This window comes from Hymenobacter antarcticus (assembly GCF_039539545.1).
Taxonomy (GTDB): Bacteria; Bacteroidota; Bacteroidia; order Cytophagales; family Hymenobacteraceae; genus Hymenobacter; species Hymenobacter antarcticus.
In genome coordinates, this window is the sequence record NZ_BAABDI010000002.1 from 57672 (window position 1) to 288357 (window position 230686).

Here is a 230686-nt window from a genome sequence, read left to right on the forward strand (position 1 = left end):
CCCACACCGGCATGGCCAAAACCGTGGGCCTACCGCTGGGCATGGCCGTGCGCCGCCTGCTGCGCGGCGAGGTCACGCAGCGCGGCGTACTGATTCCGGTGGGGGCTGATTTGTACGAGCCGATTCTGGACGAGTTGGCGGCGGACTACGGCATCCGGTTCAGCGAGGAGGAGCAGTTGGGCTAAGTTCAAGCAATACCCACCAGCTTACGGGCGTTAGGGCTTCGCCTATGATTCCACTTCATGCCTACTTGCACTTGCGCCGCCTGCTGCTGTGGCGGCTGCTCCGCGAAATTGGCTGGTTGCGGCTGGCGCTGCTGGTTCCGGCACTGGTGTCCGTTTTGGGACGGGCTCTGGTGTTGGCCGCATCGCACCACTACTGGGTGTGGGCCGTGCCGGGTTTCGTGGCTTCCACGCTGGCCTCGGCACACCGGCAGCGGGCCGATATCCGGTTTCTGGCTACCAGCGCGCCGGCCTACCGGCGCTGGCTGGCCGTGGAATACGGGATTTGGGCGCTGCCGGTAGCTGGGGTGTTAGTGGGTTTTGGCGATTGGGGCGCGGCCGTGCTCACGCTGGTGCTGGCGGCGGCCGTGGCGGCGCTACCGCCGGCCCGCGAAAGCCGCAGCACCCGCCACCGCGCCCGCAGCCTGTTTCGCAGCGAAGCCTTTGAGTGGGTGAGTGGCCTGCGGGCGGGGGGATTGTGGGCGTGGCCGGTGCTGCTGGCCGTGGCCTGGTGGCAGCGAAGCACACCGCTGGGCCCCGTGCTGGCATTGGTTGGCTGGTTATTGGTGTTGATTTCCAGCTATGGCACCCCCGAGCCCATCACCATGCTGGTGCTGGCGGCGCGCACGCCCCGGCAGTTTCTGGGGCGGCGGCTGGTGCTGGGGCTGGGCTACGCGGCCCTCACCGCTGCCCCGCTGCTCTGGATACTGGGAGTGGGCCCGGCGGGGGCGGGGGCGGCGGTGGGCGTGGCCGTGGTCTGGCTGGGGCTCCTGGGCCTGCTCATTCTCGCCAAATATGCGTTCTACCCCAATGAAACGCACATCCGGACCACGCAGGGGCTGGTGGTGAGCGTGGCCCTGCTCATGCCCATGCACCCGGCGTATCCGGTGCTGCTGCTGGTGGCGGTGGGCGGGCTCATCTGGCAAAGCCAGCGCCGCCTGCGCCGCGTGCTGGGCGATGGGAAGTTAAAAGTTGAGAGTTAAAAGGTAAAAACTCATCCCGATTTTAACTCTCAACTTTTGACTTTTAACTGACTTACATTATGCTGGAAATTCTGAACCTGCGCAAGGCTTTTAGTTCGCACGTTGTCCTGCACGATGTTAGTCTGACCCTACGGCCCGGCACTATTCATGGGCTGGTGGGGGCCAATGGCGCGGGCAAAACCACGCTCATCAACTGCCTTTATGGGTTGGAAAATGACTTTGGCGGCATCGTGCGCGATACCGCCGGCCCGGCCGTGCGCGAGCGCACCGGCCTGCTGCCCTACGAACCCTATTTCTACCCGCGCCTCACCGGGCGGGAGTACCTGGAGTTTTGCCTGCAAGCCCGTGGCCGGCCCGTGGTGGACTTCAGCGGCTGGAACCAGCTGCTGGAGCTGCCCCTCGACCAGTACGCCGACGAGTACTCGGCCGGTATGCGCAAGAAGCTGGCCCTGCTCGCGCTGCTCGTGCAGCAGTTTACTTACCTGATTCTGGATGAGCCCTTCAATGGCCTCGACCTCGAAGCCAACCTGCTGCTCAAGGAAATACTGAAGCGCCTGCGCGACCGGGGCACCGGCATCCTGCTCACCTCGCACATGCTTGGGGCCCTCACCGAAACGGCCGATGAAATCTCAGTGCTGGTGGGGGGGCGCGTGCAGCGGCATTACGCGGCGGCGGAATTCGGGACGTTAGAAATGGACTTGCTCGATAGCCTGCATCGCGAGAAGCTGGGGCTGCTGAAGGAGCTGCTGTAGCAGATTGTAGCACATGCTTTTGCTTGTGCCCAACTGGCAACTCTACCGGGCACAAGCTAAAGCATGTGCTACAAACATCTACAGCGCCAGATAAAACCCCGCCAGAAGGGCCCGAAACTCCGCCGAATACTGCGTGTCATCGTCAGCGGTTCGGATAATCAGCTCTGTTTCCTGCGCCGCTCCCGCACCACGCCGAAACCCGGTGATGTGCCGTAGCGGCCGGCTACCGGGCCGGTGCCGCACTACCAGCCGCGTGGCCGGATACAAGCCCGTGGCGACGGCGGCGTGCTCGAAGGCCCGCATTTCCGGTGGTGGCAGCAGCACCGTGAGCAAGCCGGCGGCGTGCAGAAACTCCGCTGCGAAAGCCGCTAACGCCTCAAAAGAAAGGGAGTCCGGGGCCTCGTGTCGGGCGGTGCTGCGCGCCGCATCGGGCGAGCGCAGCGACTGCCGGAAAAACGGCGGATTGCAGATAATGTGGCTAAACGCGCCGGGCCGGCCGGCCGCGTACTCGGCCAGGCCGAGCGCTCGTACCCGGATGCGACTGGCCCACGGGCTGCCCGCCACGTTGGCTGCTGCCTGAGCGGCGGCGGCGGCATCAATCTCGACCGCTTCGATTTCAACGCTGGGGTGGCGCTGGGCGGCCATGAGCGCCAGCAAACCAGTCCCGGTACCGATATCGAGCAGGCGGGTGGCATTGGTGAGGTCGGCGGCCGCGCCCAGCAGGCAGGCGTCGGTGCTCACCTTCATGGCGCACTGGCTTTGCCCGATGCGGAACTGCTGGAACTGGAAGTAGTCGTTGGGCATGAATGTAGCGCGGACGTTGTAGTCCGCGAATGGTCGTTCATACGCGGACTACAACGTCCGCGCTACTTTCTCATAGCCCTCATCCACCACCAGCCCTTTGCCCAGCGCGCTTTGCACGGCCAGCACGTCGCAGCGCTCGTTTTCGGTGTGGCCGGCGTGGCCTTTTATCCAGTGGAAGCTGACGTTGCGCTGGCGGTAAACTTTGAGGAAGCGGCGCCACAGGTCTTCATTGGCTTTCTTGCCAAAGTCGGGCTTCTTTTCCCAGCCGAAAACCCACTTTTTCTCCACGGCATCCACCACGTACTTCGAGTCGGAAACGACGCGGATGGGCAGGTCGGGGCGGGTCACGGCTTCGAGGCCCACTATCACGGCTAGCAGCTCCATGCGGTTGTTGGTGGTGTGGCGGAAGCCCTGGGTGAGCTCCTTTTCGTGGGGGCCGTAGCGCAGAATGGCGCCGTAGCCGCCGGGGCCGGGGTTGCCGCGGGCCGAGCCATCGGTGAAGAGGTGAATCATTGTTGGGGACCTGGAAATACAGAACGTCATGCTGAACGTAGTGAAGCATCTCTACCGCAGCAGTAATTCTGTCAATTGATTTACTCTTCGAGGTAGAGATGCTTCGCTGCGCTCTGCATGACGTTCCGGAGGATTAAAAATTAGCTTTAAACAGCTTGATGGCGATGGCCAGCAGAATGACGCCGAACACGCGGCGCAGCACGTCCTCGCCGGCCTTGCCGAGCTTGCGCTCAATCCAGGGGCTGGTTTTGAGCACGCCGTACACGAACACGAGGTTGAGCATAATGCCCACCAGGATGTTGGGCAGCGTGTAGGCGGCCCGGAGCGAGAGCAGCGTGGTCATGGTGCCGGCCCCGGTGATGAGCGGAAACGCCAGCGGCACGATAGAGCCGGTGCTGGCCGTGAGGTCGGCGTGAAAAAGCTGGATGCCGAGTATCATTTCGAGCCCGATGAGGAAGATGATGACCGCGCCGGCCAGTGCAAAGCTCTCGTTGTCGACCCCAAAAAGATGCAGGATGCTCTGGCCCAGAAACAGGAAGGCAATCATGAGGCAGCCCGCCACGATGGTAGCTAGCTCGGCCTTAATCTGCCCTTCGCGCTGCCGAATCTGAATGATAATCGGGATGGAGCCGATAATGTCAATCACGGCGAAGAGCGTGAGCGTGACGGAAAAGATTTGCTGGAGGTTGAGCATGTTGAACTGGTTTCTGAACGTCATGCTGAGCTTGTCGAAGCATCTCTCCCGCTCAACTAATCAAGACTATTGCAACGAAGCGGAAGAGATGCTTCGACAGGCTCAGCATGACGTTCTTTCTCTGCAAAGAAAACTACCCCGGAAACTCCTTGGCAAAAAACTGCACCAGCGCCTCAAACGCGGCATCGGGCACGGCGGGGAAGTTGGCGATGCGGACGGTGGTGCTTTTGAGCGGGCCGTAGCCGCTGCCCAGGTGCAGGCCGGCTTCGCGGGCTTTCAGCTTGATTTCTTCGATGAGCGCGGGCTCGCCCCGCAGGCCGATGACGGTGGTGGAGCGGGTTTCGGGGTTGGTGATGAGGGGCGTGAGCGGGGTGGCCTGCTCGAAGAAAGCGTAGAGCTTTTCGGCGCGCTCGATGAGGTGCTGCTGCACGGCTTTGATGGGCTCGCGGTCGGCCAGCACCCGGCTCAGCAGGTAGATGCCGAGGACGTTGGGCGTGTAGTTGGTTTGGAAATTAAGCATCTGGGCCAGCGCGGCGGGCAGGCTGTTGTAGTGGGCGCGGTCGTTCAGGGTTTTGGCCTGGGCCACGGCGCGCGGCGAGAGGATGAGCACGCCCAGCCCGGCCGGCAGCCCAAAGCACTTCTGCATCGAGCCAAACCAGATGTCGGCCTTGATGTACTTCAGGTTGAGGCCGGCCAGCGAGCTGGTGGCATCCACGGCCAGCAGGGCCCCACCCAGGCGGTTATACAGGTTCAGGATGAAGCCTTCGCGCAGCTGGGTGGCGGTGCTGGTTTCGTTTTGGGTGATGCAGACGAGGTCCGTATCGTCGGGCGAGAAGGGCAGGGTGGCCACATCGGGCGCTTCATCGAGCCCAAACGAGCGGCCGGTGCTGGCCGGGCGCAGGGCCCGGGCGTACTTAAACCACTTCTCGCCAAAGTCGCCGTTGTAGAGGTGAAACGAGCGGCGCGGGGTGAGGCTCTGGGTCAGAATCTCCCAGCACTCGGTGGCCGAGCCGGTGAACAGGACGGTGTAGTCCTGCGGCACGTTGAGCTTGGTTTTGAGGTCCGTCACCGTCTGGCGTACCAGGCTGGTCACCTTTTCGGAGCGGTGCGGGGCCGAGAGCCAGCCATCGTCGAAGGCATCGGTGAGGTACTGCCGAACGGCGGGATATACGGCCGAAGGCCCGGGGTTGAAAGTATAAATCACGGATTGGTCGGATTTTTCACGGATGCCACGGATTTTGTGGACGATTCCGACGGTGTGGAAAAAATTCGAGTGAGCAGTCACGGCCAGTGGTTCACCACCGCCAAACCTTCGGGGCAAGCGGCAGAAGCGGGCATAGCTGCACTGGCAAAGTTCGCCGGAAAATCGTCCACAAAATCCGTGGCATCCGCGAAAAATCCGACCAATCCGTGATTTACACCCGAAACCCCACGCGCTTGGGCTGCTGGTTCACGAACCACTGCACGGCCAGCCGGTAGCTTTCCAGCCCGAAGCCGCTGACGCAGCCGGCGCAGTGCCGGCCCAGCAGGCTCTTCTGGCGGAAATCCTCGCGGGCGGCCAGGTTGCTCAGGTGCACCTCCACTACGGGCGTGGCAATGGCGGCCACGGCATCGGCCAGGGCCACGCTGGTGTGGGTGTAGCCCCCGGCGTTGAGCACGATGCCGTGGTGGGAGAAGCCGACTTCGTGCAGCTTATCAATGAGCGCGCCCTCGTGGTTAGACTGAAAGTGGGCCAGCTGGAGCTTGGGGAATGCTTCTTCGAGCTCCGGAAAAAAGTCCTCGAACGAGCGGGTGCCGTAGATGCCGGGCTCGCGGCGGCCGAGCAGGTTGAGGTTGGGGCCGTTGATGATGAGGATGTCCATTTGGGGAGGGGAGGAAACCGGGTTTATTCGTCAAAGAACGGTCATGCAGAGCGTAGCGAAGCATCTTTACCGCTTCGTTGTGGCAGCAGTAATTACTTCTGAGGTAAAGATGCTTCCCTACGCTCTGCATGACGTTCTAGCGTTCAGCATGACGTTCTTTGAGCTTCATTCCTCCCTACCCCAATGACCTGGCCCGTTGCCATCAAACAATTTCAGGGCTACCTCCGGCTCGAAAAGTCGCTTTCGCCCAACTCGGTCGAAGCCTACGTGCGCGACATCACCAAGCTTCAGCAGTTTCTGATTCTTCAGCAGCTGCACGTCGGCCCCACGCTGGTAACGACCGCCGTGCTACGCGAATTTCTCGCCACCCTGCAAGGCCTGGGCCTGAGTGCTACCTCGCAGGCCCGCACGCTCTCGGGCCTCAAGGCGTTTTTCAACTTCCTCATCATGGAAGACCTGCTGAAGCTGGACCCCACCGACACGCTGGAAGCCCCCAAAACCGGCCGCCACCTCCCCGATACCCTCAGCTACCCCGAAGTGGAGCAGCTCCTGGCCATCATCGACCTGAGTACCGACGAGGGCCTGCGCGCCCGTGCCCTGCTCGAAGTGCTGTACTCCTCGGGCCTGCGCGTGAGCGAGCTCTGCGACCTGCGCCTGAGCAATATGTACGCCGAGCAGGGCTTCGTGAAAGTGGTGGGCAAGGGCAACAAGGAGCGGCTGGTGCCCATCGGGCGCGAAGCCCTCAAGCACCTCAACTTTTACCTCAGCGGCGTGCGGGGGCACCTCGATATCAAGCCGGGCAGCGAAGATTTCGCGTTTCTGAGCCAGCGCGGCCGGCCGCTTTCGCGCATCACCGTCTTCACCACGCTCAAGAAGCTGGCCGAGCAGGCGGGCCTGCGCAAAACCATCAGCCCACACACGCTGCGGCATTCCTTCGCCACCCACCTCATCGAGGGCGGGGCCGACCTGCGCGCCGTGCAGGAAATGCTGGGCCACGCCAGCATCACAACCACCGAAATCTACACCCACCTCGACCGCGACTACCTGCGCCAGGTCATCACCGAGTTTCACCCGCGCAGCTAGGCAGGGGAGGAGCGCATGATAAAAAAGAACGTCATGCTGAGCGTAGCGAAGCATCTCTACCGCAGTAGTAATTAGTTGCTCCCCCGGTAAAGATGCTTCGCTACGCGGACGCCAGATGAAGCATGACGTTCTATAATCAACTGCCATATCCCGCCCGTATTGTGTAAATTTGGCCTTCATGTTTCCGTCGAATGGCCGATAATCGTTACAATAACCCTCCCGCCGGCCCCTCGGCTAACCGCCCCGCCGACCCCCGGCCGAACCGGCGCAACGAGCCGCGTCCCAAAAGCCCGGCTCCCGAGCCCGCTCCGCTGCGCCCGGAGCCCCGCCCCGCTGCCGCCAATGTGCCCAAAGCTGCCCGTGTGGCCGCCATTGCCAAGCCGCCTCGCGCCCCGCGCGGCCCATTGCCCGGCGTGAGCAACGTGCTGAGCTTGCTGCGCGACCGCCGCTTTCACCTGTTTGTAGGCTTTGGGCTGCTGCTGGGCAGCCTCTACCTCACCATTGCCTTCACCTCGTTTCTGTTTACCGGCCACGCCGACCAGAGTGTGGTAGGTTCGCTGGGCACCGTGCCGGTGAAGGAAGCCGGGCAGGAATCCGGTAACTGGCTGGGCCTGCTCGGGGCCTGGGCCGCGCATCTGTTTATCTACAAGCTGTTTGGGGTGGCGGCGTTTGCCCTCATTCCCATCGTGTTTTTTCTGGGCTATAAGATTGTATTTCGCACGGCCGGCGGGTCGGTGAGCTACGTGCTGGCCCTGGGCCTGTTCAGCATGGCCTGGCTGAGCGTGCTGCTGGGCTACGTAGTCGTGACTCTGGCCACGCCGGGGGCCGACCCCGTGCTGGCCCACCGGCTCGATTTCCTGTGCGGCGGCGTGGGTTTCGAAGCCGCGTCCTGGCTCGATAGCCTCATTGGCTGGGGCACCGTATTGCTGCTGGCCTTCGCGCTGATATCCTTCGTGGTATTTTTCTTCAACGTCACCAGTCTCAACCTGAGCCGCTTCCGCAGCCTCAGCACTGAGGACGATGCCGATGAGGACGCTGAAATCGAGGCCGAGCTGGCCGCTGAGCAAGCCGCCACGCTGGCCCCGGTAGCCCCCGCCGCCCCGGCTATGACGCTGAAAACCCGCCCGGCCCCGGCCGATACCGCCGTAGCTACGAGCGCCACGGTAGCCGCCGGCGGTGCCCAGGCCGCCAGCCCCGCCCTAGTAGTAGACGCAGCTGACGCGGATGAATCGGATGAGGCACCTGCTCCCGCCCGGGAGTTTGAACCCGCACCCCGGCCGGGTGTCAGCCTGCCCCTGGCCGTGGCCGGGGCGGTGGTTGCGCCGGCCACCAGTTCGGCTGCGGCCGCGGCCACTTCGGCCGCCGCAACGGTAGCGGCGGCGCTGCCGCTGGCGGTTTCCGGCCCGGCCTTCTCCATTGAAATGCCGACGGCTGAAGAGCCGGAAGTAGCGGCCAACGTGCCGCCATCCACCATTCCCACGCCGCTCTCCCTCGCTGATTTGGCCGATGGCGACCTGCCGCTAAGCACCAGGCACCAGGCACCAGCCACCAGAAGCCTCGAAATCACCACGCCCGGCCGCGACGACCTCGACCCCAACGCCGGGGCCGCCATCGCCGCCGTTGCCGATGAGGACGAGGATGCCGACGCCATGCCGCCCGGCAACTATGACCCCACGCTGGACCTTTCGCGCTACCAATTCCCGACCCTGGAGCTGCTCAACGACTACGGCGTGGCCAAAGCCCAGGTGACCAAGGAAGAGCTGGAAGCCAACAAGGACCGCATCGTGGAGACGCTGGGCCACTACGGCATCAGCATCGCCAGCATCAAGGCCACCATCGGGCCCACGGTCACGCTCTATGAAATCGTGCCCGAGGCCGGCGTACGCATCTCCAAAATCAAGGCCCTGGAGGATGATATTGCCCTGAGCCTGGCCGCGTTGGGCATCCGCATCATCGCGCCCATTCCGGGCAAGGGCACCATCGGTATCGAGGTGCCTAATACCAAGAAGGAGATGGTGAGCATCCGCTCGGTGCTGGGCTCGGAGAAGTTTGCCCGCACCGAAATGGACCTGCCCATTGCCTTCGGTCGCACCATTACCAACGAGGTGTTCGTGGCCGATTTGGCCAAAATGCCCCATCTGCTGATGGCCGGGGCCACGGGCCAGGGCAAGTCGGTGGGCCTGAACGTGATTCTGGCCTCGCTGCTCTACAAGCGTCATCCGGCCACGCTCAAGTTCGTGCTGGTCGACCCCAAAAAGGTGGAATTGAGTATTTTCAATAAGATTGAGCGCCACTACCTGGCCAAGCTCCCCGACACCGACGAGGCCATCATCACCGACACCAAGAAGGTGGTGAACACGCTGAACTCGCTGTGCATGGAGATGGACCGCCGCTACGACCTGCTGAAGGAGGCCGGCTGCCGCAACCTGAAGGAATACAACGTCAAGTTTATCGAGCGCCGGCTAAACCCCAAGAAAGGCCACCGGTTCCTGCCTTTCATCGTGCTGGTAATCGATGAGCTGGCCGACCTGATGATGACGGCCGGCAAGGAGGTGGAAACGCCCATCGCCCGCCTCGCGCAGCTGGCCCGTGCCATCGGCATTCACCTCATCGTGGCCACCCAGCGCCCCTCGGTGAACGTGATTACGGGCATCATCAAGGCCAACTTCCCGTGCCGGATTTCCTTTAAGGTGACCAGCAAGATTGACTCGCGGACGATTCTGGATACCGGCGGGGCCGACCAGCTCATCGGACAGGGCGACATGCTGTTTTCGGCCGGTTCGGACCTGATTCGGGTGCAGTGCGCCTTTATCGACACGCCGGAGGTGGACCGGGTCTGCGACTTCATCGGCGAGCAGCAGGGCTATGCCGATGCCTACCTGCTGCCCGAAGTGGCCGGGGCCGACGGCGATGCCGGCAGCGGCAACGAGGAAATGGACCCTTCGGAGCGCGACTCGATGTTTGTGGATGCGGCCCGCTGCATCGTGCTGCATCAGCAGGGCAGCACCAGCCTGCTCCAGCGCAAGCTGAAACTGGGCTACAACCGCGCCGGCCGCCTCATCGACCAGCTCCAGCACGCGGGCATCGTGGGCCCGTTCGAAGGCAGCAAGGCCCGCGACGTGCTTATTCCCGATGAAATGGCGCTAGAGCAACTGCTCAATGCAATCAGGTAGGTCGGTTGAATAATTTCAGAATCGGCAATTTTCAAAACATAGATTTGATAACAACTTTAAAGGTATGATTGCCTATAATTTTTCACTTGGAAGTTTAGGCATTGAAGTGCCTTTTAGGCTTAATAGTCCGATAAGTTGGGGAGTTGGAGTAGTCGTTGTGATACTGAGTTTCAGAGTTTACTATGCACTAGAAAGGTTCTTTTCAGGCCGAAAATCTAGAGTTAAGACCGCCCAATTTTCAACAAGCACTAATCCCTTGCTGGTTATTGGTGACTTGGCTCCTTCATTGCCGCCGCCATTATCTGGTACACTACTTCCTGCGTTTCTGCTAGAACCTGTAACCATGGCGGAGACGAAGGCTTTGGGTTCTACCTTTACGACCCCACTTTCGCTTTCCGATTTAGCCAGTGGCTCCGGTTTGGCTGGAGCTAGGTTGCCAAGTTCGCAAATTTCCAAACCCGTCATTGCGGCCGTGGCCGACGAGAACGTTGCCGATGAGGACGAGGATGCCGACGCCATGCCGCCCGGCAACTATGACCCCACGCTGGACCTTTCGCGCTACCAATTCCCGACCCTGGAGCTGCTCAACGACTACGGCGTGGCCAAAGCCCAGGTGACCAAGGAAGAGCTGGAAGCCAACAAGGACCGCATCGTGGAGACGCTGGGCCACTACGGCATCAGCATCGCCAGCATCAAGGCCACCATCGGGCCCACGGTCACGCTCTATGAAATCGTGCCCGAAGCGGGCGTACGCATCTCCAAAATCAAGGCCCTGGAGGATGATATTGCCCTGAGCCTGGCCGCGTTGGGCATCCGCATCATCGCGCCCATTCCGGGCAAGGGCACCATCGGTATCGAGGTGCCTAATACCAAGAAGGAGATGGTGAGCATCCGCTCGGTGCTGGGCTCGGAGAAGTTTGCCCGCACCGAAATGGACCTGCCCATTGCCTTCGGTCGCACCATTACCAACGAGGTGTTCGTGGCCGATTTGGCCAAAATGCCGCATCTGCTGATGGCCGGGGCCACGGGCCAGGGCAAGTCGGTGGGCCTGAACGTGATTCTGGCCTCGCTGCTCTACAAGCGCCATCCGGCCACGCTCAAGTTCGTGCTGGTCGACCCCAAAAAGGTGGAATTGAGTATTTTCAACAAGATTGAGCGCCACTACCTGGCCAAGCTCCCCGACACCGACGAGGCCATCATCACCGATACCAAGAAGGTGGTGAACACGCTCAACTCGCTGTGCATGGAGATGGACCGGCGCTACGACCTGCTGAAGGAGGCCGGCTGCCGCAACCTGAAGGAATACAACGTCAAGTTTATCGAGCGCCGGCTCAACCCCAAGAAAGGCCACCGGTTCCTGCCCTTCATCGTGCTGGTCATCGATGAGTTAGAGGATTTGATTTTGATTGGTGGCAAAGATATTGAGGTGCCAATTGCACGTCTTTCAGACCTTGGTCGGGCGGCAGGTATACATCTTATTGTAGCGACGAATACGCCGTCAGCGAATATATTATCTCATGCCACAAAGACGAATTTTCCTTGCCGTATTTCATTCAGAGTTGGTGAAAAAATAGGTTCCAATGCACTATTGGTAAAAGGAGCTGATAAACTTGGGGGTGCGGGCGACATGCTGTTTTCGGCCGGTTCGGACCTAATTCGGGTGCAGTGCGCCTTTATCGACACGCCGGAAGTGGACCGGGTGTGCGACTTCATCGGCGAGCAGCAGGGCTATGCCGATGCCTACCTGCTGCCCGAAGTGGCCGGGGCCGACGGCGATGCCGGCAGCGGCAACGAAGAAATGGACCCTTCGGAGCGCGACTCGATGTTTGTGGATGCGGCCCGCTGCATCGTGCTGCACCAGCAGGGCAGCACCAGCCTGCTCCAGCGCAAGCTGAAACTGGGCTACAACCGCGCCGGCCGCCTCATCGACCAGCTCCAGCACGCGGGCATCGTGGGCCCGTTCGAGGGCAGTAAGGCCCGCGACGTACTTATTCCCGATGAATACCAGCTGGAGCAATTGTTGAACTCAATGAAGTAGCATAAGCTTCAGCTTGTAGCGAACGCAGCGAGTACCGGCAGTCGCGCCGTTCCACGATTTCACTCGCTGCGCTCATCACAAGCTGAAGCTTATGCTACTCGTTGTTAGAACTATTTTCATCTTCATCAGGCTTTCATGGTCATTCTGGCCGGTCGTTTGTTAAACGGAATCCGTATCAGGCTTTCCGAGCGCGGCACAAGCGCCTTTTGAACTCTCCCTCTCTAATGAAAAAATCATTTTCCCTGCTGTTGCTCGCGGCCTCGCTGGCTCTGCCCGCCGCCGCCCAACAGGACCCCAAAGCTGGCAAAATTCTTGACCAGATGAGCACCAAGTATCAGGCGCTAAAGGCTTTCCAAGCCACTTTCACCCAAACGCTGGAAAACCCCGGTGCCAAGGTAAAGCAGAATATCAACGGTGATATTACGGTGAGCGGCCAGAAGTTTCGACTCAAAATCAGCGGCCAGGAAGTCATCAACGATGGCAAAACGACCTGGACCTACCTGAAGAACGAAAACGAGGTGAACATCTCCGATTCAGACCCGGACTCGCAGGAAATGTCGCCTTCGCAGATTTATACGATGTATAAAAAGGGCTACAAGTACAACTACGTGCAGCAGGTGACGGAAGGCGGCGAAGCCCTCGATGTGATTGAGCTGTCGCCCGAAAACCGTCAGAATGACGTGTTTAAAGTGCGGCTGAAGGTTCGGAAGAACGATGCGTCGGTGAAAAGCTGGCAGATGTTCAAGAAGAATGGCAACCAGTACACCTTCTACATCAAGAAATTCCAGCCCAACCCGCCCACCAACGCCGGCACGTTTGCCTTCGATAAAGCCAAGTACAAGGGCGTGAAGGTGGTGGATTTGCGGTAGGTTTTAGTTGTTAGTCATTCGTTGTCAGTTGTTAGGCTGATGATACCCGGCGGCCCGCTTCAGAAGAAGCGGGCCGTTTTTGCTTTGCAGTCAGGAACCTGAATTGTGCCGAACAACGGACAACTACCAACTGACAACTAATTTTACCGTCATGCGCGAAGATTTCCTCCACTACGTCTGGCAGCACCAGTACTTTGATAAGGCCGACCTGCGCACGGCCGATGGCGAAGAAATCCAGGTACTGCGCCCCGGCCACCGCAACGCCGATGCCGGCCCCGATTTCCTGAACGCCCGCCTGCGCCTGGGCGACGTGGAGTGGAACGGAGCCGTAGAAATTCACCTGCGCTCCTCCGATTGGGCGCGGCACAATCACCAAATCGACCCGAAATACGACCAGGTGGTGCTGCACGTAGTGGGCCGCCACGATGCCGACGTGGCCCGCACTAATGGCAGCCTCATTCCGACGCTGGCTCTGCAAGCGCGCCTCGGCCCCGAGCTGCTGGCCCGCTACCAGGCCCTGATGGAAGCGCCCGCCGCCACGCCATTGCCCTGCGCGCCGCTGCTGAATCTGGTGCCCGAAATCACGAAAACGATGATGACCGAGCGCGCCCTGCTGGAGCGTGTGGAGCGCAAGGCCGATACAATTATGGAGCTGCACCAGCACCTGGGGCAGGATTGGGAAGCCACGTCCTACCATGCGCTCATGGCCGCGTTCGGCTTTCAGAAAAACAGCGAGCCGCTGGCCCGCCTCGCCAAGGCACTGCCCCTGGCCGTGCTGCGCCGCCATCGGCACGACCAGCGCCAGCTGGAAGCGCTGCTGTTCGGGCAGGCCGGGTTTCTGGTGGAAAACGACGAGACGGCTACCGATGCCTACATCCAGGACTTGCGGCAGGAACACGAGTTTCTGCGACATAAATACGACCTGGGCGCGACCGGAATGGCCGTGCACGAATGGAATTACCTGCGCTTACGCCCGGCCAATTTCCCGCCCGTGCGGCTGGGCCAGCTGGCGGGCCTGCTCCACGCCCGCCCGGCCCTGTTCGATGCCCTGCTGACGGCGCAAAGCGTGGCCGCGCTCACCGAATTTTTCCAGGCTCCGGTGCCGGAGTATTGGCGCACGCACTTTCGGCCCGGCCGGCCGGGCAAGGTGTCCAGTCTGGGCAAAGCCAGCACCGATTTGCTCATTACCAACGTGGTAGTGCCGCTGCGCGTGGCGTACGCCCGCCATGTTGGCCAGCCCGCCGTGGTCGAAAGCAGCGTGGCGCTCCTCAGTGAGCTGCCTGCCGAGCACAACCAATTTACCGACCTGTACGAGTCCCTGGGCTTTGCTCACCGCACCGCCGCCGACTCGCAGGGGCTGCTGGCGCTGCACAAAAGCTACTGCGCCCCGCGCCGCTGCCTGCACTGCGCCATTGGCAGCCGGCTGGTGCAGCAGCCCCGCATTCTGTGATGAAAATAACACTAGCTATTCTGCTCAATATGAGTTTGTTGGTGGTATTGCTGCCGTGGCTGCGGCAGCAGTGGCAGGCGACTCCTTTGGGGGCATGGCGGGGGGCGTTTGGCCTGGCCCTGGGGCTGCGGGTAGGAGTGGGAGTAGTTCGCAACTGGCACCCCCAGGCCGATGCAGCCTTCATGAGTTCTGTGGGGCGCCTGGTAACGGACAAAATCTGGCAGCATCCTTCCCAAACGTGGGACATTCTGACCCGGGCCGTCACCGTTTTCCCCAAAGGTCACGCGTCTTACGATTTTGTTTTTAGCAATACTTCCAATACCTGGATTCTAATAAAAACGCTGGCCGTGCTAAACGTGGCCTCCCTGGAAACTGACTGGCTGAACGCGCTTTACATCAGCCTGTTTGCCTTTGTAGGCTGCTGGCTCCTGGCTCGTTCGCTGGCCAATGCCTTCCCCAAAACCCCGGCGGGGGCCGGAGTGGTAGCGTTTCTACTGTGGCCGTCGGTGTGGTTCTGGGCCACGGGCATTAGCAAGGAGGCTGTTTTGCTGGGCAGCGGGGCATGGCTCACGGCCCGGGTGGTGGATGCCTGCTTCGGCCCGGCGCGGCGCGGCTGGTTCGTGGCGGCGGGGCTGCCGGGCACGGTGGGGCTGGCGCTGCTGCATTTGGGCATGCGCTACTTTTTCGCGGCACCCCTGCTGGGAGTGCTGGGGGGCGTGGCAATAGTTCAGGCGCTACGGCGTACCGGTGTGGTTCGGCGGCGTGGCGCCCAGGGTCTGGTGCTGGCAGCGGTGCTGGGGGGGGGTATGTGGCTGGTGCCGCAACTGAGCAAGGCGTTCAGCATGAACAAGTTCACGAACCAAGTAATGAATGTGTACGCCTTCGATATTGCGCATTCGGTAGGCCGCCCGCATTTTGAGTACCCCAACCTGCGGCCCACTGGCGCAAGCATTGCCGCTCACGCCCCGCTGGCGGTGGCCAATGCCCTGACCCGGCCGTGGCTGGGCGAATCGTGGAAGCCCTTGTACGTAGCCGCCGCCCTCGAAAACGTAGCGCTGTTGGCGCTGCTGGCCCTGGCTGGCTGGGCCGCGGTGCGCGGCCGCTCCGGCCGGCTGCCTTTTAGCCTGGTGCTCGGCCTCATTGTTTTTTGTCTGGTGCTGGCGTTTCTCATCGGCCTCACCACCCCCAACCTGGGCACGCTCAACCGCTACCGCAGCGGGCTGCTGCCGTATTTGTTGCTGCTGCTGTTTCAGAATGACTACGCTGCCGCCGCTTTCCGCCGGCTGGGCCTGGGTAGCTGGTCGCGGCCGTAGCTGGCGGGGGTTCGAGCGTAAAACAGCCCCTGCGGCCCGCGTCGTACCTTTGTGTTACGGACACTATTTCGGCGGCACAATGTGGCCGAAATACTGCTGCCGCAATTCGCAACGCAATTCATGGAAAATCCGGTTATTATTCTTGGTGCCCAAACGGTTGGCACGGCTGCCCTCGACGCTTTTCTCTCCAACGAGGTGGTGGTGTACTGCCTGCTCGACGACGATGCCAAGCTGCAAGGCACCGAGCTGCTCGACGTGCCCGTGATGGGCAATACCGACGACGGCGAGCTGCTGAAACTGTTGGGTAAAAAATGCGAAGTATTCGTGGCCACCGAGGATACGGCCAGTCGCCGCAGCCTTACCCAGATGCTGCGCACCGAGTACGAAGCCGTGCCGGTAAACGCCATTCATGCCCGCGCCAGCGTATCGGCGCATGCCACGCTGGGCCACGGCAACTACGTGGGCCCCAACGCCGTGGTGGCCGCCACCGCAACGCTCGGCGACAGCTGCCTGATTGGCGCCAACTGCGTAGTGGAAGCCCGTGCCAACGTTGGCAGCTTTGCCCAGCTGGGCAGCGGTGCCCTGCTCGGGGCCGATGTGCAGGTGGGGGAGCTGGCATTCATTGGGGCCGGAGCCGTGGTAGTGGCCGGTGTCAAAATCGGCGACAAAGCCCGCGTCGGAGCCGGTTCAGTGGTAGTGGCCGATGTAGCCAACGGCCAAACTGTATTTGGCAACCCGGCAGTAAAAGTCTAATTAAGAATTAAGAATTAAAAACTGGCGAGTCAGGAGCAAGGCTGCCACTATGTAATTCTTAATTTCTAATTGTTAATTCTTAATTAGAAATGCATCAGGTTCTTCTGTATTACTGCTATACGCCCCTTCATAACCCAGAGCAGTTCCGTGACGAGCACCACCGGCTGTGCCTGGCGCTGGACTTGCGCGGGCGCATCATCGTGGCCGCCGAGGGGCTGAATGGCACCGTATCGGGTACCGCCGAAAACTGCGCGCGCTACATGGCGGCCGTGAAAGCCGACCCGCGCTTCGCGGCCCTTGAGTTTAAGGTCGACGAGGTGCCCGCTCACACGTTTCAGAAGCTGCACGTGCGCGTGAAGCCGGAAATCGTGCACAGCAGCCTGCACCACACGCGGCCGCACGAAAAAACCGGCCAGCACCTGTCGCCCGCCGAGTTTAAGGCCCTAAAGGACCGCGACGACGTGGTGGTAGTCGATGTGCGCTCCGATTATGAGTACAACCTCGGCCGTTTCAAAAACGCGGTGACGCTCGACATGGAGAACTTTCGCGATTTCCCCGAGCGGGTGGAGCGACTGAAGGAGTTCAAAGACAAGAAAATCCTGACTTACTGCACCGGCGGCGTGAAATGCGAAAAGGCCAGCGCCTACCTGCTGGAGCAAGGTTTTGAAAACGTGTACCAGCTGCACGGTGGCATCATTAAGTACGGCATTGAGGCCGGGGGCGAAGATTTCGACGGCCAGTGCTACGTATTCGACAACCGCGTGGCCGTGGACGTTAACCGCGTGAATCCAACGGTTATCTCGCGCTGCCAGCACTGCCAGCAGCCCAGCAATCGCCTCGTTAACTGCGCCAACCCGCACTGCAACGCCCATCTGCCCCTTTGCGAAGCCTGCGGCGAACAGCTGCAAGGTACCTGCTCCGAGGCCTGCGCGGCCCACCCCGACAAGCGCGCCTACGACGGTACCGGCACGTATCCCAAAATCAGCAACCACTACCAGCCTGCCCAGGGCCTGGCATCTTACGCTAAATGAAGAATTAAAAATTAAAAATGAAGAATTAAAAAACACGACTTGCCTATCAACCGTCCGTTTTAATCCTCGTTTTTAATTCTTCACTTTTAATTTTTAATTGACATCATGATTCCCTCCTCCGAGCTCATCCTGAATCCCGACGGCAGCATTTACCACCTGAACCTGCTGCCCGACCATATTTCCGACACCATCCTGACCGTGGGCGACCCCGCCCGCGTGGCTCAGGTGAGCCGGCATTTCGATTCGGTGGAGTTTGAGGGCTCGCACCGCGAATTCGTGACCCACGTGGGCTACTATCGCGGTAAGCGCCTCACGGTGCTCAGCACCGGCATGGGCACCGACAATATCGACATCGTGATGAATGAGTTGGACGCGCTGGTCAACATCGACTTCATGGCCCGCACCGTGCGCCCGGCTGAGGAGCGCCTCAGCCTGCGCATTATCCGGCTGGGCACCAGCGGCAGCCTCCAGGCCGATGTGCCGATTGGCAGCATGCTGGCCACCGAGCACGCCGTGGGGCTTGACAGCCTCATGCAGTTCTACCCACTGATGGAAACCGGTCTGGAAACTGAAATCGCCACCGAGCTGCAGCAGACCCTGGCGCTACCGTTCGCGCCCTACGTGGTGCGCGGTTCCGACCTGCTGCGCGAGCAGCTCGGCGCGGGCATGATTATGGGTAACACGCTCACCTGCCCTGGTTTCTACGGGCCGCAGGGCCGCCGCCTGCGCCTCGACCTGCGCCAGCCCGACTATATTGCCCGCCTCCAGAACTTCCGTCACCAGAGCGCCGAAGGGGAGTTTCGCCTCAGCAACTTTGAGATGGAAACGGCCGGCTACTACGCCCTGGGCCGCTTGCTGGGCCACGAGGTGCTTTCGCTCAATGCCATTGTGGCCAACCGAGCAACCGGCGAATTCGCTGAGAATGCCGCTGCCGTAGTCGATGCCATGATTGAGCAAACCCTGCAACGCCTCTAGACCACGGATTAGCGCGGATTTTTACGGATTTCACGGATTTTGTAGAAGGCGCGAAATCGCATTCCCAGATAGTAAAAAAACACAAAAAGGCCCGCATTAGCGGGCCTTTTTGTGTTTCAAAAATCGACTACGGAATCCGTGAAATCCGTAAAAATCCGCGCTAATCCGTGGTCTAGTAGAAATCGAAACCCAGCACGGAGCGCAGCGGCAGCGACATGCCCGATTTCAGGGTGAGGTGGTCGGAATCGGCGGCCCACACGGTGGTGGCTACGCGCTTGGCGTGGCCATCGGCGGTTTGAAAATAGATATCGAGCTTGCCGTGGTAGGCGTTGCCGAGCGTCACGGCCCGGTCGGCGTCAGCCCGGCGGCGCTGGCGGGCAGCCTCGTCGGGCAGCACGTCTTCGTTGGCGAAAAGCATGCCGCTCATGTCTTCTTTTTCAACTATTTCGACAGTGGAAGTGCTATGGGTGAATGACATAGGGCAGGGAGATTAAGTCGCCGGGGAAATAGGGTGGGTGCCGGCTGCGTTTAAAACGGAAAAATAAGCGCCGCAGTCTATGTTTTCGATGAAAAACTACACCAGCCGGGCCAGAAATTCCATCGTGTCCACGCGGTCGGCGTAGTCGCTCACGCCGGGGCTCTGGGCCTGTCCGAATGGGAGGCTGCCCGCAAACCGTCCTTCGGCCGATACCACGCACTGCGTTTGGGCAGCCACATCGGTCAGCTGGTCGACCAGGTCAATTTCGCTGGCGTATTCGGCGTAATGCAGCACCGAAATGGGCGACACCAACCCCGGCGCGCGCGTGAGCAGCAGGAAACCCGTGTCGTAGTGCGGCACGCGGTTCACCAGCAGAATGCTCTTGTTGTAGTCGTAATTGTTGTTGTACTTGTGGTGGTGCAGCACACCCTCGTAGGAGTGAAGCGCGTCGAGCAGCGGCACGAAATCATAATCAGTCGGCACGAACAGCTTGCTCACATTGCGGCAGCCCAGCCCGTAGTACTGAAAAATATCGGGTCCCAGCCGGGCCAGCTCGGCGCTGGTTTCCTGGCCCGTGAGCACGCCCACGCTGGTCCGGTTGCGCCGGATGAGGTTAGGCTTCTTACCAAAGTAGAATTCGAAATACCGGGCCGTATTGTCCGAGCCGGTGGCGATAAACGCATCGGCCGCATTTAGCCGGGGTATCACCTTGATGAACTCGGCAAAGCGGGGTTCGAGCCGCGTCAACTCCTCCATTACCCAAGCCATGAGCACGGTATCGTCGGCGCTGGGCTTGGCCAGTAGTACGTGGCCGCTCAGCAGCACGCACAGCAGGTCGTGGAAGCCGACCAGGGGAATGTTGCCGGCCATCACCACGCCAATCTGCCGCACGGCGGTGGGCTCGGGGGGGTAGCGGGCGGCCCAGCGGCGCAACGGCTCCTCGGCCAGCAGGTGGGCTATGCCGGCCACGGCGGCCGTCACGCTGGGGGCATCGAACCACGCATTCTGGTTGCGGGCCCGGGCGGCGAGCGTGGCCAGCTCGTCGGGCAAGAGGGTGGCCAGGCGCTGGCCTAAGGCCACAAAAGCAGCTAATCGTTCGGAATGAGTCATGAAAAAAGCGTAGGCGGAGCAGCTGCAGGAGCAAATACCCAGCAAAATTGGTCGAAACCGTACAAAGCCCGTCGTTGTTGGTTAATTTTGTGGGACCAAAGAACGGCGCGAACGGAGCTTTCTACGTAAAGCCGGCGCGTTTCGTATTGGTTTTACCCTTCACTTCTGACCCCCGACGCCCCATGGCCATCATGATAACCGACGAGTGCATCAACTGTGGTGCCTGCGAGCCGGAGTGCCCCAACAATGCTATTTACGAAGGTGGTGCCCAGTGGCGCTGGGCCGATGGCACCAGCCTGAAGGACGTAACAGCCCCCGATGGCGCGGTGGTAGCGGGCACAGCCCCCCAGACGCCGGTTTCGGACGAATACTACTACATCGTGTCGGATAAATGCACCGAATGCGTGGGCTTCCATGAGGAGCCGCAGTGCGCTGCCGTGTGCCCCGTCGACTGTTGCGTAGATGACCCCGATTACCGCGAAACCCGCGAGCGCCTCCTCGAAAAGAAAGAGTGGCTGCACATCGCCGCTTAGAAATTCGATATTAATGCCATAAAAGAGGCCGCTCCAGCAATGGAGCGGCCTCTTTTGCAATTGGATAATCTCAGGTGCCGCAATTAAAAAACTTGTCGTAAGCTGACTCGGGAATCAGATTGAGCCGGCTCATGAGCTTGATGGGTAGCCGGAGCAGACGCAAAAAGGCGTAGCTGTTCGGATAGTCGTGGAAGGTTTTGGGCGGTGTGGCCACAATCTGCTCAAACTCGCTACGCGTGAGGCCAAGACGCTTGATGCAAAGGGCCACCACGGCTTCATCCTCAATGGAATTGATGCGGGAAATGCGGTCCATGGCCACTTCCCGGCTCATTTGCTCCGAGCGTACCAGCGCGGAGTAGTTGAACAGCCGGCGGTCGATGTTGAACTTGACGCGGTTGAGGTAGTAAATCAGGCTCTGATAAAGGTCGTCGGAATAATGTGCGCCGGGGCTCTTCCAGGCCAGCTCGCGCACCAGTAGCTCGTCTACTTCGGTGCGCACGTAGTCCAGATGGTATAGGAGCGTGACGGTTTTGATGCGCCGAAGGAAGGCGTAGTAAAACATCTCCTTGATGCCGAGATTGAAGCCAGGGTCGTTGGGCTGCCAGCGTCGCAGCGGTACCGTGCCAAACTGCTGATGCACGGAGCGCAGGTACTTGCCGTCCAGGTAGTTCCAGCTGAGCGGGGCAATGCCTTCGGTGCGGAACGACTGGCCGATTACCAGGTGCCTGACGCCTTCCTTAGCGGCCACTCCATACAGCGCTGTCGCAATGCCCAGGTCGGTACCTTCCTCCATATCGGGCACGGAAGCTTTCAAAAAGGCGATTTTAAGGTCTTTCGACTCACGCCAGTCCGAAGTGACGGTGCGCAGCTCCACGCCCAGGCGCTGGCAGGTACGTACCATATTTTCGCCGGCAATGGGATTGCCGAAGCCGTCGTTGAAATGCACGGCCAGCGGGCGCAGCTTGAGCTGGGTCACGCAGTACCAGAGCGTGTAAGTGCTGTCGCGGCCGCCGCTGAGGCCTATTACGCAATCGTAGCGCTTGCCGTGCCCGGCCCGCCGCATTTCGTTCGCCAGCTTTTGCACGGTGCGGCGGCCCGCCTCGCCCAGCGGAAAAGCTGCTTCCATGCGGTCATGCACCGCGCAAAATGAGCAGGTTCCCTCCGCAGTAAACGTAATTCCCGGTGCGGTTGTGTCCATCACGCAGCGCGTGCAGCGCTGATGATAAACCTTGCGGTCCGGGGCAAGCCGGGTATCGGAAGGATGAATTTGGGTCGGCAAAGGTGAAGGACTAAGGGGCCGCTGCGGAGGTAGCCGGGGTGGGCAGCGATAATAAAAAATGCAGGAAACGAAAGGATGGAGTAAAACTTAGGGTAATTGGTCGAATCGGAAGCCTTTGCGTTGCAGCATCAGGCCAATATCGGTACCTTTTTCAGTTCGATTGGGACGGTTCAGGTCGGCTACTACCAATTGTCCGGCAAATTCATTGAACGCACCCTGGGCCTGAATGCCCTGCGCATCAACGGCCAGCGAGCAGCCCACACTTTTCTTGCCTTCGTAAGGGCCACCCACGATGTAGCCCACCGACGTAGTGCTCACCACTACCACGTTATAGAGCTTGGCCAGGATTGAAAACGGACGCACCCATTTTTCTTCGTACGGGTCGTGTTCCTCCGTGATAGAGTAGTCGACTGTCCACGACGAGGGAGCAATAATAAATTCGGCTCCCATGCGAGCTAATGTGTGGCCGATAGGCAGCCCATCGAGGTAGTTATCAGCGCAGATATTGACCCCGATTTTGCCCAGCGGCGTATCGACCACATTCAGTGTCTGGCCCACGGCATAAAACGGCTGCTCGATATCCAGTAGGTTGATTTTGTGATACTTGAGAATGATAGTGCCCTGCGGGTCAATGAGAATGGCGGCGTTGTAGTTGCGGCCATCGGCCGCGCGCTCGGTGAGGCCGGCACACACGTATAGCCCGTGGAGGGCTGCCGCCTGGCAAAGCTGGTCGCTGAAGGGCCCCGGAATGGGCTGGGCTTCGTAGAGGGCGCTGGGGTGCGTCCAGGCAAAGTCGAGGGTTTCGGGCAACAGTACCAGGTCGCACTGCTGAGCGGCGGCGGCGGCAATTTGTTCCACGGCGCGGGCCAGGTTGCGGGCCGGCTCGCCGCCTTCTACCAGCAACTGCCCCATGCCGATGCGCATCGTGCCCAGGCTGGCGGGAACGGCAACCGGGGCAGGGGGAACGGGCACAGGTTTACGAAAGGTAAAAAGTGTAGCCATGGGCGCGTTGAGTGCAAGTCGAAAAAATCATTCGGAAGGTACAAAGCTCGGATTAAACTTTCCCTTTCATTTTGAGTCGTCGGAGACAGGCGCGCGTGCACGAGTACCCGGGGAAGTTGCTTTTGGCAGTAGGAAACTGAATCAATAGACTGAAAGCAAGTAATTTAAAAATTCTTGTCACAATTCTGACAGCCAAAAAAAGTCGATGATGAATTTTTAATGAAATTTTAATGTGGCTTAAACTCCTGAAGGGAGGTGGGCAGCGGACATGAGAAGTGCGCCTGCTGCCCTGTTGCGAGCGTGCCGAGGAGCAGGCCCGGTTCTAATGCCTATTTTTGCGGTTCCTGCTTTTTGCATCTTTCTCTATGTCCCTCGCCACTACTTACTCGCCCACCGACGTTGAAGCCAAATGGTACCAGCGTTGGCAGGAGCAGGGCTTTTTCAAGGCCAAACCCAATCCTAAGAAAACGCCCTACACCGTTGTTATCCCGCCGCCCAACGTGACCGGCGTGCTCCACATGGGGCACATGCTCAATAACACGATTCAGGACGTGCTGGTGCGCCGGGCCCGCATGCAGGGCAAGGAAGCCTGCTGGGTGCCCGGTACCGACCACGCCAGCATTGCCACCGAGGCCAAGGTAGTAGCCCTGCTGAAGGAGCAGGGCATCGCCAAAAGTGACCTCACCCGCGAGCAATTTCTGGCCCACGCCTTCGAGTGGAAGGACAAGTACGGCGGCATTATTCTGGAGCAGCTCAAGAAGCTGGGCGCGTCCTGCGACTGGGACCGCACGCGCTTCACCATGGAGCCCGACCTGACCGATGCCGTGCTCCGCGTATTCGTGGACCTCTACAATAAAGGCCTTATTTACCGTGGTGTACGCATGGTGAACTGGGACCCCGAAGGCCGCACCGCCATCTCCGATGAGGAGGTGATTGCCAAGGATGTGCAGGCCAAAATGTACTATCTGAACTACGCGGTAGTAGGGCAGGAGGGCCAGTTCCTGACCGTGGCTACCTCGCGGCCCGAAACGATTATGGCCGACGTGGCCGTGGCCGTAAACCCCAATGACCCGCGTTTTGCCCACCTGGCGGGCCAGTCGGTGCGCATCCCGTTGCTGGGCCGCGAAATCCCGGTGATTTTTGACGAGTACGTGTCCATCGATTTCGGTACCGGCGCGCTGAAAGTGACGCCCGCGCACGACCTGAACGACTACGAGCTGGGCGTGAAGCACAACCTGCCCGTTATCGACATTCTGGCCGACAACGGCACGCTGAACGAGAAAGCCGTACTCTACGTGGGCCAGGACCGGTTTGCGGCGCGCAAGCAAATCGCCAAAGACCTCCAGGAAGCCGGGCTGCTCGTTAAAATCGAGGAGTACGCCAGCATCGTGCAGACTTCGGAGCGCACCAAGGCCGTGATTGAGCCCAAGCTCTCCTTGCAGTGGTTCATGAAAATGGAGCACCTGGCCAAGCCCGCCCTGGATGCCGTGGAAAACGACACCGTGCGCCTGCATCCGCCCAAGTTTAAGAACATGTACCGGGCCTGGATGGAGAACGTGCGCGACTGGTGCATCTCGCGCCAGCTGTGGTGGGGCCAGCAGATTCCGGCCTACTACCTGCCCGATGGCACGTTCGTAGTAGCCCTCACGGCCGAGGACGCGCTGAACCAGGCCCGCGCCCAAAGCGGCAAGGCCGATTTGCAGCTCAGCGACCTGCGCCAGGACGAGGACGTGCTCGATACCTGGTTTTCGTCGTGGCTGTGGCCCATTTCAGTGTTCGATGGTTTTAAAGACCCCGACAACGCCGACATCAACTATTTCTACCCCACCAACGACCTGGTGACGGGGCCCGACATCCTGTTTTTCTGGGTAGCCCGCATGATAATGGCCGGCATCGAGTACCGCCAGGAGGTGCCGTTTAAGAACGTGTACCTCACCGGCATCGTGCGCGATGCCCAGGGCCGCAAGATGAGCAAGCAGCTCGGCAACTCGCCCGACCCGCTCGACCTCATCGCCCAATACGGGGCCGATGGCGTGCGCACCGGCATGCTGTTCTCGGCCCCGGCCGGCAACGACCTGCTCTATGATATCAAGCTGGTGGAGCAGGGCCGCAACTTCTCGAACAAGCTCTGGAACGCCTTCCGCCTCGTGAAAGGCTGGGAAGTGGATGCCTCCCTGCCTTTTGTGAATGAGAAGGCGGTGACGTGGTTCAATGCCAGGCTGCAGGCCGCCATTGTCGAGATGGACGACCATTTCGAGAAGTTCCGGATGAGCGACGCACTGATGACCATCTACAAGCTGGTGTGGGATGATTTCTGCGCCCTGTACCTGGAAATGGTGAAGCCGGCCTACCAGCACCCCATCGATACCGAAACCCTGCGCCACACCACGGCCTACCTCGAAACGCTGCTCAAGCTGCTACACCCCTTCATGCCCTTCATTACCGAAGAGCTTTGGCACGAGCTGGCCGAGCGCGGCCCCCGCGACTACGTGACCGTGGCCCCCTGGCCCCGCGCCACCGCCCCCGCCAACAGCGCCGAAACCCTGGCCAACATGGACAAAGCGCTGGCCATCGTGGCCAGCATCCGCAGCGTGCGCAACCAGAAGAACCTCGGCCCTAATAAGCCCTTAGCCCTGGTGGCTAAAACCGACGACCCCGCGCTGCTGTCCGATTACGACGGCATTATCCGCAAGCTGGGTAGCATTTCGGAGGTGAGTTTGGCCGATGCCGGCCCGGCCGCCTCGGTGAGTTTCGTGCTGGGCGGCAGCGAGTTCTTCATCCCGCTCGAAGGCCACATTGATATGGCGGCCGAGCGCACCCGCCTCGAAAAAGAGCTGGAGTATGCCCAGGGCTTTCGCGACTCGGTGCAGAAAAAGCTGGGTAACGAGAAGTTTGCCCAAAATGCCAAACCCGACGTGCTGGAGCGTGAGCGCCAGAAGCTGGCCGATGCTGAAACTAAAATTGTGGCGCTGGAACAGGCCCTGAAGGCGTTGTAAAAGACAATTGCATTTAACAAAAAACCGCTTCCTGGCTCAGGAAGCGGTTTTTTGCATTTAGTATTCCCCGTGATAAAATCTATTGCGGTACGCCACCCTGCTGTTTCTTCTGGAGCGGAGCCAATTGGTTTTGCAGTTGGAAGGTGACTTTCTCGCAATCCTGGAAGCGCTTCTCGGACAACTGTAACGCTTTTTCGGTGGCCGTGAGCTGTTGGTATAAATAGCCGATGAGGCCGAGGGCCAGCACCAGCGCCCCGAGGAAAACAAGGTTCTTCATGATTCAAAGGAATAATAAAATAGAACGTCATGCTGAGCTTGTCGAAGCATCTCTATCGCAACACTAAAACTGATTAGTGGCGCGGTAGAGATGCTTCGGCAAGCTCAGCATGACGTTCCAAATAAGTTGTCAAAGGCCCTAAATAGCCGTATTCGGGTCGAACTGCTCCAGATAATCGGCTACTTTGCGCACGAACATGCCGCCGAGCGAGCCATCCACCACACGGTGGTCGTAGCTGTGCGAGAGGAACATGAACTGGCGCACGCCAATCAAGTCGCCCTGCGGCGTTTCAATCACGGCGGGCTTCTTCTTAATCGCGCCCACGGCCATGATGGCCACCTGCGGCTGCATGATGATGGGCGTGCCCATCACGTTGCCGAACGAGCCCACGTTGCTCAGCGTGTAGGTGCCGCCTTCCAGGTCCTCGGGCTTCAGCTTGTTGGCGCGGGCGCGGTTGGCCAGGTCGTTCATCTTCTTGCTCAGCCCGTTCAGGTTGAGCTGGTCGGCGTTGTGGATGACCGGCACAATCAGGTTGCCGCTGGGCAGGGCCACGGCCACGCCAATGTTGATGTCGCGCTTCTTGATGATGTAGTCGCCATCAATCGACACATTAATCAACGGGAAATCCTGAATGGCGCGGGCCACGGCCTGAATGAAGATGGGCGTGAAGGTGAGGTTTTCGCCTTCGCGCTTCTTGTAGGCATCCTTGTGCTTGTTGCGCCAGTTCACGATGGTCGTCACGTCGGCTTCCACGAAGCTGGTGACGTGGGGCGAAATGCGTACCGAATCAACCATGCGCTGCGCAATCATCTTGCGCATCCGGTCCATCTCAATCAGCTCCTGGCCGCCGCTCACGCTCGGCACGGGCTTCACGCTGGCAGCCGGGGCGACGGTAGCCGCAGCAGCCGGAGCGGCTTGGGGCTGGGCGGCGGGGGCCGGGACCGCAACCGGAGCTGCCGGGGCCGCAGCGGCCGTCAGCGGCTGCTTGCCACCGGCTACGTAGTCCAGAATATCTTTCTTGGTCACGCGGCCTTCTTTGCCAGTGCCGGGCAGGTACTCCAGGTCGCTCATGCTCACGCTTTCTTCGCGGGCAATGCTCAGCACCAGCGGCGAAAGGAAGCGGCCGGGCTGATGGACGGCTCCCGCCGTTTGCACGGCCTGGGGGTCGGAGGGCTCGGGCAGGTAGGGCACGACGCTACCGTTGCTGGATGGGGCAGGGGCGGCCTGCGGAGCGGTGGGGGCACTGGCTGGCGCGGCGGCACCAGCGGCAGCCGCATCGGTTTCCATGATGGCGATGGGCGCGCCCACGGCCACTACCTGGCCTTCCTGCACCAGAATTTCCGTCAATACACCCGCGTAGATGGCGGGGACTTCGGTGTCAACTTTATCGGTGGCCACTTCCAGTACTGATTCGTCCTGCTCAATGGTGTCGCCAACTTGCTTGAGCCATTTCAGGACGGTGCCTTCCATGATGCTTTCGCCCATTTTGGGCATCGTCATTTCCACTCGTGCCATATTAGGAGGGGTATTTGGGGAATTAGGGTGGGGTGGGAGTTTTAGTGCAGCAAAGGTAGCCAGAAAGCCGAACGCCCCCGGCGCATTGGGCACCGGGGGCGTTTTAATATTTACTGATTCGACAGCACGTCGCGCGTAGTGCGGTGGAAGTGCTTGCGGCGCAGCTTCCGACGGATGTCGGGCGGCAATCCCCAGCCCTCAGCGTAGAGTTTGAGCACAGACACCTCATTTTCGACGCTGTACCGACTATCCTTTAGCATGCCCACCCCGTAAAAAACAGCGCTCCCCAGCGCATCCGGGCGTTTTTCAACCCTGGTGGAGCGGTTAGCACTCTGTTGAACGTACTTGGTGCGGCTGGCCGCGCTATACCCGGCCGCCAACAGGCCAGCACCACTGGCACGCTTCTCCCGAAACAGTTTGCGTACCGCAAAAACGGTGTCGCGGCCCGGCTTTGGCGGGGCAGTTTGTGCCATCGCAAAACTGCCACAGCCCAGCGCAGCCAGCAGAAGCAGATGCACGCGAAGAGAATGAATGGCCATCGACTTGAAAAAAATGAAAGTGGCTAAAGCTCCTAATCAGAAGCCTTAGCCACTTTCGGGGATTGCAGGAGATGTCGTATTGATTTGGGCCGATTATTCCACCGTGATTACGGGAATACCTTCCTCATTCAAATCGCCGCCGCTTTCCGGGGCGTTGGCCTGGTAGTTTGTGAAGCAGATGGTCTTGTTGCTGGCGAATTGGCTTTTCGGGTCATTGATGATGATGACATGCTCGAAAGTGCCAAATTCCTTGCCTTCGTAAAGCAGCGTCTTTTTGATGCCCAAACCTGGTTTGTTCAACACATCAACGTACGTGGACCGACCCACGCCTTTAGGACCAGGCTTGGCGTAGAGCACGGTGGTTTCGATGTTGCCATTGCAGGAGTCGGTGCAGGCAGTGAGGGCAATAGACACACCAATTAAAATGAGAGAAGAAAAAAGGCGAGTAGATGTAATAATTTGCATGAAGTGCAGTGCTTAGTAAGTTCTAAAATGTTGTTCGTGAAATTCATGTAGAATTCGCGAAAGTGCCGGGTTGCGAATCGTATCGATACGAGCTTGATTCTTGGATAGGTCATCCTGAATGACAACCCGATTTAGTAAATAGAATTTTAGCGCTTCAATAAATTGCGTTTTGTCATATGAATAGCCATTTACAACGCCTCCGTAAATTTTAAATGACTTGGGGGCCGTGTCAAGTGCCAGATATTGCTGCTTATAGTAAACGATATTATTTGCCACCGGCAATTCCCCTTCATTTGCCGCTCCCAAGGGAAAAAAGCTTTGATGGCGTTTCGATTTCTTTAAAAATAGAATTTCGCGTTGCCCAGTCTTGTAAGAAGCAAAACGAAAAGCGCAAGTCCAATCCTTAAATTTTTCAATATTTGCCGACCCAGGAGGAACGCCCTTTATGGCCTGCAAGACTTTTACAGTTATGTGATTTTTGCGCACTGCGGTGATTTCGGCATACACAATCAAATCAGAGTTGTCTATCAGCTCAGCCAGTAGTGTGGGCTCGTAGTCTGCATAAGCTGTGAAGTGACAAAATACCGCAAGTAGCGCTAGCATCAGAAGCTTCTTCATGGTGGCACCCCTATTAGATTTAAAACAATAACGCCTAACCACAGGTGGTCAGGCGTTATTGTTTTCTTAATTGGCTAACCGCCTAAATGGTCGAAAAATCGAACGACTGCTCCAAAAATGCCGTCGTGAAATTTCCTTCGCGGAACTGCTCGTTATCCATCAGCGCCAGGTGGAAGGGAATGGTCGTTTTCACGCCTTCCACCACGAACTCGCTGAGGGCACGCTTCATTTTCACGATGCACTCCTCACGGGTTTGGGCCACGGTGATGAGCTTGGCAATCATCGAGTCGTAGTTGGGCGGGATGGTGTAGCCCGCGTACACGTGCGTATCGACGCGCACGCCGTGGCCGCCGGGGATGTGCAGCGTAGTGATTTTGCCAGGGGCGGGGCGGAAGTTATTGCGCGGGTCTTCGGCGTTGATGCGGCACTCCATGGCGTGCATCTTCGGGAAGTAGTTTTTGCCCGAAATCGGGATGCCCGCCGCCACCTTGATTTGCTCCTTGATGAGGTCGTAGTTGATGATTTCCTCGGTCACGGGGTGCTCCACCTGGATGCGGGTGTTCATCTCCATGAAGTAGAAATCCCGGTTTTTATCCACCAGAAACTCAATCGTGCCCACGCCTTCGTAGCCGATGGCCGAAGCGCCGGCAATGGCCGCCTTGCCCATTTTCTCACGCAGCGCATCCGTCATAAACGGCGAAGGGGCCTCCTCCACCAGTTTCTGGTGGCGGCGCTGGATGCTGCAGTCGCGCTCCGAGAGGTGGCAGACGTGGCCGAACTGGTCGCCCACCAGCTGCACCTCAATGTGGCGCGGCTCCACCACGAACTTCTCCAGGTACATACCGTCGTTGCCGAAGGCCGCCTTCGATTCCGTGCGGGCATCGTCCCAGGCTTTCTGAAATTCGTCGTCGGAATGAATGATGCGCATGCCGCGCCCGCCGCCGCCCGCCGTGGCCTTGATGATGACGGGGTACTTGATTTTGTTGGCAATTTTCTTGCCCTGCTCCACTGAGTCGAGCAGGCCCACCGAGCCCGGAATGCAGGGCACGCCGGCCTTAATCATCGTGGCTTTGGCCGTGGCCTTGTCGCCCATCTGGTTAATCATCTCGGGCGAGGCCCCGATGAACTTGATGCCGTTTTCAGCGCAGATGCGCGAGAATTCCGCGTTTTCGCTCAGGAAACCGTAGCCGGGGTGAATGGCGTCGGCGTTGGTGATTTCGGCGGCCGCAATCAGGTTGGGCATGCTCAGGTACGACTGCGCCGAGGCGGGCGGGCCGATGCACACGGCCTCATCCGCAAACTTCACATGCAGGCTTTCCTTATCGGCAGTCGAGTACACGGCCACCGTTTTGATGCCCATTTCCTTGCAGGTGCGGATAATGCGCAGGGCAATTTCGCCCCGGTTAGCAATGAGTATTTTCTTGAACATTGGGTGGGAAGTTCTGGGGTAAAACCTGTCATCCTGAGCGGAGCGAAGGACCTTGCCAGGACAGAACGATTTGCAGTAATCAAACGAAATACTGCAAACTGTTCGCTCGTGATAAGGTCCTTCGCAAGCTCAGGATGACGGATAACAAATGACAAACGGGAGTAACTATTCAATCAAGAACAACGGCTGGTCATACTCCACCGGCGTGGCATTCTCTACCAGGGCTTTCACGATGCGGCCGCTTTCTTCGGCTTCAATTTCGTTGAACAGCTTCATGGCTTCAATAATGCAGATAACCTGGCCCTTCTCCACCATGTCGCCCACCTGTACAAAGGAGGGAGTGTCGGGGCCGCTGCTGCGGTAAAAAGTACCAATCATGGGCGCTTTCAGGGACTTGGTATTGCCGGCAGGAGCTTCGGCAGCAGCCGGTGCGGGGGCAGCGGCCAGGGCCGAGGCGACGGGTGCTGCTGCCGGAGCCGGCGCAGCGGCGGCGGCCGGAGCAGCCATGCTCACAATCTGCTTGGTGTTGGGGTCGCGCTGAACCGAGATTTTAAACTCCTCGGTTTCAATGTTGACCTTGTTGAGGCCCGATTTGGCGATAAAATCGAGCAACTCCTGTAATTCTTTAGCTTTCATGGAAGCGTCCTTTTTGGGCGGGTTTGACATCTTGATTAGCTGCTAGCTTTTAGCTGCTAGCTTTTGGCTTTTTTTGAAACATCAGCTAATAGCTAACAGCTATCGGCTAACAGCTTAACAAAAGCTACTTCACGCGCTCGACGTAGCTGTAGTCGCTGGTCTTGATGCGAATTTTGGTGTCCGTATCGATGAACAGCGGCACTTGAATGCGGGCCCCGGTTTCCACCGTGGCAGGCTTCAGCGTGTTAGTGGCGGTGTCACCCTTCAGGCCGGGCTCGGTGTACGTCACCACCAGGTCAACGGTGGTGGGCAGCTCTGCCGTCAGCGGCAGCTCGGTTTCGGCGTGCATGAGGATGGTTACTTCCTGGCCTTCCTTCATCAGGTCGGCGAAGGGCAGCATGGCCTCGGGCAGTACGACCTGCTCGAAGGTCGCATTGTCCATAAAGTTGTAGCCGTAATCGTCCTTGTAAAGGAACTGGTGGGGGCGCTGCTCCACGCGGGCCGTTTCCACCTTCACGCCGGCGTTGAAGGTGTTGTCGATGGTGCGGCCGGTTTTGATGTTGCGCATCTTGGTGCGCACGAAGGCGGGGCCTTTGCCGGGCTTCACGTGCTGAAACTCGGTGATTACGTGCAGCTCGTTGTTGTAATTGAGAACGAGGCCGTTGCGGAAGTCGGCGGTACTTGCCATTTTAGTTAAGCTATTAGCCGATAGCTGTTAGCTAGTGGCTGATTTTAGGTGGGTGTTTTGGAAGCAGGCGCTTAGCTGGGAGCAAGCCAACAGCTGGCGGTGGTTAAAATTACGGCAATATGAATGAGCTAACAGCCAGCAGCCATTAGCTAACAGCTACTTTATCGCCATCATAGGCCCACTTGAGGTAGATGGAACCCCAGGTGAAGCCGCCGCCAAAGGCCGCCAGCACGAGGTTATCGCCGCGGTGCAGCTGGCTTTCATAGTCGGCCAGGCACAGCGGAATGGTGGCGTTGGTGGTGTTGCCGTAGCGGTCAATGTTGAGCATCACCTTTTCCGGGCCTACGCCCATGCGGTTAGCGGTGGCGTCAATAATGCGCTTGTTGGCCTGGTGGGGCACCAGCCAGGCCACATCATCCTTGCTGAGGTGGTTGCGCTCCATCACCTGAGCGGCCACGTCGGCCATGCTTTTCACGGCAAACTTGAATACCGTGGCCCCTTCCTGGTAGATGTAGTGCTCCTTGTTATCCACGGTGGCGTGGGACGGGGGGCGGCGGCTGCCGCCGGCTTTCTGATGCAGGTAAGACTCGCCGCTGCCATCGGTGCGCAGCACATGGTCGAGAATGCCGAAACCATCGGTGCTGGGCTCAAGGAGCACCGCTGCGGCGGCATCCCCGAAGAGAATGCAGTTGGCGCGGTCGGTGTAGTCCACGATGGCCGACATTTTATCGGCCCCCACCACAATCACCTTTTTGTAAGTGCCTGCCTGAATGAACTGCGCGGCCGTCGCCAGGGCGAACAGAAAGCTCGAGCAGGCCGCATTCAGGTCATAGCTGAATGCACGGGTAATACCCACGCCATTGGAAATGATGTTGGCCGTGGCCGGGAACAGCACATCGGGGGTGGTAGTTGCGCAAATCAAGAGTTCCACGTCCTCGGGGTTAGTGCCGGTTTTGTCGAGCAGCTGCTGCACGGCCTTGATGCCCATCACCGAAGTGCCCTGGTTGTCACCCTTCAGAATGCGCCGCTCCCGGATACCCGTTCGCGACATTATCCACTCGTCGTTGGTATCCACCAGCCTTTCCAGCTCGGCATTGGTGAGCACATAGTCGGGTACATAGGCACCCACACCAGTGATGGCAGCAGTAATCTTCATACGGGCAAAAGTAGGCGGGGCAGGCGAAAAATGGGAATCAGGGCCGAAGCAGAACCGTTAGCGGGCACGCAACACCCCGACAGTGAGCCAACAAGCGTCTAAAAAAAATCCGGCCGGAGCCGGAGGTTTTTCCACCGCCTGGGGCAGGGTTCAAGACTTAAAAGTAGCCTTAATTTGGTCAACAATCCCCGACTCGGCCATGTTGAAGCCCTGCACCAGCATATTGCCAATGGCGCGGGGCGTGCTCCGGCCGTGCCCGATGATGGCATTGTCGTTGATGCCCAGGATGGGCGAACCGCCCACGGCCTCGTAGTTGAACTTGTCGAAGAACGGGTCGTGCATGTGCTTTTCCTCCATCATCTCGTAGATGGACTCGGCCATTTTCAGCAGGATATTACCCGTGAAGCCGTCGCACACCACCACATCGGCCTTCTCGTTGAACATATCACGGCCTTCGATATTGCCCACGAAATGAACGTGCGGGTTGGCCTTGAGCAGCTGGTGCGCGGCCTGGGTGATAGGCGTGCCCTTGCCTTCTTCTTCGCCCAGGTTCACGAGGCCCACTTTGGGCTGCGCGATGCCCAGCACGTACTTGGCGTAGAGTGAACCCAGCTCGCCGAACTGCTCAAGCATTTCGGGCTTGCACTCGGCGTTGGCTCCCACATCGAGCAGGACGCCGAAGCCACCGGCCAGCTTGGGAACGAAGTTGGCAATGGCGGGGCGCATCACGCCGGCCACGGCCTTCACCGTCAGCATCGAGCCTACGAGCATGGCTCCGGTGTTACCCGCCGAGCAGAAGGCGTCAACCTCGCCCGCGAGCAGCAGCTTGTAGCCCACGGCAATGCTGGAATCCTGCTTTTGTTGGAAGGCTTTGGCCGGGTGTTCGCCCATGTCGATGACCTGTGAGGCGGGCACAAATTCCAGCGCGGAGCCGGCGGGGCCGGCAGCCTGGAGCAGGGGCCGCACGGCATCTTCCTGACCAATAAGGACAATGGTGGCCCGGCCAGCGAGTTGTTCGGCTGCCAGGAGGGCACCCGCCACGGCGGCTTGGGGGGCGAAATCGCCGCCCATTGCGTCGAGGGCTATTTTCATGAAAAAGGTGTTAGGAGGAAGTACAGCGGAAAGCAAAAGTACCAAAAATCCGGCTTCGCTGGCTTAAAAAAGGAGCGAAGCCGGACCAAGTGGTGCCGCGAAGTAACAACCTGACGCGCTATTCGTCGTCGCCGGTAGTGTCGGCGGCGGGCGCAGCGCTCACCTTCGAGTAGTTTTTGATGGCCAGCTGGCCGTTGTGGTACAGGTCGCCGTCAACTACATAGGCCTTGTGGCGCAGGTGCAGCTCGCCCGTGTTGGGGCAAAGGGTCACCGCCTTGGGGGTCAGCTTGTAGTGGGTACGACGCTTGTCGCGAACGGCGGAAGAAGTGCGGCGCTTAGGATGAGCCATGGTTTTGTTGAATTAGGGGAGTTGAAGTTGGGTTGAGCGAGTGAGAACGACTCGGGGCGCTTAGTTCAAATTGCGCAGGGCGGCCCATCGTGGGTCGGCCGGCTCGTCGTCGTCGGGCTTATCATCGGCAGGACGGGTGCTGAAGATGAGCTTGGTCGGCGCGTCGGGGTTGTCGTCGGCCTCGTTTTGGAAGCGCGGGTGCAGCTTCTTCATGGGCAGGGCCAGACCGATGTAGTCGTATAAATGCTGGGCCAGGGGCAGGGTCTGGGTTTCGGGCGTGATTTGCAGCACGTTGTCGTCCAGTTCCTTGGCCTCGTCGCCAAAGCGTACCAGCAGCTGCTCGTCAATCTCGAGTGGCTGGTCGAACTCATCCAGGCTCCGGTCGCACGTCAGGCGCACGGTGCCGGTGATGTGGAAGTTCAAGGTCATCAGCCGCTCGGTTTTCAGCAGCTCCACCTCGGCGTGCAAGTTGCCCTGCTCGACCAGGGGCTGGTCGAATAAGGCGAAGAAATCGGGACCCAGCTCGTACTCAAAGTGGTGCGTTTTCAGCGCCAGCTTGGCAAGATTGAGGTCGTATTGGCTTTCTTTTTTCACGGTCGGCTGGATAGCAGGGGGCAAAAGTAGTGAAAATCCGGCTTTTTGCCAAAAAAACCACCCAAGTTTCTGCGCGATAACCGGCCTGGGCAGCCAATTGGCAGTTAGCGGGCCGAGCGCGGCTGCGCGGCTTCCCAGCGTTTCTGCCAGATTTCACAGGCCTGGTAAACGGCGGCCCGGAACGACGACTCGTCGGCCTTATACTGGCCGGCGATGCCGTAGGCGGTGCCGTGGTCGGGCGAGGTGCGCACTACCGATAGGCCGGCGGTGAAGTTCACGCCGCGCTCAAAGGCCATGAGCTTGAAGGGAATCAGGCCCTGGTCGTGGTAGAGGGCGAGGGTGGCATCGAACTGCCGGAACTGCTGGGTGCCGAAGTAGCCATCGGCCGGAAAAGGGCCGAAAACGAGGTGGCCGTCGTGGGCAAACTGCTGGATGACGGGCGACACAATGTCGCCTTCCTCGCGGCCCAGTAGGCCGTTTTCGCCGGCGTGGGGGTTGAGGCCCAGCACCGCGATGCGCGGCTTGAGAATGCCAAAGTCCTGCTTCAGCGACTTGAGCAGCAGCGTGATTTTAGTGCGCAGCAGCTCCGGAGTGAGGCGGGCAGCCACGTCTTTCAGCGGAATGTGGCCGGTGACGGTGGCAATGCGCAATCCTTCATCAACCAGAAACATGAGGCTCTCGGGGGCCTCGAAGTAGCTGGTGAGAAACTCGGTGTGGCCGGGGAAGCGGAAGTCGTCGGCCTGGGTATTGTCCTTGCTGATGGGAGCCGTGACGATGGCATCGAGCTTGCCGGCCTTGAGGTCGCGGGCGGCGCAGAGCAGGCTCTCGCGGGCGGCCGCGCCGGTGGCGGGGGAGGGCTGGCCGGGGGCCAGGGCAAAGTCCTCGTCCCAGCAGGTCACGGCGTTGAGGCGGCCGGGGGCAATGTCGGCCACGTCGCGTAGCTGCCGGAAGGTGAGGTGCTCGGCATCGGCCGGGGTGGGGAAGTCATCAAATAGCGCCGTCGCCGTGCCGTAGATAACCGGCGTGCAGATTTTAAGCAGCCGCTCATCGAGCAGCGTTTTGTAGATGACTTCGGGGCCGATACCGGCGAGGTCGCCGACGGAGAAGCCTATTCTAGGTGCTTGGTGCTTGGTGCTTGGTGCTTGGTTCATTTTGTTCGGGAGGGGGTCAGGTCAGGCGCTGACGGTAATGATTGATGAAGCCATTAAGCAGCTTCTTACAGCTTGTTACGAGCAGAAACAAGGCTTCTGCGGTTGCGGGCGGCACATAACTCAGGTCGAGGGCAACGTAAACCTGCGTTTCCACCTCATAGAGAGAGCCGCGGGTGACGAACAAGAAGTTGATAGTGTCGCGTGGGGTTTGCCGGCCACAGCCTTCGGCAATGTTGGAAGGAACCGAGACGGCTGCTCGGCGAAGCTGGTTGGTCAAGCCAAATAGCTCCTCTTTTGGAAAAAGCTGAGTAATGGCATACACCTCGGCAACCAGCTTGCGGGTAAGCTGCCATACTTCGAGGTTGGTGTAAGGTTTATTCTCCTTGTCCATGCACCAGCAATTTTAAGCCAAGCACCAAGCACTATGCACCAAGCACCATTTTAAGGAACTCATACAGCAGGCGCACACCGGTGCCGGTACCGCCTTTGCCGCGGTAGCTTTCGGCGGCGGTGAGGTAGGCCGGGCCGGCGATGTCGAGGTGAATCCAGGGGTAGCCTTCGGCGAAGCGCTCCAGGAATTTGGCGGCTGAAATCTGGCCGGCTTCGCCTTTGCCCAGGTTGCTGAGGTCGGCGATGTCGGATTTGATATGGTCAGCATATTCATCCCAGAGGGGGAATTCCACGAGGCGCTCATGTACCGTGTAGCCGGCTTCGGAGAGCTGCTGCATGGTGGCCGTATCGGCGGTGCCCATCACGGCGGAGGCTTCGGTGGCCAGGGCGCGTACGGCGGCCCCGGTGAGGGTGGCCAGGTCGATAACCAGCGCGGGCTCGTAGCGCTTGGCGAAGCTGAGGGCATCGGCCAGGAGCAGGCGGCCTTCGGCGTCGGTATTTTTTACTTCGACGGTGAGGCCGCTGTGCATGGTGATGACATCGCCGGGGGCGTAGGCGAGGCCGCCGGGGCGGTTGTCGGTAGCGGGCACGAGGCCGATGACGTGCAGCGGAACCTGGTTTTTGGCCAGGGCGAAGAGGGTGCCGGCCACGGCCGCGCCGCCGGCCATGTCGCACTTCATCATGTCCATGCTGTTGGGCGTGGGCTTGAGGCTGAGGCCGCCGGTATCAAACACTACGCCTTTGCCCACCAGCACATAGGGCTTGGTATTTTTAGCATTGGCGGGCTTGTATTCGAGGATGCTGAAGGTGGGCGGCTCGGGCGAGCCGAGGTTCACGGCGAGCAGGCCGCCCATGCGCAGGGCTTCGATTTTGGCCAGGTCGAGGATGTCGGTGGTGTAGCCGGCCCGGTCGCCGGCTTCGGCCATGCGCTCGGCAAACTGCACGGCGTTGAGCTTATTGAGCGGGGCATTGACGAGGTCGCGGGCCAGGAGTACGCCTTGCAGCAGGCCGTCGAGCTCATGAATTTGAGCAGCAGTGGCCGATTTACCCACGAGGTAAACGTGGGTCAGGGCCGGGGCTTTGCGCGACTTTACATCGGTTTTGTAGCCTTCGAACTGGTAGGCAGTCAGGGCCAGGCCTTCGGCCAGCAGCAGGGCGGCGTTGGCCGTTTCGCTCTGGTTCACAATGAATACCTCGGCCACCTTTTGGGCTTTCAGCAAACCGTGCAGGGTGTGGCCGGCGCGGCGCAGCTGCTCGGCTACCTGGGCGGGGGTAGGCTTATCGGCCAGCACCACGAAGAAGTGGTGATGGCTGAAATGGTTGAGGTGAACGAGCTTCTGGTCGTCGGCCAGCGCGGCGGCTACGTACTGCTTTGCTTCGGTGGAAAGGTCGCCAGCGGCGGCGGCAGGCAGGGTAGCGGTGCCGTGGGGCAGAATGAAAACCTGGTTGGACTGGGCCGGCGCGGCGGCCGCGTGAGCGAGGGCTAAGGACATAAGCGAAGATGAAGGCCGTAGATTTGAGGCCGCAAGGTACTGTTTAGGTAGCGAGGTTTTTCTGACGCTAGGAATAGAACGTCGCACCAATACAAACAGCCCGTCATGCAGAGCGCAGCGAAGCATCTTTACCGCAGTGGTAATTAATGCTTCCAAAATGAAGCGGTAAAGATGCTTCGCTGCGCTCTGCACGACGGGCTATCAAATCCTTTTAACTCTTCACTCCCGTGAATACCGTTCGTCCCAAAAAGCACCTGGGCCAGCACTTTCTGGCCGACCCCAACATTGCCCGCAACATCGTGGGCGCTCTGCAACTGCCCGATGACGTGCGGCAAGTACTCGAAATCGGTCCGGGGATGGGTGTGCTCACCAAGTACCTGCTCGAAAACCCCGCCTACCAGACCAGCGTGGTTGAGATTGATACCGAATCGGTAGCCTATCTGAAGGTGCATTACCCCGCGCTCGCCGACCGCATCTACGCCACCGACTTTCTGAAGCAGAGCCTGGCCACGATGTTTCCGGACCAGCCGCTGGCCATCATCGGCAACTTTCCTTACAATATCAGCAGCCAGATTTTTTTCGCCGTGCTCAATAATCGCCAGCAGGTGCGCGAGGTGGTGGGCATGATTCAGAAGGAAGTAGCCCAGCGCTTGGCCGAGCCGCCCGGCTCGAAAACCTACGGCATTCTGAGCGTGCTTTTGCAGGCGTATTATACCATTGACTACCTGTTTACGGTGCCGCCGCACGTGTTTGTGCCGCCGCCCAAAGTCGAGTCGGCCGTGGTGCGCCTGACGCGCAATGACACGGAGAAGCTGGACTGCGACGAGAAGCTCTTCTTTCGGGTAGTGAAGCAGGCGTTTCAGACGCGCCGCAAGACACTGCGCAACGCTTTGAAGCCCTTCGGAATGCCGGCCGAGGCCACCACGGACGCCATTTTTGATAAGCGGGCTGAGCAGCTTGGTGTGCTGGAGTTTGTGGGCCTCACGCAGCGCGTGGCCCAGCACCAGGCCAGTGGGGCCAGCCTGTCCGACCTTGATTTGAGCGACATCCCGGAATAAAACCGATTCAGAAAATCAATGAATACCTGTCTCGTCATTGACGAAATGCATCCCTCGCTGCAACCGATGCTGCAAGGCATTGGCGTTTCAATCGACTATCAACCCAACCTGACGGCCGCCGAAGTGCCCGCCGCCCTGGCCGCGCAGCCCTACGAGGGCCTGGTGGTGCGGAGCAAGCTGCGCGTCACCGCCGACTTGCTGGCCCACGGCCCACGGCTGCGCTACGTGGCCCGCGCCGGAGCCGGCACCGACAATATCGACGAGCCCGCGATGGCGGCGGCCGGTGTCACGCTGCTCAATGCGCCCGAGGGCAACCGCGACGCGGTGGGCGAGTTTGCCGTGGGTTTGCTGCTGGCGCTGTTGCGCAACATTGCCCGCGCCGACTATGAGGTACGCCAGGGCCTGTGGCAGCGCGAAGCCAACCGGGGCGAAGAAATCGGGGGCAAGACCATCGGGCTGCTCGGTTATGGCCACATGGGCCGGGCGCTGGCGCGGCGGCTCAGCGCGTTTGGCTGCACCGTGCTGGCGCACGACAGCAACCCGGCGGTGCTGGCCGACCAGTACGCCACGCTGGTGCCACTAGCCGAATTGCAGGCGCGAACCGAGGTGCTCAGCCTGCACATTCCGTACTCACCACCCAACCATCATTTTATGGATGAGGCTTTTCTGGCCGCGTTTGCCAAGCCTATTTGGGTGCTGAATACGGCGCGGGGCGAAGTGCTGAACCATGCCGCGCTGGTGGCAGGGCTGCAGGCCGGCACCGTGCGCGGCGCGGCCCTCGATGTGCTCGATAACGAGAAGCTGTGGCAGCTGACGGCCGCGCAGCAGGCCAACTTTGAATTTCTGAAAAGAGCTCCCAATGTGGTGCTGACGCCCCACGTAGGCGGCTGGACGCACGAGAGCTACGCCCGCATAAACGAGGTGCTGGTGGAGAAAATTCGGGCCTTTCGGGCGGGCCCGGCGGGCCAAACGGCGGGGAGCTAATTGCTTTTGCGTATCTTTGCAAGGAACCTAAGGAGGGAGAACGGTTGGCAGTGCCAGCCGTTCTCCTTGCTTTTTAGCCAAACCGTTCAGCATCTACTCTTATGGCCACCACCATCAATTACTACACCCCCGAGGGCCTGCAAAAACTCAAGGATGACCTCCAGGACCTCAAAGTTCGGGGCCGGGCCAAAGCGGCCGAAGACCTGCGCGAAGCCCGCGACAAAGGCGACCTGAGCGAGAACGCCGAGTACGACGCCGCCAAGGACGCCCAGGGCCTGCTGGAGCTCAAAATTTCCAAGCTCGAAGAAGTAGTGGGCAACGCCCGCGTCATCGATGAAACCAACATGGACTTCAGCAAGGTGCTCATCATGAGCAAGGTGAAGCTGAAAAATCTGAAAAATAACATGGTGCTCGACTACACGCTCGTGGCCGAGGAAGAAGCCAATCTGGCCGCCGGAAAAATCTCGGTGAAGTCGCCGATTGGCAAGGGTTTGCTGGGTAAATCGGCCGGCGACCTGGCCGAAATTACCGTGCCGGCCGGCAAGCTGCAGTTTGAGATTCTGGAGATTTCCAGGTAGTTGTCAGTTGCTCGTTGTCAGTTGTTAGGGTAGCACCGCGAGGTGCTGCCCTTTCTCTTTTTAGGGCGAAGGCCGATGCTGGGACGCAGGTTCTCGTTTATTTGTATCAGCGACCTGACAATTGACAACCAGTAACTGATAACTAACCCGCCCATGCCTTCGATTTTCTCCCGCATCGTTTCCGGCGAACTGCCGGCCTTCAAAGTAGCCGAAGACGGCCGCCACCTGGCGTTTCTCGACATCACGCCGCTGGTGGAAGGCCACGTATTGGTGATTCCCAAGAAGGAAGTCGACTACATCTTTGATTTGCCGGCCGATGAGCTGGCCGGCCTGCACGTATTTGCGCAGCGCGTGGCCAGGGGCGTGCAGGCGGCCGTGCCGTGCAAGCGTATCGGCGTGGCCGTGATTGGGCTGGAAGTGCCGCACGCCCACATTCACCTCATTCCGATGAATAAAGTATCGGATATGAACTTCGCTAATCCCAAAATAAAAGTGCCCGAGGCCCGGATGCAGGAGCTGGCCGCCGCCATCGCGGCTAAGGTGGAAGGCGGCAGCGGCCTGAGCGAAGCCAAACCCGCCGCCGGTTCCGGCAGCGCCGCTACCGTACCGCCGTCGCTGCTGAAGCAGGTGGAAGGGCTGCATTTTATGAGCGAATCGGATGCGCCGCTGGAGGCCGTGGCCTACGCCGCGCCCGGCGGCGAGCTGACCAATGCCGCGCTGCTCAAGCTGCTGGGCGAGCCCGTCGGTGCCAACGTGGAGACCGTGGAGCTCACGCAGTTCCTGCGCAACCACACGGCCGATGACGGCGTGCTGGAAGACGTGGCGCTGGCCAACCGCTACAAGGCCCTGCAAATGTTCATGAAGCAGGACATGGATGGCGTGCAGGTATTCAGGGTGGGCAAGGGGCCGCAAATCCACGCTTATGCGCTGGGCCGGATGATGGACGGCACGCTGGCCGGCTTCAAAACCGTGCTGACGGAGACCTAGGGGCCTAAGCTCCCGATTCGGGAAAGTGCTGTTGTCCGTGCAACGCTGGGGGCCGGCGGTTGTATGTGAGGGTGTTTCCACATTCACATCAACCAAATATTTATGTGCCGCCTATTACTGCTTGCCATTTTTTTGCTTCATGCCGCTAGCGCCTGGGCCCTCAAGCCCAGCCGGGAATGGATTGCCACGCCTGATTCGCTGGGCCTGGAATACCAAACCGTGGTCCTGACCACGCCCGACCATGCCCAGCTGGCCGGCTGGATAGTGGAGCCCGCCGCCAACGTGCCCGACCAGCACACGACGATGGTCATGGCCTACGGCGACATGAACAACATGTCGTATTTCCTGTACCAAGCGCGGGCGCTGAGCCAGGGCGGCTACCGCGTGTACCTGTTCGACTACCGGGGCTTTGGGCACAGCAGCGACTTTGCCATCGAGCGGCAGCGGCTGTATTATGCCGAATTCACCACCGACCTGCGCACCGTACTGGCCGATGCCCGCCGGCGCTATCCGCGCAGTCGCACGGGTATCATCGGCTTTTCAATGGGCACTATTATGGGCTCGGAAGTGGCGGCCCAGGGCAAGTGCGACTTCTTCGTTGCCGAAGGCTACGTGGCCAACCCGCAGCGCATCGTGGCCGAGCAATTTGGGCGCTACCAGAAGACCGTGACGCTGCCCGCCGAGGCGGCCGAATACGCCCTGGTAGCCCGCCGCGTGCATTGCCCCTGGCTGCTGGTGGGCGGCATCGGCGACCACAAAACCCCGCTGGCCGATTCGGTACTGGTGGCCCGGCAAGTCCGGTGGCGGCAGCGGCGGCAGGTGCTCAGCTTCGAGGGCGACCACCAGGAAGGCTTCTACCGGCTGAGCGAGGCCGGGTACGGCGACCGGTACGTGCGGGAAGTGACGCGCTTTTTAGCCGGGAAACGGGCTTGAGAGGCTGTTTACAGCGGTTTCCAAGTCCGGGTGCCTTTTCGAAAGAAGGTAAAAGTTGAGAGTTAAAAGTTAAAACACAAACTGCCTGGGCTTCAACTTTTAACTCTCAACTCTGTACATTGACTTGGAAACAGCTTCTTAACCTCAGCCGGCCACCGAGGCAACGTTAGGTGTGGGTTGCCGGTCAGGAGCAGACGTGGGAACAACCCTGCGCCGTCATTCTTCCTGTTCCGATGAAAAAAGCACTGACCTTTCTGCTGATGAGGTGGGCTGTTTGCGCCTGCCAGCAACAACCCGCACCAGTGGCCACCGACCAGGTAAACACCCTGGTGGGCAATGCCGGCTACGTGGCCGCTACGGGCCACGCACCCACCACCGTCACCAACGACGATGCCCGGGTGCGGGCGCATCTGGCTTTCGCGGAGCGCCGGTTGCGTCAGTCGCCCGCCGCTGGCCTGAGCCCGGCGCTGGCCGCGCGCCGCGCCCACCTGCTCGATTTGCTGCACCGCTACTGGGTGGCGGGCGTGTTTCCGCGCAACTACGACTTTCCCGGCGAGCGGCGGCCGTGCTTCATCGACCGTGATGGCCGGCTCTGCGCCGTGGGCTTCCTGGTGGCCGAAACGGCGGGTCGGGCCGCGGCTGAGCGCATCAACGCCGCGCATCAATATGAGTTGATTGCCGACATGCGCACGCCCGCACTGGGCCAGTGGGTGCGGCATTCGGGGCTGACAAAAGTGGAATGCGCCCTCATCCAGCCAAGCTACGGCGCGCCCGTGAATACCCCCGCGCCGGTGCCGGTGCCGGTACCAACCAGCTACGCCGTGGGTTCGGCCGTGTGGGGCGGGGTGAACGTGATGCTGGCGGCGGCCAATGCCAGCCAGCTCAACCAAACCGGCGTGGGGCGCGGGGTAGCCTACGCAGGCGTACTCAGCGGCACCGGCCAGGTGCTGCTCGGGGCGCTGCGCCTGCGGGATGACGAGGCCGGCACCGGCTATTACATCGGCTGGAACCCGCCGGCGGGCAAGTCTCACGCGGCCGAGCGCACGGTGTCTTACGTGAATATCGGGGCGGGCACGGCTACCCTGGCGCTCGGCTTTTGGAACCTGCTGCACCACCGGCCGGCCGGTGCGGGGCGCACGGCGGTGGGCGTGGTCAATTACAACGGCAGCGGCTCGGGGCTGGTGCTGACGCGGCGGTTTTAGAGCGGCTTCCACCGTTTTCAAATCAATTAAAAATGAAGAATTAAAAATTAAAAAATGGCCCCTAAGTTTTTTAATTCTTAATTTTTAATTGATTTGAAAACTGCTCTGGGATGGTGTAAAGCGCGGAAATGATGGTCCGCGCTACTTCCTACTGTGCCCGACCAGTATCTACCAGCTTTTGCAGGCGGGCCTGAGTGTCGCGGGGGAGGGTACTGAGTAGGTCGAGGCCGGTGGCGGCTTCAATTTTATCCACCGAAGTCAGGTACTGCTTCCAGTCGGGGTTGATGGTGTTGTCGTTGGGCGTATCGATGGCGAGGACGCGCACGCTGGGGTCGGAGCTGATGCGCTGGAGGTCGTTCGTACCATCGGGCAAAATCACCATGACTTTCCAGAGGCGGGCGGGCACGGTGACGCGGCCCTGGTCGAGGGATTGGGCGAAGCCGTTGGTGCCGGTGCCGCCGCGCCCGTAGCTGCCCATGATGAGGTAGATTTCCTGGCCGCGCTGCACCTGCGAGCGGCCGTATTCTTCGAGGTGAGCCCAGGCCTGCTGGTTATTCCTGGGGGCCTGGGGCACCATGTTGGTCATGAGGAAGGTGGCCGAGTTGGCATCGAGGTCGGCGGTGCGGTCGCCGCTGGGGCAGTTGTGGCCTTTGTCGAAGCCGGAATTTTTATAGCTGGCGGGCGTTAGCTGGTAGAACTGCCGGGGCAGGGCGGCGTCGGGGCGAAAGTTGTTCTGGCGCGGGGCTTGGCCTACGTCGGCGCGGTCGAGGTGCCAGCTCACCCAGGTGGGAATGCCGCGCGGGGCATTGTAGCCGATGGTGAATTCGGGGTGGACGAGCAGGTAGTTGGTGGCGTTGGCGGGGTCGGAGGTGGCCCCGCTGGGGTTGCCCAGGGCGAGGTTGCTATCGTTGGGGTCCTGGGCCGGGGTTGTTGGTGCCTGGTTGTTTGTGCCTGGAGTTTGGCTATTGGTGCCTGGGGTTTGGGGCTGGTCGCGATTCTCAAAATAGCCTCCGGTTGCGCTGCCACCCACGGCCACGGCGGGGCCGGTAGCGGTTTCGAGGATGATGTCATCGATATCGAGCCGGGTTTTGGGGCCGCTGGTTTTGCGGATTTCCAGGCGCAGGGGCGAGTTGGCGAGCCCGGCAAAGACGTGCGGCGTGAGCACGGGGCCGCTGGTGAGCACGGGCGCGCCGGTGCGGGCAAAGCTGCGGCCGCCGTCGCGGCTCAGCCACAGCTCCCAGGTGCTGGGGCCATCGGTGCCATAGGCGGCGGCCGAAATGGTGATGCGGCGCACGCCGGCCTTCGCGTCGAAGCGCATCGAAAGCCGGCCCAGGCTGCGCAGGCGGGCGGCGCGCTCGCCGGCCTTGTGGTCCTGCGGGCTGCTGCCGATGAGGGCATCCTGAAAGTGCCAGGGGCCGGTGGCCAGCGGCTCGTCGGCTTCCTCGTAGGCACCCTTGCTGCCGGCTTCGAAGGTTTCGGGGAAGGGCGCCGGGGCTTGGGTGGTGGGCGGCGGGGTGGCGCGCGCGGTGGTGGCGGTTTCGGCGGGCTGCTGGGAGCAGGCGAGGAGGGTGAGGCTAAGGGCGGCGAGGTAGGCGGAAGCGTGCATGGGGCGAAGATATGGCCTCTCCGCGGGCAGTGGCTAGTTATTGGGCAGGCCCTGGGTACCGCCATTGCTGATGGCGTTCAGTTCGGCTCCCTTGGGCATGCCGCGCTGGTGGTGGTCATCGCGGGTGCGGGTGCTGTCGCGGGCCGTTTTGGCGTGGCCGTGGGGGTGCTTGTTGGGGTTCACGCCGTAGGGGATGCCGTCGGGCTTGTTGCCGCAGCCGGTGAGGAGCAGGAGGGAGAGCAGGCTGGCAAGGAGGGGCAAAGACATGAGCAGGGAGGCCGGATGATAGGGGAGGATTTACGGTGCCGTAGCGTTTCAGGGTGCGGTACGGGCCGTTTTTTTTGCGGCTACGGCCCGTGGCGGGGCGGAGCAGCGTAGCTTAGCCCGCACATTAAATCCTTCACCCTTTTAAAACCCCGAATTTTTATGGAACCCGAAGACAACCGCCTGACTCCCGCTCCCCGAGTGCTCCAAATTTCGGCCGAGGAAGCGGCCGAGGTGCAGGCCCGCTTCTTTGCCCAGGTGTATGGCTGGATGGCCGCCGGCCTGGGCCTGACCGGCGGCATTGCCCTGTTTGCGTCTTCCTCGCCCGAGTTGATGCAGTTCGTGTTCGGCACGCGCTTCGTGTTTATAGGCTTGATAATCGTTGAATTGGTGATTGTGGGCTTCTTATCGGCTCGCATATTTGATTGGAGCCTGGGCAAGGTGCAGGCCGCATTTGTGGGCTATGCCGTGCTGAATGGCGTGACGCTGAGCTGCGTGTTTCTGGCCTACACGTCGTCCTCCATCGCGTCCACGTTTTTCGTCACGGCGGGCACGTTCGGAGTCATGAGCCTCTTTGGCTACTTCACCAAGGCCGATTTGTCGGGCTGGGGCAAGCTGCTGAGCATGGCCGTGATTGGGCTGGTGCTGGCCATGGTGGTCAATATTTTCCTGAATAACTCGGTGCTGGAAATCATCACCTCCTTCATCGGCGTGCTGGTATTTGTGGCCCTCACGGCCTACGACACCCAGAAGCTGAAGCAGCTGGCCCTGCTGGAGGTGACGGACGGTGAGGAGATGAGCAACAAGGCTTCCATCCTGGGCGCGCTCACGCTGTACCTGGATTTCGTGAACATGTTCCTGTTTCTGCTGCGCCTGTTTGGGTCGCGGCGGTAGGTATCAGCAACGAAGCTGCTTAGTAGTCCGATTTTACCAGGTACTCGTGCAGAAGTACGCGTATGCCCCGGTCGGACCGCCCTAGGCGGTCCGACCGGTTGTCGTTGGACCGAAATCGTTGTTGCTTCAACCGGTCAGACCGCCTAGAGCAGTTTCCGAGTCAGTATACATTTTTTAAAACAGTTAAAAGTTGAGAGTTAAAAGTTAAAACCCACTACGTCTGATTTTTAACTTTTAACTCTCAACTTTTAACTCTCAACTTTTAACTCTGTACATGGACTTGGAAACTGCTGTAGGGCGGTCAGACCGGCAGGCCCGACTCGAATACGGTTATTTTTGCACAAGTACTTAATCGTCTGTCATCCCGAGCGCCGCGAAGGACCTTACCACGACTGCTGCTTTTGGCTAGCTTCCAAATTGCGCGGACGTGGTAATGTCCTTCTAGGCGCTCGGGATGACTGTTTCATGCCATAACAGGCTTTTTACGAGCTGCACGAAAGCGTGGCGCAACCGGGCAGGTCCCAGGCCCAGGCAGGGCGTTTGGCGGCGAATTCATCGTGCTCGGGCTGCTCGTCGAAGGGGTTTTTCAGGACTTCCATCAGCGTATGCAGGTAGGTGAGGTCGCCTTTTTCGGCGGCTTCGATGGCCTGCTGGGCGAGGTAGTTGCGGAGGACGTATTTGGGGTTGGCCTTCAGCATGGACGCCTGGATGGCCTCGGGGCTCGTGGTTTCTTGCTGCAGGCGGCCCAGGTAGCTGCCGAGCCAGCCGAGCAGGTGGGCGTGCGAGGGGTTGGGCAGGGGGACGTAGGTGGCGGCGGCCAGCAGCTCAGCGAAGCGGGGCGCTTCGGTGCCGGGGGCGGCCAGCAGGGCGGGCGCGGTGTGCGAAAGCTGCCGGAAGAAGATGGTCATGTCAACTTCGGCTTCGGCCAGCGCTTCCAGCAAGCCGGCCACCAGGCGGGCATCGTCCTCGGGGAAGAGGCTGGTGAGGCCAAGCTTCTTGAGCATGATTTCCTGGCGGCTACGCTCGAAGGTGGTGGTGTAGCCATCGAGGCCGGGGCGGAACAGCTCAATGTCGGGCACGAGCAGCGAGAGGGCTTCGGCCAGGCGGGCGAGGTTCCAGAGGGCCACCTGAGGCTGCTGGCCGAAGGCGTAGCGGCGGTGGCTGAAATCGGTGGTGTTGGGTGTCCAGTCGGGGGCGTAGGGTTCGAGCCAGCCATAGGGCCCGTAGTCAATAGTGAGGCCGAGGATGGACATATTATCCGTGTTCATGACGCCGTGCACGAAGCCGACGGTCATCCAGTGGGCCACCATGACGGCGGTGCGGCGGGCAATTTCCGCGTACCAGCGCACGTACACTTCCGGCGAGGGCGCGCCCAGCTCGGGGTAGTGGTGACGAATGGTGTAGTCGGCGAGGGCGCGCAGGTTGTCGAGCTCGCCAGCGGCGGCCATCATCTGGAAGTTGCCGAAGCGGATGAACGTGGGGGCCACGCGGGCCACAATAGCCCCCGGCTCGGCCTGGGGGTTGCCGTTGTAGAACATGTCGCGCACCACGGTGTCGCCGGTGGCCACCAGGCTCAGGGCGCGGGTGGTGGGCACGCCGAGGTAGTGCATGGCTTCGCTGCACACAAACTCGCGGAGAGAGGAGCGGAGCACGGCCCGGCCATCGGCGCGGCGGGAGTAGGGCGTGGGGCCGGCCCCCTTGAGCTGAATTTCCCAGGTGCTGCCGTCGCGGGCCATGAGCTCGCCCAGCGAAATGGCGCGGCCGTCGCCGAGCTGCCCGGCCCAGTTGCCGAACTGGTGCCCGGCGTAGCGGGCGGCAAAGGGCTTCATGGTCGCGGTGACGAGGTTGCCGGCCAGGGCATCGACGGTGGGGTCGCGCTCGGCGGGCCTGGCGAGGTGGAGGAACCGGCCGAGGTCGTCGGCCCAGGCCAGCAGGTGCGGGTCGGCTACGGGGGTGGGGCTGATGCGGGAGTAGGTGTAGCCGGGCACTTGGCGGGGGCGGGCATCAGGGGCAATTTCGCCGCGCAACTCGTCGACCAGGGTGTTGGTGAAGGCGGCTTCGTGAAGGTGCTGGGAGGGCATGGGAGATTGTGGAGTGGGGTGGTTGGGGAGAAACGCTATTGGGGAGCACAAGTTCGTGACGGAAGCCGTCAGCGTGGTGGTAGTGCCATTTTTCCGGGGAAAAACCACAAGGCCCTTCCTGGCGCAAGTTTAGCGCAGCGTAACTCGTGCCGAGCTTTGGGTGAGGCTGTGCCTCACATAGAACCACCCGCGAGGGACATTTTGTAGAGTGGTGCCGTCGGACTAACAGGGGAGGCACAGCCTCCCCGTCATGATTAAGTGCTTGCGCAGAAGTAAACGGGTTGTTAGTTGCTCGTTATCGGTTGTTAGTCAGGATTTTATTTAATGGCTAACAACCGATAACTAATGCCTGACAACTTAGTCACGAGTTACGCTGTGCTAAACTCGCGCCAGCCAAGGGCCAGCCAAGGCGTGCTCCTTTAGCGTCCGCGCTGGCCAGTCGGCCTAAGCCTTGCCGCTGCCTAGGTCGCCGGGCAGCAGCCCCGCTTCGCGCAACGCGCCGCGCAGGCCATACAGCGTCGGGAATTCCTGGCGCAGCTCCTGGGCCAGGCGGAGCACGGGCTCCGTGAGGCGGGGGGAGGCGGCGCGCACGGCGGCCAGCCAGCGGGCGATGTGGCCGTAGAGGAAGCCCCCGCGCTTGGCATTGGCGCGGCCGTTGAGGTAGGCGCGGGTGCGGGTTTCGAGCTCCAGCATGAGGGGCGTGGGGTCGTGGGTGGCCAGCAGCGCGAGGGCCTGCTCCTGGTGGTGGGCGGGGCTGATGTCCAGCCACTCCAGGCCCAGCACGAAGCCGCGGAGGGCGGCGGGGGCGGCTTCGCGGGCCAGCAGCTCGGCGGCGAAGGCCACGCTGCCGCGCCGGGCCTGGACGGCGGCCACGGCGGCCTGCACGAAAGCCGTGATGGCGGCGGGGGTCAGCAGGGGGCGCAGGTGCCCGAAGTCGTCGAGGCTGGCGTTGGCCAGGGCGCGGTGATGGAGGGCGGCGCGGTAGAGGTCGGGGGCCTGGGCGGGGCTGAAGGTGGCGAGCACGAAGCTGCCGAAGCGGTCGGGCCAGGTGGTGAAGGCCGTGGTGGCGGCGCGCAGCAGGGCGGGGCGGTCGGCGCGGGTAGCGTAGAAATCCAGGAGCTGCCGGGCCACGATGGCATCGGTGGGCAGCAGGGTTTCGGCGGCTTCGCGCCAGGCATCGTCGTTGGGCAGGGTTTGGGCGGTTTGCAGGGCCAGGCGGGCCTGGGTGTCGGGGCTGATGTTGGCGTGGGCGAGGCGGCCGGGCAGCAGAGGCGCGGCCACGGGGTCGGCGGCCAGGGCGAGGAGCAGAGGCCGCCAGCTGGTCTCAAATTCGGGCCACTCGGCGGGCGGGTTGGCGAGGTACTGGCCCAGCCATTGCAGGGCGGCTTTGAGCTCGGCGGGGGGCAGCACGGCGGTGAGCAGCACGGCGGGCCAGCCGGCGGCCGCGAGGTCGGCGTGCCACTGGCGCAGCACGTCGGTGCCATAGTCGCCGAACGAGTCGTAGTCGTCGCTGGCGGGCTCCTCAATCTGGCAGATGGCCGCGTTGGCCGTGGCCCAGTAGCGCAGGGCGGCGGTGAGCTGGCCGCCCCGCGCCAGGGCCAGCAGCTCGGCCACGAAGGGGCTCAGGGCCTCGCGCAGGGCCTCTTCCACGGCTTCGGCCAGGCCGTCGCCTTCGTCGTCTTCGTAGTAGTTCTCGCTGTTTTCCCAGAATTCCTCGTCGAACTCCAGCACTTCCAGCGTCTCGGTGAGGCGGGTGGGCAGGCTGGCGAGCAGGCTGTCGGTAGAAGCCGCGACGGGCTGGCTGCCGAAGCTCAGAAACTGCCGGGCCAGGTCGTCGCTCTTGGCCAGGGCCTGCTTTAGAAAGCGCAGCTTATCGGCCTTTTTGCGGTCATTCCAGGCGGCTTTCACGGCCTTGCTCAATTCGTTGGGCATAGCAGCAGTATTAGGGGTGGAACTGGTCAATTCGGTGCCGTAAGCATCGAGCACGGCCAAGCCCAGGGCCACTTCGTGCTTGCAGATGCCGCCGAAATCATACGGGCAGCTGCAGGCGAATTCCGGCCCGCCGGCAGCCAGCCGCAAGCTCACGCGGTAGCTGCGGCTGCCCCTGATGCTGGCCAAAAAGGCATCGCCCTCGCGGCGCAGCTTCGTGACGGTGCCTTCGTCGTAGTAGGCCTCGCCGCGCTGAAAACTGCTGGCATTGGCGAGGTGGCGTAGGGTTTGGCGGGTGAACATGGGAAGTCGTGTTGGGGACGGAATTTACTGCACCAGCATGCCGTTGGTCTTCAGCACCTGCTGGAGAAAGAGCACCTGAAACGGCAGGGCATTCTGCCAATACTGCCAGGTGTGGGCCCCGGGGCGCTCGGTGTAGTCGTGCGGGGTGTGGTTGTAGAGCAGGCGACGGTGGACTTCGCGGTTGATTTCGAGCAGGCCGTCATCCACGCCGCAGTCGATGATGAGGGGCAGGTTGTTGCGCTGCATCAGGTCGACGAGGCTCACCACCGAGTTGGCGGCGAAGCGCTCGGGGTTTTCGGTTTCGGAGCCGAGGACCGGGGCCCAGAGCTGGGCCCGCTGGGCGGCATCGGCGGGCGAGAGCCGGCGGTTGAAGCTGCGCAAATCGAGGGCTCCGCTCATACTGCCGGCAGCGCAGTACAAGTCGGGGTGGCGGGCTGAGAGGTACAGCGCCCCATGCCCACCCATGCTCAGGCCGCTGATGACGCGGCCCCGGCGGTCGCGCACAGTGCGGTAAGTCTGGTCGATTTTAAGGAGTACTTCCTTGGTGAGGTAGGTTTCGAACTGGCTGTCGGGGCTCACCGGGCTGTCGAGGTAGAAGCTGAAGGTTTCGCCCTCGGGCAGCACGATAATGAGGTTGTACTGGTCGGCTAACCGGGCGACCAGCTGTTTATCAGGCGTATGTTGAAGCCAGTCGGCAAAGTGGCCGTAGGCCCCGTGCAGCAGGTACAGCACGGGGTAGTGGGCCTTCTTGGTTTTGGCATAGGAGGCGGGCAGCACCACGGCGGCGCGGTAGGTTTTGCGCATGGCCGCGCTGGGAATGGTCAGGGTATCGACCTGGGCGGCCGAGGCCGCCGTGGCAGCACCGGCCAGGAGCAGGGCCAGCAGGAGGGGGCGTAAGAATGTCATGGGAAGCAAAAGGTGGGGCCGACGTAGGGGGCGCAAATATGGCGGAATTGCCGCTGGTTAGAATTCCCATTCGCACAATTGATAACAGGGCAGCGGCAATCGGTCGGGAATTTAGTGTTTCAGGCAGGGGTTGGCAGCAGCCGGGCGTACCTTCGTTTCACCTTATTTACCCCAAGAATACCCGATGAAGCTCCTTTTACTTATTTGCTCGCTGCTGATTGGCGTGGCCGGGGCCGAAGCAGCCCAACTCACGTTTCGGGTTGACATGGGCACGCGGACAGTACCGGCCAGCGGCGTACACGTTGCGGGTACTTTCCAGGCCCCCGCCGGCTTTCCGGCCAACTGGAATCCCGCCACCACCGCCCTGACCGACCCCGACGGCGACCACATCTGGGAAGTGACCGTGACCGTGCCGGCGGGCGTGTACCTCTACAAATTCGTAAATGACAACACCTGGAACGGGGCCGAAGCCGTGCCCACCAGCTGCGGCCTGGCGGATGGCGGCGGCAACGTGAACCGGCAGGTAGTGGTGGGTGGCGCGGCCGTGCGCCTGCCCATCGTGGCCTTCGGCGACTGCGCTACGCAGCTGCGCTTCGCGGTGGACATGACCGGCCAAACCGTGTCGCGCGATGGCGTACACGTCATCGGTAATTTCCAGTCCCTGGCCGGCTACGGGGCCAACAACGACGCCACCGCGCTGCCGCTGCGCGACGATGACAGCGACGGTATTTACGAGGTGCAGATTAGCCTGCCGGCTCCCGGTTTGTTTCAATACCGCTTCGTGAACGGCAACACCCTTGCCCAGGCCGAAACCGTACCCGCCGCCTGCGGCACCGCCGATGCCACCGGCACGCTCACCCGCGTAGTAACCGCCACGGCAGCCGTGAATACCACGCCCAGCTACTGCTTCGGCACCTGCACGGCGTGCAGCGGCACGCCCATCACCACCTATGCCACGCACTGGTGGAACGATGCCGTGTTCTATGAAATCCTGGTACGCAGCTTCCAGGACAGCAACGGCGACGGCAAGGGCGACTTCGCGGGCCTTACCCAGAAATTGGATTACCTCAACGACGGCAACCCGGCCACGACGGCCGACCTGGGCGTGACCGGTATCTGGCTGATGCCCATGATGGAATCGCCGAGCTACCACGGCTACGACGTGACCAACTACAAAGCCACGGAGGCCGACTATGGCTCGATGGCGGAGTTCGAAGCCTTTTTGGCGGCGGCCCACCAGCGGGGCATCAAGGTGATTATTGATTTAGTGCTGAATCATTCGTCGAGCCAGCACCCGTGGTTTCAGCAGGCGGTAAGCAGTACCACCAGCCCGTATCGGGACTGGTACCGGTGGTCGGCCACCAACCCCGGCTACCTGGGGCCCTGGGGCCAGACGGTGTGGCACCCGCGCAACGGCAGCTTCAACTACGGCATATTCTGGAACGAGATGCCCGACCTGAACTGGCGCAACCCTCAGCTGAAGGCCGCCATGTGGGACGTGAGCCGCTTCTGGCTGCGCAAGGGCGTGGACGGCTACCGGCTGGACGCCGTGAAATACCTGGTGGAAAACGGCCCCACGCTCGAGGATACTCCCGAAACCATGTCGATTCTAGAGGAATTTCACGACTCGGTGCGGGCCGTGAATCCGGCTGCGCTCACCGTGGGCGAGGCCTGGAGCAACACCCGCGCCGTGCTGCCCTACGTGCAAAACGACCGGCTCGACCTCTGCTTCGAGTTCGACCTGGCTACCAGCATTGTGGCGGCCGTGAACCAGGGCAGCGCCACCAACCTGCGCAACCAGCTCAATCTGGTCACCAGCCTTTACCCCAAGCTGCAATACGCCACCTTCCTCACCAACCACGACCAAAACCGGGTGTTTGACGTGCTGGGCAGCAACCTGGCCCGCATGAAGCAGGCCGCCGCCCTCTACCTGACCATGCCCGGCGTGCCGTTCCTGTACTACGGCGAGGAAATCGGCATGGCCGGCTCGGGCCCCGACGAAAGCAAGCGCCGCCCCATGCAGTGGACGGCCGGCCCCCGCGCCGGTTTCACCACGGGCAACCCCTGGTATGCCATCAATTCCAACTTCGCCCAATTCAACGTAGCCACGGCGCAGGCCGACCCGGCTTCGCTGCTCAATCATTACAAAAAGCTGATTGGCCTGCGCAATTCCAGTGAGACCTTGCGCAAGGGATATTACCTGCCCGCCACGGCCTCGGCCACGCCGGTACTGGCCTACGCCCGGGTATTTGGCCAGGAGGCCGTGCTGGTAGCCGCCAACCTGGGCAGCGGCACGGCTAACAACCCGGCTTTTTCCATTGCGATGTCAACGCTGGCGGCTGGTACGTATCAGGTTACGGAACTGTACGGCGGCCAGCTGGCGGGCACCGTCACGGTAAACGCGCAGGGTGGCTTCAGCAGCTGGACTGCCTCGGGCCTGCCCGCCCTGGCCGGCAACCAAACCTGGATGCTCCGGCTTCGCTCCACCACCGCCACCAGCACTGCGAATGCGCAGCCCGCATTCGCCCTCATGCTGTACCCCAACCCGGCGGCCGGGCCGGTGCGGCTGGCACTGGCTGCTGCCCCGGCGGCGCAAAGCCAGGTTCAGGTTTTCGACCTCGTTGGGAAGCAGGTTTACACCGGTCGTTTCATGGGTAATAATTCCGCGCTCGATACCAAGGGCTGGGCGGCTGGCACCTATTTCGTGCGGGTGCAGTCGGGCACGGCAGTAGCCGTGCAGCGGCTGGTAGTGGAGCGTTAAAGCACTAAACTGAGCACAACAGAACGTCATGCTGAGCGCAGCCGAAGCATCTCTACCTCAATAGTAAATCCAATCGATAGGATTACTTACGCGGTAGAGATGCTTCGGCTGCGCGGACGCCAGATGAGCATGACGTTCTGGTTTTATCCGTGTTCTGGACTTACTTCATAAACACCGGCCGAATCAGATTCTCAAACGTGAAAATCTCATCCCATTTCTCCTGGGTCAATAAACCGCGCTCGGTCACGGCGATGTCGTGGACGGACTTACCGGTTTTGAGGGCTTCCTTGGCGATTTCGGCCGAGGCCTCGTAGCCGATGACGGGGTTGAGCTGCGTGACGATGCCGATGCTGTTGCGCACGAGGCTTTCGGCGTGCTCCTTGTTGGCCGTGATGCCCACTACGCACTTGTCGCGCAGGGTGCGGCAGGCGTTGGTCATGTAGGAAATCGAAGTGAAGAGGGCGAAGCTGATGACCGGCTCCATCACGTTCAATTGTAACTGGCCGGCCTCGGCGGCCATGGTCACGGTGAGGTCGGCCCCGATGACGTAGAAGGCCGTCTGGTTCACCACTTCGGGCACCACGGGGTTCACCTTGCCGGGCATGATGCTGGAGCCGGGCTGCAAAGCGGGTAGGTTGATTTCGTTGAAACCGGTGCGCGGGCCGGAGGAAAGCAGGCGCAAATCGTTGCAGATTTTGGAGAGCTTCACGGCCGTGCGCTTCAGCACACCCGACAGCTGTACATACGCCCCCGTATCGTAAGTCGCTTCGAACAAGTCGCCGGCCAGCACCAGGTTGAGGCCGGTGATGGTGCGCAGGTGCCCGGTCACAATGTCGGGGTAGCCGGTGGGCGCATTGATGCGCGAGCCGATGGCCGTGGCCCCCATGTTGATTTCGTCAATCAGCCGGCGCGAATCGTCGATGCGGAGCAGCTCTTCGCGCAGGTTGGTGGCAAAGGCTTTGAACTCGTCGCCCATGCTCATCGGCACGGCGTCCTGGAGCTGGGTGCGGCCCATCTTGAGCACGTCGCGGAATTCCTCACCCTTTTGCGCGAATGACTCCGCCAGCGCGCCCAGGGTTTCGCGGTAGCCCACCAGCTTGTTGTTAAGAGCAATGCGGAACGCAGTGGGGTAAGCGTCGTTCGTTGATTGAGAACAATTTACGTGGTTGTTGGGGTGGCAGAACTGGTACTCGCCCTTCTTATGCCCCATGATTTCGAGGGCCACATTAGCAATGACTTCGTTGGCGTTCATGTTCACCGAAGTGCCCGCGCCGCCCTGAATCATGTCGGTGAGAAACTGGTGGTCGAATTCGCCGGTGGCCACCCGGTCGCAGGCGGCGGCAATGGCATCGGCAATGTTGGCAGGCAGCACGCCCAGCTCTTTATTGGCCAGGGCCGCGCCTTTTTTCACGTAAGCCAGGGCTTGCACAAACAGCGGCTCCGAGTTGATGGGAATGCCGGTGATGGCGAAGTTTTCCATGCCGCGCAGGGTCTGGATGCCGTAGTAGGCGGAATCGGGCAGGCTGCGTTCGCCCAGGAAATCGTGTTCGATGCGGGAGGAATTCATGCGGGAATTTTGGGTGGAAGGGTTAAGCTTGTACGGAATGGCTGAAAGCCAGGACAAACCTACGGCAGCGGCCTGCAAGGTATCCTCATTTGCGCTGTTCCTTTGCGGCATCCTACCCGCTCACCGCTCGTTTCAACCGCTGCTTATGAAACTCCGCTACTTCCCGCTGCTGGCCCTGGCTCTGGCCGGCTGCTCCCAGGACAATAAATCCGAAATTGTCACCACGGCCTCCGATGCCCGCTTCGATGCCTTTAAAGGGGGATTTATTGAGGCGTTGTGGCGACAGAATCCCGACTACGCATCCAGCCAGGGCTACCATAAGTACGACTCGCTGCTCGTGATTCCCAATGCCGCTCAACGGCAAAACGACGACGCGTTTACCCGAAAACACCTGGCTGCGCTCGGCACCTTCGGCCTCGACAGCCTCTCGCCCAACAACCAGATTGACCTGCGCCTGCTGCGCAACGAGCTGCGCGCCGAGCGCTGGTACGCCGACACGCTCCAGTCCTGGCAGTGGAACCCGGCCGGCTACAACCTCGGGGCCAGCGTGGGCGACCTGCTCAACGGCCGCCACTTCCCCCTGAGCCGCCGCCTGCGCAACATCTCCGATAAAATCAGCCACGCCGCTGATTTTTACGCGGCGGCCAAAGCCAATATCAGCAACCCCACCAAAGAGCACACCGAGCTGGCCATAAAGCAAAATGCTGGTGGCCTGGCCGTATTCAGCTCCGCGCTGGCCGACTCGGTGCGGAAATCCGGCCTGACCGAAGCCGAGAAAAAGACCCTCACCGACCGCATCACCGCCACCCGCGCGGCCGTGCAGGGCTACATGGATTTTCTGAAATCCGACGTGCTGCCCAAGGGCAAGTTCCGCTCGTTCCGCATCGGCCGGGCGCTGTTCGACCAGAAGTTTGCCTACGATATTCAGTCGCACTTTACGGCCGCCGAAATCTACCAGCAGGCCCTGACGCACAAGGCCGAGCTGCTGCACGATATGGGCCGCCGCGCCGCCCGCCTCTATCCCAAGTATTTCCCCGGCCAGAAAGCCCCGGCCGATACGCTGGCCCTGATTACGGCCGTAGTTAACCAACTCACCCTGAAGCACGCCCCGCGCGACGGTTTCGTGGACGCCGTGAAGCGCCAGATTCCGACGCTGGTAGCTTTTGTGAACGATAAAAAGCTCCTGACCCAGGACCCCAGCAAGCCGCTGGTGGTGCGCGAAACCCCGCTCTACATGCGCGGCAGCGGCGCGGGAGCCAGTGTATCGGCCCCCGGCCCCTACGACAAGGGTGCCAACACCTATTACAACGTGGAGCCGCTGCCCACCGAATGGACCGCTGCCCAGGCCGAAAGCTACCTGCGCGAGTACAACGACTACACCCTCCAGATTCTCAATATCCACGAGGCTATTCCGGGCCACTACACGCAGCTGGTGTACGCCAACCGCTCGCCCTCACTGGTGAAAAGCATTTTCGGCAACGGGGCCATGATTGAGGGCTGGGCCGTGTATTCGGAGCGCATGATGCTGGAAAGCGGCTACGGCAACAACTCCGACGAAATGTGGCTGCTCTGGGATAAATGGAACATGCGCGTGACCCTGAACACCGTTATCGACCACGCCATCCAGGTCGACAACATGAATGAGAAGGACGTGGTGGCCCTGCTCCGCCGCGACGGCTTTCAGGAAGAAGCGGAAGCCCGGGGCAAGTGGCTGCGGGCTACCCTGAGCCAGGTGCAGCTCAGCAGCTACTTCACCGGCTACTCCGAAATCTATGCCCTGCGCGAGGAATTGAAGCAGAAAGAGGGCAGGAATTTCGACCTGAAAAACTTTCACGAGCAGTTTCTCAGCTTCGGCAGCGCCCCGGTGAAATACATCCGCGAATTGATGCTGCGGCCGGCCGAAAAGAAAGGCTGATTCGGCGGTCCCGGACGGGGAATTTTTCCCCGTCCGGGCGTGTCTGTGGCCGCAACCCCTCATCAGGCCCACGACGGCTTTTTTGCGACTTCAAACGTCCTGCTCATGTTCGATTCCTTACTGATAGATTCCGTCCTCGATACCAACGATGAAGGATTGCGCCAGTGCATTTACGAGTATCCGAAGGTATTTGCCAAGTTTACCGCCGAGGATTGCGCCATCTGCAAGCTGCTGGGCCCGGGCTTCGCCGGGCTTCCCCACCACGAAGAATACCAGGGCATTCGGTTCGTTCGCCTTTCTTCGGAGGAAAACCCGGTGGCTAAGCAACTTATGCATGAGCGGGCCGCGCCGTTCTTCGTGAGCTACTGCCAGGGCCGGCTCCTGGAGTGCGACTCGCTCGAAACCGACGCTGCCGTGCAGGCCCAACTTGACCGCCTCCGCGCCTTCGTGCCCGACAACGGGTAGCCCGCCCCGGGCAGCCGCTACCTTTGGGCGTGTTTTTTCTGCTCTCCAAGGTTCTCGACTTTTTGCTGCTGCCCACGGTGTGGCTCCTGGCTCTCCTTATTGCCGCCCTGCTCGCACGGCCAGATAACCGCCGCCGCTGGCTGATATCGGCGTTGGTGCTCACAGTGCTTAGCACTAATTTATTCCTGGTGAATGAGCTACTGCTGGCTTGGGAGCGCCCACCGGTAGCCCTGTCCGCCCTGCCCCGCCACGCCGATGCCGCCGTGCTGCTCACCGGTATCACGGAAGTCAACAAGTCGCCGCATGACCGGGTATACCTCGGCTCCGGGGCCGACCGTTTCACCAGTGCATTGTGGCTGTACCGGGCCGGTCGGGTGCGCCGCATTATCATTTCCGGAGGCTCGGGGGCTGTGCTGGCCAAGGCCCACACCGAGGCCAATGACCTCGCCACCCTGCTCCGTCTGGCGGGTGTGCCAAACTCAGCCATTATCCTGGAAGAAAAGAGCCGCAACACCCGCGAAAATGCGCTTTTCACCAAGCAGCTGGTAGCCGCGTCGCCAGAGCTGGACACGCTCATTCTCGTCACCTCGGCCTTTCATCAGCGGCGCGCTTTGGGCTGTTTCGAGAAAGTGGGCCTGCGTCCCATCGCCTTTCCCGCCGGCTACCGCAGCGCCGACCGCCGGGCTACGCCCGACTACTGGCTGGTGCCCAGCCCCGAGGCGCTGGTGAATTTCAGCCTGCTGACGCACGAAATGGTTGGGTGGCTGACCTACAAGGCGCTGGGGTATTTGTAGCAGTATTGGAAAAAGAACGTCATGCTGAGCGTAGCCGAAGCATCTCTACCTCAATAGTAATTGATTTTACTACTGAGGTAGAGATGCTTCGGCTACGCTCAGCATGACGTTCTGTAAAACCGTGGTATACGATTACTCCGTTTTCGCTGCCGCCACCACCGCCACCACTTCCTTGCCAATCCAAATCGACTTCTGGTTCACAAATTCCCGGATGCCCAAGTACGAGAGCTCCCGGCCGTAGCCCGATTTTTTCACGCCACCAAACGGTAGCTCGTTCATCGACTTCACGAGGCCGTTGACGAACACCGCGCCGCTCTCAATCTGGCGGGCCATTTGCTCGCCTTTCTTCGGGTCTTTGGTCCACACGGCCGCGCCCAGGCCGAAACGGGAATCGTTGGCCAGGCGCACGGCATCGTCGGAGTCCCGGGCTTCAAGCACCAGCGCCACCGGCCCAAAAAGCTCTTCGGAATAAGCCCGCTGGCCGGGTTTGATGTTCGATAAAATCGTGGGGCGGAACAGGGCGCTGCCGGGTTTTGCCTGCCCGCCGTACAGCTCCACTTTAGCGCCCTGTTTCACCGAATCCTCGACTTGCTGGGTCAGCTCGTCGGCCAGGTCGGGCCGGGCCAGGGGGCCGTATTGCGTGGCCTCGTCGAGCGGGTCGCCGGGGCGCAGGGCCAGCAGGTGGGTTTTCAGGTGGCTGATAAATTCCTTTAGAACGGGCTTCTCCACGATGAAGCGCTTGGCCGCGATGCAGCTCTGGCCGCTGTTTATCATGCGGCTTTGGGCGGCGGTTTTGGCGGCCAGGGCCACATCGGCGTCGGCCAGCACGATGAACGGGTCGGAGCCGCCCAGCTCCAGTACGGTTTTCTTGATGTTGGCCCCCGCGATGGCAGCCACCGAAGCCCCCGCGCCCTCGCTGCCGGTGAGCGTCACGGCCATCACCCGGTCGTCCTGCAACAGATTCTCCACCAAATCAGACCCGATAAGCAGGGTGCGGAAACAAGCTGGCGGCAGGCCCGCGTCGTGAAAAATCTTCTCCAGCGCCAGCGCGCACTGCGGCACGTTGGACGCATGCTTGAGCAAGCCCACGTTGCCGGCCATCAGGGCCGGAGCGGCGAAGCGCACCACCTGCCAAAACGGAAAATTCCAGGGCATCACGGCCAGCACCACGCCCAGCGGCTGGTAGCTGATGAAGCTGCGAGCCGCGTCGGTCTTGATGACTTCATCGGCCAGGAAGCCTTCGGCGTGCTCGGCATAGTAGTCGCAGCAGGTGGCGCACTTCAGCACTTCGGCGCGGCCATCGGTGATGGGCTTGCCCATCTCCAGGGCCATGAGGCGGGCCAGCTCATCCTGGCGCTCGCGCAGCAGCGCGGCGGCCCGGCGCAGCACCCCGGCCCGATGGGCAAACGTGGTGGCCGGCCAGGTGGCCGCCGCCCGGTGCGCCTGGGCCAGAATCCGTTCGGTTTTCGCCCAGCTGAAAGGGGTGAAGCGACGCAGCACGCGGCCGGTGTAGGGATTGAAGGATTCGATGGGCATAAGGGGTTGTTGATTAGGTAAAGGGGCAACAGTAAGCTAATGCGAAGCGAACGATTGCGGCTCTGGTATTAGGCCCTGAGCTTTGGCTTCAACTTATGGACTGGCCATGCGGTTGCGTTGGGGCCAGGGCCGTATACGGCCAATTGCGGTGCGCACCGTATTTTCGTGCGCTTAGCATGATGCCGGTCAGGTCTCATTATTCATTTTCAGCCACTCCCGTGTCCGATACTTCCCTTATTTCCCTACCACCCGCGGCCGAGGCGGATTTGGTCCGGCGCCTGCAGGCCCGCGACCAATCGGCGATGACCATGTTCTACGACCGATATTCGGCGGCGCTCTACGGCGTCATCTTTCGCATTGTGAAAGCCGAAGACGAGGCCGAAGACGTGTTGCAGGAAGCGCTGGTCAAAATCTGGAATGCCTTTGCCACCTACGACCCCGGCAAGGGGCGGCTTTTTACGTGGGTGCTAAACATCTGCCGAAATCTGAGCATCGACAGAATCCGCTCCCGGCAACACCGCGTAAGTAGCCGAACTCAGGGCCTGGATGATAGCCTGACGGCGCAGCGCCAAGCCGCGCCCACGGTCTTCCGGCCTGAGCATATTGGCCTGCAGGAGATAACCCAAAAGCTTATTCCCGAACAGCGTCAGATTATCGACCTGCTCTATTTCGAGGGCTTCACCCAAAGTGAGGTGGCCGAGGAGCTCAACATTCCTTTGGGAACGGTGAAAACCCGTGCCCGCACCGCCATCAAAGTCCTGAGCAAACTTATTCGCTAAATCAATCGTGGAAAACATCCAAGACTATATAGAATCGGGCATCCTGGAGCAATATGCGCTCGGGGAGCTTTCAGCGGCCGAACAATCGGCGGTGGAAGCACAAGCGGCCAGCCATTCCGAAATCCGGGAGGAGCTGCAACAGGTGCAAGAGGCATTAGGTTTTTATGCCGAAGCCCACGCCGTGACACCGCCCGCCGGAATGCGCGAGCGGGTGCTGACCAACGTACTGGCCCAGCTTGCCGTCCCCACGCCCAGCAGTGCCTTGCGCGCTGACGTAGATGCCGTGGCCCAGGCCAACCACCGCCCGGCCTCAACGGAAACCGTGGTGCGGCCCATCGGTTCGGCCGTAGCGCCGGCGCCGGCGGCCCGTTCGGGTTGGGCCATAGCTGCCTCGGTGGCACTTATTCTGAGCCTGGCGGGCAACGCTTTGTTCTACTCGCGCTGGCAGAACGCCAGCTCCGAGCTGGTGGCCATGCAAAACGACCAGACCCGCTTCGCCCAAACCTCGCAGGTAGTGGAGCGCCAGCTTGGCGACCTGCGCCAGGAGAACGAGGTGCTGCGCAACGACGAGTTCAAGGCCGTGGCCCTGGCGGGCACCAAAACCGCGCCGTCGGCCCGGGCTCGGGTGCTCTTCAATGCCGTCACGCACAAAGTGTATGTCGATGTGCGCAGCCTGCCGGCCCTGCCCGCTGGCAAGCAGTACCAGCTCTGGGCCCTCGACAAAGGCAAGCCCGTGAATGCCGGCGTACTCACGGCGGCTACGGCCACCGGCGAAGGCCTCCAGCACATGAAGGATATTGCCAGCGCCCAAACCTTTGCCATGACCATTGAGCCGACCGGCGGCAGCACGAACCCTACCCTAAGTACGATGACCGTAGTCGGCAATATCTAAATCCATAAACAGTTTCGGGTAGCAGCGGAGTGGTAGCTTAGCCACGCTGCCCGCTGCTGACTTCAAGGCCTTGCCGCCTGTTAGCCCCGGTTAGCAGGCGGCAAGTGTTTTTACATCCAGCTATTAAACGCTCGAATCCTATGCACGGCTCCATATTCACCTTGCTAAAGCGCTACGTGCAAACGCAGTATAACCACAGCACCTGGGTGAAGCTGATGGAGCTTTGCGGCCTCGACAACGTAGTTTTCGACCACAAATCGGCATACCTTGATGCGTAGTACGACGAGGCCGACCTGATTGACGTGCAGTCTGCGTCCACTGAAAAAGGGGAGCGGACGCGTATTCGCATTCGGCGCCCCGCGATGTAAGCGCAACTACTTGTCATTGAACAAAAAAGCTAATGGCTCAGCACGCAACTCACTTCTTATGGCGATGAAATGGCAGGCTCTCACCGGCTTTTGCGGCGGCCTTTTCGCGCTGTCGGCCTGCGGTAACGCGGATGATTCCGGCGGGAGCAGCCCGGCCTACGACCGACTGCTGCGCACCATGTACCGCAACACCGTGCCTACCGTGACGGCGGCCCGGCTCGCCCAACAGCTGCATCAGCCCGCGGCCCCGCTGCTGCTCGATATTCGTACGCCGGCCGAGTTCCAGGTCAGCCATCTGCGGGGCGCTCGCCTGGTGCCCTACGATTCGCTGGCGACCATGCAGATCTCCGGTGTCGACCGGGCCCGGCCGGTGGTGGTGTATTGCTCGGTGGGCGTGCGCAGCGAGCGCATGGGAGAACGGCTGCACACCCTGGGCTTTCAGCAGGTACATAACCTGTACGGCGGTATTTTTCAGTGGATAAACGAAGGCTACCCGGTCTACAACACCTCGGGCATCACGCAAAACGTGCATCCGTATTCGGCCCTGTGGGGCGCGTGGCTGAAGCGCGGCCACAAAGCCTACGAGTGACACGCAGGACCGTTTTTTGCCGCCCCCGGCAAGTCGTACATACTGCTGAACCACCGCGGTGAGGCCGTGGGCCCGGGCCGGTACGAAAGCGGTAGCTAAAGCGCCACAACTACTTTGTGCTTCCTGGCCGAACCGGGATGCATGCCGACTACATTTGCGACAGAAACCCTTTCCTTTCTATGCCTTTTTCACTCGTACGCTACCCATTTTTTCTGCTTATATCAGGCCTCTGGCTGGTGAGCGGCTGCTCGCCGGCTGATAAGAAGCCGCAGCATAGCCGGGCCCCGGCATCGGCACCGGCCTTGCAGGCGGTACTGCCGTATTTCAACCAGGAGTGGGCCATGCGCAACTACTGGGAAGACGGCCTGGCCGAAGTAGCGACCTACGCTGCCGAGCGCGTGGTGTACAAGAAAAAGCGCACCTTCGACTACACCCAGATTACGGTGAAGGAGGAATTTAATCAGCAGTTCAACGTCAAAACCGATGACTACAAGCGGGCCGATTTATTCCCCGTGATGAAGATTAACCAGTTCTGCCAGCTTCAGACGGACCAGTACCCGTACCACTTTCTCACCTCGCTGTTTTTTCGGCGCGACCAGCCTGTGGCGCTCTACAAAATGACGACTTCATCGCAGGAATGGTGCGGCAACACGTTCAAAACCATTGTGGATGATGGGGTGAATTTTGAGGAAACCTACGACTCGTACTGGGATGGGCAGGGCGTGGGTAGCCGCGACCTGCGCCGCGACGTTTTCTTGGAAGATGCCCTGAGCTACTCGCTGCGCGCCCTTCGGTTTGAGCAGCTGCCCAGCTTCAACCTGGTGGTGCTGGATTTGCAGCAGACCAACAAGGCCACGCCTCCGGTGTACTACGAGGCGCATCTGACCACAAGCGCGGCCGTAGCCGCCGACGTGCCCACTCCGGCCTGGCGGGTGGCCATTTTGTTGGGCCCGGGCAAGGAGAATGTCTATTGGTTTGCCAAGGAATACCCCAATGTGCTGCTCCGCCAGACTACCTGGGACGGTCGCAGCCTGCGCCTGAAATCAACCCGCCGCTTTGCCTACTGGCCTAAGTAGCAGACCGGTTCAGGTTGCCGGCAGCGGCTGCGTGTTCGGCCGCAGTTCCCAGGCCAGCACCGCGTACACAACGGCGTATTCGAGCGCCACCAGCCAGAGGTTTTCGGTGTAGGCGCTGGTGCGGTACGCCGCGTACGACAGCACGGCCATGCCACCCCACACCAGCGGGAAGCGGAAGCGCGACAAACTGCCGAGGCCAATGAGCAGGGTAAGGTACCACGGATGTACGGTGGTAGCCAGCGCGTAGTAGGCCGTGAGCATGAGCAGCAGCGTGCCCGGCAATGCCGCCAGGCTGGGCCGGCGCTCGCGCCAGGCCACCGCCAGGCCCACTAACCCGCCGGCTAACGCCAGCGCGGGGCCAAGGCGGGCAATTTGGTTGTAGGTAGTCAGCCAGTAGCCAAGGGGCCGCAGCAGGTAGTAGATGCTGGCATTAAACTCAAAGTTGCGGAAATACAGCGCGAGGCTGCGGCTGATGTTCACGAGTAAGTCGGCGGAAATAAACGGCCCAAACAGCAACACGAACACGCCCATGCTAAGCGCTGCGAAGGCCACCGCGCGCAACCAGCCCAGCCGCCGCACCAGCAGCGGCAGCGCCAGCAGCGGCACCAGCTTGGTGGCCACGCCCAGCCCCAGCGCTACCGCCGCGCCCGCCCAGCGCCCGCGGCTCAGCAGCCACAGCATGAGCAGCACAAAGCAGAAAACCAGCCCTTCAAAATGCAGATTACCGGTGAGCTCAACGATAACCAACGGGTGCAATAAGTAGCGCAGGGCCCGCTCCGGTGGCGCACCCAGCGTGCGCAGCAGGGCTAATAATAGCCAGGCCGCGGCCACTTCTGCGAGCAGTATGCAAGCCCGCAGGCAGAGCGCGAACCCGGCATCGGAAGCCGGAAACCAGCGGGCCGCCAGGCCAAATACTGCCTGGCACACGGGCGGATACACCGAGTAATAATGGGGCGAGTTGAGCTTGCCGTAGAGCTGCTGCAGCTGGGGCAGCACTACATTCCGCCGGGCCGCATCGGGCAGGGCCACGCGGGCCCCGTCGGCAATGAGCTCATCGGGCCGAAACCGGAACGGGTTGACGCCGTGGGCCACCAGCAGGCCATCCCAGTGAAAACGGAATACGTCGTCGGACAGGGCGGGCTGGGCCGGTAGCCACAGCAGCCGGAACGCCAGCGCCGCCGCCACGCCCCAGCGCCACGGCAGCTGGCTGCGCAGCAGCCAGGCATACGCCAGCAGCGCCACGCCAAATAGCGCCAGCAGCAGCCCAAACGCCGCCCGGGGCGTGGCATAAGCCAGCCCCGCATACGCCGCCGCGGAAAGCAACAGCGCCGAAGCCTGCGAAACGGTGGGCAGCTTGACTATCAAGGTTATTCAGCGGGGTAAGGTGGTTTGCAATAGCCAGCTCTCCATCGGAAACGGCTGGCCATCTGTTGCTCACCCGAACTAATCGGCGTGGCGTATGGAATAATAGCAAACGGCCGCAAACCCCGTGGTGAGCAAGGTATGGAATGGCAGCAGGCCCGCATCGCCAAAGTAGATGCCGGCCCCGAGGCCGAAGGCGAAGTAGGCGGCCAGCAGCCCTTCCAACACCACCAGCGGGCCCACGCCGCCCGTGCGGTAGCGCCTGCGGGCGAGGCCCGCGGAACCTGCCTTGGGGGTGCGCACGAAGGGCGTGCGCTGGCCCAGCCAGCCCAGTATCACCGCGCGGGAGTTGTGCAGCGCAAGGCCCATCGAAACCGACAGGAATAGCAGGAAGAACCCCGGGTACCGGCCCGCCTGGCCTACCGGCCGCGCCAGCCGCCAGGCCGTGTAGTAGTAATACACCAGCGGCAGAAAGCCGACCAGAAAAACCGACGCCAGCTGAAAAACCAGCCGAAATTCCTGGTACTGCGCCCGCACAAACACCAGCGGCACACTCAGCATTGCCATGAGCATGATGACGACGTACACGCTGCTGTTGAGCAGGTGAAAGGTGGCCTGCAGCTTAACGGCCAACGGCTGCGCCGAGCGCCACATGGTGCCCAGGTGCTTGCGGGCGGTTTCGGCCGCGCCCTTGGTCCAGCGGAACTGCTGCGACTTGAGCGCATCCATGGCGGCGGGCAGCTCGGCGGGGGCCACTATTTCGGGGCGGTATATGAAGCGCCAGCCGCGCAGCTGGGCGCGGTAGCTCAGATCGAGGTCCTCGGTGAGGGTGTCGGTGTGCCAGCCGCCGGCATCGGCAATGCAGGTGCGGCGCCACACGCCGCCCGTGCCGTTGAAGTTGATGAAGTAGCCGGCAAACGTGCGGCCCACCTGCTCGATGAGGAAGTGGGCATTGAGGCCAAAGCCCTGGAGGCGCGTGAGCAGCGACTCATCTTCATTGAGGTGGCCCCACCGGGTTTGGACCACGCCCACCCGCTCATCCGCAACAAAGTGGGGGATGGTGCGGCGCAGAAAATCCGCCTCGGGCACAAAGTCGGCGTCGAAAATGGCAATGAACTCGCCGTCGGTTTCCTCCAGGCCGTGGCGCAGGGCCCCGGCCTTGTAGCCCTCGCGATTGGGGCGGCGCACGTGGCTCATGCGCAGGCCCTGGGCCGTGTGGTGGGCTACGCGGCCGGCGGCCAGCGCCACGGTGGCATCGGTCGAGTCGTCGAGCACCTGAATATGGAGGCGGTCGGCCGGGTAATCGAGGGCGGCGGTGGCATCGATAACCCGTTCCACCACGTTCTGCTCGTTGTAGAGTGGCAGCTGCACCGTCACAAATGGCCATTCGGCAGGGGCCGCGGGCAGGGGAGCCTGCGGGCCGGCATACGCCCGCAGGGCCAGGCGCGTGAGCTGCCATTGGCCCAGGCTAAAACCCGCGATAAAAAGCAAGCACAGGCCGTACAGCACCACCAGCACCAGGGAGAGCACGCCCATCAGAAACGAAAAGTATAAACCTGAATCACAATTGAGTTAAAGCCAGAATGGCGAGCTTGACGGGACGCGGCCCGCAACCTTACCAGTACTTGAAAATGGTCCACAGAATCTTGTAGCCCGCCCCGATGGTGCCGCGCACCGTGCCCGATACCTTGCTGGTGCCAATGCGCTTGCGGTAGCGCACGGGCACTTCCACGGTGCGCAGGCCCTGGCGGGCGGCTTTCACCTGCATTTCGACCGTCCAGCCGTAGGTTCTGTCTTCCATGCGCAGGGCCAGCAGGGCGGGGGCGAGGATGGCCCGGAAGGGGCCCAGGTCGGTGACGGTGCCGCCGTAGCGCAGGCGCAGCAGCCGCGAGGCCAGCCAGTTGCCAAACCGCTGCTGGGGCAGCAGCGAGCCCTTTTCGCGCACGCCCAGCGCCCGCGAGCCAATGACCATATCGGCCTCCCCGCGCAGGAGCGGGGCCAGTAAGTCAGGCATTTGTTCGGGAAAATCGGAGTGGTCACCGTCGAGAAATACGACGATGTCGGGCTGTTCGGATTGCGGCCGGCCGTAGGCGTGGGCCATGCCGGCCAGGCAGGCGTAGCCATAGCCGGGGCGGGTTTCGCGCAGCACGGTGGCCCCGTTGGCGCGGGCTATTTCGCCGGTGTTATCGGTCGAGTTGTTGTCGACTACGATGATTTCCTGAACCAACCCAGCCGGGATTTCGGCCAGCACCAAGGCAATGGCTCCCGCCTCGTTGTGCGCGGGAATGATGACACTGATGCGGGGCTGGGGCATAAAGGCAAAAAGCTAGACTGCCACAAAGATGCCGCCGCCGCCGTAAAGCAGCACCGTGCCGCTACCTTGCAGCTATTATTCAACTCCCCATTCGTATGCTCCAGGTAGGCCAACCCGCGCCCGATTTCACGCTCACCACCACTTCCGGTGCCACTTTCCGCCTCGCCGACCAGCGCGGCCGCCACGTGGTGCTTTATTTTTACCCCAAGGACGACACCCCCGGCTGCACCACGCAGGCCTGCTCATTTAGGGACCAGTACGAGGATTTCAAAGACCTCGGGGCCGAGGTCGTCGGCATCAGCTCCGACAGTGAGCAGTCGCATCAGAAATTCACCCAGAAGCACCGCCTGCCCTTCGAGCTGCTGGCCGACACCGACGGGAAAGTGCGTACGCTCTACGAAGTGCCGCGCGCCCTGCTGGGCCTGTTGCCCGGCCGCGTCACCTTCGTAATCGACAAAAACGGAGTTGTTCAGTATATTTTTAATTCTCTGAGCGGTGCCACGGACCACGTGAGCAACGCCAAGAAAGTGCTGGCGGGGTTGCCCGCGTAAGCGGCTCGTCTGGCAAGCTGGGTGCAGTGCGGCAACTCGTCCTATTTCACGGTTTTGCAGCAAGGAGTCAGCGTCGGTTTGGCAGCGCTACTTCGCACACGCAGCGAAAGCCAATGGTGGGGGCCGGGCCAGTGTAGCTACCTCGGGACTTAACCGTGCATGCGGCCAACGGGGCGCGGTAGCTGCCGCCTTTGGTAAGGCCTTTTTCCTGTACCATTTCGGCGGCGTTACCGAGCAACTGGTAGAGACCAAAAGAATTAGCAGGCCGCTGGTACACGTAGTCGGGTGTTTTCAAGGCGAGAAAGTACGGCTCGGACTGGGCATAATTGATGATGCTGCGCAAAGGCTTACGCTTGTTGTAAGCTTTGATATCGGCCTCAAGAGTGGCAATTTCGGCATTGCTGCCCGTTCGGTATTTTAGGTAGGCAGCCGCCCTGGGGTTCACCCACACGGGCACCTCGGGGCAGGTGGTGCCGTAGGGCTTGCCCATGCGGGCCCGGGCGGCCAGTTCCCATTCCGCCTCCGTGGGCAGTCGGTAGGTGCAGCGAATATATTCCGTACTCAACGTGTCGGGGTGGTGCAGCGCGGTATTCAGGGCTTCGGTGACCATGGCGCTGCGCCAGCGGCAGAAGGCAGTGGCTTGTTCGTAGCTGATGCCAACCACCGGGTAGTAGGTGTAGAACGGGTTGGTGTAATAATCCGAAACTGGCAGAGAATCAGACTGCGGCGTTAAGCTTAACACCGAAACTCCCGCCGCCTGCTGATGCAATTGGTATTGGTGCCATTCCTGGTTAGGGATTTCGGCTTCGTCGATGGCGAGGCCAGCCCGATTGATGGCTACTACGCCGGGCATCCCGGGCAGGGCGGCGGCAGGGCCAGTTGCGGGCTGAACCGGGGGCACCCGAAAAGTATCGGCGCAGCCCGCTTGGTCCGCTTTGAAACGCAACACGTTGTCGTCAGGAAACCCTTTGAAAGTACCGGCTCCCGTTCCCGGCCACAGGCGCAGGGCCGTAGTGGTACTGTAAATGCCGTTGAACGTGCTGGTAGGTGGGTGAGCCGCGCACCCGCCCAGTAACCCCGTAAACCCAAGCCCGATAAATTGACGCAGCTGCATGAAATAAGTACGAAAGCCCCAGAGGGATTTTTCGATTAGGAAAGTATCCGCAGTGAGTCCGCGTGAATCAATTGCGAGGCCTGGTACCGGCCTTCGCGTGGGCCATTTTCCAGGTTGAGCACGCCGCGGGGGCAGGCGGTGCTGCACATGCCGCAGCCCACGCACGAGGCCCGGATGATGGGCTCGCCGCGCTGGGCGTACTGCTGCACGTCGATGCCCATTTCGCACACATTGGAGCAGTTGCCGCAGGAAATGCACTGTGCGCCGTTGGTGCTGATGCGGAAGCGGGAAAAGTGCTTTTGCAGCAGGCCCAAATAGGCCGCCATGGGGCAGCCGAACCGGCACCACACCCGCGAGCCCATGATGGGGTAGAAACCCACACCAATTACGCCGGAAAACACCGCGCCGATGGCGAAGCCGTACCACTTGGCGGCCACGTTGCCCACCTCACCCAACAGGGCCCCTTGCTGATAAAAATTAACCCACAGCAGCGCCGTAATGGCAATTATCAGCCCCAGCACGGTGTAGATAATGCGGACTTCCCAGCGCCAGGCGGTGCGGCTGGTGTCGGCGAGGTGGCGGTAGGGGTCGCCGGCGGTTTCGGCCAGGCCACCGCAGCCGCACACCCACGAGCAGTACCAGCGCTTGCCGTAGAAATAGGTGAGCACCGGCGTGGCCACAAACGACAGCACCGCGCCCCAGAACACCATGAATACGCCCAATCCGCCATTCTGTGCCAGGGAAGTGACCGTGCCGGGAAACAGATAATCGTACTTCAGCGGCCAGAAATAGCTAAAATAAAACTCTGGTTTCTGAAATAATTGCAGCAGCCCGGGAATCAGAAACGCAAAGCCCAGCTGGAAAAACATGACCGAAGCGGTGCGAATAAGCTGGTAGCGCGAGTGCCGGTACTTCCACACCGCCCGGCCCCCCATCAGCAGTATGGCCAGCGTGTAGAAGGTGCCGTAGAGAAACCACTGGTCGGCAGGCCGGGCGCGCAGCCACTGGCTGAAGCCATCGAGCGGATGCACCAGGTTGTTGAGCAGGCCGAAGTTGCCCTGGCCGTCGTTGTTGCTGAACCAGTACAGCACCACGTAGAAACCGGTGAGTACCAGGCCCGTGACCCAGGCAATGGCCCCGCGCCCGGTGCTGTCCCGCAGCCAGAGGTTATCCTGCTGCACCCCGGCGGGGTGCTGGCCGTATTTGAGCCAGCTCCAGGCCAGCGTGCCGGCGCTCACCAGGCCCAGGGCCAGGTAAAACCAGGTTTTCTGGCGTTCCGGGTTGGCATCGGCCAGGGCCAGGAGCAGGGCCAGCAGGCCACCGGCTACTATGGCCAGAGTCAGCTTTTCGGCCGGCGATGATGCTGGCAGGGGCGGAGTGGTAAGGACAGGAGCAGCAATCATAGAGGCAGAGCAGCAAGGTGTTACAAATTATAAATCATGCTGCACTACGTCCAGCATGACCGTCCTGGATTTCGGCTCCTAGTGGTGGTGATGGTCGTGGGGCTCATCGGGCTTGCCAAACAGGTTGATGAGCGAGCCAACGACGTAAAAAGCCGTCCAGCACACGTACAGCCAGTTGAAGCCGGCCGGGGTGTGGCCCACGGCAAAGTGCAGGATTAAGTGAGCGCCGGCACTCATCAGCAGGCCGGTGAGGGCGATGAACTGGAAGCTATTGAGGGCCGACGGGCGGTATAGTTTAGATAAGTCCAAGAGGGGGGAGGGAATTAAAAATTAAAAATGATGAGTGGTGCAGCAGTTATTGAATCCTGAAAAGGATGCTGGAACAACCATCCAAATGCTTTAAAGACTGCACGGTAGTTTTTTAATTCTTCATTTTTAATTTTTAATTGAAAACAGGCCTTTGCGCTGCTTTAGGGCCACGGCCAGCGCGGGGAACTGCCGGTTGAAATCAGCCACCACGGCCTTTTCATGCTGCGGGAAAAACTCGGGGTCAAAGTTAGCCGCGCCCAGGTGAGCGACTACCGTGCCCACCGGCGCCTGCTGCCGAATCCAGTTTTCGCATACGGCCTGGCGCAGGCGCAGGCCCAGCGCGTTGAAGCCCACCACGGCGTGCGGTGCTACACTACGGAAATAGATGCGCAGGGCCGTCCGCCCGCCCGGGTGCTCCCAATAAAAGCTGCTGAGGCCCTCGGTGGACGCCGCCGGGGCCTGGCCGTAGGTCTGGTATTCGAGGTTGAAGAACTTGGCCGAATTGAACCAGATGCCGCGCCGATACGGTGTGGGCTGCCCGCAAATGCTGTGGGCCACGGTTTCGCCCTGCATGCGGCCGGTATACCAGAGCTGCTCGATGGGCACCTCGCCAGCGGCGGGCTGGCGGTGCTGGGCGCAGTCGCCGGCCGCGTACACGCCGGGCACGTTGGTTTTCAAGAACTCATCAACCAGAATGCCCCGGTCGGTTTCAATGGTTGACGTTTTGGCCAGCGTGAGGTTGGGGGTGACGCCCGTCGCCAGGCCCACCCATTGGCAGGGGATTTCCTCGCCGGCAGTGGTGACCACGGCGCGTACGCGGCCCTGGGCATCGCCCAGAATCTCGCGCATTTCGGTGCCGTAGCGCACGGGTACGTGGTTTTCCTCAAACTGCCGGTCCACCAGGTTGGCCTCTTCGGGCGGCAGTACCGTGCCCCAGTAGCGGGAATCGCGCACCAGCACCACGGGCTCGATGCCCCGGGTGTGCAGCATCTCGGCCAGCTCGACCCCGATGAGGCCGCCGCCCACCACCACGCCCCGGCTGATGCCGTGGGTGTCGCGGGTCATGGCTTCCAGGTCGGGCAGGTTGTAGAGGCCCTGCACGCCGGCCAGGTGCTGGCCGGGCCAGCCGTAGAGCCGGCTTTCGGAGCCGGTGGCCAGCAGCAGCTGGTCGTAGGTGAGGGTAGTGCCGTTGTCGAGGGTGATGCGCTTTTCGGCCGTATTGAGGGCCGTGGCGGTGGCGTGCACCAGGCTCAGGCGGTTTTCATCCCAGAACCAGTCGCCGTAAGGCTTGATGTCCTGGGCGCGCAGGTGGCCCATGTACACGTACATCAGCGCCGTGCGCGAGTAGTGGTGCGCGCTTTCGCTCGATACGATGGTGATGCGGGCATCGGGCTGTAGCCGGCGCACGGCCAGCGCACAGGTAATTCCGGTAATGCCGTTGCCGATGATGACCAGGTGCATGAAACAGAAAGTAAATAAGCGAATTGCCAAATGTAGGCGGGGACGGCACAATCCAACGGGCCCGGGCGTTACGTTTGTGCCGGCAGTGTAAGGGTAGACCCGTCGCCGCGACATCCTTACACCGTGCCTCCACTCTTTTTCGCCGCTCCAATGCCTTTTGCCACGCACCTACGTCGCTTCCTGTCCTACTGTTTGCTGGCCGCGCCAGTGCTGGCGCACGCCGATGCCCCACCCACGCCCAGCCTGTCGGCGGGTACCAGCACCTTCCTGGCGAAGTACGTGAACGCCGAAGGCAACGTGAACTACGCCGCCATCAAGCGCAACCCGCTCGAGCTGAAGGACTTGCTGCGCCGCGTCGAAACCTTTAATGCCGCCGCCGCCAAGCCCGCCGAGCGCGAGGCCTTCTACCTCAATGCCTACAACCTGCTGGTGATTGGCGAAGTAGTGGCGCGCTACCCGCTGGAGTCGGTGGAAAAAGTGCCGGGCTTCTTCGATAAAAACCTGGTGAGCGTGGCCGGCGAAAAGCTGACCCTCAACGACCTCGAAGCCAAAAAGCTGCGCCAGCCCTACGCCGACCCGCGCGTGCATTTTGCCCTGGTGTGCGGAGCCAAAGGCTGCCCCCGCCTCAGCCGTACGGCCTACGCCGCCACCCAGCTCGACGCTCAGCTGACCACCCAGGCCCGCAAAGTGCTGCAAGACCCCACGTTCATCCGCGTCGACAACAAAGCGCGCAAAGTGCAGCTCTCGCAGATTTTTAAGTGGTACGAAGCCGACTTCAAAGCCAGTGGCAAAACCGGGGTGGCCTACGTCAACCAGTTCCGGGAGGGCAAAACCATTCCGGCCACCTACGCCGTTGATTATTACGTGTACGACTGGGCGCTGAACAGCCAGAAATAACGGGCTCAGGCCGGGCACCGTCGGGGTATTGGGAAGGGGGCATTTAGCTGGGTATAATCACCGCCAGCGGTGGGCTTACGCAAAATAAATCAGACTATTTTTGGGAATGGAATCCACCGGTAATTCCTTTTTGACTGGGATTTGCTGATTTTGGATGAGGGCCGGAGTGTCAAAATGGGAAAGTAAAAAAGGCTGAATCCAAAGCCTGAGTGGCTGAGTAACTTCCAGGTTGCTCACCAATTTTATCCTTCTCGTCAATGAAACACTTCGTCTCTTCAACTCGGTTTTGGATGGGTTTACTGAGTATTTGCTGGCTGCTTGCGGGCACTACCCAAGTCCAGGCGGCCACGCCGCCCAGCACCTCAGTTATTACCGCTCATACCACGGCATTTCTGCATAAATTCGTGGATAAGGAAGGCAAGGTAAACTACCAGGCCATTCAGCGAAATCCGGGGCAGCTGGCTAATCTGCTGGCAGAAATTGCGGCTTTCGACGTGGCCAAAGCCAACATGGCCGACCAGTACGCCTTTTACCTCAACGCCTACAACGTGCTGGTGATTGGCGAAATCGTGGCCCACTACCCGCTTACTTCGGTGCAGGACATGCCGGGCTTTTTCAACCGCACCCAGCTGTCTATCGCGGGTCAGCAGCTCACCCTCGACCAGATTGAAACCGATAAGCTGCGCAAAATCTACGACGACCCGCGCCTGCACTTCGCGCTGGTGTGCGGCACCAACAGCTGCCCCCGCCTGAGCCGGGCGGCCTACGTGGGCAAAGAGCTGTTTGTGCAGCTGAATAACCAGGCCAGGTTTGCCCTGCTCGACCCCAACTACGTGAAAGTAGACCCGGCTACCAAGAAGGTATTGCTGCCCGAAATCTTCAAGTGGTATGATTCCGATTTCAGCGCCAGCGGCAGCTCGGGGGTGATGTACGTGAACAAATTCCGCCAAGAAGACCGCCTCCCAACCTGGTACACGGTGGAATACTACCCCTACAACTGGAGCCTGAATGACCAGAAACTCTTGCCCAGCAGCGTGGCCGAGTTACAGCCCAAATAAGGCCGCAGAATGGCAACAGCCTGGCCAGCGTAACGGAAAGGGGGGGGATTCGTAAGCTAATTAACTACGTATTCTCACTCATTTTCCTCCTGACTATGATACCTGATGATTTTTCCGGCAACGGCACGTCGCCCAGCGAAGGTGAGCACGCCGACATTACCGAAAACAAGAACCTGCCGCAGAACGAAGAGCTGGAACGCCAGAAAGAGTACAAGCAGGACCAGAGCAACGGCAAGTCTTCGAACGACCCCAGCGCGGCCCGCAACACCGGGGCCAACGGGTATACCCAGCGCAATAACCAGAAAGACCAGCTCGAAAATTTGCACATTGGCGGGTCCGAAACCACCCCTCAAGGCGGCAACGACCACGTCAACGCCGGCGAGCAGGCGCAAGGCCCGGGTTTCGAGGTAGAAGGCAGCTACGAGCTGGACCACAACCTGCGCACCCGCGAGCAGAAGTTTGGTGATAAAACGCTCAGCGGCCCACCACTGTCCATCAGCGGCGAAGCGCCTGCCGAGGAATAGTCGGCTAGCTTCACCCAGCCAGACCCCGGCAGCGGGGCCGGAGCCCAAGGCAAGTTGCTTTGGGCCCCGGCCCCGCTTTTTGCTGCCGCAAAGGGTGGGAAAATTGGCGTAGGCAGAAAAATAGGAAAGACGATGCGGATAACGCTACAAAAGGGTAACTTGCACAGCCTATTTGCCAAAATGGCTTTTAGGTCCAAATCGTTTTTGCAGCCGCTCAATTAACCCGTACCACCCTTTATTTTAATCGAATGAAATCAGAAAATCTACCCGAAGCATCCGACGAGCAGTACGACCCCAATCTTGATGCTCAGGATGAAGAAGTTGCCTCGGGCGGTAACAACAAGCTGCTCTACATCCTGGTGGCCGGCCTGCTGGTGCTGATAATTGGCTACGTGGCGCTGCCCAAGGGAAATGGCAATTCGGGCGGTCTGTCGTCCGTTACGCCCAGCTTCATGCTCGACGGTGCGGCCGTGACTGCCACCGTGCCTACGTCTGCTGACAGCATTGCCGCTGGCCTCAAAGGCGCTCCCGCCGCCGCTGGCGATGCCGACGATGAAAAAGCCGAAAAAGTAGCCGACAAGCCAACGGCTACCCGTGCTGCTACTGCGGCGGCCAGTGCCGCTCCGGCCCCCGTGGCGGCCGCTCCGGCTGCTGCGCCAGCGGCGGCCCCCGAGCCCGTTGCCGCTGCGCCAGTGGCTGCTCCCGAGCCCGCCGCCCCCACTAACGTAACGATGTCGGGCAAGATTGAGGACGAGAACGGCCGTCCCATGGTGGGTGCCACCGTGATGCTCAAAGGCAGCAGCAAAGCCACCAGCACCGATGCCAGTGGCAACTATACCCTGGAAGTGCCCGCCGGAACCGATAATACCCTCGTGTATGGCTACGGCGGCTACGACGACGAAGTAGTGCGCACCCGTGGCATCCAGCCCGTGAATGTGACCCTCACGCCCCGCGCCAAAGCCGGCCGCAAGCGCCGCTAGTCTTAACGGTTAGTGGTTAATGATTAGTGGTTAATCGGTATACGCCTCCGTTACCAGTATTAAAAAAGGGCCTTCCAATGCGGGAGGCCCTTTTTTATGCGAAAATATGGCAGTAAGTGCTTGTGCAAAAGATAAGCGTATGCTCCGGTCTGACCGCTCTAGGCGGTCCGACCGGTTGTCGTTGGGCCGAAATCGTTGTTGCTTCAACCGGTCGGACCGCCTAGGGCGGTCAGACCGGCAGGCCCGACTCGAGTACGCTTACTTCCGCACAGGTCCGCAACCATTTGCCATCAACCGCTAACTACGCTTTGCTGCCAAACCGGCGGCCAAACAGGAAGTACACCGGCAGGCCCAGCGCGACCAGGCCCAGGCCGCGGCGCGAGAATTCGGCCGTGTCGGGCGCGATGAGCAGGATGATGCAGAACGCCGAGGCCAGCAAAATGTAGAGGCCCGGCACCACCGGGTAGCCCCAGGCGCGGTAGGGGCGCGGGGCCTCGGGCCGGGTGCGGCGCAGCACGAAAATGCCGATGATGGTGACGACGTAGAACAGAATCACGGCAAACATCACGTAGTTCAGCAGCTGGCCGTAGGAGCCGCTCAGGCAGAGCAGGCAGGCCCACAGGCACTGGGCCCAGAGGGCGCGGCCGGGTACGCCGGCCCCGTTCAGCCGGGCCAGGCCAGGGAAGAACAGGCCGTCCTTGGCCATGGCGAAATACGCCCGCGAGCCGCTGAGAATGATGCCGTTATTCGCCCCGAACGTGCTGAGCATGATGAGCACCGCCATGATGTAAGCGCCGGGCGCGCCGAGCACCGATTCGGCCACGGCCGTGGCCACCCGGTCGTCGGTAGCATACTGGATGCCGCGGCCGGCCACGGTGGCCGCCTCGGGCGAGCCGTGCAGGGGCAGCACCAGCAGGTACACCACGTTGATGAGAATGTAGAGGGCCGTGACGATGGCCGTGCCAATGGCCATGCTGCGCACGAGCGTGCGCTCGGGGTCCTGAATTTCCTCGCCCGCGAAGCCGATGTTGTTCCACGAATCGGAGGAGAACAGGGAGCCGGTCATGGCCATGCCAACGGCAATGACCAGCGCACTGCCGCTAATGGGAATGGGCAGGGCGCTCACACCGGGCGCCGGGTAGCGCGTGGCCGTCCAGAGGTCGGCAAAGTTGGCGGCAATGGCGTCGTGGTTCATGCCCAGCGCCACGCCGAAAATGATGAGCAGCGCCAGAGCAATGAGCTTGGTGCTGCCCAGCACGTTCTGAATGAGCTTGCCGGTACGCACACCCTGCGCATTGAGCGCCGTGATGCCGATGATGAGGATAATGGCCAGCAGCTGCACGCTGCTGAACTCGAAGCTGCCGGCCTGGAACAGCAGGTTCTTCACGCTGAAAAACGGCACCAGCACACCCGTAAATTTGGCAAAGGCCACGGCCACGGCCGCAATCACGCCGGTCTGAATCACGAGAAACAGCGTCCAGCCGTATAGGAAGGCCGTGAGCCGCCCGAAGGCCTCGCGCAGGTACACATATTGCCCGCCCACCTTGGGGAACATGCTGGCCAGCTCGCCGTAGCTGATGGCCCCGGCCATGGTGATGAAGCCGGTGAGCAGCCATACTACCAGCAGCCAGCCGGCGCTGCCCACCTGCCGCGAGATATCGGCCGAGACGATGAAGATGCCCGAGCCAATCATGCTGCCCGTGACGAGCATAATGGCATCGAAAAGATTGATGGCCCGTTTAAAATGGGGCTGAGAGGGTTGCGGTTCGGTCATTGAATAAGAAAAAGCAGCTTTTGGAGCCGGGAAGATAGAGCGGAGCGTCAGAACTGGCTGCCGTGGGCCGGGTAAAGCAACCGTTCACCCCCGGCGAAGGTCAGGTAATAAATCCTAATTTCAACCCTGCCTTTTCACTTGACTGATGCGCTTACTTCGACCATTCGCCCTCATTATTTCAGTCAGCACACTGGCCGGCTGCCACAAAGAGCCATTGTGTGGGGACCCCGCCCTGGGTAAGTTCGTGACTTATGAAATCGTGGACGCGGCAACTGGCCGCGACTGGTTTGCCGGCCCGGGCCGCCCGCCGGGTGACTCCTTGCGGTTACTGGCATCTGCGTTTGGGCCCGCTCGCCCCGCCACCCGGTTCAGGACGGGCTTCCGGGTGGGGCCGGTTGTTGTGGACGGCCGGCTGATGAGAACCCACCTACTGCGCATCAGTACCACCGACCTCGATACCGTGATGGTGCAGCTGCGCTACGGCCCCGCGCCGGCCGACGACCCCTGCGGCTTCGGCCCGGCCCTGGCAGCCCTGGAAATAACCTATAATGGTCGGCCAGCCGGCACTTTCCGCGCCGATGTGCCCACCGATTCGCTGAGTGCCATTTATCGGCCGGTACCCTGGGGCAAAGTGCTTGCCCTGCGCAAGCGCCGGTAACCCAACTCCCGGCTAGAGCGCGGCGCGGAATTTGGCCGCAATCCGCTCGGCGGCTTCGGCATTGCCGAGCCGCTGCGCAGTGGCCCACTGCTGGTTGGCGGCGGCGTTCTGGCCCGCCTGCGTGTAGTTGTCGCCCAAATCCAGGTAGAGGCTGCAAGTATTTGGTAGTCAGTAGTCGAATATCAAAATGCTGTCAATAAATAATTGACGTCATGTTTGCTTACTGACTACGCATGTCCGGCTACTTAAAACTCGCTCCGGTCGTACCAGCTGCGCATGCGCCAGGGGTCGTTGCGGTTTTTGCGCACCAGCACCAGCCGGGCCGTGCCCGAGCCCGAGAACCGCTCATTATCCCGCTGCTCGATGGTGAGCAGGAAGGAGCGTTCCACGCTGGCCAGCGTGTCCGACGAAATCGTGTCGGAGCTGGGCAGGTACTGCGTCCACTGCAAATTGGTGGAGCGGGCGGCCCGGAAGAGGCGGTAGGTGGTGTTGGCATCCACGTCGCGGGTCCAGGAGCGGTCCACGTTGGCGGCGAAGTCGCGGTAGGTGAAGCGAAACTTCGGCGAGAGCAGCTGTCCGTAGAGCGTGGAGTCGCGCAATTGATACGACGCCCGAAACCGGTCGAAAAAACCGCGTACCGTGACGGGGTTACCCAGCAGCTGGTTCTGGTCGATGACCACCTCATCGAGGGCCGGCGCGAAGGGGTTGCAGGCGGGCACCGTGAGCAGCAGCACGATGCCGCCGAGCAGCAAAACAGGAAACGACGGGCGCGGCGGCAGCTTCATGAGGCGAAATATACGCTTTGCTTAATGAATAACTGCTGTTACGCAGCGAAATGTAGCGCGGACTTTGTAGTCCGCGAGTCTGCGCCGTTCGAGCGGGTTTAATGGCGCGGGGACGCGGACTACAAAGTCCGCGCTACACCCCAAGCGGCGCTTGAACGAAGACACTGCGTAACAACGGTGAATAAATGTCGTGCCTCCTCGCGATGACAGGTGCGTCAGTTCGAGATGAAGTACTTCTTCAAATCCGTCCAGCAGAGGCCGGGGCCGGTGCGCTGGTCGCGCCAGGCAATAATGCGCCACTCGTTGTTGCGGCGGCGCAGAATCAGGCGGATGTTGCCTTGCAGCAGGCCGGCGCGAAAGGCCGTGTCCTGCTGGGTGATGCGCAGCTGGTACAGGGCCGAAACCTCCACCGAGTCGGCGGTATAGAGCTGGTCGCGGCGGTTGGTGAGGACCAGCGAATTGGAAACCGTGGGAACCGAGCGGCGGCGCAGGCTGCTGAAATAGGTGGTTTCCTCGGCCACGCTCCAGTTGGCGAAGAGGCCGGGCGCGGAGCCGGCGCTGGTGGGGTCGGGCACGAAGCGGTAGTTGGGTCCGCTGAAGCTGCGCTCGTAGTTGGCCACGTTCACGCGCTGCACGGCGGTGCTGAAGTTAGCCAGCAGAATATCAATCTGCGTGGGCTGAATCCATTCGCTGGACGTGACCGAGGGCTCGGGCTCGCGCAGCTGGAAGCAGGCCGGCAGGGCCAGCAGCGCCACCGCACAGGCGGCTTTGAGGAGGAAACGGATAGGCCGGGGCTTCATGGGTGGGCGGCAGGAGCGGGGTGTAGCAGCAAGGTACGGTGCATCGGGGAGGAATGAACAGCACACTCCCCTCCTTACCAAGGAGGGGATGTTTCAGCGAAGCTGAAACGGGGGTGGTTAGGGCGTTGCACGCTGGTTGCACGATACGGCAGCGAGTTGTTCGGGTGTCGTTCACCCCCCCCCCCTCCGGTGGCACCACCCCCGTCCGAGCCTGCGGCTCGAACATCCCCTCCTTGGTAAGGAGGGGAGTAACGGGCCCCGCGCCGTACTTTCGTCGCCCGTCATCCGCTTCCCTTCGCAATGTCCCGAAAGCTTCTGGCGTTACTCACGGCGCTGCTGCTGCTGCTCGCGCTGGCCACTTTTGTTTATTACCGGCGCACGTTGGCGGCCGTGCCCCTGGACCCCTACGTCCTGGTGCCCGATGATGCCGTGCTGGTTCTCAGCACCCACGACCACCCCGCCCTGGTGCGCCACCTGCAGGAAACCGACCTCTGGGACAACCTCACGGCCGTGCGCTATTTCCAGCAGGCCGCCGGCCACCTGGCCCTGGCCGATAGCATCGCCGGGGGCAGCGCCCGCCGCCGCAACACGCTCATCAACCTGCTGGGCCGCAAGCTGATTATCACCTCGGTGCACGTGACCGGGCCGGGTGAGTTCGACGTGCTGTACCAGGTGCCGCTGCGCCGGGTGAGCGAGTACCGGCAGGTGCGCGGCCTGCTCGAAACCCTGGGCCGCGACCCGCGCTACCGCCTCACCACCCGCGACTACGAAGGCCAGGAGTTCAGCGTGCTCACCGAGCAGCGCACCGAAAAAAGCATTACGGTACTCAACTACCGCAACCACCTGCTCATCAGCACTAAACCGGGGCTGATAGAGGCCGTGGTACGTCGGCTGGCCCGCCCCGGGCAACCCACCGTGCTGGCCGCGTTCAGCTCCACCGATTTGCTGAAGCTGCGCGGCGTGGATGCTTCGCTGCTGCTTAATTACCGTCGCCTGCCGCAGTTTCTCGACGTGCTGTTCCGGCCCGAGATGCACGGGCAGTTCGACCAGCTCACTGGTCTGGTGTCGCAGGGCCTGCTGGGGGTGAAGCTGGCCGGCAGCCGCGTGCAAATGCAGGGCTTTTCGAACCCCGAAACGGCCAGGGGCACCTTGCAGCAGCGGCTGCGCGGCCAGCCTGCCCAGCCCCTGGGCCTGATGAGTCTGCTCAGCACCCGTACCGCCCTGCTGCTGCACCTGGCCGCCGACCCCGCCCGCACCTGGCCCCGGCCGGGCCGCCCGCTCGCGGATTCTCTGGGCCGCGACGCGGCGCTCGATAGCCTGCGGGCCACTTTCGGCGGTGAAATGGCGGTGGCCTACCTGGCCGCTCCGGCGGCGGGCCGCCAGCCGGGCCGCCTGGCTATGGTGCAGTGCCCGGCCCCCGCCCGCACCGCCCGCTGGCTGGCCCGCCTGCGCCGAATCGATGGCAACTCGCCGGCCTTCACCAAAGTCGGGCCCTATGAAATCCACCCCGTGGGCTTTTCGGAGGCCGCCGTGCTGGGGCCGCTGCTGGCTACTGCCGGGCCCCAGGGGGCTGAGGCCCGGGCCAATGCGGGCGTGCTGGTGGGCAACTATCTGGTGCTGGCCGATGAGCAAACCCTGAACGGCTACCTGGCTGATGTAGTGGCCGACCGCACCTGGGCCCAGACGCCGGCGCAGGTTTCCTTTTTGCAAGAAACCCTGCCCAGGGCCCGCCTGAGCATGATTATTGATACCCGCAACAGCTGGAATGCCCTGCTGGGCGTGCTCACCGAAGAGCGGCGGGCCGGTTTGCTGCGCAACGAGGCGCTGTTCAAACGCTTTCCCCAGATTGCCCTTCAGCTGGTGCCCGCCGACAATGAGGCAGCGCCCGAGGCGCAATATTTTACGCAGCTGCTGTTGCGCCATCCCGACCTGGGCCCGGCCGTGGCCCAGGCCGGCAGCGCAATTGCCAATGGCCGGGTACTGGCCTTCAAGCAGCTGCTGGTGGGGCAGCCCACGCTGCTCGCGGCGGCGGGCACCCGCATTCCGGCCGTGGTCGTGCAGGACTCGGCCTCTACGCTGCATTACGTGACGGCCGATAACACCGTGCTGTGGTCCGACACGCTGGCCGGGCCGGCGGTGGGCCTGAGCCTGCTGCCGGCCGCCAGCCGCCGGCCCGGCGGACTGCTGCTGGGCGCGGGTAGCCTGCTGCATCTGCTGGGTAATGACGGCCGCGAGGTGCTGCCGTTTCCGCTGCATCTGCCCGATACCGTGCGCGTAGCCAGGCTGATACCCGCTTACGCCGGCCCCGATGTGCCCGCCCGCCTGCTGGCCGCCACGGCCGGCGGCGACCTGCTGCTCCTCGATGCCCAAGGCCGGCTGTTTCCGGGCTGGCAGCCCAAGCGGCTCGACTTCCCGCTGGCGGGCGCGCCCGCCGTGCTCCGCGTGAGTGGCCGCGACGTGGTGGTGGTGCCCCTGCAAAATGGCTACGTGTACGCCTTCGACGGCCAGGGCAACCTGTTTCCGGGGTTTCCCGTGAGCCTGGGGGCGCGGCTGGCGGGCGGCATCCTGGTGCAGGCGGGCAGCACGCTCGGCCGCTCCCGGCTTAGCATGGTGAACCAGCACGGCGAGCTGGTGACCTTCACGCTGAGCGGCGACGTGCTCACGCGCCGCCGCGTGGCCACCTGGAGCCGCACCGCCCGCTTCCTGCTCGTGCCCGACGCCCGCGGCCGCAGCTTCGTGCTAACCCGGGAAGATGGCAACCAGCTCGATGTGTACCTGCCCAGCCAGGCCGCGCCGCTCTTCACCCAGCGCTTTGTCACGTCGGGCCTCAAGCCCGTGCAGCTCTTCGATTTCGGCCCCGGCCGGCGTATGGTCGCCGTCACGGAGCCCGGGCCGGGCCAGGTTTTTCTCTATGAAAACAAAGGCCAGCTACTGGGCGGCGCGGCGTTGCCCAGCACGGGCACCGGCGTCGGCATGAGCTACGATGCCACCACCGATACCTATCAGCTGGTCCGCATCGTGGGCCGCGAGCTGCGCCGCACCGAGCTGAAAGTGGCCCTGTAGCGGGCGCATCAGCCGCCGCTGCGGGGGTGGGGAGGTATCGCCGATGTAGACATCAGACTTGTTCCTAAATACAGAAAAGGGCAAATTCAGCGGTCATGCTGAGCGCAGCCGAAGCATCTCTACCGCATTAGTAATCAATGCTACTGCACCAAAGCGGTAGAGATGCTTCGGCTGCGCTCAGCATGACGTTCTTTTTTCATTATTACTTATTCGGGAACAAGTCTATCTTCTATTATCCATCTGGCCCACGCCGGCCGGCCTGGTTCCCGCGCGCTACGGCTGCCAAACCGGTCCGGTCCTCAAATCAGGTTGAATGCCCGGGCATACTGCCCCAAATCGAAGCTGCTGGCGGCTCCCAGCTTCTGGCGGATGTTGCGGCGGTGGGTATCGGCGGTCTGGGCCGAGATGCTGAAGGCAACGGCGATTTCGGGCGAGCTGTGGCCCAGGGCCAGGCAGCCCAGCACCTCGCGCTCGCGGGTGGTGAGGCTGGCAAAGGTGGCCGAGTTCTCGCGCAGAAAGGTGTTTTCGTCGAGCAGGCGCTGCACCTTGGCGGTAATGTGGCTTTTGGGGTCGATGGGCGCGGAAAAGCAGATAACCAGCAGGGGCTGGCCGGCGGCATTCTTGGCCAGGAGGCGGGCCGTGCTCAGGTGCCACACAAACTCGCGGGCGGGTCCGGTACGCACCTGCTGAAAGAACGTGACGGTATGGCTCAGGTCGTTGCGCTCCAGCAGGTTTACCACTTTGGGCACGTATTCGTGCGCCTCGTCGGGGTTGAAGTAGCGGGCGTAGTATTCTTCGCCCATGGCCGTGAGCTCGGGCAGGGTAGCGCCCAGCTCGCGCAGGCCCCGGGCCGACATGTGGAGCACCCGGCGGGCATCACCGCTGAGGATGATGACCGTGCCGGGGTATGCATCGGCAAAAGCCGCGATTTCAGCAATGCGGTGGGCAATGAGCTGGTCATCGGTCATGGGTGGGATGAAAAGGCGGAATGAAAAAACGGACAGGCTACCGGTGCGGAGTTGGCACAATAGCAGGGCGGCAAGTTAGTGCGCGGCGGCTGATTCCCTAACTGGCCGTTGTGGCTTTTTTTTACCCAAATCCGGGGCTGTCGGCCCTACCGGTTCGTGAGCCAGCCTTTGCGGTAGAAATACACGAACTGACTGATTACGACCAGCACCATCACGCCCACCACCAGGGGGTAGCCCCAGGGCTGATACAGCTCGGGCATGTTGAGGTGGTTGATGGTGCCGTCGGGGTTTTCGCGCTGGAAATTCATGCCGTACAGGCCCACCAGAAAGCTGAGGGGGATAAAAATGGTGCTAATCATGGTCAGCACCTTCATCACTTCGTTCATGCGATTGCCCTGGTCCGACATGTAGAGGTCGGTGAGGGAGGTAATGTTGTCGCGGTAGCTTTCGGCCAGGTCCAGGGCCTGAATGGCGTGGTCGTAGGCGTCGCGGTAGAAGATTTTGAGCTCCTCGGGCATTATTTCTTCGGGCAGACGCAGGATTTCCGCGATTTTATCCCGCTCCGGGTACACCAGCCGGCGGAAGCGCACCACGTCTTTCTTGATGCGCAGAATGCGATTAAGCAGCCGACGCGGGCGCTTATCGGCAAAAATGGCTTCTTCCAGCTCCTCAACGTAGTCGCCGATGGCGGCCATGGTGGGGTAGTAGTGGTCGAGCACCACATCGGTGAGGGCGTAGGCCAGGTAGAGTACCGGCCGGCGGCGCAGGGTGCTGAAATTGGCCCGAATGCGCACCCGCAGCGAGTTGAGGCAGTCATCGTAATCGTCCTGAAAGGAGAGGACGTAGTTCGGGCCGGTGAAGAGGGAGAGCTGGTCGTCGTCGATTTCGAAGTTGCGGGTGAAATCGGTCATGCGTGACACCATGAACAGGCGGTTATCGTCAAACACCTCCAGCTTGGCGCGCTGGTAGTCGTTGAGCACATCTTCCATTTGGAGCGGGTGCAGCCCGAAATCCTGCATCAGCTGCTCCATCAGGGCCAGGTTGCCGTAGCCGCGCACGTCAATCCAGTGCTTGAGGTCGGGGTTATCGCGCAGCTGCGTAATCAGCTCGTCGTAACGGTCAGTATATTCTTCTTCCACGAAGGATGATTCGGTGTACGACATGAGAAACAGCCGGGGCTTGAGGGCCCCTTCGCGCACGTTGAGGGTGCCGGGGCGCTGGCCCACCTGCTGCTCCCGCGCCTGCCGGGTGGCCTCGCGGTCGGTGACGGTGTAGCCCACGGGGCTATCACTGTCGGCCAGGGCCGGCGAGCGGTTGGGCGCTTCGGAGGGTGGGGAGCTGAGCGGATTCATGCGGGTAAAAGAAGAAAACGGGAACAAAAGCGCAACTGCGCTCCCTACGCATGGCGGGAAGCTGGAGATGCCGCGCCAATAGTTATCAGGGGGCCGCGGCATGGTAGCCGGCCGTTCCGTGCCGTACTTTGCCGGCAGGGCCACGAAATTACGGTTTGAAAAGTACGGATTCTTCAGTTGTTCTTGGGGCAGTGCCCGTGCCCGGCACCTACGCGGTGCGCATGGCCGAAAGTGGGCCGGCTGGGCCAGTGCCGCCGCCGCTGCCGCTGGCCTTTGAGCCTTTTTTATACCTGCGCCCCGAGCACCAGGCCCTTGCGCCCCAAAGTGGCTTGGTACTAAGCTTTTATCTGGAAGACGCGGTGAGCGGCCGTACCGTAGCGCAGCTGCACGTTGCCGTCGATGCGCGGGCGCAGGTGGCCCACAGCCCCGCGCAGGCCCCTTTTGGGGCGGTGCAGCTGGCCCCGGGCTTATCGCCAGCCGCGCTGCACCAGCTGCTGAACGCGGCCGAAAGGGAGCTGGCCGGGCGCGGATTACAGCGCTTTTCACTACGCGGCTACCCCTTTGCCTACGACCCCGCCGGGGCCGCCACCCTGGCCGAAACCCTGCGCCAGCGCGGCTACCGCGTGGCCCTGGCCGAGCAGAACTACTACCTCGACCCCGCCCGCGACTACGAAGCCCACCTGCACCCCTCCGAGCGGCGGCGGCTGCACAAGTGCCGCCGCCACGGCCTGCATTTCGAGCAGGAGCCCCCGTTTCTGCTGCCCGCCGCCTATGCCTTCATTGAGGCGTGCCGGCAGGAGCGGGGGCAGGCGCTGTCATTGTCATTGGCGCGGGTGCAGGAGCTGTTCCAGCGGTTTCCGCGCGAGCATTTCCTGTTTTCGGTGCGCCAGCCCGATGGCGCGTGGGCGGCCCTCACGGTGGCCATTCGGGTGAGCGGGCGGGTGCTGTATAATTTCTATCCCGCCAGTCCGCTACGCTATAATGCTTTCAGCCCGGTGGTGCTGCTCAACGAGGGCCTGCACGCCTTCGCCCGGGCCAGCGACCTGGCCGTGCTCGACCTCGGCACTTCTACCCTCGATAGCAGCCCCAATGCCTCGCTGCTGCGTTTTAAGCGGCACCTGGGGGGCGTGGCCGGCCTGCGGCTGAGCTGGGAGCGGGACTTGTAGGGAAGGAGTTGCCATTATTTGCCACCTAAAGCAGTTTCCAAGTTCATAGACGGAGTTAAAAGTTGAGAGTTAAAAGTTAAAAAGCAGATGGATTGAGTTTTAACTTTTAACCCTCAACTTTTAACTCTGTACACCAACCTGAAAGCCGCTCTATGTCTGTCACGCCACCCGTACTTCACCCTACCACCCCGCCGCCCATCTGGCGGCACTTCCTGCGCGGCTCGTTGGGAACGGGCGTGGCCGTGGTAGCCCGCGCCGCCGGGGCGTTGGTCATCAACAAGCTGTTTGCCACCTACGCGCCAGCCGGCGGCCTCACCCTGCTGGCCCAGTTCCAGAACCTGATGGCGCTGCTCACGGCCCTGCCCAACGACGGCGTGCACGTGGGCGTGGTGAAATACCTCGCGCCGCTGCGACCCGGCAGCCCGCGCTACCGCCTGTGGCTGGGGGCCGCCGCCGTGCTGAACGCGGCCGCCCTGGTGGCCGGGGGGCTGGTGCTGGCCGTTCGGGGCCTGCCGGGTTGGAATGGGTTCAGCATCGCGGCGTTGCTGGTGGGCATTGCCATGCTCACGGGGCAGGCACTACTGGGGGCGGCGCTGCTGGCCGCCGGGCGCTTGCGGGCCTACATTGGCTTGTCGGTATTGGTGGCCGGGCTGGGCACGGGGGCCGTGGCCGGGGCGCTGTGGCAGGGCTGGCCGCTCAATTCCGTGCTGCTAGCCTATCTGCTAGCGCAGGGCCTCACGTTGCTGCCGGCGCTGGGGCTGGCGGCGCGGGCGGGCCTGCTGCGGCATCTGCGGCTGGCCGCACCCGTGAGCCGGGCGGCGCTGCGCGGCCTGGGCCAGTTCCTGCTCATGGCCGTGAGCACGCTGCTGTTTGGCAAAGCCGTGGACTTCGTGCTGCGCGGCTACCTGCTGCAAACGTATGGCCCGGCCCGCACCGACTTGTGGCAGGCCGTGGCCAAGCTCTCCGACAACTACACCATGGTATTCGCGGCGGTGATGAGCAGCGTGTTTTACCCCCGGCTGGCGGCGCTGGCCGGGCAGCCGCTGGCGGCGCGGGCCTACCTGCGCGGCGTGCTGGGGCTGCTGGCCCCGGTGCTGGCCCTGGGCCTGGGGCTGATTTTTGCCTGCCGCAACTGGCTGCTGCCGCTGCTGTTTGCCCCGCAGCTGCTGGGGGCCCGGGAGTTTCTGGCCCCGCAGCTGCTCGGCGACTGGGCCAAGCTGCTCAGCTGGGTGTTCATTTTTCAGCTCACGGCCCGGGCGCGCACGGGGCCCTACATCGCGGTGCAGGCCGCCTCAGCGGCTGTGTTCGCGGCGCTGCTGGCGGTGCTGCTGCCGCGCTTCGGCTTGGAAGGAGCAGTGCTGGCCCACGCCGGGCGCTACGGCCTGCTGCTGCTGGCCTGCGGAGCGTATTATTTTGGAATGAAGAATGAACGATGAAAATTTTCAACCTTTCATTTGCCGTTATTGCCCATGCCCGATTCTTCATTCCTCCTTCCGGATTCCCCATTGAGCGAAGCGCCACTGGTGACCATTGTGGCGCTGTGCCACAACCACGCTCCCTTCCTGCGCGAGGCCCTGGATTCCATCCTGGCCCAGACCTACCCGCATCTGGAAGTGTGGCTCGTGGACGATGCCAGCACCGACGACAGCCCCGCCATCCTGCGCGAATACGCCGCCCGGCACCCCAGCTGGCACCTGCACCTGCTCAGCGAGAACGTGGGCAACTGCCGCGCCTTCAACCTGGCTTTTCGTCAGAGCCGGGGCGAGTTTCTGATTGATTTTGCCACCGATGACGTGCTGCTGCCTGAGCGGGTAGGGCAGCAGGTGGCGGCTTTCCGGCAGAACGACTCCACGGTGGGCATGGTGTATTCCAATGCCGAATTGATAGCCGAGGACGGCCAGCTGCTGGGCCTGCACCACCGGCCCGATGGCCACGGCGGGCTGCTGCCGTCGCCCACCAGCGGCTGGGTTTTTGCCGAGGTGCTGCGGCGCTACTTCATCAGCACGCCCACCATGATGATGCGCCGCGCCTGTCTGGCACAATTGGGCGGCTACGACGAAACCCTGGCCTATGAGGACTTTGATTTCTGGGTGCGGGCCAGCCGCGAATGGCAGTTTCTGTACCAGGATGCCGTGACGACCCGCAAGCGCAAGCACCCGCGCAGCATGAGCTCCAAAGCCTACCGCCGCCACGACCCCTACCTGGCATCCACCATCCGGGTCTGCGCAAAAGCCCTGGCCCTGGCCCGCACCCCCGCCGAGCACGCCGCCCTGGCCACCCGCCTGCGCTGGGAGCTGCGCCAGGCCGTGCGCCGCCATCGACACGCCGAAGCCCGGGAGTTGTTCGGGCTGCTGCGCCAAACCACCCGCCCCACGCTGCCCGACCACGCCCTCGCGACCTGGAGCCGCTTGTTTGCCAGGAATAGCAAGTAATTTTGAGCAAACTACCCGGAGCCCCGTTGGCTCCGCTGCCTCATGACCCCTCCCGACCCATCGGCCGCTGCCGAACCCTTCAACCAGCTCGACCTCAACGGGCAGCGCGTGGCCTACCAGGTAGAAGGAGCCGCTAAAGCCCCCACCGATGAGCAGGTGCTCCTGGCCCAGGCCCACGACCTCACGGCCCGCGCCGCGTGGGCCGAAGCCGGCTACGCCGTGGTGCCGGGCCTGCCCGCGCCCGCTCAGCAGGTGCTGCAAGCCGGGCTGGCCGAGCTGTTGCGCGCCGCCCTACGCGCCGCGGGCTGCGCCGTGGCCGCTGATTTCGACATAACCCAGTACCACCACATCGTTGGCGACGACCCGGCCCGCCACCTGGCCGTTATCGCCCAAACCAAGTCCTACGACCTCAGCCGCCTGCCCATTGCCCCGGCGCTGCTCGAAGATTTGGTGAGCGCGGCCTGTGGCCAGCCGGTGCGCGCGCACAACCCGCACGCCCGGGAGGCGGTGTTTCACCTGCGCATCGTGCGGCCCAACCGGGCCGACCAGAACCCCTTGCACCGCGACGCCTGGCTGCCCCGCTACCACGATGCGCTGAATATTTACCTGCCCGTGGCCGGCAGCACGGCGCGCTCGTCGCTCACCCTGGTGCCCGGCAGCCACCACTGGCCCGAAAACACGGTGGAGCGGACCGAAGGCGGGGCCATTTATCACGGCGTGCCCTACACGGTGCCGGGGGTGCTGCGCCCGGTGCGGCCCCTGCAAATCATTCGGCCCAATCCTGGTCCCGACGAAGTGCTGGTGTTCTCGCCCTATTTGCTGCACGGAGCCGCCGCCAACCTGAACGACGATGCCACCCGGGTTTCGTTGGAAATGCGGTTCTGGGCACAGCAGGGCTAGAACGTGTACCCCGAATTTCCAATTCGGCCGCCCGAACGATTCATGCGAAAGGCGTTTAGGCGGCCGAATTGGAAATTCGGGGTACACGTTCTGCTCGCTCAATCAATCATTCTTTCTCTTATTCGTGCCGCAGCATTCCCGTTTAGCCATTTTCGCCCGCGTGGTGCTGCTGCCCATCGGGCTGGTGCTGGCTACCGTGGCGGGCCTGGGCAGCTATTACGAGGCCAGCGACGACACGTCCATCGCCTGGCTGTTTTCGGGCGTGCTGGCCCTGAAACCGGTGACTTCGCTGCCGCTGTATTTCCGGGGCTTCGGGCGGGTGCTGGCGGCGGCATATACCATCTGGCCGGGGGTGGCGTGGTTTGGGCTGCTGCTGAGCACGTTGCTGGCAGCTGCCACAGTAATGCTGCTGGCCGTGCTCGACCGGCTGTTGCGGCCGTACCTGCGCCCCTGGCCGCTGGCATTGGTTCTGGCAGGCTTTTTTGCGGTGGCGCTACTCGAAAACTGGCTGCTGTTCAGCTACGTGCGGGTGGCATTGCTGCTGGCGGGAGCTTCGGTACTATTTGCTGCGCAACGGCCGGGGCGGTTGGCCCCGCTGCTGCTGGGGCTGGCCGGGCTGGGAGCCGTCTGGCTGATGCGACCCAGTCTGGCCATATTGGGTCTGGGGGCTGCGCTGCCGGCGGCGCTGCTGCTGGCCGGTGGCCCGCGCCGCGCCGCGCCCCTGCTGCTGAGCGCGGCTTTGGTAGTGGCCGCGGCCACCGGAACCGCCGCGCTACTTCGCACTCCCGCCGAAACCCACACCCAGGTACTCGACGGCTATTTTGCCCGCATTCTGGATTTCGACCAGCTGCGCCCGCGGCCCCGCACCCCGGCCGACAGCCTGGGCACTGCCGCCGTGGGCCTCTGGATGATGGGCGACTCCACCGTCGTAAATGAAGCCCTGTGCCGCCGCGCCTACGTTTTTGATGCGCCCGATTTCTGGGGCCGCGAGGTGCCGGCCAAGTTGGCGCTGCGTGCCGGGTTGCTGGTGCGCGACTACTTTCCGCTGCTGCTGGCCCTGTTAGCTACAGCCATTGTGTGGCTGCGCCATCGTGGCCGCTCCGCTTGGTTTTGGCTGGTGCAGCTGGGCTTTGCGGGTGTGTTTATACTCTTTGCGGGAGTGCTCAAGCTGCCGCCCCGGCTGGAGCTGCCGCTGCTGCTGTTCTGGCTGCTGACCAATCTGGCATTTGTGCTGGTTGATACGCCATCGGGCCTTATCCGGCGCAATGGGGCCCGCCAGAACCCGCTTTGGGTTGCCGGGGTCACGCTGGTTCTGCTGCTCTACGGGGCCAAAACCCGGCACCGCCGTCAGGTGCTTGGGCAGGAGCAGGCCCGCCACGAGCTAGCCCTGCAAACCATCAATCGCCTCGGCGCTGGCCGAATCCGCATCATGGCCGGCACCAATGATTTACTGAAAAGCCTTTCGCCTTTTAAAACTTACGCCCCCGGCCCCGGCGCGGTCCTGCAGCTCACCGGTTGGCCCTCGCACGATGCCTCGCAGGCCCGCCTGCGCCAGGCCCTGAGCGGCACCGCCGACCAGACCGAATGCCTGCGCCGCCTCGCGCGGCATGGGCCGGCCGGTCCTCAGTCCCAGCTACTTTGGGTGCTCACCCCGGAAACGGCCACCTGGCTCAGCCGCCGGTTCAGCTTTAATAAGGGCTCGCGGCTGCTTCTGTACCCCAGCGCCGGGCGCTTGCTGGCAGGCCCTGATTCTACGGTGCGCGTGTACCGAGTGCAGGCCGTGCCAACCCGGTAGTAGCGGTCTAATCGACCTGTTTGGCCATATAATGCCATAATCTTATACCCCGCTCCGTACCGCTACCGCAGACCTTTGTCCCTACAAAAGCGTTTCTTCATTACTTACTCACGCTTTTATACCCCGCTCTATGCTCCCGTCCTCCACTATGACCTCCCGCGGCGAAGTCCTCCAGCACATGGAAGGCTTCCTGAAATCGAATATGGGCACCTTCCTTAAAAGCGTGGAAGACAGCTGGCAGCCCGCCGACTACCTGCCGGACTCCCGCCAGGAAACGTTTTTTGATGAAGTGAAATTACTGCGCGAACGCGCCGGCAACCTTAGCTACGACCTGCTGGCCGTGCTCATCGGCGACACCATCACCGAGGAAGCCCTGCCCAACTACGAAGCCTGGTTCCACGAGCTCGACAACCTGAACCGGGACCGCGACAACGGCTGGGCCGAGTGGATTCGGGGCTGGACGGCCGAGGAAAACCGCCACGGCGACCTGCTCAATCGCTACCTCTACCTGTCAGGCCGCGTAAACATGCGCGAGTTTGAAGTGAGCACCCAGTACCTTATCAACGACGGTTTTGACCTCGGCACGGCCCACGACCCGTACCGCGCCTTCGTCTATACGAGCTACCAGGAGCAGGCCACCAACATTTCGCACCGCCGCGTGGGCCAGCTGGCCCGCACCGCCGGCGACGACCTGCTCTCGAAAATCTGCGGCATGATTGCCGGTGATGAAAACCGCCACGCCCGCGTTTACAAGACGTTTGTGGAGAAGATTTTTGAGGTCGACCCCAGCGAAATGATGCTGGCCTTCGAGGACATGATGCGCAAGAAAATCGTGATGCCGGCCCACTACATGCGCGAAATGGGCATCGAGATGGGCAAGACTTTCGGCCACTTCACCGATGCCGCCCAGCGCCTGGGCGTGTACACCAGCTCCGACTATACCGACATTCTCGATTCGCTCATCCACGACTGGAAAATTGAGAAGATTGGTGGCCTCACCGGCCAGGCTGAAAAGGCCCGCGACTACATCATGGCCCTGCCCAACCGCCTCCGCCGCGTGGCCGACCGCATGCCTGTGCCCAAGCTGGAATACAAGTTCAAGTGGATTTCATGAGGAGTGTTGAAACGAAAAAACGCCTGTTTTCCAATTGGAAAACAGGCGTTTTTGCTTGTGGGCAATGCCAGGAAATAACGGGTGCTTCGCTTGCCAGTTACCAGTTAGGCAGCGTTTAGTTCTCCACTTTCACGCCCTTCCAAAAGGCTACGTAGCCTTTGATGTTGTTGGCGGCGTCTTTGGGCTCGGGGTAGTACCAGGCGGCATCTTTGTTTTGCTGGCCGTTCACGCTCAGCGAATAGTAGCTGGCGCGGCCTTTCCAGGGGCAGGAAGTCTGCGCGATGCTGTCCTCAAAAAACTCCTTTTTGATGGAGTCGGCGGGGAAATAGTGGTTGTTCTCGACCACTACGGTATCATTGCTCTCGGCAACGACGGTGTTATTCCAAATAGCTTTCATGGTGGGGCGTGGCGCGAACCTCCAGCTTCGCGTTTCGTTGCACATGAGCCGGGCCCGGCGGCTGGCCCGGCCTAGACGCGAAGCTGGAGCTTCGCGCTACTCCGAAATGAACATTGCCCGCGCCGCTGTTGTTTTCCGAGCCTATCCTGAAAGAAGAATATTATGGCCGTTGGCTTCCGATTCCGCGATTTTGTACCCGAAGACCAGCCCGAAAAGGGCTTTGAATCCTTATTTAAGCTGTTCATGCAGCTGGTTACCATCACTTCCGGCGACGTGGGCGAGGCCCTGCAATGGCTCAATGAGCTAGACAAGCAGTACGGCCTCACCGACGACAACTACGGCATGGGCAATTTCATCGATGACCTGAAGAAAAAGGGGTACATCGATGAGAATGAGCAAGCTAAGGGCGAATTCAAGATTACCCCCAAAACCGAGCAGGGCATCCGTAAGTCGGCGTTGGAGGAGATTTTCGGCAAGCTCAAGAAGAGCAGCACCGGCAACCACCGCACGCCCCACACCGGCCAGGGCGACGAGCAGAGCACCGACCTGCGCGAGTTCCGCTTCGGCGACTCGCTGGAGTCGATTCAAATGACCGAATCCATCCGCAATGCCCAACTCAACCACGGCATGGACGGCGATGAGTTCATGCTGACCGAAGGCGACCTAGAAGTGCGCGAAAACGAGCACAAGTCCCAGACCAGTACCGTGCTGATGATTGACATCTCGCACTCCATGATTCTCTATGGCGAGGACCGCATCACGCCGGCCAAAAAAGTAGCCATGGCCCTGGCCGAGCTCGTGAAGCAGAAATACCCCAAGGATTTCCTCGACGTCATCGTGTTTGGCAACGATGCCTGGCAGATTGAAATCAAGGACTTGCCCTACCTGCAGGTGGGGCCCTACCACACCAACACCGTGGCCGGCCTGGAGCTGGCCATGGACCTGCTTCGCAAGCGCAAAACGCCCAACAAGCAGATTTTTATGATTACCGACGGCAAACCCACTTGCCTGAAAGAGCCCGGCGGCTACTACAAAAACTCTTTCGGACTAGACCGCAAAGTGGTGAACAAGACCCTAAACCTGGCCGCCGCCGCCCGCCGCGTCAAAATCCCCATCACCACGTTCATGATTACCTCCGACCCGTATCTGCAGAAATTCGTGGAGGAATTCACCGAGGTGAACCAAGGCAAGGCCTACTACAGCGGCCTGCAGGGCCTGGGCCACTTGGTGTTCGAGGATTATAAGAAAAATCGGCGCAAGACGCTGTAAATCTTTGTCTTAATACCCTGCTGGCGAAGGAAGCATCTTATCACGGTTGCTTTTGTCGGCTCTCATATAGCGAACAACGCGGACGTGATAAGGTCCTTCGCGCTGCTCAGGATGACAATTAACTCCATTCATGGCCCACGACCAGCTTCCAACCAATCATTTGCAACACATCACCACCCTCGGCCAGCTGAAAAAATCTGGCTACAAATCCCGCACGGTGAAAGCCGAGCTGCGGGAAAACCTGATTCGTAAGCTCCGCTTGAAAGAGGACGTTTTTCCCGGCATCTTCGGCTACGACGAAACCGTAATTCCCGAGTTGCAGCGCGCCATTCTGGCCGGGCACCACATCAACCTGCTGGGCCTGCGCGGCCAGGCTAAAACCCGCATTGCGCGCCTGCTCATCAACCTGCTCGATGAGTACATGCCCGTGGTGGCTGGGGCCGAGCTGAACGACGACCCGCTGCAGCCGCTGTCTGTGTTTGCCAAAAACCTAATTGCCGAGCACGGCGACGAAACGCCCGTGGCCTGGATGCACCGCGACGAGCGCTACACCGAGAAGCTGGCCACGCCCGACGTATCGGTGGCCGACCTCATCGGCGACGCCGACCCCATCAAAGCCGCCACACTGAAGCTGCCGTATTCTGATGAGCGGGTGATTCACTTCGGGCTGATTCCGCGGGCGCACCGGGGTATTTTCGTCATTAACGAATTGCCCGACTTGCAGGCCCGCATTCAGGTGTCGCTGTTCAATATTCTGCAGGAAGGCGACATTCAGATTCGCGGTTTCAAGGTGCGGCTGCCGCTGGATATTCAGTTCGTGTTCACGGCCAACCCCGAGGACTACACCAACCGCGGCAGCATCGTGACGCCGCTCAAGGACCGGATTGATGCGCAGATTATCACGCACTACCCGAAATCCATTGAAATCGGCAAGCGCATCACCAAGCAGGAAGCCCGCATCAAAGACGAGCAGAAGGGCATGGTGACGAGCAACGAAATTATCCACGACCTGGTGGAGCAGGTGGCCGTGGAAGCCCGCGGCTCCGAGTTCGTGGACGCCAAATCGGGCGTGTCGGCCCGCCTCACCATCTCGGCCTACGAGCAGGTGATTGCCGGAGCCGAGCGCCGGGCGCTGGTGAATGACGAAGCCAATACCTATGTGCGTCTGGGCGACTTCATCTCGGCCGTGCCTGCCGTGACGGGCAAAGTGGAGCTGGTGTACGAGGGCGAGCAGGAGGGAGCCGGCATCGTGGCCGAGAAGCTCATGGGCAAGGCCATCCGCACGCTGTTCCTGAACTACTTCCCCGACCCCGACAAGAGCAAGAAGCTCAAGAACCGCCCCTCTCCCTACAAGGCCATTCAGGAGTGGTTCGGCAACGGCCACACGCTGGACTTGCTGCACGATGCGTCTACGGAGGACTACAAAAAGGCGCTTGACCTGGTGCCTGGCCTGCGCGACATCGTAACCGAGCTGCACCCCAACGAAACGCCCGAGCACACCTATTTCCTGATGGAATTCCTGCTCCACGGCTTGGCCGAGCACAGCCTGATTTCGCGCAACCGCCTCACCTCGGGCGCGCAGTTCAAGGACTTGCTCTCGTCGATGTTCACCATGCCCACCTTTGGGGAGGATGACGACGAGGAGGACGAGGAGGAGAAGCCCCGCCGCCGCCGGTAATCAAAAGTGTCGACAACACGCAAAAGCCCCGTCTACCGAAAGCCGGTAGACGGGGCTTTTGCGTGTTGCCGCCTCAAAGCCAAGTTCGAACTCACGTTTGAGCAGCCCGAGAAGGTGTACCGCTTCTTTGATTTCGCGGCGGCCGAATATTCGCGCAAAACCCAGAAGAAGGCTGCCAAAAAAGCCGATTCTGCGGTTGCTCCCGTTTCGTCGGGCCTGGCTTGCTGAACTACCGGAACCCGCCCCCAACAAGTCGGGGCCAGGTTTTGAATACCCGAAAGCCATTCCCGACTTATCGGGAACAGGTTTTGAACTACTAGAACCCGTCCCCGACTTGTCGGAATGGGCTTTTGCATCACCAAAACTCGTTCCCGACTTGTTGGCGGCAGGTTTTGGTGATGTAAATAAAACCCACCTTTTGGCTGAACACATTTTTACAGTTTAGTTTAGCACCCTTTTAAAGACGTTACCTTGGGCGGCGGACGGTTTGCGCCGCTAGGCATCGGCCCTTTCTACCCGTCTTTCTCGTTGACAGGTGCAGGAGGTGCTGCCCTGACGAGGTCATTTTCAACCGCCGCGCCGCCTATGACGCCACCCGAACGATTACTGATTGACGCTTTTCTGGGGCAGGAAATAAGCGCCGACGAGTTGCTGCGGCGATTCCCGGTGAACCTGGCGCAACAGCCGGCCTATGTGGTGCAGCTGCTGACCATGGCGTATCAGCAGCAAAGCGCGGACGACGTGGATTACACCCTGATGATTAGCCACCTCGCGCCGGGTGCACCCGCGGGCCTGACGGCCATTCTGGTCGAGCTCCTCCTGGCAGACTGGCATTACATGCACGAAAACCTGGTGCACTGGCTGCAAGCCTTGCGCGACCCGGCCAGTGTCGAGCCGTTGTACCACGCCGCCCTGCGGTTTGCGGAGGTGGGCGGCCAGGAGACGGACGGGCTGCCGGTGCAGTGCACCTGGGCGCTCGGGGACATTGGCACCGAAAGCGCAAAGGCAAAACTAGTCCTGCTGGCCCGCTCCAGAAACCTGCCTTTGCGGGAGGCCGCTGCCTACCAGCTGCAACGATTGACCAAGCAGGAACGGCAGGACTAAACTCCTAAAAAAGCGTCCGCTTCCTCGTTACTAAACTCTGCTTTCCATGAATTCCTAGCAGTTACCCGGCACCAAGTTTCAGTGAGCCGCTACAGAGTCGGAGGAGTTTAAGAAACTCGTCTACGATTTCCCGTTTACGAAATGGCCCGTCGGGATGAGTTTCGTGAACGCCGTTGCTGGCACGCGCCAGTGGGGCTAGGCTGAACGATGTAGAGATGCTACCCCTGCGCCTCCGTCAGGGCCTCTTTCACGCGGCGCAGGTCGGCTGCGGTGCCGCGGGGCAGACACTGGCCTCGGGCAAACCGGTCTTTGCATAAAGGCCCCGCGTACCACTCTGGTGCGCGGGGCCTTTATGGGGCTTAATCGAACGTGCGGTCCTTACTCAAAGCCGAGACGCAAGGATGCGTTTCTACTTGATATTACCCGTGCCCAGCCAGCGCGCCACCGGGTAGCGGTTGTGGTCGGGCTCGTGGTAGGCCGAGTTCAGGTATACCCACTCCAGCTGCGCGGGGCCGTTGGTGGCGAAGGCGGCGTTGGCGGCTTTCAGCTTCTCCAGGCGCTCCCGCAGCTTGGGGTCGCGGCGCAGCAGGTCGGCGGCCAAGTCCTCGAACACGTAATCGGAGAAATGTTCTTTCTGCTGCAATACGCTGTCGAAGAAGCCCCAGGCGAAGAAGGAGTCGGTAGCCTGGGGCTCTAGCGTTTCCATAAGATAGCGGGCGGGCGCGGCGGCATCGAGGTACACCACAAAGTCGCCCTGGTGGAAGGTAGTGGTTTCGGTGCGGGTCTGCAGGCGCACCTGGCTGTGCACGTAGTGGCCTTCAAAGGGCTTGGGAGTGGTCTTGAATTCCTCGAAGTAATACACTTCAATCGGCACGGTTATGTCGTGGGCCAGCGGCTCCAGCGTGGCCCCGTTGCGGCGCAGGATTTCCACTACTTCGCCCCAGGCTTTGGGGATTAGGTAGGCCGTGGGCCGGGCGGCCGTGGTGGTTGCTTTGAAGGTGTTGAAGTATTTCACGGGCCGGGTAAAGGGCGCGGCGCGGTCGTAGTAGAGGCGGGGCTGGCCGCTCACCTCGCTGGGCTTGGTGCGGCCTTCGTAGCCCCGGAACTGGAGGGTTTCGTGCTGGCTGTCATCGAGCGCCCAGGTCAGGGGGAAAGTGGTTTGGGCGGCCATGTCGGTGGTGGCTTTGGCACGGGCCGCGGCGAGCGCCGCCGACTGCTGGCCTACGGTTTCGAGCATGGTTTTCAGGAAGTCATAGGTCGAATGCACGCGGGGCGCGAAGGCCTTCAGCATGTGCGTTTCGGGCATGAAGCCGATGGTGTTGAACAGCGCCGCGTAGCCGGTGGAATAGCGCGGCGATTCGAGAAACGCCCGCAGGCCACTCTCGGGTGTTTGGCCTTCAAAGTCCACATAGGGCGTCATGGGCCATTTCTTCTGCTCCATGCTCTTGTAGAGCGCGGGCAGCAGCTGGCCTTGCAGATACGTGCCCAGCGCCGGGGCCAGCTTGCTGTGCTGCGTGGCAATGAGCGTCATGGTATACTGGTAGTCGGCCCCGTTGGAAGTGTGGGTTTCGACAAAAATATCCGGCTGCCACTTCTGAAAAAGCTGCGCAAATGAGCGGGCATTGCGCGATTCCTGCTTGATGTAGTCGCGGTTCAAATCGAGGTGCCGCGCATTGCCCCGGAAGCCGTAGGCGTCCGGCCCGTTCTGGTTCACGCGGGTCGTGGCGTTGCGGTTCAGCATCCCATCGATGTTATACACCGGCACGATGACCACCGTGACGCCCGCCAGCAGCTTCCCCAGCGACTTCTGTTGCAGCAGGTCGCGGGCCAGCATCATGCTCGCGTCGATGCCCTCCGGCTCGCCGGGGTGAATGCCGTTTTGGATGAACAGGATGCGGCGGTTTTTCTGACGGGTGCTGGTCGGGTCGGCGTCGCCGTCGGTACTCAGCACTACTTCGTGCAGGGGCGGGCCCACGTCGGTGGGGCCAGCCTCGGCCAGATGCAGGTGCTGCGGGTAGGCGGCGGCCAGCTTCTGGTAGTAGGCGATGCACTCGGAATAGGTGGCCGTGGTGTTGCCGGCCGGGTCGTTTTCAAAAGGTGTGCGCCATGCGGGGGGTGGAGCCGGCAGTGGAGTAGGAGCGAGGGTCATGAGTGAGGCGAGTAGGACGAAGAACATGAATGCAAAAGAACGGCGGGAGCGGCAGTTGAACGACCAACTCCCCTCCTTGTTTAAGGAGGGGTTGTTCGCGCGAAGCGCGGACGGGGGTGGTGGCCCTCGTTGAACGATGGCCGTACGAAACCCGCGCCGTGCTTGCATCAATCCTGTGGGTGTCGTTCAACGACTGCACCACCCCCGTTTTTGCTGCGCAAAAACTCCCCTCCTTAAACAAGGAGGGGAGTTGCCCGCCAGCTTACCTTTGCCCTCTTCTCCGACAAACCCTCATTCTATGCAAGCTGCCCTCCCGCGCCCCCTCATTCTTGTTTCCAACGACGACGGCATCACCGCCCCCGGTATTCGTCGTCTGGTCGAAATCGTACATGCGCTCGGAGCCGAAGTAGTGGTGGTAGCCCCCGATGCCCCGCAGTCGGGCATGGGCCACGCCATCACCATCGGCAATGCCCTGCGCCTCACCAAAAACCTGGTTTTCGGCCCTGATATCGAAGCCTACGAGTGCTCCGGCACCCCGGCCGACTGCGTGAAAATCGCCAAGCACTACGTGCTCAAAGACCGTACGCCCGACCTCGTCGTATCCGGCATCAACCACGGCTCCAACGCCTCGGTAAACGTGCTGTACTCGGGCACCATGTCGGCCGCCATCGAGGCCGCCATTGAGGGCCTGCCCGCCGTGGGCTTCTCGCTCTGCGAATATGGCCCCAATGCCGACTTCTCGCACGTAGCCGAATGGGTGACCCAGGTGTGCCGCCACGCCCTCGACCACGGCATACCCGCTGGCACCGCTCTCAACGTGAATATTCCCAAGAACTCGGCCACGCCCATTGCCGGCCTGCGCCTGGGCCGCCAGGCCCGCGCCAAGTGGCAGGAGGAGTTCGACCGCCGCTTCGACCCCTATCAGCGTCCGTACTACTGGCTCATCGGCTCGTTCGTGAACCTCGATGCCGGCACCGACACCGATGAATGGGCCCTGGCCAACAACTACGTGTCGGTAGTGCCCTGCCAGTTCGACCTCACCGCCGTTCACGGCCTGGCCCAGCTCAGCGCCAACTGGCAGCTGCCGCTGCCCGAAGCCAACATTGCCGCCGTTCCGCCCCAGCCCGTGCCATCGGGCGATTACGGCCCGGCCACCCAAAGCTAGGCAGGCGCGCTGCCATTGACTTAAAACGGTCGTACAAAGCATTTTGCCTTATTAGGCGGAATGCTTTGTACGACCGTTTTGCGCTCTGCATGACCATCCATTAAAGCGTAGTCACTTCACCGGCCGCACGGTTTTGAGGCGCTCGGCCGGGTTCAGCACTTTTCGCACCACCACCGGATGCGCGGGATGCTTCCCGCTAGCCATTGCCCCGCGGCGCAGGGCCACTACTTCGGTGCCCAGGGCCAGCACCAGCATAACCAGCAGGCCGGTAATCAGGATTTTCAGCAGAATATGCACGGGAGCTTCACTTATTATTCGAAGCTAGAACAGCCCCTGTGAAGGCGGCATGAACCCCGGCACAGTTCCGGCCGTGGGGCCGAATTCAAGGATGAAAACGGTCCCCTGGCCCAGCTCCGACTCAGCCCGCAGCGTGGCCCCGTGGAAACTGGCAATGGTTTGGGCGATGGGCAGGCCCAGGCCGTAGCCCTCGGGCGAGCCGGGCGCGTTGCCTTGAAAGCGCCGAAACCGGTCGAAGAGGTAGGGCAGGTGGTCGGCGGAGATGCCCGGGCCGGTATCGGCCACGCGCAGCACGTAGCCACCGTTGGGCAGCTCCTGGCCACTTACCCGAATGTGGCCGCCCTCGTGATTGTATTTGATGGCATTGGAAAGCAGGTTGCGCAACAGCGTGTGCAGCAGGCTGGCATTGGCGCGGGGCCGGGTATCGTCGCCGGTCAGGGTGGTTTCCAGGGTGATGCCGCGCTGCTGGCGGCGGTCGTCGAGCTCCTCGGCCACGTCGGCCGCCACGTCGGAGAGGCGCACGGGCTCATCGCGCAGGTACTGCTCATTCTCGATGTTGGCGATGAGCAGCAGGGTGCGCACGGTGTTGCGCAGGCGGTAGAGCGTACGCTGCGATTCGACCAGCTGCCGGGCGTGCGCCTCGGGCAAAGTTGGGTCCTGCAGCATGTTCTCGAAGCGCGATTGCAGGATGCTGACCGGCGTGAGCAGCTCGTGGCTGACGTTGCTCATAAACTCCCGCTCCTTGGCAAAAGCCGACTGCACCTGCCGCATCAGGGCGTTCAACCGTTCGTCGAGGCGTCGGAAGTCAGTGGTGTCAGTATCAATGAGCTCAAACTGAAAATCGGAAGGCTGCCGAATGCCCCGCAGCTTGCGGGCAACAAGCTCGCGCAAGGGCCGGAGCAGGTAGTGGGCAAAGGCCCCATCAGTAACCACGGTGAGCAGCGAGGCGGCCACCAGCACCCACAGCGCCAGCCGGCGGAGAGTGGCCGTGAGCAGCTCCACGGTATCGAGCGACGACCCGATTTCGAGCCGGTAGGCCGGCTGCCCCACGGCGCTGGGCGGCCGCGCGAAGCTCAGAATACGGAAGTCCTCTACCTGCTCATCCACCTGCCGGGGCTCCTCAAAAATGCGCTCGGGGGGCAGGGGCGTACCGGCCGGCAGCTGAGTCAGGGTGATGTATTCCTGTTTGAAGATGTTGTAGTCGGCGTAAGTTTCGGCCCGCTCGTCGCGCTCGAACGCCTCCAGACCGTCGCGGGCAATGAGGGCCAGCGCCCGCCGCTGTTTGTCGCGCAGGCGCTGGTCGGTGTGCGCCACGGCCACGCGCTGCACGATGGGCGGAATCACCAGCGCCCCCAGCAGCACCAGCAGCAGCTTGGACAGGGCATTGAACAGGGCCAGCTTGGCTTCGAGACGCATCTTGATAGTGAGTGAATGAGTGAATGGGTGAATGAGCGAATGGGGGTGTCTGACTGACTCATTTTGAATCATTCACCCATTCGCTCATTCGCTCATTCACTCATTGAGACTACTCCGCCGCCCGGTACCCGATGCCGCGCACGGTTTCCAGAAAATCGGCCGGGGCAAACTGGGCCAGCTTCTTGCGCACGTTCTTGATGTGGACGTCAATGTAGTTCGAGTCGGAGTCATCTTCCAGCACATTACCCCACAGATGCTCGCCGAGCTGCAGGCGCGTGAGCACCCGGCCCCGATGCAGCAGCAGGTAGTGCAGCAGGTCGAATTCCTTTTTGGTAAGGGGCACTTCCTGGCCCTCATAGCGCACGATGCGGGCGTTGGGGTCCATGCTAAAGCCCTGGCCGAAGCTGATTTCGGGCCGCTTCAGGTTGAACTTGCGGCGCGTGATGGCCTGCATCCGGCTGGTGAGCTCGAGCAGCGAAAACGGCTTGGGCAGGTAGTCGTCGGCCCCCAGGTCGAGGCCGCGAATGCGGTCGTCGAGGGCACCACGGGCCGTGAGGATGATGAACGAAGCCTCCTGGCTCTCATTCAGCCGGGCTTCGCGGAGCAGGTCGAGGCCATCGCCGCCGGGCAGGCCCAGGTCGAGCAGCACGAAGTCGTAGCTGCTCACATACAGCTTTTCGGAGGCTTCGGCATAGGTAAAGGCCGAATCGACCAGGTACTGGGCCTGCACCAGAAACTGGCGCATTTCCTGGTGCAGACTTTTTTCGTCTTCGATGAGCAGAACGTGCATGAGTAGGGGAGGCTGAACGGTGAAATCGATTTGAGGGCTGAAAAAGAGGCTTCAAAGTGAAGTCTGGAGCCGGCAACTTAGCTACAACATACGGCACCATTGCCTGAACAACACATGAAGATGCTCCGCCTGCCCGCGCCCTCTCTGGTTTGTTTCGTACTTTTCAGTTCGGATTTTTCCGCTCTCCACTTTCTAATTGTTATGAAAACACGCATTCTCCTACACTTGATTTGGCTGGTTGTTCTGGTCGCCACCATCGGCAGCGCCGCCGCTCAGGAACCCACCAAAGTCAAGACGAAAATCAAGACCAAGCCCGTCGTGACCACCGTGTACATCGTGCGCCATGCCGAAAAGGATACCACCGCCAACCCCGCTGACCCCACCCTTTCGGCGGTGGGGCAGGTGCGGGCCCAGGCCCTGCGCCAGCTGCTGCTGCGCCGCCAGCCGGCCGCTTTGTTCACCACCAACACCACGCGCACCCGCGCCACGCTCGCCCCCCTGGCCGAAGCCCTGAAAATGGAGTCGCAGGTATACGACCCGGGCCGGGGCCGCGACCTGGCCGACCGCATCAACAAAGAATACGCCGGCAAAACGGTGGTCATCGTGGGCCATTCCAATACGGTGCTCTCGCTCATCGATGATTTTGGTGCTACCCCGCCCATTGAGGAAATTGGTGATAATGAGTATGATTACCTCTTCACGGTGCGCTTGGTTGAGGGGGCCCTGCCCACGGTAGACATGCGCGGCTACGGCGCCGAGCGTCGGAAGCCAGTCGTGGCCAAAGCTCCGGCAAACGTGGCCATGCCCCGCTAGCACCGCCGGCTGCGGACGAGCAAACAGGGGGAAGCCGTTGGCCAAGTACCCCGAATTTTCAATTCGGCCCGTGGGGTTTGTCAGAACGGGTGTTTCGGGATGCGCGCCCGGGCCGAATTGAAAATTCGGGGTACTCGGCCAACGGCTGCCACGAATAGCCGCTAAAGTGCGGGCTCGGGTGCCCGGTCCGGTCGCGTAGCCGTACTTTCGCTCGGTCTGGCACCTTTCGCCGGGTTATTCTGCTTATTGCCCTATGCCATTTCACGTTAAGAAATTACTGATTTGCGCCGGTGCCGCGCTGGTGCTGAGCGCGCCCGCCGCGCAGGCCCAAACCCGCAAGAAGAGCAAAGCCGCCACGCCGGCCGCCGCGACCAAAGCCGACCGGACGGATTCGCTGGCCCTGCGCAAAATCTTCGACGAAGCCCTGCTGCGCGGCGAGAGCTACGACAACCTCCGCTACCTCACCGGCACCATCGGGCCGCGCCTGTCGGGCTCGCCCCAGGCTCAAATGGCCGTGGAGTGGGGCAAAGCCACCATGGAAAAAGCCGGTTTCGACCGCGTGTATCTTCAGGAGGTGATGGTGCCGCACTGGGTGCGCGGCAGCAGGGAGCGCGGCGAAATCATTGGCAATAAGGACAAAGGCATCCGGGTGCCGGTGTGCGCTCTGGGTGGTTCCATCGGCACCGGCGGCAAGCTGAAGGCCGGCGTGGTGGAAGTACACAGCTTTGAGGAGCTGAAAGCCCTGCCCGACGCGGCCGTGAAAGGTAAGTTCGTGTTTTACAACCGGCCTTTCGACGATGCGCTCATCGAACCCGGCCAGGCCTACGGCCGGGCCGGCGACCAGCGCCGCAGCGGGGCCATTGAGGCCGCCCGGCGCGGGGCCGTGGGCGCGTTGGTGCGCTCGCTCACCAGCGCCCGCGACGACAACCCCCACACCGGGGCCATGGCCTACGCCGAGGGTGTGGCCAAAGTGCCCGGTGCGGCCCTCAGCACCAATGCCGCCGACCAGCTCAGCCAGCTGCTAAAAGCTAACCCCGACCTGCAGTTTGAGCTCGAAATGGAGTGCATCACCCTGCCCGAGGAGAAAAGCTACAACGTGGTGGGCGAAATCAAAGGCAGCAAATTCCCGCAGGAAATCATCACCGTGGGCGGCCACCTCGATTCCTGGGACCTCGGCCAGGGTGCCCACGACGACGGCACCGGCTGCGTGCAAAGCATCGAGGCCCTGCGCCTGCTGCGTGTCGCCGGCTTCCGGCCCGAGCGTACGGTGCGGGCCGTGCTCTTCATGAATGAGGAAAACGGCACCCGCGGCGGTAACGAATACGCCCGCCTGGCCGCCCAGAACAAGGAAACCCACCTCGCCGCCATCGAGTCGGACGGCGGGGGCTTTACGCCCCGGGGCTTCAGCGTGGAGGCTGACCCTGCCACCGTGAGCAAACTCGCCCGCTGGGCTCCGCTACTAAAGCCCTACCACGCCGCCGATATCTCCGTCGGCCACGGCGGTACCGACATCGAGCCCCTGCAGGCCGCCGTGCATCCCAAGGCCCTCATCGGCTACGATTGCGACTCGCAACGCTACTTCGACATCCACCACACCGCCGCCGATACGTTCGATAAGGTAAACCGCCGCGAGCTGGAGCTGGGCGGGGCCAGCATGGCCGCGCTGATTTACCTGCTCAGCAAATACGGCCTGTAGTAGGGCTCAGCCATTTGGTTTGAAAGGTATTTTTCATCCATTCCCAATAAGCAGTTTGCAAAAAATCTGGCTCAGCTTCTTTGCGGGAATCTTATGCTGGGCTGCGCCTGATTTCTGCCAGGCTCAGGCTCAGGTTCAGGCCGAGCCGCCGGCGACCCGCTACTGGGTGACGCTGCGCGACAAGCGCGGCGTCGGCTTCGACGCGGCCCGCTATTTTTCGGCGGCGGCGCGGACGCGTCGGGTCCGCCAGCACCTGCCGGCGTTTGAGGCCACCGACCTGCCCGTGCGTTCGGATTACGTGGCCGCCATCGCGGCGCGGGTCGATACCGTTACGCTGGTCAGCCGCTGGTTCAATGCCGTGGCCTGCCGGGCCACGCCCGCGCAAGCCGCCGCGCTGCGAGGCCTGCCCGGCGTGGCAGCGGTTGCCGTGTGGCCGCTGGCCGGCGGCGGGGTGGCCAGGCATCAGCTCATCCCCTCACCACCTCATCCCCTCACCGCCGCCCCCAAGCCCATTTCGGCCAACGACTACCTGCTGGCCCGCCGCCAGACCGCCCACCTCGACGGTCCGGCCCTGCGGGCGGCGGGCCTGGAGGGGCGCGGCCTGCGCATTGCCGTGTTCGATGTGGGCTTCAAAGGCCTGCCCGGGCATCCGGCGTTTCAGGAGCTGATGGTCGGTAAGCGCATCGTGGCTACCCATGATTTTCTGCGCAACCGCGATGACGTATTTCACGGCGGCAGCCACGGCACCGAGGTCATGGGTTGCCTGGCTGGCCGCCTGCCCACCACGCTGGGCGGCGGCCCCGGCCCCGCGCTGGGCCTGGCCCCGGCGGCCGAGTACCTGCTGGCCCGTACCGAGCAGCTGCACCGCGAGCGCTACGCCGAGGAAGAAGCCTGGCTGGCCGCCGCGGAATGGGCCGACCGCCTCGGGGCCGACATCATCAACTCCTCGCTGGCCTACACCGAGCAGCGCTACTTTCCCGAGCAGATGGATGGCCACCGCAGCCTCATTGCCCGGGCCGCCAACCTGGCCGTGCGCAAGGGCATACTGGTAGTAAGCGCCGCCGGCAACGATGGCGACAACGACTGGGTGCGCATCGGGACGCCCGCCGATGCCGATTCCGTGCTCGCCATTGGCGGCCTCGACCCTGAAACCGGTTTGCATGTTGATTTCAGCTCCTTTGGCCCCACGGCCGACCGGCGGCCCAAGCCCAACCTGGCCGCTTTCGGCATCGTGCTCACCACCACGCCCTCGGGCTACGAGCGGCTGGAGGGTACCTCGTTTTCTGCGCCGCTGGTGGCGGGCTTCGCGGCCTGTCTGTGGCAGCAGCACCGCGAGCTCACGGCCATGCAGCTTTTCCGGGCGCTGGAAAAATCGGCGGAGCTGTACCCGTATTTTGATTATGCCCACGGCTATGGCCGGCCGCGTTTCGCCCAGTTCACTACCAGCCCAACCGCCCCGGCCGCCCTCGCGCCAACATTCGACTTCGTGCCGCACGACAGCCTCGTGGCCGTCGTCATTCGGACCGAAGCCGCCCTGCGGCCCGCCGAGCAGCTGCCCCTGGTGGTTGAGCAGGGCGAAGCCACTTTCACCATTGCCGCCACGGCCGTCGCCACTCCGGCCGATGTCAAAGCCGTGGGGAATGGGCCAGTGCCAGACGTGGGCCACGAGCAGCACGGCGCCCCGCGCCCCGCGCCGCTGGCGTCGTTGCCCGAACCCAATTACCCCGCCTACCTCTACTGGAACCTGACCGACCGCCGTGGCGTGCTGCACCGCTACGAGACCCGGGCCGTGTCGCAACGCCTGGTATTGCAGGTGCCGCGCCGCCTGGTGCGGCAGGGGGAAGTATTGCGGGTTTACTTTAAGGGGTATACTGGTACTTATTCAGAATGAGCTGTTTATTGAACTGCAACAAGTTGGCCGGCTTGTGGTGTGGGCTGCTGCTGGGTAGTATTTCCACCGCTCGGGGCCAGCAAGTGCTGGTGCAGGCCAACGTGGCCGACGACACCGTGAAGACGACCTTCGGCCCGAACCGGCGCTACTTTGGGCACGTCTACCTGGGCTATGGGCTGGTGGCCGGCCCGGCCGGCACGGGGGCCGCAGTTCACTACGGCGGAGCCTCGGCGGAGGTGCGCGGCGGCGGCCGTTTCAAAATGCGTTTCAGCCAGACGGTGGCCGTCAACCTCGATTTGGGGTATAGCTACCTACGCTACGAGCTGGAGCAAAACGGCCAAAAACGCATTCCTACCCCCGCGCTGCACCGCCGCGAAGGGCTGGGGCTGCACCAAATCTATTCCGAAATCAGCCTGCGCCTGAATGCCGGCCGCCGGGGCAATTCGGTGGGCCGCTACGTTGATTTGCTGGCCGGTGGCAGCTGGGTGGCCGCCACCCGGCACGTCACCGAGGATGCGCCCGCCCCCGGCATCAGCCGCGTCGAGACCACCGAATATGGCCTGCCCTACCTGCGCCGCTGGACCGGTAACGTAGGCACTCGCCTCGGCATCGACCGCTATGCGCTGGCCGCCCGCTACCGCTTGTCGCCGGCGTTCGGACCGGCCTATGTGGCCTGGCCCGAGCTGCCGCGCTGGGTGGTGGGCCTGGAAATCGGGTTGTTTTAGGCAGTTGGCTAAAAATCCAGGCTGAGTAAACCCCCGGCCTCGCCTTTGCCGTAGAAATTGCGCGGCGCGGCTCAGGCCTCCTTGCGTCGGAAATAAAGGCCGGTTAGGTACGGCCGTATGTTCTCTTCTTACCTTTGTTTGTCCAAACTCCATTAATATCGGGTCTGATTACATGAAAATAGCGTCTCTTCAAATTTCCCGTTCGGTAGTGCTGGCCGCCGCGCTTTCCCTCAATCTGGCTTCCTGCGTGAGCACGGAGCGCGAAGTGAGTACCTCAACCGTCGACCCGCGCGCTACTTACACGCCGCCCGTGGCCGGCGACCGCACCCGCGTAAACAGCAAAACCGTGCTCAATACCGTGAGCGCCACGCACGCTTTTTCTAATCCGGACACCCAGGACAACTTCGTGCTGCAGCTGCGTGGCCCGCGCGTGCTCACCGCTCAGGCCCACCTCATCGTGACCAGCAGCACCGGCGATACCCTGCGCCACGAGGTGATGCCCGCCCGCGCCTTGCTCAGCGACGCCACCCAGGCATCGAGCGTGCGCGAACAGGAAATTGCCATTCTTCAGGGTATGAATACCTTTTTCGCGCCGGCTCACTTTACGCAGCCGGCCATTCCGGCCGGGGCCGAGCAGCCCGCCGAAGTCGATGCTAAAAGCTGGTCGACGCTGCGTGCCGACCCCAGCACCGTGGGGTTCGACTACACCGGTGCCGGTGGCTCGGAGCGCCGGATGGCCTACGACCGCAAGCAGCGCAAAACTGTGGTTATCACGCAATAAACCGACACCAGCTCATTGGTCGATTGAGCCGGTGAGGTGAACTACTCACCGGTCCGAGCCAGTGCTCACGCTTTATATCAACTCCCAAGTCATGAAATATTTACTCTCTTTTGCCGGCGTACTGGTCGCCATTTTGTTGCTGATTCGCTTCATGCCCACGGCTCCCATTAACCCGGTGCTGCCCATTGGCCCGCAGAAAGAGGTGAATGGCCATAATTCTGAAATACCCACGGCCGCGGACACCGAAATGAAGGAGGAGGAAGAAGCCGGGGAGGCCAACGTAAAATCCAGCTCGAGTATCGCGCCCGCCACCCCCGGCCAAACCTACGGCACCGCCGTAACGCCCGCCGGTGCCGTGCCCATGAGTGCCCTCAACGCCGCCCTCGGCACCCGCGATTCGGCCCAGGTGAAGCTGGTGGCCAAAGCCTCGGCCGTGTGCCAGGCCAAAGGCTGCTGGATGACCCTGCCCACCGCCGATGGCCAGCAGATGCGCGTCCGCTTCCGGGATTACGCCTTTTTCGTGCCCAAAGACCTCAGCGGCCACGACGTGGTGGTGAGTGGCTGGGCCTACCGCGAAACGGTGAGCGTGGCCGACCAGCAGCACTACCTGCGCGATGCCGGCAAGCCCGAAAACGAAATCGCCGCCATCACCCAGCCCAAGCAGGAGCTGAACTTCCTGGCCGACGGCGTGCTGGTGCAGAAGTAAGGCCGCCTGAAAAAACAGAACGTCATGCTGAGCTTGTCGAAGCATCTCTGCCGCGCTACTAATCAGATGTAGTATTGCGGTAGAGATGCTTCGACAAGCTCAGCATGACGTTCTTTTGGTATTGACTACCGATTATTGACCACTTCCCGATGTCCGATACTTCCGCCACGCTGCAACGCATTCAGGCCCTCACCGAGCAGCTCCACCACCTCAACTACCAATACTACCAGCGCGATATCTCGGAGATATCGGACCAGGAGTTCGACCAGCTGCTGGCCGAATTGCAGCAGCTCGAAGCTGAGCATCCCGACCTGGCCCTGCCCAACTCGCCTACCCGGCGCGTGGGCGGCACCATCACCAAGCAGTTTCCGACGGCCGACCACCGCTACCCCATGCTCAGCCTGGGCAATACGTACTCGGAAGACGACCTGCGCGAGTTCGATGAGCGGGTGCAAAAAGGTCTGGAAGGCGCGCCGTATTCGTATGTGTGCGAGCTGAAAATCGACGGCGTGGCCATGAGCCTGCGCTACGAGCACGGCCAGCTCACCCAGGGCGTGACGCGCGGCGATGGCACCCGTGGCGACGTGGTGACGGCCAACGTGCGCACCATCAAGACCCTGCCGCTGGCCCTGCGCCCCGGCGACAACCGGCCCGAAGATTTCGAGGTGCGCGGCGAGGTATTCCTGCCGCTGCCCGTGTTTGAGGAGCTGAATGCCGAGCGCGAGCAGAACGGCGAGGCCCTGCTGGCCAACCCCCGCAACGCGGCCAGCGGCACCCTCAAGCTGCAGAATTCGGCCCAGGTGGCGGCCCGTAAGCTGCGTTTCTATGCCTACTCGCTGCTCACGCCGGGCCGCCACTTCGCCAGCCACAGCGCCGCCCTGGAGGCCCTGACCCGCTATGGCTTGCCGGTGTCGGACACCTGGCGGCGGGCTGCCACTATCAGCGAAGTGCTCGATTTCGTACATTACTGGGCCAAAAAGCGCTTCGACCTGCCCGTGGCTACCGATGGCATCGTCATCAAAGTCGACAACCTGCGCCAGCAGGACCAGCTGGGCTACACCGCCAAAAGCCCGCGCTGGGCAATTGCCTACAAGTACCCCGCCGAGGCCGCGCGCACCCGTCTCAACGAAGTGCTCTACAACGTGGGCCGCACCGGAGCGGTGACGCCGGTGGCCGTGCTCACGCCCGTGCCCCTGGCCGGCACCGTGGTAAAGCGTGCCACCCTGCACAACGCCAATCAGATAGAAGCCCTCGACCTGCGCCTGGGCGACCTGGTATTCGTGGAGAAAGGCGGCGAAATCATTCCCAAAATAACCGGCGTGGACCTGGATGCCCGGCCGGCCGGGGCCACTCCCATTCAGTACCCGACGGCCTGCCCGGCCTGTGGCACGCCGCTGGTGCGGCCCGAGGGCGAGGCCCATTTCCGCTGCCCCAACGAGCGGGGCTGCCCGCCGCAGCTCAGGGCCCGGCTGGAGCATTACGTTTCGCGCAAGGCGCTGAACATCGACGGATTGGGGGCCGAAACCGTGGGGCGTTTTTTTGAGCTGGGAATGGTGAAAACCCCGGCCGATATCTACGACCTGCCCGCCCGCCGGCCCGAGCTGGTGACGCTGGAGCGCCTCGGGGAGAAGAGTATTGATAACCTGATTACCGGCATTGAGGCCAGTAGGCAGGTACCGTTTCCGCGGGTGCTGTTTGGGATGGGCATCCGGTACGTGGGCGAAACTGTGGCCCAGAAACTGGCCGCTCACTACCGCGGCATTGATGCCCTAATGGTGGCTTCGGCTGAGGAAATGGCCGCCGTGCCCGAGGTGGGCGGCGTGATTGCCGTGGCCGCCGCGCACTGGTTTCAGCAGCCCGAAAACCGGCAGCTGATTGAGCGGCTGCGCCAGGCGGGCGTGCAGCTCGAAGTGACGGGCGAAGCCCCCGTGCCGGCCTCCGACCGGCTCGCCGGTCTCACGTTTGTTCTTTCGGGCGTGTTTGAGCAGCACAGCCGCGACGAGCTGCAACAGCTCATTATTTCAAACGGCGGCAAAATCACGGGCTCCATCAGCAAAAAGCTGAGCTACCTGGTGGCCGGCGAGAACATGGGCCCGGCCAAGCGCGAAAAGGCCCTCGGCTTCAAGGTGCCCATCATCTCCGAAACCGACCTGATGGCCCTGCTGCCAGCGCCCGACGAAGTGCGGAGCCCTGAAATGGCCCCGGAGGAGGAGGCGCTGCGGCCGCCTGCCCCGCCCGCTGCCGGGCCGGGCCAGCAGGGTTTGCTGTTTTAAAGGCCCGTACAAAACTGCCGTTCGGGCCTGTTGGGAAGGATGGGTGGAATATTTGTCTGGTAAGGATGCATTAAAGGTGGTAGAGTTTTTGTCTATTGACTGAAATACCGACCTTTGTCCTATATTATCCCACCCATGCGTTGTAATTTATTGTTAATGCTAGTCCTCTGCGGAGGAGTGGCTTCGTTGCCGTTGTCGGCCCAGGCGCAGTGTCCGGAGCTGTCGGAGCTGTTGGCCATCGGGGCCGAGCCGACCGCTCTGACGGTGCCACAAGTGGTGACGGCCCGTCTTTCGGCCGACTGGACCTTCGTGGGCCCAACGGCCACTTCGCGGGAAGTAAGCTGGACGCTGCCCGGGCCGGATGGCAGCTCTATTCCCGCCGCCCGCCTGTCGTTGCGCCCGCAGCGGCCGGGCCAGGACGTGGTGCTCAAAACCACCGTGGCGGCTTGCGTGCGCGACCTGCGCAGCGAACTCAAAAGCCGCAAACTCACCGCGCAGCCCGTTACCTGCCCCGGCTGCGAGGCCGTGCGCTACCAGGGCCCCGACTTCGACGCCACGATTTACAGCCAGATGAAGGGCGACTACCCGTTTGTAGTGGTGGTGCATCAGGTGCCGGCCAGCAGCCCGGCTACGGCCGAAACCGGCGCATCCCTGCTGGCGGTTGATATTGCCACGGCCACCAGGCTCCTGGCCGACCCGCAAGCCACCGTGCTCGATGTGCGCACCCCCGAAGAATATGCCGCCGGCCACTTGCTGCGTGCCCGGAATATCAACTTCCGGGCTCTCGATTTCAGCCAGCAGCTCAGCAAGCTGGACCCCAAAGTCCGCTACGTACTCTACTGCGCCAGCGGCAACCGCAGTGGCCGGGCCGCGGTTCTGATGCAGAAGCTAGGCATTACCAACGTCGTGAATGCGGGTAGCTATCCGGACCTGAAAGCGGCCGGCGTCAAGTAAGCCCCCACCACTAGCTGTCGGCAGTAAGTCGTTCATAAGCTAATCGACTCATCTTCTGCAAGCTCAGACAGAGCCTCGGCCGAATACTGAATAGCTGCCAGAATCCCAGAAACGAGAAAGCGCCGACCATCTGGTCGGCGCTTTCTCGTTTCTGGGATTCTGGCTTATTTCCAGCCTCTCTTATTGAAAGAAATAGGAGAGGGAAAGCTGAAAACCGCGGTTGCGCACAGTAATATCGGGGTCTTTGTCGTTCGTGTCGTTGGGAACCAGGTTGCTAAGGCCCAGGCCGTAGCCCAGCTGGGCCTGTATACCGCCTACTTTGTAGCCCACGCCCATATTAAACCCTGCGTCCAGATTGCGCAGGTAGGCTTTGTCGTCTTTACCTTCCTTGCTGACAAACTCTACGTCGCTTTCGTCGGAACTAGAATTAGTTTGGGTGGCGCCGCCCGCGGTGATGGTCGTTTTAGAGTCAGACTTTACCTTGCCGCTTAGCCCCAGGGCCACGTAAGGACCAGCGAAAACCTGAAAGCCGCCTTCGGCCCCGTTCGTGCTGTACACCAGATTCACGGGCAGCTCCAGGTAGTTGAGGCGTAGACTTTGTTTTGTCTCGTAGGTATAGCTGAAGGTCTGGCCGCCGAAGGTGTTGCTTTCCGACCCGGAGCTTTTGGCTTGGTCACCTTTCATGGTGAAGAGCAGGGATGGCTGCACCGACAGGTTGCCAAACTGCGCGTTCAGGGTCGCTCCAACCTGGGCTCCATACTGATATTTGGAGCTAGGCTCGTCCTCGCCGTCCAAATCATAGCTGAGATTGGTAACGTTCAGGCCCACGCGCGGGCCGAAGGAAATCTGCGCCTGGGCAGATGTGGCAAGCAGCAGTGCAGAAGCTGCTAAGCCAGTAGAGAACAACTTTTTCATAAGCAGTAAAGGAAGATGTTAAAAATGTGAAAACTAAACCTCCCAAAGGTAGAGGGCATGAATAATAAATGAAGAATCAAAAAAATAATTAATTTTATAAAAAAACGTATTATAAAATTAATATTTGAATTAAGATAGCATGCCCTGCCCCACACTGGCTATTGCTGTGGGGCAGGGCATGCTATCTTACAGGTGCGTATATTCTAGAACGACTGCACCATGTTGTTGTGCAGGGTCCGGGGCGTCCAGTAGCCGCTGGCGATGATGCGGCGGATGGTGAACAGCGGGTCGTTCTGGTCGCGCTTCTCGGCCAGCGAGAAGGCGGCCACAAAGCCGCGCTTTTTCAGCTCGGGGAAGGCCTGGGGGTTCCAGAGGCCGAAGGGGTAGGCGAAGTAGGTGATTTTCTTGCCCGTGATTTCCTCCAGCGTTTTAGTGGGCTTGTCGATTTGGGTTTCCCAGTCTTTGCCCTGGTATTTTTTCACGTTGTGGTGGTCCCAGGTGTGCGAGCCGATGATGTTGCCTTCGTCGGAGAGCTGCTTCACCATGGCCTTGGTCATGTAGCGGGGGCGGCCCAGGCTCACGGTCATCACGAAGTACATGGCCTTGTAGCCGTACTGGTCCAGCGTGGGGCGGGCGACGGTGAACTGGTCGAGGTCGGTGTCGTCGAACGTGAGCATGACGGGCTTGCTCGGCAGCTTGGCCCCGGTGGTCATGTAGGCGTAGAGCTGGTCGGGCGAGATGGTATGGTAGCCCGAGTCGGCCAGCATCTTGATGTGGGCCTTGAACGTGGCGATGGGCGTGATGTAATCCTTGGCGTTTTTGGAGTCGCGGCCCGTCCAGTCCCGAATCTGGTGGTAGCAGAGGATGGGCACCTGCGGGCGGGCCAGAATGCCGGCGGCATCCCCAACCTTGGCGGCCGGAATGGAGCCGGGAGCCGGGGCCGGCGTGGCGTTGGCCTCGTCGTCGGAAGTGGCTTGGGTACCCGAGGTTTCGGCGGCGGCGGGGTCGGTAGCTATGGCTTCCACCGTGGCTTTGCTGGTTGCGGCCTCGCCGGTGGTAGCAGTTTTAGAATCGCAGGCGGCCACGGCAAGGGCCCCCAGCAGGAGAGAAGCAAATGGAAATTTCATGAATGTGCGCGCGAAACCGAGTTTCGCAACCAAAAAATAAAAAAGAAAATAGTGACCGTGAAATGAGCCGCCGACGCTCGCAAATCGAAAAAAGGAAGTGCCAAGCGCCGCGCCGCGCTACTTTTGCATGCTACAAAACTAACCCCCAAACCTTCGGTATGAACAATTCTGGCACCCGCCTTCCGGCATTTCATGGCACGGGCGTGGCCCTGGTCACCCCGTTCACCCCCGATTTCGCGGTGGACTACGCCGGGTGGCGGCGGCTGCTGGATTTCTGCATCGAGGGCGGCGTGGAATACCTCGTGGTGAATGGCACCACCGGCGAATCGCCGACGACCACGACCGCCGAAAAAGCCGAGCTGCTCGGCATTGCCAAAGAGCATGTGGCCGGCCGCGTGCCGCTGGTGTATGGCATCGGCGGCAACGACACGGCCGCGGCCGAGGAGCTGTTCCGGACCACCGACCTGCGCGGCATTGCCGCCGTGCTCTCGGCCAGCCCGGCTTATAACAAGCCCAGCCAGGCCGGCCTGGTGGCCCACTACCACCGCCTGGCCGATGCCAGCCCCGTGCCGCTGCTGCTCTACAACGTGCCCGGCCGCACGGCTTCCAACCTCACAGCCGAAACCACGCTGCGTCTGGCCCACCACCCCAACATCATCGGCATCAAAGAGGCCAGCGGCAATATGGAGCAGTGCCTGGCCATCGCGGCCCGCAAGCCGGCCGGTTTTCTGCTGCTGTCCGGCGATGATATGCTCACCACTGCCCTGATTGCCTGCGGGGCCGCGGGCACCATCTCCGTGCTGGCTAATGCTTTCCCCAAGCGCTTTGCCGACCTGACCCGGGCGGCGCTGGCCGGCAATTTCGAAGCCTCCCGCGCGGACCTGTTTCGCCTGCTGGCCATCAATCCGCTCATGTATGAGGAGAGCAACCCCGTGGGCGTGAAAGCGGCCCTCGAAGCCCTGGGCGTGTGCGGAGCCGCCGTGCGCCTGCCGCTGCTCGAAGCCACCGAAGGGCTAAAGGACCGGATACGCCGGGCGCTCTAGGGGCTGTTTGGCATGAAAGAACGAGTACCCCGAATTTCCAATTCGGCCGCCGGAACGACACAGAACGAGTACCCCGAATTTCCAATTCGGTCGCCGGAACGACACCGGACGAGTACCCCGAATTTCCAATTCGGCCGCCGGAACGACACCGAACGAGTACCCCGAATTTCCAATTCGGCCGCCGGAACGACACCGGACGAGTACCCCGAATTTCCAATTCGGCCGCTGGAACGACCCGTATGGCGGTTGTTCAGGCGGCCGAATTGGAAATTCGGGGTACTCGTTCTGCTTGTGCCCGTCGCTCAGTAGCGACCACCAGAAAGCCGTAGCCGAAAACAAACAGATTCAGCCCAAGCTGCAGGTCCAGCGGCGCGTCAACCAGCATCACGGTTGCCTGAATCAGGATGAAAAAGCAGACGCCGGGGCTATGCCGCGCCCAGCCGTGCCGCAGTGGCCAGAACAGTATCGTCAGCAGCAGCAGCAGCCCAACCAGCCCGCCGCCCAGCAGGGCTTGCAGAAACTGGTTGTGCACTTCGACGCGGTTGCCGGGGCGCAGGCCGAAATCCTTCCATTCGTATTGCGCTTTCATGGCGGCGCGGATATCGGCCGGGCCCACGCCCAGCAGCCAGTGCTCCCCCGCGATGGCCCTGGCGTTTTCGATGGCGGCCAGCCGGCGGGCCAGCGAATAGTCGTTGATATCGTGCCCCAGCCGGAACTGCTGCACGTCCCAGATACTGGAAGAAACCCGCTGCCGCACCGATTCCAGCGACTGGTAGGCCAGCCACGGCCCCACGCCCAGGGCCAGGAGCAGCGCAGCGCCCACCGCCAGGTTTCGGCGGGCCAGCAGCCGCAGGCCCGTGGCCAGCAGGCCGGTATAGAGCAACAGCAGCCCGGTTCGATAAGCCAGAATATGCAGCGTGAGGGCCGCCGCCACGGCCGCCGCCAGTAGCAGCGTCCGCAGCAGGGGCCCGGCCCGGTGGTCGCGCCGCAGCAGCAGGCCCCAGAAAAAGGCCAGGGCCAGCATCATCCCGAAGGAAATATGGAACACATGCGTGATGGCGGGCATATTTTGCCCGATGCGAATGGCTTCGTTGGCGGCGGCCGGGTTCAGCAGGTATTGGCCCAGCGTAGCCAGGCCCACGGCGGCGCTGCCCAGCACAAACGTGCTGCCCACTGCCAGCCGCTGCCACCCCGCAAGCGGCACCGCCAGGGTGAAGGCCAGCGGCACTGCCAGCCAGGTGAGGTCCCGAAACAGCTCGTGCCGCCACACGGTCAGGTTGGTGGTGTACAGGCCAGTAAGCAGCAGGAAGGCGGGCACGGCGGCCGCCCGCATTGCCGCGCCGTTGCGGCAATAATGGGGCCAGGCACGCCGTAAATCAGGGTTGGCGAGCGCAGCTGCTACGCCTACGATGGGGGCAATGGCAATCAGTGCCCGCGAAGCCAGCAGGCCGGCGATGCCTGCCACACAGGCCAATAAGAGGAGGTACTGCGAAAGTCGGCCGGATAAATAAAGCTGCACGAAGGAAGGGATGGTTTTGGCGGTCTGCTCCGCAAGAACGTCAGGTTGCGCCATGTGTCATGCTGAGCACAAGAAGTCCGGTTGCACAAGAACGTCATGCTCATCTGACGTCCGCGCAGTCGAAGCATCTCTACCACACAAGTAATTACTGATGTTACGCAGGGTTTTGGTCGAATAAGAATCAACGTCATGCCGAGCGCAGCCGAGGCATCTCGCGTGAGTCGGGAGCGCCGTTAACGAAGCGAGCGAGATGCCTCGGCTGCGCTCGGCATGACGTTCTGCGTAACATCACGTAATTATTTACTATTGCGGTAGAGATGCTTCGACTGCGCGGACGTCAGATGAGCATGACGTTCTTCTGCTCACTGCTCACTGCTCACTGCTCACTGCTACCAGCCGCTGGCCAGCACATCGGCCACATGCAGGCACTTCAGCGGCAGTTTTTCTTTCTTGATGTATGATTCCAGATGCATCAGGCAGCTCACATCGGTGCTCACGATAAAGTCCGCGCCGGTGTCGAGGGCATGCTCGACTTTCTGCTGGGCCATGGCGACCGAAATGGCCTCGAACTTGACGGCAAAGGTGCCCCCGAAACCGCAGCAGGTGGTATTATCGGTCATTTCGATACGCTCCAGGCCGGCCACCCCATCCAGGAGCTGGCGCGGCGCGGCCTGGATGCCGCACTCGCGCAGGGCCGCGCAGGAATCGTGGTAGGTGTATTTACCGGCCAGCCGCGCCCCTGCAATGGCCGTGATGCCCAGCACGTCGACCAGAAACTCGGTTAGCTCGTAGGTGCGGCCCTGCACGCCCCGGCACGCTGACTGCTGCGCCGTGCCGTCAAAAAGCGAGTGGAAGCTGTTGCGCACCATGCCCACGCACGAGGCCGAAGGACTGACCACGTAGCGGGCCGCATCGGTGGGCGGAGCGGCAAAATCCTGGAGGAACTTCGCGGCTACCTCGCGGCTCTGGTCCACGTAGCCGGCGTTGTAGGCGGGCTGGCCGCAGCAGGTTTGGGCCGGATTGTAGTTGACGCGCACGCCCACGCGCTCCAGCACCTTCACCATGTTCATGGCGGTAGCGGGGTAAAGTTGGTCGACGAAGCAGGGAATGAAAATGTCGGCAGTGGTGGGCATGGCGAGGTCGAAATTAATGAGTTGGAAACACGCTGGCGGCCAGCGCCCGCGCCCGGCCAAAAGCGGCCAGGTCGAGCCCCGATTCGACTCCTTTTTCTTTCAGAAAATATAACAGGTTTTCCGTGGCCATGTTGCCGGTCAACTCATCGGCCGCCATGGGGCAGCCGCCGATACCGCCGATGGCCCCGTCGAAGCGGCGGCAGCCCGCCTCATAGGCGGCGCTCACTTTTTCGCGCCAGGTGGTGGGCGTGGTGTGCAAGTGCGCCCCGAACTTGATGCCGGGAAATGCCGGAATCAGGGCCGAAAACAGCGGCGCGATGGTGGCCGCCGTGGATGCCCCAATGGTATCGGAGAGCGCCACGATGCGCACGCCCAGGCCCGACAATTGCCGCGTGAATTCAGTGACGATTTCCGGGCTCCAGGCATCGCCGTAGGGGTTGCCGAAGCCCATCGACAGGTAGGCAACCAGCGTTTTGCCGCTGCGCTCGCACAGCTCGTGCATGGCCGCGACGTCGGCCAGCGCCTCGGCGGTGGTTTGGTTGGTGTTGCGCCGCTGGAAGGTTTCGGATACTGAGAGTGGGAAGCCCAGGTAGCTGATTTCGGGGTGCTGGGCGGCCGTTTCGGCGCCGCGCAGGTTGGCCACGATGGCCAGCAGCTTGGTGCTTGTACGGCTCAGGTCCAGGCCGGCCAGCACTTCGGCGGTATCGCGCAGCTGCGGAATGGCCTTGGGCGAAACGAAGGAGCCAAAATCCAAAGTGTCAAACCCAACCTGGAGCAACTCGTTCAGGTACGCGGTTTTAGTGGCAGTAGGGATAAAGTCGGGCAGGCCCTGCATGGCGTCGCGCGGGCATTCAATCAGCTTCATACGTGGGAGGTGAGGAGCGGGGGAGATGAGCGTAAAGGTAGCAGCCTTGCCCCGCCGTGGGCGAACTACCCCGCTGGCAGGACTGTTGAAAGGCATGGTTTCAACTGCGGATTTTACTGCCCGACGGCCGCTGACCCGGCCGCTCTCAGGGATTTTATGGTCAGTATTCATTGGGGTAATGCTGCTGCTACTCGTTGGTTGCGGCAAGCAGCAGACGCTACGGGCAATTTTTCAGACCGCCACACCTCATCAGGCGTACGCACGCCAGCTGCAACAGGCGGGCCTTGACCGCCGGCCGGCCGGCCGCGCCTGGCTCGCGGCGGCGACCCAGGCCCTGCGCGATTCGCTGGTGGTGACGCTGCCCTTCACCGAAACCGGCTACTTCCGGTCCGAGCGGCCCGGTGCGGCCAGCTACCGCTTCGGCGTGCGCGCCGGTGAGCAGGTGCATATCATCCTGACCCTCGCGCCGGGGGCCAACGCCCGCGTTTTCCTCGATGCCTTTGCGGCAGTGCCGGGGCAGCTGCCCACGCCGCTGGCCAGCGCCGATACGCTGATGCTCGACTTTCGCTATCGGGTGGAAGACAACGGCCAGCACCTGCTGCGCGTGCAGCCGGAGCTACTGGCCGCCGGGCGCTACACGCTGCGGGTAGTGCGGGAGCCCGGCCTGAGCGTGTTTCCGGTGCAGGGCCGGAATGATGCCGCGGCCGCCAGCTTCTGGGGTGCCGACCGCGACGGCGGGGCCCGCCGCCACGAGGGAATTGATATTTTCGCCCCGCGCGGTACCCCGGCCATCGCGGCCACGGCCGGCATCGTCACCCGCACCGGCGAAACGCCCCTGGGTGGGCGCGTGGTCTGGCTCTCGGCCGCCGATAACGCCGGACACCTCTACTACGCCCACCTCGACAAGCAGCTGGTGCAGGCTGGCCAGCGCGTCCGGGCCGGCGATACGCTGGGCCTGGTGGGCAATACGGGTAATGCCCGCACCACGGCCCCGCACCTGCATTTCGGGGTGTACCGCAGCGGCCAGGGGGCCGTCGACCCGCTGCCCTTCGTGCGGCGGGCCAGTGCCGTGGCTCCGCTACCCGGCGGCAGCGACCGCCGGGGCGAGTTTGTGCGGCTGCGGGCCGCCAGCCGCCTTCGCACCACGGTCGTGACCACCGACATAGTGGCCCGGCTGGCCAATGAGTCCCTGCTGCCCACAGACGTGCCGCTGCTGGTAGTGGGCCAGCAAGGCAGCACCTTGCGCGTGCAAACTCCTGCCGGTGAGGTTGGTTACGTAGCGGCGCAGGCCGTGGTAGGAGCCCAGGCCAAGCCATTGCGACGGGTAGTGCTGCCCAGTGCCACCGAGCTGCGCGGCTGGCCCGGCACCACGGCTCCGGCCTTCGGAGCGTTGGCCGCCCAAACGGCCGCGGTTGTTCTGGGGCAGGCAAATGGATACAGCCTGGTACGCGGGACGCAGGGCGAAACCGGCTGGGCGCTTCTATAAGCTGCCGTGTACCGAGTTAAAAGTTAAGAGTTAAAAGGTAAAAATCAGACGGATTGGGTCTTACCTTTTAACTCTTAACTCTCAACTTTTAACTGTTTTCAAAAACGTACACTAACTCGGAAACTGCTCTAGCGCTTGGTTAGCACGCGGGTTTGCAGCAGCTTGCCGTTTTTGTCGTAGTATTCAGTCTTGATAATTCCGACGCTGGGGGCGTAGTAGTCCACTTCACGGCCGGTGTTTTTGAGCACGAGGTCGGCGCGGGCGGCGGTGGCCAGCTCGCGCTGGCTCTCCACGCTGTAGCAGGTGAAGGTGCCGGCGGGCACGGTGATGGGAGCGGGGCCGGCCAGTACCTTGCGTTGGCGCACCGTGGTTTTTATTTTGGCGATGGCCACCGACGGGCTGCTCACCTGCACCACCACGCCGCCATTGGGCAAGCTGCTGCCGGTGGTGGGCTGATTGGGCCAGGCCAGGGGCGTGCCTGCATAGGCCAGCAGCCGGTCGCGGAACGACTTGAGCCCGTCGTAGTTAATCTCGCCCAATCCATCGGTGAAGGTGGTGTCGTTCCGGCAGAGAAAGGCCAAGTCCTGCTGCTGCAATAGCTGACCTTTGGGGCCGTAGAGGCCACTTTTCAGGCTGACCTTCGTGGTGACCACCGGTTTCTTCTTTTTCTCGGCGCTTGAATCGGTTCTGATGGCCAGTACCCGATAGCGCAAAAGGCCCGTGAGCTTGCCTTTTGCATCGAGCAGCTGATATTCCAGATTTTGCCCCCGTTGCAGGCCAAATGGCTGTTTGCAAGCCGCTTCGGCTTGTCGGAATGTTAATTCCGAAACGCCATCGGGGCGGGGCAGCCCTGCGGTTCTGGCCGAAACCTGGGCCTGGGCCGGGCCGGCACCCAGCAGGAAAATTGCGGTGGCCGCAGCCGTATTGAAAACGAATAAGCGCATGGAGGATGAAATAGTGAAGGCGACTACCGCTGTTCTACGCGGCAGCCCGCCCTAAAGGATGCACCGGACAACTCGGCATCCTGCATTGCGTTAGCGGACACAAGGTCGTACTTTGCGGCCACCTGGCGGGCGTTGTGCGCCGGTCCCGATTTTCTGTTTCGCCTTTACCTACTAACAACCATGCCTGATTCTTCGTCTTCCAACTGGGCCGATATGGCCGCTTCGCTGCTCGGCAAGCTCTCGGGCGGTGTCGAGCTCAGCTGTGCCTTCGACCAGATTGAGCTGCAGGTGCCCAACCCGCAAAACCCCGGCGCCCCCGCCGCTACCTGGAAACTGAACGGCTCGCTGCGCATTCGCACCCGCGGCGATAATCCCGCCGCCAGCCCGGCTCCGCCCGTGCGTATCGACCCGCCCGCGCCCAGCGGCCAGCCTCAGCCAACCTCCTCACAGCCCAGCGCTCCGTCGTCCCTTGGCTAGCGGCCTCGAAATTGAGGCCCAGCTGGTCATCACCTGGAACGGGCATGCATTGCAGCTGGCGGCGGCCGGCACCTACCTCATCCTGAACGTTCCCAGCCAGCAGGTGCTCGACCAGCTCACGGCCGGGCCGCCCAAGGCCCCCGGTGCGCCCAAACAAACGAAGGCGAAAGGCCCCGACCCGCTCCAGCAAATCAACGACCTGGCCCGGCAGCTGGGCTGGGTGCTCGATTTGCGCGTGGGCGGCAAAACCTACGTGACCTTTGGGGCGCAGCGTACCCCCAAAATCACGCTCAATGCCGTGCTGGGCAAAATTGGCTCGTTCTTTCGCTGATAGCCGGAGGTATCAAATTCGGGCCTCTGCAACTAATTCCGATGTGGTTAGTTAGGGTACCTACAGCTTAAGGCCCCGCCCGATGAACCCCGAAAATGACCGTCAGAAACAGGTAGGAACTCCGCAGGGCGCTTCGGCTTTTGCGCGGATAGAACGGCTCCCACCGTTGCTGATGGTGTTGTACCTGGTGATGCTGGCCATCACGGTAATGTTCGTGATACTGGTGGCGGCCTACATCAATGCCCGCTTGCGCAGCGGGGTGCCCACGGGCCTGCACGCGCTGCCCCGGTATTTTTCGCTCAGCACCATCGTGCTGGTTGTCAGCAGCTACACCATCGGGCAGGCCCCGCGCCTGTACGCGCAGGACGACCTGGCCAGCCTCGGGCGTTGTCTCGGTGCCACATTATTGCTGGGATGCGCCTTCGCGGGCTTGCAGGTGCTGGGCTGGCGCGAGCTTGTGCTGTACGGCGTGCCCTTTCAGGGTAACGCAAGCACGAGCAGCGGCCAGTTTATCTACCTGATTTCGGCCTTGCACGTCGCCCACCTGCTGGCGGGTATGCTGTTTCTGCTGGTGCTGCTGTTGCGGGTGCTCCAGGCCGACCGCGACGCCGTGCGCGGGCTGGTTTTCATCCGCAACCCCTACCACCGGCGGCAGCTCCGGCTGCTGGGCACGTATTGGCATTTTGTCGATGTGCTGTGGGTGGCACTCTTCGCCGTGTTTCTGTTCTTGTATTAAGCACTTGTGCAGAAATAACCATATTCGGGTCGGGCCTGCCGGTCTGACCGCCCTAGGCGGTCTGACCGGTTGAAGCACCAACTATTTCGGCCCAACGGCAACCGGTCTGACCGCCCTAGGCGGTCAGACCGGAGCATACGGTTATTTCTGCACGAGTAATGTAGAAGCGTTTGGCTGCCTGATATCCATAAAAATAGCCGCTGGTGATAGCGGCTATTTTTGGGTGTTGGGTTCAATAATAATTGCCTGGGCTACGGAATGACTTCCAGCCAGCCCCGGTATTTGCGGCCGTCGGAGTAGGTTACGTAATAGTAGTAGACCCCGCCGCTGCCCTGGCCGGGCCAGCGAAAGGCACGGTCGCTGGTTTCATAAACCTGCTGGCCCCAGCGCGAGAAAATCTTGAGGTTGGTGAAGTAGGCATCGCAGAAATTTGGGGGCAGGTCGGGCAGGCGAAACTCGTCGTTCACCCGGTCATTGTTGGGCGTAATCACGTTGTAGAGCTTCACGGCCAGCGTATCGGGGCTTTGCACCTGGAGGCGAATACTCTGCTTTTGGGGTAGGGGCTTGCAGGTCGCGTCAATCAGCTGGAAGGTTACCACCAGGTCGCGGCGCAGGTTGGCGGCGGCGCAGCTTACATCCCAGGTAAATCGGCCGGTGGCCACGCCCGTCCCGTTTTGGGCCTCGAAGCGCATGCCCGCACTGGTCAGGTCGAAGCCCTCGGAGCTATTGGCGGAGCTGCCCGTGGCCGTGAGCGTCAGGCCGTCCCGGTCAGCATCCGCTCCGGTGAAGGTGGCCGTGTACACCTGGCCCAGCGGCAGCTTTATCAGCGGCGGGTTGGGGCCGGTGGGCACGGGCAGGGTAGAAGTCAGCACGGGCGGGCGGTTCCGATAAGAAACGATGACGGGCACCGTGAGGGTCGTTGCCTGGCGGGTATTGCAGGGCGTGGCCGCCGCCGTAAATCGAAAGTTGAGCACCGAATCGGGCCCCACGGCCCGGCAATCGACGCGCCAGGTGAAGCGGCCGCGCTGCTGGCGGCCGTTGGTGCCCTGCGAGAGCGTGGCTCCCAGGTCGACGGGATTGAACCCCTGGCCGCTCATTTCCAGCCGCACGGGGTCGTCATCGGGGTCGGTGCCGGTCAGGTCAAAGCTCAGCAAGTCGCCCACCCGCACGCGCAGCGGCAAAGTAGGCCCCGCCGTAGTCGTGAGGAGCGGGGGTGAGTTGGGCGGGGGCACGGCTATGAAAGCTACCCGCACCGTGTCGCGCTTGGGCAGGCTACAGCCGTCGTCACCCACCACCACATCCAGCAAAAAAACGCGTCCCTGGCTGTTGAGGCACTCCGGGAAGCAGAGGGTAGCCGTGAGCGTATCCGGCGCGCCGGGCGTGCGCACGGCCCCGCTCGTAGCCGTGGTGAAGCTGGGCAGGAGCCCCGAAAAATTGACCGGTCTGATGGTCAGCGTGAGCCGCGAGTTGGGGTCGGGGTCGGTGAAGCGCAGGCGCACGCAGCGGTTGCTGCCCGGAAAAAAGCGCAGGGTATCGCGGCCCGGGCGGTAGGGTATGGGACTGCTCGGGGTGGGCAGCATCACTACACTGGGCCGTACGTTGATGGGGCAATTCAACACCATCAACTGAAAGTCGCGGCGGGCTTCGCCAATTTTTTCGCCCTTCCGGTATTCCGCGCAGCGCACGCCAAACACGAACAGCCCCAGGTTGCTGGGCCGCACCGTGAGGCGGCCCGTGGTTCGGTTGATGCTCAGGGTGGGCGTGCCGGGAATCTGATTGAGGGTGCTCAGCGGCGGCAGCGCCGGCTGGCCCGGCAGGGGCGCTGGCTGGGGCCGCCAGGTGATGGGCGCATACGGGGCCGGCGCGGCCGCGGCCGGCTTGGGCACGGCTGCGTCAGAATGGCCGTTCAGGGGCGTCACCAGGTCGTACACCAGTGAATCCCCGTCGGCGTCCTGGCCGCCAAAATCGTAATAAAACAGCTCGCCGCGGCAGGCATAATCGGCCAGCGGCGGGAAAATACGGGGCGTGGAATCGTAGAAAGGCTGCCCGTTGCGCACCACGGCCGGAAACTCCAGGTAAAAGGCCTGCGCGGCGTTGGCGGGGTCCAGAATATTGCTGATGCTGTTGTTGCGACAGCAGCGCTCTACCGCCACGTAGTAGCCCTGGGGGCTGTTGTAGGTGCCGGCTGGCAGGTTAATCAGCTTGCTATACACCAGCCGGCGGGTGATTAGGGTGGGCCTGGCGCAGGCCGGGTTGGTGTAGTTGACGAACGTGTTGCTGGACAGCGGCAGCAGCACGTTGGCCATGCGGTTGTTGGTGCTTTTATCGAATATGCTCGCGGTCAGGTCCGCATCGAGGGCGCTGGCATTGCCATTGGCCGCATCAAAATACAGGTTGACCAGCAGCGTATAAGAGTCGCCGGTATTGTGCACCAGCTCCAGCTCGCCACCCACGATGTGCGTGGCCCGCGCCGGGCCCGCCAGCAGCAGCCAGCAGCTCAAAAACAGCAGAAAGGCTGACCCGGGTGCCCTGACTGGCCGCGTAGAAAAAGACATGGGTAGAGGAATAAGCGTATTAAATCCTGATTATGCCGAAATATACGCCAGCAAAAACCAAGTTTCCGCCGCTTTCAGCAACTGGTGCCTAAGCTGGAACCGTGCTGCTGGTCGTGTAGTTTTGGGTAGGTCCGGCGTACCTTCGGCACCTAAACCGGACGGTGCCCGCAGCATTGTTTAATTCTTTTTCCCACCCCAGATTTTCTATGCAAGTACTTCGTTACGCGAGCTTATTCGGATGCCTGACGGGCCTGTTCGGTCAGGCCAATGCCCAGCAGGTGAATCCCCCGGCCCTCACCCAACTGCGGCTCGATGCGGGCGACCGCTGCGCCGCGGCGCGGGTGCAAACGGCCCAGCGCTCCGCCTTGTCCTCGGTGAGCCACCGCGCCAAGATGAATCGCTATGATGTGAAGTACTACAAGCTGGACCTGGCGATGGAAAACACCTCGCTGAACGTGGCTGGCTCGGTGTGGATGCGCGTGCGCGTGGGCAACCAGCCGCTCGACTCGCTGGCGTTTGAGCTTTATAAATCGCCCAATGGCTCGGCCGCCAGCGTCCCCTCGCTGCTCATCGACTCGGTGGTGGTGAACGGCCGCCGCTCGCCGGGTATCCGCCGGGCCGGGCCCGATGCCACGGCCGCGCTGGCCGTGGCGGCTCCCGCCAATTCGCTGGTCGATGCCCGCATTTACTACCACGGCACGGCACCCAGCGGCAACTCGGCCGCCATTGGCAACGGCCTCAGCAACAGGAGCCAGGTTCGCCTGGGCTCGGGCCAAACCTTTCCGTTCAACGTGACCTGGAGCTTATCGGAGCCATTTTCGGCCCACGAGTGGTTTCCGTGCAAGCAGATACTCACCGACAAAGCCGACTCCAGCGACGTGTGGGTGACAACTGCCTTGTCCAATAAAGTTGGTTCGAACGGCGTGCTGGTGCGCACCGTGGCGCTGCCCAACAATAAAGTGCGCTACGAGTGGAAATCACGTAATCCCATTGATTATTACCTGATTTCGGTAGCCGTAGCGCCATACCTGGAGTACGTGAACTACGCCAATCCGGTGGGCGGCCCGCGGGTGCCCATCGTCAACTACGTGTACAACCAGGCAACGCTGAACTATTACCAAGCCGAAATTGACCGTACGCCAGGCTTTATCGAGAATTTTTCGGCCCTCTTTGGCCTCTATCCCTTCGCCAATGAGAAGTACGGGCACAGCATGGCCCCGCTGGGTGGCGGCATGGAGCACCAGACCATGACTACGCAGGACGGCTTCGATTTCACGCTGACCGCGCACGAGCTGGGCCACCAGTGGTGGGGCGATAACGTGACCTGCGCCTCCTGGTCCGATATCTGGCTCAACGAGGGTTTTGCTTCCTACAGCGAATATTTATCCTTGCAGGCCTTCAGCACCCCGGCCAACGCCCGCAACTGGCTGGACAACTCCCTCACCTACGCCCAACGCAGCAGCGGCAGCGTGTACGTAGCCGATACGACCAACGTGGGCCGGATTTTCGACTATTACCTGAGCTACAAGAAGGGGGCCGGGGTGGTACACATGCTGCGCTATTTGCTGAATGACGACACCAAATTTTTCCGGGCCCTGCGCACCTATCAAACCCAGTTTGGCGGTTCCACTGCGCGCACGGCCGATTTGCAGCGCGTATTTGAGGCCGAAGCGGGCCGGTCCCTGGGCTATTTCTTCCAGCAGTGGTTCATGGGCCGCGGCTACCCCACGTTCACGGGGCGGTGGAACCAGGGCGGCAGCAACTTCGTGCTACGCGTGACCGAAACGGCCTCGGTTCCGGCCAGCACGCCGTTTTTTGATACTGATGTGGACTACCGCCTCACGTTCTCGGACGGCACCACCCAAACCGTGCGCCTGCGCCAGAGCCAGCCCACCGAAACCTTTTCCCTCACGGTGAACGGCACGGTGACCAGCGTGGCCGTCGACCCCAACCAGTGGGTGATGGACCTGCCCACGGCCGCGCCCACCCGCGACAACACCCTGCTGGCCACCCGCGCCATCGCCGGCAATGCGCCGCTTCAGCTGTTCCCCAATCCCTGCCGCGACCAGCTGCAGCTGTCGGCACTGCCGGCCCTCGGGCGCGTTTCGGCTCAGGTGCTGGATGCTACCGGCCGCGTAGTACTGCGCCAGTCTGTGGTGGCCGCACAGCCCCAGCTCGATACCCACACGCTGGCCCCTGGCCTCTACTACCTGCGCCTGCTGGGCACCGCGGGCGAGCCGCTGGGCCGTGGGCAGTTTGTGCGCGAGTAAGTAGAGGGCAGCTTGGCTGCCACGATATTAAGAGTCGTAAAAATGGCCGTTCCTGAGTAGGAGCGGCCATTTTTATTATGGGAAACAAATGAAATAGCACGTCATGCTCATCTGGCGTCCGCGCAATCGATGCATCTCTACAACATGCATGACTACCTACTATGTGAGTAGTTGAGCGTGCTTAAATGTTAAAACCGGTCGTGGTATTCGCCTATTAATGCCTCAGTGGCGGCATCGGCGGGGGGAGCATCGAGCAGGTTTTTCAGTAGCTCATCAAACGAGTTGGCCGGGGTGAACCCGGGCTGAAGCACGGCATTACGGCTCAGGTGGATGAATATGGGCTGGCCGTTCATCGCCACCAGGTCCAGCGTGACCAGGCCGTAGCGTTGGTTGCAGTCGCCGGTTTGGGGGCAGTCGGTGGGGTTGGGCTTGAACAGCTGCTTGATGGTATGTTCGGTGTGGTGCGCGTGGTGGGCGGTGCTTTGGTCGGCGCAGGCACGGTGGTAGCCGAGGGCCAACAGCTCTTCGCCCAGATACTCGTAGAAATGCCGAAAATTACCCGGCCCAATGGTCGGGTCGAAGATGAGCAGCACGCCCTGCCGGCCGCTTTCGTTCAGCAGCTGCACCTGGAAGCCCCGGGCCCCGCCCGCTCCACCCTTGAGCAGGTGGTAAGCCTTGAAATAAGGACCAGCCCAGTTCAGAAACACACGCTCCTCTACCCAGCGGGCATGTCGCTGGACCTGTGGGAGCGTCAGCTGAACGGCACGCCAATGGGTTGGGGCAGTAGCTGTAGGGCGAAACAGATTTTGAATGAAGTTCAACAAGGCGCAGGGTGCTAATGAAATCCAAACATGGGATTAGCCAAATAGTTTCTGAGCGTAGCCTGCCAAAAGCCGCCAGAATTCCGATTTTAGAGCTTTTGGCCCACGTCTGAGCTTATAAATAAAGGCCGGCTTCCGTGGGGAAACCGGCCTTGGTACTTACGGCCAGAGGAAGGCGATTGGCCTACTTAATCCGGGTCCAGCTCTGTGACTTACCAATGAGAGAGAAGCCGATGTAGCCTTTCACTTCCATGTTGTTAGGGTTTTCCATCTGCATGTAGCAGGAGTAGGTTTTGCCGCTTTCGGGGTCGTAGATTTTGCCGTCGTCCCACTTGTTGTCGTCATCGTACTTGAAGCCCTGCATGAATACCATACCCAGGCGCGGACGGCTGCGCAGCTTGGCCTCCGGGTTCTTCGAGTCGGTTTTGGGCTTGCCGGTAGCGGGGTCGTTGGGCACGGTCAGGCTCACGATTTTTCCGCACAGCTTGTCGCCGCACTTGTAAATTTCAAATGTCGCTTTTTTCTCCGAGTTCGTCCAGGTCCCGAGCGGGGACATGGTTTGGGCGGAAGCCATCCGGGCAACGCTCAGCACGATGGCAACGAGCAAAAAGAAAGTTTTTTTCATTTCAACGATTAATAAAGAGTGGGTTAGATGGGAAAAGGTAAGGGATTTTTTTTAGAGCAGCTACCTGGCTCGGTTGCTGGCTCTAAAACAAGTTTACGGCCAAGTTTCTCACTCCTGCGAAGTAAGGCACCGGCTGCTTGGTAATACAAAATTATTACAGCTGAAAATCAGTCGTTAAACCGCGAAAAAGCCGCTTTTGCCATAAGTTATGCCACCGCGTATTGAACCTTCGCGGCCTCTATTAACTTTACCGCTCAGTAGTGAGTGCTACGACCCCATTTAAGCAGCCCTAAGGTGCTGGGCCGCGCAAATGGGGCTATGTCGAACGTAAAGAAAGGAGGTACATAATGTCTAGTAGTCCCAAACAAATCCTGCCAAGCCTGTCGAATGTCGTACGCCTCACCGCAGTACGCGCCTAACAACAGCTTCGTGGGGTAGCTCCTAAGGCTACCCACATTCGGCCAGGTCTTACACGTAGGACGCCGGAACTGTACCCCAGTTTCGCCGCTTGGTAAGATTTGAAGGATTAGATGCCCGGTTTGCCCAGTCGCCCTTCAGTGGGACGGCAGAGGCAGGCCGGGCATCGCTGCGTTTAAGCAGGTGAGAATATCCGCCCGCAGCGCTAATGCCTCTTGGTTGGGGCAGCTTTCGGGCTTGGCTTACGGGCTGGCCTGGCCCGGGCGGCCACTGTCGTTTTTTTCTTGGGAATGGAAGAATGCACTGCTCCGGACTTCTTTTTAGTCACTGGTGCGGCTGTTTTTCTTTTTGCTACGGCGACAGCCGGTGTTTTGCGAATGGCCAGTACCGCCGGCGGCGCAATAGCCGGCTTAGCCGTAGTGACGGGCACATTGCGCACTGGCAGCGCGGCTACTGCCGTTGCTGAGTGCAACGTGGCCACCGGCCTGGGCCGTGCCACTGCTTGGCTAGCCGTGCCCGGCACCAACACGCGCCGCACTTGCATAAAGCGACGCTCGTAGTCAGAGCCTTCCACTTGGTTTACTTTCACGAAAGGCTCGCGGCGCGAGGAGGAAGCATGCACGAACCGCAGCGGCACCTCGCCCCGCGCCGAAACCACAATGCCGGCGTGGCCCGGCGTGGTGCTGGTGGTGGCCGTACCGGTAAATACCACAATGTCGCCGGGCTGGGCTTCGGCGCGTGCCACGGGCTGGCCTACACTAATGAGTAGCGCCGTGGAATGCGGCACCGGGACGCGGAAACGGGCAAAGGTGTATAGGATAAACCCCGAACAGTCGAACCCTGTGATGGGCGAAACCCCGGCGTAGAAGTAAGGCGTGCCGCGCTGGGCCAGCCCGAAGGCTACAACACTGTCGGCGCGGCCAGCGTAGGCTACGGCCGCGCCCGTGTGCAGCCCCGTAAGGGTGGCCGGTACTGCCGCCCGCGGTGCCACCGGCGTGGCTGCGTTCCGCCCCAGGCGCGGCACCACTACCACCATCGCGGCCACTAATCCAATAAAAATCAACCACACAAAGCGCATAATAGGGAAAATTTTACGGTACGGCTTCAACAAATAAGCGCTGCCCTAGGCCCTAACGGGCCGCCGGCTCGCTAGGTTGGAGGCAACCTCGCACGCTTTCTTTGTGCCCTTGCTCCATCCCAACTCATTTTCGATGTTTAAAAATTCAGGTTTACTATTTTGCCAGGCCACGGTGGTGGCCTTTTTAGCCGGGGCCGCGCCCGCCAGCGCCCGCCCGGCCGCTGCCGTGCCCACGCTGCGCTACACCCTGGCCATGCCCGCGCCGCAGTCGCATTACTTCGAGGTGAAGATGGACCTGGGCGGTTTTCCGGCCGAGTACACCGATGTGAAAATGCCGGTATGGGCTCCTGGCTCGTACCTGGTGCGGGAGTTTGCCAAGAATGTGGAGGGGCTTCAGGCCCGCACCGCGGGCGGCCAGGCATTGGCGGTGGAGAAAATCAACAAGAATACCTGGCGGGTGCGCCACCCCAAGCAGGCCAGTTTTCAGGTGAGCTACCGCGTGTATGCTTTCGAGCTGAGCGTGCGAACTTCTTTTATCGATGCCGACCACGGCTACCTGAACGGCAGTAGCGTATTCATGTACCCGGCTGATAACAAGATGCTGGGCAGCACCATCGCCGTGCAACCCGCCGCCGGCTGGAGCCAGGTGAGCACCGCTCTGCGCCCGGCCGCCGGTAAGTTCACCTACAAAGCCACCAGCTACGATGAGCTGGCCGACTCGCCGATGGAAATCGGCAATCAGAAGGTGCTGGAGTTCACGGCCAACGGCACGCCGCACCAGGTGGCCATGTTCGGCACCTACACCGTGGACGAGCCCAAGCTGCTGGCCGACCTGAAGAAAGTATGCGAGGAATCGCACCGCGTGGTAGGCCGGAATCCGCTCGACCACTACCTGTTTATCGTGCATCACCTGGAGCGCGGCGGCGGGGGCCTGGAGCACCTCTACTCGACCACGCTGGAGGTGGGCCGCACCGCCTACGCCACCGAAGCCGGCTACAAGTCGTTTATGGGCCTGGTGGCGCACGAATACTTCCACCTCTGGAACGTGAAGCGTATCCGTCCGGTGGCGCTGGGGCCGTTCAACTACGACCAGGAAAACTACACGCACATGCTGTGGGTGAGCGAGGGCATGACCGAGTATTACTCGAAGATAATCAACGAGCGGGCTGGCATCATTTCGCGCGAAGAGTACCTGGGCAAGCTGGGTAACGCCCTTTCGGAGGTGGAAAATACGCCTGGCAACCGCATTCAGTCGGCCGCCGAGTCCAGCTTCGATGCCTGGATTAAGTATTACCGGCCCAACGAAAATGCCGCCAATACCCAAATCAGCTACTACTCGAAGGGCGACCTGATTGGTACCTGGCTCGACCTGAACATCGCCGAAGCGACCAAGGGTGAAAAGCACCTCGACGACGTATTCCGCCTGCTCTACGACACGTATTACAAGAAAGCCGGCCGGGGCTTCACCGACCAGGAATTCCAGAATGCCGTGGCTACCGTGGCCGGCCGGCGCTACGACGCCTTCTTCCAAAACAGCGTGTACGGCACCAAGCCGATTGATTTCGCCCCGGTGCTGGCCTACGCCGGCCTCACGCTCAGCAATAACCCGGTGGCGAACGACGGCACCCTGGGTGCCAACTTCTCGAACCGGACCGGCAAGCTGCTGGTTACGGGCGTGGTGCGCGATGGCGCGGCCTGGACCGACGGCCTCAACGTGAACGATGAAATCCTCCTGGTGAATGGCGTGGCCCCGGGTACCGAAACCGTGAACGCCCTGCTGAGCGCGCCCGTGGGCACGGCGGTGAGTGTGCAGGTGCGCCGCGATGGCTTGCCCCGCGACCTGAAACTGACCATGCGCGCCAACCCCAATCGCAAGTTCACCATTCAGCCCATGGCCAGCCCAACGCCGGCCCAACAGAAGGTGCTAGCCAAGTGGTTGGGCAAGTAGTGGTTAATGATTAACGGTTAGCGGTTAATGGTTTCGTTGATAACAAAAGGCCCCGTGCAGCTAGCACGGGGCCTTTTGTTATCAACGAAACCGACTACAAAATCCGTGTAATCCGCAAAAATCCGCGCGAATCCGTGGTCTTACTTGATGCGCTTGAGGGCCACTTCCGCAACCGGAGCAATTACCAGGGGCACTTTTTCCACCTTCACCGAGGAAGTATCTAGACCGAAATACTGGTCTTCGGAGGCGATGAACTGGCGGATGTAGAAGTAGGCCTGCATCACGAGCTTCTCCATCGTGGGGAAGTCGTTCTCGACGCTGAGGAATTTTTCCAGCACCACGAAGCGGAAATCACCCGTAACGTGCTGCTTGCTCAGCGACTCGTAGCGCGAGGTGATGTCCACTTCTTTGTTGCGCACCAGGTCCTCAATCACCTTGCGGAAGTACAGGTTGATGCGCTGCTGCACCCGGAAGCCGAGGCGGAAATTGATACGAAACACGTCGTCCTTGGCCACTTCGGTCACTTTGTACTCCATTGTGTAGGGCTCATCGGTGGTATCGACGTGGATGAACCAGTAGATATCCGCCCGCTTGGGCCGCTTCTGGAAGATGGAATAGATGATTTTTTGCTCGATTTCGGAGCTGCGCTCGGCCGAGGTCAGAAACACCAGATGGGTAGAATACTTCGGGATGGTATCATCGTCGCTGAGCTGCTTGAGGGCGTCCACGTAAGGCTCCAGGCGCACAAATTCGGTGAGGCGGCGCTTGATGTAAAACGCCTTCAGCCACACGTACATCACGGCCATCAGCGCCCCGCCAATGGCCAGCGACACCCAGCCGCCGTGCGGAAACTTCGCCATGTTGGCAATCAGAAACGAGCCTTCGATGATGCCGTAGAGCGTCGCGAAGCCGATAACCAATGGCAGGGCTACCTTTTTGGCCCGCAGCCACACGGTGAGCAGAATGGTCGTCATCAGCATGGTGAGCGTGATGGCCAGGCCGTAGGCCGCTTCCATGTTGGTCGACTCGCGGAAGTAGAGCACTACCCCGATGCAGCCGAGCAGCAGCAGCCGGTTCATGCTGGGCACGAAGAGTTGGCCTTTCACGTCGGTGGGGTAGTTGAGCTTCACCTTGGGCCACATATTGAGGCGAATGGCCTCGGCCACCAGTGTGAACGAGCCCGTAATAAGCGCCTGCGAAGCAATGATGGCCGCGATGGTGGCAATGCCGATACCGATGAGCAGAAACCATTGCGGCATCAGGGCAAAGAAGGGGTTCTTGCCGTTCAGCATTTGCCCCTGGTGGGCCAGCAGCCACGCGCCCTGGCCCAGGTAGTTGAGCAATAGCGCGCTTTTCACGAATGTCCAGCTGATGCGGATGTTGCCCTTGCCGCAGTGGCCCAGGTCCGAATACAGGGCCTCAGCTCCGGTGGTGCACAGGAAAACGGAGCCCAGCAGCCAGAAGCCGCCCGGGTACTTCACCAGCAAATCGTAGGCGTAGTAGGGGTTGAAGGCTTTCAGAATAACCGGGTTCTGAACTACCCAGCTGATGCCCAGCACCGCCAGCATGCTGAACCACAGCAGCATGATGGGGCCAAATGCTTTGCCGACAATCTGGGTACCAAAGCTTTGCAATAAAAATAAGCCCGCAATGATGCCAATAACGATGTACACGATGGTGTCCTGCGTGAGGCTGGGGTACACCGTTCTCAAGCCTTCAATGGCCGACGATACCGAAATGGGCGGGGTAATGACGCCATCGGCCAGCAGGGCCGCCCCGCCGATGATGGCCACGGCCGAAAGCCAGGTTCCGCGCCGCCGCACCAGGGCGTAGAGCGAGAAAATACCGCCCTCGCCGTTGTTGTCGGCATTGAGGGTGAGCAGCACGTACTTCACCGTGGTTTGGAGGGTGAGCGTCCAGATAACGCAGGAAATGCCGCCCAGTACCAGGTGCGCGTCAATCAGGCCGGGCACCGCGCCTCCTTTGAGAATCGATGACATCACGTAGAGCGGCGAGGTGCCGATGTCGCCGTAGATGATGCCAAGGGCAATGAGCAGCCCCGCCCCGGATATGGCGGTGTGCGAATGTTTAGAATCCATACGGTGGGGTAAAAACGAGAATCGGCTCGGTGAAAAAGTGCTGTAACGGGATTATGGGGCGCGAAGGTAGTAGCCAGGCCACGGGAAAGGGCATACAGGAATGGCCCGCGAAAGTAGCGGCGTTTGACTTACAGCTCATTATGGCCCAAATTCTCATTCCCTGGCTGGCCTTCGGCCGCGGCCCGGGCTACGGCCGAAGCCTGGCGCATGGCGGCATCGGCGGCGGCCAGGTGCCAGGCATCCAGCCGGGCGGCGTGGTCGTGCACGCGGTAGATGCGGCGGTTAAGCTCGGCCGTGAGGCGCTGCCAGGGCGGGGTTTCGCCGGGCAGGGCAAAGTTGACCATCTCGCGGCCCAGCCGGAGCAGCCGCAGGCGGTTGCTACCGCGCCGGCCGTAGGCCAGCAGCAGCGCCGTGAGGGCCATGCCGGTCATGGCCGGGCCGGTGCGCAGCCAGTTTTGCAGGAAGGCAATCATCACGGCGGCCAGGCCCATACCGCCCAGCAGGTACCAGAGTATCCATTGCACGTGCGTGAGCTCGGCGCGCTCCAGCTCGCGGAGCGGGTGTTCCTGCCCCCGCACGATGACCGTGGTATCGGTCAGTACCACGCGGCCATCGTCGGACCGGATTACCGCAAGCGGGGTCAGCTCCGGCACCGGCTCTGGCTGGGAGATGTCCTGAAAGCCGACTACCGGCGCAGGGGTTGGCGGGAATCCGGCGGGCGTAGTCAGCAAAGCGGCCCCGGAAAATTGTTCCGGGGCCACGTTGGGTTGTTCGGCAGGCGGCTGGTCAATAGGGTCGGGCATGAGAGCAGCGGCGGCCGGTTTGGTGGTTGACGCGCGGGCCCAGGTGGGCGCGGCAGTGCGGGTGGTGGCGGAAGCCCGGGGAGCTCCCGCCACGCTATTCCCTCAGTTATTCACTTTAATCAGCTCCACGTCGAAGATGAGCGCCGTATCGCCGGGAATGTCGCGGCCGGCACCGCGCTTGCCGTAAGCCAGGTCCGACGGAATGTAAAGGCGGTATTTCGCGCCTTCGCCCATGAGCTGCAACGCTTCTGTCCAGCCGGCAATCACGCCATTCACGGGGAAGGTGGCGGGCTGGCCGCGCTGGTAGCTGCTGTCGAACACGGTACCGTTAATCAGGGTGCCGTGGTAGTGGGTGGTCACCGACGAGCCCAGGCCGGGCTTCTTGCCCGCGCCTTCGGTCAGCACTTCGTACTGCAGGCCGCTGGGCAGGGTGGTAACGCCGGACTTCTTGGCGTTTTCGGCGAGGAAGGCTTCGCCTTCGGCTTTGTTGTTGTTCATGGAGTCAGAATCTGGTTCTTGTTGGTCGTTTTCGGTACCGCCCATTTGCTCTTGCAATTGCTGCATGGCGGCCTGCATTTCTTCCTGGGTGAGGCGGCTGGGGAGGCCCTGGAGGCCTTCTTTCAGGGCGCCGGCCAGGGTATCCACGTCCAGTTCGAGGCCCTGCTGGGCAAAGTTGCGGGCCAGGTCGCGGCCAATGATGTAGCTCACCTGAGCTTGATGGGAATCGAGGTTCATAAAACCAGGAGGGGAATGGGTGAAGCTGCGGTGGCAGAAGCGAAGCCCTGCCACCGGCAGCCGGTAAAAAAAGGTTGCAACGGGTTACGCTGTTGGCGGGGCAAAGTTCCAAAAGCCGCGCCGAACCGCCGCATCCGGCCGCAATGGCCGAATCAATAACAAAAAAGCCCGGCTAAAGGCCAGGCTTTTTCAATAATAAATAGCGGTAGGATGCTGGATAACGATAATATAGCGGTTAGCAGTACTGATGATGGTCGTCGTCGCCGTGGAAGAAGAAGGTCAGGTCCAGGTCGGCCAGTTTGGCAGCCAGGTAGCTCACACCGCCCAGGAGCAGCAGCGAGGAAAGCGAGAAAGCAGTGGTCTTTTTCATATGGGTACTTGAAATAGCCTGGTGGTTAATTCTGATGCAAATATACGAAAGTTTGTCGAAAGTGTTATGCATGCAGCATAATTTAACCCAGACTTAACTTTCCAGACTCGCCACTTCCACCACCGCGCCGGGGGCCAAATCGCCCAGCAGGTGGCTGCCCACGCGCACGCGCACCAGCCGCAGCGTAGGAAAGCCCACGGCGGCCGTCATCTTGCGCACCTGCCGGAACTTGCCCTCCGTGACCGTGATGGACACCCAAGAGGTGGGGCCGTGCCGGTCGTCGCGAATTTTGCGGGTGCGGGGGGCAAAGCCGGGGGCGGGGTCGAGCCGAAAGGCCTGGCAGGGACTGGTGAGGTACTTCTCGTTGTGCACCCCGATTTCGACGCCCGCCCGCATCCGGGCCAGGGCCGCCTCGTCCATCAGCCCATCTACCTGGGCGTAGTATTCCTTTTCCACGTGCTTGCTCCGGATGGCCTCGCTCACCTTGCCATCGGTGGTGAGCAGGAGCAGGCCTTCGCTGTCCTCATCGAGCCGGCCAATGGACATGGTGCCGGCCGGGAAATCGTGAAATTTGCCCAGCATGGTCTTCTTCGCTTCGCCCGAAAACTGGCTGGTGAACTGACTGAGGCAGCCGTAGGGCTTGTGAATGAGGAAGTGGCGATGGGACATTAAGGAAGAATAGCGTTGAGATGAGCGCCAGGCCCGAGCGGCCTGGTGCAGGCTGGCGGCATTACGGGGCTTCGGAAACCTCGACCCGCCGGTTGCGGGCATCGGGCGAGGGATAAAGGGGCTGAGAATCGCCGTAGCCGCTGGGGCTGATGCGCCCGGCGGCAATGCCGGCCCTGACTAAATAGTTCTTCACCGCTTCGGCCCGCTGCTCGGACAGGGCCTGGTTTTTCTCGGGTTCGCCGATGCCGTCGGTGTGGCCGGCCACGCGCAGCTTGAGTGCGGGTCGGGCTTTGAGGGCCGCGGCCAGCTCATCGAGGGCCGGAATGGCCTCCGGCAGCAGCTCGGGCGTGCCCAGGCGAAACAACACCGTGGGCAGCCCCACGGGTGTGGCCGCGATGACGATGGGGCCCGGCACCGGCCGCAGCGTATCTGGCCGGGCAGGTGCCCGGGCCGGAACCGGAGCGGCCGGCCTGGCCGCGGTGGTGCCCGCCACCCGGATGGTGATGGGCACCGCCGCGCTCTGGCTGGTGGGGTAGTAGCCCTGCGTGAGGTAGAAGGTGGTGGTTTTGCCGAGCGTGGTGCGGAAGGAATTGCCGGTTGCTACGCGCTTCTTCAGGTCGGCATCGGCGTACCAGAGCACGTTGCGGCCCGAAACGCGCAGCGTGCTCGCGGTGCCGGCCGGCACCGTAGCGGCCGATTTCAGCTTGATGCGGTAGAAGGTGAGCGTGCCCACGTCGCAGTCGCCCACCGGGCGGTAGGTGGCGCGACCGCTCAGCTTTTCCAGCGCCGCGTCGTAGGTGAAGGTGATGGAGCCGGCGCACCAGAAGGTGAAGGGCGTGCGGCCGGTTTCGTTCAGCTTTTGCAGGTGTTCGAGGCGCAGGCCATTGGCCGTGCGGGTACCCTGCATCTGGAACGTAACCGAAATGCCCGGCTGCCCGCCTACTTCCTGGTAGAGCACGCCAAAGAGGCTGGTGCCCTTGCGCTGTTGCAGCCGAAGCACGGCCGGCCAATAGGAGTCTGGCTCGCTGGTTTCGGCTTCTACTCCCTGCCATAGGCCCGTCAGGGATTGGGCGCGCACCGGGGCCGCGAGCAGCAGCAAGCCGATGCCAAACCAAAAGCGGCGTTTCATTCGGGCAAAATTAACGACCGTTCCAGAAGTACACCGGTATGCGGCGCGTGGAACGCCACGCTGGGCATGTCATTCCACGCGCCGCATACCGGTCTATTGGCTCAATTAGAGCTCATTTCCAACTGATTAGGCCCCACACTACCCCAGATACGCCATATCCGCCGCGCTCAGCTTAATATCGGCGGCCTTCAGGTTTTCGCGCAAATGCGCCAGCGATGAAGTGCCCGGAATCGGCAGTATCCAGGGGGACTTGTGCAGCAGCCAGGCAATGTTGAGCTGCGCCTCGGTGGCGTTGTGCTTCCGGGCGATTTCGGCCAGCTTATCGCCCGCGTTGGGCAGGCCGTGCACCAGCGAGAAAAAGGGGATGAGCGGGATGCCATGCTGCTCGCACAGGTCCAGCACTTCCTCGCCGCCGGGGTTGGCGCCGTGCGGTAGCTCCATCGTGGTGCGTTGGGCGTAGCTGTACATGTTTTCCACGGTGGCAATGGGGCCCAGTTGCAGCCCTTCTTCCAACTCGGCGCGGGTCACGTTGCTCAGGCCCACGTGCTGGATTTTGCCTTCCCGCTGCATCTCGAACATGGCTCCCAGCTGCTCATCGAGCGGCACCGGGCCGTGCCCCATCAGCCTCAGGTGCACCAGCTGCACCTGTCCCTGCCGCAGGGTGCGCAGGTTGTTATCGATGCTGGCGCGCAGGTTTTCGGGGGTGTTGAAGGGCACCCAGCTTTTATCGGGTCGGCGGGTGGCACCCACTTTGGTGCAGATTATCAGGTCGGTCGGGTAGGGGTACAGGGCCTCGGCGATGAGCCGGTTGGTCACGTCTTCGCCGTAGTAGTCGGCGGTGTCGATGAAATTCACGCCGCTGGCCACGGCGGTTTTCAGGATTTCCAGGGCCTGGGGCCGGTCGGCGGGCTCGCCCCAGATTTCGGGGCCGGTGAGGCGCATGGTGCCGTAGCCGAGGCGCGAAACGGTGAGCGGCTGGGCGGCGTGTTGGGCGATGGTGATGGTCATGCAGCTGTAGTCGCTTGCAAAGCGCATCTACTTTAAATCTGCTGTTACGCAGCAGCATGTAGCGCGGACTTTGTAGTCCGCGAGTCTGCGCCGTTTAGTGGTTGTAGTGGCGCAGACTCGCGGACTACAAAGTCCGCGCTAAATCCCCCGAGGCGCTTTAACAAGTAGACTGCGTAACAGCAGTTTAAACCACGAGCATAAATAGCTGTGCGCTCATGTTGCGCGCCGCCGATGCATCTCGTTCGCTCTGTCTGTGATGCAGCATGACGTTCTTTCCGGGGCGTCCTGCTCCTTTACTGGAAGGGCAGCCAAGGCCAGGCAGTCGCCTCCTGCCTACCCCAAAAACCCTTGAAACGCCGTTAGAAACTGTCCTACATGGTAGCCATCGGCCAAGCCGTGGTGTGCATTGATGGACACCGGCATGAGGGTAGCCGCGCCTTCCAGATAGGTTTGGCCCACCGAAATCTTGGGGCAGCTATCGGGGTGCCCGAAGCTGCGGGCGTGGGTGAGGCCCGTGAAACGCACCCACGGCAGGGCTGAGAAGTGGATAACGTCGGGCCGGCCGGTGGTCTCGTTCAGGCGCAGGCCTGGGCTGGCCTGCACGGCCGCGATTTCGGCGTTGGCCGTGGGTAGGAAGGCCGCCAGCTCATCGTGGTGCTCGATAAAGGAAAACCCGAAGGTGTGGTCGGGCCGACCAATGGTGGCCGAGGCGTGGATGCGGTCGTAGCAGTACACCTGCCCGTTCTCGATGCGGTAGCGCAGGGCCTCCACCTGGTTCACCGCCCGCAAGGCCGCGTGCAGGTAATACAGAAAAAATGGAACCCCGAGCCGCTTGGCCTCGGCCAGGGCGCGGGTGCAGTCAACGGTGGCCACCAGACCGAAAAAAGGCTCCTCAAACGCGGAGAAGAAGGCAAAATGCTCGCGCCGGTTCCAGCTGGCCAGGTCAATAAGGTGCTTCATAGACCGGCAAAGGTCGGAGATTCTTGCCGGGTTGGGGAGTGTTATACAGTACGACTGACATGAGTAGAGCCAGTTTGGGCAAAGCCGGGACTTGCGCTAATCATCCGGGCGAGGCATTGCCCTGAAATAGAATTACTCGCAGCTTATCGGCCAAGACTTACGCCAGATTGCCGTTGTGCGGCAGTGGAGCTATTACCTCCCCGCGGGACTGGTCCCAGGTTGCGGCTTCGCCTAGAGCACCCATGCATAAGTAATCGTATGCCCCGGTCCGACCGCCCTAGGCGGTCTGACCGGTTGCCGTTGGGCCGAAATCGTTGGTGCTTCAACCGGTCAGACCGCCTAGGGCGGTCAGACCGGCAGGCCCGACTCGAATACGGTTACTTTTGAACGACTACTTAAACGCACACCGCGCCTGCCATACGGTGCCTTCTTCTCCACATTTTGAGGAGCTTTTTCGATATTTGCTCCCGCAACGGATATTTGCCGGGGCTGCCGCGCCAAGGCATTGCCCTTCTTTCCCCAAACCGACTTTTCTGATGACCAGACCCACGTTTGCCCACCCCATATTCGAGCAGCTTTATACCCGTGACTACTTCATTGATGATGCGGTGCTGCGTGAGATACTGGCCCTGGGGCCGGAAACGGCCGTGCCCGAGCTGCTGAAGATAACCGACGACACGCTGGATACCTTCCGTTACGACGACCCCGACGGGGCCGATTGGCTCGGGACTTTCTACTTCCTCCACGCGCTCTACCTGCTGCACGACCTGCACGCCCCCGAAGCCCTGGACGTGTGCCACCGCCTGCTGCGCCTCGACTCAGAAAGCACCGAGTTCTGGTTCGGCGATGAGCTGTTTGAGGAGGTGCCGGATATGCTGGCCCGCGCCGGCCAGACGCGCCTGCCCGAGCTACTGGCGATGCTGGAAGACCAGGAGATGCTGTTTCAGCACCGGTTGGTGGTTTCCGAGGCCCTTGCGCGGCTGGCCAGACTGCAGCCCGAGCTACGGCCCGCCATCAGCGCGTTTTTGCAGGGCTACCTGCGCCATATCATCGCGCACGCCGACCAGGCGGCGCAGCTTTTCCCGGCCGATACCGATGTATACGGCTACGCGCTGGAGGATTACCTGGGGCTGATGCTGGCCGATGTGCAGCAGGCGGGCCTGCGCGAGCTGGAACCCGAGCTGCGGGAGCTGCACCGCCTGGGCCTGGTCGATGAGAGCATATCCGGCGGGGCCGACGATATCGACTTCGACGAGGAGTATCCGCTGCTGCCTGCGCCCGACATCTTCACCCGCTACCAGCAGCTGCGCAACCTTCCCGACAACTACTCGCCCTTTCATCCCGACGCGGCCGGCATGGTCCTGCGCCGGGCCCGGCAGGAGGTGCAATACGCCCAAATCCGGCGCGACATGGCCCGCGAGCAGCCCCGGCCGGTGCAGTCCAAAATCGGCCGCAACGACCCGTGCCCCTGCGGCAGTGGCCAGAAATATAAGAAGTGCCACATGCCGTAATGGGCGCGGGCGGCGGGCCGGAGCGTTTCGGAACTGACCTGGCGGGTTTAGGCGCAGCCTCCACGTCAACAATAGTCACGAGCTACGTCTTCGCTTAAACCCGCGCCGGGTCGGTCGGTTCGGGCTAGTGCAGTTTCCGCTTTGCGGAACACAATTAAAAATGAAGAATTAAAAATTAAAAAATTGACTGACAGCTTTTTAACTTTTAATTCTTCATTTTTAATTCCTTTGAAAACTGTACACCAAGTTGGAAACCGCTGTAGCGTATCCCGCTCGTCCCAGGCACCTCCTACCGCCATCCGCAGTGGCAGAAGAGGCAAGTGCAGCCAGCAAGGAACCAAACTGACGCGTATTGGCATCCGTTTAGGGAAGCGTCCCTAAAATTAGCCGCCACAATTATCAGTTGCCTGGGTTGCCGTATCGCGCCCTTTTCTCCGAATCAATTTTTCTGATGACCCGCCCCACTTTTGCCCACCCGGTATTCGAGCAGCTCTATACTCGGGACTATTTTATCGATGATGCGGTGCTGCGCGAAATCCTGGCGCTGGGGCCGGAAACGGCCGTGCCCGAGCTGCTGAAGATAACCGATAGCACGCTCGATAATTTCCAGGCCGACGACCAGCCCGCCCAGGATTGGTGGGACACCTACTATTTCTTCCACGCCCTCTACCTGCTGCACGACCTGCAAGCCCCCGAAGCCTTCGACGTGTACCGCCGCCTGCTGCGCCTCGATTCGGAAAGCACCGAATTTTGGTTTGGGGATGACTTGATGGAGGACGTGCCGAGCCTGCTGGCCCGCGCCGGCCAAACGCGCCTGCCCGAGCTGCTGGCCATGCTGGAAGACCAGGAAATGCTGCTCCAGCACCGGCTGGTAGCCGGCGAGGCCCTTTCGCGGCTGGTCAGGGAACAGCCCGAATGGCGGCCGGCCACCAGCGCCTTTTTGCAGCAGCACCTGCGCTACATCATCGCGCACGCCGACCAGGCGGCGCAGCTTTTCCCGTCGGATAGTGGCGTGTATCACTACGACGTAGGAGATTATCTGGGCTTCCTGCTGGCCGATTTGCAGGAAGCGGGCCTGCGCGAGCTGGAGCCGGAGATGCGGGAGCTGCACCGCCTGGACCTGGTGGATGAGCGCATCGCCGGCGGGGCCGACAAAATTACCTTCGACCGGAATCGTCCGCTGCGGTCTTCCCCCGACATCTTTACCCGCTACCAGGAGCTGCGCGCGCGCCCCGACAACTACTCCCCGTTTCACCCCGACGCGGCGGGCCTTGCCCGGCGCCGGGCCGAGCAGAAGGCGGAATACGCCCGGCGCCGGCGCGCCATTGCTACCCAGCCGCTCCGGCCGGTGCAAACCAAAATCGGCCGCAACGACCCTTGCCCCTGCGGCAGCGGCCAGAAGTACAAGAAGTGCCACGGGTAGGAGCGGGTAGCCGAGCTGGTGCAAGTTTAGGCGAAGTCGTAACGTGTGCTCTCTATTCGGAGGGTTATTCCCTCGCCCGTCCCCAGGTGCCCCCGCCGCCGCTTGCCGTGGCTGAGGAGCCGGCAGCAGCCCCCGCAGCAACCGGCTGCTACCCTGCCCGTTGCCGGCCGCTTTTTTTCGTTTGCCCGGCCGAACGGATATTTGCTGCCGCATCATAGCGGCCACCATTCACCCAAACCAATTTCACTGATGATTCGGCCCACGTTTACGCACCCGGTATTCGAGCAGCTTTTTGAGCATGATTATTTTATTGATGATGCGGTACTGCGCGAGATACTGGCGCTGGGACCGGAAACGGCCGTGCCCGAGCTGCTGAAAATAATCAGCGATACGATGGATAGTTTTCTCTACGAAGACTTTAAGAGCGACGACTGGCTGGATAATTACCATTTCTTCCACGCCCTCTACCTGTTGCACGACCTGCAAGCCCCCGAAGCCTTCGACGTGTATCTCAGTATATTACGCCTCGACTCGCCAACCATCGAGTTCTGGTTTGGGGATGATTTGTTTGAGGACGTGCCGAACCTGCTGGCCCGCGCCGGCCAAACGCGCCTGCCCGAGCTGCTGGCCATGCTCGAAGATGAGGAAATGCTGCTCCAGTACCGGCTGGTGGCTTCCGAAGCCATCGCCCGGCTAGCCAGGCAGCAGCCCGAACTACGGCCCGCCATCAGTGCGTTTTTGCAGCGCTTCCTGCGCCATATCATCACGCACGCCGACCAGGCGGCGCAGCTTTTTCCGACCGATACGGGGAGCCACGGCTACGCGCTGGAAAATTTTCTGGGGAGCATGCTGTACGATGTGCAGGAGCCCGGCCTGCGCGAACTGGAACCCGAGGTGCGGGAACTGCACCACCTGGGCCTGGTCGATGAAAGAATGGCCGGCGGGGCGGGTAAAATCAACTTTGACCGGGCGCGTCCGTTGTGGCCCAACCCCGCCGACATCTTCATCCGTTACCAGCAGCAGCGCGACAATCCCGATAATTATTCGTCCTCTCAGCCCGACGCGGCCGCCATTGCCCTGCGCCGGGCCCAGCAGGAAGTGAAAAACGCCGCGTACTGGCGCGCCATCGCCGCCCCGCCCCGCCCGGTGCTCGCCAAAATCGGCCGCAACGACCCTTGCCCCTGCGGCAGCGGCCAGAAGTACAAGAAGTGCTGTGGGTAGGAGCGGGTAGCCGAACTGGCGCGGGTTTAGGCGAAGCCGTAATTCGTGCCCACCATCCGGGGTTGTTCCCCCGCGCCCCCAAGCGCCCCCACCGCCTCTTGGAGTGGCGGGGGAGCCGGTAGAATCTAAAAGTTCGCATTATGCGAACTTTTATACTATTTTTGGCGTAACAATTATGAAAGTCCACCTCATCAAACGGCAGACAGTTGAAGACTACACGGCCCAACATGCCCGCAGCCGCAGCTCATTCGCGCTGTGGCTAACCGCCGTGAAATACGCCGACTGGAACACACCCGCCGACATTCAGCAAACCTTCGGCGCGGCCGATTTGCTGGGCAATGGCAGCAACCGCGTGGTGTTTGACATTGGTGGGAATAATTACCGGCTCATTGCCAGTTATTCATTCGGCCAGCACCAGGTTCACCTGTTCATCTGCTGGCTCGGCACCCACGCCGAATACGATAAACTTTGCGCTAAGAACCGGCAGTACACCGTTACCCTTTACTAATACGGATTATGGAAACCCTAAAATATACCGTCATCAAAGATGCCCAGCAGTACCAAGCTTACTGCTCGCAACTTGAGAAACTCGTGACCCTTCCAGCTCCCTTAGTTGCCATTCAGGAGGAAATTGACCTGCTCACGCTGCTCATCGAAACCTGGGACCACGCCCACGCCACCCTGCCCGATGCCGACCCCATCGAGTTGCTGTGCTCCCTGATGGCCGCCCGCCAATTGCTGGCCAAGGACTTGGTAGCCGCCCTGGGCCTGAGCAAAGGCGCGGTATCCGACATCCTCAACCGCCGCCGGGGCTTGTCGAAAGAAGTAATCCGCCGCCTCGCCAGCTACTTCCAGGTTTCACATGAAGCGTTTAACCGGCCTTACGAATTGGCCGCCCCCGCCGCAACGCTGCCACGCAACGCGCGGCTGGTGCACCAAGGCGGAACAAAGGCGGCTGCCTAAGCGCGCCCGCCCCGAGCGCCCCCGCCGCCTCTTGGAGTGGCATAAGAGGCGGGAGAAGCTGCTTGAAGTTAGCCCAAGTAGTAAATCGTTGCCGGACCTTTACCTTCCTTCCTGATGCGCTGTTGCGTCAGCAACCCAGCTAGGATACGCTTCACCGTTGGAGAGGGGATAGCGAGTTTCTCGGCTATTTGGCCCGATTTGCAGCCCGGATAGTTGCCGACAAATGCCAAGACGGCTTTTTCGCGGGGTGAGGTCTGCGTATCGGTTTCGTGCGCGGTCAGTTTCTGTAATAATTGCTGCTGCACCTTCAGCAACGCATCAAAAAAGAAAGCCAGCCACGACGAGATGTTCTCGCCCGGCCGTTGCGCCTGGCATTTTTGCAATTCGCGGTAGTAGTTCGTTTTCCGGCTCTCGATTTCGTGCTCCAGGCTCACGTACTGAATCCAGACGTAGCCGTGGCGCAGGAGCAGCAGCGTAGCCAGCAGCCGGCTCAGCCGCCCGTTGCCGTCCTGAAACGGGTGGATGCTCACAAAGTCGTAGCAAAACAGCGCGCACTGCACCAGCGGGTGCGTCGCCTCGTCGGTGTGGTACCAGGCCAGCAGCCCGCGCATGGCGTCTTCGGTGGCAATGCCGGGGGGCGTGGTTTGAAAAATCAGCTGCTTCGTGCCATTGGGCAGGGTGGCTTCCACGGCGTTGCTGTGCTGCTTGTAGTTGCCCCGGTGCCAGTCGTCCTTGCGGCTGAAACGGAGTAATTGGTTATGCAGCCCTTTGATGCTGTTTTCCGAGATGTCGATGTCGGCGTAGGATTCCGAAATTAAATCCAGCACCTGGAAATAGCCCACTACTTCCTGCGAATCCCGGTCTTCGAGCTTGGTGATGTCTGTGTTGCGCAGCAGCACTTCAACCTCCTCGTCGCTCATCCGCGAGCCTTCGATGCGGGTAGAGGCCCCTACGCTCCGCACCGTGGCAATAGCTTTCAGCTGCTTCAGCGTCTGCCCTTCGCGCCGCTCAATGGCCGCCCAGCGGGCATCGAACCGGTCAAGCTTGCTCAGCGTGCCCAACAAGGCCCAATCCAGAGTTATTTCAACGGTGTGCACTTGCTCAGCCATCCCCAAAGATAACAGGCGCCATCAACCCGTGATACGATTTGATACGATTATATCCAATGCTGATACGATTGCAAGCTGCCACTTCAAGCGAGCCCAAGCACCTGCCCGCCCCAAGTGCCCCCGCCGCCTCTTGAAGTGGCTGGGGAGACGGGGAAGCTGCTGTAAAAGCTCCCACTTACGCGGGGAAACGCACGACTGACCTTCGTTGTCAGTTTTCAATTGCATCTATCATTCTACCCCAAGAGGTTGGGACTGTAGAGTGGTTTTAATTCACGATAATAATACTGCTAAGAATTGTCCTTTTGAATTGAGTAGTAAATATCCAAAATATTGCTTTGATGGTTTTTAGGAAACTCATCGGTCATTTGTTGCAGCAATTTACTCATCAAATTTTGAGCTTCAGTGTACAAATTGGTTGATGGGTTAATACCTCCTGGCGAATAAAACGCGATTGTTGTATCAATTACAAATCTGTAATTAAGATGGTCATGACGAATACTTACTTCGTTCATAGAGCCCCAAATCCGGCTGTTATAAACTATGCTAAACTCGCTTATGCTCTTTGGCATTTGCTTATGAAGAATCAACAAAAGCTTTGTCATTAAAGCGCACCGTCGAATTGTCCATTCCCAATCAACAAGGTTTTGTGGCTTCGTAAATGTGACGGTAAAACATTTGTCTTTACGCAGCTTCAGTTCTTCAATTACATACGACAAACCGGAGTTTGTCTCCATATAAGTAAAGTTGATGGGCACCATCTTTACTTTGTTGTTTACGACAAATTTTTTGCCATAAACTTCTTTCTTCTCAAATAGTGCTACGATAATTATCGATAGGAAAGGGAATATTGCGCCTACAAACAATCCATCCCAGTAGGAGTGCCCTTTCGATTTAGCTAAATTAGAAACGTAAACTAACTGTATTATGTAGAATAACAGAAAGATGAAAAGCATAGGACACAGTTTCTAAAGAGTCATTAAGTAATGAAATGATATTTATTACATATTCCGCCGGTACTGCCCGCCGACCTCAAACAGCGCGTTCGTAATCTGCCCCAGTGAGCAGAATTTCACCGTTTCCATCAGCTCGTCAAACAGGTTCCCGTTGGCCACGGCGATTTGCTGGAGCTGCTTGAGCCGCGCCGGAACTTGGGCGGCGTTGCGCTGGTGCAGCAGGGTGAGCATGTCGATTTGGTACTGCTTTTCCTCCTCCGTGGCGCGGATGACTTCGGCCGGCACCACCGTGGGCGAGCCTTTGGACGAGAGGAAAGTATTCACGCCGATAATGGGGTACTCGCCGGTGTGCTTCAGCATCTCGTAGTGCATGCTTTCCTCCTGAATTTTGCCGCGCTGGTACATGGTTTCCATGGCCCCGAGCACGCCGCCGCGCTCCGTGATGCGGTCGAATTCGAGCAACACCGCCTCTTCCACCAGCTCGGTCAGCTCCTCGATGATGAAGGAGCCTTGCAGCGGGTTTTCGTTCTTGGCCAGCCCCAGCTCGCGGTTGATGATGAGCTGAATGGCCATGGCCCGGCGCACCGACTCCTCGGTGGGTGTGGTGATGGCCTCGTCGTAGGCGTTGGTATGCAGGCTGTTGCAGTTGTCGTAGATGGCGTACAGCGCCTGCAGCGTGGTGCGGATGTCATTGAAGTCGATTTCCTGGGCGTGCAGGCTGCGGCCCGAAGTCTGAATGTGGTATTTCAGCATCTGGCTGCGGGCATCGGCGCCGTACTTCAGCTTCATGGCCTTGGCCCAGATGCGGCGCGCCACCCGCCCAATCACGGCATACTCGGGGTCGATGCCGTTGGAGAAGAAGAAGCTCAGGTTCGGCGCGAAGTCGTTCACGCTCATGCCCCGGCTCACGTAGTATTCTACGAACGTGAAGCCGTTGCTCAGCGTCAGGGCCAGCTGGGTGATGGGGTTGGCCCCGGCCTCGGCGATGTGGTAGCCCGAAATCGAGACGGAGTAGAAATTCCGCACCTTCTCCGTGATGAAGTACTGCTGCACGTCGCCCATCAGGCGCAGCGCAAATTCGGTGCTGAAAATGCAGGTGTTCTGGGCCTGGTCTTCCTTGAGAATATCGGCCTGCACGGTGCCGCGCACCTGCGTCAGCGTGCGGGCTTTGATGGTGGCGTACACCTCGGCGGGTAGCACCTGGTCGCCGGTCACGCCCAGCAGGCGCAGGCCCAGGCCGTCGTTGCCGGCCGGCAATTCGCCCTGGTAGCGGGGGCGGGGCTGGCCCAATGCCGCGTAAATGGCATCGATTTTGGCATCCGTTTCCGCCTCCAGGCCGTTTTCCTGAATGTAAAACTCGCACTGCTGGTCGATGGCCGCATTCATGAAAAACGCCGCCAGCGTAGCCGCCGGACCGTTAATGGTCATCGAAACCGACGTGCTGGGGTTGGCCAGATTGAAGCCCGAGTACAGCTTCTTGGCATCGTCGAGGCAGGCGATGCTCACGCCCGCGTTGCCGATTTTACCATAGATGTCGGGCCGGTGGTCGGGGTCCTCGCCGTACAGCGTCACAGAGTCGAAGGCCGTGCTCAGGCGCTTGGCCGGCAGGCCCATGCTCACGTAGTGGAAGCGGCGGTTGGTCCGTTCCGGCCCGCCTTCGCCGGCAAACATGCGGGTAGGGTCTTCGCCCTCGCGCTTGAAAGGGAATACGCCCGCCGTGTAGGGAAATTCGCCGGGGAAGTTCTCCTGCATGGCCCAGCGCAGCCGGTCGCCCCAACCCGTGTAGCGCGGCACCGACACTTTCGGTATCATATTGCCCGACAGCGACTTGGTATGCGTCTGCACCCGGATTTCCTTGCCCCGCACCGAGTACACGTACTCCGGGTCGCGGTAGTTTTGCAGGGTGCTTTCCCAGTTTTCCAGAATGGCCTGGCTGTCGGCGTCGAGCCGGCGCAGCTGGGTTTGCTTGTTCTTCTCGAACTCCTCCACCGTGCCTTCCGGACTCTTTTTATCGGCGCGGTAGTGCTCCTCCAGCTTCGCAAACGCCCCGGCCACCTCGGCAATGTTGGCCTGCTCGCGCACGCGCTGGTCGTAGGCGCGGTTGCTTTCGGCAATCTCCGAGAGGTAGCGCGTGCGGTGCGGCGGGATGATGTAAATCTTCTCCGAATCCGACGTGCTGGTTTCCAGGTGCGAGGCGAAAATGGCGCCGGTCTTGGTTTCCAGCATCTTGAGCACCGCCCGGTACAGCCGGTTCATGCCGGGGTCGTTGAACTGGGATGCTATCGTGCCGAACACTGGCATCTGGTCCGTGGGCGTGTCCCAGAGGCCGTGGTTGCGCTGGTACTGCTTGCGCACGTCGCGCAGCGCATCCAGCGCCCCGCGCTTGTCGAACTTGTTCAGCGCAATCACATCCGCGAAATCGAGCATGTCGATTTTCTCCAGCTGCGTGGCCGCGCCGTACTCGGGCGTCATCACGTAGAGGCTGGCGTCGGAGTGCTCGATGATTTCGGTATCGGACTGGCCGATGCCGGAGGTTTCGAGAATAATCAAGTCATAGTTGGCGGCCTTCACCACGTCCACGGCATCCTGCACGTAGCGGCTCAGCGCGAGGTTGCTCTGGCGGGTGGCCAGGCTGCGCATGTACACGCGGGGCGAATTGATGGCATTCATCCGAATCCGGTCGCCGAGCAGCGCCCCGCCGGTCTTGCGCTTACTGGGGTCCACGGAGATAATGGCGATGGTCTTTTCCGGGAAGTCCATCAAAAAGCGCCGCACCAGCTCATCCACGAGGCTGGATTTGCCCGCGCCGCCCGTGCCCGTGATGCCCAGAATTGGTGCCTGGTGCCTGGTGCTTAGTGCCTGGTTCTGGCTTTTCTCCTCCAACTGAAAATCGGAAACCAGCTGGCCTTTAACCCGCTCAAATTCCTCTGGGAAGTTCTCCGCCGCCGAAATCAAGCGGCCAATGCTGCGCGCGTCTTTCTCCTTGACGTGGCCAGCCTCACCGTTCAGGTTCTGGCCCGTTGGGAAGTCCGCCTGCTCCAGTAGGTTATTAATCATGCCCTGCAAGCCCATCGCCCGTCCATCATCGGGCGAGTAGATGCGGGTAATTCCATACGCTTGTAAGTCGGCAATCTCCGTGGGCAGAATCACGCCGCCGCCGCCGCCGAAGATTTTGATGTGGCCCGCGCCGCGCTCCTTCAGCAGGTCGAAGATGTACTTGAAGTACTCGTTGTGCCCGCCCTGGTAGCTGGTAATGGCAATGGCCTGGGCATCTTCCTGAATGGCGCAATCCACGATTTCCTGCGCCGAGCGGTTGTGCCCGAGGTGAATCACCTCCGCGCCGCTACTCTGAATGATGCGGCGCATGATATTAATAGCCGCGTCGTGCCCGTCGAACAAAGCGGCGGCGGTGACGATGCGAACGTGGTTCTTCGGTTTGTAAGGCGCGGTGGGAGCGGGGTGCATATTAAGAAGTAGCGCGGACTTTGTAGTCCGCGACCATAAGGGTGAAAATGTGCGCGAAGGTACGAAAAACGCCCCGGCGGTGTGGCCGGGGCGGGTCTGGGAATTGGCTAGTAGTATTCCGATTGCAGGTAGTCCAGAAACTCCTGCCACGTTCGGCCCACTACAATCGTCGTCTCTTCATCATGCCCAATAAATGGTGTCAAGACAAATTTACCAGCAGCTTTATTAATGGCAAAAGCCTCACCGCCACCGTCTGAGCCGATTAGCAAATAGCCGGGATAAAACTCATCTGCTTCACGAGTGACGTTAAATTGCAGCAATTCATCCGCTTCAATCAAATAAGCACCACCGAATTCATAAGTGCTTTCAGCAGTAAATAAATAGGCCAGGTATTCCTGTGGAAGCGCAAAATCAAGCGTGTCTAAAAAGTCCTGTTGATACTGTGGAATCATAAGAAGTAAGAAACAATCACCGCAGCTTTCGCAAATCCAGTACAAACCCCACCAGCACTTCCTCCCCCGAAAGCTCCCGCTCAAACCCCTGCACCATTAGTCACAATCCGAATTTCGTGCTGCGCGTTGCGCTCAATGCGCCATTTGCGGTGCTGCTGGCAGAAGTCGAAAAACTCCTCCTCGCTCATGCGGCTCATGTAAGGGTCGTCCAACACCAGGGGTTCGTCGGCAAAGAGCGGGTCCATGGCAAATCGGGAATGTATAAGTAGGTCGTGAAAACTACTTTGCAATAAAAAAGAACGTCATGCCTATCTGGCGTCCGCGTAGTCGAAGCATCTCTACCGCTTCATCAGGTCCGTTCAGCGAAGCGGTAGAGATGCTTCGACTTCGCTCAGCATGACGTGCTGATAAGTCAAACTAATTCCTTCGGCCTACTTACGGCAGCAAGTTACAGCTAAAGCTTAGTGACAGTAACTAGGGTAAAATAGGTCCTGACGCTACACAGCCGGACCGCCTCCCTGGCAGCCCGGCTGTTGCTCAAGGTTCGGCAGATGCCTAAGCGGCCGTCGTTTCTTTCCCGGATTTGGCCTTCTTCACGTCCGGAATCAGGTTGTGCGGGTTAATCACGAATTTCTTCGCCACGCCTTTATCAAACTCCGCATAGCCTTTAAGAGCATCGTCGAGGCTGATTACCTCCACGTTCACGGCTTTGGCAATTTGCACCTTGTCGTACAGAATAGCCTGCATGAGCTGGCGGTTGTAGCTCATCACGGGCGTCTGGCCGGTGTGGAAGGAGTGGCTCTTGGCCCAGCCGAGGCCGAAGCTGATGGACAGGTTGCCGGTTTTCGCTGCTTTGTCCTCGGCACCGGGGTCGGCCGTCACGTACAGGTCGGGGCCGCTTACTTGCCTTCGATGGCCTGCTGGCCGGCTTCGGCCACGGCGTGGTCGTTTTCCACGCTGCTGCCCGACACGCCAATGGCCCCGACAACCTGGCCGTGGCCGTCCTTAATGGGGATGCCGCCCGGGAAGGAAATAAGGCCGCCGTTCGAATGCTCAATGCCGAAGAGCGAACCGCCGGGCTGCGAAAGGCCGCCGATGGCACCCGTGGGCATGTCGAAGAAGCGCGCCGTTTTGGCCTTTTTGATGGAGATATCGAGCGAGCCGAGCCAGGCACCGTCCATACGGGCAAACGCCACCAGGTTGGCACCGGCATCTACCACGGCAATATTCATTTTTACGCCCATTTCAAGCGCTTTCTGGTGTGCGGCCTGGATAGCGGCCTGGGCATGTTCGAGGGTAATTCCCATATGAATCTGGAAAATGAGTGAGATTTGTTGTTCCCGAAATACTCCTTTCCCAAGGGGTTTGTTGGGCCTGAGTAGCAGTTTGCGATAATACCGGACCAACATTGCGATGATAGTATGCTCGGCCCCACCGGGCATAAAAATACCCTGACGGGTCAGCCAGGGTATTTTTATGCCAACTGTTACCAGTGCGCATCGGGAATATTGATGAAACGATTTTCCCTGTTGGCGCTGAGCATGGGAAGCGCGGCAGATTGCCGCTGGCTTTACCCGAAACTCACCGGTGGACTCAGGACCACTCGCCAGGCAATGGCCACCAGTACCGCCAGCGCCACCAGGCCCCAGGCTATTTGCGTGGGCTGGGGCTTGCGCACCGTGGTCGAAAATACTTCGTTGAGGCAGCCCAGGGCCAGCGGGGTTACCAGCAAGCCCATCATCGCCAGGTGCAGGAATTCCTGCATGGTGATGTAGTGAATTTTGGTCAGGGCGATGAATGCGCCGCCTACCAGCCACGGCACAATCAGGGTACTTACCACCATCAGCTGCCGGTTGGCGTAGCGCATCACGGTTTTAGAGTCGTGGGCCTGCAAAAAGGCAATGGCCCCAAAATAGCCCAGCGCGAGCTGCGCCATCCCCGCCAGCAGGGCCAGGGTCACGTTCATCACGTTGCCGAGCTGGAAGAGCCACTCGGGCACGTACCAGGAGCCTGCCTGAATGAAGGTGTCGGCTAGCAGCGCCCCAAACACCGCGTTGCAGGCCTGAAAAGCCACCCACAGCAGCAGCAGCTTAAAATTGCCCCGCCTGGCCCGCTCGCCCCGCCAGTACCAGCGGAAAGCGACCGCACCCAGCACCAGGCATACCACCGGGCCAATGCCATGCGCGGCCACCACGGCCGTGCGCCACCATTCGCCGTCGCTCAGCGTATACACAATCCGGCTCGGGTCCCAGCTGCCGCGCAAGTGGTAGAAGCGCGAAACCTGCAGCTTGGCCAGCTGATGCACGCCCCACACCAGGTAGTAGGCCAGCACGTAGAGCGCGGTGCCATTCAGGGCCGAAATCAGGAACTTGCCGCGGTCGTTTTCGAAGGTGTTTTGGGGCAGCGTAGTTGTTTCCGGTTGCATAGGCGTATTTGGTTAATCAGGAACCAACAAAACTAAGCAGCTACGGCGAATTGCCGGGCGCGGCATTTGGCGAAACCCAACCAGGCCTTTCTGGCTTTTGCAACCGATAGTTCGTACCTTCGCGGACTGAAAAACCGCCCTCTGTGAAGAATATCCGCAACTTTTGCATCATTGCCCACATCGACCACGGGAAAAGCACCCTGGCCGACCGCCTGCTGGAATTTACCAGCACCGTGGCCAAGCGCGACATGCAGGCCCAGCTGCTCGACAATATGGACCTGGAGCGCGAGCGCGGCATCACCATCAAGAGCCACGCCATTCAGATGCAGTATCCCTACAAAGGGGAAATCTACACGCTGAACCTGATTGACACGCCCGGCCACGTCGATTTTAGCTACGAAGTAAGCCGCAGTATTGCCGCCTGCGAAGGCGCCCTGCTGATTGTGGATGCCTCGCAGGGTATCGAAGCCCAGACGATTTCCAACCTCTACCTCGCCATCGGGGCCGATTTGGAAATTATTCCGGTCCTCAACAAAATCGACCTCCCGCACGCCATGCCGGAGGAAGTGACCGACGAAATCGTGGACCTCATCGGCTGCGAGCCCGGCGATATTCTTCATGCCTCGGGCAAAACCGGCATCGGCATCGAAGCCATTCTCAACGCCATCTGCGACCGTATTCCGGCCCCGAAAGGCGACCCGGAAGCGCCGTTGCAGGCCCTGATTTTCGACTCGGTCTTCAACTCCTACCGGGGCATCGAAGTCCTGTTTCGCATCAAGAACGGCACCATGCGCAAGGGCGACAAGGTGAAATTCATGGCCACGGGCAAAGAGTACGGAGCCGATGAAATCGGCATCCTGGGCCTGAACCAGGAGCCCCGCCAGGAAATGGGCGCCGGCAACGTGGGCTACCTCATCTCGGGCATCAAAGAAGCCCGCGAGGTGAAAGTGGGCGACACCATCACCCACGTAAACCGGCCCACGGCCGAGGCCATCCAGGGTTTTGCCGATGTGAAGCCCATGGTTTTCGCCGGTATTTATCCCGTCGAAACCACCGAGTACGAAGAGCTGCGCTCCAGCATGGAGAAGCTGCAGCTCAACGATGCCTCGCTGGTGTGGGAGCCCGAAACGTCGGTGGCGCTGGGCTTCGGCTTCCGCTGCGGCTTCCTGGGCATGCTGCACATGGAAATCGTGCAGGAGCGCCTCGAGCGCGAGTTCAACATGACGGTTATCACTACCGTGCCCAGCGTGCAGTTTCACGCCATCGGCACCAAAGACCAGCTGCTGACCATCAACGCGCCCTCCGAAATGCCGGAGCCGAACCTGATTAAGCTCATCGAAGAGCCCTTCATCAAAGCGCAGATTATCACGGCCTCGGAGTACGTGGGGCCCATCATCACGCTGTGCATGGACAAGCGGGGCATCATCAAGGGCCAGTCCTACCTCACTTCCGAGCGGGTGGAAATGACGTTTGAGCTGCCGCTGTCCGAAATCGTGTTCGACTTCTTCGACAAGCTCAAAACCATCAGCCGCGGCTACGCCTCGCTCGACTACGAGCTGATTGGCTTCCGCGAAGCCGACATGGTGAAGCTCGATGTGATGCTGAACGGCGAAAAGGTCGACGCCCTGTCCGCCATCGTGCACCGCTCCAAGAGCTACGAGTGGGGCAAGCGCCTCTGCGAAAAGCTCCGCGAGCTGTTGCCCCGCCAGATGTTCGATATTGCCATTCAGGCGTCTATCGGGCAGAAAATTATCGCCCGCGAAACCGTGAAAGCCCTGCGCAAAAACGTAATCGCGAAGTGCTACGGCGGCGATATCAGCCGGAAACGCAAGCTGCTCGAAAAGCAGAAAGAAGGCAAGAAGCGGATGCGCTCCGTGGGCTCCGTCGAAATTCCGCAAGAAGCCTTCCTGGCAGTTTTGAAAATTGATTGATTTGAAAAGAGCGGCTTTCGGGCCGCTTTTTTTTATTAACAGTTTCTGTTACGCTGACTGACCAAAAGGCGGCATCAGCGGGGGAAGCACCTTACTAGGGCTGCCTTCGTTAGATTTATTAACCCACGCGGCGCAAGGCGTGCCCAGGCCCTTCGCCGTGCTCAAGATAACAACCCACCTATGAATCAAACCACCACCATCAATCTCATCGACGGTAAGCAGACCGCTGAAGACATAAAACGTGAAATTGCGGCGGCCGTTGCTGGCATACTAGCCCGGGGCGAGAAAATTCCGCACCTGGCCGCCATTCTGGTTGGCCACGACGGCGGCTCCGAAACCTACGTGCGCAATAAGGTGCTGGCCTGCGAGCGGGTCGGGTTCCGGTCCACGCTGCTGCGCTACGAAGACGACATTACCGAAGCTGCCTTGCTGGCCAAAGTGGACGAGCTGAACCGCGACCCGGAGATTGACGGCTTCATCGTGCAGCTTCCGCTGCCGGCTCACATCAACCCCGAAAAGGTCATCGAAGCCATCCGGCCGGAGAAGGATGTCGACGGATTTCACCCCATGAATATTGGCCGGATGGTAGCCGGCTTGCCCGCCTTGCTGCCCGCCACGCCCTCCGGCATTGTGGAGCTGTTGAGCCGGCAGGGCATCAAAACCAGTGGCAAGCATGCCGTCGTGATTGGCCGCTCCAATATTGTTGGTACACCCGTTAGTATACTGCTAGCCAAGAACTTGGATAATGCGAATTGCACCGTTACTTTATGTCATTCGCGAACTGAAAACCTGGCCGAAATCTGCCGCACGGCTGATATTGTGGTGGCCGCCATTGGCCGGCCCGAGTTCGTGACCGCCGACATGGTGCGGCCCGGTGCGGTCGTGATTGACGTGGGTACCACCCGCGTGCCGGACCCCAGCAAGAAGAGCGGCTATACCCTGAAGGGCGATGTGAACTTTGCCGAAGTAGCCCCGTTGGCCTCGGCTATCACGCCGGTACCGGGCGGGGTGGGCCCCATGACCATCGCCATGCTCCTGCTCAATACCCTGCGGGCGGCCACCGGCGAAATTTACCCGCGCACCGCTAGCTGATTTTTGGAATATTTGGTTAACCTACTACCACGACGTACTTTTAAAGTCCGACGATGGGAACGGTGTGTCCACGCATCGTCGTTGTTGGTGATGCGGTTATTAAGGCCAGTTTTAGTTTGATACCAGTGAGTTTACTTTCTTTAGATACTATTGCACCTTTTGGTGATGGCCTCGAGGCCGAAGCAGGTATGCTACTGCCCGTCATGGAGCAGTTCTATACGATTCAGGGCGAGGGATATAATGCCGGGCGGGCTGCTTATTTTATCCGGTTGGGTGGTTGCGATGTGGGCTGCGTGTGGTGCGATGTGAAGGAGTCCTGGGATGCCGACGCCCATCCGCGCCAGTCCGTGGCGCAGCTGGTTGAGGCCGTGCTGGCTCACCCCGGCCGCGATGTCGTTATTACCGGCGGCGAGCCCCTGATGCATGACTTGGGCCCGCTTACGGCGGTACTTAAGGCGGCTGGCTGCCGAACCTGGCTCGAAACGTCGGGTGCCCATCCGCTGTCGGGCACCTGGGATTGGGTGTGCCTGTCGCCCAAAAAATTCAAAGCTCCGCTGCCCGGGGTGCTCGCTGCCGCGCACGAGCTCAAGGTGGTCGTGTTTAATGGCCATGATTTTGCATGGGCCGAAGAGCATGCCGCCCTGGTGCCTGCCACCACCCGGTTATACTTGCAGCCCGAGTGGAGCCGGGCCGCCCGGATGACTCCCGAGCTGGTGGAGTATGTGAAGCAGCATCCGCGCTGGCAGGTGTCGCTTCAGACTCACAAATATCTAGACATTCCGTAGCCTTTCCTATGCGTCGCATTTCAGTGTTGGGGGCAGTGCGCCTCGGAATGATGTGTCTGCTGGGGCTGGTTTCCGCCGAAACGGCCTGGAGCCAACTCCCCCCCAAAGTGCAGATGCCCACCAACACCAAGGCGCGCAGCCTTCTGGAGAAGGCCCAGCAACAAACCAAGGAGCGGGATTTCATCAAAGCGGTGGAAACCCTGACCCAACTCAACCAGAAGTTCCCTTCGTTTGGCGAAGCCTTCCTGCTGAAGGGCTCCCTGCTGAAGGCAATGGGCGACAACCGCGGGTCCCTCGCGGCCTACCGCGACGGCTTGGCCAAGGTGCCGGTTGATGCTATTCACGCGTCTGAATACCAGCTGCTTGGTGATTTGGCCCTGAGCTACGGCGACTACCAGACGGCGCTTGATGCCTACAAGCAGCTGATGAAAGTTGCGCCCAAAGCGCAGAAGAACCTCGCCAAGTCGCAGCGGCAGCTGCTCACCTGCGAGTTTGCCCTTGAGGCCCTGAAGCATCCCATCGGCGAGGCCCCGGTGGCGCTGCCCGCACCGATGAACAGCTTCAAGTTCCAATATTTCCCGGCCCTGACGGCGGATAACCGCTTCCTGCTCTTCACGGGACGACCAGCCGCCAGCAGCGGGGAAGACCTCTACATCAGCCGGCAGAATAAGGATGGCTCTATGGGCGAGCCCGTGCCTATTTCGCCTACTATCAACTCCAGCTATAATGAAGGGGCCGGCTCGATTTCGGGCGACGGTAAAACGCTGGTCTTTGCTTCCTGCGACCGGCCTAAAGCCGTCGGCAACTGCGACTTGTACATTTCGCGGCGCACCGGTAACAACTGGAGCGTCCCGGTCAATCTGGGCCTCAACGTGAATTCTACGGAGTGGGACTCCCAGCCGTCGCTCTCGGCCGATGGGCGGACGCTCTACTTCACCTCGACACGGCGGGGCGGCCAGGGGCAGGAAGACATTTACGTGACCAACCTTCAGCCCGATGGTAACTGGAGCCCGGCCCAAAATCTGGGTAAGCCCGTGAATACGGTGGGCAAGGACATGGCCCCGTTCATCCACGCCAGCGGTACCACGCTGTACTACGTGACCGATGGCCTGGTGGGCATGGGCGGGCTGGACGTTTTTCGCTGTGAGAAAGCGGGCAATGGCAGCTGGAGCATGCCCCATAACCTGGGCTATCCCCTCAACACCTTTGAAAACGAGGCGTCACTTTTCATCACCTCCGATAACCAGCGGGGCTTCTGCTCGCGGAGCCAGGCCAGTGAGGAGCCGCCCGGTGGCTACCGCCTGGCCCGGGAGCGCCCCGTCGAGCTCTTCGGCTTTGCCGTGCCGCCGCCGGTGCGCGCCCGCGAAACCAGCACTTACACCCAGGGCCGGGTATTCGACGCGAACACGAAAAAGCCCCTCAAGGCTGAAGTGAAGCTCTATGACCTTGATACGGATGTGCTGACCCAGTTTGTGACGTCCGACCCCGAATACGGCGACTACACGGTGGTGCTCAACGAAGGCCATCACTACGCCATGTACGCGGCGGCCGATAAATACCTGCTCAAAAGCCTCAGCTTCGACTATTCCGACCTGCATACCTTCAACCCACAGGCGCTGGACATCTATTTGGAGCCTGTGCGCTCGGGCCGTAGCGTAGTGCTGAATAACCTGTTTTTCGACACCAATAAGTACGACCTGAAGCCTCAGTCCCGGACGGAGCTGAACCGGCTGATTGAGTTTCTGCGGCAATACCGCGACGTGCAGATTGAGGTATCCGGCTACACTGATAACGTGGGCTCGCCCGAGACTAACATTCAGCTGTCGCAGCGCCGGGCGCAGTCGGTGGTGGAATATCTGTCGGGCCACGGTATTTCCATGACGCGGCTACGCTCTAAAGGCTACGGCGAGGGCCACCCATTGGCGGCCAATGATACCGAGACACACCGCCGGCTGAATCGTCGCATCGAGCTGCATATTCTTTAGTCGGGGCTAAATCAGGATGAGCATTCTGTGCTTTTCTAGAGTAGTGATGTAGCCTTTGGTGGGGATTTTACCCCAATAATCAGTCATTGGGGTAATTAACGTATTGGATGAAGTGCCTTCCAAAACGGCAAAAATCAGCTGATTTACCTAAAGTAATACTTTAATCAAGTGAAATTATAATTGTACTTATGCGGCAAAAAAGTATGGCTCGCCCGTTGGCGAGCTTTTTTTTTGCTTCATCAGCGAGTTTTTTTGCGGAGTCTAGTTAATTATTAATGAGGTTGTTAACGATGCGGACAAGGATTAGCTAATTAAAAAAGTGCCATAAAAAATATTTTTCGTGCAAAAGAAATTATTGATTACGTTTGGTCCAGTCAATAGCACATAACCGGACCTCACGACTCATCTTTTCACCATTATCCCCAAACCCATGAAAAATTTCATCCTGGCCACTTGCTTTGCCGCGAGTGTTAGCGTTGCCCCGGTTGCCATGGCTGGCCCCGGCGACGGTTCTTACTCAAAGGCGATGATGACCCGCGCTACCACGCTCACCCGGGCGCTGGCGCAGCACATTCCTTTCAACGAGGCCCAGTACCTGGCCGTGAAGCAGCTGCACCTCGAAATGCTCACCGAGCGGCGTGACCTGGAGATTCTGCTCAACGGTGCCAGCGCCGAAGAGCGGGATTCCCGCTTGGCCATGGCCCAGATGCGCTACGAAAATGGGCTGGCCGACTTGCTCCGGCCCCAGCAGCTGCTGGCTTACCAGGCCCTGCGCACCAACTTTACCGCGCACCGCCTGAAATAGGGGAGGCCCTCCCCACCAGCCGGACACGAAAAAGCCCGCTCCATAGAGCGGGCTTTTTGTTTTTATGGAAATCAGCGGGCCTTTAGCGGGCGCTCATTTCTTTGTAGTCGCGCTCCAGCTCGCCGGTATAAATCTGGCGGGGACGGCCGATGGGCTCTTTGTTCTCGCGCATTTCCTTCCACTGGGCAATCCAGCCGGGCAGGCGGCCCAGGGCAAACATCACGGTGAACATCTCGGTGGGGATGCCCAGGGCTTTGTAGATGATGCCGGAGTAGAAATCGACGTTCGGGTAGAGCTTGCGCTCGATGAAATACTGGTCGGTGAGAGCGGCTTGCTCCAACTCCTGGGCGATTTTCAGCAGGGGGCTGTCCTGCAGGCCCAGGGCTTGCAGCACTTCGTCGGCCGCCTTCTTGATGATGGTAGCGCGGGGGTCGAAGTTTTTGTACACGCGGTGGCCGAAGCCCATGAGGCGGAACGAGTCGTCCTTGGATTTGGCCTTGTCAATCCACTTGCTGGTGTCGCCGCCGTCGGCCTCAATGGCTTCCAGCATTTCCACCACTTCCTGGTTGGCACCGCCGTGCAGAGGGCCCCACAGGGCATTGATGCCGGCCGAAACCGAGCCGTAGAGGCTGGCGTTGGCCGAGCCCACGAGGCGCACGGTGCTAGTGGAGCAGTTCTGCTCGTGGTCGGCGTGCAGGATGAGCAGCTTGTTGAGGGCACTCACCACGATGGGGTTAATTTCATACTTCTCGGTGGGGAAGCTGAACATCATGTACAGGAAGTTGGCGCAATAGTCGAGGTCGTTGCGCGGGTAGATGAGCGGGTGGCCCACCGAGTTTTTGTAGCTCCAGGCGGCGATGGTCGAAATCTTGGCCATGAGGCGCACGATGTTCAGGTCCAGCTCTTCCTTGCTGATTTCGGGCGCGATGCTCTTGGGGTAGAAGGCCGTCAGCGAGCAAATCAGCGACGACAAGATGCCCATGGGGTGGGCCGACGACGGGAAGCCGTCGAGAATCTTGCGGATATCCTCGTGGACGAGGGTATGCTGCGTGATTTGGTACTGGAAGTCCTTGAATTCTTTTTCCGTCGGCAGTGCGCCGTAAATCAGCAGGTAGGCAACTTCCAGAAAGCTCGACTTTTCGGCCAGCTGCTCAATGGGGTAGCCCCGGTAGCGCAGAATGCCTTCCTCGCCGTCGAGAAAGGTGATGGCGCTTTTGGTGGCACCGGTGTTTTTGTAGCCCGAATCAAGGGTAACGTAGCCGGTCTGGTCGCGCAGCTTACCGATATCAAACGCTTTTTCGTGTTCGGTGCCTTCGATAACGGGCAAGGTGATGGATTTGCCGTCGAGGATGAGTTCAGCAGTTTCTGCCATGGGCGGGAGGGATGAGAGGGAAATAGAGTGCGAAACTAAGCCATAGGCCGTAAGCCGGGAAATTTTTCGGCACTTTCAGGTACATTTCTTACTGGTAAAGTGGACCAGAAGTTTCCAAAATCGGCCTTGAGCTCGCCCGTTGGACGTTTGGTAACGTTTGCGAAGATTTCAGCAACTGTTGCCTGATGAAACGGCCAACCGAGCCTACTTGCCGATACAGAATTGGGTGAATATGCTGGTGAGCAGGTCTTCGGAGGAAATTTCGCCGGTAATCTCGCCCAGGGCCGCCAGGGCGTGGCGCAGGTCGGCGGCCAGCAACTCGGTGCCAAGGCCGGTGTCGAGGCCCGCCTGAACGGCGGCGAGGTGGCTCGCGGCGGTTTCCAGGGCGCGGGCGTGGCGCACGTTGGTTACGATGGTGGCCGAGGCGTTGTTTTCTAGGGCCGTGCCGCGCACCTGGCCCACCAGGGCAGCCTGCAGCGCTTCGAGGCCCTGATTCTGGCCGGCAGCCAGGAACACCAAAGGCATTTCGGAGAATTGATTGGTCTGGCTCGACCGAAACTCATTGCTGAAAGCGGCCATAGCCTCGGCCGACGCGAGGTCGGTTTTGTTGCCGACGGCCAGCACCGGCAAATCCAGGCCGGTGGTCAACTCCTGGATTTCGGCCCGCACTTCGGCCGGGCTTAGCTCCGTCAGGTCGAACAGGTAGAGCAACAGGGCTGCCTGGCGCACGCGCTGCCGGGTGCGGGCCACGCCAATGGCTTCCACTTCATCGGCCGGATTATCCCGCAGGCCGGCCGTGTCCACAAACCGAAACCGCAGGCTATCAATACTCACTTCGTCTTCGATGAAGTCGCGGGTGGTGCCAGGAATGGCCGAAACGATGGCGCGCTCCTCGCGCAGCAGCGCGTTCAGCAGTGTCGACTTGCCCGCATTGGGCCGGCCGGCGATGACGGCCGTGATGCCATTCTTAATAACATTGCCGAGCTCGAAGGAGCGGAGCAGGCCCGCGACCACGGCCCGCACTTCGGCCAGCAGGTGCGCCAGGCCGGTGCGGTCGGCAAACTCCACGTCCTCTTCCCCGAAATCCAGCTCCAGCTCCAGCAGCGCCGCGAACTTGATGAGCCGTCCCCGCAGCTCGCGCAGCTCCTGCGAGAAGCCGCCGCGCAGCTGGTTCAGGGCCACACGGTGGCTCAGGGCGGAGTCGGCGGCGATGAGGTCGGCTACGGCTTCGGCCTGGGCCAGGTCCATCGCGCCATTCAGGAAAGCACGCTTGGTGAACTCGCCGGCTTCGGCTAAGCGCGCTCCTTCGCGCAGCAGCGCGGCCAGCACCTGGCGTACCACGTAGTCGGAGCCGTGGCAGCTGATTTCGACCACGTCTTCGCGGGTGAAGGAGCGAGGGGCGCGGTAGAGGGCCGCCACTACTTCATCAAGGACTTCGCCGCTGCCGGGATTGCGCAGCGTGCCATAGTGCAGGGTGTGGCCGGCGGCCCGGGCAAAGCTCTGCTTGGAAAAGAGGGCCGCCGTGATGGCCACGGCGGCCGGCCCGGAAAGCCGCAGCACGGCCAGCGCGCCCGCCCCCGGCGGTGTTGATAGCGCGACGATGGTATCGGAGAAAAGCGGACTCATTCAGTGACAAACAAATTGCGGCTTACTTCGGCTGAAACAAGTACGCTTCGCTCGCGATTTATTCGGATTTCCAACGAGTTATCAAACGGCACCTTATCCAGTACTTCAATAGCCGCTCCCAGCTGAAGACCTACTTTGTCGAGGTATCGCAGGAAGGGTGCGGAGGTGTTTTTGACGGCGGCCAGGGTGCCGGTTTCGCTCATGTCCAGGTCGGCCAGCAGGCGGGTGGCGGGGCGGCGCACGGCCCCGTCCTCGGCCGGAATGGGGTCGCCGTGGGGGTCTAGGGCGGGGTAGCCCAGGAAGGCATCGAGCCGCCGCATGAGCAGCGGCGACTGCACGTGCTCCAGCTCCTCGGCCACCTCGTGCACCTCATCCCAATTGAAGCCAAGCTGCTGCACCAGAAATACCTCCCACAGCCGGTGCTTGCGGATGGTGAGCAGGGCCAGCCGCTGGCCTTCGGCAGTGAGCTGCACGCCGCGGTACTTCTCGTAATTCAGCAGCTGCTTGTCGGCTAGGCGGCGGAGCATGTCGGTGACCGAAGCGGCGCGGGTGGCCAGCGCGGCCGCGATGCGGTTGGTACTTACCCCCGTGGATTCCGGCTCGGCTTCGGCCAGCTTATAAATGGCTTTGAGGTAGTTTTCCTCGGTTTGGCTGGGCATCAGGTGAGTTAAAAGTTGAGAGTTAAAAGTGAGAAAGATGGAGCTAATGGCCGTGTTTTAACTTTTAACTCTCAACTTTTAACTTTAAATAACTACCATTTTATCAGAGCCGAGGCCCAGGTGAAGCCGGAGCCGAAGGCGGCCAGGCACACCAGGTCGCCGCGCTTGATTTTGCCTTCCTGCACGGCCTCGCTCAGGGCCAGGGGCACCGACGCGGCGGTGGTGTTGCCGTAGCGCTGAATATTGCTGAAAATCTTGTCGTCGCTCAGGCCCATTTTCTGCTGCACGTACTGCGTGATGCGCAGGTTGGCCTGGTGCGGAATGAGCATGTCGATATCGGACGACTGCAGGCCGTTCTGGTCCAGCGCCTCTTTGATGACCTGCGGAAAGCGCACCACGGCGTGCTTGAACACGTTCTGGCCGTTCATGTAGGGGTACAGCTCGGGCTTGTTATTCATGATGTACTCGATGCGGTTTTCGCGGTTCGAGCTGGGTTCGCGCACGATGAGCTCCTCGGCGTGCTCGCCCTGTGAATGCAGGTGGGTGCTGAGGATGCCCTGGCCGTCCTGGGTGCTGGGCCGGAGCACCACGGCACCCGCGCCATCGCCGAAAATAACCGAAACTCCGCGGCCTTCCGGCGACTTATCGAGGCCCGAGGAGTGGATTTCAGAGCCCACTACCAGCACCGTGTCGTACATGCCGGTGCGGATGAACTGGTCGGCCACCGAGAGGGCGTAGATGAAGCCAGAGCACTGGTTGCGCACATCCAGCGCCGGGCAGTTGTTGGTCATGCCCAGCTCGCGCTGCAGCAGTACCCCCGAGCCGGGAAAGAAATAATCGGGGGAGAGCGTGGCAAACACAATCAGCTGCACGTCGTTGGGCTGCACGCCGGCCATTTCCAGGGCTTTGCGCGAGGCGTTGGCCCCCATGTTGGCGGTGGTGTCCTTGCCTTCCTCAAACCAGCGGCGCTCCTGAATGCCGGTGCGCTCCTGAATCCAGGCATCGGAGGTGTTCATCACCGGTTCCAGTTCGGCGTTTGTAACCACCCGGCTCGGGACGTAGTGGCCGACTCCGGCAATGTAAGAATGACGTAAAGTTGCCATGAATAGGGAAGATGAGTGGGATTTCGTGGGGGGTAAGCAAGGCGCAAAACAAGTCGGCACCCAATGAATTCAGCGGTGCGCGATTGGCGCAAAATGGGGCGCAAAGGTGGCAGTTTTAAAGAGAGAATCCAGCAAAAGCCACAATTTTTTGCCTTCCGGTTCCCATAGTACGTCGCCAGGCACGCCCTGGGGGTAAAAAACGGTGCCCCGCAACCGGGCCGCCAGCATTGCTCCCGCCTCCGGACGCGTGAAATCCAGCGAAAGTCCCGCCCCGTGGCGGCTGAGCAATTCCTGCCACAAGGCGTTGGGCGAGGCCACGACCGGCAGGCCGTGGGCCAGGTACTCAAATAGCTTGGTGGGCCGGCAGCGTTCCGTGCTGGGGTGGGGCCGGTAGGGCAGCAGCCCCACATGGCTGCGGCTTATTTCGGCTACGATGTGGCGGTGCGACACGGCCTGCCCACCGCCGATGAGCGTGAGCCAGACCGGATGCCGGGCTACCACGGCCTCCAACTGGGCGAGCAGCGCCGGCTGCTGGCAAAATCCGATGATGGTCAGGTGAGCTCCGCCGGGCCAGGCGGCATGCAGGCCCCGGGCCAGGTCGATGGCTTCCCACACGCCGTTCAGCTCCGAGATAGTGCCCGAATAGAGCAGCCGCAACGGCTCGGCTGGTGGTGGTAGCGGCTGTGGCTGGCTGCGTAATGCCTCGCCCTCGGCGGGCTGATACTTATTTTCGAGGACGAGCACGCGGTTGGCTGGCTGCTCGTGCAGAAACGGTAGCTCGCTGGCGTAGCTGGCTTCGGCTAGTAGCAGGCCACCGGCCCGGCGGGCCGCCAGGGTCTCTACCCAGCGCAGCCCCGCCGCCAGCCAGCGCCGCGTCCGGCCCCGATAGACCTGCTGCGTGCTCACATTCAGGGCGTAATTCTCCCGGATGTCGTACAGAAACTGCCGTTGCCGACCCACTATCTGCCACAACATCGTGAGCGGCAGCAGCTCCGGCGCATGCACTATTACCAACGCCGGCCGCAGGCGTTGCAGCAGTCGCCAGTAGCGCCACTGCGCCGCCAGTCGGGTCAGACTCAGGCGGGAGCCGCTGAAGATAGGATGCTGCTGAACGCCGGTTGCCGAACCAACAGCGCCGGCCGGGCCGGCCGCCCGGCCGGCCACATGCACCCGCGTACCGAGCCGGCTGCTGAGGGTGCGCGCAAACTTGCCGTGCATGCGGGTATCATCCACCGGCTTGAGGACGGAGGCCAGCAGCACCACTAAATTGGAAGAATCAGAGCCAAGCACGGGCCAAAGATGCTAGTTTTGCTGTTTCCAACGAGCCGCGCGGTTCTGCGCAGGCTTTTTTTATCGATTATTTTTCCGTTTTAACATGGCTGATTTGCAAACCCAAATTGAAGCTGCCTGGGCCGACCGCGCCCTGCTCCAAACGCCCGAAACCAAAGCCGCCATCGAGCATGTCATCGAGGAGCTGGATAAGGGCCGTTTGCGCGTAGCGACCCCACCCACCGAAGACGGCGGCGAGTGGACCATCAACGAATGGGTGAAAAAGGCCGTCATTCTCTACTTCCCGCTGCGGCAGATGAGCACCCAGGAAGTAGGGCCCTTCGAGTACCACGACAAAATGCTGCTCAAAACCGACTACGCCGGCCAGCAGGTGCGCGTGGTGCCGCCGGCCGTGGCCCGCTACGGCTCATTTCTGGCCCCCGGCGTCATCCTCATGCCCAGCTACACCAACATTGGGGCCTACGTGGGCGAAGGCACCATGGTGGACACTTGGGCCACCGTGGGCAGCTGCGCCCAGGTGGGCAAAGGGGTGCACCTGAGCGGCGGCGTGGGCCTGGGCGGCGTGCTGGAGCCCGTGCAGGCGGCTCCCGTTATCATCGAGGACGGGGCCTTCATCGGCTCGCGCAGCATTCTGGTCGAAGGCTGCCGCATCGGCAAGGAGGCGGTGATTGGCGCGGGCGTCACTATCACCGGCAGCACTAAAATTATCGATGTCACGGGCCCCGAGCCTAAGGAGTACCGGGGCTACGTGCCCCCGCGCTCCGTGGTCATTCCGGGCTCCATTCCCAAGCAGTTTCCGGCCGGAATCTACCAGGTTCCCTGCGCCCTTATTATCGGTCAGCGCAAGCCGAGCACGGACTTAAAAACGAGTCTGAACGACGCACTGCGGGACTTTGGGGTGAGTGTCTGAACCGCGGATTTATCGGATTTAGCGGATTAGTCGGATTTCGTGGCTGGCTTTTTGCCGGCACCAAAAGGGCTGCTTAAGCACCTGCAATAGAAAAGGCTGCCTGATAGGCAGCCTTTTCTATTGATTTTATTTCGATAGTCGACCACAAAATCCGACTAATCCGCTAAATCCGATAAATCCGCGGTTCAGACAGCCTTCAGCTTATCGCCAAACAGGGCCTTCACCTTGTCCACCTTGGGCCGGGCCACAAACTGGCAGTAGGGCTCGTGGCCGTGCAGGTTGAAGTAGTTCTGGTGGTAATTCTCAGCCGGGAAGAATTCCGGGGCGGCCGTGATTTCCGTCACCACGGGGTCGGGGAAGGCGTGGCCGTCGTTGAGCTTCTTCTTGTATTCTTCGGCGAGCTGCTTTTGCTCGTCATTGTGGTAATAAATGACCGAGCGGTACTGCGTGCCGGCATCGGCTCCCTGGCGGTTGGGGGTGGTGGGGTCGTGGGTTTTCCAGAAAATCTCCAGCAGCTCCGTGTAGGTAATCACGGCCGGGTCGAAGGTGATGTCAATGACTTCGGCGTGGCCCGTGAGGCCGCTGCAAACTTCTTTGTAGGTCGGGTTTCTGTTGCGGCCACCGGCGTAGCCGGATACCACCTTTTCAACGCCTTTCAGATTCTGGAATACGGCTTCGACGCACCAGAAGCAGCCGGCTCCGAATGTTGCTTGTTGCATGGGTAGGGAAATAAGTAGTTGATTGTGGTAACAACGCGGTAGACGTAGCGGAGGTTATTTCCTTACAAGCCGCGTTACGCAGCGAGTACGTCGCGCCTGCTTCTGCGCCTCCGGAAGTGGGCCGCGAGCACTCGCTGTCCGCTCCCGAATTATCAGGAGCCACCAGCGAGCACTCGCGGCCCACTTCCGGCTTATCAAAAGCCGCCCGCGAGTACTCGCGGCTAATTTCCGGCTCATCAAAAACCGCAAACGAGTACTCGCGGCTCGCTCCCTCTAAATCCAAAAGCCGCCCGCGAGTACTCGCGGACGGCTTTTGGATTTTCAAATTCGAAATAAGCCTACTTACGGAACCGCTCGGCTACCACCAGCTCCTTCGAGCCGGCGGTGTACTGGTAGAAGCCTTCGCCCGACTTCGCGCCCAGGCGGCCGGCCATCACCATGTTCACCAGCAGGGGGCACGGCGCGTATTTGGGGTTGCCAAAACCGTCGTGCAGCACGCGCAAAATGGCCAGACACACATCCAGGCCAATAAAATCGGCCAGTTGGAGCGGGCCCATGGGGTGGGCCATGCCCAGTTTCATGACGGTATCAATCTCCTCCACGCCAGCCACGCCTTCGAAAAGCGAGATGATGGCCTCGTTAATCATGGGCATGAGAATGCGGTTGGCCACGAAACCGGGGTAGTCGTTCACCTCAGTGGGAGTTTTGCCGAGCTGGCGAGATAGGTCCATGACCTTGGCCGTTACGGCATCGGACGTGGCGTAGCCCCGAATGACTTCCACCAGCTTCATCACCGGCACGGGGTTCATAAAGTGCATGCCAATCACCTGCTGCGGGCGCTTGGTCACGGCCGCAATTTTGGTAATGGAAATCGACGACGTGTTCGACGCCAGAATGGCTTCGGCAGGCGCGTATTGGTCGAGGTCGCGGAAGATTTGCAGCTTCAGGTCCACGTTTTCGGTGGCGGCTTCCACTACCAGACCAGCGCCGACGACGCCGGCTTCTATCGACGTGTAGGTCTTTACGCGGCCCAGCGTAGCGGCTTTGTCATCCTCGCTCAGGGCGGCTTTGGCCACCTGGCGGTCCAGATTTTTGGTGATGGTGGCCAGGGCCCGGTCCAGGGCGGGCTGGTTAATATCGATGAGGGCGACGGAAAAACCGTGTTGCGCAAAAACGTGGGCAATGCCATTGCCCATGGTGCCGGAGCCAATAACGGCGACGTTCATAACTAGCGGAAAAAGAGTGGATGAGAGGTAAAAATAGCGGCATCGCTGCCCCAGCAACAAAGCTACGCCGCTATTGGTGATGACGGAATTTGTTTAGCCAAGGCCAAAATTTTTACCAATAATGATATCCTTTTGCAAAGGGGGGCGTAGAAGGCTACAGAAACTCTTCACCCATCTTTCACTTTTCTCACATCTTCTCGCCATGGGCAACCTGCTGTACATCATCGCCGTCATCCTAATCATTCTTTGGTTGGTAGGCCTACTGGGCTTCAATAGCTTTGGTATGGGCAATATCATTCACGTATTGCTGGTAATTGCCATTATCGCCGTATTGCTCCGCGTTATCAGCGGCCGAAAGCCAATCTAGTAAGCCTTAGCTTAACTAAAAAACACAAAGAAGCCGGGCTGAATTTCAGCCCGGCTTCTTTGTGTTTGGGGTTCTCCGAAACCCTTACTTTCCAATATTAAAGAGGAGACTAAAACGCAGGTTGAAACCCGGATACAGCGAGAATACCGAACTCCCAAAATTGTATAGGCCCACGATATCAACCGCTGTTTTATCGCCAAAATAGGAGCGGTAGCCGATGCCCGCCAAAGGCGAGGTCACGCTTTTGCGAATCTTAACCAAATAGTTCTGCGAATCATAACCGGCCAATTGGGCATCCGTCACCTCGTACTCGGCATGAATAAAAAACTCTTTGTAGACGATGTATTGCGCAAAAACCTTGAATCCCAGGCTGCTGCTCGAAAGGCTGTTTGAGCCACTCTTGGTGAGGCTGCCGTTGGGGGTGGGGTAGTTGCCGCCATAGGAGTTGAAAAAAGCTTCGGGCGAGAGGGAGTAGTTATTGTAGGAGTAGGAAACGCCGGGACCGATGGCAAACTTATCGGTGAGGCGGTAGCCCAGGGCCGGTGCCAGGCTGACGTTGAAGTTGCTGATTCCGCTCACCGAGTTGAACCCCAGGCCCAGGTTAGTGTACAGAAACTTGCGGGAGGGCGGCTGCGTCTCCACGCCCCCGGCCTTGGTATTCGACCGGTTGGGGAAATCCATGCCCGATGGGGCGTTGGGTGTGGGTGGCGCGGCCGGCACTGCTTCCCGAACCTCAGGCTCCGTGGCGGGCGTGGGGGCAGGAGTGGGCTCCACGGGGCGTGCCGGCGGCGGCGGGGGCAGGCCGGGAGGGGCCGTGTTCAGCACCGGCTTGTCCTGCGCCCGCACCGATAGCGTGGGTAGGGCGGTCACGCCAGCAAGCAGCAGCAAGGGCAACAAATGACGTTTCATGGGCCGGAAAGGCTAAGGGTGGGGGGAAATTAGGATACGAGCTTGTACATCTTCTGACGCTGCGCCTTGAGCGTCTCGTCGGCCAGGTACTCTTCGTAGTTCATGCGCCGGTCGATGATGCCATCGGGCGTGAGCTCGATAATACGATTGGCCACGGTATCGATGAATTGCAGGTCGTGCGAGGCAAAAAGCAGCGAGCCGGGGTAGTCGCGCAGGGCGTTGTTCAGGGCCGTGATGCTTTCCAGGTCCAAATGGTTGGTTGGGTCATCGAGTACCTGCACGTTGCCGCCTTGCAGCATCATTTTCGAGAGCATGCAGCGTACTTTCTCGCCGCCGCTCAATACGTTGCTTTTCTTCTGCGACTCTTCGCCCGAAAACAGCATCCGGCCCAGGAAGCCCCGGATAAAGCTCTCGTCTTTTTCTTCCGAATACTGCCGTAGCCAGTCCACCAGGTTCAATTCGCCCGATTGGAAGAAGTCGTTGTTTTCCTTCGGAAAGTAGCTTGGCGTGATGGTGGTGCCCCATTTCACGTCGCCGGTACCCGGCGTCGCTTCGCCAAACAGGATGTCGAACAGGAGCGAGGCGGCGCGGTCGTCGCGGCCCACGATGGCCACCTTGTCCTTTTTATCCAGGGTGAAGCTCACGTTCTTGAAAATCGTCTGGCCGTCGACTTTGGCGCTCAGGTTTTCCACGGTCAGGAGCTGGTTGCCGGGCTCGCGGTCCGATTTGAAGGCGATGTACGGGTAGCGGCGCGAGCTGGGCTTGATGTCCTCCAGCGTCAGCTTTTGCAGCAGCTTCTGGCGGCTGGTGGCCTGCTTCGATTTCGAGGCGTTGGCCGAGAAGCGGCGCACGAATTCTTCGAGTTCCTTGCGGCGGTCCTCAGTTTTCTTGTTGGCGTCCTGGCGCTGGCGCAGCACCATCTGGCTGCTTTCGTACCAGAAAGTGTAGTTGCCGGGGTACATCGTGATTTTGCCGAAATCCAGGTCCGCCATGTAGTTGCACACGGCGTCGAGGAAGTGGCGGTCGTGGCTCACCACAATCACCGTATTCTGAAACGAGTCGAGGAAATTCTCCAGCCAGAGCACGCTCTCGGCATCGAGGTTGTTGGTGGGTTCGTCGAGCAGCAGCACGTCGGGGTTGCCAAAAAGGGCTTGCGCAAGCAGCACGCGCACTTTTTCGCTGGCCCCCAGGTCCGCCATCAGGCTGTAGTGCTTGTCTTCCACGATGCCGAGGCCGGAGAGCAGCTCAGCGGCCTCATACTCGGCGTTCCAGCCTTCGAGGTCGGCAAACTCGCCTTCGAGCACGGCGGCCCGCTCGCCGTCGGCATCCGTGAAGTCGGCCTTGGCGTAGAGCGCGTCTTTCTCGGTCATCACCGCATACAGGCGCTGGTGGCCCTGAATCACGGTCTGGAGCACCGGCTGCTCGTCGTAGGCGAACTGATTCTGCTTCAGCACGGCCAGGCGCTGGCCGGCCGGCATCTCCACCGAGCCGGTATTGGGCTCCAGCTCGCCGGAGAGTATTTTCAGGAACGTGGATTTACCCGCGCCGTTGGCCCCAATGAGGCCATAGCAGTTGCCAGGCAGGAATTTAGCGGTAACGTCTTCAAACAGGATGCGCTTGCCGTAGCGCAGGCTCACATTGGTGGTCGAAATCATTCAGTCAGAAAATAGTAGCAGACAACTGCCGCGCACAAACGCCCGGCAAGCCCCAAAATTACGCAACAGGACCCGGGCCGTAATCCCGCCCCGCAAACTTGTTGCCCGGGCCGCGGAAATTAACTAAATAGCACTGGAAATAGTGCCCAAAACAGCCAGCCCTGGCTGCCTGTCTTAAAACCACCGGGCTCTATTCGCGTTTAATCAGGCAGCGCCCTACTCAGGGGGCTACCGCCAAGCCACTTGGGCTGGCTACTCTGTTAACACTTTTCATTTACTTCCTGAGCCATGTTAGACCAGAAATTGAGTTTCGAAGCCAATGCCATCCGAATGGGGGGGCTCACCGCCGCCGCGCTTATCGGGTACACCGGCCTGGCCGCCGTCGCAGGTTTTCTCGACCAGATTGAGGCTGGCACGCTCGATATCGTCATTCTTGCCGTGGGCGTGGTGCTCGCCATCAAGCGCTACAGGAGCGCCAAAGGTGACCATATGTCGTACCTCAACGGCTTTGGCACTGGCATCCTCACGGCGTTAATTGCTTCGTTTTCGCTGGGCGTATTCTTCTGGCTGCTGGGCGGCGTCAGTCAGAGTGTCGTGCAGGAAATTGAAGCCCGCGACCTGTTCGGAGCCGACCTCGGCGTGCTCATCGGGGGGCTGGGTATCATTCTGCTGGGCACCATGACGGGGGTTATCGTGTCGCTGATTGCCATGCAGTACTTTAAAAGCCCTGAGCACCAGCCCATCGTGAAGATGGAGTAAGCAGGCAGAAGCTCCCTGCGAATTACTTAAACAGCCCTCTCGGGGGCTGTTTTTTTTGCCCGGTTTACAATCTTCAAGGACTATATTTCGTTTTTTTATAAAAAAAATCAGACATTTTAGAAACTAAACGGTACCTTGCACTCGTTCAAGGGCAAGTTAATACGTTCTTCCTGCTAAAAAATAACAGTTATGTGCAAATTATATCCCGTGGCTTTCTCCTTGCTGCTTGCACTCGCATCCTTCTCGGCGCAGGCCCAAATGAGTGACCGCCTAGCCGAACATCCCACTCATCGCAAGGCCCCGGTTGTGGATGCACAGGCCATGACCCGCGAAATGACCAACCGGCTGCACCTCAACGAGGGGCAGTTCCTGAAGCTGCTGCCTATCAACCGGACCAAGCTCATCGGTCTGAGGAGCATCAACCGCGAGTACAAAAACGATGAGGCTACCCGCAATGCGAAAACGGCCGAGCTTGAGGCCCAGTACGAGCAGGAATGCGGCCGGATTCTGACGCCTTCGCAGCTCAGCCAGCTGCAGCAGCGCAACAACCAGCCGGCCACCGAGCCGAACAACTCCGGAAGCGGCCTGGGCTAAACGCGCCAGCTTCAACACAATAAAAAAACCCGTCATTGGCCTGACGGGTTTTTTTGTGTCGTTATAACATAGCAAACGCGTTTACAACGGTTTGGCTGGGGTCAGGGGGTCGGTCAGCACTTCGGTCACGGTGCCCAGCGCACCAAAGCGCAGGCTGATGCACGCGGCCCCCGAGCGGGCGTGGCGGCCCTGGCATTGGGTGCCCGGCTCGAGGTAGTAATAGTATACTTTTTCGGTGTTGGCGCGCAGCTCTTCCTCATCGGGCGGGCCCAATAAGGCCGTTACATCGTCGGCGCGGGCGTCGTAGAGGCGCTCACGGTTGCGGGCCAGGACGGGCACGGCGGCCCGGCGCTGGTCGCGGCAGGCATAGGGGTCGGCACGCCACGCGGCGGCATCGAAGCCCGGAAGATTGGGCAGGGCGTGGCCGCAACCGGCCAGCAGGCCAAGGCACACTGCCACCACGGCCAGGCGGCAAAATTGGGGAAAATAGGATATTAACATTGTTGGAAAAAATGCGAAATGCCGCTGAATCGCTGAGCAACCGCCGAAATTAAGCACTATTTTTGGCTCGATATTGTATACTGCTCACTTCGGGATATTCCGCAAACCATTTTCTTCCTTTGCCGATGACGCCTGAAAAGGTTGTTTTAACCGGATTGCTGTCGCTCATGCTGGCGCTTCCCGCGCAGCTGGGGGCCCAGGTGATTGCGCCCAAAGCCATGGCTACGCTGCCGCCGGCTGCCCGGCAGGCCTACTACCAAACGGCTTTTGAGCAGCAAGCCGCGCAGCTGTATGCCAAAATGGGGCTGGGTGCGGCGGGCTTGCCCCTGGGCGTGTTTCGGGAGGGGCTGGTGGGCTACTACAACCTGCGCGGAGCCGGCAAGCGGCCCGGCACCCCGCCGGTGCTCACCCTGATTGACTTCAGCAAATCAAGCCAGCAAAAACGACTGTGGGTGATAAACGTGGAGAAGGCCAAAGTGCTGTTTCACACGCTGGTGGCCCATGGCAAGGCGAGTGGGGCCGATGTTCCGCTGGCTTTTTCGAACCGGGGCGGCTCCGAGATGAGCAGCCTGGGATTTTACCGCACCGCGCCAAGTACTTACAACGGTAAGCACGGCCTTTCGCTCAAAATCATGGGCCTCGACCCCGGCTTCAATACCAACGCCGAAAGCCGGGCCGTGGTGGTACACGGGGCCGAGTACGTATGCGAGGATTTTGTGAAAGCGCACGGCCGCCTGGGCCGCAGCCAGGGCTGCCCGGCCCTGCCCGTGGCCGAAACGGCCGCCATCGTGCGGGCCATTCAGGGGGGAAGCGTGCTGTACCTGCATGGGCCGGCGCAGGCGGGCTACCGGTCGCAGTGGCTGAACGTGGCCGGGGCGGCTGCAGCCTTCGCGGGCACGCGCTTCCCGGGATAGCCGGCGGGGGAAATAACCAGAAATGAAAGTGTGCGTTAAAAGCGCTGTCGGCCGTTCCGGGATGGAAGGGGGCGGCAGTTTTTTTCTTACGCTCAGTAAATTTTCCTTTCCCATGCGTCTCAATCTCCGCTTCATCATTGCCATTATCGTGGCGGCGGTGTCACTATTTGGCTATTACTTCAATACCTCGAAAAACGAGGTGACCGGCGAAACGCAGCATATCAGTATGAGTGCCGACCAGGAAATTGCCCTGGGCCTGCAGGCGGCCCCCGAAATGGCGGCCCAGTACGGCGGCGAAAGCCCCGACAGCCGGGCTACGGCGGCCGTGCAGCAGGTCGGCCAACGGTTGATTTCGACCAGCATTGCCGGCAAAACGCCCTATAAGTTCCAGTTTCATCTGCTGGCTGATGACCAGACTATCAACGCCTTCGCCCTGCCTGGCGGGCAGGTTTTCATTACGCAGGGGCTGCTGAAAAACCTGACCACCGAAGGTCAGCTGGCCGGGGTGCTGGCCCATGAGATTGGGCACGTAGTGGGGCGGCACTCGGCGGCGCAGGTTGCCAAATCCAACCTTACGCAGGGCTTGGCCGGGGCTGCCTCCATCGCCTCGTATGACCCTGATAGTCCCGGCAGCTCAATTGCCAAGGCCGCGATTGCGGCGGCTATTGCCAAAGTAATCGGGATGCGGTTCAGCCGCAACGACGAGCTGGAAGCCGACAAGCTGGCCGTCGATTTCACGCCCAAAGCGGGCTACGACCCTCGGGCCATGATTCAGGTAATGAAGATACTGGAGCAGCAGGGCGGCCGCAGCTCCACGCCCGAATTTCTAAGCACCCACCCCAACCCCGGCAACCGGATTGGGGAACTGGAAAAGGAAATTGCGGCTGAGTTCCCGCAGGGCGTACCAGCCGGCCTGAAGCAATAGAGACCGCAGATTTAACGGATTTAAACGGATTTTTTGTGGTTCCGCACTTTCTGTCACAATCTAATACAGTAACCAAAAAAGGCCGCTTATCAAGCGGCCTTTTTTGGTTAAAACCGAATGATGCGGAGCCACAAAAAATCTGTTTAATCTGCTAAATCTGCGGTCAAAAATTTGGTGGGGTTAGGTTTTTGAAGTGGCCGTTGAGCCGCACCCGCTCCTTGAGGCGCTCGGTTTCGAGCACTACCGGGAGGATGGTGTCGAGGTGGTCGCGCACCAGCTCCTGCCGTTCCTGCTCGCTGGTGGTGGCCAGCACCTGGTATTCCTGCTCGGTGCTGAAGCCGATGTGGTGGGCCACGTCGAAGATGCAGTAGTCGGGGGCCAGGTCCAGCAGCAGCTTGCGCAGGCCGAGGGCTTCGTAGAGCTGGCGCACTTGTTTGGTGATGATTTCGCGCAGCACCGGGTCGGCTTCGTTATCCTGCATCACGTCCTCAACGAGGCCGCCGGCGTAGAGCTTACCCGGTGCCTGGCGGTAAAATTTATTGATGCGGACCACGCCCACGGCCTTGGTCCGAATGTCGAGCTCGCCGCTGGAATACGTCTGCTCCACGCCAACCAGGCGCATTTCGGTGCCCAGGTCGCTGAGGGAGTTGTCGAGGTAGGGCGGAATGCCGAAGGTGGTATTCTGCTCGATACACTCGCGCACGAGCTGCCGGTAGCGAGGCTCAAAGACGTGCAGGTTAAGCTTTTCGCCCGGAAAAACAACCAGATTGAGCGGAAACAGTGGGAGCAGACGGGCCATGGCAAGCAGACGGGGGAGAAGAAAATACCTGAGGCCTCAACAAGCGGACTACCCAATTGGGTTTTGCGGGTAGGTGGGCGGGTAAACCGGGCAGCAGGCAGCCGAAAGGTAGGTGGGAAAGACGAAACCCGGTGTGCCACGCTACTTTTGCCCCAATGTCATCTGCTACGCTCCTTCCGAACCTGCCCACTTTGCTCAAAAAAACCGGCCGGCTGGTGTTGCAGGTGGCGGCGGCTTTGTTTCTGACTTCGGTGGCCTGGGTGCTGATTTACCGGTGGGTTGCGCCGCCCGCCACCTGGCTCATGCTCGACCGCCGCGCCCACGCGCCTGTTGGCTTGGGCTACTATGGCATTCAGGAAGCGCCCCGGCACATTCGCTACCAGTTTCGCACCCTCGATGAAGTGGCCCCCAATGTGCCCCTGGCGCTGGTAGCGGCCGAGGACCAGCGGTTTCTGCTGCACCACGGCTTCGACCTGGATGCCCTGACCAAGGCCGCCAGGCGCAACTGGAATGGCGACGGCACGCACATCGTGGGCGGCAGCACCATCACGCAGCAGGTGGCCAAAAACGTGTTTCTGTGGCAGGGCCGCAGCTACGTGCGCAAGGCCGCCGAAGCCTACTTCACGGTGCTCATCGAGTTTTTGTGGAGCAAGCGCCGCATTATGGAAATGTATCTGAGCGTGGCTGAGATGGGCGACTGCACCTTTGGCGTGGAAGCGGCCAGCCAGCGCTACTTTGGCAAATCGGCCAGCCAGGTGAGCCCGGCCGAGGCGGCGCTGCTGGCCGGCGTATTGCCCAATCCGCTACGGTTCCGGGCCTCCAACCCCGGGCCGGTGGCGCGGGCCAAGCAGCGGCGGGTGCTGCGCAACATGCGCCGCCTGGGCGGCACCCGCTACGTGGCCGATATGCTGAAATAAGCAGAACGAGTACCCCGAATTTCCAATTCGGCCCGTCAGAACGATTTGCCCCAACATCATTCGCTCGGCCGAATTGGAAATTCGGGGTACTCGTGCTGACGGGTTGAATTGGAAATTCGGGATACTCCTGCTGGGTTCGTCGCTCAAAGGAAAAAGCAAAAAATATGGCTTTCGTAAACACAACTGCTGCCTTGCTCGTGTGCCTTGGGGTGGCGGGCTGCACCACGGCCCGCCCGGCGGCTACTACCAACCCGGCCGAAGCCCGGCGCGCTATCGTGCAGGTGCTCACCACCCAAACGGCGGCCTGGAACCGGGGCGATATCCCCGGCTTCATGCAGGGCTACTGGCAGTCCGATTCGCTGGTTTTCATCGGTCGGAAAGGGCCGACGTACGGCTGGCAGGCCACGCTGGCCAATTACCAGAAAAGCTACCCTGATGCCGCCGCCATGGGCCAGCTCGATTTCAGTGGCCTGCGGGTGTCGCTGCTCACGTCCGGCGCGGCGCAGGTGGTGGGGCGCTGGCACCTGGCCCGCCCCACGGCGGGAGACTTGCAGGGGTATTTCCTGCTCGTGCTGCGGCAGATTGACGGGAAGTGGGTGGTAGTGGCCGACCACACGAACAGTGAGTAAAGCCGCCCTTATCGGGCAATAAGTCCCAGCTCCGCGGCGTGCTCCGCGGCGTCGGCATAATCAGCCAGCAGCAGCATGGGCACGCCTTCTACTTTCAATTCTTCGGTGATGGGCGCCACGAGCAGGGCCCGCGCCGGCACCTGCACATCACGAATGTAGATGGCGCGGATGCGGCCGGGGTGGCGGCGTACCACTTCGCGGTAGATGCGGGCATCTTCCTGGCCGCTGTCGCCGAGGAGCACGAAGGGCAGGGCGGGGTAAGTCGTCAGCAGGTCTTCGATTTCGTGGAGCTTGTGGGCGAAATGCAGGGCGGCCGAGCCGACCACGCCGGGCGGGGGCGTGGTTTTGGGGCGGGCAATGCTCAAATCGCGCAGGAGCAGGGGGCCAGGCGGCATTTTGTGGATGCCCATGAACTCATCGAGCATGTCGTATAGATTCCAGGGGCTGCTGCTGACGTAGAAAAAGGGGTTGTCGGTGCGGCCGGTGCGGCCGCGCTGCAGCCGCTGGTAGAACTCGGCCACGCCCACGAAGGGCAACCGGGAGTGCGCGTTGCTGAGCAGCGTGCGGGCCAGCATCTTCAGCACGTTGGTGGCCAGGGTTTCGAACACCGTGTCGTCGAGGTCGCTGATGATGCCGAATTCGGCGCTGGGCGGGGGCACCAGCACGTTGGCCGAGGCCTGCACCACCGCATCGGGCAGCGGGTAGGTGGTGGGCAGCCGCGCCGTGCGCACCGGCACTGGGTACCAGAGGTAGCTCGCGGGCGCGGGCAGAGCGTGGGGCTCGATGATGAGGGTGAACTCGATGATGAGGGTGAAATAGCCTTCGTCGTCGGTTGTGACGAGGTGCTGGCTGCCGTCGGGCAGCTCGGCCACGAGGTCGGCCCCGGCAATTTCGCGGCTGTTGAAGCGGCGCACCATGCTCCGGAAATTGCGCCAGCGCGAGTCGGCCGCCGTTTGGGGCGCGATGCCGGGGTCGGCCATCAGGCGGCCCTTGATGTAGAATTTGGCGGCCGTGCCGTAGCTGCGGTATGCATCGAGCCGCAACGCTCCCAGCCGGCCGGTGCGCGCCGAGCGGCGGGTCAGGAGGTGGTCGGTCCATTCGGAAAAGGCAGAGATGATATTAAGCAGCTTCATGGGGCAAACCTACGGCGGGCGGCCTGGAATACGGCTGGTCAGCCCCGGTAGCCCTTTTTGCGTAGAACGCCCACGCCTTGCCACCGGGGCCACTATTTTCCGCTTATGTCCACCACTGCCACGCTCCGCCCCAAGTCCCGCAAGAAGTCGCTGATGCCTCAGGAAGAGGCCCACATCCTCTACAAAGACCCGGCCCGCCAGGCCCGGATGGCCGGCCTGCGCTACGCCACCGACCAGGGCTCGGGCCTGTCGCGCAAAACCACCAGGGCCGGAAATTTTACCTACCACGACGCCAAAGGCCAGAAAATAACCGACGCCAAAATCCTGGACCGCATTGCCGGCTTCGTGATTCCGCCGGCCTGGACGGAAGTATGGATTTCGCCCTCAGCCACCACTCACCTGCAGGTAACCGGCTACGACAGTCTGAGCCGCAAGCAGTACCGCTACCACCCGGCCTGGGACGAGATGCGCAGCCTGACCAAGTTTTCGCGGCTGCGCACGTTTGGCGAAAAGCTGGAGCCCCTGCGCGCACAGCTGAAAAAAGACCTGGCCCGCCCGGTGCTCGACCACGAGAAAGTGGTGGCGCTGGTGATTACGCTCATGGACCAGTCGTTTATTCGGGTCGGCAACAAGGAATACGCGAAGAATAAGGGGGGCAAGAAGGCCAGTTACGGCCTCACGACCCTGCACGATGACCACGTGAACGTGCACGGGGGCGATGTGAACTTCACCTTTATCGGCAAGAAGGGCGTGCCGCACGACGTGACCGTGCACGATGCCCGCCTGGCCCGGCTGGTGCGCAAGTGCAAGGAGATTCCCGGGCAGCACCTGTTTCAGTATTACTCCAAAGACGGGCAGCGTCACGCCCTCGAATCGGGCGACGTGAACGAGTACCTGCACCGGCACACCGGTTTGGGGCTGTCGGCCAAGGACTTCCGCACCTGGGGTGGCACCGTGAAAATGGCCGGCTGCCTGGAAGCCGTGCTGCGCGACGAGCCCGACCTGGCACCGGAAAAAGCCATTAAGCAAGCCGTAAAAGAAGTGGCCACCAACCTGGGCAACACACCCACGGTTTGCTCCAAATACTACATTCACCCGCAGGTGGTAACCCTGTTCAAGTCGGGCGAGCTGGTGGATTATCTGCGCCGCCACGATGCCGAAACCACGCCCGACGACCTGCTCTCGCCCGTGGAGCGGTTGGTGCTGAAGATGTTGGAAAACGCCGGGTAGCCGAGGTGCTCGCTAGGCTTATTCCTCGGCCGGCTTGTCGTAGGCTTGCCCGGCGGGGGCACTGCCCTGCGAAAACCGGATGCCGGGAAGCGAAGTCACCGATGCTCCGGAGGGCCCTTGGGTCAGCGTATCGGAGCCGGGGCCGCCGTAGATGCGCAGGCGCGGGCGGGCCGCCTGCTGGCTGAGGGCTTGCGACCGTACAAATGTGTCATCGCCGCCCAGTCCTTCCAGCACAATCTCCCGGGTTTCACTGCTAAAAAAAGTGCGGCGAAACAGGGGCAGAGCCGTCTCGGAGCCGCTCGGATACACCGTCACCTGCATCGAATCGGGGTATTGCCGGATAACGAAGGTCTCGGCCTGGGCGGTGCCGCCCACCAGGGGGCGGCGGGCCAGGTCCAGGTAGAGCGCATCGGCCAGGGCCGGCAGGGCCGCCCGCCGGGCCTGCAAAGCGGCGATGGTGCGCGGGCCTTCAATGGCAAACACGGCGGGCGGCAGCCGACGCACGGCCCGGTTCAGCAAGGTATCGGGCAGCTGCTGCTGCAAGGCCAGCGCCGTGGCGCGAAACTGGGCCCGGCTGAGGCCGTTCAGGGCCCGGCGGTCCAGGTATTCGCCGTTGGAGAGCAGCGCCACCGGGTTTTTGTAGCGCGGCCCAAACGTGACCCAGTGCCGGATGGCCACATGCCCAATCAGCCAGCCCAGCACGCCATCGTCGAGGCGGTAGAACACCATGTCGCGGTCTTTGGGCAGCGGCAGCAGCGGGGCGAAGCCCCCGGTCATCGGGGCTCCCAGGGCCCAGCTCCACTGGCCGGCGTGCCGGTCCCAGTCGCCCAGCCAGCCATCGAGCAGGCGGGCGCGGAGCAGGGCAGCCTGGTCGATGCGCTGGTCGGGGCTGGCAAACACGGCCGCGAAAGCTTTTTCGCTACTGAGTACGGCGGCGGGAGCTGGTTTGTCGGGCATCGTGGCTGCTTTCTCTTCCAGATAAGCCAGCTGCCCCCGGAAATGGTGCAACGAGTCGGTTTGGAAAGCCGGGTCGTCGGGGCGCACATAGTACAGGCGCGGCTCGGAGCGGGGCACGCCCAGGGCCGTGGCCAGGGGCGGCACCACCAGCGCCGCGTAGGGGTTGGTCGACGACACGTTATCCCGCAGCACATTCACCAGAAACGTGCCCCGTACCAGCTCCGGCGTGGCCCGAATCGGGTCTTTATCCACGGTGCGAAGGACGTAGGCACTGCCATTGGCGGCCGTCAGGCTCAGGCTGGTGCTGTTGAAGCCGCCGCCTACTTTGCCGGGTTGCAGGCCGCCCGGCCGGGCGGTGGCCAGGTTGAGCACCGGTGCGGCCACCGGCGCGGCCCAGCTGGGGCGGTGGTGCTGGCCCACGAGGGCATTATAGAGCTGGCCGTGGCGAGCATACTGGCGGCCGGCCGTCGCGCCGCGCACGCTGTCGGCGGTGGCCGGGAGCGGAAGCGTGGCATCGGGGCGGGCATCGGGCTGAAAAAATTGCCTGCGAACGCAGCCAGTGCTGACCAGCCCGGCCAGCAAGGCCACTATCGGAAAATAAGGTCGCAATTGGAGTGAAATCAAGAACTGGCGGATAATCAGGCGTGGGCTTTGAACAGCAAACCAGCGGTAATGGCTGCAATAGAGTGGTTTCCCATTTGATGTATCAAGTTAAAAGTTAAAAGTTGAGAGTTAAAAGTTAAAATTCAGGCAGCTTGTGTTTTAACTTTTAACTCTCAACTTTTAACTTCTTTCAAAAAGGTACACGGACTTGGAAACTGCAATAACGGGCTCAGCTGAGAAACCCGATTTTTCCATTTGGCCCGTCTGGAGTGGCAGGCCGAATGGTCGAGTACCCCGAATTTCCAATTCGGCCCGTCTGGGTTGGCAGAACGACTGTTTCGGGACGTGCGCCCGGGCCGAATTGGAAATTCGGGGTACTCGGCCTTGTAAATCCAACAGCTGCTTACAGCGATTTTCAGGTTAGTGTACACTTTTGCAGAAAGTTAAAAGTTGAGAGTTAAAAGTTAAAAATCAGATACAATGAGTTTTAACTTTTAACTCTCAACTTTTAACTCAGTACACAAAAAGCGAAACTGCTCAGTCATCGTTGAGACGGTCGTAGGCCAGGCGCTCTTTGCGGGGCAGGTGCGGGCGCCGGGCCCCGGCGGCGGTCATGTCGGAGGCTTCGTCGTAGAGTTTCAGGCGGACGCTGCTGCCGTGCAGATGGAGCTGGTCGCGGCCGGTGCCGCCGTACAGCAGCAGGGGCAAGGGGCTGCCCCGGCCCGTGGTGGTCACCTCAAAAATGTCGTTCCCCCCGAGGCCGTCCAGGCTGAGCTCCCGGGTTTCGGCGGAGAAATAGGTGCGGCGAAAGCGCAGGGAATCACCAGCCCGCTGCTGGCCCAACGTTGCCGAAAACACCCGTACCGTCGTCGAATCGGGGTAGCGGTGCACCTCAAACCGCTCGGCCTGGGCCGTGCCGCCCAGCGTGGGCTCGCGGGCCAGGCTGAGGTAAAAGGCCTCGGCGGCCTGGGGCAGGGCCTGGCGGCGGGCCTTGAGGGCAGTACCGATTCGCTCGCCTTCGAGGGCAAATACGGCGGGTGGCAGCCGGCGCATGGCCCGCTCAATGAGCGTATCGGGCAGGCGGCGCTGCAAGTCCAGGGCCATGCGCCGAAAATCGGCGCGGGTGAGCTGCGAAAGCCCGCGCTGGTCGATAAACCGGGCCTGATACACCAGGCCCGCCACGTTGTCGTATTCAGGCTTAAACGTCTGGAATTGCGGGGCGATGAACCGCCGTGAGGCCAGCCAGGGAATCAGGCCGTCGTCGAACCGGAAATACACCTGGTCGCGGTCTTTGGGAATGGCCCGGTAGCGCACCCGGCCGCCCGGCTCCGCGAAGGCGGCCCATTGCCACTGGCCCTCGTGCCGGTCCCAGTCGCCGAGCCATACATCGAGCAGCCGCGCCCGCAAAAACGCGGTCTGGTCGATGAAATTTGCCGGATGCGTGTATACGCGGGCCAGCATCGCCTCGCCCCCCACCAGGCCGGTGGCCCCGGCCAGGTCCGGCGTCAGCGAGGCGAGGGCGTTATATTTTTCTTCGAGCAGCGCCAGCTTGCCCCGAAACCGCTCCGACATGGCACCCAGGCCCTGTTCATCGGGCCGCACATACACCAGCCGCGGGCGGGAGTGGGGCACGCCCGCCGCCGCCGCCAGCGGCGGTACCGTGAGCGCGCCGTAGGGGTTGGCGGCCGAGGTGGCATCGCGCACCACATTCAATAAAAATGTTTTGCGCAGCCACACCGGCAGGGTTCTGCTGGGTTCTTTATCGAGGGCTCGCAGGGCATATTCGCGGCCCTGGGTTCCGCTTAGGGTCATGCTGATGCTTTGGTAGCCGCCCCCGCTTTTGCTGGGTAGCAGGCCGCCGGGGGCGGCTGTGCTCAATCGCAACACCGGGGCCGGCACCGCTGCCGCCCAGGTACTGCGGTAATGCCGACCCAGAAACCAGCAATAGAAGCCGGAATGACGGTTGTAATGGCGGCCCGCCGTGGCCCGAACGGAATTGGCGGCCAGGGGCAGGGGAGCCGTGCTGCCCGGCCCCACCCGGGCATCGGACTGAAAGTAATTTTTTCGGGCGCACGACGCCGCGGCTAAGCTCAGGGCCACAACACCCAGCCGGTACGCAGTCAATCGAAAGGGAAAAAGAGGCATCCGGGGAAAATCGGGGCGGCGAGAATGTGCCTTTAACGCAGAAACCACGCAAAGGTGGGCCGCGCTGGCCGCGGCGCACAACCATGCCCGCCTCATTGGCAGTATACGGGGCCAGCTACTCTGGTCAGTTGGCTGCGCCACAGTTGCTCTCGCCGGAACCACCTGCCGCTCATGTCCAAAATTATTTCCCTGGCTGCGGCCTTTTTTATCCGGCGCGGGTGGGGCGTTGCGTTGCTGGCCGTGGCGTGCTCGGGGCCCAAAACAACCGCCCAACCCGCGCCGCAGTGGGCCGCCGACTCGGCCACGGTGCGCCTGGCTGCCGGGCCGCAGTACGCCCGTGGCGCGGTGTGGCAGTTTTTCTGGGGCAGGCACTACCGCGCCTTGTGGGCTACGCCGGTCACGGTGCCGGTGCTGCGGCTGGCCACGGCCGTGCCCGGTGGCCTGCTGCCCGTGCAGGCCGGCGGCAGCTACCAGAGCCGTACGCTGCGCCTGCGCGCGCCCGGCGGCGGCGAGTTGGTGCTGCGCTCAGTGGATAAGGATGCGAGCGCGGCCCTGCCGGCCGGCTGGAAACGGCAGCTGCTGGGCGGCCTGATGAAAGACCAGACCAGTGTATCGCAGCCGTTTGGCGCGTACCCGGCAGCGGCGTTGGCCGGGGCCGCCGGCGTATACCACGCCAACCCGCGCCTGGTATACGTGCCGGATGACCCCGGCCTGGGCAGGTTTCGGGCGGGCTATGCCAACGCGCTTTACCTGCTCGAAGAGCGGCCCGATGGCAACCAGACGGGCCTGCCAGGCTTTGGGCACTCGGCTAAGGTGGTGAGTACGGCCCACATGCTGGCTGCCGTGCATCAGCGGCCCACGGCCCGGGTAGAGGCCCGGGCCTACCTGCGGGCCCGCCTGCTGGATATGTGGCTCGGCGACTGGAGCCGTCGTGAGGACCAGTGGCGCTGGGCCAGCTTCGCGCAAGCCGGGAGCGTGCGCTACCGGCCCATTCCGCGCGACCGCGACCAGGCCTTTTTCCTGTTCGATGACGGGGTGATGACCCGTCTGGTTTCCTGGTTCGTGCCCAAATACCAGAGTTTTCACGCCACCATCCGGCCGGGGAGCGTGGCTGGCCTCACGGCCACCGCCCGCGTGCTCGACCGCACGCTACTGGCCGACCTTAGTGCCGAAGATTTTCAGGACGAAGCCGATTCGCTCCAGCGGCGGCTGACCGATGCCCGCATAACGCAGGCCCTGGCGGCGGGCCCGGCGGAAACCCGAGCGGCCATCACAAGCTATTTTGGGCCGCTGCTGCGGGCCCGGCGGGCGCAGCTGCCCGCCGTGGCGCGCCGGTACTACGAGGTGCTGGCCGATGAAGCCTGGGTGGTGGGCACCGACGGCAGCGAGCGGTTCATCATCAGCGGCGCGGGGGAGGGGCGGCTGCGGGTGCGCCTGCTGGCCCGCCGGTCCGGCCAGCCCGATAGCCTGCTTTCGGAGCGGATTTTTGACCGTAAATACACCCATCAACTCAATCTGTACGGCCTGGCGGGCGATGATACCTTCGAGATTATTCCGCCCCTGAGCCAGCAGTTTCCGGTGGGGATGTACGGTGGCCTTGGGCACGACGAGGTGCGGCGCCCGGCCTCGGCCACTTCCGCCGGCATCAAAGGCTTTACCTGGTTCAGCAGTCCTGGCCGCGAAATAGTCCCCGCCAAAGGCATTACCCAGCAGCCCGACCCGCACCCAGCGCTCAACACGGATAGCAAAGCCTGGCTGAAGCGCTATAATCTCAACGACTAGCGGGGCCCGGTAGCAGGCCCGCCAGCGGGTCGCGCCCGTCGAGGGTGCCGGCGCTGCCCAGCACCCGAAACCGCGCGAAAAGCTCCTCGCTGTACCATTTCTCGCGGTGCGTGAGCTGGATTACTTCGCGGTGGCGGGCATCGCGGTACGCGAACTGCTGCATGGCCTGCGCCGATTCCCAAACGCTGAACGTGGCCTGGCGCACCACCGGCAGCTCCCCCAGCCCAATGGCGGCCCGCACGCCCCCGGCGGTGGCCAGGGCGGCGCTGGTGGGCTCCACAAACTGCCAGAAGCGCCTGGTTTTGCGCCAGCTGATGCTGGCGCGGGTCAGCACGGCCATGGGGGCATTATCGGTGGGCGGCAGGGCTGCGGGGTAGTCAAAGGGCGTTTGCCCATCCCACAGGCCCTGCGATTTTAGGGGGGCTAGCTCCAGCGTCCAGTGTTCGGCGCTGCGGGTTTGGTAGGTCTGCCACAGCTGGTGCCGCGCAAAAAACGCGGTGGCCGCCGCCACGTCTTCCCACACGGCCATGAAGCCGTAGCGGTCCAGATTGGGCCACAGGCCGAAGCCGTTGTGGGCGCCGCTGCCCAGCAGCTTGAAAAACCGCAGCCCCGGCACCCGGCGCAGCACTGGCGGCGAAGTGCCCATCTGGGCCAGGCCCCAGCGCCGGTGCCCGGGCTTCAGGGTGAAAATGGTGATGGTGGTGTGGGGCATTAACAGGGAAAGTAGGCTGCGACGTGAGCAGGCCGCGGGTTTCAAGCAACAAAAAACGGCCGGAATTGCTTCCGGCCGTTTCTATTCAATCCTTTTTTAGCCTATTAAGGCTTAACGATGGAATGCTCATCGGGGCCGGCCTTGTAGGTTTCGCCGGTGAGCACGGCCTTGGCGTAGGTGTAGGCCCGCAGCAGGGTAGCGTTGGGCGAATCCCAGAACTCGCCGACCTCAATGGTTACTTTGAGCAGGGCAATATTGGGGTCGTCCTGGCCCTTGGGGAACCAGCCGCGCAGGCTCTCGCTCCACAGCTCTTTGATTTTGGCGCGGTCTGTCACCACCTTGGCTGTGCCGGTAATGGCCACGTAGAGGTTATCCTCGGGCTTGGAATAGCCCAGGTTGATGTGCTGGTCCTGCTGCACTTCGTCGATTTTCTTGGAATCCTCCTCCGTGAAAAACCACAGGGTGCCGTCGGGCTCGGGCTCGTGGGTATACATGGGGCGCGAGTGCAGCGAGCCATCGGGTTCGGCGGTGGTCATCATCGCAATGCGAATGTCTTTGATTTTGTCCACGAGCTTGGAGATATCGTGGCTAACGGCGATTTGTTCGGCCATGGGGAAGAGTGGTTTCTGAAGATGAAAGTTCAGGTTTGGTTTACGGCCGGGTCCGGTGAAGGTTGGGGCATCCGCCCGCCCGGGCTTTGAGCTATACCTTGCGTGGGTGAATTTTCTGGCCCATTTGCTGCTCTCCGGCCCGCCCACCGCTGCCGCGTATTCCGACGTTCTGCTCGGCAACTTTATCGCCGACTCGGTGCCCGGCCGGCAGCTCGAAAACTACGCCCCGGCCGTGCAGACCGGCATTCGCCTGCACCGCACTATCGACGCCTACACCGACCAGCACCCCATCATCCGGCGCGGCACCCTGCGCCTGCGCACAGCCGGCTACGGCAAATACGCTGGCGTGATTTCGGACATGTTTCTCGACCATTTTCTGGCCCGCAACTTCTCCGAATTCTCCCCCGAAAACCTGCTGGCCTTTACCCAGCGGGTATATGCCCTGCTCACGGCCCGGCAGGCCGAGATGCCGCCCCGCGTGCAGCACTTTCTCCCTCATCTCACGCAGCACAACTGGCTGCTGGGCTACGCCGAAACCGAAGGCATCGGCCGCGCCCTTGGGGGCCTGAGCCGCCGCGCTACCCCCGGCTCGGGCATGGAAACGGCCGGGAGGGAGCTGGAGCTGAATTATGGGGAGTATGAGGCAGATTTTCGGGTGTTTTTTCCGCAGCTTGAGCAGTTGGTAGCGCAGGAACTGGGGTAAGCTGAAACAGAAAAGAACGTCATGCTGAGCGCAGCCGAAGCATCTCTACCGCGCAACTAATCCTGAGGAATGAATTACTGCTGTGGTAGAGATGCTTCGGCTACGCTCAGCATGACGTTCTGCCTTTTTTCAGATGTCAACCCCAGCCTTTAGTGCTGGTGGCCGCCTTCGCCGTGGGCGTGGCCGTGGGCCAGCTCTTCGGCGGTGGCTTCGCGCACCTCCTGCACCTTGCCGGTGAAGTGCATCACCATGCCGGCCAGGGGGTGGTTGAAATCCATCTGTACGGCCGTGTCGCCGATGCTTATCACCTTGGCCTGCATGTGGTTGCCTTCGTTGTCGGCCATGGGCAGGAAGTTGCCCGGCTGAAGCATTTCTTCATCCAGCTTGCCGTCGATGAGAAAAACCTCTTTCGGGATTTCTACCAAGGCCTGGTCGTCGTATTCGCCGTAGGCCTGCTCGGGGGTGAGGCTGAACTGGAAGTCATCGCCGGCGCTTTTGCCGTCGAGCTGGACTTCAAATTCCTCGGGCAGGCCGCTGTGGCCAAACAGGAAGACCATGGGCGAGTCGGCTTCGGCCGATTCGACCAGCACTTTTTCCTGATTTTCGTCGGTCACGCTGAGGTCGTAGGTGATGGTGACGACTTTTTTATCGCTGATTGCAGCCATGTTGGGGTAGGTGAGGTTTGGTGAGAGATACGAAGTACGGAATTTGTCGGAAAACCGGCCCGCTCAATCCTGCAGCTCCCAAGCCGTGCGGTAGCCGCCAATGCTCTCCACGTACTCAATCAGGGCCTTGAAAAACGGGTGCGCGCCGAGCGTGGAAGAGTCGCCGACGAGTAGGAGCTTCTTCCGCGCCCGGGTCATGCCCACGTTCATGCGGCGGATATCGCTCAGGAAGCCGATTTCGCCGTGGGTGTTGCTGCGGGTGAGGGTGATGGCGATAATGTCGCGCTCCTGGCCCTGAAACGAATCCACGGTGCCCACGCTGAGCTGGCGGTGCTGCATGAAGCCGCTGAGCTCGTCGTTTTCCTCAATGGCATCCTTCAGATAGTTGATTTGGGCGCGATAGGGGGCAATTACGCCAATGCTGAGCGGGTCGTCCTCGTGGTCGGCGGGGTCGTAGGGTTCGAGGAGCTGGGCAAGGCGCTTGAGGAGCAAATCCGCTTCTTCGGGGTTGGCGGTGGAGCGGCTTTCGGGAATGGTGATTTCCAGGAAGCCGAAGCCGGCGGTGTCCAGAAACTCCACAGGCAGGTCGGGGGCGAAGCGCAGGTCGTAGGCGTCGAGGCCGGCGTGGGCCACGGTGTCGTAGGCCGTCAGCTGGCCGTCGTAGAACTGGTCGGAGCTGAACTGCATGATTTGCTCGTGCATGCGGTACTGCACGGTGAGCATGCGGGCCGTGGCGGGCTGGCGATTGATGGCTTTCTCGAACAGCGTTTCGCGCAGGGCCCCGGCTTTGTCGCTCTTCACGGTGGGCGGCAGCTGGTGGTGGTCGCCGGCCAGCACCACGCGCTTGGCCTTCGAAATCGGAATCCAGCAGCCGGGCTCCAGGGCCTGGGCGGCCTCGTCGATAAACACCGTTTCGTAGGTCAGGTGGCGGATATTGCGGTTGCTGGCCCCCACCAGCGTGCACGTTATCACCTGCACCGATTCGAGCAAGTCTTCCGTGATGTAGCGCTCCAAATCATCGGCCTGCTGGAATAGCATCCGCGCTTCCTCCTTCAGCATTTTGCGCTGCTGCTGCTCCTCATAGCCAAAGTTGCGCACATGTTTGCTGGCCGTTTCGCGGTACTGGTCGGCCGTCTGGCGCATCGAGCGCATCTCGTTGTAGCTCTTGTGGCCCATTACCTGGGCATCGAGGGTGTGCTCCAGCAGCAGGTCGGAAACGCGGCTGGGGTTGCCCATCCGAATGACATTCACGCCGCGCTCGGCCAGCTTTTCGGTGAGCAAATCGACGGCCGTGTTGCTGGGCGCGCACACCAGCACGCGCCGCTCGCGCCGGATAGTTTCCAGAATTGCCTGCACCAGGGTGGTGGTTTTGCCCGTGCCGGGCGGGCCGTGGATGATGGCCACATCCTGGGCCGCCAGCACGTGGCGCACGGCCGCTTGCTGCGACTCGTTGAGCGGGCTGGGATAAAAAATGTCAGAAGCCTTTTCCTCGCGGAAACGGGCTTCTTTGGCCCCCAGAATCACGTCGCGCAGCTCGGCCAGGCGGTCGCCGTAGGCCCCCATCACCTTGCCCAGGGCGTAATCCATCTCGCGGTAGCTCACTTCGTCGAAGGTGAGGTCGATACCCATCTTATTGCCCTCCGTTACCCAGTCGGGCAGGTCTTCCTTGGTGGTTGCCAGCAGCAGCTTGTTGCGCCGCACGCTGGTGATGACGCCGTTGAGCGTGGGCCGGTCGGTGGCCGAGCGGCCGGGCACGTTGCCAAACAGGGCCGCGTTCTTACCCACCTGAAACAGGTGCAGGCCCTGCTGCCCGGCGGGCCGCTCCAGCTCCAGCACCACCTTGCCGCCGAAGCCAATGTCTTCCTTGGTAATAGTTACGGGGTACCAGGTGAGGCCGCGCTGCTGCCGCTCCTGAATACTGGCCTTGGCGTTTTTGAGCTTGAATTGCACCAGGTCCTCCTGCTGCTCCAGCTTCATCAGAGACTGGACGTGGCGCAGCTCTTTTTCGAGGGCGTAGGGGTCGGTGGGGGTGAAGGTGAGGTCAGACAAAAGAAAGCGGGTTGGGTTCGTTGAAGTAGTAACAACGAAAAACGAAAATGATAGGTAACACTCACGCAAAAAAGTCGTCCGGGTCGGCCTGGCTCAGGTATTTCTGGAGTAAGGGCAGGGTGCCGAAAAAGGGCAGCACGGTGGCCAGAAACTGGTCGGCTATGTCCGGGCTGCTGGCGTAGACGACAAAAGTCTGGCCGCCCTCGCCAAACTCCAGCTCGTCGAGCAGCGCGGGCTGGTGCTCTTCGATGATGGTTTCGATGTGCTCGACCCAGGAGTCGGCGGTGCCGCCGAAGCCGTAGTCCTGAAACAGCACGTAATACTCTTCCAGCCCGCCCACATCGGCGAAGATGACCAGCTGGTACTCGGGCGAAATGGGCGGCGGGGCGGGGGATAGTTGGAAGGGAAACGTTACGGACATGCGGCGAAGGTACGGCCGAGTGTAGCGCGGACTTTGCGAGTCCGCGCGGGAACCGGGCCACGCCCCGGACTCGCAAAGTTCGCGCTAGCGGCTCCAGGTGCGCACGTAGCGCTGCTGCGGGTCGTAGCGCCGGGCCTGCTGGGGCACGTCGAAGGCGGTGTCGCGCACGTCGGTGCCGGTGCCGGCGATGTATTTCCAGTTGCCCCAGTTCGAGGCCGCGTCGTGGTCGATGAGCTGGTGCTCGAACCAGGCCGCGCCCCAGCGCCAGTCCTGGTGCAGGTCGTGGATGAGGTAGCTCGCCACGTTCTGCCGGCCCCGGTTGCTCATGAAGCCGGTGGCGGCCAGCTCGCGCATATTGGAATCGACAAAGGCGTTGCCGGTGCGTCCGGCGGCCCAATTATCAAACACCGCCTGGTCGGGCCGGGCGGGTTTGGGGAGCTGCTCGCGCAGGCCGCGCCAGCGGAAGAAATCCGGCCCGGTGCGGTGGGCCAGCAGGCGGAAATAATCGCGCCACAACAGCTCCAGCCGCAGCTGCATGGCCCCCTTGCTGCGCGCGCCGTGGGTGGCATCATAGGCATCGATGGCCGCCCAAATCTGCCGGGCCGAGAGGCTGCCATTAGCCAGCCAGGGCGAAAACTTGGTGCTGAAGGCCTCGCCCAACAGCTCATTGCGGGTGTCGTCGTAGCGGCCGATGAGGTGGCGCTCCACGGCGTAGTCGTGCAGGCGGGCCAGGCCGGCGGTTTCGCCCCCGCCCAGCGCGGGTAGAGCCGTGCGGCGGTCAGGCACCGCGCCAGCCACCGCCGGCAGCCCCAGCGCGGATGCCAGCTCATCGGCGGTGGGCAGGGGCGCTGGTGCAAACCCGGCGGGCAGCGGCGGCAGCTGGCGCGGCGCGGGCAGCGGCGGCCGCACACTCACTTTCGCGGCCACATCAAACCGAAACTTGCTGAAGGACAGCGGCAGCCGGTCAATGGGAATGGGCAGGTCATCGGGGTGCAGTAGGGTCAGGGTTTCGAAGCGGCGAAGGGGTACCTGCGGGCCCAGGGCGGCGGTAAGGGCATCCTCGGCTTCTTCTTCCTCGGTGGTGTGCTCGGTGCTGGCGAACACGGCCTGCGCGCCCAGCTGCCGGGCCAGGGCGGGCAGCACTTCCTCGGGCGGGCCCACCGCGAAGTGAATGCCTGAGCCCAGCGCGGCGTAGTGCTGCTGCAAATCAGCCAGGGTTTCGAGCAGGAAAGCCAGGCGGTGCGGGCCGGTGCGGGGCAGGCCCAGGTAGGCATCGGGGCCCAGCGTCACGGGGTCGAAGCAATACACGGGCAGCAGGGCGGTGGTGCCGGCCGGCAGCGCGGCCAGGGCTTCGTTGTCGTGCAGGCGCAGGTCGTTGCGCAGCCAGTAGAGAACGGTCATATCAGGGGTTTTCAGCGAGCATGGGAGCCTTGAGAAATTTCTAAATTGAAGAACCCAGTTAAAAGTTGAGAGTTAAAAGTTAAAACGCAGTTGTATTGGTTTTTAACTTTTAACTCTCAACTTTTAACTGGTCGAAATAGCCCGTAAATCACCGTAGCACGCGGCGCGGCCATGTTTTCGGCCGGGCGGCCAAAAAAGCCCGGGCTACCTGCGCTTGCGGCGGGCCACCAGCAGCCCCACGCTGAGCACGGCCAAGCCCGCAATCAAGGCATCGCGCACGAAATGGCCCTGTTTGGCCTCGGCCACTTCGGCTTCGAGGTCGCGCATTTTGGTGAGCTGCTGCTTTTCGCGCTGGCGCAGGTTCTCGGCTTCGTTTTGCAGCTCGGACAGGCGCTGGGCGGTGAGGTTGCGGTCGTCGCGGCCGGTGTTTTCGAGGGAGGTCGTGGTGGCGGCCAGGCGCACGGAGGTGGTTTGGGCGGCCTGCGTGGTTTGGTTGAGCACGTCCACTATTTGCTGGTCTTTGTCGACGATGCCCTGCAGGGCATCAACCACTTCCTGCAGGTCTTTTTTGGAGGGCTTGTTGCCGAACAGGCTGTGGCGCTGGGCGCTGGCCTCGGCGTAGCGGCCGGTGAGGGTGGCCCGCTCGCGTAGCAGACCCGGCAAGGGGCTGTCGGGCGACACGGAAGCGGCCTGGCCGGCGGCGGTGAGTGTGGCCAGGCTCAAGAGCACGGCCAAGGTGAAGGATTTGGGGAAAGTGTGGGAGGCGAGCAAACGAGTCATCAGAAAAGTTTAACGGAGAAAAGGGCCGGGCCTGAACGGCGCGGTCCACTGCATGTATCGCAAAACGGACCAGTCCGGTTCAAAACGAGTAACGAACCCCGGCGGCCCGGCGGTACCTTTAACATCCCAATCTGCCAATTCGCTCATGCCAACCCGCTACTATCCGCGCCTCGCCGCCATCGCGGCCGACCTGGCCGCCGCGCCCGCCGACCAGCTCCCCAAGCTGCGCAAGCTGCTGGAAACCGTGCTGCGCGATGATTGCAAGCAGCGGGAAGTACCGTTTCTGGACCTCAACCAGGCCATCGGGCAGGTGGCTTATGCCCACGAGCTGCCGGCCGCCCTGCGCCACCAGCTGCAAGCCCTGCGCCTGGCGGCCAACCTGGTGGTGCACGAAAGCTACGCCGGCTCGCCGGCTGAAGTAGGCAGCGGTTTCGCGGCCGTGGCCGCCCTGTTGCTGCACCTCACCGGCACGGCCTACGCCGGCCTGCCGCTGCCCCAAGCATCAGTTGCGGCAGCCACGCCAGAAGCTTCCGGGGCTTCCGCAAGCAGCGCGGCCACCGTAAAATCCTTCGCCCCCGACGTGGCCGCCTCCAACACGGCCTGGCGGGTGAATGTGCTGCACGCCGACCTGGCCACCGGCACGCTGACCGTGGAAGTGGCCACGCCCGCCAACGGCCGGCCCGCCGGCCCGTTCCGCCTCGTGCTGCCGGCCGCCTACGAAAACGTGCTGCCGCTGGCCGCCGCGCTGCACCCCACACTGCACCTCATCGGGCCGGTGGCCCTGGCTGATGGCAGCGTGCGGGCCCGCCGCGTGGTGCTCGAACCCGACTACCTGGTGAGCGTGACGACCATTGCCGAGTGCGCCCAAAAGGACGGCACCATCCCCGAATGGGCGCTGCTGAATGCGTTTTTGCCCGATGAAACCTCCCGCCCGCTGGTGGTCGGCAACCTGGTGAACCTGCTGCTGGATGAGGAAGTGAGCCACGCCGGGAGGCAGGAGGAGCTGAAAGCGAAGCAGGAAGCCGCCGCCCGGCAGCAGCAGCTGAAGCGCCTGGCAAAGCTGGCCGGCTCGGGTTCCCGCGTAATTGATGGCCTGATAACCGCCTCGGAAGGGGTTATAACCCCTTCGGAAGGAGTAAAAACTCCTTTTGATGGTGTAGAATCCCCTTCTGAGGGAGTAAAATCTCCTTCCGAGGGAGTAAAAACCCCTTCGGAAGCCTTACCAGGTGCTCCTGAAGAAGCTGTAGCGACTGGCGGGCCTGGGGTTGCTGCTTTGGCAGTGCCCGAAGCGCCCTTTTTTGAGCTAAGCACTGACACCGGGCAACCAACCGCGAAAGACTTCGACCTGGAGCAGTTTTTCCGGGGCCGCCTGTTCCGCTCGGCCCCGCTCTCGCTCAGCACGCTGCCCGAGTTCCAGACCCGCACCGGCGTGCCCGAGCTGCTGAACGACCTGCGCCGTCACCACCGCACGCTGCGCGAAACCCGGGGCCTGGGCTTCGTGGCTCAGAGCCGCACCGGCTACCAGCAGGAACCCCTGCGCCTGGCCGATTGCTTCCTCGAACCGACCTTTCTCTCGGCTACCTACGGCTTGCAGGGGCGGCTCGATTTGCTGCACGAAAGCGCCACCGGCTACGATTTGGTCGAGCTGAAAAGCTCGACCAAAGTACCCCACGCCGAGCCCTGGACCAACCACGCCGCCCAGGCTCAGCTCTACCGCCTGCTGCTCGAATCGGTGTTCGGGGCCGATGGCGAGACGGCCGGCCGGGGCCGCACCAGCATCTTGTACTCGAACGCGGCCAGTGGGCAGCCCGCCGTGCGCCGCGTCGACCAGGACCAGGACTTTATCGACCGCCTCATCTCGGCCCGCAATCAGCTGGTGGGCACCGAGCTGCAGCTGGCCCGCGCCACCGGCCCGCGCCAAACGGCCGCGCTGCTGGCCCCCGTGCTGCACCCCAACCTGATGGCGCTGCCGCCCTTCGGCAAAGCCAAAGCCGAAAAAGTGGCCAACGCCTGGGCCGCCGCCGACCCCGTGGAGCGCGCCTACTGCCTGGAGCTGGCCCGTTTCGCCGCCCGCGAAATGCGCCTCACGCTGCTCGGCGACGAGGCCCGCCCCGGCGATGCCGGCGGGCAGGCCGGCCTCTGGCTGCTGCCCCAGGCCCGCAAGCACCAGAATTTTAGCCTGCTCGATGACCTCGAATTAATCGAAGACCATAGCAACGCCGACGACGATGCCCGCGACGGCCTCGGCCCGCACCTCATTTTTCAGCGGCGCGAGGGTGGGCGCGAAGTCAACTTTCGGGCCGGCGACACGCTCATTCTCTACCCACGCCGCCGCAACCCCCGCAAAACCGAAGCTGCGGAAGTGTCGGCAGCAGGAGCTCAAACCACGGCTCCAGGCACCGATACTGCTGCCGCCGAGCCGGTCGCAACTTCACTCAGTCACTCACCCACTCAGTCACTCAGTGTACTAGATGCGCAGGTGGTGAAGGTCGTCCTCGCCGAGGACCTGGGGGCCGATGGCCGCGTGGTGCTCAGCGTGCGCAACCGCCGCATGGCCCCGCGCTACCTGCACGGCCACTCGCACTGGGCCCTGGAGCCCGATACCTACGACACGTTCCGCCGCGAGTGGGCCGGGCTGTCGGCCTTTCTGAGCTTGGCGGCCGACCGCCGCAAGCGCCTGCTGGCCCGCACCGGCCCGCGCCAGCCCGAAGGCTGGACTACGGAAACCGCCCCCGCCACCACCGCCCCGGAGGTAGTGGCCCGCGCCCTGGCCGCGCCCGATTGGTTCGTGCTCTGCGGGCCGCCCGGCACTGGCAAGACCCGCGCCGTGCTGCGCGAGCTGGCCGTGCAGCTATATAAGGAGGATAAGCAGGTGCTGCTGGCCGCCTACACCAACCGCGCCGTCGACGAAATCTGCGAGCAGCTGGTGCAGGCCGGACTGCCGTTTATCCGGGTGGGCTCGCGGCTGGGTACCGCGCCGGTGTACCGGCCGTATCTGCTCGATAATATGCTGCGCGACTGCAATACCCGCCAGATGGTGCGCGGCCGGCTCACGACCTGCCCGTTCTACGTGGGCACGGTGGCCAGCCTGCTGGGCAAGCCCGAGCTGTTCATGCTGAAGCAGTTCGACCTGGCCGTGGTGGACGAGGCCAGCCAGGTGCTGGAGTCGCCCATGCTGGCCCTGCTGGCCAAGGTGCCCAAGTTCATCCTCATCGGCGACCACCGCCAGCTGCCCGCCGTGGTGGCCCAGGAGCCCGAAACCAGTGCCATCGCCCCGGAGTGCGCCGAGCTGCTGCGCGCCGAGCTGGGCCTCACCAACCTGCGCAACTCCTACTTCGAGCGCCTTTTCCGCCGGGCCGAGGCGCACTGGCCCCACGCCCACGGCACCCTCGCCGACCAGTACCGCATGCACGAGGAGCTGGCCGTGCTTGTTAATCAGGATTTCTACGACGGCCAATTGCGCTGCCCCATGCCCTGGCAGGCCGCCCCGCTCGACCGCGCCGCCTGGCCCGTTCCGACTAACGATTTTGCGGCCGCCCTGCAAAGCCAGCGGGTGATATTTATGCCCACCCGCCGCCAGCCCGAGGATTTATCCATGAAAGAATCGGCCCAGGAAGCCGAGCTGGCCGGGCAAGCCGCCGCCTACATAGCCCAGGGCTACGGCGCGGCATTCAACCCCGAAACCACGCTCGGCATCATCGCCAGCTACCGCAACCAGGCGGCGCGCATCCGCGCCCGGCTGGCCCAGCTGGCCATAGAGCTGCATTTGCCCGCGTTGGCCCAGGTCAGCGTCGATACCGTGGAGCGCTACCAGGGCAGTCAGCGCGAGGTCATTATCGTGAGCTTCTGCTGTCATCACGAGCATCAGCTCGAACTCATGGTATCGCCCGACGAAACCGGGCAGGTCGACCGCAAGCTGAACGTGGCCCTCACGCGGGCGCGGCAGCAGCTGGTGCTGCTCGGCAACGAGCAACTGCTGAGCCGCGCCCCGCACCACGCCGCGCTGCTGGCCCGGGTAGGGGTGGCGCTAGTGTAAAGGCTGAATACAAAAACGTCATGCTGAGCTTGCCGAAGCATCTCTACAGCGCAATTACCAGCACGGTAGAGATGCTTCGCTGCGCTCAGCATGACGTTCAATCTGGCTGTTCAGCCACAACCAGCGTGTACGCTACTTGATATTCACCAGCTCCACATCGAAGCGCAGCGACGCGTTGGGCGGGATGGACGAGCCCGCGCCGCGGGTGCCGTAGCCCAAGGTCGACGGGATGAGCAGCTGCGCCTTTTCGCCCTTGCGCATCAGCGCGATGCCTTCGTCCCAGCCCGCGATAACCTGTTTGCGGCCCAGCACGAAGCCGAAGGGCTTGTTGCCGCGCCGTGACGTCGCGTCGAACACCGAACCGTCCATGAGGGCGCCCGTGTAGAGCACGAAAACACTATCGCCCGTCCGGGGCTGGGGCTGGCTGGAATTGGCGAGCACCGGCACGTAATACAGGCCCGATGCTTTCCGCTCGGCGTTGGTAATTTTATTATCGGCGATGTATTTCTTGAGTTGCTCTTCGTCGCTCAGCTCATCCTTTTTGCAGGCGCTGGTGAGCAGGCCCGCCGCCGCGAGGCCGGCGAGGAGGAGGAAACGAGGCATTGACGCGGGAATCGAAATTTTCATGGGCGGGTTTTTTTGGTAAAAATAGGGAGTATCCGGTTGTTTGGGCGCGGAGCTGGCCGAGTAGCCTGCACCAGCTCCTATAGTTTGCGGCGGACCTGCTCCGGCTATACGTTCACCTGATGCCCGATTGGGCAGCGCAATGGAATGACAGCTGCCCCGCTCGGTTCCGCTTCCTCAACGGGAGCCCCATCCAGCGCTTGTATCCGGGCCTGATAGTCGGTCGGGAGCAGCGCATTTTTGGCCCACTGACTCGCGGGCCAATGCTTGGTGAGGCCATAGAAAGCCAGCGCGGGCTGGAGGAAGGCCCCGGATGGGAGCCGCAGCAGCTGGCGCACCACCGGCGGCACCACCCGGCCCTGAATGGCTCGTAGCAGCTGGTAGCGCGGCCCGCCCAAATGCTTGCGGTACTGGAGGTACAGGTCGGTAGTATAGGCGCTGGCGGCCAGGTTCTGGGCCAGGTGCTGCTCGCGGGCCAGCAGCCACGCCGGGTACGATGTTGGCAAATCCGGGATGCCCATGCGCCGGCCCACGCGGCAAAACACCGCCGTTATCTCCTCGCATTCTGTCATTGTCAATGGCCGTTCCAGCACTTCGAATGCCTTGATGGAATACGCGATGAGCATAAACAGCACGTCGCGGTAAGCCCAGTCGGGAATGGATTGGCCGCGCCGCGCTTCCACGGCCCCGTGGATGGCGGCAATGGTATCGATGGCCCGCTCGGCCCCGGCCTGGTTGGCAAACACGATGCGGCGGGCATAGTCTACCGTGGTAAACAGGCGGCCCAACGGGTCGGCCGGCAGGCGGCCGGTGAAGTAAAGCCAGTCCACCGCTTTGTTGAGGGCGAACTCCGCCGCCGCGCCGGCAAAGATGAACAGCACCGTATCGGAAGTGCCCCAGATGCGACGCACGATGGAAGTAGGGGCAACGAAGTCTGGCATGACCGTTTTGAAAAAACGTTGAAATACACAGCCAGTCAATAAATTCAGTTCAAACAGGTGTGTGGCAACTGGTATCAGCTAGGGCAACTGCGTGGCCTTGATGGGGCTGTCCGCTTGCACTGCCGCCACAGTTTTGGGCCGCTTGTAGAAATACAGAATCAGCAGCGGCAGCAGCGTGAGCTCGGCCACCACGCCGAAAAGCAGCGTCAGGCCGATGAGCAGGCCGACGTAGAACGTGCCGTCGAACTTGGAAAACAGCAGGGTTGAAAAGCCGCCAACGAGGATGAGCGAAGTGGTGATGACGGCTTTGCCCGCCAGCAAATACGTGCGCCGCACGGCTTTGAAAATATCGGGTTCCTTGTCCAGAATCAGCCGCAGCTTGCTGATGAAGTGAATGGTGTCATCAACGGCAATGCCGAAGGCGATGGTGAAAATGATGCTCGTGCTCACCTTCATGTTCACCCCGGCCAGGCCCATCACGCCGGCCACGATGATGATGGGCAGCAGGTTGGGAATGAGCACCACCAGCGTCATGCGAAACGATTTGAACAGCGCCAGCACGATGAGCATGACCATGGCCACGTCGATGGCCATGCCCTGAATCATGTTCAGGGTCAGGTTTTCGTTGTTTTTGTCGATGAGGTTGGATGAGCCGGTGAGGCGGGTGGTGAGTACGGTGCTGTCGATGCTGGTGCGCAGGTAGCGGCGAAGGTCGTCGTTGAGGGCATCGGCGCGGATGCTGCCCACGTCGGCCATGCGCCCGGTGAGGCGGCCGGCCGTGCCATCGGCCAGGGCCAGGGCGCTGAATTCAGGCTTTTTGCGGAACTGGCGGAGCTTGCCGCGCAGGCCGCGCATTTCCAGGGTGTCGGCGGGCAGGCGGTACTCGGCCAGGCCGCCGCCGTTCAGGGCCTTGCGCACCGATTTCACCAGCGTGACCGGCGAGGCGGCGAAGCGTAGGCCGTAGGTCGTGGCCAGGTAGCCCTCGATTTGCTCGGTCTGGCGGAGCACGGCCAGGTCGTAGATGTCGCGGCCCCCGGCCGGCTTCAACTCCAGCTCAAACGGGCGCACCCCGGCAAACTTCCGGTCGAAAAAGGCGAAATCCATGCGCACGGGGTCGCTTTTCGACAGGTCGTCGAGCAGCATGGAATTGATGTGGACCCGCGTGGCCAGCCCGATGGAAACCGCCAGCACCAGTCCGCTCACGGTGAATACCAGCCGCCGCCGCACCAGCACGATGCGGAAGAGGCGGCCCAGCACGCCGTCCCAGCTGTGGCCCTGGCGGCGGGGCTCGCGCAGCTGTGGCTTGCCCAGCAGCACGAGCATGGCCGGCAGCAGCGTGAAACTGAGGATGAAGGCCAGAATAACGGCAATGCCGGTGAAGAGCCCGAAGTTGTGAATGGGCCGGATGGTGCTGGTCATCAGCGTGAAAAAGCCCAGGCTGGTGGTGAGCGCCGACAGCCCCGACCCAAACCCCGATTCCTTGATGGTGACCCGTAAGGCATCTTTCTTACTGGCGCCGTAGCCCAGCTCGCTCACGTAGCGGCTGATAATGTGAATGGTATCACTCATGCCCACCACGAAGAGCATGAGCGGCAGCAGGGCCGTCATCAAATCGATGGTGACCCCAAAGGCCGACATGATGCCCAGACCCCACGAAATGGTCCCCAGCACCACAATCAGCGGCAGCACCACGCCCCACCACGTCCGGAAAGTGAGCCACAGCAGCCCCGTGACCAGCAGCACCGACAGCGACATGAACACCACCAGCTCCCACTTCAACCTATCCACAAACACGGACTGCGCCACGATGCGGCCCGCGAAATGCACCCGCTCCTCGGGGATGTTCAAGCGGGCCAGGCCGCCGCGCAGGGCCGCGAACAGGGAGTCGCTGGGTGGCTTTTTGAGGTCGGGCGTGAGCTGGAACACCAGCGCCACGGCCCGCGCATCGGAGCTGAAAACGTTGCCCACGAGGCCGGGCGTCTGGTAAATCAGCAGGGAGTCGGCGGCGCGGCGGGCGGGGTCGGCGGCGTAGGTTTCGGGGTGCAGGTAGGGCAGGCTGAACACGCCCAGGCCCTCGACCACGGTGTTGGCCAGGCTGGTGGGGGAGGTGACGGTGAGCACGTTGGCTTGCCGCCTGGCCAGCCGCGTCAGGGAATCAACCTGAGCCAGAAAAGCCGGGTCGAACACCGTCTTGCCGGCGGGGGCTTCCACGCCCAGCAGCAGGTAGTCGTTGTCGTTGCCGAAGCGCTTGGTGTAGCCCTGGTAGTAGTCCAGGTCGGGGTCGCCGGCGGGGTAGAAGTCGTTGAAATTGTAGTTGAAGCGCAGCTGAGCCACGAAGTAGCCACTCACGGCCGTGAGCAGGCCCAGTACAATCAGGGTAAGGTGGGCGTAACGGCGAATAGACATCCGGGCGGCCAGCCGCCAGCCGCCAGCCGGGGCCAGCGCCCGGAAGGCAGCAATTGGTGAGCAAAATGGGAAACCAAGCCAAGTACGCCACGGTATTTTAAAATTTACCGCCGGTGCGTATCTTAGAGCCTGAAAACCGCACGTTTTCGCGTTTTGTTTCCCCTCACCCCACTTCGTTTCCCATGAAAAAGTCCCTGCTTGCCATCGCCCTGTTTGCCTTCGCCGGCACCACCGCCTACGCCCAGGAAGGCCAGGCCAAAGTCGACAAGAAAGATAAAAAAGAAGCCTGCGCCATGAAAGGTGGCATGGCCGCCAGCCCATCATGCTGCATGAAAGGCGGCAAAATGGCCAGCGTGAAGCCCGCCGCTAAGCCGGTAGCAGCCGTAAAACTGTAATTGCCCACCGCCGGCCCCGGCCGACGCTGAGAAACGAAAAGCCGCTTCGGAAACGAGGCGGCTTTTCGTTTCCTCATAAGTTCATATGTTTACTCAGTTTTCTGCCCAAACCCAAAATTTATGGAGCTAATTGACCAACTCACTAACCTGGCATCGCGTGCGCAAAAGCAGCTTGCGCACATTCAAACGGAAGAAGCGACTAAAACCGCTTTGGTCATGCCGTTTATCAATGCCCTTGGCTACAATGTATTTGACCCTACGGAAGTAGTGCCAGAATTTATCTGTGACATCGGTACGAAGAAGGGAGAAAAGATTGATTACGCCATCATGCGCGATGGGAAACCAATTATTCTGATTGAATGCAAGCATGTTGGTAGCGACCTGAATATTAATCATGCCAGCCAGCTATTCCGGTATTTCCACGTAACGGAAGCCCGAATTGCCATTTTAACTAATGGCTTGATTTATCGGCTGTTCACTGATTTAGAGCAGCCCAATAAAATGGACGAGCGGCCATTTTTGGAATTTGATTTGACGAACTTCCATGAGAATGATATTGCTGAAATTAAGAAACTTAGCAAGAATTCGTTCAGCATTGAAGACATGCTTTTTGCCGCATATAATCTGAAATATATGCGTGCTTTCAAAAAATATTTTGACGAGCAATTCACGCAGCCTTCCGCAGACTTTGTGCATTTTGTATCAAAACAGGTTTATGAAGGCGTGTTGACAAACAAGCTGAAAGAGCAGTTTAATATTCTGGTGCATCGTTCATTTCATCAATTCCTGAATGATAAAATTGCTATGCGCCTGCGCTCGGCCATGATTGATACAAGTGGGCAAGGTCCATTGGTCAATGACGTGCCAGCAGCTCCGGTAGTCGAAACTTCGGGTATTTCCGAAGCAGAAAACAAGGATAAAAACATTGATACCACCGTTGAAGAGACTGAAGGATTCATGATTGTGCGGGCCATTTTGCGCAAAATGGTGCCCGTAAACCGGGTCGTAATGCGGGATGTACAGTCTTACTGTGGAATCTTATTAGATGACAATAACCGCAAACCGATTTGCCGACTTCACTTCAACAGCAGTAAGAAGTATGTGACATTGTTTGATGTCGAAGGTGGTGAACGAGTTGATATTACATCATTGGATGATTTATATGGAATGGCATCCAGGATTCGGGAAACGGTGCAAACGTATGAGGCTAAAACAGCTGTTTAATCCACATTTGCACGCTAAAGGACCTGTGTTCTGTGGTTCGCATTTTGGGTTAGTTAGCTTACTCCAACGGATTTACAACCGGCTGGCCTTCCCGAACCTTCTCCATTGCCGATTGTAGCAATAGCGTCAAACCCCGCGCTTGCTATGCCGTCCGCTACTGTCGAAGTCCTCTTGCTTTTCCCAAACCAGCTCTACCGCGAGCACCCGGCCCTGCACCCCGGCCGGCCGGTGGCGCTGCTGGAAGAGGCCCTGTTTTTTACCCAGTTTCGGTTTCATCAGCAGAAGCTGGTGCTGCACCGGGCCAGTATGCGGGCCTACCAGCGGCGGCTCGAAGGCCAGGGTTTCGCCTGCGCCTATGTGGAGGCCCGGCAGCCCACGGCCGACGTGCGCCAGTGGATTGCGCAGGCCGGGGCCGCCGGCTTGCGCCAGCTCCACGTCATCGACCCGGTGGACTACTGGCTGCGGCGGCGCATCGAAGTCGCCGCGGCTACGGCCGAAATTGCCCTCACGGTGCATCCTAACCCCAATTTTCTGAATGAGATGGGGGCGGCGAATGCCTTTTTCGAGGGCCGCAAAAAGTATTTCCAGACCGATTTCTACGTCGCTCAGCGCAAGCAGCGCCGGCTGCTGCTGGAGCCCGACGGCCAGCCCACCGGCGGCAAATGGACGTTCGACACGGAGAACCGCGCGAAATTTCCAAAGGGTGAAACTGTGCCGGCGCTGCCCTGGCCCACGCCCCCGGCCGAGGTGGCGGAAGCCATTGCCTACGTCGAAACCCACTTTCCTGACCATTACGGCCAGGCCTGCGATTTCCGGTACCCCACCACCCACGAGGCGGCCGAGGCCTGGCTGGCTGATTTTTTGAAGCAGCGGCTGGCCAAATTTGGCGTGTACGAAGACGCGCAGGTGGCCCGCGAGCCGGTGCTCTACCACTCGGTGCTCACGCCGATGCTGAATATCGGGCTGCTCAGTCCGCAGCAGATACTGGATGCGACGCTTGCCCACGCCGCCCGCCATGAGGTGCCGTTGAACTCGCTGGAGGGCTTTTTGCGGCAGATTGTGGGCTGGCGCGAGTTCATTCGCATCGTGTATGAGCGGGAAGGGCGGCGGCAGCGCACCCGCAATTTCTGGGGCTTCGAGCGGAAGATTCCCAAGGCGTTCTGGACTGGCACTACCGGCATTGGTCCGGTCGATATTGTGATAAAAAAAGCCCTGGCCGGGGCCTACAACCACCACATTGAGCGGCTCATGGTGATGGGCAACTTCATGCTGCTCTGCGAGTTCGACCCCGACGAAGTGCACCGGTGGTTTATGGAAATGTACATTGACGCCTACGATTGGGTGATGGTGCCCAACGTGTACGGCATGACCCAATTTGCCGATGGCGGCCTGATGACCACCAAGCCCTACATCAGCGGCAGCAACTATTTGCTGAAGATGGGCGACTGGCCCAAGGGCGACTGGCAGGCCACCTGGGACGGCCTATTCTGGCGCTTCATGCACGTAAACCGCGACTTTTTTACCCGCAACCCGCGCTTGGGAATGCTGGTCCACACGTTCGACAAAATGAGTGAGGCCAAGCGCGATGCCCACCTGGCGCACGCCGCGGCCTTTTTGGCAAAGCTTGATGACTGGAATGAAAAGGCGTAGCGCGGGTTTTCAGTCCACGAACCTTTGGGCCGTAGCGCGGACTTTGTGGTGCGCGAACCATTGGCACTGATTGATGCTTGACAAGCACGAGCAACGAAACCATGCGCGGACTCTCAACTAAAGGTCAGCGTTACATCTCCCCCATGAAAAACGAACCCACCAATTTCGACCACCTTTCCGAAGCCGACATCGACCGCATCATCGAAATGGGCTGGGAAGACCGCACGCCCTTCGAGGCCATTGAGCTGCAGTTTGGGCTGGCCGAAAAGGACGTCATCGCCCTGATGCGGCGGGAGATGAAAGCGTCCTCGTTTCGGATGTGGCGGCAGCGCATGGCGGGGCGCAGCACCAAGCACCAGGCGCTGCGCGAGGCGGGCATGGATACTTTCCGGAGTACCAGCCAGCGCAGTATTTCGATGAATAAAATCAGCAAGCGGTAGGCTGGGCGCGGCGCGGCGGCGGGTAGCGGCCCACGTTTTACCTTTGGCCCATCATGATTCAATACCAAGCGCTGCTTCGCCAAATTCTTGCTTCCGGCACCGTCAAAACCGACCGCACCGGTACGGGCACCGTGTCCATTTTCGGCCCGCAGATGCGGTTTAATCTGGCCGATGGTTTCCCGCTCGTCACCACCAAGAAGGTGCATTTGAAAAGTATTATCCACGAGCTGCTGTGGTTTTTGCAGGGCGATACCAACATTGCCTATCTCCGGGAGCACGGCGTAAAAATCTGGGACGAGTGGGCGGATGCCAACGGCGACCTCGGCCCGGTCTACGGCCACCAGTGGCGCTCCTGGCCCGACGGCCACGGCGGGCACATCGACCAAATCAGCCAAGTTATTCAGCAGCTCAAGCAGCAACCCGACTCGCGCCGCATCCTCGTTTCGGCCTGGAACGTGGCCGAGCTGCCCGACATGAAGCTGCAGCCCTGCCACGCGCTATTCCAGTTCTACGTGGCCGATGGCAAGCTCTCCTGCCAGCTCTACCAGCGCTCGGCCGACGTATTTCTGGGTGTCCCGTTCAACGTGGCCAGCTACGCCCTGCTCACGCTCATGGTGGCCCAGGTGACGGGCCTGCAACCCGGCGAATTTATCTGGACCGGCGGCGACACCCACCTCTACAGCAACCACTTGGAACAGGCCCAGCTGCAGCTGACCCGCGAGCCCCACGCGCTGCCGAAGATGCGTATCAACCCGGCGGTGACGGATATTTTCGGGTTCAAATACGAGGATTTTCAGTTGGAGAATTACCAGCCCTGGCCCGCAATAAAAGCGCCGGTAGCGGTGTAGCGCAAGGTTTCGCGAAGTAAAAAAGACAAATCCCGCGAAGTTTTAACCTTGCGGGACTTGCCTTTTTTACTTCGCGAAACCTTGCGCTAAAAAGGTGGGAATATTGGTCTGGGGAAAGCGGCTTTGTCCAAGTTGAATAATCGGGCGAATTGCCGCCACATTAGCCGTAAAGGCTGTACCAGCTGCTAGCAACTGTTCTCTCAAAAACAGCCCCTCCCGGCACTCCATACCGGCCTTTCTGGCGGCCCGCAGCACCTGCGCCCGGCGCACGCCCGCCACGCAGCCAGCATCAAGCGAAGGGGTGAACAGCACGTCATCTTTCACCCAAAAGATGGCTGCCGCGCCAGCTTCGGATACATATCCGGCCGCGTCGCAGAGGATGATTTCATCCAACCCGCGCCGCTGCCGCTCATGGGCGGCCCGCACGTAGAGCCACGCCTGCGGGCCTTTGCAAAAGCTGAGCGGCGAGAACAGGGAATGCGTTTCCAGCGCAAAGTCCGCCTTTTCAATGGGCGTTTCATCCGGTACGAAGGGGTCGGCGGTGGCCAGCCATTCGGCGCTATCGGTAGTAGGCGTGTAGCGGCCGCCGCCGCTTCGCCACAGCTGCAGGCGCAGGCGGGCGACGGGCAGCTGATTGGCGGCGGCTAGTCGCGCCAGCGTCGTTTCCAGCGCCTCAGGCGTGGCCAGGGCAGTGGGCAGCGTCAGGTACAGCGCGGCGGCGGCCTGCTGCATTCGCAGAAAATGGTCGGTAGCGAAACGCAGTCGGTTTTCGATAAAAATGAGCGTTTCGAAGAAACCATCATTAAAAGCCAGGCCCCGATTAGGCCATGGCAGGCTGAAATTCTCAGCCGCCAGCAATTCGTTATTGTATAAAATCTGCCTCATTGCGCCGTCCACAAAATCCGTGAAATCCGTTTAAATCCGATAAATCCGTGATATTAGATGAGGGCAAACTTCTTGCCTGGCAGCGCCCGCACCACGCCCCGAAACTCCAGCCCCAGCAGCAGCGAAGCCACGGCGTAGATGGGTAATTGCGCTTTCCAGGCCAGCTCGTCCATCTGCTCTTCGCGCCCACCGGCCGCCGTCAGCACGGTTATCAGTGCAAATTCCTCAACCGAGAAATCATCGGCTGAATAGGAGGGCGTAGGCTTGAATTTGCCCGACTGGTGCAGGGCGGCATCCCAATTCAGCAACTGCTCCAAATCCAGCGGTTCCGCATATAGGGCAGCCTTGTTATTTTTAATAAGCGCATTGCAGCCTGCCGACGCGGCCGAACTCAAGTTGCCGGGCACCGCCAGCACGTCGCGGTCGTAGCTCAGGGCCAGCTCAGCGGTTATCAAAGCGCCGCCTTTTATGGCTGCTTCCACCACCACCGTGCCATCGGTCAGGCCGGCGATGATGCGGTTGCGGGCCGGGAAATTGTAGCGGTCGGGCGGGGTACCGAAGGGGAATTCGGTGAGCAGGCCGCCCTGCTCGCGCATTTTTTCGGCTGTTTTGCGGTGCACGGCGGGGTAGATGATATCGAGGCCGGTGGCCATCACGCCCACGGTTTCCAGCCCTTCCTGCAAGGCGGCGCGGTGGGCCATGATGTCGATGCCGTAGGCCAGGCCGCTCACCACCAGCGGCCGGTGCGGCAGCAGTCCTTTGATGATGCGCTCGGTTTGCTCGCGCCCGTAGTCGGTGGCCTGGCGGGTGCCCACGAGGGCCACGGTTTTGGGCGCGTTCAAATCGGCCGTGCCCTGGTAGTAGAGAATCGCGGGCGCGTCGGCAATCAGCTTGAGGCGGCTGGGGAAGCGCTTGCTGGTGTAGAAAATGATTTCTACGCCGTCTTTCTCGGCCTTCTTCAGGTCTGCTTCTGCTTTGCGGAAAGCGGTTTCGCGGTCCTTGCCGGTGAGGATGGCTACCGTGGCTGCCCCCACGCCGGGAATGCGGCGGAGCTTGCCGGGCGGCATCATCAGCACGTTTTTGGCCGAGCCGCCGTAGCTCATCAGCTGCCGCGTGAGCTGCGGGCCGATGCCGGGGAGCAGGGTGAGGGCGAGCTCGTGGAAAAGGGTGTCGTTCATCGGGTAACCTCACCCCCCGGCCCCCTCTCCTTGGGGAGAGGGGGAGCCTGATGATTCCGGGTTGGGTAAGTGTTTGGTCAAATGGTTGGAAATTAATCGTTGGACGTAGTCTGGCTACTGCAAAACTTCTCCATTGGAGAATCGCTGAATGCTAAACCCTAACTCTTGTAGTCGGTGGGTCCGCCCACCATCATATTCAGCCTGTTCGATATCGGAATGATATTCCCCATCAACTTCAATAATGAGCCAGGCGGGCAAGCAAACAAAGTCGACAATGAACTGCTCAATCGCGTGCTGTCGTCTAAAACGAAGGCCGAGTTTATTGCCCCGCACCAATTGCCACAGTGCATTTTCGGCCTCAGTTGAATGCTTGCGATTTGCTCGAGCAAAATTTTTAAACTGTTTATGCCATCGTTCTGCATCCGTCATAAACGCATGGTAGTGTGATGGTTTGTCTTTCGCGCTACTCTCCATAATGCTTGGTAAAGGAAGGAACAACGAAAGCAGGTAGATTTCGCTAGCCATTAGGCTCCCCCTCTCCCCAAGGCTTCGCGCTTTAAGCGAACCGGGAGCCGGGGGGTGAGGTTACTCCGGGTCGGCCTTGCCAGCCGCCTCCACCTCTTTCTTGAGCGACACCAGAAATGCCCGCACTTTTTCCAAACTCTGCACCACGTCAATCTTCTCCTTCAGCTGCGGGCCCTTTTGCTTGAGCATGTCGCGCGCGCCGGGAATGGTGTAGCCGCGCTCCTTCACCAGGTGGTAAATGGTGCGGAAAACCTCAATGTCCTGGGGCGTGTAGAGGCGGTTGCCTTTCTTGCTGCGGCGGGGGCGCAGCTCGTCGAATTCGGTTTCCCAGAAGCGTACCAGCGACTCGGCTACCTTAAACTGGGCGGCCACTTCGCCGATGGTGAAGTACTGTTTCTCGATGCTGCGCTCTTTATAGGGCATATGGCTACCTTTGCAATTACCCCGAAAAGTACCTAAAAAATCGCATCGACCGCCATTATGGTCGTCTTGACCTCTCATATGTCGCTCCCCACCGCCGCGCACGTGCGCCAGCAATTCCTCGATTTCTTCGCCAGCAAAGGTCATCACATCGTGCCTTCGGCCCCGATTGTGGTGAAGGACGACCCCACGCTGCTGTTTATCAACTCGGGCATGGCCCCGTTCAAGGACTACTTTCTAGGCAACAAGCCCGCGCCCTACAAGCGCATCGCCGATACCCAGAAGTGTCTGCGCGTGAGCGGAAAGCACAATGATTTGGAAGAAGTGGGCTACGACACCTACCACCACACCATGTTCGAAATGCTCGGCAACTGGTCGTTTGGTGATTATTTCAAGAAAGACGCCATCAATTGGGCCTGGGAGCTGCTTACGGACGTCTATAAGCTGGAAAAGGACCGGCTCTACGTGACTTATTTCGAAGGCGACAAGGGCGACGGTACCGGCCCCGATACCGAAACGCAGGACCTCTGGCGCCAATACACCACCGACGACCGGATTTTGCCCGGTAATAAGAAGGACAACTTCTGGGAGATGGGCGATACCGGCCCGTGTGGCCCGTGCACCGAAATCCACATCGACTTGCGCTCCGACGAGGAGCGGGCCGCCACGCCCGGCCGCGACTTAGTGAACGCCGACCACCCGCAGGTGGTGGAAGTCTGGAACAACGTGTTCATGGAATTCCAGCGCCTGGCCGATAAGTCCCTGGTGAAGCTGCCAGAGCAGAGCGTGGACACCGGCATGGGCTTCGAGCGTCTGATGATGGCCGTGTCGGGCGTTAAATCAAACTACGACACCGACGTTTTTCAGCCGCTCATTCAGTTCATCGCCACCGAGGTAGGAGTGGAGTACCACGGCACCGCCCCGGCCAAGGTAACCGACCAGCCCACCACCGAGAACGAGAAAACCGACATCGCCATCCGGGTAATTGCCGACCACATTCGGACCATTGCCTTTACCATTTCCGACGGCCAGCTGCCCAGCAACGTGAAGGCCGGCTACGTCATCCGGCGCATTTTGCGCCGGGCCGTGCGCTACGCTTTCTCGTCCCTCAATCAGAAGCAGCCCTTCCTGTTCAAGCTGGTGCCCGTGCTGGCCGAGCAGATGCGCAACATCTTCCCCGAGCTCAAGGCCCAGACGGCTTTCGTGCAGCGCGTGATTGAGGAGGAGGAAATTGCTTTCCTGAAAACGCTGGAAACCGGCCTGCGCCGGCTGGATGCGCTGGAAGAAACCGCCCGCGCCAACGGCAACCGTATCGATGGCAAAACTGCCTTTGAGCTGAGCGATACCTTCGGTTTCCCGCTGGACCTCACGGCCCTCATCGCCCGCGAAAAGGGCCTCACCGTGGACGAGGAAGGTTTCCAGAAGGAGCTATTGCAGCAGAAGAACCGCAGCCGCAACGCCCAGGAAACCGAGCAGTCGGACTGGACCGTGGTGGTTGATTCGGCTGAGCAGCCCGCCTTCGTGGGCTACGACCTCGATTTTGCGCCCGCCCGCATTCTACGCTACCGCAAGACCACGGCCAAGGGCAAAACCGAGTATCAGCTGGTGCTCGACCAAACGGCGTTCTACGCCGAAAGCGGCGGCCAAATCGGCGACACCGGCTTCCTGGAGGGCGATTTTTCCACGCTGCGCGTCATTGATACCAGGAAGGAAAACGACCTCATCGTGCACACCGTGCTGGAACTGCCGACGGACCTGACCGGCGAATTTATTGCCCGGCCCGATGCTGCCCGCCGCACCCAGATACGGCAGAACCACTCGGCCACGCACCTGCTGCAAGCCGCCCTGCGCGAAGTGCTGGGCAGCCACGTGCAGCAGAAAGGCTCGCTGGTGAACGAGAAGATGCTGCGCTTCGACTTCTCGCACTTCACCAAAGTGACCGACGACCAGCTGCGGCAGATTGAGCGCATGGTGAACGAAAAAATCCGCCAGCAAATCCCGCTCGACGAGCGCCGCAACGTGCCCATCGCCGAAGCCAAAACGCTGGGTGCCATGGCCCTCTTCGGCGAAAAGTACGGCGAGTTCGTGCGCGTCATCACCTTCGACCGCGACTTCTCGGTGGAGCTGTGCGGCGGCTTACACGTGCCCAACACGGGCACTATCGGCTACCTCAAAATCACGGCTGAAAGCGCCGTGGGGGCCGGCGTGCGCCGCATTGAGGCCGTGACCGGAGTCGGGGCCGAAGCCTACGTCGACCAGCAGCTCGCCCTACTAGCGCAGGTGCGCGAAACGCTGGGCAACCCTCAGCACCTCATCCCCAGCATCGAGAAGCAGAGCGAGGAAATTGCTACGCTCCGCAAGCAAATCGAGCAGTTCGAGCAGCAGAGCATCAACCAGCAAAAAGACCAGCTGATAGGTAAAGTGAAGGCCCTGAACGGCATCAATTTCCTGGCCGCCCAGGTGCAGGCCGGCAGCGCCGAAGGCCTCAAAACCCTGGCTTTCAACCTGCGCCAGGCCGTGCCCAACCTCGTGGCCATCCTCGGGGCCGAAATCGACGGCAAGCCCCAGCTGGCCGTGATGCTCGACGATGAAATCGTCAAAGCCGGCAAGCTGAACGCCACCACGCTGGTGCGCGAGCTGGCCAAGGAAATCCAGGGCGGCGGCGGTGGGCAGCCGTTCTTCGCCACGGCCGGCGGCAAGAACGTGGCCGGGCTGGCGGCGGCTATTGCCAAAGCGGAGGGGTTGGTAGGTCAGGGGATAGCGTGAACACTGGCCAATTTCTGTCGCTAAGCACCAGTGTTCCCGAAAATTCAATTCTCCTGAAGGCAGTATTGATTTTGCCTCGCTCATCTGGTTTCTCATTCCGTCACCAGGCTGCTGCTACCCGGCCGCAATGGGCACTTAGCTCCCTTCATTAATCCTGTCCATGTTTATTTCCCGAGCGTTTTTCCTTCTTGGCTTTCTGTTTGCCGGTGGGCAACTGCGCGCCCAGAACATGCCTGCTCTTATCATTCCACCCAATAAAATCGAATATCTCAATGAAAATCGAGTCTCGCTGCCATCCGAAGTCGGTGCGGTTCAGCGAATCGAAACGGTGTACCACGACAGCGTGGGCGGAACGGTGCGCTCCTTTTATCTGCCTTCGGGTAAGCTGAAGAATTCCACATCCTTTGCCAACGTGCGAAAGTTTCTGCGCGATGGGACCAGCAGTGATTACTACGAAAACGGTCAGGTTCGCTTCCAAGCCAATTATGTGGCGGGCCAGTGCGTGGGTGATTTTGTGACTTATTACCCCAACGGCACCCTGAAGCGGCGCGACCAGCACCGGCCCGACCAGCCCGTGGCCGGCGAATGCTTCGGCCCCGATGGCCAGCCGGTGGCTTATTACAGCTTTGAGCAGATGCCGGTGTATGAGGAGGGCGCGGGCGACAACGCGGCCATTGCACGGGCCGTGATGTTGAATACCAAATATCCCGCGCTGGCCCTGCGGAACCAACTGTCCGGTGTTATCAAGGTGAGTTTTGAGGTGGACGCGAGCGGACGGGTGCAAAACATCAGAACCGTAGAGCCAGCCACAAATGAGGTGCCTAAGAAACAGCGAATCGCCTACCAAGCCCTCGAGGAAGCGGCCATGTATGCTGTGCGCCAACTGAGGTCTTTCAAGCCGGGCCGGCAGGATGGCGAGCCTGTGATGGTTTCTTTCACCCTGCCAGTTACCTTTCGCATTCAGTAAGCAACCCGTGCGGCGCTTCATTAAGCGCTAGAAACAAAGATTATAATTCTGGCAACTCCGTGTCATTGCTTTGGTGCTTACTTTGGACGCCAAATCTGCGCTTTGCCTAACCTCACCCACTCATGTCCATTTTTGCCATCGTCCTCTTCAGCCTTATTGTTATCGCGCTGCTACTCAGTTTCGTCATCGTGCCGCAGGGTACGGTGGCGGTCGTGACGGTATTCGGCAAGTACCGGCGCGTTATGGGGCCGGGTCTGAACTTCAAAATCCCGTTTATCGAAGCGGTGTACAAGCGGATTTCCATTCAGAACCGCTCGCTGGAGCTGAATTTTCAGGCCATTACCATCGACCAGGCCAACGTCAACTTCAAGGCCATGCTTGTGTACGCGGCCTTCGACCAGAGCGAGGAAGCCATCAAGAATGTGGCTTTCAAGTTCGTGGACGAGCAGAGCCTGATGCAGGCGCTGGTGCGCACCGTGGAGGGTAGCATCCGGGCCTTCGTGGCCACGCAGCGCCAGGCGGCGGTGCTCAGCCTGCGCAGCGAAATCGTGTTGCACGTGAAAGACCAGCTTGATTCCACGCTCGAAGGCTGGGGCTACCACCTGATTGACTTGCAGCTGAACGACATTGCTTTCGACGAGGAAATCATGCGCTCGATGGCCAAAGTAGTGGCCAGCAACAACCTGAAAGCCGCCGCCGAAAACGAGGGCCAGGCGCTGCTCATCACCAAAACCAAGGCCGCCGAGGCCGAAGGCAACGCCATTAAAATCGCGGCCGAAGCCGAGAAAATCGCGGCCCAGCTGCGCGGTCAGGGCGTGGCGTTGTTCCGTACCGAAGTAACCAAGGGCATGGCCGCGGCCGTGCAGGAGCTGGCCGACAATCACCTCGACGCCTCGCTGGTGTACTTCTCGATGTGGACCGAAGCCATCAAGCACTTCGCCGAGCAGGGCCAGGGAAACGTCATCTTCCTCGACGGCTCGAACGAAGGCATGAGCAAAAATCTGGAGCAGATGATGGCACTGCAGCAGCTGCATCGGCCACTGAAGTAGAGTTGAATGGGCGTTAGCGCCCTATTTAGTTTTCCATTATACTACCAAGCAACGAATAGCTTAGATGCCTTTTGTAATTCCATTTTACGTTGCGTTCGGCTTAGGTGTATGGGCGGCACCAGCGAGTGCCCAGCCGCAAGCGGCGGTGGCCGACACCGTTTTTTACGATGCCAAGGCCCAGCAGCTGCGTTCGCGCGTGGGAGCCGTGCGGCTTATTGTAACCACCGCTGTGCCGGCAGGCGGGATTATTCAACGGATTTATGCGCCCAATGGCGCCTTGCTGGAGTCGGTGCCCTACGCTGATGCGCAGGCTATGAAGCGGCAAGGGGCCGCCCTGCGCTGGTTTGCATCCGGCGAAATGCGGGGGCGGCGCACCTACAAAGCCGGGCAGCTGGAAGGGCAGGCGGTGGTGTACTACTCCGGTGGCACTATCCAGCAGTTGAGCCTGTACCAGCAAGGCCAGGAAAAAAGCAGGCAATGCTTCGACGTGAGTGGCCAGCTTATTGACTGCCCGGTAGAAACCAGCGTGGGCAAGGCGTACGCCGAATACCACCTCGGCGAGGTCATGCTGGCCCGCGAAGTGCAGCGCGCCACGCACTACCCGGCGGTGCCGGACGGTACCGAGCCGTTGCGCGGCCAGGTAGTGGTGGCCTGCGCCATCGGCGTGGATGGCAAAATGCGGGAAACCCGGATTTACAAAGGCATGGGGCCGGCCTACGACCGCGAGGCCCTACGGGTGGTGAACGGCCTGCGCGGCTCCTTTTCGCCCCAGCTGCAGGATGGCGAACCCGTCGAGTCGTTTTACACCCTGGGGGTCGACTTCATTCCGCCGGTTCCGCGCTGAACCGAGCCGGCGCAAACGGTCGGTCAAACAGCATTAGATTTGCGGTGATGAGTGAAAACCCCGCCTCCAAATACCAGCCCGTTATCGGCCTGGAAGTTCACGCCCAGCTGCTCACGCACAGCAAGATGTACTCCTCCGATGAGAATGAGTACGGCGTGGCCCCGAACACCAACCTGTCGGTTATTACCCTCGGCCACCCCGGCACTTTGCCCAGGGTGAACCGCACGGCCGTGGAGTTTGCCATGAAAATGGGTTTGGCCACCAACTGCCAGATTCGGCGCGACAACCTGTTTGCGCGCAAAAATTACTTTTACCCCGACCTGCCCAAGGGCTACCAGATTACGCAGGACAAAACCCCGATTTGCCACGACGGCCACCTCGACGTGCGCCTGCCCGACGGCACCAGCAAGCGCATCGGCGTCACGCGCATTCACATGGAGGAAGACGCGGGCAAGTCGATGCACCTGGCCGGCGAAACCGAAACCCTGGTCGACCTGAACCGCGCCGGCGTGCCGCTGATTGAGATTGTGAGCGAGCCCGACATCCGGACCGGCGAGGAAGCCTACGCCTACCTCACCGAAATCAAGAAGCTGGTGGAATACCTCGGCATCTGTGATGGCAACATGGAAGAAGGCTCGCTGCGCTGCGACGCCAATATTTCGGTGATGCTGCACGGGGCCAAGGAGTTCGGGGTGAAGGTGGAGGTGAAAAACATGAACTCCTTCCGCAACGTGCAGCGCGCCATTGCCTACGAAGTGGAGCGGCAGATTGCCATCATCGAAGCCGGCGGCGAAGTGGACAGCGAAACCCGGGGCTTTGATGCCGCCACGGGCACCACCAACGGCCAGCGCAGCAAGGAAACCCTCAACGACTACCGCTACTTCCCGGAGCCGGATTTGCCCCCGCTCATCATCTCCGACGAGTGGCTGCACCGCGTGGCCGCCGAGCTGCCGGCCCTGCCGCAGCAGCTCTATGCGCGCTTCACCGGCGAGCTGGGCCTGAACGACTACGACGCCTCCGTGCTGGTGGACCAGAAGGAAGTGGCCCTGTTCTTCGACGACCTGGCCCGCCTCACGCCCAACGCCAAAGCCGCCGCCAACTGGGTGATGGGCCCCGTGAAGTCCTACCTCAACGAGCGCGCCCTGACCATGGCCGACTTCCCGCTCGACGCCGCCCAGCTGGCCGGTATCATCGAGCTGATTGACGCCGGGAAGCTCAACTACTCGGTGGCCAGCAAGCAGCTGTTTCCGCACCTGCTGGAGCACCCCACGGCCAACGCCACCGGCGCGGCCGAAAGCCTGGGCCTGCTCACGCAGGCCGATAACGGCGAATTAGCCGGCCTGGTGCAGCAAGTATTGGATGCCAACCCGGCCAAAGTAGCCGAGTACCGCGCTGGCAAAAAGTCGCTCACCGGCATGTTCATGGGCGAGCTCATGAAGCTGACCGGTGGCAAAGCCGACCCCAAGCTGGCCAACCAGCTGCTGCGCGCCGGCCTGGACGGCTAGCAGCAGCCTGTCCTGCTCATCTGACGTACGCGAAGTTGAAGCATTACTACCGCAGTAGTAAATAGACTACTTACACGGTAGAGATGCTTCGACTTCGCTCAGCATGACGTTTAAATTTTGGAACAATAATTTCTTCGGCCCGCGTTAGCCCTTTTCACGCACAAGCTTAAGCTTATGCCACAACCCATCAACATGATAAAATCTGTTTTCCTGGCTGCCACGGTGCTGGGCCTGGCGAATGCCTGCCAGAACGCGGTTGCGGCCGATGGCTACGAAATTACGGGCCAGCTGAAAAATGCGCCGGCTGGTACCGTGCTCCATCTTTCGGAGCTCACGTCCAATCAGTTTGTGGAGAAAGGCCAGACCAAAACCGATGCCAATGGCAACTTCACGCTGAAGGGCACGGCGGCCACGCCGGGCATCTACCAGCTGAAAGTGGACGAGGCTAATCAGCTCCTCGTGCTGCTCGACAACAAGACCCGCGTTCAGCTCGGTGGCGACGCCAAAAGCCTGTCCGCCACCTACACCGTGAAGGGCAGCAAGGATGCCGAGCTTCTGCGCCAGCTCTCGCAGGTGATGGAAGGCAGCAAGGGCCAGCTCGAAAGCATCGGTAAGCGCTATAACGCGGCCGGGCAGGCCGGCAAACCCGAGGAGATGAAAGCCATTGAGCAGGAGTATTACGCCATTCAGGGGCGCAATACGGCCACGATGAAGGCACTGATTCGGCGCAATCCTACCGCCCTGGCAAGCGGCTTTGCGGTGGGCGCGTTTATCAATCCCGAGGAGCAGTTTCAGTTTGTGGATTCGGTGAATACCGTGCAGCGCAAGGCCAACCCGAACTCGCCGTTCGTGAAGGAGCTCACGGCCCGTCTTGAGCCCATGCGCGCCACCGTGCAGGGTGCCATGGCCCCGGCTATTAACCTGCCTACGCCCGAAGGAAAGACATTGGCCCTGAGCAGCCTGCGCGGTAAATACGTGCTCATTGATTTCTGGGCCAGCTGGTGCGGGCCCTGCCGTCAGGAGAACCCCAACGTGGTGCGTGCCTACAACCAGTTCAAGGACAAGGGCAAAGGCTTCACCATCTACTCCGTGTCGCTGGACCAGGACAAGGGCAAGTGGGAAAAAGCCATTGCCGCCGACGGCCTCACCTGGCACCACGTATCGGACCTAGCGGGCTGGAACAGCGTGGCCGGCGCGGCGTACGGCGTGAAAGCCATCCCGCAGTCTTTCCTGATAGACCCGCAGGGGAAAATTATCGCCAAAAACCTGCGCGGCGAAGCCCTGGCCGCCAAGCTGGCCGAAGTGCTGAAATAGCCGCAGCTACAAATTCTAAACGCAAGAGGCGCGGCTCAACTGAGCCGCGCCTCTTGCGTTTATTGCCGTTCGGCAGCGCATCGCAGCGCCTCAGGCCTTGCCAAACATGCGCTGCAAACCGGGCCAGAGCCGCTTCTTCAAGCTCACGTCGTACTCCACCAAATCGACGGTAGCCGAAGCCAGGTAGGAGAGGCCGAGGCCGGGGAACTGCACCGGCTCATAAATCTGGGTGTTGCGGATGGTGACATCCAGCAGGTTTTTGCCGAAGGCGATGATGTTGGCGGCGGCCAGCTCGCGGCGCAGGTTGGTCAGGGCCACGGGCAGGTCGGCCTCCACGTTCACCAGCACCACGTCCTCCATCACATAGCCCAATGCCTGCAGCATCTTGTTGAGAAAAACATTGCGGTGCAGGCGGGGGAATTGGTCGTGCGGCACCCGGAAAAGTAGTACCACACCATTCATATTACTACCCAGCACGCTGAACGGCGTGAGCATAACGGGGGGCACTCCCGGAGCGGCCGTCGGGGCAGCTATCGGGGCGGCGGCGGCTGGCAACGGCTCGGGTGCTGCCGGCACCAGCTCCTTCGCTACCAAACGCTCCAGGCCCGCCGAGGGCTTGCTGAAGGCCGTAGATGGCTGGCTCGATACCCGGGAGGCGGCATTCACGGCGGCCGGGGTGGCGGGTTCAGCGGGCCGGACTGGGGGAGCGGCCGCAGGCCGGGCTGCCGGAGCTGGTTCGGCCGCTGCTACTGGCGCGGGAGCTACCGCCGCCCCTGCCACTGCCGGCTCGGCCGGTATGTAGAGCGTCACGTCGGTGTAGAAATTTTCGAGAAAAGCCAACTTTTGGGTAGTCATGGCGGAAAGGGCTTTAGGAAGATGTTAGCTGTTTGGTTTGTCTTAGAGCAGTTATTGGGTTAACGTGCGATGATTTGTACGAGGTAGAGACGCACCGTTTTACGTCTTGTCGTTGAACGAAATCGTCTGATGGCGCTACTGCAAGCCGTTCAACGATGAGACGCAAAATGGTGCGTCTCTACCTCATATACCAACCTGAAATCCGCTCTAATAAATTGACGAGCAATTGACAATTTAAAAGCTGCTGGGTTATTCCAGTGAAAACAATGCTTTCAGCTCCTGAGCCTCGGCGGGCTTCATGCGGCCGGCGAGCACCAGGCGCAGCTGGCGGCGGCGCAGCGCGCCGTCGTAGAGCTTGATTTCTTCGTCGGTTTCGGGCAGGGCATCCGGCACATCAATGGGCCGCCCGGTCTGGTCGACGGCGACGAAGGTGAAAAAGGCCTCGTTGGTTTTCATCTTGGTACCGCTGGGAATATCCTCGGCCCACACATCAATATGCACTTCCATGCTGGAGCTGAAGGCCCGCGTCACCTGGGCTTGCAGCGTCACCACATTGCCCAGGCGGATGCTGTCGCGGAACGAGACGTTGTCGACCGACGCGGTGACGACAATGCGGTTGGAGTGTTTTTGGGCGGCGATGGCGGCGGCAATGTCCATCAGGTGCATCATGCGGCCGCCCATCAGGTTGTTGAGGGTGTTGGTGTCGTTGGGCAGCACCAGCTCGGTCATGATGACAAAGGAGTTGGAGACGGGTTTTTGCTTGCGCACGGCGAAGAGTAGCTAAAGGGTAAGCGGGAGGCAAGGCCGAATAAGGCCCGGCGGCCACCCCGCAAAGGTAAGTGCCTGGGGCAGCCCCGGCAGTAACCAACAAAAATGGTCCCGGCAGCTTGCCGGGACCATTCAGGTAAAAAAAAGGGCAATCCCGTTAGCCGGCGGCTTATTCCACGGTGAGCTTGCTGCTGTAGGTCTCGCCGTCGAGCGAGATGCGCACCACGTAGATGCCAGCCGGCAGCGTGCGGCCAGCGGCCAGCAGGGGCAGGGTTTGCTGGCCCACGCCGTAGGTTTTGGCCGGCAGCGTGAGCACGTCGCGGCCCAGCAGGTCCGTCAGGCGCAGCTGGATGGTGGTGGCTGCGGCCAGGGTCACATGCACGGCCGTGGCGTTGGTCACCGGATTCGGGTACACGCTGATGCCGCGGTTGGCCAGCGCATCGGCCGTGGTAGCCAGCGGGCTGCTCACGCGCAGGTTATCGAGGTAGAAGTTGTTGCCCTGGGGCGAGCCGTTCAGCATTTGCAGGCGCACCTTAAACAAGCCGCTGCCCTGGTACTGCGCCGGAATCGGCACGGCGAGGTCCTGCCAATCGGTGCTGGCCGTAGGCACGTAGCCGTCAATCGGCGTGAGGCCCTGGGTGGTGAGGTTGACGGCGTTGAGGACCGTGGGAGCCGACCAGGACGTGCCGCAGTCGCTGCTGAAGGATACCCGCAGCTGGTCATTGGAATTGGCCGTGCGGAGCGCATAAGCGCGGGCAAACCGCAGCACCGAGCCCGAAGTAGCCGATGCCAGATTGATGTTCGGCGTGATGAGCGTGGTGGTGGTGCCGGCCGGGTAGGTGCGGTTGCTTACCACCAGGTAGGCGCTGCCCGTGGCAGCGGGGAATGCCGCCTGCCGCCGCCACACAAACGAGCCGGAGGCGACACCAGCGCTGGTTGTGCCCGAGGTTTCGTAGTTGCGAAGGGAAGGTGCCGCGAAAATATTCGGGAAACTACTGTCCTCAAACGACTCGGCGAAGGGAGCGGTTTCGCCGCCCGTGGGGCCTTCCACCCGAATGTAGCTGCTAATGGTAGTCGTGCCGCTGCCGATTCTGTTGGTCACGGTTTCAGTGACGGGGTAGAAGCCCGCCGTGGCATAGCTCACCGAGACCGTGGCCCCGGTGGCGGTAGCGGGCGTACCGCCGGGAAACGACCAGCTATAGGTGACTCTGCCGCCGGCCGCATTGGTATTGTACGAGAAGTCCTGCAGTGTCACGGCTGAGTTGATGCAGACGCTGGTGTTGGAAGTAGCCGCGAAAGCGGCAATGGGAGCGCAGCCGGGGGCTACAAACCCGTCGTTGGTGCCGGTGGCTACCAGGTTGGCCGGCGTGCTGAGGCCGTTGCGGAAGGTGCTCAGCACGTTGCGCATCAGGGCTTTCTGGCCCAGGGTAAACATGGTGGGGCAGGCGGCGTAATCCATGAAGTTCTGCACGTTGGCCAGGGTGCCGCAGGGCGCATAGGTCAGGTCGCAGTTGAACGTGCCATCGGTGGGTGGGGTGTCGGCCACGAAGTCGGTGCCGGTGCAGTCGCCGGTGCCGGGGTTGTTGGTCTGGCCCCAGGGGTGCGAGAGGCCGAAGTAATGGCCGATTTCGTGGGTAGCCGTGCGGCTCTGGGCGCGGCTGGGGTTGCTGGTGCCCTGGTTGCCGAACCAGTCGCCGCGCACCACGAAGCCGTCGCGCTGGGCCGTCGAGTTCTGGGGCAGGTTGGAATAGCCGAGCACGATGCCGCCCCCTGAGGGCATCCCGATGCTGCCCACCACCCAGATATTGAGGTAACGGTCACGGTCCCAGATGGACACGGCCTGCACGGCCCCGCTCTGGTTGTCGTTGATGAGGTTGGGCGCGTAGTGCCGGGTAATGCCGTCGGTGCAGTTGCCGCTCGGGTCGCGCTTGGCCAGCCGGAACTGGAATCCCAGCGAAGCCGCAATGGGGCGAAACCGCGCCAGGGTATTAATAGTATCCGCGTTTTCCTTCAGATAGTCAGTATTCAGCTGGTCGATAGCGCTGGCAATCTGCTGGTCGCTGATATTATTAGCCCCACCGGAGTGAATGACGTGAACCACGACCGGAATCGTCACATCGGGCACGCCGGCCGTGCTGCGTTGTTGCAGGGCGGCCGGCGTGGTCATCTGCCGGTACCAGGCCTGCTGCTTCTCGCGAGCGCCGGGATGCTCGGCAAAATACCGTTCCTGCTCAGCTACGGACCCGCACCAGTTTCGGCCGCGCTCGCTGCCGGACGCGACGTTCTGGGCGCTGGCTCCGAAGCCCGTCAGGGCCAGAGCGAGTGTGAGCGCCGAGGGTAAAATTTTGTTAAACATACAGAGAAATTGGGGGTGGAATGGTGAAAAGGGGCAGGGCAACGGGTGGAAAAGACCGCAGGGCGCTCATGCAAAAAAAAGTAAGCTCCAACGATTATCAATTTTATCAAAAACGCAGCAACCAGGTCTTGTCCAATATTGGTGGTCCTTACTCAATCACGAGTTTCGTAGTCCAACGTCCAGTTGCTGAGCGCAGTTCAATTACGTAGAGGCCCGGCGCGGGGCGCGGCGCACCGGCCAACAGCGGCAGGGTTTGGCGGCCCACCCGGCCCGCTATCTGCCGGGCGGGTAGCACCTGCCGGCCCAGCACATCGGTGAGGCGCAGCTCAACCAGGCCCGCGGTGGGCAGCGTGAGCTCAACCGTCGTTTCGGCCGTGAGCGGATTGGGGAACACGAGCAGCGACCCGCCCGCCCCGATGCTGCCCCGGCTGGCCAGCGCCGTAGCGGTGCCGATGGCCAGCTTATCGACATGTAAATTATTGCCACCGTTGCTAATCAGCTGCAGGCGCACCTGGAAGTTGCTGGTGTAGTAACTGGCCGGGATATCCAGTCGCAGCTGCTTCCAGTCGGAGGCCACCTTGGGCGTGAAGCCGTACACGCGCAGCGTGTCGCGGGTGTTCAGGTCGCCCGGAAAGTAGTTGCGCTGGTTCAGCCAGGTCAGGCCACAGTCGGTGCTGAACTGCACGCTGAGGTAGTCGTTGGCTGCGACGGGGCGCAGGGCGTAAGCGCGGTCAAAGGTGAGCACGGCCGGGTTGGCCGCCGAGTAGCCGCTCAGGTTGATATTGGGCGAGGCAATGCGGGTTTGGGTGCCCAGGGGCAGCAGCGAGCTGCGCACCACTACGCAGGCCGTGCCATCGCTGGCTTGCAGGCCGCCCGCCGTGTTCACCATACGCGTCCAGCGGGCCGCGCCCGAAGTGGAGGTCGACGAATGCTCCCAGTTGCGCAGGTCGGGGGCCGCGAAGTTGTTCGGAAAGGCGCTGTTCTCAAACGACTCGGCCACCGGGCCGGTCAGGCCGGCATTGCCACCCGTCACCTGAATCAGGCTGTTGCGGGTAGTGGTGCCGCTGCCGCCGGCCGTGGTCACGGTCAGCGTCACGCCGTAAATCCCGCCGTTGGGATAGGTCACCACGGGGTTGGTCAGGCTGGAAGTGGCGGGCACGCCCCCCGGAAACTGCCAGGCGTAGCTAACCCCGCCTCCGGTGAGCGTCGCATTGTAGGAGTAGTCGGTAAAAGCAACTGCCGACCCCTGGCAAACCACCGTGGCCGCAGGCCGAAACGCCACCACGGGCGCGCAGGCCCCACCCACGAAGCCGTCGTTGGTGCCGGTGGCCAGCAGGTTGGCGGGGGTGGTGAGCCGCTGCCGGCAGCTCTGTTGCAGCGAGGCCCGCATCACGGCGCGCTGGCCCAGCGTGAACATGCGCGAGCAGCTCGCATAATCCATGTAGTTCTGCGTGTTGGCCAGCACGGGCTGCCCGGTCTGCGGGTCGGTGCAGGGCGCGAAGGCCAGGTTGCAGCCACTTTGGGCCCCGGTGGTGTTGGGCGTGTCGGCAATGCCGTCGTCGGTGCCGCAGTTGCTGGGCAGGCCCGGCGTGTTGCTGCCGCCCCAGGTGTGGGGCAGGCCAAAGTAGTGGCCGATTTCGTGGGTCATCGAGCGCACCGCCAGGTTGCCGCCGCCCGACGTGCCGATGCTGCCAAACTGCGCGTTGCGAATCACGATGCCATCCACGCTGCCGCCCGAGCAGGGCAGGTAGGCGTAGCCGCCGGCCCCGTTGGCACTGGTACAAATCCAGACGTTCAAATACTTGCCCTGGTCCCACTTGATGAGATTCTTCACCCGGTCGTCGCCGATATTCGTGTCCGTCGAATAAGTGCGGGTGATACCCGTGGTGCAGTTGCCGGAAGGGTCGAGCTGGGCCAGCTTCATTTTGAAGCCAACGTTGGCGTAGCGCGGCCGAAAAAACGAAATGACATCGGCCGTGTCGCGGTTGGTTTTGCCGAAGTCCTCATTGATAATCCGCATGGCATCCAGCACCTGCGCGTCCGAGATATTGCTGCTGCCGCCGGTGTGAATGATGTGCATCACCACGGGCACCGTCACGTCGGGCGTGGCCAGTAGGCGGGCCTGGGCGGCGGGGCTCATCTGCGCCACTTCCCGCAGAAACACCTTGTAGGCCAGCTCCGAACCCGGCTGCCGGGCAAAGGCCGCCTGTTGGGCGCTATCGAAGGCGCAGCGGATGTCGGTGCGGTGTTCGGGGTAGGCGCGGGTCACGCCTTCGGGCGTTTGCGCGGCGGCCGCGTGGGCCAGGGTCATCACTCCAGCTCCCAGCAACCAGCGCCGGGAAGCGCGTAACATTTTCAGCATAAACAGGATAAAAGTGGGCTTATTTCGTTGGCCGCCGGTCTGGGCCGACTGAGCCGCGCCCTGAAGCGCGGGGTTTCCCGGCGGAACCTAACGGGAAGCAAGTTACGAGGCCCAAGGGCAAGCACAATGATGGACTTACTTCGGCCAGCCCCCGGCCCCCAGCAGGGGCACAAACCGGAACTCCTCAAACTCTTCCCGCACGAATGATTCCGGCCCTTCGCGGGTCACGCGCACCATGCGCTGGCGCTGGCTGTCGCCCACCGGAATCACCATGCGGCCGCCCACCCGCAGCTGCCGCAGCAGGGCCGGCGGCAGGCCCGGCGCCCCGGCCGTCACCAGAATTCCATCGAACGGGGCGCGGGCGGGCAGGCCCACCGAGCCGTCGCCGCAGTGCAGGTGCGCCCCGTCCGCGCCCAGGGCGGCCAGCCGCTGCCGGGTACGGGCAAAGAGCACCTCGTTGAACTCAATGCTGTCGACGTGGGGCGTGAGGCGCAGCAGCACCGCGCATTGGTAGCCCGAGCCGGTTCCGATTTCGAGGACGTGGTCGGTGGGCCGCACGCCCAGCAGCTGCGTTTGAAAGGCGACGGTGTAGGGCTGCGAGATGGTCTGGCCCTCGCCAATGGGAAAGGCCTTGTCCTGATAAGCGTGGGCCTCGAAGGCGGGCTCGAAAAACAAGTGGCGCGGCACGGCCCCGAGCGCCGCCAGCACCCGCTCGTCGTGGATGCCCTTTTGGCGCAGCTCGCGCAGCAGTGCCCGCCGCTGGCCCTGGTGGCGGTATGTGTCCTGAAGTGGTGAGATGGCGCGGAGATAAAAGGATGAACTCAAAAGGAAGATGGGGCCAGTCCGAAAATTTCAGTTCTTTGCCCGGGGCTACGCCCGACAACAACCCGCAGGCTCCTACCTTTGCCAAGCGCGGGGCCTTTCCATAAGCCGCGAAAATACTACCCAATTCGTCGTTTTGCAGCTAATTCGTCGCTTTCAGTACATCAAGCTCGTGGCCGCCGACTTTGGGGCGGCGCTGGTGGCATGGATGTGTTTTTACCTCGTTCGCAAATACTTGCTCAACGAGCTGACGGGCTACCGATTCACCGAAGGGGCATTGTTCGACCTCACCGGCTCGGCCGTGTTCATCGCCGTATTCTGGACCGTGCTCTACGTTCTGGTGGGCGAGTACCGCGACATCTACCGCAAGTCGCGCCTGGCCGAAATCATCCGCCTGGCGCGGGTATCGGTGCTCGGGGCGGTGGTTATCTTCTTCACGCTGCTGCTCGACGACCAGGGGGTGATGAACTACCGGGCTTACTATAAGACGTTTACCGCCTACTACCTGCTGCATTTCTTCATCACGGCCATCCTGCGCACTTGGGCCGTGAGCAGCGTGCAGCGCACGATTTACAAGGGGCGGATTTCGTTTCCCACGCTGCTGGTTGGCTCCAATGCCTTGGCCCTGAATACGTTTCATGAGCTCACGCGCACCAGCCGCCACCTGGGCTTGCGCCTGATTGGTTTCGCGCCCGTGGGCGACACCGTGGACCCCGGCCTGGCGGCCGAGCTGCCGGCCAAAGGTTCCTACCAGCGCCTGCCGGCCCTGGTGCGGGCTCTCAAAGTCGAGCAGATTGTCATCGCCATCGAGCCCAGCGAGCACCTGCTGATTCAGGATATTCTGGCCTTGCTGGAAGGAACCCCGGCCCGCGTCAGCATCCTGCCCGACTTGTACCAGATGCTGCTGGGGTCGGTGAAAGTCAACCACTTATTCGGTACGCCGCTCATCGAAATCAAGCAGGACCTGCTGCCGGTGTGGCAGGTAGTCCTCAAGCGCGTGATTGACGTGGTGGGCTCAGCCCTGTTTCTGCTGCTGGCCTGGTGGGTGTACGCCTTCACGGCCGTGATGGTGAAGCTGTCGTCGCCCGGCCCGATATTCTACCGGCAGGTGCGAATTGGTCGTAATGGTCTGCCATTCAACATCATCAAGTTTCGCTCGATGTTCACCGACGCCGAGAAGCTGGGCCCGGCCCTGAGCTCGGACCACGACCCGCGCATCACCAAATGGGGCCGCTTCATGCGCAAGGTGCGCCTCGACGAGCTGCCCCAGTTCTGGAACGTCATCAAGGGCGACATGAGCATCGTGGGCCCGCGCCCGGAACGCCAGTTTTTCATCGACCAGATTATGAAAATCGCGCCCCACTACCGCCACCTGCACCGCGTGCGCCCCGGCCTCACCTCGCTGGGCCAGGTGAAATACGGCTACGCCGAAACCGTGGCTCAGATGGTCGAACGGCTCAAATTCGATATTCTTTACATCGAAAATATGAGCCTGGCCATGGATTTTCGGGTGCTGCTGTACACGCTGAAGATTATCATGGAAGGACGCGGGAAATAATGGTTAGTGGTTAACGGTTAGTGATTAATGACGAGTGTTTCTGTCTGAAAATCACTCATCACTAACCGTTAACCACTAACCACTAAGCGAAGCCTTACCTTTGCGTTCGCCGGCCGGAACCATTCAAGCTCCGGGCGAATTGCACCACCTATGAATACCGAAGTAAAAGGACGGGTACTCGTCGCGATGAGCGGCGGAATTGACTCCAGCGTAGCCGCCGTGCTGCTGCACGAGCAAGGCTACGAAGTAGTCGGGATGACGATGAAAACCTGGGATTACGCCAGCGCCGGCGGCTCCAAGAAAGAAACTGGCTGCTGCTCACTCGACAGCATCAACGATGCCCGCGACATTGCCGTGCAGCTCGGCTTCCCGCATTATATCATTGATATCCGGGACGAGTTCGGCGATTTTGTCATTGATAATTTCACCGACGAATACCTCGCCGGCCGCACCCCCAATCCCTGCGTGCTCTGCAATACCCACATCAAGTGGGATGCCCTGCTGCGCCGCGCCGACCAGCTCGGCTGCGAGTTCATCGCCACCGGCCACTACGCCAACATCCGGAAAGATGCCGAAACCGGCCGCTTCGTGGTGAGCAAGGGCCTCGACGAAAACAAGGACCAAAGTTATGCCCTGTGGGGCGTGAGCCAGGCCAGCTTGAGCCGCACGCTGTTCCCGCTGGGCGGCATGCGCAAAACCGAAATCTATGACGAAGCCCGCCGGCGCGGGTTCACCGAGCTGGTGAACAAGCCCGAGAGCTACGAAATCTGCTTTATCCCCGACAACGACTACCGGGGCTTCCTGCGCCGGCGCGTGCCGGGCCTGGAGGCCCGCGTGGCCGGCGGCAACTTCGTGACCAAAAACGGCCGCGTGATTGGTAAGCACGAGGGCTACCCGTTCTACACCATCGGGCAGCGCAAGGGGCTGGGCGTGGCCCTGGGCTACCCGGCGTTCGTGCTCGAAATCCGACCCGATACCAACGAAGTGGTGCTGGGCAACTACGAGGAGCTGGCCAGCACGGCCACCGTGGTGGGCAAGTTTAATATGGGCAAACAGGCCAGCCTGCTCGGCCAGGGCCTGGTGCCGGCCGTGGTGAAAGTGCGCTACAACCACGACGGCGCGCCCGCGTTTCTGGAAGAAGTGGACGGCAAAATCCGCGTGTATTTCGAGGAGCCCGTGCACGCCATCACGCCCGGCCAGGCCGCCGTATTCTATGACGGGCAGGATGTGCTGGGCGGCGGCTGGATTGAGCGCCACGTAATCGGCGAATTCCCCTTACCTTTTACCGCCGCGGAAGCGAACCACTAACGCTTTTCACCGGTTTCTACCTTTCCCTGGCCGTGCTTATGTTTCGGATGCTATCAACGTTGAATCAGTGTTTTACCGCTCGCCGCCTGGCCTTTGCCGTCGTGGCGTTGGGCCTGAGCCTCACGGGCTGCAAGGATACCGTGGAAGTGTCGCCCGACTCGGGTAACGACTATTACCCGGTGGCGGTGGGAAACTTTTGGGTATACGCCGTGGCCGATACCACCTGGAATCTGGCCACGCCGTCGACGCCCAGCGTGCGCACGGCCACGGCTTTCCAGTTCAAGGAAACCATCACGGAAACCCTCACCGATGCGGCCGGCCAAAAAGCCTACCGCTTGGTGCGGGCCAAACGCCTGACCCCGGCCGATGCCTGGCGCAACGACAGCGTATTCATCCTCACGGCCAACCAGCAGTTCGTGGCCCTGACCCGCAACAACGCCCGTACGCTGGAGCTGATTTTCCCGGTGCGCGAGGGGCGGTCGTGGAATTTTAATGCCTTTAATAATAACTCGAATGACACGATAACGGCCGAAACGCGGCAGTATAGCCGCATCGGGCAGCCATTCACCACGGCTGCCGTGGCGGGCAGTCCGGCCATTGCGTACCCGGCCACGGTCACAACCACCAACACGGGTACGGCTGCTGATAATAACCTTATTAAGATTCTGAACTATCAGCAGATTTTTGCCAAAAAAGTAGGTCCGGTTTCACGTAAGCGTCGCAATCTGCAGCCCTATTATTACAACGGCCCGAGCGGCAACCCGATTTATGTCCCGGGCTCGTACTTCAGCGCCTCGGTTCGGCATGAAACCCTGATTGATTACGGCCCGCGCTAACGCCACGGCTTTCACTCCCTCACCTGTACGCTGTATTCTATGGTTTCCTCTACAACAAAGTGGCTGGTTGCGTTTTCGATGGTAGGGGCGTGGGTGGTGCTGGCGGCGTCCCCGGCCGCCGCGCAAGGCCCCGCGCGCCGGCACCTGGTGTATTTCCGGGATAAAGCCGGTACGCCGTATTCGGTCGCGCAGCCGCAGGCGTTTTTGTCGGCGCGGGCCATTACCCGCCGCACCCGCCAGGGCATTGCCGTGCTCCCCCGCGACCTGCCCGTGAACCCCGCCTACGTGAACCAGATACGTGGGCTGGCGGGTGGCCCGCGGGTGCTCTACACCTCGCGCTGGTTCAATGCCGCCGTTGTTTCCTGCGATTCGACCACCCTGACGCGGGTGTTGGCGCTGCCCATGGTGCGCAGCGCCAACACCCTCAACCGCCAGTTTGTGGCCAGCCCCGCGCCCACGGCCCCCGTGCAGGTGCCTGACGTGGCCGCCCGGGGCACCCTGGCCACCCGCGCCCAGTACGGCTCGGCCTATCGTCAGAACCAGCAAATTGGGGCCCTGGCCATGCACGACGCCGGTTTTCGGGGCGAAGGCATGCACATCGCCGTGTTCGATGCCGGTTTCCCCGGCGTAAACCAGATTTCGGCGTTGCAGCCCCTTTTTCAGCAGCAGCGCCTGGTGAGCACCCGCAACTTCGTGGATGGCGGCACCAGCGTATACCTGCGCAACAGCCACGGTACCAACTGCCTGTCGGCGATGGCGGGCAACCAGGCCGGCTTCTACATTGGCTCCGCGCCCCGGGCGGCCTACTCCCTGTGCATCACCGAAGACGTCGCTTCTGAGCATCGGGTGGAAGAAGCCAACTGGCTGGCGGCGGCCGAATTTGCCGATTCCAGCGGCGTC

At 61.3% G+C, this 230686-nt stretch carries 209 protein-coding genes (2 of these 209 only partly in view); 101 read left to right on the forward strand and 108 right to left on the reverse strand.

From position 1 onward, the window contains the following. The 3 genes in view from ABD819_RS02105 to ABD819_RS02115 are tightly spaced (at most 59 nt apart) and all read left to right on the forward strand, a layout consistent with a single transcriptional unit that may run on beyond the window. A protein-coding gene (locus ABD819_RS02105; RefSeq protein WP_345120454.1) for a saccharopine dehydrogenase family protein crosses the window boundary here: on the forward strand, positions 1-185 show its final stretch. Its footprint begins 1168 nt before the window's first position; only the last 185 of its 1353 coding nucleotides appear in the window; the start codon falls outside the window, past its left edge; the stop codon is at positions 183-185. A 44-nt stretch (positions 186-229) separates the two neighbouring features. Beyond that, entirely contained in the window at positions 230-1204 is a 975-nt protein-coding gene (locus ABD819_RS02110; protein ID WP_345120456.1) for a hypothetical protein, read from the forward strand. Between the two features lie 59 nt (positions 1205-1263). Beyond that, positions 1264-1956 carry an ATP-binding cassette domain-containing protein gene (locus tag ABD819_RS02115; protein WP_345120458.1) on the forward strand — a complete coding sequence of 231 codons (693 nt, stop codon included), beginning with the start codon at positions 1264-1266 and terminating at the stop codon, positions 1954-1956. 78 nt (positions 1957-2034) lie between these two features. Here the strand turns inward: ABD819_RS02115 and ABD819_RS02120 are convergent, their stop codons facing one another. From ABD819_RS02120 to ABD819_RS02135, 4 genes are all read right to left on the reverse strand, one after another. Beyond that, complete coding sequence (locus ABD819_RS02120) at positions 2035-2760, reverse strand: tRNA1(Val) (adenine(37)-N6)-methyltransferase (protein WP_345120460.1); 726 nt, start codon at positions 2758-2760, stop codon at positions 2035-2037. Between the two features lie 48 nt (positions 2761-2808). After that, positions 2809-3273, reverse strand: a complete 465-nt coding sequence (gene rnhA, locus ABD819_RS02125) for a ribonuclease HI (RefSeq protein ID WP_345120463.1) — start codon at positions 3271-3273, stop codon at positions 2809-2811. A gap of 133 nt (positions 3274-3406) precedes the next feature. Continuing rightward, on the reverse strand, positions 3407-3967 hold the full coding sequence (locus ABD819_RS02130; protein ID WP_345120966.1) for a MarC family protein: 561 nt from the start codon (positions 3965-3967) through the stop codon (positions 3407-3409). 133 nt (positions 3968-4100) lie between these two features. Then, positions 4101-5171 carry an aminotransferase class V-fold PLP-dependent enzyme gene (locus ABD819_RS02135; protein WP_345120465.1) on the reverse strand — a complete coding sequence of 357 codons (1071 nt, stop codon included), beginning with the start codon at positions 5169-5171 and terminating at the stop codon, positions 4101-4103. Between the two features lie 36 nt (positions 5172-5207). On the opposite strand from ABD819_RS02135, the gene ABD819_RS02140 reads away from it, so the two are divergent. Beyond that, the gene (locus tag ABD819_RS02140; protein WP_345120467.1) at positions 5208-5381 is read left to right on the forward strand and encodes a hypothetical protein; all 174 of its coding nucleotides are present in this window, start codon (positions 5208-5210) and stop codon (positions 5379-5381) included. A 1-nt stretch (position 5382) separates the two neighbouring features. Here ABD819_RS02140 and aroQ read toward each other — a convergent pair whose 3' ends face one another. Next, entirely contained in the window at positions 5383-5829 is a 447-nt protein-coding gene (gene aroQ, locus ABD819_RS02145) for a type II 3-dehydroquinate dehydratase (RefSeq protein WP_345120469.1), read from the reverse strand. Between the two features lie 183 nt (positions 5830-6012). On the opposite strand from aroQ, the gene xerD reads away from it, so the two are divergent. From xerD to ABD819_RS02190, 9 genes are all read left to right on the forward strand, one after another. Next, positions 6013-6912, forward strand: coding sequence for a site-specific tyrosine recombinase XerD (xerD, locus tag ABD819_RS02150; RefSeq protein ID WP_345120471.1), 900 nt, complete (start codon positions 6013-6015; stop codon positions 6910-6912). A gap of 191 nt (positions 6913-7103) precedes the next feature. Next, positions 7104-10085 (forward strand): FtsK/SpoIIIE family DNA translocase, encoded by a 2982-nt coding sequence (locus ABD819_RS02155; RefSeq protein WP_345120473.1) that lies wholly within the window; start codon positions 7104-7106, stop codon positions 10083-10085. Positions 10086-10557: 472 nt separating this feature from the next. Continuing rightward, the gene (locus ABD819_RS02160; protein ID WP_345120475.1) at positions 10558-12123 is read left to right on the forward strand and encodes a DNA translocase FtsK; all 1566 of its coding nucleotides are present in this window, start codon (positions 10558-10560) and stop codon (positions 12121-12123) included. Positions 12124-12347: 224 nt separating this feature from the next. After that, the gene (gene lolA1, locus ABD819_RS02165) at positions 12348-12992 is read left to right on the forward strand and encodes an outer membrane lipoprotein periplasmic chaperone LolA1 (protein ID WP_345120477.1); all 645 of its coding nucleotides are present in this window, start codon (positions 12348-12350) and stop codon (positions 12990-12992) included. 151 nt (positions 12993-13143) lie between these two features. Further along, positions 13144-14442 (forward strand): DUF2851 family protein, encoded by a 1299-nt coding sequence (locus ABD819_RS02170; RefSeq protein WP_345120479.1) that lies wholly within the window; start codon positions 13144-13146, stop codon positions 14440-14442. Further along, complete coding sequence (locus ABD819_RS02175) at positions 14442-15755, forward strand: hypothetical protein (protein ID WP_345120481.1); 1314 nt, start codon at positions 14442-14444, stop codon at positions 15753-15755. Before ABD819_RS02170 ends, ABD819_RS02175 begins: the two co-directional genes overlap by 1 nt. Before the next feature lie 120 nt (positions 15756-15875). Beyond that, a complete protein-coding gene (locus ABD819_RS02180; protein ID WP_345120483.1) occupies positions 15876-16508 on the forward strand; it encodes a NeuD/PglB/VioB family sugar acetyltransferase in 633 nt (210 codons plus the stop codon). Between the two features lie 89 nt (positions 16509-16597). After that, on the forward strand, positions 16598-17539 hold the full coding sequence (trhO, locus tag ABD819_RS02185; RefSeq protein WP_345120486.1) for an oxygen-dependent tRNA uridine(34) hydroxylase TrhO: 942 nt from the start codon (positions 16598-16600) through the stop codon (positions 17537-17539). A gap of 105 nt (positions 17540-17644) precedes the next feature. Then, entirely contained in the window at positions 17645-18514 is an 870-nt protein-coding gene (locus ABD819_RS02190; protein ID WP_345120488.1) for a nucleoside phosphorylase, read from the forward strand. A gap of 172 nt (positions 18515-18686) precedes the next feature. On the opposite strand, the gene ABD819_RS02195 is transcribed toward ABD819_RS02190, so the two are convergent. After that, positions 18687-18992 carry a hypothetical protein gene (locus ABD819_RS02195; protein WP_345120490.1) on the reverse strand — a complete coding sequence of 102 codons (306 nt, stop codon included), beginning with the start codon at positions 18990-18992 and terminating at the stop codon, positions 18687-18689. 96 nt (positions 18993-19088) lie between these two features. Then, complete coding sequence (locus ABD819_RS02200; protein ID WP_345120492.1) at positions 19089-20102, reverse strand: acyl-CoA reductase; 1014 nt, start codon at positions 20100-20102, stop codon at positions 19089-19091. 182 nt (positions 20103-20284) lie between these two features. Between ABD819_RS02200 and ABD819_RS02205 the strand changes: the two genes are divergently transcribed. Then, the gene (locus ABD819_RS02205; protein WP_345120494.1) at positions 20285-20635 is read left to right on the forward strand and encodes a 4Fe-4S dicluster domain-containing protein; all 351 of its coding nucleotides are present in this window, start codon (positions 20285-20287) and stop codon (positions 20633-20635) included. 70 nt (positions 20636-20705) lie between these two features. On the opposite strand, the gene ABD819_RS02210 is transcribed toward ABD819_RS02205, so the two are convergent. Next, positions 20706-21761 carry an adenine nucleotide alpha hydrolase family protein gene (locus tag ABD819_RS02210; protein ID WP_345120496.1) on the reverse strand — a complete coding sequence of 352 codons (1056 nt, stop codon included), beginning with the start codon at positions 21759-21761 and terminating at the stop codon, positions 20706-20708. A 240-nt stretch (positions 21762-22001) separates the two neighbouring features. Beyond that, the gene (locus ABD819_RS02215; RefSeq protein WP_345120498.1) at positions 22002-22886 is read right to left on the reverse strand and encodes a carbon-nitrogen hydrolase family protein; all 885 of its coding nucleotides are present in this window, start codon (positions 22884-22886) and stop codon (positions 22002-22004) included. A gap of 395 nt (positions 22887-23281) precedes the next feature. Here ABD819_RS02215 and ABD819_RS02220 point away from each other — a divergent pair, with 395 nt between their 5' ends. Further along, positions 23282-25912, forward strand: coding sequence for a valine--tRNA ligase (locus ABD819_RS02220; RefSeq protein ID WP_345120501.1), 2631 nt, complete (start codon positions 23282-23284; stop codon positions 25910-25912). Positions 25913-25991: 79 nt separating this feature from the next. On the opposite strand, the gene ABD819_RS02225 is transcribed toward ABD819_RS02220, so the two are convergent. The 15 genes from ABD819_RS02225 to ABD819_RS02295 form a co-directional block, all read right to left on the reverse strand. After that, positions 25992-26189 carry a hypothetical protein gene (locus tag ABD819_RS02225; protein ID WP_345120503.1) on the reverse strand — a complete coding sequence of 66 codons (198 nt, stop codon included), beginning with the start codon at positions 26187-26189 and terminating at the stop codon, positions 25992-25994. Positions 26190-26327: 138 nt separating this feature from the next. After that, positions 26328-27704 carry a dihydrolipoamide acetyltransferase family protein gene (locus ABD819_RS02230; RefSeq protein WP_345120505.1) on the reverse strand — a complete coding sequence of 459 codons (1377 nt, stop codon included), beginning with the start codon at positions 27702-27704 and terminating at the stop codon, positions 26328-26330. A 110-nt stretch (positions 27705-27814) separates the two neighbouring features. After that, positions 27815-28243 (reverse strand): hypothetical protein, encoded by a 429-nt coding sequence (locus ABD819_RS02235; RefSeq protein WP_345120507.1) that lies wholly within the window; start codon positions 28241-28243, stop codon positions 27815-27817. A 93-nt stretch (positions 28244-28336) separates the two neighbouring features. Continuing rightward, positions 28337-28657, reverse strand: coding sequence for a hypothetical protein (locus ABD819_RS02240; protein WP_345120509.1), 321 nt, complete (start codon positions 28655-28657; stop codon positions 28337-28339). Positions 28658-28720: 63 nt separating this feature from the next. Continuing rightward, entirely contained in the window at positions 28721-29326 is a 606-nt protein-coding gene (locus ABD819_RS02245; protein ID WP_345120511.1) for a hypothetical protein, read from the reverse strand. Between the two features lie 82 nt (positions 29327-29408). Next, positions 29409-30755: an acetyl-CoA carboxylase biotin carboxylase subunit gene (gene accC / locus ABD819_RS02250; protein WP_345120513.1), complete on the reverse strand. Its 1347-nt coding sequence runs from the start codon at positions 30753-30755 to the stop codon at positions 29409-29411. Positions 30756-30920: 165 nt separating this feature from the next. Beyond that, positions 30921-31391, reverse strand: a complete 471-nt coding sequence (gene accB, locus ABD819_RS02255) for an acetyl-CoA carboxylase biotin carboxyl carrier protein (RefSeq protein WP_345120515.1) — start codon at positions 31389-31391, stop codon at positions 30921-30923. A 124-nt stretch (positions 31392-31515) separates the two neighbouring features. Continuing rightward, the gene (gene efp, locus ABD819_RS02260; protein ID WP_345120517.1) at positions 31516-32079 is read right to left on the reverse strand and encodes an elongation factor P; all 564 of its coding nucleotides are present in this window, start codon (positions 32077-32079) and stop codon (positions 31516-31518) included. 145 nt (positions 32080-32224) lie between these two features. Next, positions 32225-33235 carry a beta-ketoacyl-ACP synthase III gene (locus tag ABD819_RS02265; RefSeq protein WP_345120519.1) on the reverse strand — a complete coding sequence of 337 codons (1011 nt, stop codon included), beginning with the start codon at positions 33233-33235 and terminating at the stop codon, positions 32225-32227. Between the two features lie 150 nt (positions 33236-33385). Then, positions 33386-34327, reverse strand: coding sequence for a phosphate acyltransferase PlsX (gene plsX, locus ABD819_RS02270; protein ID WP_188561887.1), 942 nt, complete (start codon positions 34325-34327; stop codon positions 33386-33388). A gap of 118 nt (positions 34328-34445) precedes the next feature. Then, a complete protein-coding gene (gene rpmF / locus ABD819_RS02275) occupies positions 34446-34676 on the reverse strand; it encodes a 50S ribosomal protein L32 (RefSeq protein WP_201983809.1) in 231 nt (76 codons plus the stop codon). A gap of 60 nt (positions 34677-34736) precedes the next feature. Then, positions 34737-35270 (reverse strand): YceD family protein, encoded by a 534-nt coding sequence (locus tag ABD819_RS02280; protein ID WP_345120530.1) that lies wholly within the window; start codon positions 35268-35270, stop codon positions 34737-34739. Positions 35271-35374: 104 nt separating this feature from the next. Beyond that, a complete protein-coding gene (gene pdxA, locus ABD819_RS02285; RefSeq protein WP_345120533.1) occupies positions 35375-36421 on the reverse strand; it encodes a 4-hydroxythreonine-4-phosphate dehydrogenase PdxA in 1047 nt (348 codons plus the stop codon). A 16-nt stretch (positions 36422-36437) separates the two neighbouring features. Further along, positions 36438-36812, reverse strand: coding sequence for a four helix bundle protein (locus ABD819_RS02290; RefSeq protein ID WP_345120535.1), 375 nt, complete (start codon positions 36810-36812; stop codon positions 36438-36440). A 31-nt stretch (positions 36813-36843) separates the two neighbouring features. After that, positions 36844-38304 carry a leucyl aminopeptidase family protein gene (locus ABD819_RS02295; protein ID WP_345120537.1) on the reverse strand — a complete coding sequence of 487 codons (1461 nt, stop codon included), beginning with the start codon at positions 38302-38304 and terminating at the stop codon, positions 36844-36846. A gap of 227 nt (positions 38305-38531) precedes the next feature. Between ABD819_RS02295 and rsmA the strand changes: the two genes are divergently transcribed. From rsmA to ABD819_RS02325, 6 genes are all read left to right on the forward strand, one after another. Beyond that, entirely contained in the window at positions 38532-39362 is an 831-nt protein-coding gene (gene rsmA / locus ABD819_RS02300; RefSeq protein ID WP_345120539.1) for a 16S rRNA (adenine(1518)-N(6)/adenine(1519)-N(6))-dimethyltransferase RsmA, read from the forward strand. Between the two features lie 18 nt (positions 39363-39380). Next, on the forward strand, positions 39381-40346 hold the full coding sequence (locus ABD819_RS02305) for an NAD(P)-dependent oxidoreductase (RefSeq protein ID WP_345120541.1): 966 nt from the start codon (positions 39381-39383) through the stop codon (positions 40344-40346). Between the two features lie 101 nt (positions 40347-40447). Continuing rightward, positions 40448-40924 carry a transcription elongation factor GreA gene (gene greA / locus ABD819_RS02310; RefSeq protein ID WP_345120543.1) on the forward strand — a complete coding sequence of 159 codons (477 nt, stop codon included), beginning with the start codon at positions 40448-40450 and terminating at the stop codon, positions 40922-40924. 153 nt (positions 40925-41077) lie between these two features. Next, positions 41078-41911: a nuclease A inhibitor family protein gene (locus ABD819_RS02315; protein WP_345120545.1), complete on the forward strand. Its 834-nt coding sequence runs from the start codon at positions 41078-41080 to the stop codon at positions 41909-41911. 132 nt (positions 41912-42043) lie between these two features. After that, positions 42044-42844, forward strand: a complete 801-nt coding sequence (locus ABD819_RS02320; protein ID WP_345120547.1) for an alpha/beta hydrolase — start codon at positions 42044-42046, stop codon at positions 42842-42844. Between the two features lie 233 nt (positions 42845-43077). Further along, entirely contained in the window at positions 43078-44046 is a 969-nt protein-coding gene (locus ABD819_RS02325; RefSeq protein ID WP_345120549.1) for a hypothetical protein, read from the forward strand. Positions 44047-44194: 148 nt separating this feature from the next. Here the strand turns inward: ABD819_RS02325 and ABD819_RS02330 are convergent, their stop codons facing one another. Further along, positions 44195-45652 carry a DNA/RNA non-specific endonuclease gene (locus ABD819_RS02330; protein WP_345120552.1) on the reverse strand — a complete coding sequence of 486 codons (1458 nt, stop codon included), beginning with the start codon at positions 45650-45652 and terminating at the stop codon, positions 44195-44197. Positions 45653-45685: 33 nt separating this feature from the next. After that, positions 45686-45919, reverse strand: coding sequence for a hypothetical protein (locus ABD819_RS02335; RefSeq protein ID WP_345120554.1), 234 nt, complete (start codon positions 45917-45919; stop codon positions 45686-45688). 159 nt (positions 45920-46078) lie between these two features. Here ABD819_RS02335 and ABD819_RS02340 point away from each other — a divergent pair, with 159 nt between their 5' ends. Further along, positions 46079-46810 carry a Bax inhibitor-1/YccA family protein gene (locus ABD819_RS02340; protein ID WP_345120556.1) on the forward strand — a complete coding sequence of 244 codons (732 nt, stop codon included), beginning with the start codon at positions 46079-46081 and terminating at the stop codon, positions 46808-46810. Positions 46811-47292: 482 nt separating this feature from the next. On the opposite strand, the gene ABD819_RS02345 is transcribed toward ABD819_RS02340, so the two are convergent. The 3 genes from ABD819_RS02345 to ABD819_RS02355 form a co-directional block, all read right to left on the reverse strand. Further along, positions 47293-48891 (reverse strand): protein adenylyltransferase SelO, encoded by a 1599-nt coding sequence (locus ABD819_RS02345; RefSeq protein ID WP_345120558.1) that lies wholly within the window; start codon positions 48889-48891, stop codon positions 47293-47295. 444 nt (positions 48892-49335) lie between these two features. Then, the gene (locus tag ABD819_RS02350) at positions 49336-51123 is read right to left on the reverse strand and encodes an SWIM zinc finger family protein (RefSeq protein WP_345120560.1); all 1788 of its coding nucleotides are present in this window, start codon (positions 51121-51123) and stop codon (positions 49336-49338) included. A 24-nt stretch (positions 51124-51147) separates the two neighbouring features. Beyond that, positions 51148-52029 (reverse strand): alpha/beta hydrolase, encoded by an 882-nt coding sequence (locus tag ABD819_RS02355; RefSeq protein ID WP_345120562.1) that lies wholly within the window; start codon positions 52027-52029, stop codon positions 51148-51150. A 184-nt stretch (positions 52030-52213) separates the two neighbouring features. Between ABD819_RS02355 and ABD819_RS02360 the strand changes: the two genes are divergently transcribed. Beyond that, positions 52214-54790: an alpha-amylase family glycosyl hydrolase gene (locus ABD819_RS02360; protein WP_345120564.1), complete on the forward strand. Its 2577-nt coding sequence runs from the start codon at positions 52214-52216 to the stop codon at positions 54788-54790. Between the two features lie 160 nt (positions 54791-54950). Here ABD819_RS02360 and aspA read toward each other — a convergent pair whose 3' ends face one another. Continuing rightward, positions 54951-56357: an aspartate ammonia-lyase gene (aspA, locus tag ABD819_RS02365; RefSeq protein ID WP_345120566.1), complete on the reverse strand. Its 1407-nt coding sequence runs from the start codon at positions 56355-56357 to the stop codon at positions 54951-54953. 145 nt (positions 56358-56502) lie between these two features. Between aspA and ABD819_RS02370 the strand changes: the two genes are divergently transcribed. The 3 genes from ABD819_RS02370 (at position 56503) to ABD819_RS02380 (ending at position 59531) form a co-directional block, all read left to right on the forward strand. Beyond that, on the forward strand, positions 56503-58272 hold the full coding sequence (locus tag ABD819_RS02370; protein ID WP_345120568.1) for a DUF885 domain-containing protein: 1770 nt from the start codon (positions 56503-56505) through the stop codon (positions 58270-58272). A 105-nt stretch (positions 58273-58377) separates the two neighbouring features. Further along, complete coding sequence (locus ABD819_RS02375) at positions 58378-58737, forward strand: thioredoxin family protein (protein ID WP_345120570.1); 360 nt, start codon at positions 58378-58380, stop codon at positions 58735-58737. Between the two features lie 29 nt (positions 58738-58766). Continuing rightward, on the forward strand, positions 58767-59531 hold the full coding sequence (locus ABD819_RS02380; RefSeq protein WP_345120572.1) for a YdcF family protein: 765 nt from the start codon (positions 58767-58769) through the stop codon (positions 59529-59531). A 132-nt stretch (positions 59532-59663) separates the two neighbouring features. Here ABD819_RS02380 and ABD819_RS02385 read toward each other — a convergent pair whose 3' ends face one another. Next, positions 59664-61067 (reverse strand): NAD-dependent succinate-semialdehyde dehydrogenase, encoded by a 1404-nt coding sequence (locus tag ABD819_RS02385; RefSeq protein WP_345120574.1) that lies wholly within the window; start codon positions 61065-61067, stop codon positions 59664-59666. Positions 61068-61285: 218 nt separating this feature from the next. Between ABD819_RS02385 and ABD819_RS02390 the strand changes: the two genes are divergently transcribed. The 5 genes from ABD819_RS02390 (at position 61286) to ABD819_RS02410 (ending at position 64771) form a co-directional block, all read left to right on the forward strand. Continuing rightward, complete coding sequence (locus ABD819_RS02390) at positions 61286-61846, forward strand: RNA polymerase sigma factor (protein ID WP_345120576.1); 561 nt, start codon at positions 61286-61288, stop codon at positions 61844-61846. A 7-nt stretch (positions 61847-61853) separates the two neighbouring features. After that, positions 61854-62738, forward strand: a complete 885-nt coding sequence (locus tag ABD819_RS02395) for an anti-sigma factor (RefSeq protein WP_345120578.1) — start codon at positions 61854-61856, stop codon at positions 62736-62738. Between the two features lie 140 nt (positions 62739-62878). After that, positions 62879-63016, forward strand: a complete 138-nt coding sequence (locus ABD819_RS02400; RefSeq protein WP_345120580.1) for a hypothetical protein — start codon at positions 62879-62881, stop codon at positions 63014-63016. Between the two features lie 154 nt (positions 63017-63170). Beyond that, the gene (locus tag ABD819_RS02405; RefSeq protein WP_345120582.1) at positions 63171-63695 is read left to right on the forward strand and encodes a rhodanese-like domain-containing protein; all 525 of its coding nucleotides are present in this window, start codon (positions 63171-63173) and stop codon (positions 63693-63695) included. A gap of 179 nt (positions 63696-63874) precedes the next feature. Next, positions 63875-64771: a hypothetical protein gene (locus ABD819_RS02410; protein WP_345120584.1), complete on the forward strand. Its 897-nt coding sequence runs from the start codon at positions 63875-63877 to the stop codon at positions 64769-64771. Between the two features lie 9 nt (positions 64772-64780). Here the strand turns inward: ABD819_RS02410 and ABD819_RS02415 are convergent, their stop codons facing one another. The 3 genes from ABD819_RS02415 to ABD819_RS02425 all read right to left on the reverse strand — a co-directional run bounded on the left by ABD819_RS02415 (position 64781) and on the right by ABD819_RS02425 (position 68447). Beyond that, complete coding sequence (locus ABD819_RS02415) at positions 64781-66136, reverse strand: MptA/MptB family glycosyltransferase (RefSeq protein ID WP_345120586.1); 1356 nt, start codon at positions 66134-66136, stop codon at positions 64781-64783. Between the two features lie 78 nt (positions 66137-66214). After that, complete coding sequence (locus ABD819_RS02420; RefSeq protein WP_345120588.1) at positions 66215-67669, reverse strand: cellulose synthase family protein; 1455 nt, start codon at positions 67667-67669, stop codon at positions 66215-66217. Between the two features lie 79 nt (positions 67670-67748). Continuing rightward, positions 67749-68447 (reverse strand): glycosyltransferase family 2 protein, encoded by a 699-nt coding sequence (locus ABD819_RS02425; protein ID WP_345120590.1) that lies wholly within the window; start codon positions 68445-68447, stop codon positions 67749-67751. 95 nt (positions 68448-68542) lie between these two features. Here ABD819_RS02425 and ABD819_RS02430 point away from each other — a divergent pair, with 95 nt between their 5' ends. Further along, on the forward strand, positions 68543-68998 hold the full coding sequence (locus ABD819_RS02430) for a peroxiredoxin (protein ID WP_345120592.1): 456 nt from the start codon (positions 68543-68545) through the stop codon (positions 68996-68998). A gap of 67 nt (positions 68999-69065) precedes the next feature. On the opposite strand, the gene ABD819_RS02435 is transcribed toward ABD819_RS02430, so the two are convergent. The 4 genes from ABD819_RS02435 to ABD819_RS02450 all read right to left on the reverse strand — a co-directional run bounded on the left by ABD819_RS02435 (position 69066) and on the right by ABD819_RS02450 (position 73285). Beyond that, positions 69066-70112 carry a formylglycine-generating enzyme family protein gene (locus ABD819_RS02435; protein ID WP_345120594.1) on the reverse strand — a complete coding sequence of 349 codons (1047 nt, stop codon included), beginning with the start codon at positions 70110-70112 and terminating at the stop codon, positions 69066-69068. 35 nt (positions 70113-70147) lie between these two features. After that, positions 70148-71515 (reverse strand): 4Fe-4S binding protein, encoded by a 1368-nt coding sequence (locus ABD819_RS02440; protein ID WP_345120597.1) that lies wholly within the window; start codon positions 71513-71515, stop codon positions 70148-70150. A 78-nt stretch (positions 71516-71593) separates the two neighbouring features. Further along, the gene (locus ABD819_RS02445; protein ID WP_345120599.1) at positions 71594-71824 is read right to left on the reverse strand and encodes a hypothetical protein; all 231 of its coding nucleotides are present in this window, start codon (positions 71822-71824) and stop codon (positions 71594-71596) included. A 126-nt stretch (positions 71825-71950) separates the two neighbouring features. Continuing rightward, entirely contained in the window at positions 71951-73285 is a 1335-nt protein-coding gene (locus tag ABD819_RS02450) for an NAD(P)/FAD-dependent oxidoreductase (protein ID WP_345120601.1), read from the reverse strand. Between the two features lie 150 nt (positions 73286-73435). Here ABD819_RS02450 and ABD819_RS02455 point away from each other — a divergent pair, with 150 nt between their 5' ends. From ABD819_RS02455 to ABD819_RS02470, 4 genes are all read left to right on the forward strand, one after another. Next, the gene (locus tag ABD819_RS02455) at positions 73436-74182 is read left to right on the forward strand and encodes a DUF547 domain-containing protein (protein WP_345120603.1); all 747 of its coding nucleotides are present in this window, start codon (positions 73436-73438) and stop codon (positions 74180-74182) included. Positions 74183-74439: 257 nt separating this feature from the next. Then, positions 74440-75240, forward strand: coding sequence for a DUF547 domain-containing protein (locus ABD819_RS02460; RefSeq protein WP_345120605.1), 801 nt, complete (start codon positions 74440-74442; stop codon positions 75238-75240). 95 nt (positions 75241-75335) lie between these two features. Further along, positions 75336-75764 carry a hypothetical protein gene (locus ABD819_RS02465; protein WP_345120607.1) on the forward strand — a complete coding sequence of 143 codons (429 nt, stop codon included), beginning with the start codon at positions 75336-75338 and terminating at the stop codon, positions 75762-75764. Positions 75765-76012: 248 nt separating this feature from the next. Next, positions 76013-76744, forward strand: a complete 732-nt coding sequence (locus tag ABD819_RS02470; RefSeq protein ID WP_345120609.1) for a carboxypeptidase-like regulatory domain-containing protein — start codon at positions 76013-76015, stop codon at positions 76742-76744. A 301-nt stretch (positions 76745-77045) separates the two neighbouring features. On the opposite strand, the gene ABD819_RS02475 is transcribed toward ABD819_RS02470, so the two are convergent. Beyond that, entirely contained in the window at positions 77046-78518 is a 1473-nt protein-coding gene (locus ABD819_RS02475; protein ID WP_345120611.1) for an APC family permease, read from the reverse strand. A gap of 145 nt (positions 78519-78663) precedes the next feature. On the opposite strand from ABD819_RS02475, the gene ABD819_RS02480 reads away from it, so the two are divergent. Further along, entirely contained in the window at positions 78664-79176 is a 513-nt protein-coding gene (locus ABD819_RS02480) for a hypothetical protein (RefSeq protein WP_345120613.1), read from the forward strand. A 12-nt stretch (positions 79177-79188) separates the two neighbouring features. Here ABD819_RS02480 and ABD819_RS02485 read toward each other — a convergent pair whose 3' ends face one another. From ABD819_RS02485 to ABD819_RS02495, 3 genes are all read right to left on the reverse strand, one after another. Continuing rightward, on the reverse strand, positions 79189-79314 hold the full coding sequence (locus tag ABD819_RS02485; protein ID WP_345120615.1) for a hypothetical protein: 126 nt from the start codon (positions 79312-79314) through the stop codon (positions 79189-79191). Positions 79315-79421: 107 nt separating this feature from the next. Next, positions 79422-79961 (reverse strand): hypothetical protein, encoded by a 540-nt coding sequence (locus ABD819_RS02490; RefSeq protein ID WP_345120617.1) that lies wholly within the window; start codon positions 79959-79961, stop codon positions 79422-79424. Between the two features lie 215 nt (positions 79962-80176). After that, positions 80177-80761: a hypothetical protein gene (locus tag ABD819_RS02495; protein ID WP_345120619.1), complete on the reverse strand. Its 585-nt coding sequence runs from the start codon at positions 80759-80761 to the stop codon at positions 80177-80179. Between the two features lie 300 nt (positions 80762-81061). Here ABD819_RS02495 and ABD819_RS02500 point away from each other — a divergent pair, with 300 nt between their 5' ends. After that, entirely contained in the window at positions 81062-83824 is a 2763-nt protein-coding gene (locus ABD819_RS02500) for a hypothetical protein (protein WP_345120621.1), read from the forward strand. A gap of 299 nt (positions 83825-84123) precedes the next feature. On the opposite strand, the gene ABD819_RS02505 is transcribed toward ABD819_RS02500, so the two are convergent. Together ABD819_RS02505 and corA are read right to left on the reverse strand one after the other, a co-directional pair. Next, positions 84124-84792: a helix-turn-helix transcriptional regulator gene (locus ABD819_RS02505; RefSeq protein ID WP_345120623.1), complete on the reverse strand. Its 669-nt coding sequence runs from the start codon at positions 84790-84792 to the stop codon at positions 84124-84126. A 146-nt stretch (positions 84793-84938) separates the two neighbouring features. After that, complete coding sequence (corA, locus tag ABD819_RS02510; protein WP_345120625.1) at positions 84939-86144, reverse strand: magnesium/cobalt transporter CorA; 1206 nt, start codon at positions 86142-86144, stop codon at positions 84939-84941. A gap of 155 nt (positions 86145-86299) precedes the next feature. On the opposite strand from corA, the gene ABD819_RS02515 reads away from it, so the two are divergent. The 6 genes from ABD819_RS02515 to ABD819_RS02540 all read left to right on the forward strand — a co-directional run bounded on the left by ABD819_RS02515 (position 86300) and on the right by ABD819_RS02540 (position 93551). Further along, positions 86300-87310, forward strand: a complete 1011-nt coding sequence (locus ABD819_RS02515; RefSeq protein ID WP_345120627.1) for a GNAT family N-acetyltransferase — start codon at positions 86300-86302, stop codon at positions 87308-87310. Positions 87311-87462: 152 nt separating this feature from the next. After that, positions 87463-88746, forward strand: coding sequence for an MATE family efflux transporter (locus tag ABD819_RS02520; RefSeq protein WP_345120629.1), 1284 nt, complete (start codon positions 87463-87465; stop codon positions 88744-88746). Positions 88747-88779: 33 nt separating this feature from the next. Then, positions 88780-89742 (forward strand): glycosyltransferase family 2 protein, encoded by a 963-nt coding sequence (locus ABD819_RS02525; RefSeq protein ID WP_345120631.1) that lies wholly within the window; start codon positions 88780-88782, stop codon positions 89740-89742. A gap of 42 nt (positions 89743-89784) precedes the next feature. Then, complete coding sequence (locus tag ABD819_RS02530) at positions 89785-90642, forward strand: phytanoyl-CoA dioxygenase family protein (protein WP_345120633.1); 858 nt, start codon at positions 89785-89787, stop codon at positions 90640-90642. Between the two features lie 124 nt (positions 90643-90766). Continuing rightward, positions 90767-92437, forward strand: coding sequence for a hypothetical protein (locus tag ABD819_RS02535; protein WP_345120635.1), 1671 nt, complete (start codon positions 90767-90769; stop codon positions 92435-92437). A gap of 148 nt (positions 92438-92585) precedes the next feature. Next, a complete protein-coding gene (locus tag ABD819_RS02540) occupies positions 92586-93551 on the forward strand; it encodes an acyl-ACP desaturase (protein WP_345120637.1) in 966 nt (321 codons plus the stop codon). Between the two features lie 115 nt (positions 93552-93666). Here the strand turns inward: ABD819_RS02540 and ABD819_RS02545 are convergent, their stop codons facing one another. Further along, positions 93667-93948, reverse strand: a complete 282-nt coding sequence (locus ABD819_RS02545) for a DUF427 domain-containing protein (RefSeq protein ID WP_345120639.1) — start codon at positions 93946-93948, stop codon at positions 93667-93669. A 162-nt stretch (positions 93949-94110) separates the two neighbouring features. Here ABD819_RS02545 and ABD819_RS02550 point away from each other — a divergent pair, with 162 nt between their 5' ends. The 4 genes from ABD819_RS02550 to ABD819_RS02565 all read left to right on the forward strand — a co-directional run bounded on the left by ABD819_RS02550 (position 94111) and on the right by ABD819_RS02565 (position 97999). Further along, on the forward strand, positions 94111-95217 hold the full coding sequence (locus tag ABD819_RS02550; protein ID WP_345120641.1) for a vWA domain-containing protein: 1107 nt from the start codon (positions 94111-94113) through the stop codon (positions 95215-95217). A 130-nt stretch (positions 95218-95347) separates the two neighbouring features. Continuing rightward, positions 95348-96895 (forward strand): sigma 54-interacting transcriptional regulator, encoded by a 1548-nt coding sequence (locus ABD819_RS02555; RefSeq protein ID WP_345120643.1) that lies wholly within the window; start codon positions 95348-95350, stop codon positions 96893-96895. Between the two features lie 6 nt (positions 96896-96901). Then, positions 96902-97123 carry a hypothetical protein gene (locus ABD819_RS02560; RefSeq protein ID WP_345120645.1) on the forward strand — a complete coding sequence of 74 codons (222 nt, stop codon included), beginning with the start codon at positions 96902-96904 and terminating at the stop codon, positions 97121-97123. Between the two features lie 357 nt (positions 97124-97480). Continuing rightward, positions 97481-97999 (forward strand): hypothetical protein, encoded by a 519-nt coding sequence (locus ABD819_RS02565; protein WP_345120647.1) that lies wholly within the window; start codon positions 97481-97483, stop codon positions 97997-97999. 409 nt (positions 98000-98408) lie between these two features. On the opposite strand, the gene ABD819_RS02570 is transcribed toward ABD819_RS02565, so the two are convergent. Then, a complete protein-coding gene (locus ABD819_RS02570) occupies positions 98409-100175 on the reverse strand; it encodes a M14 family metallopeptidase (protein ID WP_345120649.1) in 1767 nt (588 codons plus the stop codon). A 271-nt stretch (positions 100176-100446) separates the two neighbouring features. Here ABD819_RS02570 and surE point away from each other — a divergent pair, with 271 nt between their 5' ends. After that, positions 100447-101313, forward strand: a complete 867-nt coding sequence (gene surE / locus ABD819_RS02575; RefSeq protein ID WP_345120651.1) for a 5'/3'-nucleotidase SurE — start codon at positions 100447-100449, stop codon at positions 101311-101313. 111 nt (positions 101314-101424) lie between these two features. Here surE and ABD819_RS02580 read toward each other — a convergent pair whose 3' ends face one another. The 3 genes from ABD819_RS02580 to ABD819_RS02590 form a co-directional block, all read right to left on the reverse strand. Next, positions 101425-101610: a hypothetical protein gene (locus ABD819_RS02580; protein ID WP_345120653.1), complete on the reverse strand. Its 186-nt coding sequence runs from the start codon at positions 101608-101610 to the stop codon at positions 101425-101427. A gap of 24 nt (positions 101611-101634) precedes the next feature. Continuing rightward, positions 101635-103026, reverse strand: a complete 1392-nt coding sequence (locus tag ABD819_RS02585) for a sensor histidine kinase (protein ID WP_345120655.1) — start codon at positions 103024-103026, stop codon at positions 101635-101637. A 109-nt stretch (positions 103027-103135) separates the two neighbouring features. Then, complete coding sequence (locus ABD819_RS02590) at positions 103136-103816, reverse strand: response regulator transcription factor (protein ID WP_345120657.1); 681 nt, start codon at positions 103814-103816, stop codon at positions 103136-103138. Positions 103817-104017: 201 nt separating this feature from the next. Here ABD819_RS02590 and ABD819_RS02595 point away from each other — a divergent pair, with 201 nt between their 5' ends. The 8 genes from ABD819_RS02595 to ABD819_RS02630 all read left to right on the forward strand — a co-directional run bounded on the left by ABD819_RS02595 (position 104018) and on the right by ABD819_RS02630 (position 113655). Next, positions 104018-104629, forward strand: a complete 612-nt coding sequence (locus ABD819_RS02595; RefSeq protein ID WP_345120659.1) for a histidine phosphatase family protein — start codon at positions 104018-104020, stop codon at positions 104627-104629. A gap of 253 nt (positions 104630-104882) precedes the next feature. After that, positions 104883-106325 (forward strand): M28 family peptidase, encoded by a 1443-nt coding sequence (locus ABD819_RS02600; RefSeq protein WP_345120661.1) that lies wholly within the window; start codon positions 104883-104885, stop codon positions 106323-106325. 55 nt (positions 106326-106380) lie between these two features. Continuing rightward, positions 106381-108216, forward strand: a complete 1836-nt coding sequence (locus tag ABD819_RS02605; protein ID WP_345120663.1) for a S8 family serine peptidase — start codon at positions 106381-106383, stop codon at positions 108214-108216. Next, the gene (locus tag ABD819_RS02610; RefSeq protein ID WP_345120665.1) at positions 108213-108941 is read left to right on the forward strand and encodes a hypothetical protein; all 729 of its coding nucleotides are present in this window, start codon (positions 108213-108215) and stop codon (positions 108939-108941) included. The genes ABD819_RS02605 and ABD819_RS02610 overlap by 4 nt, the downstream gene beginning before the upstream one ends. Positions 108942-109113: 172 nt before the next feature. After that, positions 109114-109722, forward strand: coding sequence for a hypothetical protein (locus tag ABD819_RS02615; RefSeq protein ID WP_345120667.1), 609 nt, complete (start codon positions 109114-109116; stop codon positions 109720-109722). A 91-nt stretch (positions 109723-109813) separates the two neighbouring features. Continuing rightward, positions 109814-110428, forward strand: coding sequence for a DUF4920 domain-containing protein (locus ABD819_RS02620; protein WP_345120669.1), 615 nt, complete (start codon positions 109814-109816; stop codon positions 110426-110428). Between the two features lie 149 nt (positions 110429-110577). Further along, positions 110578-112701 (forward strand): NAD-dependent DNA ligase LigA, encoded by a 2124-nt coding sequence (ligA, locus tag ABD819_RS02625; protein ID WP_345120671.1) that lies wholly within the window; start codon positions 110578-110580, stop codon positions 112699-112701. 156 nt (positions 112702-112857) lie between these two features. Beyond that, positions 112858-113655, forward strand: coding sequence for a rhodanese-like domain-containing protein (locus tag ABD819_RS02630; protein ID WP_345120673.1), 798 nt, complete (start codon positions 112858-112860; stop codon positions 113653-113655). Between the two features lie 180 nt (positions 113656-113835). Here ABD819_RS02630 and ABD819_RS02635 read toward each other — a convergent pair whose 3' ends face one another. Together ABD819_RS02635 and ABD819_RS02640 are read right to left on the reverse strand one after the other, a co-directional pair. Continuing rightward, positions 113836-114570: an outer membrane beta-barrel protein gene (locus ABD819_RS02635; RefSeq protein ID WP_345120675.1), complete on the reverse strand. Its 735-nt coding sequence runs from the start codon at positions 114568-114570 to the stop codon at positions 113836-113838. Positions 114571-114773: 203 nt separating this feature from the next. Beyond that, positions 114774-115697, reverse strand: a complete 924-nt coding sequence (locus tag ABD819_RS02640; RefSeq protein ID WP_345120677.1) for a polysaccharide deacetylase family protein — start codon at positions 115695-115697, stop codon at positions 114774-114776. Positions 115698-115855: 158 nt separating this feature from the next. Between ABD819_RS02640 and dapA the strand changes: the two genes are divergently transcribed. Then, positions 115856-116740, forward strand: a complete 885-nt coding sequence (gene dapA, locus ABD819_RS02645; RefSeq protein ID WP_345120679.1) for a 4-hydroxy-tetrahydrodipicolinate synthase — start codon at positions 115856-115858, stop codon at positions 116738-116740. A gap of 250 nt (positions 116741-116990) precedes the next feature. Here the strand turns inward: dapA and ABD819_RS02650 are convergent, their stop codons facing one another. The 3 genes from ABD819_RS02650 to ABD819_RS02660 form a co-directional block, all read right to left on the reverse strand. Continuing rightward, positions 116991-118313 (reverse strand): O-antigen ligase family protein, encoded by a 1323-nt coding sequence (locus ABD819_RS02650; RefSeq protein WP_345120681.1) that lies wholly within the window; start codon positions 118311-118313, stop codon positions 116991-116993. 335 nt (positions 118314-118648) lie between these two features. Continuing rightward, positions 118649-119392, reverse strand: coding sequence for a (Fe-S)-binding protein (locus ABD819_RS02655; RefSeq protein ID WP_345120683.1), 744 nt, complete (start codon positions 119390-119392; stop codon positions 118649-118651). 13 nt (positions 119393-119405) lie between these two features. Continuing rightward, positions 119406-120257: a hydroxymethylglutaryl-CoA lyase gene (locus ABD819_RS02660; RefSeq protein ID WP_345120685.1), complete on the reverse strand. Its 852-nt coding sequence runs from the start codon at positions 120255-120257 to the stop codon at positions 119406-119408. A gap of 178 nt (positions 120258-120435) precedes the next feature. Between ABD819_RS02660 and ABD819_RS02665 the strand changes: the two genes are divergently transcribed. Then, positions 120436-121743, forward strand: a complete 1308-nt coding sequence (locus tag ABD819_RS02665; RefSeq protein ID WP_345120687.1) for a peptidoglycan DD-metalloendopeptidase family protein — start codon at positions 120436-120438, stop codon at positions 121741-121743. 128 nt (positions 121744-121871) lie between these two features. Here the strand turns inward: ABD819_RS02665 and ABD819_RS02670 are convergent, their stop codons facing one another. After that, entirely contained in the window at positions 121872-122687 is an 816-nt protein-coding gene (locus ABD819_RS02670) for a TapB family protein (RefSeq protein ID WP_345120689.1), read from the reverse strand. Positions 122688-122867: 180 nt separating this feature from the next. On the opposite strand from ABD819_RS02670, the gene ABD819_RS02675 reads away from it, so the two are divergent. From ABD819_RS02675 to ABD819_RS02685, 3 genes are all read left to right on the forward strand, one after another. Then, positions 122868-123164: a hypothetical protein gene (locus ABD819_RS02675; RefSeq protein WP_345120691.1), complete on the forward strand. Its 297-nt coding sequence runs from the start codon at positions 122868-122870 to the stop codon at positions 123162-123164. After that, on the forward strand, positions 123157-123495 hold the full coding sequence (locus ABD819_RS02680; protein ID WP_345120693.1) for a hypothetical protein: 339 nt from the start codon (positions 123157-123159) through the stop codon (positions 123493-123495). The genes ABD819_RS02675 and ABD819_RS02680 overlap by 8 nt, the downstream gene beginning before the upstream one ends. 172 nt (positions 123496-123667) lie before the next feature. Further along, complete coding sequence (locus ABD819_RS02685) at positions 123668-124231, forward strand: cytochrome c oxidase subunit 3 (RefSeq protein ID WP_345120695.1); 564 nt, start codon at positions 123668-123670, stop codon at positions 124229-124231. Between the two features lie 251 nt (positions 124232-124482). On the opposite strand, the gene ABD819_RS02690 is transcribed toward ABD819_RS02685, so the two are convergent. Continuing rightward, on the reverse strand, positions 124483-126786 hold the full coding sequence (locus ABD819_RS02690; protein ID WP_345120697.1) for a T9SS type B sorting domain-containing protein: 2304 nt from the start codon (positions 126784-126786) through the stop codon (positions 124483-124485). A 206-nt stretch (positions 126787-126992) separates the two neighbouring features. Between ABD819_RS02690 and ABD819_RS02695 the strand changes: the two genes are divergently transcribed. Further along, entirely contained in the window at positions 126993-129056 is a 2064-nt protein-coding gene (locus ABD819_RS02695) for a M1 family metallopeptidase (RefSeq protein WP_345120699.1), read from the forward strand. A 188-nt stretch (positions 129057-129244) separates the two neighbouring features. On the opposite strand, the gene ABD819_RS02700 is transcribed toward ABD819_RS02695, so the two are convergent. The 3 genes from ABD819_RS02700 to ABD819_RS02710 form a co-directional block, all read right to left on the reverse strand. Then, a complete protein-coding gene (locus ABD819_RS02700; RefSeq protein WP_345120701.1) occupies positions 129245-129763 on the reverse strand; it encodes a hypothetical protein in 519 nt (172 codons plus the stop codon). Positions 129764-130061: 298 nt separating this feature from the next. Next, complete coding sequence (locus ABD819_RS02705) at positions 130062-130502, reverse strand: DUF2147 domain-containing protein (protein ID WP_345120704.1); 441 nt, start codon at positions 130500-130502, stop codon at positions 130062-130064. A gap of 622 nt (positions 130503-131124) precedes the next feature. Continuing rightward, complete coding sequence (locus ABD819_RS02710) at positions 131125-131997, reverse strand: C40 family peptidase (protein WP_345120706.1); 873 nt, start codon at positions 131995-131997, stop codon at positions 131125-131127. Positions 131998-132130: 133 nt separating this feature from the next. Between ABD819_RS02710 and ABD819_RS02715 the strand changes: the two genes are divergently transcribed. Further along, a complete protein-coding gene (locus ABD819_RS02715) occupies positions 132131-133945 on the forward strand; it encodes a M61 family metallopeptidase (RefSeq protein WP_345120708.1) in 1815 nt (604 codons plus the stop codon). Between the two features lie 140 nt (positions 133946-134085). On the opposite strand, the gene ABD819_RS02720 is transcribed toward ABD819_RS02715, so the two are convergent. The 8 genes from ABD819_RS02720 to ABD819_RS02755 form a co-directional block, all read right to left on the reverse strand. Next, complete coding sequence (locus tag ABD819_RS02720; RefSeq protein ID WP_345120710.1) at positions 134086-136044, reverse strand: KUP/HAK/KT family potassium transporter; 1959 nt, start codon at positions 136042-136044, stop codon at positions 134086-134088. Between the two features lie 128 nt (positions 136045-136172). Then, positions 136173-136847 carry a hypothetical protein gene (locus ABD819_RS02725; protein WP_345120712.1) on the reverse strand — a complete coding sequence of 225 codons (675 nt, stop codon included), beginning with the start codon at positions 136845-136847 and terminating at the stop codon, positions 136173-136175. 102 nt (positions 136848-136949) lie between these two features. Then, positions 136950-137582, reverse strand: a complete 633-nt coding sequence (gene bamJ / locus ABD819_RS02730; RefSeq protein ID WP_345120714.1) for a BamJ family beta-barrel-assembly machinery protein — start codon at positions 137580-137582, stop codon at positions 136950-136952. A gap of 235 nt (positions 137583-137817) precedes the next feature. After that, positions 137818-137952, reverse strand: coding sequence for a hypothetical protein (locus ABD819_RS02735; protein ID WP_345120716.1), 135 nt, complete (start codon positions 137950-137952; stop codon positions 137818-137820). 93 nt (positions 137953-138045) lie between these two features. Next, entirely contained in the window at positions 138046-138621 is a 576-nt protein-coding gene (locus tag ABD819_RS02740; protein WP_345120718.1) for a pseudouridine synthase, read from the reverse strand. Between the two features lie 61 nt (positions 138622-138682). Next, on the reverse strand, positions 138683-139750 hold the full coding sequence (locus tag ABD819_RS02745; protein WP_345120720.1) for an OmpA family protein: 1068 nt from the start codon (positions 139748-139750) through the stop codon (positions 138683-138685). Positions 139751-139888: 138 nt separating this feature from the next. Continuing rightward, positions 139889-140758 carry an aldo/keto reductase gene (locus ABD819_RS02750; protein WP_345120722.1) on the reverse strand — a complete coding sequence of 290 codons (870 nt, stop codon included), beginning with the start codon at positions 140756-140758 and terminating at the stop codon, positions 139889-139891. Positions 140759-141091: 333 nt separating this feature from the next. Then, complete coding sequence (locus ABD819_RS02755; protein WP_345120724.1) at positions 141092-141718, reverse strand: CatA-like O-acetyltransferase; 627 nt, start codon at positions 141716-141718, stop codon at positions 141092-141094. Positions 141719-142254: 536 nt separating this feature from the next. Here ABD819_RS02755 and ABD819_RS02760 point away from each other — a divergent pair. The 5 genes from ABD819_RS02760 to ABD819_RS02780 all read left to right on the forward strand — a co-directional run bounded on the left by ABD819_RS02760 (position 142255) and on the right by ABD819_RS02780 (position 146836). Further along, on the forward strand, positions 142255-143229 hold the full coding sequence (locus tag ABD819_RS02760; RefSeq protein ID WP_345120726.1) for a YecA family protein: 975 nt from the start codon (positions 142255-142257) through the stop codon (positions 143227-143229). 451 nt (positions 143230-143680) lie between these two features. Then, a complete protein-coding gene (locus ABD819_RS02765) occupies positions 143681-144652 on the forward strand; it encodes an SEC-C metal-binding domain-containing protein (RefSeq protein WP_345120728.1) in 972 nt (323 codons plus the stop codon). 249 nt (positions 144653-144901) lie between these two features. Further along, the gene (locus tag ABD819_RS02770) at positions 144902-145873 is read left to right on the forward strand and encodes a YecA family protein (protein ID WP_345120730.1); all 972 of its coding nucleotides are present in this window, start codon (positions 144902-144904) and stop codon (positions 145871-145873) included. A 175-nt stretch (positions 145874-146048) separates the two neighbouring features. Beyond that, a complete protein-coding gene (locus ABD819_RS02775; protein ID WP_345120732.1) occupies positions 146049-146381 on the forward strand; it encodes a type II toxin-antitoxin system HigB family toxin in 333 nt (110 codons plus the stop codon). Positions 146382-146389: 8 nt separating this feature from the next. Further along, the gene (locus ABD819_RS02780) at positions 146390-146836 is read left to right on the forward strand and encodes a helix-turn-helix domain-containing protein (protein WP_345120734.1); all 447 of its coding nucleotides are present in this window, start codon (positions 146390-146392) and stop codon (positions 146834-146836) included. Positions 146837-146904: 68 nt separating this feature from the next. On the opposite strand, the gene ABD819_RS02785 is transcribed toward ABD819_RS02780, so the two are convergent. The 8 genes from ABD819_RS02785 to ABD819_RS02820 form a co-directional block, all read right to left on the reverse strand. Beyond that, positions 146905-147945, reverse strand: a complete 1041-nt coding sequence (locus ABD819_RS02785) for a Fic family protein (RefSeq protein ID WP_345120736.1) — start codon at positions 147943-147945, stop codon at positions 146905-146907. Between the two features lie 287 nt (positions 147946-148232). Then, complete coding sequence (locus ABD819_RS02790) at positions 148233-148898, reverse strand: hypothetical protein (protein WP_345120738.1); 666 nt, start codon at positions 148896-148898, stop codon at positions 148233-148235. 45 nt (positions 148899-148943) lie between these two features. Next, entirely contained in the window at positions 148944-152363 is a 3420-nt protein-coding gene (locus tag ABD819_RS02795; RefSeq protein ID WP_345120740.1) for a methylmalonyl-CoA mutase family protein, read from the reverse strand. A 107-nt stretch (positions 152364-152470) separates the two neighbouring features. Continuing rightward, complete coding sequence (locus tag ABD819_RS02800; RefSeq protein ID WP_345120742.1) at positions 152471-152815, reverse strand: SMI1/KNR4 family protein; 345 nt, start codon at positions 152813-152815, stop codon at positions 152471-152473. A gap of 80 nt (positions 152816-152895) precedes the next feature. Beyond that, complete coding sequence (locus ABD819_RS02805; protein WP_345120744.1) at positions 152896-153060, reverse strand: hypothetical protein; 165 nt, start codon at positions 153058-153060, stop codon at positions 152896-152898. A 310-nt stretch (positions 153061-153370) separates the two neighbouring features. Continuing rightward, entirely contained in the window at positions 153371-153697 is a 327-nt protein-coding gene (locus tag ABD819_RS02810; protein ID WP_425553908.1) for an MDR/zinc-dependent alcohol dehydrogenase-like family protein, read from the reverse strand. Between the two features lie 17 nt (positions 153698-153714). Then, on the reverse strand, positions 153715-154122 hold the full coding sequence (locus tag ABD819_RS02815) for a GlcG/HbpS family heme-binding protein (RefSeq protein WP_345120745.1): 408 nt from the start codon (positions 154120-154122) through the stop codon (positions 153715-153717). A 263-nt stretch (positions 154123-154385) separates the two neighbouring features. Further along, positions 154386-155240 (reverse strand): hypothetical protein, encoded by an 855-nt coding sequence (locus ABD819_RS02820; protein WP_345120747.1) that lies wholly within the window; start codon positions 155238-155240, stop codon positions 154386-154388. Between the two features lie 143 nt (positions 155241-155383). Between ABD819_RS02820 and lepA the strand changes: the two genes are divergently transcribed. The 5 genes from lepA (at position 155384) to ABD819_RS02845 (ending at position 161838) form a co-directional block, all read left to right on the forward strand. Then, positions 155384-157171: a translation elongation factor 4 gene (gene lepA / locus ABD819_RS02825; protein ID WP_345120749.1), complete on the forward strand. Its 1788-nt coding sequence runs from the start codon at positions 155384-155386 to the stop codon at positions 157169-157171. A gap of 198 nt (positions 157172-157369) precedes the next feature. Beyond that, complete coding sequence (locus tag ABD819_RS02830) at positions 157370-158263, forward strand: bifunctional 5,10-methylenetetrahydrofolate dehydrogenase/5,10-methenyltetrahydrofolate cyclohydrolase (RefSeq protein ID WP_345120968.1); 894 nt, start codon at positions 157370-157372, stop codon at positions 158261-158263. 203 nt (positions 158264-158466) lie between these two features. After that, positions 158467-159048: a 7-carboxy-7-deazaguanine synthase QueE gene (locus ABD819_RS02835; RefSeq protein WP_345120751.1), complete on the forward strand. Its 582-nt coding sequence runs from the start codon at positions 158467-158469 to the stop codon at positions 159046-159048. An 8-nt stretch (positions 159049-159056) separates the two neighbouring features. Further along, positions 159057-161033, forward strand: a complete 1977-nt coding sequence (locus ABD819_RS02840) for an OmpA family protein (RefSeq protein ID WP_345120753.1) — start codon at positions 159057-159059, stop codon at positions 161031-161033. A 430-nt stretch (positions 161034-161463) separates the two neighbouring features. After that, on the forward strand, positions 161464-161838 hold the full coding sequence (locus ABD819_RS02845) for a hypothetical protein (RefSeq protein WP_345120755.1): 375 nt from the start codon (positions 161464-161466) through the stop codon (positions 161836-161838). Between the two features lie 82 nt (positions 161839-161920). Here the strand turns inward: ABD819_RS02845 and ABD819_RS02850 are convergent, their stop codons facing one another. The 5 genes from ABD819_RS02850 to ABD819_RS02870 all read right to left on the reverse strand — a co-directional run bounded on the left by ABD819_RS02850 (position 161921) and on the right by ABD819_RS02870 (position 167888). Continuing rightward, positions 161921-163210 (reverse strand): citrate synthase, encoded by a 1290-nt coding sequence (locus ABD819_RS02850; protein ID WP_345120757.1) that lies wholly within the window; start codon positions 163208-163210, stop codon positions 161921-161923. 204 nt (positions 163211-163414) lie between these two features. After that, on the reverse strand, positions 163415-164836 hold the full coding sequence (mnmE, locus tag ABD819_RS02855; RefSeq protein WP_345120759.1) for a tRNA uridine-5-carboxymethylaminomethyl(34) synthesis GTPase MnmE: 1422 nt from the start codon (positions 164834-164836) through the stop codon (positions 163415-163417). Further along, positions 164833-165495, reverse strand: a complete 663-nt coding sequence (locus ABD819_RS02860) for a metal-dependent transcriptional regulator (protein ID WP_345120761.1) — start codon at positions 165493-165495, stop codon at positions 164833-164835. Before ABD819_RS02860 ends, mnmE begins: the two co-directional genes overlap by 4 nt. A gap of 92 nt (positions 165496-165587) precedes the next feature. Beyond that, positions 165588-166598 carry a 3-oxoacyl-ACP synthase III family protein gene (locus ABD819_RS02865; RefSeq protein ID WP_345120764.1) on the reverse strand — a complete coding sequence of 337 codons (1011 nt, stop codon included), beginning with the start codon at positions 166596-166598 and terminating at the stop codon, positions 165588-165590. A 69-nt stretch (positions 166599-166667) separates the two neighbouring features. Continuing rightward, a complete protein-coding gene (locus tag ABD819_RS02870; protein WP_345120766.1) occupies positions 166668-167888 on the reverse strand; it encodes a glycosyltransferase family protein in 1221 nt (406 codons plus the stop codon). Between the two features lie 85 nt (positions 167889-167973). Here ABD819_RS02870 and ABD819_RS02875 point away from each other — a divergent pair, with 85 nt between their 5' ends. Further along, positions 167974-168798, forward strand: a complete 825-nt coding sequence (locus ABD819_RS02875; RefSeq protein ID WP_345120768.1) for a 2,3,4,5-tetrahydropyridine-2,6-dicarboxylate N-succinyltransferase — start codon at positions 167974-167976, stop codon at positions 168796-168798. A 185-nt stretch (positions 168799-168983) separates the two neighbouring features. Here ABD819_RS02875 and msrA read toward each other — a convergent pair whose 3' ends face one another. Together msrA and ABD819_RS02885 are read right to left on the reverse strand one after the other, a co-directional pair. Beyond that, complete coding sequence (gene msrA / locus ABD819_RS02880) at positions 168984-169517, reverse strand: peptide-methionine (S)-S-oxide reductase MsrA (protein ID WP_345120770.1); 534 nt, start codon at positions 169515-169517, stop codon at positions 168984-168986. A 338-nt stretch (positions 169518-169855) separates the two neighbouring features. Beyond that, on the reverse strand, positions 169856-170743 hold the full coding sequence (locus ABD819_RS02885) for a 3-hydroxybutyryl-CoA dehydrogenase (RefSeq protein ID WP_345120772.1): 888 nt from the start codon (positions 170741-170743) through the stop codon (positions 169856-169858). Between the two features lie 202 nt (positions 170744-170945). Here ABD819_RS02885 and ABD819_RS02890 point away from each other — a divergent pair, with 202 nt between their 5' ends. Further along, the gene (locus ABD819_RS02890) at positions 170946-171110 is read left to right on the forward strand and encodes a lmo0937 family membrane protein (RefSeq protein ID WP_345120774.1); all 165 of its coding nucleotides are present in this window, start codon (positions 170946-170948) and stop codon (positions 171108-171110) included. Positions 171111-171194: 84 nt separating this feature from the next. On the opposite strand, the gene ABD819_RS02895 is transcribed toward ABD819_RS02890, so the two are convergent. Both ABD819_RS02895 and ABD819_RS02900 read right to left on the reverse strand, forming a co-directional pair. Further along, positions 171195-172019: a hypothetical protein gene (locus ABD819_RS02895; RefSeq protein WP_345120776.1), complete on the reverse strand. Its 825-nt coding sequence runs from the start codon at positions 172017-172019 to the stop codon at positions 171195-171197. Positions 172020-172048: 29 nt separating this feature from the next. Further along, positions 172049-173674, reverse strand: a complete 1626-nt coding sequence (locus tag ABD819_RS02900) for an ABC-F family ATP-binding cassette domain-containing protein (RefSeq protein ID WP_345120778.1) — start codon at positions 173672-173674, stop codon at positions 172049-172051. A 288-nt stretch (positions 173675-173962) separates the two neighbouring features. Between ABD819_RS02900 and ABD819_RS02905 the strand changes: the two genes are divergently transcribed. Together ABD819_RS02905 and ABD819_RS02910 are read left to right on the forward strand one after the other, a co-directional pair. After that, on the forward strand, positions 173963-174433 hold the full coding sequence (locus ABD819_RS02905) for a DUF4199 family protein (RefSeq protein WP_345120780.1): 471 nt from the start codon (positions 173963-173965) through the stop codon (positions 174431-174433). Positions 174434-174691: 258 nt separating this feature from the next. Continuing rightward, positions 174692-175027, forward strand: coding sequence for a hypothetical protein (locus tag ABD819_RS02910; RefSeq protein WP_345120782.1), 336 nt, complete (start codon positions 174692-174694; stop codon positions 175025-175027). A gap of 81 nt (positions 175028-175108) precedes the next feature. Here the strand turns inward: ABD819_RS02910 and ABD819_RS02915 are convergent, their stop codons facing one another. Then, positions 175109-175528: a hypothetical protein gene (locus ABD819_RS02915; protein ID WP_345120784.1), complete on the reverse strand. Its 420-nt coding sequence runs from the start codon at positions 175526-175528 to the stop codon at positions 175109-175111. 125 nt (positions 175529-175653) lie between these two features. On the opposite strand from ABD819_RS02915, the gene ABD819_RS02920 reads away from it, so the two are divergent. Together ABD819_RS02920 and ABD819_RS02925 are read left to right on the forward strand one after the other, a co-directional pair. Further along, a complete protein-coding gene (locus tag ABD819_RS02920) occupies positions 175654-176442 on the forward strand; it encodes a murein L,D-transpeptidase catalytic domain family protein (protein WP_345120786.1) in 789 nt (262 codons plus the stop codon). Positions 176443-176554: 112 nt separating this feature from the next. Beyond that, positions 176555-177367, forward strand: coding sequence for a M48 family metallopeptidase (locus tag ABD819_RS02925; RefSeq protein ID WP_345120788.1), 813 nt, complete (start codon positions 176555-176557; stop codon positions 177365-177367). 163 nt (positions 177368-177530) lie between these two features. Here ABD819_RS02925 and ABD819_RS02930 read toward each other — a convergent pair whose 3' ends face one another. Next, complete coding sequence (locus tag ABD819_RS02930) at positions 177531-178166, reverse strand: LON peptidase substrate-binding domain-containing protein (RefSeq protein WP_345120790.1); 636 nt, start codon at positions 178164-178166, stop codon at positions 177531-177533. 155 nt (positions 178167-178321) lie between these two features. On the opposite strand from ABD819_RS02930, the gene mtgA reads away from it, so the two are divergent. Continuing rightward, the gene (mtgA, locus tag ABD819_RS02935; protein ID WP_345120792.1) at positions 178322-179083 is read left to right on the forward strand and encodes a monofunctional biosynthetic peptidoglycan transglycosylase; all 762 of its coding nucleotides are present in this window, start codon (positions 178322-178324) and stop codon (positions 179081-179083) included. 164 nt (positions 179084-179247) lie between these two features. Further along, on the forward strand, positions 179248-179712 hold the full coding sequence (locus ABD819_RS02940) for a YybH family protein (RefSeq protein WP_345120794.1): 465 nt from the start codon (positions 179248-179250) through the stop codon (positions 179710-179712). 8 nt (positions 179713-179720) lie between these two features. Here the strand turns inward: ABD819_RS02940 and ABD819_RS02945 are convergent, their stop codons facing one another. Beyond that, the gene (locus ABD819_RS02945; RefSeq protein ID WP_345120796.1) at positions 179721-180845 is read right to left on the reverse strand and encodes an App1 family protein phosphatidate phosphatase; all 1125 of its coding nucleotides are present in this window, start codon (positions 180843-180845) and stop codon (positions 179721-179723) included. A 105-nt stretch (positions 180846-180950) separates the two neighbouring features. Between ABD819_RS02945 and ABD819_RS02950 the strand changes: the two genes are divergently transcribed. Further along, positions 180951-182075: a DNA topoisomerase IB gene (locus tag ABD819_RS02950; protein WP_345120798.1), complete on the forward strand. Its 1125-nt coding sequence runs from the start codon at positions 180951-180953 to the stop codon at positions 182073-182075. Between the two features lie 18 nt (positions 182076-182093). Here the strand turns inward: ABD819_RS02950 and ABD819_RS02955 are convergent, their stop codons facing one another. Both ABD819_RS02955 and ABD819_RS02960 read right to left on the reverse strand, forming a co-directional pair. Next, complete coding sequence (locus ABD819_RS02955) at positions 182094-183656, reverse strand: hypothetical protein (protein ID WP_345120800.1); 1563 nt, start codon at positions 183654-183656, stop codon at positions 182094-182096. A 516-nt stretch (positions 183657-184172) separates the two neighbouring features. Beyond that, complete coding sequence (locus ABD819_RS02960; RefSeq protein ID WP_345120802.1) at positions 184173-185759, reverse strand: hypothetical protein; 1587 nt, start codon at positions 185757-185759, stop codon at positions 184173-184175. Between the two features lie 192 nt (positions 185760-185951). Between ABD819_RS02960 and ABD819_RS02965 the strand changes: the two genes are divergently transcribed. Then, the gene (locus tag ABD819_RS02965; protein WP_345120804.1) at positions 185952-187562 is read left to right on the forward strand and encodes a hypothetical protein; all 1611 of its coding nucleotides are present in this window, start codon (positions 185952-185954) and stop codon (positions 187560-187562) included. Here the strand turns inward: ABD819_RS02965 and ABD819_RS02970 are convergent. Both ABD819_RS02970 and ABD819_RS02975 read right to left on the reverse strand, forming a co-directional pair. Continuing rightward, positions 187552-188274 carry a spheroidene monooxygenase gene (locus ABD819_RS02970; protein ID WP_345120806.1) on the reverse strand — a complete coding sequence of 241 codons (723 nt, stop codon included), beginning with the start codon at positions 188272-188274 and terminating at the stop codon, positions 187552-187554. The two genes, ABD819_RS02965 and ABD819_RS02970, sit on opposite strands and share 11 nt — an antisense overlap. 104 nt (positions 188275-188378) lie before the next feature. Then, entirely contained in the window at positions 188379-188885 is a 507-nt protein-coding gene (locus tag ABD819_RS02975; RefSeq protein WP_345120808.1) for a pyridoxamine 5'-phosphate oxidase family protein, read from the reverse strand. Between the two features lie 106 nt (positions 188886-188991). Between ABD819_RS02975 and ABD819_RS02980 the strand changes: the two genes are divergently transcribed. Then, a complete protein-coding gene (locus tag ABD819_RS02980) occupies positions 188992-189588 on the forward strand; it encodes an acyl carrier protein phosphodiesterase (RefSeq protein WP_345120810.1) in 597 nt (198 codons plus the stop codon). Positions 189589-189737: 149 nt separating this feature from the next. Here ABD819_RS02980 and ABD819_RS02985 read toward each other — a convergent pair whose 3' ends face one another. The 5 genes from ABD819_RS02985 to ABD819_RS03005 form a co-directional block, all read right to left on the reverse strand. Beyond that, positions 189738-190253, reverse strand: coding sequence for an FKBP-type peptidyl-prolyl cis-trans isomerase (locus tag ABD819_RS02985; protein ID WP_345120812.1), 516 nt, complete (start codon positions 190251-190253; stop codon positions 189738-189740). A gap of 63 nt (positions 190254-190316) precedes the next feature. Beyond that, positions 190317-192302 carry an IGHMBP2 family helicase gene (locus ABD819_RS02990; RefSeq protein WP_345120814.1) on the reverse strand — a complete coding sequence of 662 codons (1986 nt, stop codon included), beginning with the start codon at positions 192300-192302 and terminating at the stop codon, positions 190317-190319. Between the two features lie 61 nt (positions 192303-192363). Then, positions 192364-192723, reverse strand: a complete 360-nt coding sequence (locus tag ABD819_RS02995; protein WP_345120816.1) for a hypothetical protein — start codon at positions 192721-192723, stop codon at positions 192364-192366. A gap of 84 nt (positions 192724-192807) precedes the next feature. Then, positions 192808-194124 (reverse strand): DASH family cryptochrome, encoded by a 1317-nt coding sequence (locus ABD819_RS03000; RefSeq protein ID WP_345120818.1) that lies wholly within the window; start codon positions 194122-194124, stop codon positions 192808-192810. A 204-nt stretch (positions 194125-194328) separates the two neighbouring features. Further along, positions 194329-194904 (reverse strand): hypothetical protein, encoded by a 576-nt coding sequence (locus tag ABD819_RS03005; protein ID WP_345120820.1) that lies wholly within the window; start codon positions 194902-194904, stop codon positions 194329-194331. 145 nt (positions 194905-195049) lie between these two features. Between ABD819_RS03005 and ABD819_RS03010 the strand changes: the two genes are divergently transcribed. Continuing rightward, complete coding sequence (locus ABD819_RS03010) at positions 195050-198940, forward strand: AAA domain-containing protein (RefSeq protein WP_345120822.1); 3891 nt, start codon at positions 195050-195052, stop codon at positions 198938-198940. 132 nt (positions 198941-199072) lie between these two features. Here ABD819_RS03010 and ABD819_RS03015 read toward each other — a convergent pair whose 3' ends face one another. The 3 genes from ABD819_RS03015 to ABD819_RS03025 form a co-directional block, all read right to left on the reverse strand. After that, the gene (locus tag ABD819_RS03015) at positions 199073-199543 is read right to left on the reverse strand and encodes an FKBP-type peptidyl-prolyl cis-trans isomerase (protein ID WP_345120824.1); all 471 of its coding nucleotides are present in this window, start codon (positions 199541-199543) and stop codon (positions 199073-199075) included. Between the two features lie 128 nt (positions 199544-199671). After that, positions 199672-200505 (reverse strand): oxygenase MpaB family protein, encoded by an 834-nt coding sequence (locus ABD819_RS03020; RefSeq protein ID WP_345120826.1) that lies wholly within the window; start codon positions 200503-200505, stop codon positions 199672-199674. A gap of 78 nt (positions 200506-200583) precedes the next feature. Continuing rightward, positions 200584-202911 (reverse strand): efflux RND transporter permease subunit, encoded by a 2328-nt coding sequence (locus tag ABD819_RS03025; protein ID WP_345120828.1) that lies wholly within the window; start codon positions 202909-202911, stop codon positions 200584-200586. 182 nt (positions 202912-203093) lie between these two features. Here ABD819_RS03025 and ABD819_RS03030 point away from each other — a divergent pair, with 182 nt between their 5' ends. The 5 genes from ABD819_RS03030 to ABD819_RS03050 all read left to right on the forward strand — a co-directional run bounded on the left by ABD819_RS03030 (position 203094) and on the right by ABD819_RS03050 (position 207468). Then, positions 203094-203306, forward strand: coding sequence for a hypothetical protein (locus ABD819_RS03030; RefSeq protein WP_345120830.1), 213 nt, complete (start codon positions 203094-203096; stop codon positions 203304-203306). Positions 203307-203426: 120 nt separating this feature from the next. Next, positions 203427-204530 carry a type I restriction endonuclease gene (locus ABD819_RS03035; RefSeq protein ID WP_345120832.1) on the forward strand — a complete coding sequence of 368 codons (1104 nt, stop codon included), beginning with the start codon at positions 203427-203429 and terminating at the stop codon, positions 204528-204530. A 144-nt stretch (positions 204531-204674) separates the two neighbouring features. Next, positions 204675-206180 carry a cryptochrome/photolyase family protein gene (locus ABD819_RS03040; RefSeq protein WP_345120835.1) on the forward strand — a complete coding sequence of 502 codons (1506 nt, stop codon included), beginning with the start codon at positions 204675-204677 and terminating at the stop codon, positions 206178-206180. A 143-nt stretch (positions 206181-206323) separates the two neighbouring features. Continuing rightward, positions 206324-206620 (forward strand): TIGR03643 family protein, encoded by a 297-nt coding sequence (locus ABD819_RS03045; RefSeq protein ID WP_345120837.1) that lies wholly within the window; start codon positions 206324-206326, stop codon positions 206618-206620. Positions 206621-206673: 53 nt separating this feature from the next. Continuing rightward, on the forward strand, positions 206674-207468 hold the full coding sequence (locus tag ABD819_RS03050; protein WP_345120839.1) for a thymidylate synthase: 795 nt from the start codon (positions 206674-206676) through the stop codon (positions 207466-207468). 66 nt (positions 207469-207534) lie between these two features. Here the strand turns inward: ABD819_RS03050 and ABD819_RS03055 are convergent, their stop codons facing one another. The 4 genes from ABD819_RS03055 to ABD819_RS03070 form a co-directional block, all read right to left on the reverse strand. Continuing rightward, positions 207535-208353, reverse strand: coding sequence for an aminotransferase class IV (locus ABD819_RS03055; RefSeq protein ID WP_345120841.1), 819 nt, complete (start codon positions 208351-208353; stop codon positions 207535-207537). Positions 208354-208406: 53 nt separating this feature from the next. After that, the gene (dprA, locus tag ABD819_RS03060; protein ID WP_345120843.1) at positions 208407-209531 is read right to left on the reverse strand and encodes a DNA-processing protein DprA; all 1125 of its coding nucleotides are present in this window, start codon (positions 209529-209531) and stop codon (positions 208407-208409) included. 114 nt (positions 209532-209645) lie between these two features. After that, on the reverse strand, positions 209646-209960 hold the full coding sequence (locus ABD819_RS03065) for an endonuclease domain-containing protein (RefSeq protein WP_345120846.1): 315 nt from the start codon (positions 209958-209960) through the stop codon (positions 209646-209648). A gap of 156 nt (positions 209961-210116) precedes the next feature. Further along, the gene (locus tag ABD819_RS03070; RefSeq protein ID WP_210515420.1) at positions 210117-210479 is read right to left on the reverse strand and encodes a MerR family transcriptional regulator; all 363 of its coding nucleotides are present in this window, start codon (positions 210477-210479) and stop codon (positions 210117-210119) included. A 78-nt stretch (positions 210480-210557) separates the two neighbouring features. On the opposite strand from ABD819_RS03070, the gene alaS reads away from it, so the two are divergent. The 6 genes from alaS (at position 210558) to ABD819_RS03100 (ending at position 218921) form a co-directional block, all read left to right on the forward strand. After that, complete coding sequence (alaS, locus tag ABD819_RS03075) at positions 210558-213242, forward strand: alanine--tRNA ligase (RefSeq protein WP_345120850.1); 2685 nt, start codon at positions 210558-210560, stop codon at positions 213240-213242. 160 nt (positions 213243-213402) lie between these two features. Then, positions 213403-214209: a TonB family protein gene (locus tag ABD819_RS03080; protein ID WP_345120852.1), complete on the forward strand. Its 807-nt coding sequence runs from the start codon at positions 213403-213405 to the stop codon at positions 214207-214209. A 122-nt stretch (positions 214210-214331) separates the two neighbouring features. Further along, positions 214332-215258 (forward strand): SPFH domain-containing protein, encoded by a 927-nt coding sequence (locus ABD819_RS03085; RefSeq protein ID WP_345120854.1) that lies wholly within the window; start codon positions 214332-214334, stop codon positions 215256-215258. Positions 215259-215403: 145 nt separating this feature from the next. Next, complete coding sequence (locus tag ABD819_RS03090; RefSeq protein WP_345120856.1) at positions 215404-216102, forward strand: energy transducer TonB; 699 nt, start codon at positions 215404-215406, stop codon at positions 216100-216102. A gap of 47 nt (positions 216103-216149) precedes the next feature. Further along, positions 216150-217607, forward strand: a complete 1458-nt coding sequence (gene gatB / locus ABD819_RS03095; RefSeq protein ID WP_345120858.1) for an Asp-tRNA(Asn)/Glu-tRNA(Gln) amidotransferase subunit GatB — start codon at positions 216150-216152, stop codon at positions 217605-217607. A 174-nt stretch (positions 217608-217781) separates the two neighbouring features. Then, positions 217782-218921 carry a redoxin domain-containing protein gene (locus ABD819_RS03100; RefSeq protein ID WP_345120860.1) on the forward strand — a complete coding sequence of 380 codons (1140 nt, stop codon included), beginning with the start codon at positions 217782-217784 and terminating at the stop codon, positions 218919-218921. A 90-nt stretch (positions 218922-219011) separates the two neighbouring features. Here the strand turns inward: ABD819_RS03100 and ABD819_RS03105 are convergent, their stop codons facing one another. From ABD819_RS03105 to ABD819_RS03125, 5 genes are all read right to left on the reverse strand, one after another. Further along, positions 219012-219776, reverse strand: coding sequence for a hypothetical protein (locus ABD819_RS03105; protein ID WP_345120862.1), 765 nt, complete (start codon positions 219774-219776; stop codon positions 219012-219014). Between the two features lie 249 nt (positions 219777-220025). Further along, positions 220026-220505: an acyl-CoA thioesterase gene (locus tag ABD819_RS03110; RefSeq protein WP_345120970.1), complete on the reverse strand. Its 480-nt coding sequence runs from the start codon at positions 220503-220505 to the stop codon at positions 220026-220028. 208 nt (positions 220506-220713) lie between these two features. Continuing rightward, positions 220714-222900 carry a M43 family zinc metalloprotease gene (locus ABD819_RS03115; RefSeq protein WP_345120864.1) on the reverse strand — a complete coding sequence of 729 codons (2187 nt, stop codon included), beginning with the start codon at positions 222898-222900 and terminating at the stop codon, positions 220714-220716. 148 nt (positions 222901-223048) lie between these two features. Continuing rightward, on the reverse strand, positions 223049-225262 hold the full coding sequence (locus ABD819_RS03120; protein ID WP_345120867.1) for a M43 family zinc metalloprotease: 2214 nt from the start codon (positions 225260-225262) through the stop codon (positions 223049-223051). Between the two features lie 135 nt (positions 225263-225397). Continuing rightward, the gene (locus ABD819_RS03125) at positions 225398-226087 is read right to left on the reverse strand and encodes a protein-L-isoaspartate(D-aspartate) O-methyltransferase (RefSeq protein WP_345120870.1); all 690 of its coding nucleotides are present in this window, start codon (positions 226085-226087) and stop codon (positions 225398-225400) included. 133 nt (positions 226088-226220) lie between these two features. Between ABD819_RS03125 and ABD819_RS03130 the strand changes: the two genes are divergently transcribed. The 4 genes from ABD819_RS03130 to ABD819_RS03145 all read left to right on the forward strand — a co-directional run. Continuing rightward, positions 226221-227642, forward strand: a complete 1422-nt coding sequence (locus ABD819_RS03130) for a sugar transferase (protein ID WP_345120872.1) — start codon at positions 226221-226223, stop codon at positions 227640-227642. A gap of 150 nt (positions 227643-227792) precedes the next feature. Then, on the forward strand, positions 227793-228950 hold the full coding sequence (gene mnmA, locus ABD819_RS03135) for a tRNA 2-thiouridine(34) synthase MnmA (RefSeq protein WP_345120874.1): 1158 nt from the start codon (positions 227793-227795) through the stop codon (positions 228948-228950). 59 nt (positions 228951-229009) lie between these two features. Further along, the gene (locus ABD819_RS03140; protein ID WP_345120876.1) at positions 229010-229786 is read left to right on the forward strand and encodes a hypothetical protein; all 777 of its coding nucleotides are present in this window, start codon (positions 229010-229012) and stop codon (positions 229784-229786) included. A 39-nt stretch (positions 229787-229825) separates the two neighbouring features. Continuing rightward, positions 229826-230686, forward strand: the 5' portion of a protein-coding gene (locus tag ABD819_RS03145) for a S8 family serine peptidase (RefSeq protein WP_345120878.1). 837 nt of this gene lie beyond the right edge of the window; the window shows 861 of its 1698 coding nt (coding positions 1-861); its start codon is at positions 229826-229828; its stop codon lies beyond the right edge, outside the window.

Bases quoted from the DNA above. Each gene is read 5' to 3' on its own strand.
- ABD819_RS02120 (WP_345120460.1), bottom strand. From the start codon at position 2,760: ATGCCCAACGACTACTTCCAGTTCCAGCAGTTCCGCATCGGGCAAAGC.
- ABD819_RS02905 (WP_345120780.1), top strand. From the start codon at position 173,963: ATGTTAGACCAGAAATTGAGTTTCGAAGCCAATGCCATCCGAATGGGG.
- ABD819_RS02675 (WP_345120691.1), top strand. From the start codon at position 122,868: ATGCCTGATTCTTCGTCTTCCAACTGGGCCGATATGGCCGCTTCGCTG.
- ABD819_RS02570 (WP_345120649.1), bottom strand. From the start codon at position 100,175: ATGTTCTTCGTCCTACTCGCCTCACTCATGACCCTCGCTCCTACTCCA.
- ABD819_RS02600 (WP_345120661.1), top strand. From the start codon at position 104,883: ATGCCATTTCACGTTAAGAAATTACTGATTTGCGCCGGTGCCGCGCTG.
- ABD819_RS02425 (WP_345120590.1), bottom strand. From the start codon at position 68,447: ATGCCCCAGCCCCGCATCAGTGTCATCATTCCCGCGCACAACGAGGCG.
- ABD819_RS02345 (WP_345120558.1), bottom strand. From the start codon at position 48,891: ATGCCCTCCCAGCACCTTCACGAAGCCGCCTTCACCAACACCCTGGTC.
- ABD819_RS02945 (WP_345120796.1), bottom strand. From the start codon at position 180,845: ATGAAGCTGCTTAATATCATCTCTGCCTTTTCCGAATGGACCGACCAC.
- ABD819_RS02470 (WP_345120609.1), top strand. From the start codon at position 76,013: ATGAAATCAGAAAATCTACCCGAAGCATCCGACGAGCAGTACGACCCC.
- corA (WP_345120625.1), bottom strand. From the start codon at position 86,144: ATGAATCCGCTCAGCTCCCCACCCTCCGAAGCGCCCAACCGCTCGCCG.
- ABD819_RS02780 (WP_345120734.1), top strand. From the start codon at position 146,390: ATGGAAACCCTAAAATATACCGTCATCAAAGATGCCCAGCAGTACCAA.
- ABD819_RS03070 (WP_210515420.1), bottom strand. From the start codon at position 210,479: ATGCCCTATAAAGAGCGCAGCATCGAGAAACAGTACTTCACCATCGGC.
- ABD819_RS02465 (WP_345120607.1), top strand. From the start codon at position 75,336: ATGATACCTGATGATTTTTCCGGCAACGGCACGTCGCCCAGCGAAGGT.
- ABD819_RS02370 (WP_345120568.1), top strand. From the start codon at position 56,503: ATGAAACTCCGCTACTTCCCGCTGCTGGCCCTGGCTCTGGCCGGCTGC.
- ABD819_RS02190 (WP_345120488.1), top strand. From the start codon at position 17,645: ATGATTCCCTCCTCCGAGCTCATCCTGAATCCCGACGGCAGCATTTAC.
- aspA (WP_345120566.1), bottom strand. From the start codon at position 56,357: ATGAATTCCTCCCGCATCGAACACGATTTCCTGGGCGAACGCAGCCTG.
- ABD819_RS02655 (WP_345120683.1), bottom strand. From the start codon at position 119,392: ATGCCCACCACTGCCGACATTTTCATTCCCTGCTTCGTCGACCAACTT.
- ABD819_RS02900 (WP_345120778.1), bottom strand. From the start codon at position 173,674: ATGATTTCGACCACCAATGTGAGCCTGCGCTACGGCAAGCGCATCCTG.
- ABD819_RS02405 (WP_345120582.1), top strand. From the start codon at position 63,171: ATGAAATGGCAGGCTCTCACCGGCTTTTGCGGCGGCCTTTTCGCGCTG.
- ABD819_RS02770 (WP_345120730.1), top strand. From the start codon at position 144,902: ATGATTCGGCCCACGTTTACGCACCCGGTATTCGAGCAGCTTTTTGAG.
- ABD819_RS02455 (WP_345120603.1), top strand. From the start codon at position 73,436: ATGCCTTTTGCCACGCACCTACGTCGCTTCCTGTCCTACTGTTTGCTG.
- dprA (WP_345120843.1), bottom strand. From the start codon at position 209,531: ATGAACGACACCCTTTTCCACGAGCTCGCCCTCACCCTGCTCCCCGGC.
- ABD819_RS02230 (WP_345120505.1), bottom strand. From the start codon at position 27,704: ATGGCACGAGTGGAAATGACGATGCCCAAAATGGGCGAAAGCATCATG.
- ABD819_RS02755 (WP_345120724.1), bottom strand. From the start codon at position 141,718: ATGAAGCACCTTATTGACCTGGCCAGCTGGAACCGGCGCGAGCATTTT.
- dapA (WP_345120679.1), top strand. From the start codon at position 115,856: ATGAACAATTCTGGCACCCGCCTTCCGGCATTTCATGGCACGGGCGTG.
- ABD819_RS02235 (WP_345120507.1), bottom strand. From the start codon at position 28,243: ATGGCCATTCATTCTCTTCGCGTGCATCTGCTTCTGCTGGCTGCGCTG.
- ABD819_RS02775 (WP_345120732.1), top strand. From the start codon at position 146,049: ATGAAAGTCCACCTCATCAAACGGCAGACAGTTGAAGACTACACGGCC.
- ABD819_RS02850 (WP_345120757.1), bottom strand. From the start codon at position 163,210: ATGGCAGAAACTGCTGAACTCATCCTCGACGGCAAATCCATCACCTTG.
- ABD819_RS03015 (WP_345120824.1), bottom strand. From the start codon at position 199,543: ATGCCTCGTTTCCTCCTCCTCGCCGGCCTCGCGGCGGCGGGCCTGCTC.
- efp (WP_345120517.1), bottom strand. From the start codon at position 32,079: ATGGCAAGTACCGCCGACTTCCGCAACGGCCTCGTTCTCAATTACAAC.
- ABD819_RS02710 (WP_345120706.1), bottom strand. From the start codon at position 131,997: ATGCGCTTTGTGTGGTTGATTTTTATTGGATTAGTGGCCGCGATGGTG.
- ABD819_RS02785 (WP_345120736.1), bottom strand. From the start codon at position 147,945: ATGGCTGAGCAAGTGCACACCGTTGAAATAACTCTGGATTGGGCCTTG.
- ABD819_RS03120 (WP_345120867.1), bottom strand. From the start codon at position 225,262: ATGCTGAAAATGTTACGCGCTTCCCGGCGCTGGTTGCTGGGAGCTGGA.
- ABD819_RS02325 (WP_345120549.1), top strand. From the start codon at position 43,078: ATGAAAAAAGCACTGACCTTTCTGCTGATGAGGTGGGCTGTTTGCGCC.
- ABD819_RS02705 (WP_345120704.1), bottom strand. From the start codon at position 130,502: ATGAAAAAAACTTTCTTTTTGCTCGTTGCCATCGTGCTGAGCGTTGCC.
- ABD819_RS02115 (WP_345120458.1), top strand. From the start codon at position 1,264: ATGCTGGAAATTCTGAACCTGCGCAAGGCTTTTAGTTCGCACGTTGTC.
- ABD819_RS02505 (WP_345120623.1), bottom strand. From the start codon at position 84,792: ATGACCGATGACCAGCTCATTGCCCACCGCATTGCTGAAATCGCGGCT.
- ABD819_RS02940 (WP_345120794.1), top strand. From the start codon at position 179,248: ATGGCTTTCGTAAACACAACTGCTGCCTTGCTCGTGTGCCTTGGGGTG.
- ABD819_RS02495 (WP_345120619.1), bottom strand. From the start codon at position 80,761: ATGAAGCCCCGGCCTATCCGTTTCCTCCTCAAAGCCGCCTGTGCGGTG.
- gatB (WP_345120858.1), top strand. From the start codon at position 216,150: ATGAGTGAAAACCCCGCCTCCAAATACCAGCCCGTTATCGGCCTGGAA.
- ABD819_RS03035 (WP_345120832.1), top strand. From the start codon at position 203,427: ATGGAGCTAATTGACCAACTCACTAACCTGGCATCGCGTGCGCAAAAG.
- ABD819_RS02400 (WP_345120580.1), top strand. From the start codon at position 62,879: ATGCACGGCTCCATATTCACCTTGCTAAAGCGCTACGTGCAAACGCAG.
- ABD819_RS02915 (WP_345120784.1), bottom strand. From the start codon at position 175,528: ATGTTAATATCCTATTTTCCCCAATTTTGCCGCCTGGCCGTGGTGGCA.
- ABD819_RS02750 (WP_345120722.1), bottom strand. From the start codon at position 140,758: ATGACCATCACCATCGCCCAACACGCCGCCCAGCCGCTCACCGTTTCG.
- msrA (WP_345120770.1), bottom strand. From the start codon at position 169,517: ATGCAACAAGCAACATTCGGAGCCGGCTGCTTCTGGTGCGTCGAAGCC.
- ABD819_RS02225 (WP_345120503.1), bottom strand. From the start codon at position 26,189: ATGAAGAACCTTGTTTTCCTCGGGGCGCTGGTGCTGGCCCTCGGCCTC.
- ABD819_RS02895 (WP_345120776.1), bottom strand. From the start codon at position 172,019: ATGAAACGTCATTTGTTGCCCTTGCTGCTGCTTGCTGGCGTGACCGCC.
- accC (WP_345120513.1), bottom strand. From the start codon at position 30,755: ATGTTCAAGAAAATACTCATTGCTAACCGGGGCGAAATTGCCCTGCGC.
- ABD819_RS02800 (WP_345120742.1), bottom strand. From the start codon at position 152,815: ATGATTCCACAGTATCAACAGGACTTTTTAGACACGCTTGATTTTGCG.
- ABD819_RS02315 (WP_345120545.1), top strand. From the start codon at position 41,078: ATGCCTTCGATTTTCTCCCGCATCGTTTCCGGCGAACTGCCGGCCTTC.
- ABD819_RS02725 (WP_345120712.1), bottom strand. From the start codon at position 136,847: ATGCCCGACCCTATTGACCAGCCGCCTGCCGAACAACCCAACGTGGCC.
- ABD819_RS02670 (WP_345120689.1), bottom strand. From the start codon at position 122,687: ATGCGCTTATTCGTTTTCAATACGGCTGCGGCCACCGCAATTTTCCTG.
- pdxA (WP_345120533.1), bottom strand. From the start codon at position 36,421: ATGAACCAAGCACCAAGCACCAAGCACCAAGCACCTAGAATAGGCTTC.
- ABD819_RS02865 (WP_345120764.1), bottom strand. From the start codon at position 166,598: ATGGCAACTTTACGTCATTCTTACATTGCCGGAGTCGGCCACTACGTC.
- rnhA (WP_345120463.1), bottom strand. From the start codon at position 3,273: ATGATTCACCTCTTCACCGATGGCTCGGCCCGCGGCAACCCCGGCCCC.
- ABD819_RS02440 (WP_345120597.1), bottom strand. From the start codon at position 71,515: ATGATTGCTGCTCCTGTCCTTACCACTCCGCCCCTGCCAGCATCATCG.
- ABD819_RS02765 (WP_345120728.1), top strand. From the start codon at position 143,681: ATGACCCGCCCCACTTTTGCCCACCCGGTATTCGAGCAGCTCTATACT.
- ABD819_RS02930 (WP_345120790.1), bottom strand. From the start codon at position 178,166: ATGGCCCGTCTGCTCCCACTGTTTCCGCTCAATCTGGTTGTTTTTCCG.
- ABD819_RS02430 (WP_345120592.1), top strand. From the start codon at position 68,543: ATGCTCCAGGTAGGCCAACCCGCGCCCGATTTCACGCTCACCACCACT.
- ABD819_RS03000 (WP_345120818.1), bottom strand. From the start codon at position 194,124: ATGACCGTTCTCTACTGGCTGCGCAACGACCTGCGCCTGCACGACAAC.
- ABD819_RS02660 (WP_345120685.1), bottom strand. From the start codon at position 120,257: ATGAAGCTGATTGAATGCCCGCGCGACGCCATGCAGGGCCTGCCCGAC.
- ABD819_RS02630 (WP_345120673.1), top strand. From the start codon at position 112,858: ATGCTAGTCCTCTGCGGAGGAGTGGCTTCGTTGCCGTTGTCGGCCCAG.
- plsX (WP_188561887.1), bottom strand. From the start codon at position 34,327: ATGAAAATAGCCCTCGACGCAATGGGCGGCGATTTCGCCCCCCAAGCC.
- ABD819_RS03030 (WP_345120830.1), top strand. From the start codon at position 203,094: ATGAAAAAGTCCCTGCTTGCCATCGCCCTGTTTGCCTTCGCCGGCACC.
- ABD819_RS02245 (WP_345120511.1), bottom strand. From the start codon at position 29,326: ATGAAGAAGCTTCTGATGCTAGCGCTACTTGCGGTATTTTGTCACTTC.
- ABD819_RS03050 (WP_345120839.1), top strand. From the start codon at position 206,674: ATGATTCAATACCAAGCGCTGCTTCGCCAAATTCTTGCTTCCGGCACC.
- ABD819_RS02180 (WP_345120483.1), top strand. From the start codon at position 15,876: ATGGAAAATCCGGTTATTATTCTTGGTGCCCAAACGGTTGGCACGGCT.
- ABD819_RS02950 (WP_345120798.1), top strand. From the start codon at position 180,951: ATGTCCACCACTGCCACGCTCCGCCCCAAGTCCCGCAAGAAGTCGCTG.
- ABD819_RS03020 (WP_345120826.1), bottom strand. From the start codon at position 200,505: ATGCCAGACTTCGTTGCCCCTACTTCCATCGTGCGTCGCATCTGGGGC.
- ABD819_RS02480 (WP_345120613.1), top strand. From the start codon at position 78,664: ATGCGCTTACTTCGACCATTCGCCCTCATTATTTCAGTCAGCACACTG.
- ABD819_RS02885 (WP_345120772.1), bottom strand. From the start codon at position 170,743: ATGAACGTCGCCGTTATTGGCTCCGGCACCATGGGCAATGGCATTGCC.
- ABD819_RS02860 (WP_345120761.1), bottom strand. From the start codon at position 165,495: ATGCCCAGCCAAACCGAGGAAAACTACCTCAAAGCCATTTATAAGCTG.
- ABD819_RS02460 (WP_345120605.1), top strand. From the start codon at position 74,440: ATGAAACACTTCGTCTCTTCAACTCGGTTTTGGATGGGTTTACTGAGT.
- ABD819_RS02545 (WP_345120639.1), bottom strand. From the start codon at position 93,948: ATGAAAGCTATTTGGAATAACACCGTCGTTGCCGAGAGCAATGATACC.
- ABD819_RS02475 (WP_345120611.1), bottom strand. From the start codon at position 78,518: ATGACCGAACCGCAACCCTCTCAGCCCCATTTTAAACGGGCCATCAAT.
- ABD819_RS02790 (WP_345120738.1), bottom strand. From the start codon at position 148,898: ATGCTTTTCATCTTTCTGTTATTCTACATAATACAGTTAGTTTACGTT.
- ABD819_RS02110 (WP_345120456.1), top strand. From the start codon at position 230: ATGATTCCACTTCATGCCTACTTGCACTTGCGCCGCCTGCTGCTGTGG.
- ABD819_RS02500 (WP_345120621.1), top strand. From the start codon at position 81,062: ATGTCCCGAAAGCTTCTGGCGTTACTCACGGCGCTGCTGCTGCTGCTC.
- ABD819_RS02925 (WP_345120788.1), top strand. From the start codon at position 176,555: ATGCGTCTCAATCTCCGCTTCATCATTGCCATTATCGTGGCGGCGGTG.
- bamJ (WP_345120714.1), bottom strand. From the start codon at position 137,582: ATGAACCTCGATTCCCATCAAGCTCAGGTGAGCTACATCATTGGCCGC.
- ABD819_RS02920 (WP_345120786.1), top strand. From the start codon at position 175,654: ATGACGCCTGAAAAGGTTGTTTTAACCGGATTGCTGTCGCTCATGCTG.
- ABD819_RS02175 (WP_345120481.1), top strand. From the start codon at position 14,442: ATGAAAATAACACTAGCTATTCTGCTCAATATGAGTTTGTTGGTGGTA.
- ABD819_RS02595 (WP_345120659.1), top strand. From the start codon at position 104,018: ATGAAAACACGCATTCTCCTACACTTGATTTGGCTGGTTGTTCTGGTC.
- ABD819_RS02330 (WP_345120552.1), bottom strand. From the start codon at position 45,652: ATGCACGCTTCCGCCTACCTCGCCGCCCTTAGCCTCACCCTCCTCGCC.
- ABD819_RS02550 (WP_345120641.1), top strand. From the start codon at position 94,111: ATGGCCGTTGGCTTCCGATTCCGCGATTTTGTACCCGAAGACCAGCCC.
- trhO (WP_345120486.1), top strand. From the start codon at position 16,598: ATGCATCAGGTTCTTCTGTATTACTGCTATACGCCCCTTCATAACCCA.
- aroQ (WP_345120469.1), bottom strand. From the start codon at position 5,829: ATGGACATCCTCATCATCAACGGCCCCAACCTCAACCTGCTCGGCCGC.
- ABD819_RS02355 (WP_345120562.1), bottom strand. From the start codon at position 52,029: ATGACATTCTTACGCCCCCTCCTGCTGGCCCTGCTCCTGGCCGGTGCT.
- ABD819_RS02740 (WP_345120718.1), bottom strand. From the start codon at position 138,621: ATGTCCCATCGCCACTTCCTCATTCACAAGCCCTACGGCTGCCTCAGT.
- ABD819_RS03055 (WP_345120841.1), bottom strand. From the start codon at position 208,353: ATGAGGCAGATTTTATACAATAACGAATTGCTGGCGGCTGAGAATTTC.
- ABD819_RS02525 (WP_345120631.1), top strand. From the start codon at position 88,780: ATGCCCGATTCTTCATTCCTCCTTCCGGATTCCCCATTGAGCGAAGCG.
- ABD819_RS02835 (WP_345120751.1), top strand. From the start codon at position 158,467: ATGGAGCAGTTCTATACGATTCAGGGCGAGGGATATAATGCCGGGCGG.
- ABD819_RS02795 (WP_345120740.1), bottom strand. From the start codon at position 152,363: ATGCACCCCGCTCCCACCGCGCCTTACAAACCGAAGAACCACGTTCGC.
- ABD819_RS02435 (WP_345120594.1), bottom strand. From the start codon at position 70,112: ATGCAGCTGCGTCAATTTATCGGGCTTGGGTTTACGGGGTTACTGGGC.
- ABD819_RS03045 (WP_345120837.1), top strand. From the start codon at position 206,324: ATGAAAAACGAACCCACCAATTTCGACCACCTTTCCGAAGCCGACATC.
- ABD819_RS02685 (WP_345120695.1), top strand. From the start codon at position 123,668: ATGGTGTTGTACCTGGTGATGCTGGCCATCACGGTAATGTTCGTGATA.
- ABD819_RS03100 (WP_345120860.1), top strand. From the start codon at position 217,782: ATGCCACAACCCATCAACATGATAAAATCTGTTTTCCTGGCTGCCACG.
- ABD819_RS02970 (WP_345120806.1), bottom strand. From the start codon at position 188,274: ATGCCCCACACCACCATCACCATTTTCACCCTGAAGCCCGGGCACCGG.
- ABD819_RS02695 (WP_345120699.1), top strand. From the start codon at position 126,993: ATGCAAGTACTTCGTTACGCGAGCTTATTCGGATGCCTGACGGGCCTG.
- ABD819_RS02875 (WP_345120768.1), top strand. From the start codon at position 167,974: ATGGCTGATTTGCAAACCCAAATTGAAGCTGCCTGGGCCGACCGCGCC.
- ABD819_RS02975 (WP_345120808.1), bottom strand. From the start codon at position 188,885: ATGGCCGAACAAATCGCCGTTAGCCACGATATCTCCAAGCTCGTGGAC.
- ABD819_RS02130 (WP_345120966.1), bottom strand. From the start codon at position 3,967: ATGCTCAACCTCCAGCAAATCTTTTCCGTCACGCTCACGCTCTTCGCC.
- ABD819_RS02640 (WP_345120677.1), bottom strand. From the start codon at position 115,697: ATGAAATTTCCATTTGCTTCTCTCCTGCTGGGGGCCCTTGCCGTGGCC.
- ABD819_RS02375 (WP_345120570.1), top strand. From the start codon at position 58,378: ATGTTCGATTCCTTACTGATAGATTCCGTCCTCGATACCAACGATGAA.
- ABD819_RS02360 (WP_345120564.1), top strand. From the start codon at position 52,214: ATGAAGCTCCTTTTACTTATTTGCTCGCTGCTGATTGGCGTGGCCGGG.
- ABD819_RS02520 (WP_345120629.1), top strand. From the start codon at position 87,463: ATGTCTGTCACGCCACCCGTACTTCACCCTACCACCCCGCCGCCCATC.
- ABD819_RS02340 (WP_345120556.1), top strand. From the start codon at position 46,079: ATGGAACCCGAAGACAACCGCCTGACTCCCGCTCCCCGAGTGCTCCAA.
- ABD819_RS02890 (WP_345120774.1), top strand. From the start codon at position 170,946: ATGGGCAACCTGCTGTACATCATCGCCGTCATCCTAATCATTCTTTGG.
- ABD819_RS02615 (WP_345120667.1), top strand. From the start codon at position 109,114: ATGAAAATAGCGTCTCTTCAAATTTCCCGTTCGGTAGTGCTGGCCGCC.
- ABD819_RS02910 (WP_345120782.1), top strand. From the start codon at position 174,692: ATGAGTGACCGCCTAGCCGAACATCCCACTCATCGCAAGGCCCCGGTT.
- ABD819_RS02610 (WP_345120665.1), top strand. From the start codon at position 108,213: ATGAGCTGTTTATTGAACTGCAACAAGTTGGCCGGCTTGTGGTGTGGG.
- alaS (WP_345120850.1), top strand. From the start codon at position 210,558: ATGTCGCTCCCCACCGCCGCGCACGTGCGCCAGCAATTCCTCGATTTC.
- ABD819_RS02265 (WP_345120519.1), bottom strand. From the start codon at position 33,235: ATGAAGATTACTGCTGCCATCACTGGTGTGGGTGCCTATGTACCCGAC.
- ABD819_RS02840 (WP_345120753.1), top strand. From the start codon at position 159,057: ATGCGTCGCATTTCAGTGTTGGGGGCAGTGCGCCTCGGAATGATGTGT.
- ABD819_RS03010 (WP_345120822.1), top strand. From the start codon at position 195,050: ATGCCAACCCGCTACTATCCGCGCCTCGCCGCCATCGCGGCCGACCTG.
- ABD819_RS02565 (WP_345120647.1), top strand. From the start codon at position 97,481: ATGACGCCACCCGAACGATTACTGATTGACGCTTTTCTGGGGCAGGAA.
- ABD819_RS03065 (WP_345120846.1), bottom strand. From the start codon at position 209,960: ATGACGGATGCAGAACGATGGCATAAACAGTTTAAAAATTTTGCTCGA.
- ABD819_RS03040 (WP_345120835.1), top strand. From the start codon at position 204,675: ATGCCGTCCGCTACTGTCGAAGTCCTCTTGCTTTTCCCAAACCAGCTC.
- ABD819_RS02490 (WP_345120617.1), bottom strand. From the start codon at position 79,961: ATGAAGCTGCCGCCGCGCCCGTCGTTTCCTGTTTTGCTGCTCGGCGGC.
- mtgA (WP_345120792.1), top strand. From the start codon at position 178,322: ATGTCATCTGCTACGCTCCTTCCGAACCTGCCCACTTTGCTCAAAAAA.
- ABD819_RS03085 (WP_345120854.1), top strand. From the start codon at position 214,332: ATGTCCATTTTTGCCATCGTCCTCTTCAGCCTTATTGTTATCGCGCTG.
- ABD819_RS02555 (WP_345120643.1), top strand. From the start codon at position 95,348: ATGGCCCACGACCAGCTTCCAACCAATCATTTGCAACACATCACCACC.
- ABD819_RS02745 (WP_345120720.1), bottom strand. From the start codon at position 139,750: ATGAAACGCCGCTTTTGGTTTGGCATCGGCTTGCTGCTGCTCGCGGCC.
- ABD819_RS02635 (WP_345120675.1), bottom strand. From the start codon at position 114,570: ATGAAAAAGTTGTTCTCTACTGGCTTAGCAGCTTCTGCACTGCTGCTT.
- ABD819_RS02715 (WP_345120708.1), top strand. From the start codon at position 132,131: ATGTTTAAAAATTCAGGTTTACTATTTTGCCAGGCCACGGTGGTGGCC.
- ABD819_RS02650 (WP_345120681.1), bottom strand. From the start codon at position 118,313: ATGGCGCAACCTGACGTTCTTGCGGAGCAGACCGCCAAAACCATCCCT.
- mnmE (WP_345120759.1), bottom strand. From the start codon at position 164,836: ATGAGTCCGCTTTTCTCCGATACCATCGTCGCGCTATCAACACCGCCG.
- ABD819_RS03005 (WP_345120820.1), bottom strand. From the start codon at position 194,904: ATGACTCGTTTGCTCGCCTCCCACACTTTCCCCAAATCCTTCACCTTG.
- ABD819_RS02335 (WP_345120554.1), bottom strand. From the start codon at position 45,919: ATGTCTTTGCCCCTCCTTGCCAGCCTGCTCTCCCTCCTGCTCCTCACC.
- ABD819_RS02965 (WP_345120804.1), top strand. From the start codon at position 185,952: ATGTCCAAAATTATTTCCCTGGCTGCGGCCTTTTTTATCCGGCGCGGG.
- ABD819_RS02805 (WP_345120744.1), bottom strand. From the start codon at position 153,060: ATGGACCCGCTCTTTGCCGACGAACCCCTGGTGTTGGACGACCCTTAC.
- ABD819_RS02220 (WP_345120501.1), top strand. From the start codon at position 23,282: ATGTCCCTCGCCACTACTTACTCGCCCACCGACGTTGAAGCCAAATGG.
- mnmA (WP_345120874.1), top strand. From the start codon at position 227,793: ATGAATACCGAAGTAAAAGGACGGGTACTCGTCGCGATGAGCGGCGGA.
- xerD (WP_345120471.1), top strand. From the start codon at position 6,013: ATGACCTGGCCCGTTGCCATCAAACAATTTCAGGGCTACCTCCGGCTC.
- ABD819_RS02735 (WP_345120716.1), bottom strand. From the start codon at position 137,952: ATGAAAAAGACCACTGCTTTCTCGCTTTCCTCGCTGCTGCTCCTGGGC.
- rpmF (WP_201983809.1), bottom strand. From the start codon at position 34,676: ATGGCTCATCCTAAGCGCCGCACTTCTTCCGCCGTTCGCGACAAGCGT.
- ABD819_RS02815 (WP_345120745.1), bottom strand. From the start codon at position 154,122: ATGGGAATTACCCTCGAACATGCCCAGGCCGCTATCCAGGCCGCACAC.
- ABD819_RS02385 (WP_345120574.1), bottom strand. From the start codon at position 61,067: ATGCCCATCGAATCCTTCAATCCCTACACCGGCCGCGTGCTGCGTCGC.
- ABD819_RS02690 (WP_345120697.1), bottom strand. From the start codon at position 126,786: ATGTCTTTTTCTACGCGGCCAGTCAGGGCACCCGGGTCAGCCTTTCTG.
- ABD819_RS02620 (WP_345120669.1), top strand. From the start codon at position 109,814: ATGAAATATTTACTCTCTTTTGCCGGCGTACTGGTCGCCATTTTGTTG.
- ABD819_RS02450 (WP_345120601.1), bottom strand. From the start codon at position 73,285: ATGCACCTGGTCATCATCGGCAACGGCATTACCGGAATTACCTGTGCG.
- ABD819_RS02995 (WP_345120816.1), bottom strand. From the start codon at position 192,723: ATGTCCGTAACGTTTCCCTTCCAACTATCCCCCGCCCCGCCGCCCATT.
- ABD819_RS02295 (WP_345120537.1), bottom strand. From the start codon at position 38,304: ATGTCCTTAGCCCTCGCTCACGCGGCCGCCGCGCCGGCCCAGTCCAAC.
- ABD819_RS02350 (WP_345120560.1), bottom strand. From the start codon at position 51,123: ATGTTCACCCGCCAAACCCTACGCCACCTCGCCAATGCCAGCAGTTTT.
- ABD819_RS02210 (WP_345120496.1), bottom strand. From the start codon at position 21,761: ATGGAAGCAGCTTTTCCGCTGGGCGAGGCGGGCCGCCGCACCGTGCAA.
- ABD819_RS03115 (WP_345120864.1), bottom strand. From the start codon at position 222,900: ATGTTTAACAAAATTTTACCCTCGGCGCTCACACTCGCTCTGGCCCTG.
- ABD819_RS02720 (WP_345120710.1), bottom strand. From the start codon at position 136,044: ATGGATTCTAAACATTCGCACACCGCCATATCCGGGGCGGGGCTGCTC.
- surE (WP_345120651.1), top strand. From the start codon at position 100,447: ATGCAAGCTGCCCTCCCGCGCCCCCTCATTCTTGTTTCCAACGACGAC.
- ABD819_RS02205 (WP_345120494.1), top strand. From the start codon at position 20,285: ATGGCCATCATGATAACCGACGAGTGCATCAACTGTGGTGCCTGCGAG.
- ABD819_RS02590 (WP_345120657.1), bottom strand. From the start codon at position 103,816: ATGCACGTTCTGCTCATCGAAGACGAAAAAAGTCTGCACCAGGAAATG.
- ABD819_RS02540 (WP_345120637.1), top strand. From the start codon at position 92,586: ATGACCTCCCGCGGCGAAGTCCTCCAGCACATGGAAGGCTTCCTGAAA.
- ABD819_RS02200 (WP_345120492.1), bottom strand. From the start codon at position 20,102: ATGACTCATTCCGAACGATTAGCTGCTTTTGTGGCCTTAGGCCAGCGC.
- ABD819_RS02410 (WP_345120584.1), top strand. From the start codon at position 63,875: ATGCCTTTTTCACTCGTACGCTACCCATTTTTTCTGCTTATATCAGGC.
- greA (WP_345120543.1), top strand. From the start codon at position 40,448: ATGGCCACCACCATCAATTACTACACCCCCGAGGGCCTGCAAAAACTC.
- accB (WP_345120515.1), bottom strand. From the start codon at position 31,391: ATGAAAGCTAAAGAATTACAGGAGTTGCTCGATTTTATCGCCAAATCG.
- ABD819_RS02195 (WP_345120490.1), bottom strand. From the start codon at position 18,992: ATGTCATTCACCCATAGCACTTCCACTGTCGAAATAGTTGAAAAAGAA.
- ABD819_RS03080 (WP_345120852.1), top strand. From the start codon at position 213,403: ATGTTTATTTCCCGAGCGTTTTTCCTTCTTGGCTTTCTGTTTGCCGGT.
- ABD819_RS02845 (WP_345120755.1), top strand. From the start codon at position 161,464: ATGAAAAATTTCATCCTGGCCACTTGCTTTGCCGCGAGTGTTAGCGTT.
- lolA1 (WP_345120477.1), top strand. From the start codon at position 12,348: ATGAAAAAATCATTTTCCCTGCTGTTGCTCGCGGCCTCGCTGGCTCTG.
- ABD819_RS02985 (WP_345120812.1), bottom strand. From the start codon at position 190,253: ATGGCTGCAATCAGCGATAAAAAAGTCGTCACCATCACCTACGACCTC.
- ligA (WP_345120671.1), top strand. From the start codon at position 110,578: ATGTCCGATACTTCCGCCACGCTGCAACGCATTCAGGCCCTCACCGAG.
- ABD819_RS02585 (WP_345120655.1), bottom strand. From the start codon at position 103,026: ATGCGTCTCGAAGCCAAGCTGGCCCTGTTCAATGCCCTGTCCAAGCTG.
- ABD819_RS02170 (WP_345120479.1), top strand. From the start codon at position 13,144: ATGCGCGAAGATTTCCTCCACTACGTCTGGCAGCACCAGTACTTTGAT.
- ABD819_RS02305 (WP_345120541.1), top strand. From the start codon at position 39,381: ATGAATACCTGTCTCGTCATTGACGAAATGCATCCCTCGCTGCAACCG.
- ABD819_RS02820 (WP_345120747.1), bottom strand. From the start codon at position 155,240: ATGCAACCGGAAACAACTACGCTGCCCCAAAACACCTTCGAAAACGAC.
- ABD819_RS02290 (WP_345120535.1), bottom strand. From the start codon at position 36,812: ATGGACAAGGAGAATAAACCTTACACCAACCTCGAAGTATGGCAGCTT.
- ABD819_RS03110 (WP_345120970.1), bottom strand. From the start codon at position 220,505: ATGACCGAGCTGGTGCTGCCCAACGACACCAACACCCTCAACAACCTG.
- ABD819_RS02665 (WP_345120687.1), top strand. From the start codon at position 120,436: ATGCTGCTGCTACTCGTTGGTTGCGGCAAGCAGCAGACGCTACGGGCA.
- ABD819_RS02420 (WP_345120588.1), bottom strand. From the start codon at position 67,669: ATGGGCGTGCTCTCCCTGGTGCTGGTGGTGCTGTACGGCCTGTGCTTG.
- ABD819_RS02760 (WP_345120726.1), top strand. From the start codon at position 142,255: ATGACCAGACCCACGTTTGCCCACCCCATATTCGAGCAGCTTTATACC.
- ABD819_RS02155 (WP_345120473.1), top strand. From the start codon at position 7,104: ATGGCCGATAATCGTTACAATAACCCTCCCGCCGGCCCCTCGGCTAAC.
- ABD819_RS03105 (WP_345120862.1), bottom strand. From the start codon at position 219,776: ATGACTACCCAAAAGTTGGCTTTTCTCGAAAATTTCTACACCGACGTG.
- ABD819_RS02530 (WP_345120633.1), top strand. From the start codon at position 89,785: ATGACCCCTCCCGACCCATCGGCCGCTGCCGAACCCTTCAACCAGCTC.
- ABD819_RS03025 (WP_345120828.1), bottom strand. From the start codon at position 202,911: ATGTCTATTCGCCGTTACGCCCACCTTACCCTGATTGTACTGGGCCTG.